The following is a 224,891-nucleotide window of genomic DNA, read 5'->3' on the forward strand; positions in this document are numbered from 1 at the left end:
GCTCGTGGGCGTGGTGATTGCGCTCGAGATGGCGGCTGTGCTGTTGCCCGGCTTCAATGTCTCGCAGGCGCCGGCCGCCAATGCGGTCGCGCTGAAGGCAGGCAATACCAAGCTGCTCGGCATCGAGGTCTACACACACTATCTGTACCCACTGCAGATCGCGGCGGTGCTGCTACTCGTGGCAATCATCGCTGCCATAGCGCTCACGCTGCGTCGGCGCAAGGACTCGAAGTATCAGAACCCGTCGGAACAGGTGCGTGTGCGTGCTGCCGACCGAGTGCGCATCGTGCAGATGAAACCAGAGATCGAGGCGCCGCCAGTGGCCGCTGCGGTCGAAGGCACGGGGGAGAAGAAATGACGATCGCATCGGTCACGCTCGGCCACTACCTCACCCTCGGCGCGATCTTGTTTGCGCTGTCGGTGATCGGCATCTTCCTGAACCGCAAGAACCTGATCGTGCTGCTGATGGCGATTGAACTGATGCTGCTTGCCGTCAACCTGAACTTCGTCGCGTTCTCGCATTATCTCGACCCGGTCACCAACGATCCGATGGCAGGGCAGGTGTTCGTGTTCTTCATCCTGACCGTGGCGGCGGCCGAGTCGGCCATCGGCCTGGCGATCCTGGTGGTGCTGTTCCGCAACCGGTCCACCATCAATGTCGACGAACTCGACGCGCTGAAAGGCTGATTCACACATGTCAGCTCAACTCTCGCAAAACCTGCTGCTCGCGGTGCCGCTCGCGCCGCTGGCGGGCGCCATTGCCGCCGGCCTGTTCGGCAAGGCCATCGGCCGGCGCGGCGCCCACACCGTCACCATCCTCGGGGTGCTGGTCGCTTTCATCATCTCGTTCTACACGCTGCACCTCGTGGTCACCGAAGGCGCGCGCTTCAACGCCACGATCTACGAGTGGATGGTGCTCGGCGGTCTGAAGATGGAGGTCGGCTTCCTCGTCGACGGCCTCACCGCAATGATGATGTGCGTCGTGACCTTCGTGTCGCTGATGGTCCACATCTTCACCATCGGCTACATGGAAGAAGACCCCGGCTACCAGCGCTTCTTCAGCTACATCGCGCTGTTCACCTTCTCGATGCTGATGCTCGTGATGAGCAACAACTTCCTGCAGCTGTTCTTCGGCTGGGAAGCGGTGGGTCTGGTGTCTTACCTGCTGATCGGTTTCTGGTTCACGAAGCCGACCGCGATCTTCGCCAACATGAAGGCCTTTCTGGTCAACCGGGTCGGCGACTTCGGCTTCATTCTCGGCATCGGCCTGATCGTGGCCTACGCCGGCACGCTGAACTACGGCGAAGCCTTTGCCAAGGGCGGCGAACTCGCCAAGCTCACTTTGCCCGGCACCGAATGGATGCTGATCACCGTGACCTGCATCTGCCTCTTCATCGGCGCGATGGGCAAGAGCGCGCAGTTCCCACTGCACGTGTGGCTGCCCGACTCGATGGAAGGCCCGACGCCGATCTCGGCGCTGATCCATGCGGCGACGATGGTCACGGCCGGCATCTTCATGGTGGCACGCATGTCGCCGCTGTTCGAGCTGTCAGACACCGCGCTGAGCTTCGTGATGGTGATCGGCGCGATCACGGCGCTGTTCATGGGCTTCCTCGGCATCATCCAGAACGACATCAAGCGGGTGGTCGCGTATTCCACGCTCAGCCAGCTGGGCTACATGACGGTCGCGCTCGGCGCCTCGGCCTATTCGGTCGCGGTGTTCCACCTGATGACGCACGCCTTCTTCAAGGCGCTGCTGTTCCTCGCCGCGGGCTCGGTGATCATCGGCATGCACCATGACCAGGACATCCGCAACATGGGCGGCCTGCGCAAGTACATGCCGATCACGTGGATCACCGCATTGCTGGGTTCGCTGGCGCTGATCGGCACGCCGCTGTTCGCCGGGTTTTATTCGAAGGACAGCATCATCGAAGCGGTGCACGAGAGCCACCTTTGGGGGTCGGGCTTCGCCTACTTCGCGGTGGCCGCCGGTGTGTTAATCACCGCGTTCTATTCCTTCCGCATGTACTTCCTGGTGTTCCATGGCAAGGAACATTTCCGCCACAAGCCGTTCCCTGGCGAGCACGACCATCACGACGATGGCCATGGCCACCACGAACCGCACGTGCCGCACGAATCACCCTGGGTCGTCACCTTCCCGCTGATCGCGCTGGCCGTTCCTTCGGTCGTCATCGGCTACATGACGATCGGCCCGATGCTCTACGGCGACTTTTTCAAGGACGCGATCTTCATCGATCTGGCGAAGCACCCGGCGATGGAAGAAATGGCCAAGGCCTTCCATGGCGCCGGCGCGATGGCACTGCACGGCCTGAGCACGCTGCCGTTCTGGCTCGCACTTGCCGGGGTGGTCACGGCCTACGTGTTCTACATGGTCAAGCCGGAGATCCCCGCCGCCATCAAGGCGCGTGTCGGCTTCATCAACCGCCTGCTCGAGAACAAGTACTACCTCGACTGGTTCAACGAGAACGTGCTGGCCCGCGCTGCGCGCCTGGCCGGCACCGGCCTCTGGAAGGGTGGCGACGAGGCCGTGATCGACGGCGCCATCAACGGCTCGGCGCGCGCCATGGGGGGCCTGGCCGCCCTGGGCCGCACCTTGCAGACCGGTTACCTGTACTGGTACGCGCTGGTGATGATCATGGGTGTCATCGGTCTGATGACCTGGCAGCTGTGGCCTTTCCTGATGAGTCACCTCGGCCGCTGATGGCCCTCGGCCCAGCGCGCGCACGGAGAAAAACAACATGGGTCTCTTGAGTCTTGCCATCTGGCTGCCGGTGCTGTCGGGCGTGGTCTTGCTCGCGCTCGGCCGCGACGAACACGCCGGTACCGTGCGCTGGGTGGCGCTGATCGCCGCGTTCGCGAGCCTGGCGGTCACGCTGCCGGTGGTCACTGGTTTCAACCCGGCCACCGCGGCCATGCAGTTCCAGGAAAAGCTCGGCTGGATCGAGCGTTTCAACGTGCACTACCACCTCGGTGTCGACGGCCTGTCGATGTGGTTCGTGCCGCTCACCGCGTTCATCACGGTGATCGTGGTGATCGCCGCGTGGGACGTGATCACCGAGCGCGTCAACCAGTACATGGGCGCGTTCCTGATCCTGTCGGGCCTAATGGTCGGTGTGTTCAGCGCGCTCGACGGCCTGCTGTTCTACGTGTTCTTCGAAGCCACGCTGATCCCGATGTACCTGATCATCGGCGTGTGGGGCGGCCCGCGGCGGGTCTACGCTGCGTTCAAGTTCTTCCTGTACACGCTCGCCGGCTCGCTGCTGATGCTGGTGGCGCTGATCTACCTGTACTACAAGTCGGGTGGCAGTTTCGACATCGTCACCTGGCACAAGCTGCCGCTGGCCGGGCCCGTGCAGACGCTGCTGTTCTTCGCCTTCTTCCTCGCCTTTGCCGTGAAGGTGCCGATGTGGCCGGTGCACACCTGGCTGCCCGACGCCCACGTCGAAGCGCCCACCGGTGGCTCGGTCGTTCTGGCGGCGATCATGCTCAAGCTCGGCGCCTACGGCTTTCTGCGCTTCTCGCTGCCGATCACGCCAGACGCCAGCCACCAGTGGTCATGGCTCATGGTCACGCTCTCGCTGATCGCGGTGGTCTACATCGGCTTCGTGGCGCTGGTGCAGCAAGACATGAAGAAGCTGGTCGCGTACTCGTCGATCGCCCACATGGGCTTCGTGACCTTCGGCTTCTTCATCTTCAACGAACTCGGCATGGCCGGCGGCATCGTGCAGATGGTCTCGCACGGTTTCGTGTCGGGTGCGATGTTCCTGTGCATCGGCGTGTTGTACGACCGCGTGCACTCGCGCGAGATCGCGGCCTACGGCGGCGTGGCCAACACCATGCCCAAGTTCGCGGCCTTCGCCGTGCTGTTCGCCATGGCCAACTGCGGCCTGCCGGGCACCGCCGGTTTTGTGGGCGAGTGGATGGTGATTCTCGGTGCCGTGAAGTTCAACTTCTGGCTCGGTGCGGTCGCCGCGACCACGCTGATCTTCGGCGCGGCCTACACGCTGTGGATGGTCAAGCGGGTGTACTTCGGCCCGGTCGCCAATGACCATGTGGGCACGCTGACCGACCTGAACCCGCGTGAATTCGCGATGCTCGCCGTGCTGGCGATCGCGGTGTTGTGGATGGGCCTGTACCCGAAGCCTTTCACCGACGTCATGCAGGTGTCGGTGAGCGAGTTGCTCAAGCACGTGGCCACACCCAAGCTCGCCCCCTGAAGAGAACAACACCATGACCCAGATGAACTGGTCCGCCGTCTACCCGGAAATCGTGCTGCTGGTGATGGCCTGCGTGGTGGCGATGGTCGACCTGTGGGTGACCGACCCGCGCCGCACACCGACCTACTGGCTCACGCAGGCTTCTCTCGCGGTGGTGGCCGCCATGCAGCTCGGCGCATTCAACTCCGGCGACACCGTCTACGCCATGCAAGGCATGGTGGTGGCCGATCCGATGGGTCACCTGCTCGGTTTGTTCGCCACGCTGGCCGTGATGATCTCGCTCGTGTACGCGCGCCCGTACGCCGGCTCGCGCGACATGCTCAAGGGCGAGCTCTTCACCCTCAGCCTGTTCTCGCTGCTCGGCATCTGCGTGATGCTGTCGGCCAACAACTTCCTCGTCGTCTACCTCGGCCTCGAACTGATGACGCTGAGCCTGTACGCGCTGGTCGCGATGCGCCGCGACCATGCCGACGCGACCGAAGCCGCGATGAAGTACTTCGTGCTCGGCGCGCTGGCCAGCGGCTTCCTGCTCTACGGCCTGTCGATGATGTACGGGGCCACCGGCTCGCTCGACATCAACGAGGTCTTCAAGGCCATCGGCACCGGCCAGATCAACAAGCAGGTGTTGATCCTCGGCGAGGTCTTCGTCGTCGCCGGTCTGGCTTTCAAGCTCGGCGCCGTGCCCTTTCACATGTGGGTGCCCGACGTGTACCAGGGCGCCCCCACCGCGATCACGCTGCTGATCGGTGGTGCGCCCAAGCTCGCGGCCTTCGCGATCACGATCCGCCTGCTGGTCGAAGGCATGCTGGGCCTCGCCGTCGACTGGCAGCAGATGCTGGTCGTGCTCGCTTTCGGCTCGATGCTGCTCGGCAACGTGGTCGCCATCGCGCAGAGCAACCTCAAGCGCATGCTGGCCTATTCGAGCATCGCGCAGATGGGTTTCATGCTGCTCGGCCTGTGCTCGGGTGTGGTCTACGGCAACACCGTGTCGGCCGGCAACTCCTACGCGTCGTCGATGTTCTACATCGTGACCTACGTGCTCACCACGCTCGGCACTTTCGGCATGATCATGCTGTTGTCGCGCCAGGGTTTCGAATCCGAAGAGGTCAGCGACCTGGCCGGGCTGGCCAAACGCAGCCCCTGGTTCGCCGGGGTGATGGCGGTCTTCATGTTCTCGCTCGCCGGCCTGCCGCCGACAGTGGGCTTCTACGCCAAGCTGTCGGTGCTGCAGTCGCTGGTGTCGACCAACAGCGCCGGCTACATCTGGCTGGCGGTCGCGGCCGTGGTGCTCTCGCTGGTCGGGGCCTACTACTACCTGCGCGTCGTGAAGGTCATGTTCTTCGACGAGCCGACCGATCTGCGCCCGGTTGTCAGCACCGGCGACGTGCGCGCCGTGCTGTCGCTCAACGGTGCCGCGGTGCTGGTGTTCGGCCTCTTGCCGGGCGGGCTGATGGCGCTGTGTGTCGACGCGCTCGTCAAGGCGCTCACCACCTGAGCCGGCGGTGACGGCGCCCGTACCGCCAGGCGACGACCCCGACGCCCACCTGCGCGAAGACGCGCTGCAGTCCGACCAGGTCTACCGCGGGCATTTTCTCGACGTGCGCCGTGACCAGGTTCGCCTGCCCGACGGCAGCGTGGCCGGCCGCGAGTACATCGTCCACCCCGGGGCCGTGATGATCGTGCCGGTGCTCGACGACGGCCGCCTGGTCGTCGAGCGCCAGTGGCGCCACCCGATGGCGCGCGTGATGCTCGAGTTCCCGGCCGGCAAGCTCGAAGCGGGTGAGCCGCCGCAGCAATGCGCCGTGCGCGAGCTGTTCGAAGAAACCGGTTTCCGGGCCGCCGAGTGGGCGCGTGCCGGCATCATGCACAACGCCATCGCCTACTCGACCGAAGGCATCGAGATCTGGTTCGCGCGCGGCCTCACCTCAGGCCGGCGCCAGCTTGACGCCGGCGAGTTTCTCGACGTGCTGGTGTGCAGCGAAGATGAACTCGACGACCTGGCACGCCGCGGCGAACTCACCGACGCCAAGACGCTGGTCGGCCTGCAATGGTTGCAGAATTGGCGCGCCGGCCGCTGGCCTTTGGTCTGGCAGGCCACCCCGCCCGGGCTGGTGTGCCCATAATGCGGCCATGAAGGTCCTGAACCTGCGCTGCAGCAACGACCACCGCTTCGAAGGCTGGTTCGCGTCGGACGACGACTTCCAGTCGCAAGATGAACGTGACCTCGTGAGTTGCCCGATGTGCAACGACACCGGCATCACCCGGCTGCCGAGTGCGCCGCGCCTGAACGTGTCGAAACAGCGAGATGCCGCCTCTGCCGAGGCCGGCGCGCCCTTGCCGACGCAGGCGCAGATGCAAGCCCACTGGCTGCGCGCGGTGCGCCACATGATGAAGAACACCGAAGATGTGGGCGACCGGTTCCCTGAAGAAGCGCGTCGCATCCACTACGGCGAGTCCGAGGAACGCGGCATCCGTGGCCGCGCCTCGCCGGAAGACGCCGACGCCCTGCGCGAAGAGGGCATCGACGTGGTGGCCGTGGCCTTGCCCGAGCCGCTCAAGGGCCCGGTGCAATAGGCTGTCGGCCGGGCCGGGCGCTCAGGCCGCTGCAGCGGTCGGCATCAGCACCGCCACGCGGGCATCGCTCATCGCGCTGAGCAACACGTCGCTGCTGCGGTCCACAGTGAAGGCTTCGCCGGCATCGATCACCACGTCGCGCAGGTCGCCGTCCATCGTGATCCACACGCGGCCGCCAAGCGCTTCGATGCGTTGGCCCAGGGCACGCCCGAGGTGCAGAGTGTCGCCCTTGCGCAGTGCGGTCGAGGCGAGGGTCAGGTCGTTGGTGTTCATCAGGGTTCTCCTTTGACATGCCCTTGTTGCATGCAAGACACCGGGTCGGTGTGAGGCCTGCAGCAGAGGCGTGAAGAGAGTGTGTTCTTTCATCCATCGGCGTTCAAACGGTATGTTGGAATGCTTTGCATGCAAAAATGGAATGTGAAGAAGCCCCCGGGAGAACCGCATGCGCCAATACGACCTGCCGCCGCTGGCCCAGCTCGAAGCTTTCGAGGCCGCGGCGCGCCACCTGAGCTTCACGAAGGCGGCCGACGAACTCGCGCTCACGCAGTCGGCCGTCAGCCGCCAGATCGCGGCGCTCGAAGAGCACTACGGCCTGCCGATGTTCCGGCGCCTGCACCGCGCGCTGCGGCTCACCGAAGACGGCCACACGCTGCAGCGTGCGGTCGCAGAGGTGCTGGCGCGCTTGCACGAGGTCGGCACCGAACTGAACCGCGAGCGGCGTGCCAAGACCGTCGTCGTCACCACCACGCCGGGCTTCGCGGGCCTGTGGCTCATTCCGCGCCTCGCCGACTTCACGGCCGCCCACCCCGAGGTCGACGTGCGCATCTCGGCCGGCTACACGCTCGTGAACCTGAAACGCGACGGTGTCGATCTCGCGATCCGCTACAAGGCCGCCGAAGAGGCGGGCGCGGGCGCTGAACTGCTGTTCGGCGAAGTCGTGCTGCCCGTGTGCAGCCCGCGCCTGCTGCGCGACCCGGCGCGGCCGCTGAAGAAGCCGGAAGACCTGGCCCACCACGTGCTGCTGCACCTCGACTCCGGCCCGGGCGCGGCCATGCAGGACTGGCCGATCTGGCTGCGTGCGATGAACCTCGAAGGCCTGAAACCGGCGAGCGTGCTGCACTTCTCGCAGTTCGACCAGCTCATCAACGCGGCCGTCGCCGGCCAGGGTGTGGCACTCGGCCGCGACCCGCTGCTGAAGACACTGCTGCGTGAGCGCAAGCTGGTCGCGCCGTTCAAGAAGGCGGCCGCTTCGCCGCGCGGCTATTACCTGGTGCGCTCCGACGCCACGCCGCGCAAGCCCGAGGTCGAACAGTTCGCCACCTGGCTGCTCGGCCAGGCCAGCTGCGCGTGATCGCCGCTACAACACACGCCCCGGGTTCATCAGGTGGTGCGGGTCGAGCGCGAGCTTGATCGCCCGCATCATCTTCAAGGCCACCGGCGATTTGCGCCGAGCGAGTTCGTCGCGCTTGAGCGTACCGATGCCATGCTCGGCCGAGATCGAGCCGCCGTGGGTGGCCAGGGCGTCGTAGACCACGGCGTTGACGGCCTTTTCGCGGTCGCGCAGAAAGACCTCGCCGTCCACACCCTCGGGCGCCTGCACGTTGTAGTGCAGGTTGCCGTCGCCCAGGTGGCCGAAGTTGACGAGCCGCACGCCAGGGAAGGCCCGCAGCAAAGCGGCATCGGTGTTCTCAACGAAACGCGCGATCGCCGAAACCGGCAGCGCGATGTCGTGCTTGATGTTGAGCCCCTCGACGCTCTGCGCCATCGGGATCGACTCGCGCAGATGCCACATCGCGTTCGACTGCAGCGTGTTCGAGGCGACGGCCGCATCGCTGATCAGGCCCCGCTCCAGTGCGGTTTCCAGCAAGCCTTCGAACAGCGCCTGCGCATGCGTTTCGCCTTCGTTGTCGGACTGCTCGAGCAACACCGTCCAGGGCGCTTCGGGCAGCGGCTGGGCGAGTTGCGCAAAGTGCTTTCGCACCAGCCCGAGCGCGTACTGCGCCATCACCTCGAAGCCGGTGAGCGCCGGGCCCAGGCGCGCCTGCGCGAGTTGCAGCAAGCCCACGGCCGCCTCGAGCGACGGCAGCGTGGCGAGTGCGGTGGTCACCGCCGCCGGTTGCGGGTAGAGCTTCAGCGTGGCGCCGGTGATCACGCCGAGCGTGCCTTCGCTGCCGATGAAGAGGTCGCGCAGGTCGTAGCCGGTGTTGTCCTTGCGCAGGCCGCTCAGCCCGTCCCAGACGTCGCCTTCTGCAGTCACGACCTCGATGCCCAGGCACAGTTCACGCGCGTTGCCGTAGCGCAGCACCTGCGTGCCGCCGGCGTTGGTCGCCAGGTTGCCGCCGATCGTGCAACTGCCTTCGGCGGCCAGGCTCAGCGGGAACAGCAGGCCGGCATCGGCGGCGGCTTGCTGCACGGTCTGCAGCACACAGCCGGCGTCGAGCGTGAGCGTCAGGTTCTGTGCGTCGATCCGGCGAATCCTGTTCAGGCGCGACAGGTTCAGCAGCACCTGCGTGCCGCTCTCGTCGGGCACCGAAGCGCCGACGAGCCCGGTGTTGCCACCCTGGGTGACGATGGCCGTGCCCTGGGCTGCGCAAGCCTTCACGACTGCTGCGACCTCGGCCGTCGAACCCGGCCGCACCACCGCCAGCGCTCGGCCGCGGTAGCGCTTGCGCCAGTCGAGTTCGTAGGCCGTCAGGTCGCCGTCGCAAAGCACCTGCGGTGCGCCGACGATGCCGCGCAATGTCTCGACAAGGCTCATGCCGGGCTCGCCTTCGCCGCGCTCAAACGCCAGCGGATGTGCGCCGCGCAGGCCACGAACAGCACCACGCACAAGACCACTTCGAGCAGCGCGAGCGGCGCGCCGGGGCCACGGTCGCTGGCCGCGCGCACCGCGCCTTCGGCCACGTAGAGCCAGAGCACGAGGCTCAGCCAGCGAAAGGTGTACAGGCGCCAGGCCAGCAGCCCCGGCAAGGCCAGCACCAGCGGCAGCGCCTTCAGCGCGAGCGTGCCGCGGCCGGTGGGTGCGATCCACAACTCCCAGGCCAGGCACAGCGCGATCAGCGCCAGCAGGCAGGCCAGGGCAAGGCTGCGTGTGTGGACCACACGGGCGGGCAGGGCAGCGAAGGCAGGTTCAGAATTCATCGCTGGCTATGATGCCAGCAATGAATTTGACCCGACTGTGGCGTGAGACGCTGCACGAGCACCTGCCGCGCCTGCTGCAAACGCTGCAGACCTGGCCCTGGCTCGACACGCTGAAGACGCTGCGCATCCGCTTTCGCGAAGACCGCCTCGGCCTGACGGCCAGCAGCCTCACCTTCACGACGCTGATCGCGCTCGTGCCCTTGCTCACCGTGATGCTCGCGGTGTTCTCGGCTTTCCCGATGTTCTCGAGCTTCCAGGACGCGCTGCAGAAGTACTTTCTGCAGAGCCTCGTGCCCGAGACCATCGCCAAACCGGTGCTGTCTGCACTCACGCAGTTCGCGAGCAAGGCGAATCGGCTCGGCACGATGGGCCTGGCCTTGCTGGTGCTGACCGCGCTCGCGTTGATGCTCACGATCGACCGCACGCTCAACGGCATCTGGCGCGTGCGCGAACCACGCCCGATCGCGCAGCGCGTGCTCGTCTACTGGGCCAGCGCCACGCTCGGGCCGCTGCTGCTGGGCATCAGCCTGTCGCTCACGTCGTACGTGCTGTCGGCCTCGCGCGGGCTGGTCGGCGGCATTCCGGGCGGCATCAGCTTGCTGCTCAACACGCTCGAGTTCGTGCTCTTCGCCGGCGGTCTGGCCGGCTTGTTCCACTACGTGCCCAACACGCACGTGCGCTGGCGCCATGCGATCGCCGGCGGGCTGTTCGCGGCCGCCGGCTTCGAAGTCGCCAAGCGCCTGCTCGGCTGGTACCTGCTGCAGGTGCCGACGTACTCGGTCGTGTACGGCGCTTTCGCGGCCGTGCCGATCTTCCTGATCTGGATCTACCTCGGCTGGGTGATCGTGTTGCTCGGCGCCGTGATCGCCGCGTACGCGCCGAGCCTGCAGACGCGCGTGAAACGCTGGCCCGATGGCCCGGGCGCGCGCTTCGAGCTCGCCATCGTCGTGCTGGCCGAACTGGCGCGTGCACGCGCACAGCAGGCGGGCGGCCTGAGCGCCGGCGAGCTGTCGGCCGCGTTGCGCACCGACCCGCTGCAGACCGAGCCGATCCTCGACACGCTGGTCGCGATCGACTGGGTCGGCCGGCTGGCCGAAGAAGGCGACCCGCGCTACGTGCTGCTGTGCGACCCGGCCACGACGAAGGCACAGGGGCTCGTGGCCGCCTTGCTGCTCGAACGCTCGGCCTCGACGCAGGGCTTCTGGCAACGCGCCGGCTTCGACGACATGCTGCTCGACGACCTGATTCGCGCCTGAGCGCGCCACTCGCTCAGCGGGTCGCTTCGAACGAAGGCGCGGCGCAATGGCGCACGCCGTTCTTCCCGACGCGCTTGGCGGCGTACATCGCGTCGTCGGCAAGCTGCAGCAGGTTCATCGGGTTGCGCGCGTCGAGCGGCGCCAGCGCATAGCCGATGCTCGCGCTGACGCCTGCCATCACGTCGCCGATCGTGACACCGGTGTTCGCCACGCTGCGCACCGCGTTCAGCAGGTGCAGCGCCAGCGCCTGCGCGCCGGCGGCGTCGCGCACCTGGGCCAGCACCAGGAACTCGTCGCCCCCGAAGCGGCCAACCGCGTCTTCGGCGCGCACCGCCGCCTGCAGCGCGGCCGCCACCGCCACCAGCAAGGCGTCGCCGACGCGGTGGCCGAGCTGGTCGTTGACGGCCTTGAAGCCGTCGAGGTCGATGAAGAACAACGCGACCGGCGTGGCTTCGGCGTCGAGCAAGGCGGCTTCGATGCGGTCCATCATCGTGCGCCGGCTCAGCACGTCGGTCAGCGAGTCGTGTTCGACACGTCGTTTCAGCTTTTCCTGCGTCACGGTCAGGTCGTGCACGTCGATCGTCACGGTGTACAGGCCGATCACCGCGCCTTCAGCGTCGAAGTCGGGCACGTAGCTCGTGCGCATCCAGCGCGGGCCTTGGGGCAGCGAATCGACCAGGCGTGTGTACTGCACCGTCTTGCCGAGCAGCGCGCGCTGGAAGTAGGGCTCGTGCTCGCTCCAGCGTTTGGCGCCACGCACCGAGCCGATGTGGCGGCCGATCAGGCGCTCGCGGGTTTCGCGCGTGGCCACCGTGTAGGCCTTGTTGACGAACTGCAAGACGAAGTCGCGGTCGACGTAGGTCAGCGGGTAGGGAATGTTGTCGGTGAAGTGGTCGAGCCGCAGTTGCGCGGCGGTGAAGGCTTCGCGCGCCAGCACGTCGGCGTGGATGTCGGTGCCGATCGTGAACACCGATTCGACCTTGCCGTTGGCGTCGACATCGGGGAACACCTGCACGCGCGTCCAGCGGCCCGCCGTCGGCCCGTGGTGAAGCAGCCGCTCGTAGCTGGCGGTGGCGCCGTCGAAGGCCAGCGCGAAGGCCGGGCCGGCCTGTGCCCAGGCGTCGTCACCGTAGAGCGCCTGCAGGCTGCGGCCGAGCAGCGCGTCGCGCTCGCGCCCCGCCCAGACCAGATAGTTGGCGTTGCAGTACTGCAGCAGCGCGCTGCGGTCCCAGCGCGCGATGGGCAGGTTGATCGCATCGAACAGGCGTTCGGCGTGGGCGGTTCTGAGTTCGGCGCTGGCGACCATGCGCGAGCTTAGCCGCGCCGATTTACCGTGGCGCGGGAAGGGCCTCGCGCAGTGCCAACAAAAGCGCGTCTGGAGCTTCGGTCATCAGCGCGTGACCGGCCGCTACCTTGCGCACCTGCGCCTTCAGCGCCTGCGCGATCTCCCGGCTCTGTTTCGGCACGGTCATCTGGTCACGTTCGCCGAGGATCATCGTGACGGGGCATTGCACCCTTGTGGCTGCTTCGAGGCCACCGGCATAACGATCGCACACACCGAAATCGTGGTGGAACAGGTTGACCGCCGTCTGCCCGGCCTGCACACGCCGCATCAGCGCGCGGTTGGCGCCATGCAGCCAGGTGCCCGGGCCGGGGTGCGAAGGCTTCGCCGCCATCGTGGAATGCGAAAACACGTTGACCATGTCGATCGCCTTCAACGGCGCGCTGCGTGCGGTTTCGAGCAGCGCTTCCGACACCTTCATCGGGTACGCGGTGCCCACCATCACGAGCGCGCTGGCTTTTGCCGGCGCGCGTGCGGCGGCTTCGAGCGCGATCAGCGAGCCCATGCTGTGACCGATCAGGCTGGCTTTGGCCACACCGGCCGCGTCGAGCAGCGCGAGCAGCCAGTCGGCCAGCGCTTCGACACTCGCCAGCGGCGCGCCACCACTGCGGCCGTGGCCGGGCTGGTCGACGGCCAAGACGCTGTGGCCGTGGTGCGCGAACCAGCGCGCCAGCAGCGTCCAGACGCTGTGGTCGTGCAAGGCGCCGTGAACGAACACGACGCAGGGCAGGGCCGGGTCGAAAGCCTTGCCGCCGGTGTAGGCGTAGGCCTGGGCCTCGAAGCCGCGAACGCTCAGTTCCATCACGCCCCCGCTTTCTCGGCGACCTTGAGCGCACGTTTCAGGTCGTCGATCAGGTCGTCGGCGTCTTCGAGGCCGATCGAGAGGCGGATCGTTCCTGCGGTGATGCCGGCCTGGGCGAGCGCCGCGTCGTCCATGCGGAAGTGCGTGGTCGAGGCCGGGTGGATCACCAGCGAACGGCAGTCGCCCACGTTAGCCAGGTGCGAGAAGAGCTTCAACGCTTCGATGAAGGCCACGCCCTGCTTGCGCGAGCCGCGCAGGTCGAAGCTGAACACCGAGCCGCAGCCGCGCGGTAGCAAGCGTTTGGCCAGTGCATGGCTCGCGTGGCCTTCGAGCTCGGGGTAACCGACACGTTCCACCATGGCATGCGCCGCCAGAAAGCCGACGACCTTGCGGGTGTTCTCGACATGCCGCGCCATGCGCAGCGGCAGCGTCTCGATGCCCTGCAGGATCAGCCACGCGGTGTGCGGGCTCATGCAGGCGCCGAAGTCACGCAGGCCTTCGCGGCGGGCGCGCAGCAGGAAGGCACCGACGCTGCTCTCTTCGCTGAACACCATGCCGTGAAAACCTTCGTAGGCTTGCGTCAGCTCGGGGAAACGGCCGGAGCGGTCCCAGTCGAACTGGCCGCTGTCGACGAGCACGCCACCGATCACGGTGCCGTGGCCGGAGAGGAATTTCGTGGCCGAGTGGAACACGAGGTCGGCGCCGTGATCGAAAGGCTTCATCAGCCAGGGCGTCGTGAAGGTCGAGTCGACCAGCAGTGGCAGACCGTGTTCGTGGCCGAGCGCCGAGACGGCCGGGATGTCGAGCACGTCGAGCCCGGGGTTGCCGAGCGTTTCGCCGAACAGCAGGCGGGTCTCGGGCCGGATCGCGGCACGCCAGCCGTCGATGTCGCCCGGCTTCACGAAGGTGGTCGAGATGCCGAAGCGCGAGAGTGTGTAGTGCAGCAGGTTGTGCGAGCCGCCGTAGAGCGCACTCGACGCCACCACGTGCGAGCCTGCGCCGGCGAGCGTGCTGATCGCGAGGTGCAGGGCGGCCTGGCCGCTCGCGGTGGCGATGGCGCCAGTGCCGCCTTCGAGTGCCGCCACACGTTCTTCGAACACCGCGTTGGTGGGGTTCGAGATGCGGCTGTACACGTGCCCCGAACGTTCCATGTTGAACAGCGAGGCTGCGTGTTCGCTGTTCTCGAACACGAAAGAGGTGCTGAGGTGGATCGGCACCGCGCGTGCGCCGGTGCTCGGGTCGGGCGCGGCGCCGGCGTGCAGTGCCAGCGTGTCGAAGCCGGGGTCTGAGTGGCCGGGCATGGTGTCTCCGCAGGCGGTTTGAAGGTTTTTCAGGGCTGTCGTGAGCGCGGATTGTGGGCTATATTGACCCAACCCCACCGCCCCGGAGCGCCCATGAAAGTCAGCGACATCCTTCGAGTCAAGGGCGGCACCTTGTTCACCGTGTCACCCGACCAGCCGCTGCACGACGCGGTGAGCACCATGTCCGAGCGCGACATCGGCTCGCTCGTGGTCATGGACCACGGCGAGGTGGCGGGCATGCTCACCTTCCGCGAAGTGATCCAGGCGATCGTCAAGAACGGCGGCTCGCTCGGCACGATGCTCGTGCGTGGCGTGATGGACGACCACCCGCTCACCTGTACCCCCGACACCGAGATCGACGAAGTGCGCCGCATGATGCTCGGCCGCCACGCACGCTACATGCCGGTGCTCACGCAGCGCACGCTGATGGGCGTGATCTCGTTCTACGACGTGGCCAAGGCCGTGGTCGACGGGCAAGACTTCGAGAACCGCATGCTCAAGGCCTACATCCGCGACTGGCCGGTCGAAGACGCGAGCGACGAGCAGAGGCCCACGGCGAACTGAAGCGCGCCGCCCGGCGAGCCCGCGGGCTGGCCTAAAATCGCTGCACACGCCACCGCCTCCGGGCGGTGGTGCCACTTCTGGCCACCGCGTTTCGGCGCCTTTCACACCATGTCCGGCAGCACCCTCGGCGAACTTTTTCGCGTCACCAACTTCGGTGAAAGCCACGGCCCGGCCATCGGCTGCGTGATCGATGGTTGCCCTCCCGGCATGGCGCTCTCGGAAGCCGACATCCAGCCCGAACTCGACCGGCGCCGCCCCGGCACCTCGCGCCACGTGACGCAGCGCAACGAGCCCGACACGGTCGAGATTCTTTCGGGCGTGTACGAAGGCTTCACCACCGGCACGCCGATCTGCCTGCTGATCCGCAACACCGACCAGCGCAGCAAGGACTACGGCAACATCCTGCAGACCTTCCGCCCCGGCCACGCCGACTACGCCTACCTGCACAAGTACGGCCTGCGCGACCCGCGCGGCGGCGGCCGGGCCTCGGCGCGCCTGACGGCGCCGATGGTCGGCGCCGGTGCGGTGGCTCGCAAATGGCTGAAGTTGCAGCACGGCACCACCTTCTCGGGCCACATGACGCAGATCGGCGACATCGTGATCCCGTTCGAGTCGATGGCGCACGTGCCGAACAACCCGTTCTTCGCCGCCAACACCAGCGACATCGCGCGCCTCGAAGCCTACATGGACGACCTGCGCAAGGCCGGCGACAGCTGCGGCGCGCGCATCAGCGTCACCGCACATGGCGTGCCCGTCGGCCTGGGCGAGCCGCTGTTCGACAAGCTCGACGCCGACATCGCCAAGGCGATGATGGGCATCAACGCCGTCAAGGGCGTGGAGATCGGTGCCGGCTTCGCGAGCGTGGCGCAACGTGGCACCACGCACGGCGACGAGCTCACGCCGCAAGGCTTCTCGACCAACAACGCCGGCGGCGTGCTCGGTGGCATCTCGACCGGGCAAGACATCACCGTCAGCATCGCCGTGAAGCCCACGAGCTCGATCCGCAGCCCGCGCCAGTCGATCGACCTGGCAGGCCAGCCTGCCACGGTCGAGACCTTCGGGCGGCACGACCCGTGTGTCGGCATCCGCGCCACGCCGATCGCCGAAGCGATGCTCGCGCTGGTGCTCATGGACCACGCGCTGCGCCACCGCGCCCAGTGTGGTGACGTGCGGGTGGCCACGAAGCCGATCCCGGCGCAAAGCCCCGCGCGCGGCTGATGCCAGGCTCGGCCGGCGCGCCCTCGAAGCGCGCGCTGTTCGCGTTCAGCGCGGTCTCGTTCGCCTACTTCTCCTACGCCGGGTTGTTCGGCACCTACGCGCCGCTGTGGTTCCAGAGCCTGGGCTTCAGCACGTTGGCCATCGGCGCGCTGGCTTCGTTGCAGAGCGCGACCCGCGTGTTCAGCCCCTACGCTTGGGGTTGGGTGGCCGACCACACCGGGCAGCGCACACGCCTGTTGCGCATCGCGGTCGGGCTGGCGCTGGCCAGCGCGCTCGGCTTTTTCGTGTCGCCGGTGTACGGCTGGATCGCGGCGGTGACGCTGGCGCTGCACACCTGCACCGCCGGCGTGATCCCGATCAGCGAAGCGGCGCTCGCCCACCTGGTCAGCCAGGGCGACACGCTCAACGCAGGGCGCTATGGCCGGGTGCGGGTGTGGGGCTCGATCGGATTCATCCTCGCCGTCGTCGGCAGCGGCGTGCTGCTGCAAGGCCTGGGGGTGCAGGCCTTTCCTTGGCTGGTGCTGGTGCTGCTGTGTCTGCTGCTGGTCGCGGCGCTGCGTCTGCCGGTCGTGAGCGAGGCGGCGCACGGCACTGAAGCCGCGCCGGGCGCCTGGGCGGTGTTGCGCCAGCCGGTCGTTGCCTGGTTCTTCGCCGGGGTGTTCTTCACCGTGCTCGCGCACACCAGCCTGTACGCCTTCTTCTCGCTCTACCTGGTGTCGCTCGGTTACAGCAAGACGGCGGTCGGGCTGATCTGGGCGCTGGGCGTGGCGGCCGAAGTGGCCTGGTTCTGGTTCCAGGGCCGCTGGCTGACGCGGTTTTCGCCGCAGGGCTGGCTGCTGCTCGCCGCGGGCATGTCGGTGCTGCGCTTCGCGTTGACCGCGGCATTCGGCGCGAACGTCTGGGTCTTGGTGCTGGCGCAGCTGACCCACGCGCTCACCTTCGCCGCCCAGCACAGTTCGTGCATCGGCATGATCAACCGGCACTTCCCCGGGCGGCTGCGGGGGCGCGGGCAGGCGCTGTACACGGTGCTGGGCTACGGTGCCTCGGGCGTGATCGGCGGGCTGGCGGGCGGCGCGCTGAGCGAAGCCTTCGGATTCCCGGCCGTTTTCTGGGGCGCGAGCGCTGCGGCAGGCCTGGCGGTGCTGTGCTGCTGGCGCGGGCTGCGGTTGGAGCCGGTTTCCAGCCCGACTGGCCAGCCGGCAGCCTGACCCCCACAATCTGCAGCCTGTCGCAAGGGATGGCGGCAGGAGGGGGGCCTTCTCTACACTCCCGCTCCACCAGAACAACACAGGAAAGGAAGCCTCATGCGCAAGCAGTGGCTCATGGGCGCAGGTGTGGCGATCATCGTCGCCGCCGTCGCTCTGGCAGTCGTATCGCGCGCCAAAAGCGGCGACGACTCCAAGGACAAGAAGCCCGTCGTGACCCTCGAATTCACGCCCGCCGAAGTCATCCGGCCGGTGCTGGCCGCGCTGCCCGAGCGCATCGAGTTCTCGGGTTCGCTGATGGCGCCGCGCACGGCCGTCGTGCGGGCCAAGGCTTCCGGCACCTTGCTGGCGCTTTCGGTCGCCGAAGGCAGCCGTGTAAAGGCCGGGCAACAGCTCGGCAGCATCGACCTGGCCGACCTGCAAAGCCGGGCCGCCGAACGCTCGGCCGGGGTCGAGTCGGCGCAGGCGCGGGTGATCGAGGCCGAGCGTGCCCACGCGGCCAACGAGGGCCTGGCGAACCAGAAGTTCATCTCGGCGAACGCGCTCGAATCGTCGCGCGCCACGCTTGAGACGGCGCGTGCCCAGCTCAAGTCGACCCAGGCGGCGCTCGCCACCTCGAAGCTCGGCATCCGCGAAGCAGCGCTCACCGCACCCATCAGTGGCGTGATCGGCCGGCGCAACGTGCTGCCCGGTGAAAAGGTCAGCGCCGAGCAGGAACTGATGACGGTCGTCGACCTCTCGGTGCTCGAACTCGCCGGCGTCGTCGGCACGCACCAGGTCTCGTCGCTCAAACCCGGGCAGACCCTGGCTGTTCGCATCGAAGGCGCCGCTGCGCCGGTGCAGGGCCGCATCGACCGCATCGCGCCCTCGGCCGAGCCGGGCACGCGCGGCATTCGGGTGGTGGTGGTGCTGGCCAACCCCGACGAGAAATTCCGCGCCGGGCAATACGCCAGCGCCGTGGTGATGCTCGACGACGCCGCGCAACGCCTCACCGTGCCGATCGCGGCGGTGGGCCAGGCCTCGGGCCAGGACTACGTGTGGACGGTTGAAAAAGACGTGCTCGTGCGCCGCATCGTCATCACCGGCCGGCGCGACAGCGTGGGCGGCCGGGTCGAAGTCACGCAAGGCCTGACGCCCGAGCTGCAGGTGCTGGGCGCGCGCTTCGACAGCCTGAAAGAAGGCGCGCCGGCGAAGATCGTCGCCAAGGCGGCTGCGCCTACGGCGCCGGCCGCGAGCGCATCAGCAGCAGCCGCCAAGGCGTCCTGACATGTGGTTCACCCGCGTTTCCATCAACAACCCCGTCTTCGCCACCATGGTGATGGCGGCGTTGTGCGTGCTCGGCCTGTTCTCGTACAGCCAGCTGCGCGTCGAGCGGCTGCCCGACATCTCGCCGCCGATCGTGTTCGTGAGCGTGGCCTACCCGGGCGCTTCGCCCGAGGCGGCAGAGACCGAACTCACCCGCCCGATCGAACTCGCGCTGAACGGCATCGCCGGCGTGAAGATGATCCGCTCGAACAGCCTCGAAGGCAGCAGCCAGACCGTCGTCGAGTTCCAGCTCAGCGCCGACATGAGCCGTGCCGTGCAAGACGTGCGCGACAAGGTCTCGGCATTGCAGCCGAGCTTTCCGCGTGACGCGAAAGCGCCGTACATCTCGCGCTTCGATGGCGACAACGCCGAACCCACGGTTTACCTTGCGCTCGTAGCGCCCGAGCGCAGCGCGCGCGAGCTTTCACTGCTGGCCGACCAGGTCGTGCGCAAGCGGCTAGAGCGTGTCGGCGGCGTCGCCAAGGTCGACGTGAGCGGCCTCACCGTGCGCCAGCTGCGCATCAACCTCGACCCGCAGCGCCTGCGCGCCTACCAGCTCACGCCGGCCGACGTGTCGGCGGCACTGCAGCGCGCGAATGCCGACGTGCCGGTCGGCCTGCTCAGCAGCGGCAAGGAAGACGCGCTGGTGCGGGTAGAAGGCCGGGTGCGTGACCCGAAGGCTTTCGCCGATGTGGTGGTGGCCAACCGCGGCAGCCTGATCGTGCGGCTCGGTGACGTGGGTGAGCTGATCGAGCGTGAACAGGAACCGACCTCGATCGCGCGGGTCGACGGTGTGCCCTCGGTCTCGTTCCAGGTCTTCAAGCAGCAGGACGCCAACATCGTCGAGACCGGCGAAGGCATCAAGCAGGCGACCGAAGAGCTGCGCAAGAGCCTGCCCACCGGCGTGGACCTGCGGCTCGTCTACGCCGACAGCGACTGGGTGCGCGACTCGCTCAGCGGCGTCAAGCGCACGCTGGTCGAAGGCGCGCTGCTCACGATCGCGATCGTGTTCCTGTTCCTGCACAGCTGGCGCAGCACGATCATCACCGGCCTCACCTTGCCGATCTCGGTGATCTCGGCCTTCATCGCCGTGTATGCCTTCGGGTTCACGCTGAATTTCATGACGATGATGGCGCTGAGCCTGTGCATCGGCCTGTTGATCGACGACGCGATCGTGGTGCGCGAGAACATCGTGCGCCACATCCACATGGGCAAAGACCACCACCGCGCCGCCAACGACGGCACCAACGAGATCGGCCTGGCGGTGATGGCCACCACCTTCGCGATCTGCGCCGTGTTCGTGCCGGTGGCTTTCATGAAGGGCATCATCGGCAAGTTCTTCTTTCCGTTCGGCATCACGGTGGCGGTCGCGGTGCTGGTGAGCCTGTTCGTCAGCTTCACGCTCGACCCGATGCTCTCGAGCATCTGGAAAGACCCGCCGGTCAACCGCCTCGGGCGCGTCTGGGGCCTGGGCCACTTGATGCGCGCGACCGACCGTCTGCTCGACGTGATGCACGCGGTGTATGAACGGTTGATCCACTGGGTCTTCGCGGGCCGGCGCCACCGGATCTGGGTGCCGCCGATCCCGGCCTTCGGGCGGCCGTTCGACGCCAGCGGCCAGCGTGACAAGAGCCAGCCACGCCGCCTGCGCTTCGCCACGATCACGCCGCGCGCGATCGTGCTGTGCGCGGGCCTCGCCAGCTTCGTCGGTGCGCTGGCGCTGGCGCCTCTGGTCGGCAGCGAGTTCATCCCCGATGCCGACAACAGCTACATCTCGCTCAACGTGCGCATGCCGGTGGGCACGAGCCTGACACGTGGCGACGAGAAGATGAAGCAGGTCGAAGACCTGGTGCGCGTGATGCCCGAGGTGCGCCTGATGTCGACCCAGGTGGGCGATGTGGACGGCAGCCGCAATGTCGGCAAGCTCACGCTGCAACTCACCAAGCCGAGCGAGCGCAAGCGCTCGCAGAAAGAAGTGGAAGAAGCGATCCGCAAGGCGATCGCGCCGATCCCGGGCGCCGACGTGTCGATCGGCAACCGGCCGATCTTCGTTTCGCTGCTCGGCCCCGACCCGAAGGTGCTCGACGCCGAAGTGCTGTTGCTGGCCGAGAAGATCGGCAAGATCAAGGGCATCACCGACCTGGAAACCTCGGTCAAGCCGGGCCTGCCGGCCTACGCCGTGCGGCTGCGGCCCGACGCGGTGCGCGAACTCGGGCTCACGCCGACGACGCTCGCGACCAGCCTGCGCAGTTTTGTGAACGGTGACGTGGCGACCTACTGGACCGCACCCGACGGCGAGCAGGTCGAAGTCGAACTGCGGCTGCCGCAACTGCTGCGCGAGAACGTGGCCCAGCTCGACAACCTGCCGGTGGCCTACGCGAAAGACGGCACGCCGATCGCGCTCTCGCGCGTGGCCGACGTGGTGAGCGTGGTCAACCCCGAAGTCATCAAGCGCCAGGACCTGCAGCGCCGCCAGGCCGTCTACGCCGGCGTGACCGGCCGACCGAGTGGCGACGTGGGCGCCGAGGTCAAGAAGGTCGTCGAGAACACGCAGTTGCCACCGGGTTACCGTTTCGACCAGGGCGGGCAGTCGCGCGAGCAGGCTGAGGCTTTCAAGGGCATTTTGCTGGCGCTGGTGGCCGCCGTGGTGTTCATCTACATCGTGCTGGCGTCGCAGTTCGGCAGCTTCCTGCAGCCGTTCGCGATCATGGCGTCGCTGCCGCTGGCGCTGATCGGCGTGATGCTGGCGCTGCTCATCACGCGTTCCACGCTGAACCTGTTCTCGATGATCGGCCTGGTGATGCTGATGGGGCTGGTGACGAAGAACGCGATCCTGCTGGTCGACTTCGCCAACCAGGCGCGCAGGAACGGCATGAGCACCGCCGAGGCGCTGTTGCAGGCCGGCCTGGTGCGCATGCGCCCGATCATGATGACGACGGCGGCCATGGTCTTCGGCATGTTGCCGCTGGCGCTCGCGCTCGACGAAGGCGGTGAACTGCAGGCGTCGATGGGCCGCGCGATCATCGGTGGCGTGATCACGTCGACGCTGCTCACCCTGATCGTGGTGCCCGTGCTCTACAGCTACCTCGACGGGTTGGCAGCGTGGTCGAAGCGGCGCTTCGGCACGCCGCACGAAGCCACATCGGCGGGTGGCGCGATGCCAGAGCAGATGCCGGCGGCCAAGGATTGATCGAACACCGACTGCGGCGCGCTGCGGTCGGGGTTGCTGTCCTTACTGGGAAATGTGGATCACATCCCTGACGATGGGGTAGATGTGGTTCTGCCAGCGCTTGCCGCTGAACACGCCATAGTGGCCCACGTTCGGCTGCACGTAGTGCGTGCGCATGTAGGGCCGCAGGCTGCTCGCCAGGTCTTGCGCCGCCAGCGTCTGCCCGATGGCGCAGATGTCGTCACGCTCGCCTTCGATCGTGACGAGCGCGGTGCGTCGGATCGCCGCCGGGTTCACCGTGCGGTCGCGGAACTTCAACTCGCCCTTGGGCAAGGCGTACTTCTGGAACACCAGGTCGACGGTTTCGATGTAGAAGTCGGCCGAGAGGTCGGCCACCGCCATGTATTCCTCGTAGAAGGTGCGCGTGATCTCGGCCTTGTCGAACTCGTCGTCGACCAGGTGCTGGTAGTACTCCTTGAAGGCGTTCACGTGCCGGTCCTTGTTCATGCTCATGAAGGCCGAGAGCTGCACGAAGCCGGGGTACACACGCCGCCCGCCGCCGCCATGGCGCCACGGCACGGTGCTGATCAGGTTCTTCTCGAACCACTCGATCGGCTTGGTCATCGCGAGCTTGTTGACGGCCGTGGGGCTGATGCGGCAGTCGATCGGGCCGGCCATCAGCGTCAGGCTGGCGGGGGTGGCGGGGTGCTGGTCTTCCGACATCAAGGCCACCGCGGCGAGCGCAGCCACGCAGGGTTGGCAGACGGCGATCACGTTGGCGTTCGGGCCCATCGCGGCGAGGAAGTGGATGATGTGCTCGGTGTATTCGTCCAGCCCGAAGCGGCCGGCCGCGAGCGGCACGTCGCGCACGTTGTGCCAGTCGGTCACGTAGACGTCGTGGTCCTGCAGCACGGTGCGCACGGTGTCGCGCAGCAGCGTGGCGAAGTGGCCCGACATCGGCGCCACGACCAGCACCTTGGGTTGCTCTGGTGCGCCTTCCTTGCGAAAGCGCAGCAAGGTGGCGAACGGCGTGGTGAAGACCACCTCTTCGGTGACCGGCACGCTCTGGCCCTTGTCGAGCACGCCGTCGATGCGCCAGGGCGGGCGCTTGTGCGTCACCTCGGCCAGTTCGAGCACCTTGCACGCGGCGGCCACCTGCCGCGTCGACGCTTGCGCCGAAAGGCCGAAGGCCGGGTCCTGCAGCATCGGCACCGACATCTTCGCCAGCGTGCGCAAGGGCCACATCAGATCGGACTGTGCCTGGTAGGCCTGGTACATCATGCTTTCTCCGGTTCTGACTCGTGCCCTTGGCTCTGCAACTAACGCGCCAGCGCGCGTGGCACATCCCTTGCAACCCGGTCTGCCCAAACCCTGCGCCGGAGAGCTGCCATGCCTGTTGCCACACCCGCCAAGAGCAAGACCAGAGCCGCCAGTGCCGCCGCGAAGCCGGCGCCCAAGCCGGCTGCGAAGGCCAAGGCCGGCAAGGCATCGGCCACGCTCACGCTGAGCAGCAAGAACTATTCGTCCTGGTCCTTGCGCGGCTGGTTGATGGCCAAATTTGCGGGGCTCGAGTTCACCGAAGTCATGGTCTCGCCCGACGATGCCGACGCGCGCAAGGAACTGCTGTTGCTGGCGCCATCGATCCGCGTGCCGTGCCTGACGCACGAAGGCGCCAAGGTCTGGAACACGCTGGCGATCGCGCAGTACCTGAACGAGATCAAGCCGAACGCCGGCCTGATGCCCGAAGACCGCATCGCCCGCGCCCATTGCCGTTCGGTCAGCGGCGAAATGAACTCCGGCTTCGCCAACCTGCGCGCATCGTTGCCGATGAACCTGAAAGGCAAGTTCCCCGGCCACAAGGTCTGGGCCGGGGCCCAGCCCGACATCGACCGCATCGTCGAGATCTGGACCGAGTGCCTGGCCACCTATGGCGGGCCGTATCTGTTCGGCAAACAACGTGGCATGGCCGACGCGATGTTTGCGCCGGTGGCCACACGCTTTCTCACCTACGACGTGAAGCTCAACAAGCCCTGCATCCAGTATTGCCAGACCATCATGGCGATGCCCGAGATGAAAGAGTGGGTGGCCGCCGCGAAGCTCGAGCCCGACGACATCGAAGAGCTCGACATGGACTTCTAACGCGCGGCAGCCTGCTGCAGCGCGTTCCGTTCACCAGGGTGTCGGAGATGGCACCGCGCAGGGCGCCGGCACGTCGATCGACTTGAAGTCGGCCGGGCCCACGATCTCGAGGTACTCCATGTCGGGCGAGTAGTCGAACAGGTAGTGCACGATGCCCGGGCGCTGGTGCACGCAGTCGCCGGCTTCGACCAGCGTTTCCTGGTCGCCGTACATGAACTTGGCCCAGCCCTTGGTCATGAACACGATCTGGAACTCCGCTTCATGGCGGTGCCAGCCGGTGCCCTTCTCTGGTGCCATGTTGGCCTTGACCAGATGCGCGATCACGCGGCCAGAGGTCGCGTCGGCGACACCCAGGTCCTTGTAGAGAAAGAAGTCGCGCAGGCCTTCGCTGCGCCAGGGTGTGTCGGCGGGTTTGACGTGCGAGAACTTGGTGGTGGTCTTGTCCAACATGGGGCTGCCCTCCTGCGCTGAGTCGATGTGCAGGTGCAGCATGCATAAGGCGTTCCAACGCGCAGGCGGGCGCGCCGCTGCTTTTTCAGAGCCCCATCTGGCCGGTGGTGATCACGGTGGTGGCGGGCCAGACTTCGGAGTCGGCCCAGGCCTGCGGGATCGAGTCGCCGTCGACCTCGACGGCCCATTCGCGCGTCTTCAGCGCCGCGGCACGCTGCCGCGCCGAACGCATCCTGAAGTCGGCCAGTTCGATCAAGGCCTCGGGCCCCCACGAACTGGCCGGCGGGTTGGCGGCCAGGCCCACGCTGACGACGATGTCGGAGGCCACGTGCATTTCACTCAGCGCCTGGTCGATGGGCTGCTTCAGGCGCTCGGAAAACGCCGCAGCGACGCCGAGGTGCGCCTGCGCGAGCAGCACGGCCAATTCGGTATCGGCGGTGCGCACCAGCACGTCGATCGAGCGCAACCGCGCATTGAGCACCTTTGACAGCTTGGAGGTGACCGGCTCCAGAATGCGTTCGCTCAGATGTGAGCTGCCGGGCGCGAGACAGACCTCGAGCAGCACCATCGCCACCTGACCCTGCGGCGCGTTGGTGTGAGCGAACTCCGAGGCGTGCTGCGTCTGCTCGTACAGCATGCGTCGGCCGGAAGGGCCGAAGATGGCTGTGTGATCACGGGGCTGGCGGGACATGGGCTGCAGGCGGCCGGAGACGGGGCGAAGAAGGTGCGGCATTGTCCGAACGGAGCTCGGTGCCGGTCAAGCACTGAAGTGAGTGTAGTGGTGGCGGCGTCGCACCCGGTTCGGCTCTCAGCACTCCACGATGTTCACCGCGAGCCCGCCTCGCGCTGTTTCCTTGTATTTGCTCATCATGTCGGCGCCGGTTTCGCGCATGGTCTTGATGACCTTGTCGAGGCTCACGTGGTGGGTGCCGTCGCCCCGCAGCGCCATGCGGGCGGCATTGATCGCCTTGACCGAGGCGATCGCGTTGCGTTCGATGCACGGAATCTGGACCAACCCGCCGACCGGGTCGCAGGTGAGGCCCAGGTGGTGCTCCATGCCGATCTCCGCGGCGTTTTCGACCTGCGCGGGCGAGCCGCCGAGCACGGCGCACAGCGCGCCGGCCGCCATCGAACAGGCCACACCGACCTCGCCCTGGCAGCCGACCTCGGCGCCGCTGATCGAGGCGTTTTCCTTGTAGAGCAGGCCGATGGCCGCGGCGGTCAGCAGAAAGTCGATCACGCCCTGGTCAGTCGCTGACGGCACGAAGCGGGTGTAGTAGTGCAGGACGGCCGGCACGATGCCGGCGGCACCATTCGTCGGCGCCGTGACGACACGCCCGCCGGCGGCGTTTTCTTCGTTCACGGCCAGCGCGTAGAGGTTCACCCAGTCGAGCACCTGCAACGGGTCGCGCAGGGCCGCTTCGGGGTTGGCGCAGAGCTGGCGGTGCAGGTCGGCCGCGCGGCGCCGCACCTTGAAGCCACCCGGCAGCACGCCGTCGGTCTTGCAGCCTCGCACGACGCAGGCCTGCATCACGGCCCAGATCTTGAGCAGGCCGGCGTCTATCTCAGCATCGGTGCGCCAGTGGCGCTCGTTGCGCCGCATCAGCTCGGCGATGCTGCAACCATGCTGCTCCGCGAGCGCCAGCAATTCGGCACCGCTGTGGAAGGGATGCGCGAGCACGGTCGTGTCGGGTGCGATCACCTTCTGCAGGCTGCCGTCGTGCGCGACCTCGTCGCTGACGACAAAGCCGCCGCCGACCGAGTAGTAGGTGCGGGTCAGCAACTCGGCGCCAGCGGCGTCGAAGGCCGTGAAGCGCATGCCGTTGGCATGGAAGGGGAGGGTTTCGCGGCGGTAGAAGACCAGATCGATCTTCTCGTTGAAGCCGATCTCGTGCTGGCCGAGCAGCGCGATCCGCTTGGCCTCGCGCATCTGCTTGAGCTGGGCCGCAATGCCCTCCACGTCGACGGTGTCGGGCTCGCCGCCGGCGAGGCCGAGCAAGACGGCCTTGTCGCTGCCGTGCCCCTTGCCGGTGGCACCGAGCGAACCATAGAGCTGCGAGCAGACCCGCGCCGTGGTGGGCAGCAAGCCGTCATGCTGCAGGCGCAGCGCGAACAAGCGCGCGGCCCGCATCGGCCCGACCGTGTGCGAGCTGCTGGGGCCGATGCCGATCTTGAACAGGTCGAAGACCGAAACAGCCACGGTTCAGCTCTCGTACGCGGACAGCGGAGGGCAGGAGCACATCAGGTTGCGGTCGCCCCAGACGTTGTCGACCCGGCCGACCGGCGACCAGTACTTGTTGTGCCGCAGCGCCCGCACCGGGTAGGCCGCTTCCTCGCGCGAGTAGGCGTGGGGCCAGTCGGCTTTCAGCAAGGCCTCGGCGGTGTGCGGCGCGGCTTTCAACGGGTTGTCTTCCTTGGGCCAGGCGCCGGACTCGACCTTCGCGATCTCGCGGCGGATCGCGATCATCGCGTCGCAGAACCGATCGAGCTCCTCGCGCGACTCGCTTTCGGTCGGTTCGACCATCAGCGTGCCGGCCACCGGGAAGCTCAGCGTCGGCGCGTGGAAGCCGTAGTCGATGAGCCGCTTGGCCACGTCTTCGGCACTCACGCCGGCCGCCCCGCCGGTCGCTTCTTTCAACGGCCGCAAGTCGAGAATGCACTCATGCGCGACGCCACCGCCCTTGATGCCGGCGATGTTGCCGCTGTAGTGAACTTCGTAGTGGTCGGCCAGGCGTGCCGCCACGTAGTTGGCCGACAGGATCGCGGTTTCGGTCGCCGCCGTGAGCCCTTCGGAACCCATCATGCGCATGTACATCCAGCTGATCGGCAGCACGGCGGCGTTGCCCAGTGGCGCGGCCGAAACCGCACCCACCTGCAATTCGGTGCCGATGCCCGCCGATCGGTGTGCAGGCAGGTAGGGCACCAGGTCGGCGACGACACAGGTCGGCCCCACGCCCGGCCCACCACCGCCGTGCGGGATGCAGAAGGTCTTGTGCAGGTTCAGGTGGCTCACGTCGCCACCGAACTCGCCCGGTGCGGCCACGCCGACCAGCGCGTTCATGTTCGCGCCGTCGACGTAGACGCGCCCGCCATGCTGGTGCACGAGCGCGCAGATCTCTTTCACCTGCGTGTCGAACACGCCATAGGTCGAAGGGTAGGTGATCATGATGCAGGCGAGTTGCGTGCTGTGTTGCGTGCACTTCGCTGCCAGATCGGCGAGGTCGATGTTGCCTTCGTCGTCGCACTTCGTCACGACGACCTGCAAGCCGGCCATCTGCGCGCTCGCCGGGTTCGTGCCGTGCGCCGATTCGGGGATCAGGCAGATGTTGCGATGCGCTTGCCCACGCGCCTCGTGGAAGGCCTTGATGACGAGCAGGCCGGCGTATTCGCCTTGCGAACCGGCGTTGGGCTGCAGGCTCACGCCGCTGTAGCCGGTGGCCTGGCACAACCAGGCTTCGAGTTGAATGCGCAGCTGCTCGTAACCCGCGAGCTGGTCGACCGGTGCGAAAGGGTGGATGTTGGCGAACTCCGGCCAGGTGATCGGGATCATCTCGCTGGTGGCGTTCAGCTTCATCGTGCACGAGCCGAGCGGGATCATCGTGCGGTCGAGCGCCAGGTCCTTGTCAGACAAACTGCGGATGTAGCGCAGCATCGCGGTTTCGGAGTGGTGACGGTTGAAGACCGGGTGCGTCAGGAAGGCGCTGCCGCGGGCCAGCACTTCAGGGATCAGCGAGCCGATGCCTTTTTCGAACGGCGCGAAGTCGGGCAGCGCCAGGCCACCGGCGAAGAGCTTCCACAACGTGACGATGTCGTCGCGTGTGCTCGTTTCATCGAGCGTGATGCCGATGCTGGTGGCCGAAGCGCGGCGCAGGTTGAAGCCGTGCTCGCGAGCCGTTTGCAGCAGCGTTTCGGTGCGCGCGCCGGTCGAGACCTGCACGGTGTCGAAGCCGCCCGCGTTCGGCAGCGTGCAGCCGAGCTGCTGCAGGCCTTTCGCCAGCACCGCCGCGTAACTTGCCACGCGGCGCGCGATGCGCTTCAGGCCCTCGGGCCCGTGGTACACGGCGTACATGCTCGCCACCACGGCGGGCAGCACTTGCGCGGTGCAGATGTTCGACGTGGCCTTCTCTCGCCGGATGTGCTGCTCGCGCGTCTGCAGCGCCAGCCGGTACGCCGGTGCGCCGTGCGCGTCGACGCTCACGCCGACCAGGCGGCCCGGCATCGAGCGCTTGAATTCGTCTTTGGTCGCGAGGAACGCCGCGTGCGGCCCGCCATTGCCCATCGGCATGCCGAAGCGCTGGCTGTTGCCGACGACGATGTCGGCGCCCATTTCGCCGGGGGCCTTCAACAGCGTGAGCGCCAGCAGATCGGCCGCCACGATGGCCAGGCCGCTGCGGGCGTGCACCGCGTCGATCACCGGCTGCAGGTCTCGGACCACGCCGTCGACGCCGGGGTATTGCAACAGCACCGCGAACGCGTCGGCGTGGCCCGCCGTTTCCGCCGGGCCGGTCAGCACGGTGACGCCGAGCGGGCGCGCACGCGTCTGCACCACTTCGAGCGTCTGCGGCAGCACGTCGTCGGCGACGAACAGGGTCGTCGACTTGCTCTTGCCGACGCGCATCGCCAGGGTCATCGCCTCGGCTGCGGCGGTGGCTTCGTCGAGCATCGACGAGCCGGCGATCGCCATCCCGGTCAGCTCGCAGACCATGGTCTGGAAGTTGACCAGCGCTTCCATGCGGCCTTGCGAGATCTCGGCCTGGTAGGGCGTGTAGGCGGTGTACCAGGCCGGGTTCTCGAGGATATTGCGCAAGATGACGCCCGGCGTGTGCGTGCCGTGGTAACCCTGGCCGATGAAACTCTTCAGCACGCGGTTGCGGCTGGCGATGGCCTTCAGCTCGGCCAGCGCCGCGGCTTCCGTCAGTGGCTCGGGCAGCGCCATCGGCGCGCCGCGGGCGATCGAGCGTGGCACCACGGCTTCGATCAGCGCCCGGCGCGACGCGACGCCGATCACCGACAGCATGTGGCGTTCGTCGTCCGCGCTCACGCCGATGTGGCGGGCGACGAATTCCGACGCGTCTTCGAGCTCGCGCAGCGGCTTGTGGGCAGACATCAGCATCGAGAACCCTTCAGCTGTTCTTGACGAGCAGGTCGTAGGCCGGCGCGTCCATCAGCTGTTCGAACTCGGCCATGTCGCTCACGTGGACCTTGAAGAACCAGCCGTTGCCCAGCGGGTCGGTGTTGGCGAGCGACGGGTCGTCGCGCAGCGCTTCGTTCACTTCGACGATCTCGCCGCTGACCGGCATGAACAGGTCGGCAGCCGCTTTCACCGACTCGACCACGCCCGCGACCTCGCCTTGCTTGAAGGTGCTGCCGACCGAGGGCAACTCGACGAAGACCACGTCACCGAGCGCGTCTTGCGCGTGGTGGGTGATGCCGACGGTGGCGGCTTCGTGGTCTTCGATGTTGATCCACTCGTGGTCGTTGGTGTACATGGTCGTCATCGGGGGCTCCTGTGATGCTTCGGTGGACGTTGAAAGTGGCGGGCTGTCAGCCCCGGAAGTAGTGGTGCGGCGTGAACGGCATGGGTGTCACGCGCATCGGCTGGGCCTTGCCACGCACGTCGGCGTAGACCTCGTGGTTCGGCAGGGCGTGGTTGGCGGCGAGATAAGCCATCGCGATCGGCTGGCCCACCGTGGGAGCGAGCGTGCCGCTGGTGACAACGCCGAGCTTGTGGCCGTGTGCGTCCTTGATGATGGCGCCTTCACGCACCGGCACACGCTCGAGGCCGATCAGGCCGACCCGTTTGGTGGCCGCGCCGGTGGCGAGCTGGCCGTCGATCACCGAGGCGCCGGGGTAACCGCCGTGGCGCGCACCGCCGGCGCGCCGCACTTTCTGGATCGCCCAGGTGAGGGCCGCTTCGACCGGTGTGGTCGTGGTGTCGATGTCGTGGCCGTACAGGCACAGGCCGGCTTCGAGCCGCAGCGTGTCGCGCGCGCCCAGGCCGACCGGGCCCACCTCGGGCTGGGCCAGCAGTTCGCGCGCCAGCGTTTCGGCTTGCGCCGCCGGCACCGAGATCTCGAAGCCATCGTCGCCGGTGTAGCCCGAGCGGGTGACGAAGCAGCCGGCGCCGGCGAGCGTGACGCTCATGCCGGTCATGAACACCAGCGAGGCGACGGCCGGGTTCAGGCGCGCCAGCGCTTGCGCCGCCTTCGGCCCCTGCAGCGCGAGCAACGCGCGTTCGGGCAAGGGCTGCACGGTGCAGCGGTGGCCGATGTTCGTGGTCAGGTGGCGGGTGTCGGCTTCCTTGCAGGCGGCGTTCACGATCAGCAGCAGGTCGTTCTCGGCGCCGCGCCGCGTGATCATCAGGTCGTCGAGGATGCCGCCGTTGCTGTTGGTGAAGAAGGCGTAGCGCTGCTGCCCGTCGGCGAGGCCCTGCACGTCCATCGGCACCAGGGTTTCGAGCGCCTTGGCGGCGTCGTCGCCGGTGAGCCGCAGCTGGCCCATGTGCGACACGTCGAACAACGCGGCCGACTCGCGGCACTGGCGGTGTTCCTTGATGATGCCGGCCGGGTACGAGACCGGCATGTCGTAGCCCGCGAAAGGCACCATCTTGGCGCCGAGCTCGAGGTGCAGCGCGTGCAGCGGGGTCTTTTGCAGGGGCGTGGCGGGCGGGGCTGCGGTGTCGGACATGGTCTTCTCCTGAAGGAGTTCCTGCGAGGGCCATTCAATGAACCGGCGCGACCTCATGATCGCACCGGGAATGCCCTCTCTGTCCGCTTTACCTGAGAGATTGGCAGCGCCGCTCGCGCGGTGGGCTGCTTGCCCCTTCGGTGGGCCCACTCGGGGTGGGCCTCTCTCCAGCGAGGAACGCTTCAAACGAAGCGCTTGCCAGTCCTTTTGCCTGAGCGTTCGAGCCTCGCGTCCACATGCGGGGCCCTGCGCCTTCGGCGGCCCGCCGACCCGTGCCGGGGCACGCATCGTTAGGCTCTCTCCTGACGGCCCGCAGTGTAGCAGCGGGCTTTCACACCGCGATAATCGCGGCCCATGGAATCAGCAAATGTGGCGCTTGAAAAAGCCGTGGTCGAAAAGGAATGGCTGAAGGTCGAGTCGCTCGACCTCGAAGCCCAGGGCGTGGCGCACAACGCGGCCGGCAAAGTGGTGTTCATCGAAGACGCCTTGCCCGGCGAAGAAGTGCAGGTGCAGGTCGGCCGGCGCAAGAACAACTGGGAGCAGGCGACGATCACGGCGCTGCGCCGCGAAAGCTCGCAACGTGTGACGCCGGCATGCCGCTACTTCGGCCACTGCGGCGGCTGCAAGATGCAGCACTTTCACGTCGGCGCACAGGTCGCCACCAAACAACGTGCGCTCGAAGACGCGCTCTGGCACCTGGGCAAGGTCAAGGCCGAGCGGGTGCTGCGGCCGATCGAAGGCCCGGCCTGGGGTTACCGCTACCGGGCGCGCTTGTCGGTGCGTTACGTGGTGAAGAAGGGCAAGGTGCTGATCGGGTTCCACGAGCGCAAGTCGAGCTTCGTGGCCGACATGGAAAGCTGCGAGGTGCTGCCGCCGCACGTGAGCGCGCTGCTGATGCCCTTGCGCGCCATGGTGGCCGCCATGGACCAGCGCGACCGCGTGCCCCAGATCGAACTGGCGATCGGCGATGACGTCACGGCGATGGTGCTGCGTCACCTGGAGCCGCTGACCGATGCCGACCTGTCACGCCTGCGTGCCTTTGGTGGTGAACACGGCGTGCAATGGTGGTTGCAGTCGAAAGGGCCGGACACGGTCCAGCGGCTCGACGGCGGCGGCCCGGAACTGGCCTATGCCCTGCCGGAATTCGGCATCCGCATGCCGTTCAAGCCGACCGACTTCACGCAGGTCAACCCGCACATCAACCGCGTTCTGGTGACGCGTGCCCTGCGCCTGCTGGCCGCGGGCCCGGACGATCGGGTGATCGACTGGTTCTGCGGCCTCGGCAACTTCACGCTGCCGATCGCGACGCAGGCCCGCGAGGTGCTCGGCATCGAGGGCAGCGAGACGCTCGTGCAGCGCGCACGCGACAACGCTGTTCTCAACGGCTCGAGCGCGAAGACGGCGTTCGCCGCGAGCAACCTCTTCGAGCTGACGCCGGCCCTGCTGGCCAGCCACGGCCACGCCGACAAGTGGCTCGTCGACCCGCCGCGCGAAGGCGCTTTCGCGCTCGCGAAGGCGCTGGCCGACATGCACGCCGATCCCGCACTGGCGCCGGGTTATGCGCCGCCGGGCCGCATCGTCTACGTCAGCTGCAACCCGGCCACGCTGGCGCGCGATGCTGGCTTGCTGGTGCACCAGGCCGGGTACCGCTGCACGGCGGCCGGGGCCGTCAACATGTTCCCGCACACGGCGCACGTGGAAAGCATCGCGGTCTTCGACCGGGACTGACAAGGGCGCAGGTTTGCCCGGATCGCTAGCGCCCTGACGACGTTCGATACTCCGCGTGTTCCGGGAGGATCGCCCTTGACGCAAACCGTCGCCGTGCCGCTGTGGGTGTTCGTGCTGATGTGCGGGCTGGTGCTGCTCGCGGTGCTGCAGTGGCTGCTGCTCCCGGGCATGCGCTGGTACTTCCGGCGCAAGGTGCGTGGTGTGCTCGACGAGATCAGCGTGCGGCTGAAGATCGAGTTGCCGCAGTTCAAGCTCACGCGCCGCCGCGCGCTGATCGACCGCTTGATGATCGACCCGCGGGTGCTGGCCGCCGCCGAGGCCCACGCCGCCAGCACCGGCCAGCCGCGCGCGGCGGTGATGAAGACGATCGGCGTCTACGCGCGCGAGATCGTGCCGGCCTTCAACGCCTACGTGTACTTCCGCGTCGGCTACTGGTTGTCGAAAACCTTCGCCCGGCTCGTCTACCGCGTGCGCCTGGGTTACACCGACGCGCAGGCGATGGCGGCCATCAACCCCAAGTCCACGGTCGTGTTCGTGATGAACCACCGCAGCAACATGGACTACATCCTCGTGTCGTTCCTCGCCGCCGAGCGCGTGGCCCTGAGCTACGCAGTGGGCGAGTGGGCGCGCATCTGGCCGCTGCAAGGGCTGATCCGCGCGATGGGCGCCTACTTCGTGCGCCGCAATTCCGGCGACCCGCTGTACCGCATGGTGCTGCAGCGCTATGTTCAGATGGCGACCGAAGGCGGCGTGCCGCAGGCCATGTACCCCGAGGGCGGGCTCACCATCGACGGCCGGCTGCGCGAGCCCAAGCTCGGCCTGCTCGACTACATGCTCAAGGGCTTCAGCCCCGAAGGCGAGCGCGACCTCGTGTTCATTCCGGTCGGCATCAACTACGACCGCGTGATCGAAGACCGCACGCTGCTGCGCAAGCTCGACGCGAAGCCTCAGCGCGGCGGCCTGCTGCGCACGCTGCGCATCACCGGCAGCTACCTGGCGCGCCAGTTCGTGTTCACCCTGCTCGGGCGGCGCTACCGGTTCGGCTATGCCTGCGTGAACTTCGGACAGCCGTATTCGATGCGCGCATTCGTGCATGAACGTGGCATCGACTTTCGAACACTCGACGACGCAGATCGGCGTACCCAGGTGGCCGCCGTCGGCCAGGCCTTGATGGCGCAGATCGGCCTGAACGTGCCGGTGCTGCCGGTGCCGCTGGTCGCCAGCGTGTTCCTGAGCGACCCACAGCGGGCCTGGTCAGAACTGGAGCTGAAGGCAGCGGTGCATGCCTTGATCGAACGCGTCGAGGCGCTCGGCGCCCATGTGTACGTGCCCCGCACCGACCGCGACTACGCGTTGACGGTGGGCTTGCGCATGCTGACCTTGCGCCACCTGGTGCTCGAAGAGCAGGGTCTCTTCCGCGTCAACGCGGCCGAGATGACGGTGGTGGCGTACTACGCCAATTCGATCGCGCACCTCACGACGCTGGCGACGAACTGAAAGGCAAAAGAAAAGGGGCCCGAAGGCCCCCGCTTTCTGTCGCGCCGACAAGCGTCAATCGCTGCTGTTGCTGAAACCCAGGATCGCCAACAACGACTGGAACACGTTGTACAGGCTCAGGTACACGCCCAGCGTGGCGCTGATGTAGTTGGTTTCTTCGCCGTCTTTCACGCGCTTCAGGTCGTAGAGGATGAAGGCCGAGAAGATGCCGATCGCCAGCACCGAGATCGTGATCATCAGCGCGCTCGACTGCAGGAAGATGTTCGCGATAGCAGCCACGAACACCATGATCATGCCGATGAACAGGAATTTGCCCATCGACGACAGGTCACGCTTGATCACCGACGACAGCGTGGCCATGCCGAAGAAGATCAGCCCGGTACCGGCGAAGGCCGTCATGATCAGCCCGGCACCATTGGCCTGGCCCAGCACGGCGCCGATCATGCGCGACAGCATCAGGCCCATGAAGAACGTGAAGCCCAGCAGCACCGGCACGCCGGCGGCAGAGTTCTTGGTCTTCTCGATCGCGAACATCAGGCCGAAGGCGCCCACGAGAAAGATGATGGCGCTCATGCCGGCGCCCATGCCACGCATCAGGCCGGTCGTGACACCGATCCAGGCGCCCAGCACGGTGGGGACCATCGACAGCGCAAGCAGCCAGTAGGTGTTGCGCAAGACGCGGTTGCGTTGCTCAGCCGACGTGACTTCGCCGGTGTATCCGGTGAAAGTGGCTTGCACGGGTTGATTCATGAGACCTCCAGTTGAGTGACGCGGAATGAGACTCGCGCGAAGAATTCTAGTTCCCTGCTGCCGCGCAAGCGCATGCCCTTGCGGGTTGTGGCGGATTGCGTCACGGCGGGTCGGGTCTGTTTCGTGCGTACAGTTGAGGGCTGATCCACACCACTTCAAGCCGGACCTCACCCGATGAACACCAAACCATTTCTTTCGCTCGCCGACGTCAAGGCCGTGGCCGCTGCCGCCGAGGCTGAAGCGCTCGCCAACCAGTGGATCGTCACGATCGCGATCGTCGACGACGGCGGCCACCTGCTGTGGCTGCAGCGCCTGGACGGCGCCGCCCCGATCTCGTCGCACATCGCGCCCGCCAAGGCCCGCACGGCAGCGTTGGGCCGGCGCGAAAGCCGGGTCTATGAAGAGATGATCAACCAGGGCCGCATGTCGTTCCTGAGCGCGCCGGTGCTCGAGGGCATGCTCGAAGGCGGTGTGCCCGTGATGGTGAATGGCCAGTGTGTCGGCGCGGTGGGCGTGAGCGGCGTCAAGTCGAACGAAGACGCGCAGATCGCCCGGGCGGGCATCGCGGCACTCGGGCTCTGAGGCCTGGGCGGCGCGATCAACGACGCAATTAACGACGCAAGAGAAGTAGGCAACCGCCGACGATGAGCGCCGCCGACAAGGCGGTCGCCAGCGTCGGCACCTCGCCGAACAGCAGGTAGCCCAGGCCGGCCGCCCAGACGAAGCTGCTGTACTCCAGCGGCGCCACGCGGCTCGCTTCCAGGCGCGTGAAGGCGAAGGTCAGGCACAGCAGCCCGAGCGTGCCCAGGCCGCCGGCGAACAGGACCAGCAGCCAGTCGCCGGCCAGAAGCGGCTTCCACGACCACGCGGCAGGCGCCGCAAGCAAGGCCAGCGGCAGCAGGCTCTGGATCAGCAGGATCGTCCAGACCGAGTCGCTGCGCGCCTGCTTGCGGGCGAACAGCATCACGAAGGCGAACGACACCGCGGCGATGCCCGCGCTCAGCATGCCGAGCAGCCGCGCAGCGCCTCGCCCATCGAGCCCGGCGCGCAACTCGGGCCAGAGCGAGATCGAGACGCCGGCGAGGCCGAGCGCCAGAGCGATCCAGATCGACGGCGCCGGGCGCTCCTTCAGCACCGGGATCGCCAGCACCGAGACGAAGATCGGTGCAAGGTACGAGATCGTCACCGCGAGCGCCAGCGGCAACTGCGTCAGGGCGTGAAAGTAGCCGACCAGAGACACCAGGAGGAAGAGGCTGCGCACCACGTGCAGCCGCCATGCGGCGCGCTCGGGCATCGGAGAGCGTTTCCATCCCCACAGAAGGACAGCGAACACGCTGCCGCCGGCGAAACGGAAGAAGCTGAGCTGGAGCGCGTCGTAGCGCAGCGCCATCAACTTGATCACGGCGTCCATGCTGACAAAGCTGGCGGCGGCCAACGCGCCGGCGAGCAAGGGCAGGGCGTTGCTGTTCCTGGAATCACTGAAAGGCATCGCCCGAGTCTAGGCGGGCGCCGGCAAGGTGCCCGGCGCGTGGTGCCCGTGGTCTATAATTTGCAGGTTTACCCCTAACCCACCCGCCCAGCGAAACACACGATGTTTCCAGAGGGAAATCGACAAAGTTTCCCGTCGGGAAACCCCAGGTTTTCTCACCGGTTTCAAGCTCCAAGAGCCCACGCTCGAATGGGCTGAGCTGGGCGCGCACAACACGGAGATTCCCGGTGCCGCCGCTACTGCTGTTCCCCCAAGCCCAGGCTGTCCTGGCACTCGCAGACGGCACGGTGTTCCAGGGCATTTCGATCGGCGCTTCCGGCCACACCGTGGGCGAAGTGGTCTTCAACACGGCGCTCACCGGCTATCAGGAAATCCTGACCGATCCGAGCTACTGCCGCCAGATCGTCACGCTGACCTACCCGCACATCGGCAACTACGGCATCAGCGCCGAAGACGTCGAAGCTTCGAGAGTGTTCGCTGCCGGCCTTGTGATCAAGGACCTGCCGCTGCTGGCCTCGAACTTCCGCAGCAGCATGACGCTGGCCGACTACCTGAAGCGCGAAGGCACCGTCGCGATCGCCAACATCGACACGCGCCGCCTGACGCGCCTGTTGCGCAGCAGCGGCGCGCAGAACGGCTGCATTCTCGGTTTGCCGCCGGGCGAAGCGGTCACGCCGGCCCACATCGCCGAAGCGACCGCCAAGGCGCAAGCCGCGCCGAGCATGAGCGGGCTCGACCTGGCCAAGGTCGTGAGCGAGCGCGAGCCTTACACCTGGGCCGAGACCGAATGGGCGCTCGATACCGGCTACGGCACGCTGAAAGCCCCGAGGTTCCACGTCGTCGCCTATGACTTCGGCGTCAAGCGCAACATCCTGCGCATGCTGGCGAGCCGCGGCTGCAAGGTCACGGTCGTGCCGGCGCAGACGCCGGCCGCCGCGGTGCTCGAACTGAAGCCCGACGGCATCTTCCTGAGCAACGGCCCGGGCGACCCCGAGCCTTGCGACTACGCGATCGAAGCCACGCGCGAACTCATCGACACCGGCATCCCGACCTTCGGCATCTGCCTGGGCCACCAGATCATGGCGCTCGCCTCGGGTGCGAAGACCTTCAAGATGAAGTTCGGCCACCACGGCGCCAACCACCCGGTGAAAGACCTCGACGACGGGCGCGTCAGCATCACGAGCCAGAACCATGGTTTTGCGGTCGACGAGAAGAGCCTGCCGGCCAACTTGCGGCCCACACACGTGTCGCTGTTCGACGGTACGCTGCAAGGCCTGGCGCGCACCGACAAGCCGGCGTTCTGCTTTCAGGGCCACCCCGAGGCATCGCCCGGCCCGCACGACATTTCCTACCTGTTCGACCGCTTCACTGCGCTGATGGCGACCCACACGGAGAAGAAGAATGCCCAAGCGCAGTGACCTCAAATCGATCCTGATCATCGGGGCCGGGCCGATCATCATCGGCCAGGCCTGCGAGTTCGACTACTCCGGCGCGCAGGCCTGCAAGGCGCTGCGCGAAGAAGGCTACAAGGTCATCCTCGTCAACAGCAACCCGGCGACGATCATGACCGACCCCGAGATGGCCGATGTGACCTACATCGAGCCCATCACCTGGCAGGTGGTCGAACGCATCATCGCCAAGGAACGGCCCGACGCGGTGCTGCCGACGATGGGTGGCCAGACCGCACTGAACTGCGCGCTCGACCTGCACAAGCACGGCGTGCTCGCGAAGTACGGCGTCGAGATGATCGGCGCGAACGAGAAGGCGATCGAAAAAGCCGAAGACCGGCTGAAGTTCAAGGACGCGATGACGGGCATCGGGCTGCACTCGGCGCGTTCGGGCATCGCGCACTCGATGGACGAAGCGCTGGCGGTGCAGAAGCGCATCACCAATGAGATCGGCGGCACCGGCTTCCCGATGGTCATCCGCCCGAGCTTCACGCTCGGCGGCACCGGTGGCGGCATCGCCTACAACCCGGAAGAATTCGAAGAGATCTGCAAGCGCGGGCTCGACTTGTCGCCCACGAAAGAACTCTTGATCGAAGAGAGCCTGATCGGCTGGAAAGAGTACGAGATGGAGGTCGTGCGCGACCGGGCCGACAACTGCATCATCGTCTGCTCGATCGAGAACCTCGACCCGATGGGCATCCACACCGGCGACTCGATCACCGTGGCGCCGGCGCAGACGCTCTCCGACAAGGAATACCAGCTGCTGCGCAACGCCAGCATCGCGATCCTGCGCGAGATCGGCGTCGACACCGGGGGCTCGAACGTGCAGTTCTCGATCAACCCGCAGAATGGCCGCATGGTCGTGATCGAGATGAACCCGCGCGTGTCGCGATCGTCGGCGCTGGCGTCGAAGGCCACCGGCTTTCCGATCGCCAAGGTGGCGGCCAAACTCGCGGTCGGCTACACGCTCGACGAGTTGCGCAACGACATCACCGGCGGTGCGACGCCGGCTTCGTTCGAGCCGAGCATCGACTACGTCGTCACGAAGATTCCGCGCTTCGCGTTCGAGAAATTCCCGGCCGCCGATTCGCGCCTGACGACCCAGATGAAGTCGGTCGGCGAAGTGATGGCGATGGGACGCACGTTCCAAGAAAGCTTCCAGAAAGCGCTGCGCGGGCTCGAGACCGGCATCGACGGCCTGAGCGAACGCAGCACCGACCGCGAAGAGATCGTCCAGGAGATCGGCGAAGCCGGGCCGGAGCGCATCCTCTACGTCGGCGACGCTTTCCGCGTCGGCATGTCGCTGCAGGAAGTGTTCGAAGAAACCGCGATCGACCCGTGGTTCCTGGCGCAGATCGAACAGCTCGTGCAACACGAGCAGGCGCTGGCCGGGCGTGCGCTGGCGAGCCTGTCGAAAGACGAACTGCGTTTCCTGAAGCAGAAGGGCTTCTCCGACAAGCGCCTTGCGAAGCTTCTGGGCACGAACCAGCACGAGGTGCGCCAGACGCGCCATGCGCTCGGCATCCGCCCGGTCTACAAACGTGTCGACACCTGCGCTGCCGAGTTCGCGACGCAGACCGCCTACATGTACTCGACCTACGACGAAGAGTGCGAGGCCGAGCCGACCAACGCCAAGAAGATCATGGTGCTGGGCGGCGGGCCGAACCGCATCGGCCAGGGCATCGAGTTCGACTACTGCTGCGTGCACGCGGCGCTGGCGATGCGCGAAGACGGCTATGAGACCATCATGGTCAACTGCAACCCCGAGACCGTGTCGACCGACTACGACACGTCCGATCGCCTGTACTTCGAGCCGGTGACGCTCGAAGACGTGCTCGAGATCGTCGACAAGGAAAAGCCCGTTGGCGTGATCGTGCAGTACGGCGGGCAGACGCCCTTGAAGCTCGCGCTCGACCTGGAACGCGCCGGCGTGCCGATCGTCGGCACCACGCCCGACAGCATCGACATCGCCGAAGACCGCGAGCGCTTTCAGAAGCTGCTGCATGACATCGGCCTGAAGCAGCCGCCGAACCGCACGGCGCGCACCGAAGAGGCCGCCTTGCAGCTGGCGCAGGAGATCGGCTACCCGCTGGTCGTGCGCCCGAGCTACGTGCTGGGCGGCCGTGCGATGGAGATCGTGCACGGCGACAAGGACCTCGAGCGCTACATGCGTGAAGCAGTGCGCGTGAGCGAAAAGTCGCCGGTGCTGCTCGACCGCTTTCTCGACGACGCGATCGAGGTCGACGTCGACTGCATCAGCGACGGCACCGACGTGATCATCGGCGGCATCATGGAACACGTGGAGCAGGCCGGGATCCACTCGGGCGACTCGGCCTGTTCGCTGCCGCCGTACTCGCTGCCGAAAGCGCTGCAGGACGAAATGCGCCGCCAGACCATCGCGATGGCGAAGGCGCTTAAGGTCGTCGGCCTGATGAACGTGCAGTTCGCGATCCAGGGCGAAGGCGAGAGCGCCGTCGTCTACGTGCTCGAAGTGAACCCGCGCGCTTCGCGCACCGTGCCCTTCGTCTCGAAGGCCACTGGCCAGCCGCTGGCCAAGATCGCCGCGCGCTGCATGGTCGGGCAAAAGCTGAGCGAGCAGCGCAGCCGCCATGGCCGGCCGCCGGTCGAAGTGATCCCGCCTTACTTCTCGGTCAAGGAAGCGGTGTTCCCGTTCAACAAGTTCCCGGGTGTCGACCCGATCCTCGGGCCCGAGATGCGCTCGACCGGCGAAGTGATGGGCGCCGGCCGCAGCTTCGGCGAGGCGATGCTGAAGAGCCAGCTCGGCGCCGGCTCGCGCTTGCCCAGTTCGGGCACGGCCTGCCTGACCGTGAAGAACGGCGACAAGGAACGGGCCGTGGCCGTGGCGCGCGACCTGCACGCGCTCGGCTTCTCGCTGGTGGCGACCAAGGGCACGGCCGCAGCCATCGCTGCCGCGGGTGTGCCGGTGAAAGCGGTCAACAAGGTCAAGGACGGCCGGCCGCACATCGTCGACATGGTCAAGGCCGGCGAGATCCAGCTGGTGTTCACGACGGTCGATGAAACGCGCACGGCGATCGCCGATTCGCGCCACATCCGCCAGGCGGCGCTCGCCAACCGCATCACCTACTACACCAGCATGGCGGGCTGCGAAGCCGCGGTCGAAGGCATGAAGCACCAGGACGATCTGGTGGTCATGTCGCTGCAGGAATTGCACGCCGAACTGCACTGAGATAAAGTCGTTTCACGTTCTGTCCGCCGCCGGCTCCACCGGCGGCGGCTTCATTTTTGCTCCAGGGTTTTTGCATCATGGCCACCATCCCCCTCACCATTCGCGGCGCCGACAAGCTCAAGGAAGAGCTGGCGCGTCTCAAGAACGTCGAACGCCACGCGGTGATTCAGGCCATCTCGGAAGCACGCGCCCAGGGTGACCTGTCGGAAAACGCCGAGTACGAAGCGGCCAAGGACAAGCAGGGCTTCATCGAAGGCCGCATCCTCGAGATCGAGAGCAAGCTGGCGGCGGCGCAGATCATCGACCCGAAGAGCCTGAACGCCGAAGGCCGCGTGGTTTTTGCGTCCACCGTCGATCTCGAAGACGAAGACAGCGGCGCCAAGGTCACCTACCAGATCGTGGGTGACGACGAGGCCGACCTGAAGCTCGGCCTGATCTCGATCAGCTCGCCGATCGCTCGCGCCCTGATCGGCAAGAGCGCCGGCGACGTGGCCGAAGTGCAGGCGCCCGGTGGCATCAAGCACTACGAGATCATGGCCGTTCGTTATGGGTGAGCCGTGAGCACCGCGCGTCTTTCAGCGGTGCTGGCAGGCTTGTGGGCCGGGGTGCTCCTGTGCATCGCCGCGCTGGCGGCACCGTCTGCTTTTGCGACGCTCGTGTCGGCCGACGCCGGGCGCTTTGTCGGGCGCCTTCTCACGCAAGAGGCTTACATGAGCCTCGCGATCGCCCTGTTGCTGCTCCTGCTCGAACGCCGGCGCAGCGGGCAACGTGCGGCATCGGGATCAGGTTCGGTGTTCAGCGCCGACATGGTGCTGCTGCTGGGCACGCTCTTCTGCACGGTGGCCGGGCATTTTGCAGTGCAGCCGATGATGGCCGCAGCGCGGGCCGGGCACGGCACCTGGTCGTTCGGCGCGCTGCACGCGGTGTCGGGCGGCTTGTTCGCGCTGAAAGGCCTGCTGGTGCTGGCGCTGGCATGGCGCCTGGTCGGCCCTGGACTCAGGACTGCTGCGACGTCTTCTTGACGCTGCTCACGCGTTTGCGGGCGCGTTTGAGTTCGCCGCCGGCGGCAATGCGCATGTTGCCGACGACCGTGATCTTCTTGACCTGCGCGCGGTGGTTGCCACTCTTCGAGAACTTGAGGATCTTCACGACCTTCGGGCCGGCACCGCGGCCTTCGCGTTCGACCTTCTCCTTCGGTGGCATCGGGCGCCACAGCACCAGCAGCTTGCCGATGTGCTGGATCGGCGCGGCGCCGAGGGCATCGGCCAGGGTGCTGAACATCAGCTCGCGGCTGGCCCGGTCGTCGGAGAAAACGCGCACCTTGATCAGGCCGTGCGAGTTGAGCGCGGCGTCGATCTCCTTCTGCACCGAGGGGGTGAGCCCGTCGTTGCCGATCATGACGACCGGGTCGAGGTGGTGGGCTTCGGCCCGGTGTTCCTTGCGCTGGGCAGGTGTCAATTGAATCGCAGTCATCGCCGTATTATCGGCCCGAGATGAAAACCCAAACCAAAAGCAAGAAGGTCAACAAAGCGTGGTTGCACGACCACGTGAACGACACCTACGTGAAGCTGGCTCAAAAGGAAGGCTACCGGGCCCGCGCTGCCTACAAGCTCAAGGAGATCGACGAAGAGTTGCACCTGCTGAAGCCGGGGCAGGTGGTCGTCGACCTGGGGGCCGTCCCGGGCGCGTGGAGCCAGTACGTGCGGCGCAAGTTCGCGCCGAAAGAGACCGGGGTGGGGGGTGCGGCGGTCGGGTCGCTCAAAGGCACGATCATCGCGCTCGACGTGCTCGACTTCGAGCCGATCGAAGGTGTGAGCTTCATCCAGGGCGACTTTCGCGAGGCCTCGGTGCTCGCCGAGCTCGAAGCCTTGGTGGCCGGGCGCCCGGTCGACGTGGTGGTGTCGGACATGGCGCCCAACCTGTCGGGCATCGAATCGTCAGACGCCGCGCGCATGGAACACCTGGTCGAACTGGCGGTCGAATTCGCCACCCGGCACCTCACCCCGCAGGGCGCGCTGGTGTGCAAGGTGTTCCACGGCAGCGGTTACAGCCAGCTGGCCAAGTTGTTCAAGGCCACCTTCCGGGTCGTCAAACCGATCAAGCCGAAGGCCTCGCGCGACAAGTCGGCCGAGACCTTTCTGGTCGGGATCGGGCTGAAGTTGCGCCCTGGCGCGCCGTCATCGGCCCGCGAGATTCGGTCGTAAAGCGCACAAACCGGTCGATACACGCTCGCCGGCCGCGGGCATTGAGCTGCGGGCGCAGGGCTTGACTGGTCTAAAATCGTCCGCACATGGGTTGCACGGTGGGGCACAAGGTTGCCGCGCCACTGCCCACGGCCCGGAAATGGAGTAGCGGTGAACAATCAATGGTTCTCTAAAGTTGCTGTCTGGCTGGTGATCGCACTCGTGCTGTTCACCGTGTTCAAGCAGTTCGACCGGAGTGCATCGCAGACCGGCATGATCGGGTACTCCGAGTTTCTCGACGAAGTCCGCAACAAGCGCATCAAGAGCGTGCAGTTGCAGGAAAGCGCCACCGGCACCGAGATCCGAGCCAAGACCAGCGACGACAAGGAACTGCGCACCACCGCAACCTACCTCGACCGCGGCCTGATCGGCGACCTGATCAACAACAACGTCAAGTTCGACGTCAAGCCGCGCGAGGAACCTTCGTTCCTGCTCAGCATGCTGGCGTCATGGGGCCCGATCCTGCTGCTGATCGGCGTCTGGATCTACTTCATGCGCCAGATGCAGGGCGGCGGCAAGGGTGGGGCCTTCAGCTTCGGCAAGAGCAAGGCCCGCATGCTCGACGAAGCGAACAACACCACGACGTTCCAAGACGTCGCCGGCTGCGACGAAGCCAAGGAAGAAGTCAAGGAACTCGTCGACTTCCTGAAAGACCCGCAGAAGTTCCAGAAACTCGGTGGCCGCATTCCGCGCGGTGTGCTGCTGGTCGGCCCGCCGGGCACCGGCAAGACCCTGCTCGCGAAGGCGATCGCCGGTGAAGCCAAGGTGCCGTTCTTCTCGATCTCGGGCTCCGATTTCGTCGAAATGTTCGTCGGCGTCGGCGCGGCCCGGGTGCGCGACATGTTCGAGCAGGCCAAGAAAAGTGCGCCCTGCATCATCTTCGTCGACGAAATCGACGCGGTCGGCCGCCACCGCGGTGCCGGCCTGGGCGGCGGCAACGACGAGCGCGAACAGACACTGAACCAGATGCTGGTCGAGATGGACGGCTTCGAGACCAACCTCGGCGTGATCGTGATGGCCGCGACCAACCGGCCCGACATCCTCGACCCCGCGCTGCTGCGCCCCGGCCGCTTCGACCGCCAGGTCTACGTGACGCTGCCCGACGTTCGCGGCCGCGAAGCCATCCTGAACGTCCACATGCGCAAGGTGCCGGTCGGGCAAGACATCCGCGCCGACATCCTCGCGCGTGGCACGCCCGGCTTCTCGGGCGCCGACCTGGCCAACCTGGTCAACGAAGCGGCCTTGTTCGCAGCGCGCCGCAACGGCCGTGTCGTCGAGATGGGCGACTTCGAGAAGGCCAAGGACAAGATCATGATGGGCCCGGAGCGCAAGTCGATGGCCATGGCGGAAGACGAGCGCCGCAACACGGCTTACCACGAGTCGGGCCACGCGCTGGTGGCGCGCCTTGTGCCCAAGGCCGACCCGGTGCACAAGGTGACGGTCATTCCGCGCGGCCGTGCGCTGGGTGTGACGATGCAATTGCCCGAAGGCGACCGCTACAGCACCGACAAGATCCGCATGCTGAGCACGATCTCGATCCTGTTCGGCGGGCGCATCGCCGAAGAAGTCTTCGTCGGCGAGATGACCACCGGCGCCAGCAACGACTTCGAGCGTGCCACCCACATCGCGCGCGACATGGTCACGCGCTACGGCATGACCGACGCGCTGGGCACCATGGTCTACGCCGACAACGAAGGCGAGGTCTTCCTCGGCCGCTCGGTCACGAAAACGACCAACATGAGTGAGCAGACCATGCAGGCTGTCGACCGCGAGATCCGCAAGATCCTCGACGAGCAGTATGCGATCGCGCGCAAGCTGATCGAAGACAACAAGGACAAGATGCACGCGATGGCCAACGCCCTGCTGGAATACGAGACCATCGATTCCGATCAGATCGACGACATCATGAACGACCGCCCGCCGCGCCCGCCGAAGGACTGGAACCCTTCGATGAGCAAGACGGTGCCGCCGACCACGCCGCCCGCGGCGCCGGGCACGGCGGCCGCGACGGCCTGACCGGCCGGGCGGCCTTTCGCGCAAGACACGGGGCTTCGGCCCCGTTTTCGTTTTCGGCTCCGGAGCTTCGTGATGCACTGGCTCACCACCCGTTTTTCGATCGATCTGGCGCTGCCCCGGGTGATGGGCATCGTCAACGTCACGCCCGACTCGTTTTCCGACGGCGGCCGGCACGCGAGCACGGCGAAGGCGCTGGCGCACTGCGAACGGCTGCTCTCGGAAGGCGCGCACATGCTCGACATCGGCGGCGAGTCCACGCGCCCCGGTTCGGTGGCCGTGCCGCTGGAAGAAGAGCTCGCCCGGGTGCTGCCGGTGCTCGAAGGCGCCCTGAAGCTCGGCTGCCCGGTCTCGGTGGACACCCGCCACGCCGAAGTGATGCGTGCCGCGCTGGCGATGGGCGCCGACATCGTCAACGACATCGATGCCCTGCAGGGGCCGGGCGCGCTGGACGTGGTGGCTGACCACGGCCGCTGCGGCGTGTGCCTCATGCACATGCACGGCACGCCGGAAACGATGCAGGCGCGGCCGGCCTACGACGACGTGGTCGAGGAAGTGGGGGCGTTCTTGAGCGAGCGAGTCCGGGCGCTCGAAGCCCGCGGCATCGCCGCCAAGCGCATCGTGCTCGACCCCGGCATCGGCTTCGGCAAGCGCCCCGAGCACAACATCGCGCTGCTGCGCCGCCAGCGCGAGCTGCTGGCGCCGGGGCGGCCACTGCTCGTCGGCTGGTCTCGCAAGTCGACGCTGGGCGCGATCACCGGGCGTGACGTGCCCGACCGGCAGGCGGCCAGCGTCGCCGCAGCGCTGGCGGCGGTGCAGCTCGGCGCACGCATCGTGCGTGTGCACGATGTCGCACAGACCGTCGATGCCTTGAAAGTCTGGTCAGTTGCGGGATTGCCGGGCTGAGGCACATGCAGATAATCCGCGCCGAGGAGATCACCACGACATGAGCAGAACCTACTTCGGCACCGATGGCATCCGCGGTACCGTCGGCGAATCGCCGATCACGCCCGACTTCATGCTGCGCCTGGGCCACGCCGTCGGCCGCGTGCTCAAGCGCGACGATCCCAAGCCCACGGTGCTGATCGGCAAGGACACGCGCATCTCCGGCTACATGATCGAGTCGGCACTCGAAGCCGGCTTTGCTTCGGCCGGGGTCGACGTGCTGATGACCGGGCCGCTGCCCACGCCCGGCGTGGCCTACCTCACACGTGCTTTGCGGCTCAGTTTGGGGGTGGTGATCAGCGCCTCGCACAACGCCTTTCCCGACAACGGCATCAAGTTCTTCTCGGCGCGTGGCGAAAAGCTGCCCGACGTGTGGGAGCAGGACGTCGAAGCCGCGCTGGAGCGCCCGGCCCAATGGGTCAGCTCGGCCGACCTGGGCAAGGCACGCAAGCTCGAAGACGCGCGCGGGCGTTACATCGAGTTCTGCAAAGGCACGTTCAGCAGCGAGCTGTCGCTCAAGGGGCTGAAGATCGTCGTCGACGCGGCCCACGGCGCGGCCTACAACGTGGCGCCCAGCGTGTTCCACGAACTCGGGGCCGAGGTGGTCGCGATCGGCTGCAGCCCCGATGGCACCAACATCAACGCCGGCTTCGGCGCCACCTCGCCGGCCGCGCTGGTCGCCGCGGTCAAGGAACACGGCGCGCACTACGGCGTGGCGCTCGACGGCGATGCCGACCGCCTGCAGCTGGTCGACGCCGCGGGCCGGCTCTACAACGGCGACGAGCTGCTGTACCTCATGGTCAACGATCGCCTGGCACAAGGCGCACCGGTGCCCGGCGCGGTGGGCACGCTGATGACCAACATGGCGGTCGAGCTGGCATTGCGCGAGCGTGGCGTCGGGTTCGTGCGGGCCAAGGTCGGCGACCGCTATGTGCTCGAAGAACTGGTTGCGCGGGGCTGGCAGCTCGGTGGTGAAGGCTCCGGGCACCTGCTGGCGCTCGACAAGCACACCACGGGCGACGGCATCGTGAGCGCCTTGCTGGTGCTGCAGGCCGTGAGCCGCTCGGGCCGGTCGATGGCGCAACTGCTCGAAGACGTGACGCTGTTCCCGCAGACGCTGATCAACGTGCGCCTGAAACCGGGCAGCGACTGGAAGAGCAACACCGCGCTGGCGACAGCGCAGGCCGCCGTCAGCAGCGAGCTCGGTGACGCGGGCAGGGTGCTGATCCGCCCCTCGGGCACCGAGCCCCTGGTGCGGGTGATGGTCGAGGCGCGCGATGCGGCCCAGGCCAAACGCTGCGCCCAGCGCCTGGCCGACACGCTGGCCTGAGCCGGCGCGTCACCGCCCGGCGCTTCAGCGCGCCGGCGGGATCAAGACCTTGTCGACGACCTGAATCACGCCGTTGCTGGCTCGCACGTCAGCCGTCGTGACCAGCGCTTCTTCCACCGTCAGGAAGGTGCCCGAACGGTAGAGCGCCACGTTGGCGCCTTGCACGGTCTTGAGAGGGCCGTTCTTCAGGTCGGCCGTGGTCAATGCGCCAGGCACCACGTGGTACGTGAGCACGGCTTTCAGGCGAGCCCTGTCCTTGGCCAGCGCTTCCAGCGTGGCGGGCGGCAAGGCCTTGAAAGCAGCGTCGGTGGGGGCGAACACGGTGTACGGGCCGGCACCTTGCAAGGTCTCGGTCAGTTCGGCGTCTTTCAGGAGCCGGGTCAGCGTCGACAGTTCGGGCGTGGCCGCAGCCGTCTGGCTGATGGTCTGCGGGGCCGGCGTCGTGGCGCAGGCGGCCAGCAGCAGTGCCGCGGTGCTGGCGAGCAGGGTGATCGATCGTTTCATGCGGGCTCCTCGTGGTTTTGGGAAAGGGTTGGATCAGCCAGCGGGCAAGATTAAGCAGCGTTCGTGACAAGTCGGTGAAGGGCCTGTGACAGGCGCCGCTCCGGTTTCATGGCGCTGGCGGTCGCTTTTCCTCGTGTCGCGCGGCAACCCGGGTGTCACAGCGTTGTCACATGCGGTGCCTACAGTGCGGCCCATCGAACCCAACATCCGCGCCCACTGAAAGGCCTGCCCATGAACCTGTTCCAGATCCGTTCCACGCTCGTCGCCGCCTCGCTCGGCTTGGCCACCGCCGCTTCTTTCGCGCAAGACGTGACCGGCGCCGGCGCGTCGTTCCCGGCGCCGCTGTACGCCAAATGGGCCGACGCCTACAACAAGGCGACCGGCGTGCGCATGAACTACCAGTCGGTCGGCTCGGGTGCGGGCATGAACCAGATCCGCGCCAAGACCGTGGACTTCGGCGCCTCGGACGCGCCGCTGAAAGACGACCAGCTCGCCAAGGACGGCCTGGTGCAGTTCCCCACCGTGATCGGCGGCGTGGTGCCGGTGGTCAACATCAAGGGCATCGCTCCCGGCCAGATCAAGCTCACCGGCGCGCTGCTGGGTGACATCTACCTCGGCAAGATCACGAAGTGGAACGACACCGCGCTCACGGCGCTGAACCCCGGCGTGCCGCTGCCCGACGCGGCGATCTCGGTGGTGCGCCGTGCCGACGGCTCGGGCACGAGCTTCATCTTCACGAACTACCTCTCGAAGGTGAACCCCGAGTGGCAGGCCAAGGTGGGCGAGGGCACGGCCGTGAACTGGCCGACCGGCGCCGGCGGCAAGGGCAACGAAGGTGTGGCGGCGTTCGTGGGCCGCCTGCCGAACTCGATCGGCTACCTCGAGTACGCCTACGTCAAGCAGAACAAGCTGACCTACACGTTGCTGAAGAACAAGGACGGCAACTTCGTCGCGCCCGACGACGCGAACTTCAAGGCCGCCGCCGCTTCGGCCGACTGGGCCAAGACCTTCTACCAGGTGCTGACAGAACAGGCCGGCAAGGACGCCTGGCCGCTCACCGGTGCCACTTTCATCATGATGCAGAAGGCGCAGGAGAAGCCGGCCAACGCTGCCAACTCGCTGAAGTTCTTCGAGTGGGCCTACACCAGCGGCGACAAGATGGCGGCCGATCTGGAGTATGTGTCCCTGCCCGACGCCGTGAAGGCCCTGGTGCGCAAGCAGTGGGGCGAGATCAAGGACGCCTCGGGCAAGCCGATCGCCTACAAGTAAATCCACCGCCATTGCAGGCACCCCGGTGGCGCCTGCTCACCAAAGCATCGGAGGGGCCGTGGCCGCTACACTTCCCGCGAGCAGTTACCAAGACGGGCGCAACGACAAGAGCATGGAACGCACCGACCCGATGGGCAGACCGCCCTCGACGCGCAGGTCTTCCGCTTGGGCCGACACGGCTTTCTCGTTCCTGGCTCATGGTGCTGCGCTGATCACGCTGGCGCTGCTGGCCGGCATCATCGGTTCGCTCGTGATCGGCGCCGCGCCCGCGATCCAGGAATACGGCCTGAGCTTCCTGTGGCGCAGCGACTGGGACCCGGTCAAGAACAGCTACGGCGGCCTGGTGATGATCTACGGCACGCTGATGACCTCGTTCATCGCGCTGTGCATCGCCGTGCCGGTGAGCTTCGGCATCGCGCTCTTCCTGACCGAGATGTCGCCCGGCTGGCTGAAGCGGCCGCTTGGCATCGCGGTCGAACTGCTGGCGGCGGTGCCGTCGATCGTCTACGGCATGTGGGGCCTGCTCGTGTTCGGGCCGATCCTGGCCACCTACGTGCAGACGCCGCTGCAAGGCTTGCTGACCGGCGTGCCTTTTCTCGGCAGCCTGGTGTCGGGCCCGCCGGTGGGCATCGGCATCCTGTCGGCCGGCATCATTCTCGCGATCATGATCATCCCGTTCATCGCCGCGGTGATGCGAGACGTGTTCGAGGTGACACCGCAGGCGCTCAAGGAGTCGGCCTACAGCCTGGGCTCGACGACCTGGGAAGTGGTCTACAAGGTGGTGCTGCCCTACACCAAGACCGGCGTGATCGGCGGCATCATGCTCGGCCTGGGCCGCGCGCTCGGCGAGACCATGGCGGTCACCTTCGTGATCGGCAACACCAACCAGTTGAACTCGCTGTCGGTCTTCGAGGCCGCCAACAGCATCAGCTCGGCGCTGGCCAACGAGTTCGCCGAAGCCGGCGCCGGCCTGCACCAGGCGTCGCTCATCTACCTCGGGCTCGTGCTGTTCTTCATCACCTTCGTGGTGTTGTCACTGTCGAAAGTGCTGCTCTCCAGGCTGAAGAAGAACGAAGGGGGCCGCACATGAACACCGTGGCAATGAACGCGAGCCGGCTCGCGCACCACGCCCGCCGCAAGCGCATCAATGTGGTCGCGCTGACACTCTCGCTCGCGGCGATGGCCTTCGGCATTTTCTGGCTGCTCTGGATCCTGTTCGAGACCGTGCGACTGGGCTTTGGCGGCCTGGCGTTGTCGACCTTCACCGAGATGACACCGCCGCCACAGGCCGACACCGGCGGCCTGGCCAACGCGATCTTCGGCTCGCTGATGATGGTGGGCCTGGCCACGCTGCTGGGCACGCCGATCGGCATTCTGGCCGGTGTGTACCTGGCTGAATACGGCCAGAAAGGCTGGCTCGGCAGCGCCACACGCTTCATCAACGACATCCTGCTGTCGGCGCCGAGCATCGTGATCGGCCTGTTCATCTACGCCACCGTGGTGGTGCGGATGAAGAACTTCTCGGGCTTCGCCGGTGTGCTGGCGCTGGCGCTGATCGTGATTCCGGTCGTGATCCGCCAGACCGAGAACATGCTCAGCCTGATCCCAAACGCCCTGCGTGAAGCCGCCTACGCGCTGGGCACCCCGAAGTGGCGCGTGATCATGACGATCACGCTCAAGTCGGCCTGGGCCGGCGTCATGACCGGCATCTTGCTGGCGCTGGCGCGCATCTCGGGCGAAACGGCGCCGCTGCTGTTCACCGCGCTGTCGAACCAGTTCTGGACCAGCAACCTGAACGAGCCGATGGCCAGCCTGCCGGTCACGATCTTCAAGTTCGCGATGAGCCCTTACGAAAACTGGCAGAAGCTCGCATGGGCGGGTGTGTTCATCATCACCATCGGCGTGCTGGTGCTCAACATCCTGGCGCGCGTGCTGTTCCGCAACAAACACTGATTCACAGGACAAACACGATGGACGTCAGAGTCGATCTGCCCGTGACCGAACGCATCAAGCTCTCGGTTCGCAACCTGAACTTCTACTACGGCGGCTTTCATGCGCTGAAGAACATCAACATGGACATCCCCGAGAAGAAGGTCACCGCCTTCATCGGGCCGTCGGGCTGCGGCAAGTCGACCTTGCTGCGCACCTTCAACCGCATGTTCGAGCTCTACCCCGAGCAGCGCGCCGAAGGCGAGATCATTCTCGACGGCGAGAACATCCTGAAGAGCAAGGACGACGTGTCCTTGTTGCGCGCCAAGGTCGGCATGGTGTTCCAGAAGCCCACACCGTTCCCGATGTCGATCTACGACAACATCGCCTTCGGCGTGAAACTCTTCGAGACGCTGCCCCGGGTCGAGATGGACGAGCGTGTCGAGTGGGCGCTGAAGAAGGCCGCGCTCTGGACCGAGGTGAAAGACAAGCTGAACCAGAGCGGCTCGGGCCTGTCGGGCGGGCAGCAGCAGCGCCTGTGCATCGCACGCGGCATCGCGATCAAACCCGAGGTGTTGTTGCTCGACGAGCCCTGCTCGGCGCTCGACCCCATTTCGACCGGCAAGATAGAAGAACTGATCGGGGAGCTGAAGAGCGACTACACGGTCGTGATCGTCACGCACAACATGCAGCAGGCCGCGCGCTGCTCCGACTACACGACCTACATGTACCTCGGTGACCTGATCGAGTTCGGGCCGACTTCCGAGCTCTTCATGAAGCCGAAGAAGAAGGACACCGAGGACTACATCACCGGTCGCTTTGGTTGATGCCCGCGGCGGAGCAACAAGGACACAGAACATGACCGACAAGCATCTTTCCACCCAATTCGACGCCGAGCTCAGCGGCATCTCGACTCGTGTGCTCGAAATGGGCGGCATGGTCGAGTCGCAGGTCGCGCGCTCGGTCTACGCGCTCACGAACTTCAGCGCCGACATCGCGTCCGAGGTGCTGGTGACCGAAGAGCGTGTCAACATGACCGAGATGGAGATCGACCGCGACCTCTCGACCATCATCGCGCGGCGCCAACCCACGGCGCGCGACCTGCGCCTACTGATCGCGATCTCGAAGACCATCGCCAACCTCGAACGTGTGGGCGACGAGGCGGCGCGCATTGCGCGCACCGTGCAACGGCTCGTGAACTCCGGTGCGTCGAGCCGCATGCGTTTGCCGGTGAACGACCTGGCCTACGAATCGGAGCTCGCGGTCGCGCAACTGCGCAAGGCACTCGACGCGTTCGCGCGGCTCGACGTCGACAAGGCCATCGAGGTGCTCAAGCAGGACGACCTGATCGACCAGGAGTTCGACGGCCTGATGCGCAAGCTCATCACCTACATGATGGAAGACCCGCGCACCATTTCGTCGAGCATCGACCTCGTGTTCGTGGCCAAGGCGATCGAGCGGGTCGGTGACCACGCCAAGAACCTGGCCGAGCAGATCATCTACATCGTCAAGGGCACCGACGTGCGCCACAACTCGGTCGTGGCGGTGGAGTCGCTGGTCCGATGACAAGACCCGTTTTCAGGAGCCGCGCATGAGCCACATCCTCGTTGTCGAAGACGAAACGGCGATCGCCGAGCTGATCTCGATCAACCTGCGGCACGCCGGTTTCGAAGTCACGATCGCCGGCACCGCCGAGCAGGCGCAGGCCGCGGTCAACGGCGAACTGCCCGACCTCATCATCCTCGACTGGATGCTGCCAGGCCAGTCGGGCGTGGCCCTGGCCAAACGCTGGCGCAGTGAAGCGCGCACGCGCGAGCTGCCGGTCATCATGCTGACGGCACGCGCCGACGAGGCCGACAAGATCGCCGGGCTCGACGCAGGGGCCGACGACTACCTGACCAAGCCGTTCTCGACCAACGAGCTGATGGCGCGCATCCGCGCGCTGTTGCGCCGCAAGGCCCCCGAGGCGCTCGATGCCGCGGTCGAGGTGGGTGCCCTGAAGATCGACCCCTCGACGCGCCGCGTGACCCGTGGCGACGCCGAGGTGAAGGTCGGCGCGACCGAGTTCCGCCTGCTGCACTTCTTCATGACGCACCCCGAGCGGGTGCACAGCCGCGCGCAGTTGCTCGACCGCGTATGGGGCGACCATGTCTTCATCGAAGAACGCACAGTCGACGTGCACGTGAAGCGCCTGCGCGAAGCGCTCAGCCCGGTGCAGTGCGCCGGCATGATCGAGACCGTGCGGGGCGCAGGCTACCGCCTGACGCAACAGCCGGTGACCCAGCCGCAGGCGCTGTCGGCGTGAGTGTCGTGGCTCCGGCGAGCGCGCCATGACCTGGCTGTTGCCGCGCCTGCTGGCGGTCGTGCTGGCCATGCTGGCGGGCGGCCTGATGGGCCTGTGGGTCGACCGTGCCGACGCGTCGGTGGTCGGCTTGCTGCTCGGCGGCGCGTTCGCGATCAGCGTGCTCGTGGTGCGCGACACGCTGCATGGTTACCGGCTGATCGCCTGGCTGCGCGGCTCGCAGGAAGGGCCGGCACCGCGTGACGCCGGCTTGTGGGGCGAGCTGGGCTACCGGATCGAACGTTCGCTGCGTTTGCGCGAGCACGCGGCCGCGACCGAGCGCACACGCCTGACTCAGTTTCTGTCGGCGATCGAAGCCTCGCCCAACGGCGTGATGTTGCTCGACGCCGGTGACCAGATCGAATGGTGCAATTCGCTCGCGGCCGACCACTTCGGGCTCGACCCGCAGCGAGACCGCCGCCAGCCCATCACCAACCTCGTGCGTGCGCCGGCCTTCGTGGCCTACCTTCAGGCGGCGCAGTTCGACGAAGCGGTGCAGATGCCGCAGCCGCGTGGCAAGGGCCTGCTCTCGGTGCTGGTGCGCGAGTATGGTGACGATCTGAAACTCGTGCTCTCGCAAGACATCACCGAACGCGAGCGCTCCGACGGCATGCGGCGCGACTTCGTCGCCAACGTGTCGCACGAGATCCGCACGCCGCTGACGGTGCTCTCGGGTTTCATCGAAACCTTGCGCAGCCTGCCGTTGACCGAGGTCGAACGCAAACGTGTGCTGCAGTTGATGACGCAGCAGGCCGACCGCATGGGCTCGCTCGTGAGCGACCTGCTGACGCTGGCGCAGCTCGAAGGCAGCCCGCGGCCTCATGCCGACCGCTGGGTCGCGCTCAAGCCGCTGCTGAACCAGATCGAGATCGACGCACGGGTGCTGTCCGGCGGGCGCCACACGTTCGTCTTCCCGGCCGATCCGGAGGCCCAGATTGCCGGGGCCCAGAACGAACTGCAGAGCGCCATCACCAACCTCGTCAACAACGCCGTGCGCTACACACCCGAAGGCGGGCGCATCGAGCTGACCTGGCGGGTGCAGGGCGACGGCTCGGGCGAGATCGCGGTGATCGATACCGGGCCGGGCATCGCGCGCGAGCACTTGCCGCGCCTCACCGAAAGGTTCTACCGGGTCGACGGCAGCCGCTCGCGCGACACCGGCGGCACCGGGCTGGGCCTGTCGATCGTCAAGCACGTGGTGCAGCGCCATGGCGGTGAACTCGACATCCAGAGCGACGTCGGGAAGGGCTCGGTGTTCAGGCTGGTGTTTCCGGCCGCGCGGGTGCGTGCTGGCGCGTCGGAAGGCGGCTCGTCGGGCATGGCTACGGCGGCGGTGTCTGCCCCGGCCGAGAGCGCGCTCGGCTGAGCGTCTGCCCTCAGGGTTTGGCGCGCCGATAGATCGCGCTGGTCTCGTCGTTGCGTGTGTTTCGGCGTTCACGCGCCAGCAGACGCCAGCCGCTGCCCGGCGGCGATGCGGCCTGCATCTGCACGAGGTAGTCACAACGCGTCGCGTTGGCCGGTGTGACGGCATCGACCCTGTAGCCACCCAGGTACTCCATCGCCACCACCTGCGCTCGCGGCACGTCGGGTGCCGCCACGCACGCACCGCGGGGCACCTGTTGTGCGATGCGTTGCACCAGCGAGCGGTAGCTGCGCGCGTGGTCGAGCGGCGGCAACAACAGGGTCATCAGCAGCAACCAGCACAGCGCCACGCCGCTGGCGGGCAGGACCAGACTTTTCCACAGCGGGTGGCGGCTGCGCCCCGTGCGCCACTTCACCAGCCACAGCCAGGCGAGCGTGCCGACGATCGCCAGAGCCAGCGCGAGCAGCGAAAACGCCGGCACGTATCCCGGTGCGAGCCGGGCGATGTTGAGCGCCGGTTGGCGGGGCACACCGGTGTGGATCGACACGTAGACCACCCAGATGACGATGGCCCCGCCGCTGAAGAAAAAGACCGAGAACCAGTCGATCGCCGCGGCGGTGCTGCGTTGCAAGGTCGGCAGTGCGAACGCGGCCAGCACGGCCAGCGGCGGCAGCGCCAGCATCAAGGCGCGATCAGACCCGCCCATGGCGACGCAGGCGACCAGCGCCACCCCCGCGCATCCGAGCGGGATGGCAATGTGCCGGTCGGAGAGCTGGCCACGCCAGCGCCAGGCAGTCCAGAGCGCCAGCGGCCATGCTGGCCACGTGAACCAGGCGAGCAGACGCAACTGTTCCCAGATGCGTGCTGCCGTGATGTCGCCTGCCACGGCACGCCACCGCCAGGCGCCCAAGGCCGTGCCCACGATGACTGCCAACACCACGCCGGCGATGACCCAGCGCACGAGGCGCCGCGCGGTCTCGTAGCTGGAGCGTTGGCAGATCACCGCGCCCACTGTGCCCAGCGCCAGGGCGATGGTGGGGGCGCCACTCGCGGCCAGTGCCGGCAAGGCCAGCAGCGCCGCGAGTCGGGGCTGCAGGCCACGGAAAGGGCTGGCGGCCAGCGCGTAGACGAACAGGCTCACGCTGGCGAGCTGCGCCAACTCTGGCGTGGTCTCGTGGCCGAGTTGCAGCAGGCCCAGCGACGCGATCAGTGCCAGCAGCGCGCCGTCTGCAATCGCCCTGGCGTAGTCGGTCGGGCGGGCTTCGCCACCGAAAGCGAAGGGCAGGGGTTGGGCCGCTTCGGTGCGCGCGAGGTGGTAGGCCGCGTACCAGCTCAGCACCAGCGCGACGACCAGCAGCAATGCGAACGGAATGCGCGCCGCCAAGGCCGGGTCGACCCACGGCGTCAGCAGCTTGATGAACGAGGCCCCGAGCCAGTAGGGCAACAGCGCCGCGTCGGCCGGCAGGCCGCCGACGGTCGGCGCGAGCCAGGCGGTGCGGCCCTGGGCGATGTTCACCATGTAGCCGAACGCGGTGATGTCGGCGTTCTTCCACGGGTCGCGGCCGAGCAGGCCGGGCAGCACGTAGGCGGCGCAGAACAGCAGCAAGGCGAGCCGCGGGATGGGCTGTGCGGCACGCTGGGTGACGAGGGCAGGGTTGGGTGAGTTCAATCAGGGCTCTGGAATCAGCCGCGAATGATGCAGCAACTCGGGTGCACGGGCTCTGCGGAAACGAGCGGGCAACAAAAAAGGCAGCCTTGGCTGCCTTTCTCGCGAGTGCGCAGGACCTTACTTCTTGGTGCTCAGGTGCGCGAACTTGTTGCGGAACTTCTCGACGCGGCCGCCCAGCGAGTCAACGCTCTTCTGCGTGCCGGTGTAGAACGGATGCGATTCGCTGGTGGTTTCCAGCTTGAACAGCGGCAGTTCGCGGCCGTCGTCCATCTTGATCGTTTCTTTGCTCGTGGCGCACGAACGGGTCACGAACTTGAAACCGTTGGACAGGTCCACGAAGCACACTTCGCGGTACGTGGGGTGAATGCCTTCTTTCATGGGAACCTCTGCACTGGTCATCTACGGGAGCCACGCCGAACCATTCGGCGCACTTTCCGTCATGCGGAAAACCGCAGATTATAGCCCGAGCTGCGCCGGTCAGCCCCCGCGCCGCATCATGTCGAAGAAGTCGAGGTTGTTCTTGGTCGACTTCATCTTGTCGAGGATGAACTCCATCGCCTCGATCTCGTCCATCGGGTAGAGCAACTTCCTCAGGATCCAGGTCTTTTGCAGGATCTCTGGCTGCAGCAGCAGCTCTTCGCGGCGCGTGCCGCTCTTGTTGATCAGGATCGACGGGTAGACGCGCTTCTCGGCCATGCGGCGATCCAGGTGGATTTCGCAGTTGCCGGTGCCCTTGAACTCTTCGTAGATCACTTCGTCCATGCGGCTGCCGGTGTCGATCAGGGCGGTGCCGATGATGGTCAGCGAACCGCCTTCTTCCACGTTTCGCGCAGCGCCGAAGAAGCGCTTCGGGCGCTGCAAGGCGTTCGAGTCCATGCCGCCGGTGAGCACCTTGCCGCTGGAGGGCAACACGTTGTTGTAGGCGCGAGCGAGGCGGGTGATCGAGTCGAGCAGGATCACCACGTCTTTCTTCATCTCGACCAGGCGCTTGGCGCGCTCGATCACCATCTCGGCCACCTGCACGTGGCGCGCCGCGGGCTCGTCGAAGGTCGAGCTGATGACCTCGCCACGAACCGTGCGGACCATTTCGGTCACTTCTTCGGGCCGTTCGTCGACGAGCAACACGATCAGGTGGCACTCGGGGTGGTTGGCCACCAGCGCGTGCGCCAGCTGCTGCATCATCACCGTCTTGCCGGTCTTGGGCTGCGCGACGAGCAGCGCGCGCTGGCCTTTGCCGATGGGCGCCACCAGGTCGATGATGCGGCTGGTGATGTTCTCGTCGGTCTTGATCTCGCGCTCGAGCTTGAACTGCTCCTTGGGGAACAAGGGCGTCAGGTTCTCGAACATCACCTTGTGCTTGCTCTCCTCGGGCGCCACGCCGTTCACGCGGTCGACCTTCACCAGCGCGAAGTAACGTTCGCCGTCTTTCGGCACCCGCACCTCGCCTTCGATCGCGTCGCCCGTGTGCAGGTTGAAGCGCCGGATCTGGCTCGGGCTCAGGTAGATGTCGTCGGTCGACGCCATGTAGCTCGCGTCGGGCGACCGCAGGAAGCCGAAGCCGTCGGGCAAGACCTCGAGCACGCCGTCGCCGAACACCTGCTCGCCGGCCTTGGCGCGCTTTTTCATGATCGCGAACATCAGCTCCTGCTTGCGCATGCGGGCGACGTTCTCGATCTCGAGCGCCTCGCCCATCGTGATGAGCTCGGAGACGTGGATCAGCTTGAGTTCTGAAAGATGCATGGGCGAACACCCTGGGTGAATGCTGGCGGCCCGCCGCGGGGCGGGCTCAGCCTGAGGAGCGGCCGATGACAGAAAAGGCCGGGTCGGGGATGCGCAGTGCGCGAAGAACGGGAAGTGGGGGTGCCGAAAACACGCGCCGCCGGGTGGGGCGTTGACGCCGCTACGCTGTTTCAGCGGCTCGCGTCGTGCGGTGGGGGCAGAACTCTTGCGGCAGAAACCGGGTGCTGGGTAAGCGCCGGTTCCTGCAGCGTTTGGCGCAGATTATAGATGACCGTCGAGGAAAGCCGTCAACTGGGCTTTCGACAGTGCGCCGACCTTGGTGGCGGCGAGCTGGCCGTCCTTGAACAGCATCAGCGTCGGGATGCCACGGATGCCGAACTTGGCGGGCACGTCGCGGTTCTCGTCGACGTTCATCTTGGCGATCTTCAGGCGACCGTCGTAGTCTTTCGATACCTCGTCGAGGATCGGCGCAATCATCTTGCACGGGCCGCACCATTCAGCCCAGTAGTCGACCAGCACGGGTTTGTCGGCCTTCAGCACGTCGGTGTCGAACGACGCGTCGGAAGTGTGTTTGATCAGTTCGCTGCTCATTGTTTGTCCTCAGGCAAGCACCGCATGAAGTGGGTGGCAAGGCACAATGATTCTGACACAAAGCCCCAACCCCCGTGGCGCGCGGCGCTGCCTTCCTGCCTATGGCAACCATAGCCCGCGTGGCTCTTGAAAGCAGCGAATCCGCCCCCGACGCCTGGCCGGCGCTGGCCCGGCAGATCGGCCAATGGGCAGATTCGCATGCGGTCGAGTTGCGTGATGCGGTGCTGCTCTTGCCTTTCACTCAGCTGCTCCCGCTGGCGCGCGCTGCCTTCGCACGAGGCGATGGCTGGAGCCCGCGCATCGAGACCACACGCACGCTCGCCGCGAGCCTGGGGCCTGCGGCACCCGCCGAGCGTGGCCAGATCACGCATGACGCAGCGGTCGACGCGCTGACGGCCGCGCAGTTGCTGCGTTCACAAGCCTGGGGTGCCGCCTGGGCCGGGCGCGACCCGCGCGGTTTCGAGCAGGCGGTCGACCAGGTCGTGGCCACGAGCCACGAGATCGCGCGGGCTGCGGCGGCCATAGCTCCGGCCGAGCGGCCTTCCTACTGGGCGCGTGCCCGCGACCTGCTGGCGCCGGTGGCCGGGCCCGGGGCCACCGCGCGCATGCTCGCACGCGTGGCACTGGAATGGGCGAGCCTGGCGCCGGCGCCGCCCACCGACCGCTTGTTCGCCTTGCGACCGTCGGCCTGGATCGTGGTGCAGGCGGGCGGAGCCGAGCCGCTCGCCCTGCGCTTGCTGGGCGACGCACACGGCCCCGCCTTGCTGGTCGATGCCGACGCGCCCGCAGAGCGCCCGTTCGCCGGGCTCGCCAAGACCACCTCGCCCGTGCTCGCCGTGTGCGACGACTTCGAACACGAAGCGGTCAGCACGGCGGCGACCGTGCTCGAGCACCTGTGCCGTGGCGAACAGCCGGTGGCGCTGATCGCCCAGGACCGCGCGCTGGTGCGTCGTGTGCGTGCGCTGCTCGAACGCCAGCAGGTCGGTGTGGTCGACGAGACCGGCTGGAAGTTGTCGACCACGCGCGCCGCCGCACAGGTGATGGCGCTGCTCGGCGCGGCGCGCCGCGACGCTCGCATCGACGCCGTGTTCGACTGGCTGCGTTCGGGCACCCTCTGGTCAGCACCGGCGCACACGCGAGCCCTGGCCGAGCTCGAGTCGACGTGCCGCGAGCAGCAGGTGACCAGCCTCGCGGCGCTCGGTCGGGCCCGGCTCGAAGGCTTGCCCGAGCGTCTTCGAGGCGACGTCGGTGTGGTGTTGCAAGAACTGGCGCTGCCCGGCCGCCAGCCATTGCAACGCTGGCTCGCCGCGCTGGCCGCAGCCCTGCAGCGCTGCGGCTCTCTGCCACTGCTCGCCGCCGACGAAGCCGGGCGACAGGTGCTGGTCGCGCTGCGGCTCGACGCAGCGCAGGCCGGCGCCGCGGCCTGGGTCGCCACCGCGTCGGCGATCGCCATGTCGTTCACCGAGTTCAGCACCTGGGTCGACCGGGTGCTGGAGCAGGAGAGCTTTCGCCCACCACCGGCCGCGAATGCGCAGCTTGTCATCGTGCCGCTGGCCCGAGCCATGCTGCGGCCCTTCGGCGCGATCGTGTTTCCCGGGGCCGACGACAAACACCTCGGCGCACACGCCGCACCGCACGCGCTGCTCGGTGAAGCGCAATTGCTGGCGCTCGGGCTCCCCGACGCGGCGCAACGCGGCAGCGCGGAAGAAAAAGCCTTCGGGCAGGCGCTGCGCACGCCACGCATCACCTTCCTGCGGCGGCGCGCCGACGCGACCGAGCCGCTGGCCGCCAGCCCGCTGATCGAGCGCCTGGCCCTGGCGCTCTCCCACGAAGGCCGTGCCTTGATGCCGTGGCCCGAGCCGGGCCACGAAGTCCTGATCGAGCCGACGCCGATCTTCCTCAGCGCGCCGGCGGCGCCTGGCCTGCTCCCCGAGCACCTGTCGGCCAGTGCCTGCGAAGCGCTGCGCGCCTGCCCGTACCGCTTCTTCGCGCTCAACCTGTTGCGCCTGCGCGAAGAAGACGAGCTCGACGGCGAAGTGGAGAAGCGTGACTACGGCACCTGGCTGCACCATGTGCTGCACGTCTTTCATCGTGACCGCCCGGCGCCCGCAGGTGCTGCCGAAGACCTGGCGCGCCTGCACGCCGTGGCTCTGGAAGCGCAAGCGGCGGAGGGCCTCGACGAAGCCGAGTTCCTGCCGTTCGCGGCATCGTTCGCCGCCTTCGCGCCGCGTTACGTGGACTGGTTGCACGAGCGCGAGGCGCTCGGCGCACGCTGGTTGCGCGGCGAAACCGGGATCGAGATCACGCCACCGGCATTCGAGGGCACGGTCTTGCGCGGCGTCATCGACCGAATCGACGTCGTGCCTTCCGAACAAGGCGAAGCGCAGCAACTGATCGACTACAAGACCGGCCACATCAGCGGCCTGCGTGACAAGGTCAACGAGCCGCTCGAAGACACCCAGCTCGCGTTCTACGCAGCGCTCGCCCGCTCGCAGACCACGCTGCCGTTGCGGGCGGTCTACCTCGCGGTCGACGGAACCAACGCCATCGAGACCGCCGAGCACAAGAACGTCGAAGCGACTGCATCGATCCTGCTCGAAGGCCTGGCGCACGACCTGTCGCGCTTGCGCGCCGGTGCCGGCATGCCTGCACTGGGCGAGGGCGCGACCTGCGAACACTGCGACGCGCGCGGCGTGTGCCGCCGTGACCACTGGTCGCCGCCGGGGCCGGGCGCATGAGCGGCGCCGGCGCAGCGGCCTACCAGGCCGGCGGCGAGCCGGTCTCACGCGAGGCGTTCTACGCGCTCGCCTGCGACCCGCAGCGCAGCGTGGTCGTCGAAGCCTGTGCCGGCGCCGGCAAGACCTGGATGCTCGTCTCGCGCATGCTGCGCGCGCTGCTCGAAGGGGCGCAGCCGCACGAGATCCTTGCGATCACCTTCACCCGCAAGGCCGCGGGCGAGATGCGCCAGCGCCTGAACGAGTGGCTGCGCGAGTTCGCCGCGCCGGGCGTCGCTCACGAGAAGCGTGTGCAGGCGCTGATGGAACGCGGGCTGTCGGTGGCCAGGGCCGAAGCGCTCGCCCCCGAACTCGCCGGCCTCCACGAACGGCTGCTGGCCGGCGGCCGGCCGGTCGAGATCCGCACTTTCCACGCGTGGTTCTCGCAGCTGCTGCGCGCCGCGCCGCTGGAACTGCTGGCCGAGCTCGGGCTGCAGCCCGACATGGAGCTGATCGAAGTCATCGAAGACCACCGCAGCGAGGTGTTCCGGCGCTTCCACGCCGCGATCCTGCGCGACCCGGGTCTGCAGCGTGACCATCAGGCGCTCGTCGCGCAGCGTGGCCGCAGCCAGGCGCGCAAGTGGTTCGAGGCGGCGTGGGCCAAGCGGGTCGAGTTCGAACTGACCGATGCGGCCGGGGCGCTCGAAGCCAGCGTGCCCGCCGTGTGCGCGCCCGGTTCGCACCCGGCGCAGGCGCTGCAGACCTTGCCCTGGCAAGAGTCGCTGCGGGAACTGGCCTTGCTGCTGGGCCAGGGTGGCGCCTTGGCGAAGAAGGCGGCCGTCGCCATCGAAGAGGCGCTGCAGCCCTTGGACGCCGCAGCGCAGTTCAAGGCGCTGTGGGCTGCGTTGTTCACCGACAAGGGCACGCCGCGCAAGCTCGGCAACAGCGCCGCGCTGGCTTCGGTGCAGGGTGCGCTCGAAGACATCGGAGCGAAGACCCGCCAGCACGAGGCCCACGAAGAGCATCTGCGCATGGTGCGCCTCTCGCGCGCGCTGCTGGCGGAATTCGCGGCCTACAAACGTGCGCGCGGTCTGGCCGACATGTCCGACCTCGAAGCCTGCGGCCTCGCGCTGCTGCGCGACGCCACGCTCGCGGCCTGGGTGCAGGAGCGGCTCGACGCGCGCATCCGCCATGTGCTGATCGACGAATTCCAGGACACCAGCCCCTTGCAGTGGCATGCGCTGCACGCCTGGCTGTCGGCTTACGCCGGTGCCGGTGGTGGCGCGAGCGGCCAGCGTGCGCCCGGCGTGTTCATCGTCGGCGACCCCAAGCAGAGCATCTACCGCTTCCGCCGCGCCGAGCCGCGGGTGTTCGCGGCGGCCCGTGGCTTCGTGGTCGAAGCGCTCGGCGGCGTGATGCTGGCCTGCGATCACACCCGGCGCAACGCGCCCGAGGTGCTGGGCGTGTTGAACGCCGTGTTCGACGCGGCGAGCGCGGCGGGTGACTTCAGCGGCTTTCGCGAGCACACCACCGAACTCGCCGCCACGCCGGGCGCGGCGGTGTTCGCGCTGCCACGCGTGTTGCGCCCGCCGCGTGTGGCGAAGGCCGCGGCCGCGACCGAGTGGCGCGACACGCTGAGCGTGCCACGCCACGAACCCGACGAAGTGTTGCGCGAACAAGAAGCCGCGCTGGTCGCCCGCGCAGTGCACACGCTCGTGGCCGGGCAACAGTTGCGGCCGGCCGAGATCTTCGTGCTGAGCCGCAAGCGCCAGTCGCTGCGGCTCGTGGCCGACGCCTTGCGCCAGCTGCACGTGCCACACGCCGCGGCCGAAGACTATGAACTGATGAGCGCGCCCGAAGCGCAAGACCTCGTCGCCTTGCTCGACTGCCTGGTCGCTCCCCAACACCGTCTGTCGTTGGCCCGGGCCTTGCGCAGCCCGGTGTTCGGCGCCAGCGACGACGACCTGGTGGCACTGGCGCAGCAGGCGGTCGGCGGCGACTGGTGGCGCGCCTTGCTCGAGCTCGAAGCCGCATCACCGGCGCTCGAACGCGCGCGCGCGCTGCTGCAGCGCTGGTCGGCCGCGGCGCAGACGCTGCCGCCGCACGACCTGCTCGACCGCATCGTGGCCGAGGGCGAGGTGCGCGAGCGTGTGGTCGCCACGGTGCCACCCGAGCAGCGGGTTGCTGCGCTCGAAGCGGTCGCTGCCGTGCTCGGCCAGGCGTTGCTGCTCGACGGCGGGCGTTACGCCACGCCCTACAACTTCGTGCGCTCGCTCAAGCGCCGCACCATCAAGGTGGCCGCGCCGGTGCAGCCCGACGCCGTGCAACTGCTCACCGTGCACGGGGCCAAGGGCCTGGAAGCCCGGGTCGTGTTCGTGATGGACGCCGACCCCGAGAACAAGAAGGCCGAGAACGCCACACTGCTCGTCGACTGGCCGATCGACGCTGCCGCTCCGCGTGCCTGCGCTTTCGTGTATTCGGAATCGGCCTGTCCGCCGTCGCTGGCGCCGCTGCTGGCCGAAGAGCGCGCGGCGCGCGAACGCGAAGAGCTCAACGGTTTGTACGTGGCGATGTCGCGTGCGAAGGAGCGGCTGGTTTTCAGCGCGACCGAGCCGTTCGCGGCAGCGCCGAAAGCGTCGTGGTGGCAGCGCGTCGAACCTTGGGCCACACCCTGGCCTGGCGTGCCTGACGCGCCAGCCGAGCCGACCGCGGCGCCGGGCAGCGCCGTGGCACGCCTGCGCGTGCCGCCGGTGTGGGCAGGGCAGGCGGCCGCGCTGCCGGGGCCTGTCGCCGCCACCCCGCCAGCGGCCGACACCGCCGCCACGCGCCTCGGCCAGGCCGTGCACCGCGTGCTGGAATGGGCCAGCCCGCAGCCGGCGCTGGATCAAGTCGACCTCGGGGCTCTGGCCCAGGGCGCAGCGCTCGAGTTCGGCAGCGATGCGAGCGAGGTCGAGCGCCTGGCGGGCGGGATTTTGCGCAGCCCGGCCTGTGCGCGTTTCTTCCGCGGGCCGGGCTTGCGCTGGGCCGGCAACGAAGTGCCGGTGAGTGCCGCCGGCGAGCCGCTGCGCATCGACCGGCTGGTGCTGCTCGACGAGCCCGGCGGCCCGGTCTGGTGGGTGCTCGACTACAAGCTGCAGCACGCGCCGCAGGGGCTCGACGAGTACCGCGCGCAGATGCTGCGCTATCGCAGCGCGGTGCAGGCTGCCCAACCCGGCGCGGTGGTGCGCTGCGCATTCATCACCGGGGCCGGGGCGGTCGTCGAAGTCGACTGAGGGCCCGGCCGCTGCGCCGCGCATCAAGCCGCCAATTGGCCGGTCTTGCACCGGCTGATCGGCGTTTCGGCGGCGCCGGCCTGCGGTCCAATCGTGGCACTACACCCTTGCACGATGGTCGCCCACGCCTTGCCCGCCGCCCCTTCAGCGAACCCGATCCGCTCGTTCGGCCGTTTTGCGCTGCGCCAGTTGCTGGCCAAGAGCGCGGCCACGATGGTGTGGCTCGCTTTCGACCCGCGCGCCGACCACGAAGTGATGCTCACGCTGCCGCGCGTGCAGCCGGCCGATGCCTACGCGCTCGAACTCTGGTTGCGCGACGCGCGGCTGGCTGCGCGCCTCGACCACCCGAACCTCGCGCCGGTCTCCGAGATCGGCGTGCAGGACCACTGGCCTTTCATCGCCGTCGACCGCAGCCACGGCGTCACGCTCGGCGAATGGCTCGCCGCCCACCCGGGCCCGCAGCCGGCCGAAGTGGTGGGCTGGGTGCGTGACCTGCTGCAGGGCCTGGCGTTCGCGCACGAAGCCGGCGTGGCGCACCTGAACCCGCAACTCCACAGCGTCTTGATCAACGACCGCGGCGGGGTCAGCCTGATGGCGCTGGCCGCGGCCTGCGAAGTGACCGAGACGCCGTTCGACCAGCCGCGTGCCCGCGGCAGCGAGCGTGGCATGGCCATGGACGCCGGCCTGTTGCGCGAGCGCCGCGCCGCCGCCAGCCGCGACCTGCTGGCCTGCGGCGTGATGCTGCACCACCTGCTCACCGGCCAGCCGGCGCTCGACCAGCCCGACACCGCGCTCGTGATCCAGCGCATGACCCCGATCGGCCGCGAACTCGTGCGCCTGCCGTGGACCACGCCGCTGCCGATCCCCGAAGCCTTGCGCGCCATCGCCAACCGCTGCACCGCCGGCCAGGAACGCCTGCGCTACCAGAGCGCCCGCACACTGCTCGGTGCGCTGACCGGCTGGCTCGAAGCCCAGGCTGATGACGGCGGTGGCCCGCTGGTGTTGCTGCTCGATCGTTTGGGCACAGTCGGCCACCTGCCGGCGCTGCCTGGCCTGGCGACGCGCGTGGCGCGTGTCACGAGCCTGGAAAGCCAGCGCACCGACGAGATCGCCGACCAGGTGCTCGAAGACATGGCGCTCAGCTTCGAGCTGCTGCGCACACTCAATTCGGCGCAGGTGCAGGGCACGCAGATCCAGGGCAACGGCCCGGTGCTCACGCTGCGCCGCATCATTTCGCTGATCGGGGTGAACGGTGTGCGGCTCGCGTCGAACACCTTGCGTGCCTGGCCGGGGCCGCTTTCCGAGCCGCACGCGGCGGCTCTGCAGACCACGCTCGAACGGGTGCGGCTGGCCGGCCACACGGCCCAGGCCTTGCGCCCGGCCGGGTACGACGCGCAGGTGGTGTTCCTCATCACTGCGCTGCAGAACCTCGGGCGGCTCATGCTGCGTTACCACTTCGCCGACGAAGCCGAGCAGATCCAGCAACTGATGACACCCACGCCCGCCGACCACGTCGCCGGCACTCCCGAACAACCCGGCCTGAGCCAGGACGTGGCGGCGTACGCGGTGCTCGGTGTCGACATCGAATCGCTCGGCGCCGTCGTCGGCCGCTATTGGGGCCTGGGCGACGACGTGATGCACATGGTGCGCCGCCTGCCGCCCGAAGCGCCGGTGCGCAAGCCCGACAACGACGCCGACGTGCTGCGCCTCACGGCCAGCGCCGCCAACGACGCGGTCGACGCCGTCAGCCTGCTGACCGGCCCGCGCGCCGTGGCCGCCATCGGCCAGGTGGCTCAGCGTTACGCACGTGCGCTCGGCATCAACGCGCGCGACGTGGGCGACGCCTTGCAGGCCGCCCGCGAAGCGGTGCGCAAGGGCACGCCGCTGCCGCCGCCCAAGCGGGGCGACACGCTGACCGGTGATCAGGCCGTGCCCGCCGCCCAGCCCGACCCTGCCGCCACGCCCGAAGCCGCGCCGACCACCCGATGAAACTCGGCCGCTTCGAACTGCAGCGTGTGCTGGGCGAGGGCGCGCAGGCCACGGTGTGGCTCGGGTTCGACGCACGCCTCGAACGCGAAGTGGCGGTGAAGCTGATGCGGGCCGATGCGGCCGCTGACCCGGCCGCCGTGAACCAGTGGCTGCAAGAAGCGCGCAGCGTGAGCCGGCTCACGCACCCGAACATCGTGCCGGTGTTCGAAGCCGACCTGCACGAGCACCAGCCCTACCTGGTGTTCGAGTACGTGCCGGGGCCGACGCTGGCGCAGCACCTCAAGACGCGTGGTGCACTGCCCGTGACCGAAGCGGTGGCGATGATGCTGGGCGTGCTCGACGCGCTGCACGCCGCGCACGCCGCCGGCGTGGTGCACCGCGACCTGAAGCCCTCGAACATCCTGGTCGACACGCAAGGCCGCGCACGGGTCATGGATTTCGGCATCGCCGCGCGGCTGCACGACCCTGGCAACCTCGACCAGATCGTCGGCACGCCCGGCTACATGTCGCCCGAAGCGACCCAGGGCGGCCTGCCGACCGAAGCGATGGACGTGTTCTCGGCCGGCGTGGTGCTGGTCGAGCTGCTCAGCGGCGCGCGCCTGATCGCCGAGCGCGACCCGTATCGCGCGATGCACTTCGTGGCCAGCACCGACCTGAAGCTGCCCGAAGGTTTGTCGTCGGAAGTGAACGACGCGCTGCGGGCGCTGCTGCGGCGCGCGATCGAGCGCGACCCGGCGCGGCGCTGGCCGAGTGCGGCTGCCTTTCGCGACGCGCTGCAAGCCTGGCTTTCGCCGGCGCCGAGTGCCGACGAGGCCGACGCCGCCGCGGGCAACAGCAATGCCACGCTCGACTTCCTGCTGCGGCGCATGCGGCACAAGAGCGACTTCCCGGCGCTGTCGGACTCGGTGGCGCGCATCCAGCGTGTGGCCAATTCCGAGAACCAGAGCATCGGCAGCCTGGCCGGCGAAATATTGAAAGACGTGGCGCTCACCAACAAGCTGCTGCGCCTCGTGAACACCGCGCACTTCTCGAGCGCGGGTGGCAGCGTGAGCACGATCTCGCGCGCCGTGGCGCTGGTCGGCTTCGCCGGCATCCGCAACCTGGCGACGAGCCTGGTGCTGGTCGAGCACATGCACGACAAGGCGCACGCGAACCAGCTCAAAGAAGAGTTCTTGCGCGCGCTGATGGCCGGCATGCTGGCGAGCGAACTCGGCGGCGTGTCACGCGACAGCGAAGAAGCCTTCATCGGTGCCATGTTCCAGAACCTCGGCCGCCTGCTGACCGAGTACTACTTTGCTGAAGAAGCACGCCAGGTGCGCGGCATCGTGGCCGGTGCCGGGCCGGGCCGGCCGGGCGCAGCGCCCAGCGAAGATGCGGCATCGACGAGCGTGCTCGGCCTGAGCTTCGAGGCGCTCGGCATCGGCGTGGCCAAGTCGTGGGGGCTGCCCGACACCTTGCAGCGCTGCATGCGCCAGCCACGCGGCGAACCCCCGACGCGCGAACCGCAAGACGCCGGCGAACGGCTGCGCTGGTTGACGTTTGCCGCGAACCAGATCGCCGACACCGTGTTGCGCACCGAACCCGAGCATGCCAAGGCCAGGATCGGCGACGTGGCCAAGCGTTTTGCCCGCACGCTCGGTGTGCCGGCGGCCCGCATCGAAGCGGCCACCGAAGCGGCGCAGAAGCGCCTGGCCGAAATGGCCACGGCCATGAACCTGCAGGTCGGCCCGCAGTCGCCGGCGCGGCGCCTCTACGCCACGCCCGACACCCGCAGCGACCCCCGAACCGGAGCCGCCACGCTGCGCGAGCCGCCGCCCGATTCGCTCACCCCGCACACGCTGCAGGCCACGCGCACGATCGTGCAGCAGCGCGAGCCCACGCCGCTCGACAACGCCACCGAAGTATTGGCCGCCGGCATCCAGGACATCACCAACACGATGGTCGAAGACTTCAAGCTCAACGACGTGTTGCGCATGATCCTCGAGACCATGTTCCGCGCGCTCGGCTTTCGGCGCATCGTGTTCTGCCTGCGCGACGCCAAGACCGATTCGCTCACCGGCCGCTTCGGCCTGGGCGAAGGCGCCGAGGCCGTGTCGGCCAAGTTCAAGGTGCCGCTCAAGGTGGGCGGCGACCTGTTCACGGCTGTGTGCGTGAAGGGCGCCGACACACTGATCGCCGATGCCACCGTGGCCCAGATCGCATCGCGCCTGCCGGCCTGGTACCGCGAGGGCGTCAACGCACCGGCTTTTCTGCTCTTGCCGATGCAGATGAAGAATGCACCCTTCGCGCTGATCTACGCCGACAAGGCGGTGCCGGGCGGCATCGAGCTGGGCGAGAAGGAGTTGTCGCTGCTGCGCACCTTGCGCAACCAGGCGGTGATGGCGTTCAAGCAGGCGGCTTGAGGCACCGACAGCCGTCTCAGAGTGTCGGGCTGGGCCGAGCCGGGAAGGCAAGTGTGAAGGTCGACCCGATTCCGGGCTGGCTTTCGACGCGGATGCTGCCTCCCATCAATTCAACCAATGTTCGAGCGAGAGCCAAGCCCACGCCCGTGCCCTTGACGCCCGTGTTTTCGGCGCCAAGGCGGTCGAACGGTGTGAACAGGCGATCGAGCTGAGCGGCCGACATGCCGATGCCGCTGTCCTTGATCACGACTTCGACACGAACTCCATCACTGTTCGTAGACAGCGACACGACTCCGCCGGGGCGGTTGTACTTGATGGCATTCGACAGTACGGTATTGAGCACCTGCTGAAAGCGCTTCGGGTCGAGCTCGACGATCAGCGGTAGCGTCTGTGTGGTCGCCTTTGAAAGAACAACCTCGGCCGCTGCCGCAAGACCAGCAAAATGCGCCATGACGCGGGGGATCTCGGTTTCGAGATTGATCGGCGAAGGTCGCAGAGTGATGTTCCCTCTCTCGGCACCAGCAAGGTCTAGAACTTCGTCGACCAACTCGAGCATGTGCTCGCCGCTGCTGACAATCATTTCAGCCCACTGGCGATGCTTGGCGGATGTGCCCTGATCCATTTGGAGCAATTGGGCGAAGCCGAGCACAGCATTGAGGGGCGTGCGCAACTCGTGACTCACGCGCGAGAGGAGTTGGCTCTTGTTACGCGACGCCGACTCCGCCAGGTCGTGCTGCAGCTGGGCTTCAGTAGCCTGGCGTCGAAGTGTGATGTCAAGTGCGGTGCCACGCAGCGTGACGGGTCGCCCACTCTGATCAAGCTCGACTTCGCCCCTGCCCTCGATCCAGCCCGAGCTGCCGTCTGGGCGCTTGAACTCGAGCTCGAGCGAGTAGGGCGCACCGGTCGTGAGCGCCCGCTCGACAGCCGAGCTCAGCTGCTGCCAGCTCGAGGGCGCGTACAAGGCAGCATGCTCGGCGTAGGTCGGCGGCAGGCGACTGGGATCGCGGCCGAAGATGCGGTAAAGCTCCTCCGACCAAGTGGTGATATCGGGTTCGATCTCCCATTCCCAGCTACCGATCTGCCCGAGTCGTTGCGATTCGCGCAAGGCGGCATTGCTCTTGCGCAGCAGCGTCAGTACGCGCGCATTCTGTGCCGCCTTATTGCGCAATGCTGATTCGACTCGCTTCAGCGAAGAGACGTCGGTGACCTCGACGGTGAAGCCGAGCACCTCGCCATCGACGATGTCCGGAATGTATCGAGCCAGGCCGTCGCGCGCCGTGCCGTTCGGGCCGGGCACCACGCGCTCGAACGACTGCTCCTTGCCTCTCAGTGCGGCCCGGATGTACCCCTCGTTGAGCGTGAACAGCTCGGGGCCGAGCAGGTCCTGGAGCGAGGTGCCGACCAGGGCGTTTGGATCCACGCCGAACCAGACTTCGTACGCTCTGTTCGCAAACCGGCAGCGCAGGTCGCAGTCCCAATACGCCAGCATGGACGGGGTGCGGTCAACGAGGCGACGCAGGTGGTGAGCGGAGTTCCGCTCGAAGGTGTCGTTCATGGTTGCCTCCCGCCGCACAACGTTGAGACACTCGATACACCCCGCTGAGCATGCTTCGGGAACAGACGTCTGTATGGGGTTGACGAGCCTGACCCCGGCACTGGTCACAACGGTTGGGGCTGCTTCGTTCCCGACCTGACCCGGTTGGCCGCGCTTCCATGCGGGGAGGCCCGTCGATTGCCATTCTAGGCGAGTGCGAAGTCACCCCTCGCGCAGGGTCTTCTTCAACGAGCCACGCACTTCACAACTGGCTCTCGGGAATGAACCACGACAGCAGCATCAGCCGCAGGCGCTGCAGCACGCTGGTGTCGGGGTCGATGTCGAGTTCTTCCTGCGTGTCGGCGTCGACGGCGGTCCAGCGCACGCCCTTGCCGTCGTGGCGCAGCTGCACGCGGTAGACGCCGGTCATCTCGTCGACCTTGTAGGCGCTCAGGATCATCGCGGCGAGATCGGGGTTGTGCACCATCATGCCGATCTCGGTGTTGATCTTCTCGGAGCGCGGGTCCAGGTTCATCGAGCCGACGAGCACGGTCTTGCGGTCGAGAAAACCGAGCTTGGCGTGCAGCCGCCCGGTCGAGGCACCCAGCAGGCCGCGCAGCGTGTGGTCGAGCTTCAGGCGCGCGGAGCTCATTTCGTACAGGTCGACGCCCATCTTCAGCAGATCTGCCTGGTGGCGCTCCAGGCCGATGCTGACCAGCGGCTCGTCGCTGGCCGCGAGTGAATTGGTCACCACGCGCACGCTGACGCCGGCAGCCCGCAGCTGCTTGATGCGCTCCAGCGCTTCGGCACCAGGAATGAAGTAGGGCGAGAACAGCAGCACCTCGCTGTTCGCGCCGCCCAGCGCCTGCAGGAAACGGTGCGTGACCGTGTCGTTCACGGGAAAGCTGTAGTTCTTCGGTTCGATCTTCAGCGGCGAGTCGGCAAACGAGTAGGCCTCGGCTGCGAGCCAGCGAAGGTGGCCTCGTGCCAGCGCCTTGCTGAAGGGTGGTTCGCCGAAGAAGTCGGTGCCGGTGACCAGCGGTTCGGGTGTGTCGGTGGCCGTGTACTGCTCGAAGCCGGCACGCAGCACCTCGGGTGCTGCTGGCGGCGGGCCCGAGGCGCGCACGATGTCGAGTGCGGGGTAGACCTGCGTGCTGTTCCAGTAGAGGTCGAACCATTGGTTCAGTTGCGGCAACACGGCACCGGTGACGAGCAGGTCGAAGTCGATGAAGTTGCCCTGCTTGCTGCGCAGGAAGTATTCGTCGGCGAGGTTGCGGCCGCCCACCATCGCGACGGAACCGTCGGCGATGAAGAGCTTGTTGTGCATGCGGTGGTTGAGCCGCTCGAAGCCCCAGGCCAGCGCCACCAGCCGGCGCAGCGAAGAATCGCGTGCGGTCACGAAGGGGTTGAACAGCCGCACCTCGACGTTCGGAAACGCGGCCAGGCCGAGCAGCAGCCGGTCCATGTCGGTCGTATACAGGTCGTCGAGCAGGACGCGCACGCGCACGCCGCGCACGGCGGCGTCGCGCAGCGCACGCAGCAGCAAACGGCCGGTCGGGTCGTCGGCGATCAGGTAGCTCTGCAGGTCGATCGATCGGGTGGCGGCGCGGATCATCGCCAGCCGCGCATCGAGCGCGAACGAGGCCTGTGGCAGCGGCCACACGCCGCTCTGGCCTTCGGGCAACGCGGCGTCGTGGGACAGCTTCACGAGTGGCGCATCGGCCGCGCCCACCAGCGCTTTCGACGGCACACGCTCGACCTGCGGCAACACGCCGGCGCAGCCGGCGAGCGCGGCGACCAGCAGGGTGCCGATCAGCCGGTAGAGCATGGCCGGGTGTTCAACGCAGTTGCAGGTCGTCGCTGCCGAAGCGCAGGTTCAGCGGCTCGATCACGAGTTGCTTGGCGCCCGCGCGCACGTCACCGGCGACCCAGGCCTTGATGCCCTGCGCCTGCGCCACGTCCACGGTGCGCTGCGCCTCGGCCGCGGGCACGAAGATCGCGAAACCTGCACCCATGTTGAAGGTGCTGTAGGCCTCGCGGTCGTCTTGGTGGGCTTGCTGCTGGATGAACTTGAGCACCGGCGTCACCTCGGGCACGGTGTGGATGTGGTACGCGTGTTCGGCCGGGTGGCGCAGCAGCTTGCGCCAGCCGTGGCCGGTGATGTTGGCGCAGTAGTGCGGCGTGATGCCGGCCTTGTAGAGCGCTTCGGTGACGGGCGAATACAGCACCGTGGGTGCGAGCAGCGCTTCGCCGTAAGACAGGCCCGGCAATACCGGCGTCAGGTAACCCTGCGGCAAACGCTCCACCAGCTTGCGCGCAAGGCTCAGACCGTTGGCGTGGATGCCGCTCGAGGCGAGCAGCACGATCGCGTCACCGGGGCCGAGCTTGTCGCCGACCGACAGGCGTTCCTTCGGGTTGATCAGGCCGGTGCAAGAAGCCGCGAGGTCGATGCGGCCTTCTGCCACGATGCCGGCCAGCGCCGGCGTTTCGCCGCCACCCCAGGCCACGCTGCAGGCGTCGCAGGCGCGCTTCCAGCCGGCCACGAGGGCTTGTGCGCGTTGTGCGTCGGCGAACCAGTCGGAGCCGCCCGCAGCCCAGTAGGCCTGCACCACCAGCGGCGTGGCGCCCACGGTGATCAGGTCGTTGATCGCCATCGCGATGGTGTCTTGCGCGATGCTGTCGTAGTAGCTCTTGCCGGTGAGCGTGTGCATCTCGTCGGCGACCAGTGCCTTCGAGCCCAAGCACTCGACGATGCTCGCGATGTAGAACGGGCCCACGTCGACCACGTAGGCCGATTCGCCGCGCGAGGCCGCCACTTCGCTGAAGCCGTGCGCGGCCAGGTGGCCGGCGGTGGCCGCGGCAGCACGCTGCGCCGTGACCTTCAGCGGGTCGATCAGGTCGTAGTTGACCCCGGCCTGCTCGTAGCTCAGGGTGGCGCTGTGGGCGATGGGGGCGGCGGTGGGGTTCATCAAGGGGCGTCGGGCTGGGGGGCGGTGCAGGGCATCGGGAAGAGACAGCGGAATTATCCGGTACTGGCGCGGGTGGCCGGGGCGAGCCCGGCGAGGCCCCCCGTAGAATGAACTCATGTCCTACGTCGTCCTGGCCCGCAAGTACCGGCCGCCCAATTTCGAAGCGCTGGTCGGGCAGGAGCACGTGGTCCAGGCGCTGGGCAATGCCTTGACGCAGCAGCGCCTGCACCACGCTTACCTGTTCACCGGCACGCGCGGCGTGGGCAAGACCACGATCTCGCGCATTCTCGCCAAGTCGCTCAACTGCACCGGCGCCGACGGGCAGGGCGGCATCACCGCGCACCCCTGCGGCGTGTGCGAGGCCTGCCGCGACATCGACAGCGGCCGTTTCATCGACTACGTGGAGCTCGACGCGGCCTCGAACCGCGGCGTCGAAGAGATCTCGCAGCTGCTCGACCAGGCCGTGTACAAGCCGGTGCTCGGGCGCTTCAAGGTCTACATGATCGACGAAGTGCACATGCTCTCCAACACCGCGTTCAACGCGATGCTGAAGACGCTCGAAGAGCCGCCCGAGTACCTCAAGTTCGTGCTCGCCACGACCGACCCGCAGAAGGTGCCGCCGACGGTGCTGTCGCGCTGCCTGCAGTTCAACCTGCGGCCGATGGCGCCGCAGACCGTGCACGAGCACCTGGCCGACGTGCTCGCCAAAGAGAACATCGCCGCCGAGCCGGGCGCGCTGCGTCTGCTCGCGCGCGCGGCGCGTGGTTCGATGCGCGACGGCCTGTCGCTCACCGACCAGGCCATCGCCTTCGGAGCCGGCGCGGTCGAAGAGGCTGCCGTGCGCCTTATGCTCGGTGCCGTCGACCGTGGCCATGCGGTGCGCATCGTCGAAGCGCTAGCCGCCGGTGATGGTGCGGTGCTGGTCGCGGCGGCCGACGCCTTGCGCGCGCTCGGCCTGTCGGCCGGTGGCACGCTCGAAGAGCTGGCGGCGCTGCTGCAGCAGATGGCGGTGCTTCAGGCCGTGCCCGATGCGCTGGACGCGAACGACCCCGATGGGCCGACGGCGCTGCGCCTGTCGGCCCTGCTCGCGCCCGACGAAACCCAGGTGGCCTACAGCATCGTCGTGCATGGCCGCGCCGAGCTCGCGCTGGCGCCCGACGAATACAGCGGCCTCGTGATGGTGCTGCTTCGCCTCCTCGCGTTCAAGCCGCCGGTGCCGGGCGCATCGCCCACGCCGCGCGTGGCATCGAGCGCACCGCCCACCAAGGAGACAGCCGCCGCCTCGCTGGCGGCCAGCCCGGCGCCGGTGCGGGCCGTGCCGCTGGCGCAACCCGCCGTGGTGGCCGCGGCACCCGTCGCGCGTGCCCGTGTCGCGGCCAGCGAGCCGCCACCGTGGCTCGATGCGCCGTTCGAAGAAGAAGTGGCTTCAGCGCCGGTCGCGCACAAGGCGAAGGAGCCCGAGACCTCTTTTGTCGCGTCGCCACCCGCGGCGCCAGCGGTCGCCTTCGTGCCGAACGCGCTCGGCGAACGCTGGGCCGCGCTGGTGCGCCAGATGATCGACGCCGGCAGCATCGGTGCGCTGGTGCGCGAGCTGGCGATGCAGGCGCAATGCATCGGCTTCGACGAAAGCGCGGCGGGCGTGGCCTGCCGCCTGCGCGTCGAGCGCGAGATGCTGCGCGCACCGGTGCACGCCGACAAGCTGCAGGCGGCGCTCGCGCAGACGCTCGCGCTGGCCGTGCGCCTCGAACTCGAGCCCGGCGTGGCCGAAGATTCACCCGCCAAACGCGAAGCCGCCGAGCGGGCACGCCGCCAGGCGCAGGCCGAACAGATCATTCACGACGACCCGCTGGTGCAGGCCCTGATGGCGCAGTACAAGACGGCGCGCATCGTGCCCGGATCGGTCAAACCCCACTGACATTGCAGGAGCGAACCAAACCATGATGAAGAACCAACTTGCCGGCCTGATGAAGCAGGCGCAGGCGATGCAAGACAACCTGAAAAAGGCGCAGGAAGAGCTCGCCACCATCGAGGTCGAAGGCCAGTCGGGCGCCGGCCTCGTGAAGGTGGTGATGACCTGCAAGCACGACGTCAAGCGCATCACCATCGACCCGAGCCTGCTCGCCGACGACAAGGACATGCTCGAAGACCTGGTGGCCGCCGCCTTCAACGACGGCGTGCGCCGTGCCGAAGAGCTGAGCTCCGAGAAGATGGGCAAATTGACCGCCGGCATGCCGATGCCCCCGGGAATGAAATTCCCGTTCTAGTCCTGGCATGAAGTTCCCCTTCTGAGCCCCGTATCGCAGTGACCGAGCCCTCGCTGGACGCGCTGGTCGAGGCGCTGCGCCGCCTGCCCGGCGTGGGCGTGAAGTCGGCGCAGCGCATGGCCTTTCACCTGCTGCAGCACGACCGCGAAGGCGCGCAGCAGATCGCACAGGCGTTGCAGTCGGCCGTGACGCATGTGCGCCACTGCGAACGCTGCCACACCTTCACCGAAGCGCCGGTCTGCCGCACCTGCCTCGACCCGAGCCGCGACGCGAAGCAGCTGTGTGTCGTCGAAACCCCGGCCGACCAGGCGGCGCTCGAACGCACCGGCAGTTACCGCGGCCTGTACTTCGTGCTGATGGGGCGGCTGAGCCCGCTCGACGGCATTGGCAGCAACGACATCGGCGCGCAGCAGTTGCTCGAACGTGCGAGCGACGAAAAGACCGAAGAAGTGATCATCGCGACCAACTTCACCGCTGAAGGCGAAGCCACTGCCCATGTGCTGGCCGAAGCGCTGAAAGCGCGCGGCCTGCGGGTGACGCGGCTGGCGCGCGGCGTGCCGATCGGCAGCGAACTGGAATACGTGGATCTGGGCACCATCGCCCACGCGCTGGTCGACCGGCGCTGAACCGGGCGTTCGATCAGTTGCGGGTGCTCTTGTCGGCCGACCGCGCAGCCGCCACGCGGCCCGGCTTGACGGCCGCCTTGCGCGGCGCAGCAGCGGTTCGTGTGCTCGCCTTGTGCGTGCCGCTGCTCCTCGTCTTGGCGACGACCTTGGCGCCGCGAGACGCTTTGGCGGCCACGTAGACGGTGATGCTCTGCCCCGGCCGGAAGCTCGCCGAGGTGCCGACCGAGTTCCACTGCGCCACCTGCGCCGCGCTGACGCGATAACGCCTCGCGACCGTGGCCACGCTGTCCTTGCGTCCGGCCTTCAGCGACACCTTGCGCAGGCTCGGGCCGTCGGGTGCGAGCGACATCGACGCGTTGTCGGCCACTTCGACCGACACGTCGGTGGTGCGATGCGCCGCACGCGGCACCAGCAGCGTGGAGCCGGTGGTCACGAGCATGCGCAGCGGGATGCGGTTGACCTCGCGCAGCTCGGCTTCGTCCATGCCGACGATGCGCGCCGCTTCTGACGGGCGCATGGTCTTGGGCACTGTCCAGGCCGTCCAGCTGGCGAGCGGGCCGCGATGCTGCGGCAGCTCGCGCACGAAGCGGTTGGCGTTGTCGTAGGGCAGCAAGACCTGCTGCGTGCCGGCGGCCAGGATCACCGGCTTGTTCATCTGCGGGTTCAGGGTCTGGAAGTCTTCGAGCCGCATGCCGGCCAGACGCACCGCGACCGCCACGTCCATGTCGCGCTCGATCGGCACACTTAAGAAGTAGGGGTGATTCGACAGCACAGGCAGCGCCAGGTTGAAGTCGGCCGGCCGCGCCACGATGTTCTTCACCGCCTGCAGCTTGGGCACGTAGTACTGCGTTTCGTTCGGCATCTTCAGGCTGGCGTAGTCGGTCGGCAAACCGAGCTTCTGGTTGCGCTTGATGGCGCGCTGCACGCTGCCTTCGCCCCAGTTGTAGGCGGCCAGTGCGAGGTGCCAGTCACCGAACATGCCATGCAGCTTCTGCAGGTAGTCGAGCGCGGCGCGGGTCGAGGCGAGCACGTCACGCCGGTCGTCGCGGAAGATGTTCTGCTTGAGCGAAAAGTCCTTGCCGGTCGACGGAATGAACTGCCACATGCCGGAGGCCTTGGCGCTCGACATGGCCTGCGGGTTGAAGGCGCTTTCGATGAAGGGCAGCAGGGCGAGCTCGGTCGGCATGCCGCGGTTCTCGAGCTCTTCGACGATGTGGAACAGGTAGCGGCCGCCGCGTTCGGTCATGCGCTGCACGTAGTCGGGCCTGGTCGCGTACCACTGCTCGCGGTTGCGCACCAGTTCGCCTTCGAGGTCGGGCATGGCGAAGCCGCGGCGCACGCGGGCCCACAGGTCGGTCTGGGCCGAGCGGTCGTCGAGGTCCAGGCGAACCTCGGGGCGCAGCGGGTCGACGGGCACCGGCGCGGTCGCGACTTCGGCTTCGGGCGCCGAGGCCGCGGTGCTCGGGCCGGCGATGGCGCCGGGCGCCGGCACGGCCGCATCGGCGGCGGCTGGTGTGGCAGTGAGCTGCGCTGGTTTCGCCGGTGTTTCGCCGGGTGCCGCGTCGGGCGGAGCGATGGCACAAGCCGCCAACAACGCGGAGAACCACAGCACCGTGGCGCGGCCGAAAACCAGGGACCGGCCGGAACGGCGCTGTGGAGTCGACATCATCGGAATTCGTTCTTCCATTGGCGCAGCGTGGCGAGCACCGCCACCGGGTCGGTGCTCGGCGCGCCGCGGGTTTGCGCGGTGAGGGCCACGCCGGGTTCGGCGCAGCGCAAGAAAGGGTTGACGAGCCGCTCGGTGGCGATCGACGAAGGCAAGGTCGGCTCGCCGATCGCGCGCTGCGCTTCGCACCAGGCCGTGTAGTCGGCAAGCGCCTGGTTGACCGGCTCGACCGCTCGCGCGAACTTCAGGTTCGACAAGGTGTATTCGTGCGCGCAGCAGACCCGCGTGGCCGCCGGCAGGCCGGCCAGGCGAGACAGCGAGTGGTGCATCTGCGCCGGCGTGCCTTCGAAGAGCCGGCCGCAGCCGCCGGAAAAGAGCGTGTCGCCGCAGAAGAGGATCGGCGCGCCGCCGCCTTCTTCGGTGAAGTAGGCGATGTGCCCGCTCGTGTGGCCGGGCACGTCGATCACCGTGAAATGCAGGCCGAGCACCTCGACCGTGTCGCCATCGTCGAGCGCGATATGCGGTTCGGGAATGCGCTCGCGCCGCGGGCCGTAGACCGGCCCTCGCAAACGCGGGCGCAGATCGTCGATGCCACCGACGTGGTCGGCGTGGTGGTGGGTCACTAGAATCGCGGCCAGTTCCAGCCCGTGCGAATCGAGCGCCCTGATCACCGGCGCCGATTCCCCCGGATCGACGACGACGGCACGCTGGCCATCGTGGAGCATCCAGATGTAGTTGTCGGAAAAAGCGGGCAGGGCAATCAGGTTCATGGCAGAGCGCGCGATTATAGGTTTGACCGAGTGGCTGCAGACGCCGGCGGGCCGTTACGTGCTCGAGTGGGAGCAGGGCCACCTCGACACGGCAGTCGCCGACCTGTTCGGCTTTCACGCGCTGCAGCTCGGGCTGGCCGAGCTCGATGCGCTGCGGGCCAACCGCATGCCGCACCGCTGGGTCGGTGTCGAGACCGCCGCACCCGAAGCAGCCCGGCCCGACGATGCGGGCCAGGTGCCGCGCGCCGCGGTGGCGCTGCATTGCGACTTCGACGCCTTGCCTTTCGACAGCGCCAGCCTCGACCTCGTGGTGCTGCCGCACGCACTCGAACTCGCACGCGATCCGCACCTGGCCCTGCGCGAAGTCGAACGGGTGCTGGTGCCCGAAGGGCGGGTCGTGATCGTCGGGTTCAACCCGTCGAGCCTGTGGGGCCTGCGACAAGCCATCGGCCGGCTGCGGCGTGGCCTCGGGCTGGGCAAGAAGCGCGAGTTGTTCCTGCCCGGCGGCGGCGAGTTCATGCGCTACCGCCGCTTGCGCGACTGGTTGCGCTTGCTCAGCTTCGAGGTCGAGGCCGGGCGCTTCGGCTGCTACCGCCCGCCGGTGCGCTCGCAGACCTGGCTGTCGCGCTTCGAGTGGGCCGAGCACATTGGCGAGCGCTGGTGGCCGGTGTTCGGCGCGCTCTATTTCGTGGTGGCCGTGAAGCGTGTGCGTGGCATGCGGCTCGTGGGGCTCGCGCGTGCGCAGCGGGTCGTCAACCAGGCTGCGCCGGCGCCGGTCGTCGCGAGCCATCATCAACATTCGAACAGCAGCGATGCCCATGAGCACTGAACCCGGCACCATCAAGCGCCCACACGTCACCGTCTACACCGACGGCGCCTGCAAAGGCAACCCGGGCAGAGGCGGTTGGGGAGCCTGGCTGCAGACCGGCGAGCACGAGAAGGAGTTGTTCGGTGGCGAGCCGATGACGACCAACAACCGCATGGAACTGACCGCCGTGATCGAAGCGCTGAACTCGCTCAAGCGCACCTGCGACGTCACGATCTACACCGACAGCCAGTACGTGCGGCAGGGCATCACCGAGTGGATCCACGGCTGGAAGCAGCGCGGCTGGAAAACCGCCGACAAGAAGCCGGTGAAGAACGCCGAGCTCTGGCAGCGCCTGGACGCGCTGCGCAACCTGCATGCGGTGGAGTGGCGCTGGGTCAAGGGCCATTCGGGCGACCCGGGCAACGAGCGCGCCGATGCGCTCGCGAACAAGGGTGTCGACCAGTTGGCGTGAGCAGCGGCCGGCACAGCGCGGCGGCGCGCGGTCACATCATGCCGCGCTCGAGCTCCATCAGCTGAAAGCGGGCCAGCGCGAGGTTGCTGCGCTGCTTGTCGAGCAGCGCCACCAGAAACAGCTCGGGGTGGCGCGAAACGGTGCGCATCACGTGGTGGCGCGGGCCGGCACTCGTCATCACTTCGTCGATCTGCTCCGACAGGCCCATGGCCCGCGCGGCCTGGCGGTGGGCACGCAGCACCTGGGCGCTGGCGGCGGCGGTGAGATCCATGTCGACCGGCTGGTCTTCGCGCACTTCGCGTGCCAGCACCAGGCCGGTGGTGGAATCGACGATGGCGCAGCCGAGCAGGCCTTCGAGCGGCAGCAGGCCGGCCAGCGCCTGCTTGGCACGCACCGGGTCGAGCACATGGCGGCTGACACGCATGACCTGCGGTGCCGGGGTGGCCGGAGCGATGGGCGCCGCGGGCAGTGGCATGCCGGTGAGCGAACGCGCGTGCGAGCCGTCGAGCTCGCTGACCTTGATCGGGAAGCCGTTCTCGCCCTCGAGCGGCGGGTGGGCCGAAGGCTGCCAGCCGGGCTGTTGCTTGATCTGGTTCCAGATGCCAAGCATCGCGTTCCAGACCGATGAAGCACCGGTCATCGACTCGCTGATCACGTCGACGTGCAGGCCGGCGGGCCAGACCACGGCGCTGACCTTGTTGGCGATCCAGACCGCGTTCGGCGGCAGCATGAAGAGCAGGTTCGGGCAGCGCCAGTTCGGCAGCGACACGGCGACGAGCAGCGAGTCGAACAGTGCGTCGATCGCGTGCGGCTGCATCGGGCCGATGATCACCGTGGTCATCTGGCTGCGCTCCATCAGCGCGACCGGGATCTCGGCGGTTTCCTTGCCCGGCGAGCGCACGTCGGCGTGGTAGATGCGCAGCGTTTCTTCGTGGCGCCGGACCAGCGTGGTGCGTTCGATGGTGGCCAGCGTGCGCAGCGTGGAGTGCTCGCGCAGGTGCAGCCGCTCGACCGGCCGGCCGCCAGCATCAGACAGTGCCTTGATGACCGCCGAAGCCCACACGCCCACCGGGTCGAGCAGGGTGATCAGCGAGCTGGCGGTGTCGAGGTCGGAGCGGGTGGCAGCGAAGTGTTCGCGGATGGCCTGGGCCGGCGAGCCGGTGACGACCAGGTCGTGCGAATGGCGGTCGACCATCTGGCCACGTTCGTTCACCTCGGTCGCCATCGTCTGCATGATGGCCGTGGCGGCGAAGCCATGGTCGGAATCGTCTTCGCCGACGCCGCGTTTTTTCGGGCCCCTTGCGGGGCCGAGGTCACCGAACAATGATGTGAGCACCTGATCCCCTGCGGCTGTGGCTGAACGAACCGCTGCAGAACGGCTCAACGCCGGAGTCTATGTTCGCGCGGCCGGTTCGCCAAGCCCTGAGGATGCGGGGCTTGACTGAACGGCCACGCCGCGTCACGACACGAAAAACCGGCTCGGCGGCGCCCCCATCGAGCGCCGTACCATCGCGCTGAAGGCGCTCGGGCTGGCGTAACCGAGCTCCGCGGCGATCGCGGCCATCGGCATCTTGCGGGCGGCCAGGCTCACCGCCCGCGCCAGCAGCACCTGCTGGCGCCACTGCATGAACGAGGTGCCCAGTTCGCTGCGAAACAGGCGCGCCACGGTGCGCGGGCTGGCACCCGAGTCCTGCGCCCACCCGTCGAGCGTGGTGTGCAGGGTCGGGTTCGCGAGCACCGCTTCGCACAACGCGCGCAGGCGCTTGTCGTTCGGCAGGTCGACACCCAGCGCGACCGGCGGCGCGCGCCGAAGTTCGTCGACGAACAACGCGCTCAGGCGGCGTTCACGCTGCAGAACGTCTGAGGTCAAGGGCGTGCCGCCATCGGGCGTGGTGTCGAGTTCGAGGGCCAGCGCACGCAGCAGCGCGGAGACCTCGAGCACCCGGCACTGGCGCCAATCGGCTTCGAGCGCGCGCGCCACCTGCGGCCCACAGCGGCCTCGCGGCTGGTACAGGTAGAGCGTCAACAGGTCGGCGTCTTCGAGCACGGTGACGGCGTGCTCCACACCGGGGGGCACCCACACGGCGCGCGATGGCGGAACGATGTAGGTGCCGCGTTCGACCGTGAGCCGCACCACACCGGCCGCCGACATCGCGAGTTGGGCCCAGTCGTGGCGGTGCGGCACGACGCGCGTGTCGGCGCTGAAGTGCAGCAGGTTCGCGCGCAGCGGCCGTTCGGCGGTCGGCTGATGTCGCCGCGGCGACACGGGTGGAACGGGCGCGGCGCGGTGCATCGTCTTCATTGGCGGATTATCGACAGAAGTTGACAAGCTGTCGTCAATCGGACGAGCAGCCTGCGCCTACCATGGGCGCGTCCTGTCACTCGCGTTCCACCCATGACCACTCTCACGGCCGCAGCCCCGCCGGCGCGGCAAGACGCCCAGTTGATCGGCCTGGTGGGCATTGCGCACCTGATCAGCCACTTCAGCCAGCTGTTGCTCGCGCCGCTGTTCCCGTGGCTGAAGGACGACTTCAACGCCAGCTACGCCGAGCTCGGCCTGCTGATGTCGGTCTTCTTCGTCGTGTCTTGCCTGGTGCAGACACTCTCGGGTTTCGTGGTCGACCGCTTCGGCCCGCGGCCGGTGCTGTTCGCAGGGCTTTCCTTGCTCGGCGCGGCCGCGTTCGGCTTCTCGGCGAGCCACAGCTACGCGATGCTGGTCGTGTTCTCGGTCGTGGCCGGCATCGGCAACGGTGTGTTCCACCCGGTGGACTACACGCTCCTGAACCGCAAGGTGCATCCCACCCGGCTCGGGCACGCGTTCAGTGTGCATGGCATCACCGGCAGTCTGGGTTGGGCCCTGGCACCGGCGATGCTGGTGCCGCTGGCCATCGCGTACGGCTGGCGCGTGGCCCTCATGTGTGCCGGCGCGCTGGCCTTCGTGGTGCTCGCGTTTCTCTGGCTCAACCGGGGGCAACTCGCGCTCGACACCCCGGCCGTGCCCAAGGCGGGCGACACGGCGCACGGTGCCGCCGAGCACACGCTGGCGTTCCTGAAGATCCCGGCCGTCTGGATGTGCTTCGGCTTCTTCTTTCTCTACGCGATGGCGCTGAGCGGCGTGCAGGCTTTTGCACCCGAGGCGGCGCGGCTCTTGCACAACGTGCCGCTGAGCGCGGCCGCGGCCTGCCTCACCATCTACATGGTGTGCAGTGCGGCCGGCATGCTCACCGGCGGGTTCCTGGTGTCCGACCCGTCGCGCTGCGAGCGTGTCATCGGCATGGGCTTCGGCACCGCCGCCACGGTCGCGTTGACGATCGGTTTCGTCGACATCCCGGCGATGGCGGTGCCGGTGCTGTTCGGCGTGATGGGCTTCGGTGCCGGCATCGCCGGGCCGTCGCGTGACCTGATCGTCAAGCGGGCCACGCCGCCGAACGCCACCGGGCGCGTTTATGGCGTGGTGTATTCGGGCCTGGACATCGGCCAGGCGATCGCGCCGTTGATCTTCGGCACGCTGATGGACTGGCACCGGCCGGCGCAGGTGTGGCTCGGCATCGCGCTGGTGCAAGGCGTGCTGATCGTCAATGCCTTCAACGTGCGCAAGGTGCGGCGCACGACCCTGTCACCCGCGACGGGCTGAGCCGTTCACACCACCGTGCGGTGGCGCGCGATGCAGGTGTCGAGCACCTCGCCGCCGTCACGCTGCCACCAGTCGCGCGACGAGAAGATCTCGACCTCGCTGTAGCCGCTGAAGCCTGCGGCTTCGACCCAGCCGCGAATGCGCGGAATGTCGATCACGCCGTCGCCCATCATGCCGCGGTCGCTCAGCAGCTCGCGCGTCTGGGCGAGCCAGTCGCAGACGTGGAACGCGAGCAGGCGGTCGCGCCCGGCGCGCTCGATCTGCGCCTGCAGCTTCGGGTCCCACCACACGTGATAGACGTCGACGGCCACGCCGAGCGCGCCGCTGCGGCCCGGGTCGAGCGCGTCGCACAGGTCGAGCGCCTGCTCGAGGGTGTTGACGCAGGCGCGGTCGGCCGCGTACATCGGGTGCAGCGGTTCGATCGCCAGCGGCATGCCCACGCTGCGGGCGTACTCGAGCGTGGCGGCGATGCCGTCGTGCACTTCGGCGCGCGCCGACGCGATGTTCTTGTGTTCCACGCGCTCGTCAAGCGCCCCGGGCAGGCCGCCGACGACGAGCACGAGACAAGCAGCGCTCAAGGCTTTCGCTTCGTCGACGGCGCGGCGGTTGTCGTCGAGTGCGTCCTGGCGGCCTGCGCTGGTCGACGCCGGAAACAGGCCACCGCGGCAGTAGCCCGACAGCACCATTCCGGTGTCACGCACCAGCGCGGCCAGTTTGTTCAGGCCGATGGCCGCGACCTGATCTCGCCACGGCGAGATCGCCTCGATGCCACGCTCGGCGCACTCGGTGACGATGCGATCGAGCGGCCACTGTGCCCGCAAGGTCGCGGTGTTGATCGAGAGCCAGCGATGGCTGGCCGAGAAGTCGCGCACCGCGGTCGTGCTCAGCCTTCGACGCCGTGCAGCGCCAGAAGCTGCCGCATGCGGTGCACGGCCAGCTCGGGCTGTTCGACAAGGCCGGCCGCGTCGGCCAGGCGGAACAACTCGGCCAGGTGAACCAGCGAGCGTGTGCTCTGCTGGCCGCCGACCATCGTGAAGTGGCTCTGGTGGCCGTTGAGCCACGCCATGAACACGACGCCGGTCTTGTAAAAGCGCGTGGGCGCCGCGAAGATGTGGCGCGACAGCGGCACGGTCGGCGCGAGGATCGCGTGAAAGCGGGCTGTGTCGCCGCTGGCCAGCGCGGCCAGCGCCGCGTTCGCGGCCGGCGCGATCGCGTCGAAGATGCCGAGCAGCGCGTCGCTCTGCTGCTGGTTCACCGAAGCGCCCACGCCGTCGCCGGCAATCAGCTCGGCGTAGTTGAAGTCGTCGCCGGTGTACATGCGCACGCCTTCGGGCAGGCGCCGTCGCATCGCGATTTCCTTGCCCTTGTCGAGCAGCGAGATCTTGATGCCGTCGACCTTGGCGGCATTCGCCTCGATCACGGCGAGCGCCGTGTCCATCGCGCGGTCGGCGTCGTCGCTGCCCCAGTAGCCCTTGAGCGCCGGGTCGAACATGTCGCCGAGCCAGTGCAGGATCACGGGCTGCTTCGCCTGGCGCAGCACGCGGTCGTAGACCCGCTCGTAGTCGGCCGGGCTCCTGGCGACGCGGGCCAGGGCTCGGCTCGCCATCACGATCAGCTTGCCGCCGAGCTTTTCGATCGCTTCCATCTGCTCTTCATAAGCACGGATGACGTCGTCGACGCTGCGCGCCGCTTCCACCGCCAGGTGATCGGTTCCGCAACCCGAGGCCACCATGGCGCCGGGCACGTCACGGGCCGCGTCGAGTGAACGACGGATCAGTTCGAGCGAGGTCGGCCAGTCGAGGCCCATGCCACGCTGCGCCGTGTCCATCGCTTCGGCCACGCCGAGCCCGAGCGACCAGAGGCGTCGCCGGTAAGCAATCGTCGCGTCCCAGTCGACCGCGCATTGCAGCCAGGGGTCGATCGCCGCGCGCGGGTCGGCGACCACGTGGGCCGCCGAGTAGGCGATGCGGTTGAATCGTGTGCCCGCCGGCGCGGTGACGATCGGCGTGGCGTGGCCGAGGGCGTAGGCCTCGAGCGCGCCGCTGCGGGTCGGGAGTCGAAGGCTCAGGTTCATGTCGTGTCTCCTGCGATGGGCGGGACGGTCACACCAGGGCGGTGGCCTCTGCGATCGGCCGCGTGGCCTGCCAGTCCGGGTCGGCGCCGTGGGCGTAGCCGGTGTCGAACAACGAGTCGATGGCGAGCACGCCGTCGGTGATGCGAAGCCGGCCCGAGTGGTCGTAGAGGTCGGCGTGGGCCTGCACGAAAGCCGCCTGCTCGGCGGCAGGCGCGCCGGCGAAACCGCGGCCGTAGTGGTGGCCGTTGCGCTCGCTGTGCGTGATGCCCAGCAGCGCGACGAGCGCGAGGTCTTGCTGCACCGACAGGCCGGCCTGGCAGGTCAGGTCTTCTGCCGACATGAAGTGCCGCGGCCAGCCCGCTTCGGCGTTCCACCGGTCGCAACGCGCCCGGTTGATGATCGACTTGTAGACACCCTTGCAGGCCTTGCTCGACACGCCGCTCCAGCCCATCGCACGCCCTTGCGCGAACGCGCCAAGCGTGCCGTCGGCCTCGTCCATCAGGAACGGCGTGCTGGCGTCGGCCGGCAGGGCGGTGCCCAGGCTCAGCTCGCGCGGCACGGGCTGCTCGATGTAGAGCGGCGGCGGCAGCGTGGCCAGGCCTCGCAGCAGCTCGCCCAGCGCTTCCATGCTCGCGTACTGTTCGTTGCCGTCGAGCGTGTAGCGGTAAGCGCCGGCCTCGGCGTCGAGCACCGCGAGCACGGCCCGCAGGCGCGCCAGATCGGAGCCCGGGTCGCCGCCGAGCTTGATCTTGAAACTGCGATGGCCGTAACGACGGATCACGGCGCGCAGGCTCACGGGCAGGCCGTCGTCGCCATCGCGCACCGCGTCGAGCTCGTCGAGCAGGCCGACCGTGTGGCGCGCTTCGATGCGGCGCAAGGTTTGCAGGGCGCCGAGCCACGCCGACCAGTCCCAGCCCGGCAGGTCGGCGACGCCCTCGATGCCGAACAGGTTGTGCCGGGCCGCGTCGAAGAAAGAACACGGCTGCGCGCGGCACAGCGCGTCGATCACGGCGCGGTCGATCACGGCCTGGCCAAAGGCCGACGAAAGTTCCGTCAGCCCGGCCTGGGCGCCGGCCTGCATCAGCGCTTCGCGGTGACGCGCGAACAGGCCGAACGACGACGCGGCCGAGTCGTTCGTGTACGCCGCGGCTGCGTTCGTGGCGGCGAGTGCCAGGTGCGCCACGTTGTCGCGCGGCGAGAACGCGGCGCGCTTGTCGAACCACTTCGGCACCATCAGCTCGGCGGCAAAGCCTTCGGCGCCATCGATCACGACGCGCACGAACAGTTGCGGGCAGGCCGTGAGCGTGTTGGCGCCGAAGCGGAACGGCAGGCGGAGCTGGACCGGCCGCACCCCAAGCTCGACCTCACGCACCACCAGCTTCATGGCTTCGGCCATGGTTCAGTGCGCGTCCAGGCTGCCCTGCGCATAGAAGTGCGCGCGCAGCGACCGTGCATAGCCGGCGAAAGCCTCGCTGCCCATCACGTCGAGCGGGCGCGGGCGGGGCAGGTCGATGTCGTAGGTCTGCACGATGCGGCCCGGCCGTTCGCTCATCACGAACACCCTGTCAGAGAGGAAGATCGCCTCGGGGATGCTGTGGGTGATCAGCAGCACGGTCTTCTTCGACGTCATCCAGATGCGCTGCAGCTCGAGGTTCATGCGTTCGCGTGTCATGGCGTCGAGCGCGCCGAACGGTTCGTCCATCAGCAGCACCGACGGGTCGTGCAGCAGGGCCCGCAGAATCGCAACGCGCTGTTGCATGCCGCCCGAAAGCTGCCACGGGTACTTCTGCTCGAAGCCGGTCAGCCCGGCCATCTCGATCAGTGCCTGTGCGCGCTCGCGCGCCGCGGCCATCGGCAGGTTGCGGATCTCGGCCTGCAGCAGGATGTTGTCGAGCACACGCCGCCAGGGCAGCAGCAGCGCGCTCTGGAACACGATGCCGACATCGGTCTGCGGCCCGCTCACCGCATGGCCCGAGAGCTCGAGTTCGCCGCCGCTGATCGGCAGCAGGCCGGCCACCATCTTCATCAGCGTGCTCTTGCCGCAGCCCGACGGGCCGACCACCGAGACGAACTCGCCGGCACGGATGTCGAAGTCGAGCGGCTTGAGTGTTTCGACCTCGCCGTCCTGGGTGCGGTAGGTCTTGCGAAGCCCGCTGGCCTTGATCAGCACCGGCGGCCCTTCGGCCCGTTCAGCGGCGTTCGACATGTGTTTGATTTCCATCGGCCGGTTCATCGTGCGTGCTCAGCTGGCTGCCTGGATGTCGTGGCGCTGCGAGGCGTGCCAGGGCATCATCCAGCGCTCGACCAGTTCGATCACGAGGAACAGCAGCACGCCGATCATCGAGAGGATCACGAGGCCGGCGAACATCAGCGGCAAATCGAAGTTGCCGTTGGCCTTCTGCAGCACGTAGCCGAGCCCCGCGTTCGAGCCGACGAATTCGCCGACCACCGCACCCACGACCGCCAGCGTGACAGAGACCTTCAGCCCGCTGAAGATCGCCGGCATGGCCTGCGGCAGGCGGAACTTCAGGAAGATCTTGAACGGGTTGGCGCCCATCGAACGCGCCAGGTCGATGACCTCGGGTTCGATCGACTTGAAGCCCTGCACCGTGGCCACGATGACCGGAAAGAAGCCGAGCAGGAAAGCGACGATCACCTTCGGCAGCACGCCGAAACCGAACCACACCACGAAGAGTGGCGCGATCGCGACCTTCGGCACCGATTGCGAGAACACCAGCAGCGGGTAGACGAAACTTTCCACCAGCCGCGAGTAGGCGATCCACATCGCGATCGGCACACCGACCACGGCCGACAACGCAAACCCGCCGAGCGTGGCGTAGAGGGTGGGCAGGGTCTCGCGCCACAGCATCGGCCACTCCTTGTAGAGCTGGCCGATCACCGACAAGGGCGTGGGAATCAGGTACGGCGGGATCTTCAGCAGCCGGATGCCCAGGTCCCACAGCAGCACCAGCACCACGAGCAGCAAGATCGGCCGGAAGGCGGGCGAGGTGATCCACTTTTTCATGGTGTGCTGGTGCGTCGCGGTGGGTTGATGAAGTGCTGCTCGGGCGGGGCTACTTCTCGACGAACGCCCGCTCGATCACGTAGTGCCCGGCCTGGCCGATGCCTTTGGAGATCTCGAAACCCTGCGCGTCGAGCACGACGCGCAGGTCTTTCAGCATGGCCGGGCCGCCGCAGATCATGGCGCGGTCGGTCGCCGGGTTCAGCGGCGGCAGGCCGATGTCCTGGCAGAGCTTGCCGTTCTCGATCAGTGTCGTCAGGCGGCCCTGGTTGCGGAACCTCTCGCGCGTGACGGTCGGGTAGTAGATGAGCTTGTCGCGCACCTGCTCGCCCAGGTGGTCGTGGTGCGGCAACTCGGCCTCGATGAAGTCGGCATAGGCGAGCTCGCTGCCGATGCGCACGCCGTGCACCAGGATCACCTTCTCGAAACGTTCGTAGGTGTCGGGGTCGCGGATGATGCTCATGAACGGCGCCAGCCCGGTGCCGGTGGCGAACAGGTAGAGGCGCCTGCCGGGCAGTAGGTCAGAGAGCACCAGCGTGCCGGTCGGCTTGCGGCCGATCAAGACGTCGTCGCCGACCTTCAGGTGCTGCAGCCGCGAGGTCAGCGGCCCGTCCTGCACCTTGATGCTGAGGAACTCGAGCGATTCTTCGTAGTGCGCGCTGGCGATGCTGTAGGCCCGAAGCAGCGGCTTGCCGTCGACCATGAGCCCGACCATCACGAAGTGGCCGCTCTCGAAGCGCAGGCTCGCGCCGCGCGTGCAGGTGAAGGTGAACAGCGAGTCGTTCCAGTGGTGCACGCTGAGCACCCGCTCGGTCTCGTAGGCCGCCATCAGTGCCCCTCGAAGCTCGCGCCGCGCTTCTGGGCGAAGGCCGCCAGGCCTTCGGTGGCGTCGCGCGCCTGCATGCAGACCACGTGCAACTCGTTCTCGTAGCGGATGCCGGCGCTGTAGGGCATCTCGAGTGCGGCCCGCACCGCGGCCTTCACCGCCTGCGTGGCGATGGGGCTGTGCGACGCGATCCGGTGGGCCAGCTCGAGGGCCCGTGCTTCGGCCAGCGCATCGTCGAGCACTTCTTCCACCAGGCCCATCTGCAGCGCTTGCGCTGCGTCGACCGGGTCGCCCGAGAGCAGCAGGTGCATCGTGCGGCCCGCGCCCGCGAGCCGCGGCAGGATCTGCGACGCGCCGCCGCCACCGAGCCAGCCGCGCGTGACCTCGGGTGCACCGAGTTTCGCGCCGCGCCCGGCGATGCGCACGTCGGCCGCGAGCGCAATCTCGAGCCCGCCGCCGAGCACCCAGCCGTGCAGCAGGGCGATCACCGGTTTGCGGATGTCGCGCACCACGGCGGCGTATTCGATGCGGTTGCGAAAGGCCCAGACCCCGCGGTCTTCGGCCAGCGCCTTCAGATCGCTGCCGGCCGAGAACGCACGCTCGCCGCCGCCGCGGATGAGCACCACGCGCACGGCTTCGTCAGCATCCACGTCCTTGCAGATGGCGGCGAGCTGTGCTGCCATCGCTGGCGTGATCGCGTTGTGCTTGTCGGGCCGGTCGAGCACGATCGTGGCAACCTGCCGGTCGATTTGCACGTTCACATTGCCACTCATGCCGAGCCCCCCGTTTGCTGCGAGCGGCGCTCGACTTCACGCACGACGATGGAGACGTCGCGTGCGATTTCGCCGCTTTTTTCCATCGCCTCGAAACGTTCGATCACACTGTTCAGCTGGCCGAGCGCCAGGCCGTAACCGCGCGCCAGTGCAGCGGCCGTGCGCATGTCCTTGAGCTGGTGCGCGGCCGGGCTGCCCGGCTCGAAGTTGCCCGTGACCATGCGCTCGCCGAGCACGCGCAGCACTTTCGAGTCGGCGAAACCGCCCATCCAGGCCTGGCGCACGGCGGCCGGGTCGGCGCCGCCGCGTTCGACCAGCGTCAAGGCCTCGGCGATCGCGACCAGCGTGCCGCCCACGATCACCTGGTTGGCGAGCTTGGCGAGCTGACCGCTGCCGACCGGGCCGAGCCGCGTGGCGTGGCCGAGCGGCGCGAAGAGCGCGGCCGCCTGGGCGAACGCCTCGGGCGCCGCGCCGGCCATGATGGCCAGCGTGCCGTCGCGTGCACCCGGCTCGCCGCCCGAGACCGGCGCGTCGATGTAGTGCACGCCGCGCGCCGCGGTGAACGCGCCTTGCGCCCGGGCCGTCTCGACCGGGATCGAACTCATCACGACCAGCAGCGTGCCACGGCGCATCGCGGCGACCGGCGAGTCCGCGGCGGGGTCGAACAGCAACGCGTCGATGACCGGGCCGCTGGAGAGCATCACGATCACCGCGTCGCTCTGGGCCAGCAGCGCGCGCAGGTCGTTGCCAGAACGCACGCCATGCGCGCCGAGCGCGGCGAGCTTTTCCGGCGAACGGTTCCAGCCGGTCACCTCGAACCCGGCCGCAGCCAGGCGGCGCGCGATGTGCCCGCCCATGATGCCGGTGCCGACGACGGCGATGCGCTTCATGCCGTGCTCATGACAAATTGGCCGCCTTCTTGATCAGCGTGATCATCTTCATTTCGGGCGACTTCTTGTAGTGCGGGTCGAGCGGGTAACAGCCCGAGACCAGGCCGTTGCGCGGCGCGGTCGTGCAGTCGCTGAAAGCGCGGCACAGGCGCTTGCGCTGCACCACGCGGCCGGCCAGCACGTCGGCAGGCAGCTCGGGGTAAGACAGCACGAGGCGACCGAGCCCGACCAGATCGACCCAGCCTTCGCGAACCGCCGCCTGCGCCACGTGGGGCAGGAACTCCTGCAGGTAGGTGTAGCCGCTGCCCATGAACATCAGCTCGGGGAAGGCCTGCTTCAGCTCGTGCGTGACGGCCAGGTGGCGCATCACGCCGATCAACGGGTCTTCGGGCGGCTGGTAGCCGTCTGAAGGCGGGTAGATCGCCGGGCGGGTGAGGTGAGGGTTGTAGTAGGGGCTGCCGAGCGTGATGTTGAACATCTTCACGCCCAGGTCGCGCGCGATCGCGAGCACCGCCTTGGTCTCGCCCAGATCGAGCTGCCGCGGGTCGGCTTCGTTGGTGCCGAAGCCGTAGCGGTAGGGCAGGGAGGCCGAGAAGTCGTCGGGCACGCCGGGGCCGAGCGTGTCGGCGTCGGACTGCGTCGAGTCGGGGCTGAACGACACCATGTCGGCCGCCGACAGGCGAACGCCGATCTTCAGTCCTGGCGCCTCGGCCTGGATGCCTTGAACGAGCTCGCGCAGAAAACGCGTGCGGTTCTCGAGCGAGCCGCCGAAGTCGCCCGGCCGTGTCTTGGCCGACAGGAATTCGTGGCCGAGGTAGCCGTGGCAGTGCTTCAGGTCGACGAAGTCGTAGCCGAGCTTCTGCGCGCGCTTGGCCGCGAGCACGAAGTCGTCGATCAGGGCACGGATCTGGCCGTCGCTGAAAACCGGCACGTCGTTCGCGAGGCGGAATTTGCGGTCGAGCACCGGGTGGCGGTACAGCACCATCGGCTCCATGCGCTTCTTGTCGTTCGGCTTCGCGAAACGGCCCGAGTGCGTGAGCTGCAGGCCGATGACGAGGCCCTTGTCGTCGCCCATCGCCTCTTTGTGGGCCGCGATCAGGCCTTCGCGCAGTTCGCCGATGGCCTTTTCGGTGTGGGCATTGAGCATCAGCTGGTTGGGGTTGGCGCGGCCATCGGGGCGCACGGCCACCGCCTCGCCACCCCAGATGAACTTGGCCCCCGACAGGCCGAAGTGGCGCCAGCGCCGGCGTGTGTTGTCCGAGGGCATGCCGTCTTCTCCGCCGTCCCAGCCTTCCATCGGCTGGATCGCGAAGCGGTTGCCGACGGTCAGCCCGTCGACTTGCAGTGGTGCGGCCAGCGGCGAGGCCGGCCCCGAGGCGACGACGTCGTCGCAGGGCATGGGCAGCCCGAGCGCTTCGAGGTTGGCACGAAAGCCGGCCGGGTTCTCGAGCGACTTGACCTTGGTGTAATCACCGAACTTCACGGGTCTTTTCCTTCTGGCCGCTTCAGGGCCGCAAGTAACCGAGGATCACTTCGGCGGCGTGGGCGCGGCGCCGGCGCAGCGCAGCCGCCGAGTCGAGCACCTGGCCGAACGCGGTCGACAGCGTCGCCCGGTTCGAGAAATAGAAGTAGCTCAACGACGCGATCGAGAGGTAGAGCTCGACCGGGTCGACGCCACGCTTGAAGTCGCCGCTCTTCGTACCGGCCTTGAGCAGGGAACTCAGCGTTTCGATCAACGACACCTGCAGCTCGCGCAGCCGCTTCGACTGGCGCAGGAAGCGCGCGCCGAGCATGTTCTCGCCGTTGAGCAGGCCGACGAGCCAGGGGTGCGTGTCGTAGTAGTCGAACTTGAAATGGATCAGCGTGCGGATCGCGTCGACCGGCGCCAGCGCCGTGAGGTCGAGCGCCGCCTCGCAGACGCGCATGTCGATGTAGGCATGCTCGAGCGCCGCGATGTAGAGCTGCTCCTTGCTCTCGAAGTAGTAATAGATCATGCGCTTGTTGGAGCGCGCGGCGTCGGCGATGACGTCGATGCGCGCACCGGCCAGGCCCTTGCCGGCGAACTCGCCGAGCGCGGCGTCGAGGATGCGCTTGCGCGTCGCCTCGGCATCGCGCACCGCCACCAGTGCCGGCTTGCTCTTGGCCACGCGCGGCCGGGTTTCCGCAGCAACGCTCATGGCTGGCGCGCCGCCAAGCGGCTCAGGCGCGCCGAACGCCGCGCCGGCGGGCGCGCCATCAGGTCCTGCGCGAGGTTCATCGGGCCGGGCCGAAACAAGCGCTCGTCCATGGTCTTGAGGTCGGCCGCGATCAGCGGCCGGAAGCCCATGTGCGCGAGCACGTCGCGTTCGAGGTCGGCGCCGGGCGCGATCTCGGTCAGCATCAGCCCGCCATCGGTGGCGCGGAAGACGGCGCGCTCGGTGATGTAGAGCACCTCCTGCCCGCGCTCGCGCGAGTAGCGACCGCTGAACGACAGCTGCGTCACCTCGTCGACGAACTTCGCGTCGCGGCCTTCCTGCAGCACCTGCAGCCGGCCATCGGGCCAGGCGAGCTTCAGGCCGCCGGCGGTGAAGGTGCCGCTGAAGATCATCTTCTTCGCACCCTGGCTGATGTTGATGAAACCCCCCGGCCCGATGATGCGGCTGCCGAAGCGGCTCACGTTGACGTTGCACTCGCGGTCGACCTCGGCGAACGAGAGAAAGGCCAGGTCGAGACCGCCGCCGTCGTAGAAGTCGAACTGGTAGGGCTGGTCGACCATGGCCCAGTAGTTGCGGCTCGCGCCGACTTCATTGCCGCTGGCCGGCGCGCCGCCGATCAGGCCTTGTTCGTTGGTCAGCACGATGCGGTCGAGCACGCCTTCTTCGGCGGCCACGGTCGAGATGCCGGTCGAGATGCCCGAGCCGAGGTTGCAGACCGCGTCGGGCACCAGTTCCATCGCGGCGCGCCGCGCGATGATCTTGCGCGGGTCGAACGCCATGGGCGCGATCTGCGACATCGGCGTCTTGACTTCACCAGCGTAGACCGGGTTGTACTCGCTGACGTAGGTCTGGCGCTGCTCGGGGTCGACCACGACCAGATCGACCATCATGCCGGGGATCTTTACCTGCTTGGCCGGCAGCGTGCCGCGGCTCGCGAGGCGCTTCACCTGCACGATGACGATGCCACCGTTCGCGCGCGCGGCCTGCGCCATCGAGATCATCTCGCCGAAGATCGCTTCCTGCTCCATCGTCACGTTGCCGTCTTCGTCGGCCGTGGTGCCGCGCAGCAAGGCCACGTCGATCTTGAAGGGCTTGTAGTAAAGCCACTCGCGCCCGCCGACCGTCACGAGCTCGACCAGGCTTTCGGTGGCGCGCGCGCTCTGCCGGCCGCCGCCGTGGCGCGGGTCGACAAAGGTGTGCAGGCCGGCGTGGGTGATCAGGCCCGGCCGGCCGGCGGCCATCTCGCGCATCAGCTGCGAGATCGCACCTTGCGGCAGCGTGTAGGCCTCGATCTCGTCGGCCAGCGCCATCTGCTCGACCTTGGGCGAATCAACCAGCGTGCCGCAGACGATGCGCTTGAGCAAGCCGGCATGCGCGAAGCGCGAGACGCCGCGCTCGCCACGGTCGCCGAGCCCGACCGGGTGCAGCGAGGTGATGTCGCGCGGCAGGCCTTCGCTCAGAAAACGCCGTTCGATCGCCGCGATCAGCGCTTCGGGTACCGCGTGGCCGCCGCCCGAACCGCCGATCACCAGCGTGTCGTTCGACTCGACCAGGCTGGCCGCTTCATCTGCCGTCACGACGCGCATCGGATCATCCTTGTGGTGGTCTTCATTCGAACGAAAGCGTGATGCGGCCGAGCGAGCCGAAGTCGGCGTCGACCGTGCAGGGCCCGGGCACGGCGACAGCGCCAGTGCAGGTGCCGGTGGTCACGATCTGGCCGGCACGCAGCCCGCCGTAACCCGGCGGCTGCGCGTTGGCCAGCATCACGACCGCAGCGAACGGGTCGCCGTCGAGCACCGGCCGGCCGCTGCCGCGTGCCAGCTCGCGCGCTCCACCGCCGGTGCTGGCGTGGAGCGTGATCGTGTGGCTGGCGAAATCGATGCGCTGCCAGTCAGTGCAGGCCGGCCCGACGACGTAAGCGCCGTTGTTGAAGCCGTCGGCCAGCTCCGCGAGAAACGGTGAGCCGGGCGGCAGGCGCGAGTCGGTGACCTCGACACCGATTCGCAAGGCGTGTGTTGCAGCCAGCACTTCGGCGCGCGAGTAGGGCGCGTCGCGCGCAGGCAGGTCGCGTGCAAGTTCGAAGGCGAGCTCGCATTCGAGCCGCGGCGCGATGAACGCAGAGAGCGCCCACGTGCCCGTCGTGGTGTGGAACCAGGGTTCGAGCAGCGGCCCGCCCACCGGGCGCGGCACACCCATCGCCTGCTGCTGCGCGGCGGTGAGCGCCGAGACCTTCCAGCCGCGCACCGCGCCGAACGACGCTGCGGCGGCGTGCTGCAACCGGTAGGCGCCTGCGAGGTCCCTTGCCACGGCCTCTGGCGGCAGCGTGTGCAAGGCCACGGCACTGCGGCGCGCGTCGGCGAGAGCGCGCGCGGCGTCGTTCATGCGACTGGCCCTGCCGACGGGATGCGCATGAAGTCGAAGATCAGGTCCATCTGGTAGTCGAGCATGTGCTTGCCTTGCTGCGCCGGGCAGCCGCGGGCTTCGGCCGCCAGGATGAGCGCGGTCTTCTCGGGCTTCATGATCACTTCGGCCACCAGCGTCGATGGTGTCAGACCAGAGACGTCGAACGATTGTTCGCCCTCTGCCAGGCCGACGCTGGTGGCGTTGGCGGCGATGTCGAAACCGCGCGGGTCTTTCGGGCCGACGCGGGTTTCGCACGCCGGGTAGGCCGCGGCCACCCGCTGTGCCAGGTCTTGTGCACGCGACTCGGTGCGGTTGTGGATCGTGATCGACGCCACGCCGGCACGCGCCAATGCGAAGGCCACCGCATTGCCGGCACCACCGGCACCGCACAGGAACACGCGCTTGCCGGCCACCGGGTGCCCGTGCGCCAGCAAGCCCTGCACGAAACCGCGGCCGTCGAACAGGTCGCCGACGAGCCGGCCGTCGGGGTCGCGGCGCACGGTGTTCACGGCGCCGACCAACGCCGCTTCGCCGACGACTTCGTCGCAGAGCGCGACCATCGCCTGCTTGTGCGGCGCGGTCACGACGAAGCCGCCGAGGTTCTCGAGCGCCTGCAGGCCACGCACCGCGGCCGTGAAACGCTCGGGCGTGGCGTCGAACGGCAGGCTCACGCCGTCGATGCCTTCGCGTGCGAAACGATCGTTGAAGGACATCGGCACGCGCACGTGCCCGACAGGGTGGCCGATGATGCCGTAGAGGCGGGTCTTGCCGGTGATCATGGGCGTGCCGAAGGTGCTGGAACGAGGGGTGCGAACAATGTGACTAACTGGTTAACTACTTGGATGATAAGACTGCATTCCCGAACCTGTCAACGCAACTGCTGCGAGCAGGCGGGCGCCGCGAAGGCGCCCGCGCCTGGGCTTACTGCGGCAGGTAATCGTTGGTGTAGTAGTCCTCGGCCTTGCCGGCGGTGGCCTTGTCGACACCGCCGTACTCGAGCAGCATCTGGAACGAGTCGTTCATGGTCTTGGCGGCCACGCGGTAAGGGCGGCTGGCCGGCATGCCGGGCGCCTGGTAGAGGGCAGTGGCCTGTTTCAGGCCACCGACCAGCGAGTCTTTCACGCCCGACTTCGGGTCGGCCTTGAGCATCGCGTCGATCGCGGCTTCGGGGTTCTTCGACGACTCTTCCATCGAACGTGTGGCCGCACGCATGAAACGTTTGGCCAGTTCCGGGTTCTTCTTGAGAAAGTCTTTCTGGACGATCACGCCCGAGCAGACGAGGTTGACACCGTAGTCTGCGAAACGGATCGAGGTGACGGGCTTGCCGGTGGCGTCGAGCAACTTGACCGGCTGGTCCATCACGTAACCCATGGTCAGGTCGGCCTGGCCGCTGATGAGCGCGTTCATCTTCGTCTTGGCGTCGCCCGAGAGGATCTTGACGTCGCTCTCCTTCAGGCCGGTCTTCTGCATCAGCAGCGGCCACACCTGCGACATCGAGTCACCGGGCGTGAGCAGGATGGTCTTGCCCTTCATGTCGGCCGGCGTCTTGATGTTCTTCTCGGCGAAGCCCATCACCGCCATGGGGCTGGTCTGCAGCAGCACGCCGACGCTGACGACCGGCGCGCCCTTGGCGGCGGCCTTGATCATCGTGGCCACATCGGCGTAGCCGAACTGGGCCGAGCCTGCCGCCACCGCCTGCACGGTCACGCCGGCGCCCCGGCCTTCCTGGATCTCGAGGTCGATGCCTTCCTGTTCGAAGTAGCCGCGTTCCTTGCCGAGGAAGAACGGCGCGTGCTCGCTGTAGAGGTACCAGTTGAGCAGCAGGGTGACCTTCTCCTTGCCTTGCGCCGCGGCCGGCCCGGAGGCAGCGGCAGCGAGTGCGAGCGTGGAAGCGAGGAGGAGCGAGCGGCGTTTCAGCATGGGTTGTCTCCGGTGTGGCGTGAAGGTGGGGTGGTGCGTCTGCGCGCAACTTCTGTTCGACTCGGTCTGGCCGATGCAGTCAAGTGTGACTAACTGGATAATTATCAAAGTCGCTCCGAAGCGGCGTCAAGCGGTGCGGCCTAGTCAAAAACCCTCGCCGACGAGGCACACTCGCGTCTTCGACTCGCCACCGTTTCACCATGACCCAGCCCACTGCCCGCCTCGCCGGCCACGCTCTCGTCGAAGCGCTGATCGAACAAGGCGTGGACACCGCGTTCGGCGTGCCGTGCGATACGGCATATAAATTCTGCAATGCCATCACGGCGTCGTCGGGGTCCGGCCGCAATCAGGCGCACTCGCCGTAGTTCCCTATGGGGTCGGAGCCGCCGCTACGCTCGACAAGCAGTAGGTCTGCTCAGCTGGACGGCTGGGCAAGTCTGCTCGCGGCCAGGAGCGGCCAGTCAGCCTCTTGCCAAACAGCGGGCATTCGGCATCCCTTGGATTGCCCCGCCTATCGTTCAGCGAAGAACATGCTCGGTGTCTGTCCGAAGTGCTTCCGAAACATGGACGTGAAGGCGCTGGGGCTTTCGTACCCCAGCGCCAGCGCCACATTGATGACCTTTTCGCCGGTGGCGAGCAACTCCAGCGCATGTAGAAGTCGAGCCTGCTGTCGCCACTGACCGAAAGTCAACCCAGTCTCCTTCACGAAGAGCCGCTGAATCGTCTTCGCGTCGATCGACAGGCGTCGGGACCAATCGGTCGCCGTCGAAGGGTCGTCCAGTTGCTGCTGGAGGGACTCGGAAATCCGGACCAGCCGCGGGTCGATCGGCATTTGCAGATGCAGCGGCAGAACGGGCAAGCCGCGCAGTTCGTCCAGTATCAGACGCATCAGACGACCATCGCGGCTGCCGGCCGAATGACACTGGCGCACGTCCATTGCCGACCGGATCAGTTCGCGCAGCAGCGGCGAGATCGCGACGGCCTGTGTGCCAATGATCGACTTGGGCGCGGCTCGAGGCGTGACGAGCAGGCTGCGCATGTGCACTTCGCCGACGCAGCGAATCTCATGGACCATTCCCGCTTGCATCCATATCGCCCGAGTGGGGGGCACAACCCACCGCCCTGCGTCTGCATGAACCACCATGACACCCCGCACGGCGTAGATCAGCTGGTGCTTGGAATGGGCGTGTGGCGCGATGTGCCAGCCCGATGGGTAATCGGTGGCGCGCCCGGTGATCGGCGAGCGCAAGGCCTCGATCTCCCGCAGCACATCTGGCAGGGCCTGAGGAACCGATCGCGGTGCATTGTCCTTTTCGCGATAGTTCATGGGTGTTTGGCGCGCGACGGTACAGCCAGTCTTGCACACAATCATCGTCGCGAGCAACCTCGCCACGCAACCACTTCTTCCGACTACAGAATGACCACATCGAGCACGTCCTCCATGCTGCCCACAACGAGTGTCGGGAACTCGATGGCGACCCAGTCGCTGCTCAATATCGCGCACGCCATCGACCACATGTTCCTGCTGATCTTTGCCACTGCCGTGACGACCATCGCCGGCGATTTCGGCATTGCTCGCTGGGAAGACCTGATGCCGTACAGCGTTGCGGCGTTCTTCTTTTTCGGTGTGGGCTCCTTCCCATCGGGCAAGCTGGGTGATCTCTGGGGGCGCCGGAACATGATGCTGGTGTTCTTCTTCGGCATGGGCGCGGCAGCCCTGCTGGTGAGTTGGACCCAATCGCCTTGGCAGATGGCGCTGGCGCTGGCACTGCTGGGTTGCTTCGCGTCGATCTACCACCCTGTTGGCATTCCGATGCTGGTGCAGGGTGCCACACGCCCTGGCTGGACCATCGGGATCAATGGGCTGGTCGGCAACCTGGGTGTGGCAGGCGCGGCGTTCGCCACGGGAGTCCTCGTGAAGTACTTTGGATGGCGGACGGCCTTCGCCGTTCCAGGCGTGGTCTGCTTGCTTCTGGGCGTTGTGTTTGCAATCCTGGCCACGCGGGAACACAGCACACCGGCCAAGAAGAAGGCCAGCGCCGTGCCTCCGCCCGGGGTTTCCATGGCGAAGCTGTTCTTGGTGATGACCATTGCCGCCACCACAGGCAGCTTGTTGTTCAACTTCTCCACGAACAGCAACTTCGCGCTGCTGACCGATCGCTTGCGCGGCATCATGGAAGATCCGGCGAAGATCGGCGTGCTGCTGGCGGTGATCTACGCGGCGGCTTCTGTCACGCAGCTCGTCGTCGGCCATCTGATCGACCGCGTTGCGCTCAAAACGCTGTACGCCGGCATCATTGCCACTCAGGGCTTGCTGCTTGCGCTGTCGATGTTCGTGAGCGGATGGCTCTTCTTTGCAGTGCTGTTTCTCTACATGGCGGCCATCTTTGGGGCGATCCCCTTCACGGATGCGATGATTGTTCGCTTTGTGGACGACAGCATGCGCTCCCGGGTGTCGGGCATGCGTCTGGCCGTGTCGTTCGGCGCGAGCTCCATTGCCGTGTGGTTGATTGGTCCAGTGGTCAAGCAGGCCGGATTCACGGCACTTCTGGCGCTGATGACGGCGACGTCGATCGTCACGCTGCTCGTCCTGAGCCAACTTCCGACGACGTCCGCGCCGCGGCGCAATGCGTGACGCAGCGGCAAACCCGGCGCCAGCTTGGCAAAGTAGAGGGTTGTGCTCCGGGGCCTGCGGCACTGTTGCACGTCGAACTTTTGTGCGACCGAGCCTTGACTCGGCCTCGCGCCTTCAGCGGTTGAGCAGCCGGCCGCCATCCACGACGATTTCCGAGCCGACCGTCCAGCGCGATTCGTCCGATGCCAGGTACAGCACCACCTTGGCGACCTCTTCCGGCGTGCCGAAACGGCCGAGCGGGATGCTGGCGGCGATGTCCTTGTTGACCTGCGCGCGGTAGGCCTCGGGGATGCCGAGTTTGTCGTACAGCGGAGTCTCGATCGGACCCGGACTGACCGCGTTGACGCGGATGCCTCGCGCCAGCAGTTCTGCCGAGAGCGTCTTCGCCATGCTTAGGAACGCAGCCTTGGTGGCGGCGTAAACGGACGAGCGCTCCGAGCCGACGTGCGCACTGACGGACGTATTGAGCACCACGGAGGCCGGCTGGGCGAACACCGGGAGCAGCGCCTGAAGTAGGAAGTACGGTCCCTTGCCATTGATGTCGAACGATCGATCGAACAGCGCTTCCGTCCATTCCTCGACGGGTAGCCAAACCGACACGCCGGCGTTGAGGAACGCGACGTCGAGCTGGCCGTAGTGGTCCTTGACGGCTTGTGCCAACGCCCGCTGCGCAGACACGCTGGCCGAGTCGGCCTGCAGCACGGGAACTTCGCGACCCAGCTGAGCTTGAGCTTTGGCGATCGACTCGGGATTGACACCCGTGACGATGACACGCGCGCCTTCGTTGAGGAACTGCTTGGCGGTCTCCAGTCCGATGCCGCTGGTGCCGCCGGTGATGAGGGTACGTTTGCCTAGTAAGCGGGACATGAGTCTTCTCCTTGAGTCCTGGCCGGCCACCTGCGGCCGGTCTTCAGGAACGGACTGTGCCTTCATGTCAAAATGTTGATAAGATGGATCAAAGCGATATATTTAATGCATTCTGAGCATGAATTGAGGTGACTCCTTGGACCGACTCATGCTGATGACCTGTTTCGTTCGTGCCGTGGAGACGGGGAGCTTCTCGGCCGCGGGCCGGGACTTGGGCCTGGGACAGCCAAACGTCAGTCGCTATGTGGCGGCGCTGGAGGATCGCCTCCAGACTCGGCTGCTGCACAGGTCAACGCGCAAGCTGTCGTTGACCCCGGAGGGCGAGCGCTACTACGCCGACGTCCGGCGTATCCTGGATGCGGTGGACGAATCCGAGTCGTCCTTCAGTGCGGACGTCGAACCATCGGGGTTGTTGCGCGTGGCTTGTCCGACCGTTCTGGCGCATACCTTTTTGCTGCCCGAGGTCCCGGACTTCCTGAATCGCTATCCCCGGCTGACCCTCGACCTGCAAGTCAACGATCGCTACGTCAACCTCGTCGACGAAGGAACCGAACTGGCGGTCCGCATCGGACATCTGCAAGACAGCGCGTTGCGCGCCCGTCGCATCGGAATGTTCGAGCGCGTGTGCGTCGCCAGCAAGGACTACCTCGCGAAGCGAGGTGTTCCGCTGACCCCCAATGACTTGAGCGAACACGACTGCGTCGTCTACACCTTGTTGTCGTCGGGCGCGACTTGGCGCTTTGGTGACGCCGAAATGCCCGTGTCTGGCAGGCTGCGGGTCAACTCGCCCGAGGCAGCACGGTCGGCTGTTACGGCGGGCGTGGGTATCGGGCTGGGGCCGCAATGGCTTTTCGATGACGGTCTCAGGAGCGGACGCCTGCAGTTGCTGCTGACCGACCATGCGGCACCGCTGGTCCCTGTGCATATCGTCTATGTGGCCAACAGGCTGCTTCCGAAGCGGGCAGTGGTGTTCATGGACTTCATTGCCAACGTGTTCGCAAAGGTCCCTGCATTCAATCAGGACCGTTTGGCGGCAAGAGAGTGACCCTGTCAACACGACGTCACCCAACTGGCGCGATGCATTGGAAACTTCCACTCCTTGTCCGACACGCTTCAACGCTTGCCACTCGTACCAGGGTGTGCCTGCTCAGAAAGCGCACCCCGTCGGGCAGCTCTGGAGAACCATGAACGGCGGCTATGGGGCGGAAGCGGCGCTTTCCCGTCTCTTGGCACTGGAGCGCTATTTCGGTGCCGAGGCACTCGGTTGGCTGAACCTGCAACAGACCTACGACCTGCGCGTGGCCGAGATCGCCAACAAGCACTTGATCGACATGTGAGTTGGAGTCAGAGGCAGACCCGGTCTGCCGCTACATTCTGCTCATGACAACGAACCACTCGCGACTGGCTGGCCATTTACTCGTGGAGGCCTTGATTGCCCAGGGGGTAACAACCGTTTTTGGAGTGCCGGGCGAGAGTTACCTCGCGGTGCTCGACGGCTTTCACGAACACCGCGAACGCATCCGCTTCATTGCCTGCCGGCAAGAGGGCGGCGCCGCCTTCATGGCCGAAGCGCAGGGCAAGCTGACCGGGCGGCCGGGCATCTGCTTCGTGACGCGCGGGCCGGGCGCCACGAACGCCAGCATTGGGCTGCACACGGCGTTTCAGGACAGCACGCCGATGATCCTGTTCATCGGCCAGGTGGCTAGCGTGCAGCGCGACCGAGAAGCCTTTCAAGAGCTCGACTACCGACAGGTCTTCGGCCCCGGCACGCTCGGCTTCGCCAAGTGGGTCGGTGAGGTGCACGACGCCGACCGCCTGCCCGAATACGTGGCGCGGGCCTTTCACACCGCGATGCAGGGCCGCCCCGGCCCGGTGGTGCTGGTGCTGCCCGAAGACATGCTGACCACGCCGACCGAAGCGCCGGTCTTGCCACGCGCCGAGCCGGCGCTGGCCTGGCCGGCGCCGGGCGCGCTGCGCGAGGTGCGCTCGATGTTGCTGGCGGCGAAGCAGCCGTTCGTGATCGTCGGCGGCAGCGGCTGGGACGCCCCTGCCTGCGCCGCCATGCAGCGCTTTGCCGAAGGCTGGAATCTGCCCCTGGGCTGTGCTTTCCGCTACCAAGACCTGTTCGACAACCGGCACGCCAACTATGCCGGTGACGTGGGCATCGGCATCAACCCGAAGCTCGCAAAACGGATCGAAGAGGCCGACCTGATCGTCGCCGTCGGCCCGCGCCTGGGCGAGATGACGACCGGGGGCTACACGCTGCTGCAGGCGCCGCGGCCGAAGCAGAAGTTGATCCACGTCCACGCCGGCGCCGAAGAGCTCGGGCGGGTCTACCAGGCCGACCTGATGCTGCAGTCGGCGATGGCCTGCGCGGCCAAGGCGCTGGAGACGCTGGCGCCGCCGCCTTCGGTGCCGTGGAACGAATGGACCGCCGCAGCGCACGCCGACTACGAAGCCAACCACGTGGCGCAGCCCGTCGAGCCGATGGACATGGCGGTGCTCGTGAAGACGATCCAGCGCCTGGCACCGGCCGACAGCGTGTTGACCAACGGTGCCGGCAACTACAGCGGCTGGCTGCACCGCTACTACCGTTACCCGAGCCTGCAGCACGGCGGGCGCAGCCAGCTCGCGCCGACCTCGGGCGCGATGGGCTACGGTGTGCCGGCCGCCATCGCTGCCGCGCTGCTGCAGCCGCAGCGCACGGTGATCAACATCGCCGGTGACGGCGACTTCCTGATGACCGGGCAAGAACTCGCCACCGCCACCGGTTACGGCGCCGGCAGGGGCGCCGGCAAGCTGATCAGCATCGTGGTCGACAACGGCACCTACGGCACGATCCGCATGCACCAGGAGCGCGAGTACCCGGGCCGGGTGAGCGGCAGCGACCTGTTCAACCCCGACTTCGCCGCGCTCGCGCTGGCCTACGGCTGGCAAGCCGCGCGTGTGGAGTCGACCGCGCAGTTCGAACCGGCCTTCGCCGCGGCGCTGGCCGCCGACAAGCCGACGCTGATCCACGTGAAGCTCGACGCCGACGTGAGCACCTCGCGTGCAACGCTCACGGCCATCCGCGAGCGCGCGCGCCGCTGACGAAGGCCTGCGGCTCGTCGCTGGCGCTCGACGTGCAGCGACAACGTTGGCAGCTCAGTTGCATGCACCCCACAGGTGCCGGCGTTTGCGCTGCCTTTGCACGAAGCCCGGTGTATCCCTGTGAAACATCGAGGGGCGGTGCATGACCATTCGCGCCGACAAAGCCGCAAGAGGTGCGTGCCGGCGCGGCTCCGGCTGTCATGGATGGGCCAGGGGTCGGTGCTTCTTTTTGATGCCACCGGCGCCTGGCGGAAAGAACTTCGATGCGCGTGGCCGCTCTGCATGACGACAGCACCCAACATGAACTCAGCCAAAAGGCCGTTTCCGACCTCGGCCACGGGTGCGTGCGGTTCGACAGCAGCGTGGCGCTGCTGCGCGCCCTGCGGCGCGAGAGTTTCGACCTGCTGCTGATCGACTGGGCCATGCCCGACTTCAGTGGCCTGGAAGTGCTGCGCTGGGCGCGGGTGCAACTCAAGCAGCACGTGCCGGTGTTCTTCATCACCGAAGCGCGCAACGAAGCCGACGTGATCGAGGGCCTGGCGGCCGGCGCCGACGACTTCATGGTCAAACCGGTGCGCACCGTCGAGCTCGGTGCGCGCATCAACGCCTTGTTGCGGCGCTCGTACCAGAGAGCACCCGAGGCCGAGCTGGTGTTCGGCCGCTACCGGCTCGACCCGACCACACGGAGCGCGATGGTCGGCGACGTGGCGGTCGCGCTCAAGCAGAAGGAATTCGATCTGGCGCTGTTTCTGTTCCAGAACCTGGGCCGGCTGTTGTCGCGCGAGCATCTGCTGCAGGCGGTGTGGGGCGTGGCCGCCGAAGTGACGTCACGTTCGCTCGACACCCACGCCTCGCGCGTGCGCACCAAGCTCGCCCTCACGCCAGAGAACGGCTTTCGCCTCGCCGCGATCTACGGTGTGGGCTACCGGCTCGAAACGGTCAGCGCGCCCGCTTCCACAACAGCAGAAGAACGCCTGCCAGAACCACCGTCACGGCCGCCCATTCGGCGCCCGTGACCGACTCGCCGGCCACCCCAACGCCGAGCAGCATCGCGATCACCGGGTTGACGAAGGTGTAGCTCGACGCCAGCGCCGCCGAGGCGCGCGCCAGCAGCACCATGTAGGCGTTGAAGGCGATCAAGGAGCCGAACACCACGAGGTAGAGCCAGGCCGCGAAGGCGAGCGGCTGGGGTGGCCACACCGGTGTTTCGCCGGCGAGCGCCGACATGACCATCAGCACCGCGCCGCCGCAGATCATTTCGCTGGCGAAGCCCGTGGCACCCGGCGCCAGCGGCCACACGCGCTGGCTCAGCACGCTGCCGAGCGACCAGGCCGCGCAGGCGATCATGATCGCCGCCAGACCCGCTGGCGAAGCCTGAAAGCCTGCGCCCTGAGTCAGCATCAGCACCCCGACCAGACCGACCAGGATGCCGGCGAACTCGAGCCGGCTCGGCACCACGCCCCAGAGCCGGTTCAGCGCCGCGATCATCAGCGGGCTCACGGCGATGAAGGCCACGACGAGGCCGGAACCGACACTGACCTCGGCATACGCGGTGCCGCCCATGCCGCCACCCAGCATCAGCGTGCCGATGAAGAGCGCGTTGCGCCACTGCCTGCGCTCGGGCCAGGGCGCGCCGCGCCAACGCATCCACGCCATCAGCAGCGCGCCTGCGAAGAGGAAGCGGGTGCCCATCTGGAAGAACGGCGGAAAGCTGACCAGGGCGAACTTGATCGCCAGGTAGGTCGAGCCCCAGACCAGCCAGGTCGCGGCCAGGCAAGCGAGCAGCAGCGGCGACAGGCGGCTCGCGGCCGATGCGCCCAGGGCCGGTGCAGCAGGCGAGGTGATGGTTTTCATGGGCGCACGAAGATTGACATGGCCTCGTATCGTATGAAAGCATCGCGCCGGCATCCATGCGTGCTTCACGCTTTTGCGATCGCCTGGCCGTTGATTCAAAGGAAAACCATGGCAACGACCTTGAGCGCCGAACTCGACCACCACGACACCCGCATCCTCGCCGAACTGCAGGCCGACGCGCGCCTGACGATGGCCGAACTCGGCCGCCGCGTTCACCTGAGCCAGCCGGCCGTTACCGAGCGGGTGCGCAAACTCGAAGCCGCCGGCGTGATCAGCGGCTACCGCGCGACCGTCGACCTGGCCAAGCTCGGCTACGGCATCCGCGCCGTGATCCGCATCGGCCGCTGCGACTACGGCCGCATCACCAAGCTGATCTCGCAGACCCCGGAATGCATCAACGCCTACAACGTGACCGGTGAAGACAGCTGGGTGCTCGAGATCGCGGTGATCGACGTGCGCCACCTCGACGCCGTGGTCAGCAAGTTCTGCCTGCTCACCGAAACCGCCACCTCGATCATCCTGCACCCCGCGCGCGAGCATCAGCCGATGCTGCCGCCGCGCCGCGAAGACGTGAAACCGCCGATCCGAAAAGTGAGCATTGCATGAACACACCTGCCAAAGACTTCGCCACCTGCGACCTGTGCGACGCGCACAAGAACGACACCGACGGCACGTTTCGTGTGCTGCCGCCGGTGTTTCGCGACTACGGAAAAAAGCTCAAGTTCAGCGGGCCGGTGAGCACCGTGAAGTGTTTCGAGGACAACTCGCTCGTGAAAGCGGCGGTTGATTCACCCGGCCTCGGCCGTGTGCTTGTGGTCGACGGCGGCGGCTCGCTGCGGCGCGCGCTGGTCGGTGGCAACCTCGGTGCCGCGGCAGCGAAGAACGGCTGGGCCGGCGTGGTGGTCGACGGTTGCGTGCGTGACGCCGCCGAACTGGCGGCGAGCGATGTCGGCATCCGTGCGCTGGCCCTGATGCCGCTGCCGACCGAGAAGCGCAACGAAGGCCAGCGTGACGTGCCGGTGCAAGTGCAGGGTGTGTGGGTGCGGCCGGGCGACTGGCTCTATGCCGATGCCGACGGCATGGTCGTGATGCCCGGTTGAGCCCCGGCCCGCGCTCACCAGGCGGCGTTGATCACGCCGTGTTCGGCGGCGAGCCAGTCGCGCACCGGCGCAGGCAGCACGGTCGCAGGCACGGCACGGCCCATCGCGGCATACGACTCGGCGTTCGGCACCAGGCCGCTGCGCGCCACGGCCGCGCCTTTCATGTAGCCCGCCGCGCACACACGCTCGCCACGCACGAACTCGAAGCGCATGTAGTTCCAGTGCGCGTCGCTGGCGTCGAGGCGAAAGCGCAGCGTGTAGGTCTGCAGCGGCATCAGGCCGCGCCGGTAGGTGATGAACGAGCCGCCCGCCATCGGCCGCCAGCCCTGGCGCAGCATGGTTGAGGCGAACCCGGTGCGCACGAAGTACTCGACCAGCATCAGGTCGATCACCGTCAGGTAGCGGCCGTTGTTCATGTGGCCGTTGATGTCGAGGTCGTTCGGCAGCACGCGCAGCGTGCGCGTGAGCGTGTCACCGGGTTCGAGGCGGGGCGCGCGCCAGGCGCGGAAGAGGGTCCACAACAAGCGCAGGTAGAGGTTCATGGGGTGCTAAACTCGTTCAAGTTTGAACAGTATAGTTCAACATTGAACCAAATGCCATGAGCACCCGAAACCCCCAGCGAACCCCGTCGTCACCGCATGGCACGCAGAGCTGGCTGGCTGCGGTGCGTGCCTACAACCTGTGCGACGCGGTGATGACGGCGCGGCTGGCCGAGCTGGGCCTGCGTGTCGGCGAACACGAGGTGCTGGCCACGCTCGCCACGGTGCCCGGCATCACGCAGCAGGAACTGGCCGCGCGCTGCTTCGTGGCGAAGAGCGGTGTGAGCATGCTGCTCACGCAGATGGAGGCCAAGGCGCTGGTCGTGCGCGAAGCCGACGCTGCCGACGCGCGCATCCGGCGCCTGTCCCTCACGCCGGCCGGCCAGGCGCTCGCTGCCAAGACGCTGAAGGTTCAGTTCGAGGTGGTCTCGGCGATGGTCGAAGGCGCCACCGAGGCCGAGCTGGCGACAGTGACCACGGTGATGCAGCGCGCCTCGCAACGCCTCGAAGCGCTGCTGGGCGGGGCCGACCCCGCGCCCGCGCCGGGCGCCCGCGTCAGGCGCTGAAGAGTTCGAGCGCGCGGTCCATGCCGCCCGCCATGATCGCGATCATGGCCTGCTCGCGCACGGCGGGCTTGGGGTGGTAGGCGATGCTCAGCCCGGCCACACCCATCATCGGCAGGTCGTTCGCGCCGTCGCCGACGGCGATCGCCTGTTCCGGCGCCACGCCCATCAGTTCGCAGACTTCGAGCAACACGCGCTTCTTCTCGGCGCCGTCGACGATGTCGCCCCAGGGCCGGTCGACGAGGCGGCCGGTGAGCAGCCCGCCTTCGATCCCGAGCACGTTGGCGCGTGCGAAGTCGAGCTTCAGCCGGCTGCGAATGCGATCGCTGAAGAACGTGAAGCCACCCGAGACCAGCAGCGTTTTCAGGCCCGCACGCTGACAGGCCTGCACGAAGGTCTCGACGCCGGGGTTGAGCTGCAGGTGCTGCGAATAGACCGCGTGCAGCGCTGATTCGGGCACGCCCCTGAGCAGCGCCACACGCCGGCGCAGGCTGTCCTTGTAGTCGGCGATCTCGCCGCGCATCGCCGCTTCGGTGATGGCCGCGACTTCGGTCTTGCGGCCGGCGGCGGCGGCGATCTCGTCGACACACTCGATGTTGATCAGCGTCGAGTCCATGTCGAACGCGACGAGCTTGTAGTCGCTCAGCCGCAGCGGCGGGTTCACGCCACGAATGAAGAGGCCGGGGGCGAATTCTTGGTCCATGCGGTCGTTGTCGAGGGCTAGGCAGTCTGCACCGGTTTCGGTGTGCCGAGCGAGCGCAGCACCTCGCGGATGAGTTGCGCGCGGTCTTTCGGCTCGGGCGTGTCGCGTTCGATGCGCAGCTTGTCGTTGCCGGCGAGCTTGATGTGGCGGTTCTTCTGGACCAGCTCGATGATCCTGATCGCGTCGACCGGCGGGTTCGGCTTGAAGCTGATCACCATCAGCTTCGGTGCCGCGTCGATCTTGGTCACGCCGTAGGGCTTGGCGAGCACGCGCAGGCGGTGCACGTCGAAGAGGGTCTGGCCTTGCGGCGGCAGCTTGCCGAAGCGGTCGGTAATCTCTTCGAGCAAGGCGTCGATGTGCTCGGGCTTCTGCGCTGTGGCCAGGCGCTTGTAGAGCGACAAGCGCATGTGCACGTCGCCGCAGTAGGCGTCGGGCAGCAGCGCCGGGGCGTGCAGGTTGATCTCGGTCGTGGCCGAGAGCGGGCTCAGCAAATCCGGTTCCTGCCCGGCCTTCAGCGCACGCACCGCTTCGGCCAGCATCTCGTTGTAGAGCTGGAAGCCGACTTCCATCATGTTGCCGCTCTGGTTGTCGCCCAGCACCTCGCCGGCGCCGCGAATCTCGAGGTCGTGCATCGCCAGGTAGAAGCCCGAGCCGAGTTCTTCCATGCTCTGGATCGCTTCGAGCCGCTGCGCCGCGGCCTTGGTGAGGCCTTCGACATCGGGCACCAGCAGGTAGGCATAGGCCTGGTGGTGCGAGCGGCCGACGCGCCCGCGCAACTGGTGCAACTGCGCCAGGCCGAACTTGTCGGCGCGGCTCATCACGATGGTGTTGGCGCTCGGCACGTCGATGCCGGTCTCGATGATGGTCGAGCACAGCAGCAGGTTGTGGCGCTGGGCCACGAAGTCGCGCATCACCGCTTCGAGCTGGCGCTCGGGCATCTGGCCGTGCGCGACGGCGATGCGCGCCTCGGGGATCAGCTCTTGCAACTTGTCGCGCCGCGCATTGATGGTCTCGACCTCGTTGTGCAGGAAGTAGACCTGACCGCCGCGCTTGAGCTCGCGCAACACCGCCTCGCGGATCGTGCCGCTCGATTCGCTGCGCACGAAGGTCTTGATCGCCAAGCGACGCTGCGGGGCGGTGGCGATGACGCTCAGGTCGCGCAGGCCTTCCAATGCCATTCCCAAGGTTCTCGGTATCGGCGTGGCGGTGAGCGTGAGCACGTCGACCTCGGATCGCATCGCCTTGATCGCTTCTTTATGGCGCACGCCGAAGCGGTGTTCTTCGTCGATCACCAGCAAGCCGAGGCGCTTGAACTTGACCTTGTCGCTGATGAGAGCGTGCGTGCCAACCACGATGTCGACCGTGCCATCGGCCAGGCCTTCGAGCGTGGCCTTCACTTCCTTGCTGGAACGAAAGCGCGAGATCTCTGCCACGCGCACCGGCCACTTGCCGAAGCGGTCGGCGATGTTCTGGTAATGCTGCTCGGCCAGCAGCGTGGTCGGCGCCAGGATCGCGACCTGCTTGCCACCGGTGACGGCCACGAACGCGGCGCGCAGCGCGACCTCGGTCTTGCCGAAGCCGACATCGCCGCAGACCAGCCGGTCCATCGGCTGCGGCGACACCATGTCCTGGATCACGGCGTGGATCGCCGCCTGCTGGTCGGGGGTTTCGTCGAAGCCGAAGCTGGCCGCGAAGGCTTCGTAGTCATGCGGCGAGAAGCGGAACGCAAAACCTTCACGCGCTGCGCGGCGCGCGTACAGGTTGAGCAGCTCGGCCGCGGTGTCGCGCACCTGCTCGGCGGCCTTGCGTTTGGCCTTGTCCCACTGGCCGGAACCCAGGCGGTGCAAAGGCGCTTCTTCGGCGCTCACGCCGGTGTAGCGTGCGATCAGGTGCAACTGCGCCACCGGCACGTAGAGCGTGGCCTTGTCGGCGTATTCGAGGTGCAGGAACTCGCTCGGCCCGTCGCCGAGGTCGATGTTCATCAGGCCCACATAGCGCCCGATGCCGTGGTTCGCGTGCACCACAGGGTCACCGACCTTCAGCTCCGACAAGTCCTTGATCAGCGCGTTGACGTCGCTGACCTGTTCCTGCTTGCGGCGGCGCCGCGCGGTCGGGCTGGTGGCGAAGAGTTCGGTTTCGGTGACGAACTGGATCGTGGTGTTGGCGTCGGGCTCGAACCAGAAGAAGCCTTCGGCGAGCGGTGCCACGGCGATCGCAAAACGCTCTTCACCGGACTGGAATTCTTCGAGCGTGGCCACGCTCGGCGGCTCGATCTTGCTGTCGCGCAGCAGTTCGAGCAGGCTCTCTCGCCGGCCTTCGCTCTCGGCCACGATCAACACGCGGTAGGCCGTGGTGCCGACGTGGAGTTGCAGCTTCTTCAGCGGTTCCGGCGCGCCACGGTCGACGGCGAAGTCGGGCAATGGGCGCGCCCAGTCGGTTTCCTGCTGACCACGGATGGCCAGTTGCGGATGCTGGTTGCACAAGGCGAAGAAGTCTTCCGGCCGAAGAAAGAGTTCTTCCGGCGCGAGGATCGGCCGCTCGCGGTCCGCCTGCAGAAAGCGGTGGCGTTCGCGCGTGTCGACCCAGAAACGCTTCAGCGCTTCGTCGATCTCGCCATGCAGTGCGAGAGTCGCGTTGCCACCAAGGTAGTCGAAGATCGTCGCAGTGGCGTCGAAGAACAGCGGCAGGTAGTACTCGATTCCGGCGGTGGCGATGCCGGCACCGATGTCCTTGTACAGCCGCACCTTGCTCGGGTCGCCTTCCATCTTCTCGCGCCAGCGCGAGCGAAAGGCGGCGCGCGCGTCTTCGTCCATCGGGAATTCGCGGCCGGGCAGCAGGCGCACTTCGGGCACGGGGTAGAGGCTCCGCTGGCTGTCGGGGTCGAAGGTGCGGATCGAATCGACCTCGTCGCCGAACAGGTCGACGCGGTAAGGCACGGGCGAGCCCATCGGGAACAGGTCGATCAGGCCGCCACGCACCGCGTATTCGCCGGGTGAGACGACCTGGCTCACGTGCGTGTAGCCGGCCAGCGTGAGCTGGGCTTTCAGCGCCGCTTCGTTCAGCTTCTCCTTCTGCCTGAAGTTGAAGGTGTAGGCCGCCAGAAAGCTCGGCGGCGCCAGCCGCACGAGCGCGGTGCTGGCCGGCAGCAGCACCACGTCGACTTCACCCTGCTGGATGCGCCACAGCGTGGCCAGGCGCTCGGAGATGAGGTCCTGGTGCGGCGAGAAGGTGTCGTAGGGCAGGGTTTCCCAGTCGGGAAACACCGCCACCCGCAATTCGGGTGCGAAGAACACCAGTTCGTCTTCGAGCCGCTGAGTGTCGGCCGGCTCGGCGGTGACGATCGCCGTCAGGCGGCCCGCGAGCTTCTGCGCACGCGCAAAACGCGCGAGCAGCAACGCATCGGCCGAGCCCGTGGGGCGGGGCAGCGTGAAGCGTTTTCCGGGGGCGATGTCGGGCAGGTGCATAAAGCAAAGCAAATCGCCCCGCGAGGTGTTCCCGACGGGGCGAATCAAGGCCTCGATTATAGAATTCGCGCTCCCATGACGCTTGCCGCCGCTTCGACAACCCCACCCCGACTGTTCGCGCTTGTTCCTTGTGCCGGTGTGGGGGAGCGATCGGGTGCCGCCGGGCCGAAGCAGTACGCATCGCTGGCCGGCCGCAGCCTCGTGGCGCACACGCTGGCCGCTTTGCGAACGGTGGCGCGACTGCACGCCACGCTGGTCGTTCTGAGCCCGAACGACACGTCGTTCGAAACCGCGGCGCCCGGCTTCGACGGTTGGGTGTCTCGCGATGGCGGCGCCACGCGCGCGCAGACCGTCGCCAACGGCCTGCAGGCGCTCGTCGGCCATGGCGCAGCGCCGGGCGACTGGGTGCTGGTGCACGACGCGGCACGCTGCCTGGTGCGTGCCGAGTGGATCGACACACTGATCGACACCTGCCTGCCCGACCCCTGCGGCGGCCTGCTCGCGCTGCCGGTGGCCGATACGCTGAAGGCAGAGCAGGGCGCTGTCGTCAAGGACACCATCGACCGCCGTGGTCTGTGGCAGGCGCAGACGCCGCAGATGTTTCGCATCGGGCCCTTGCGGGCGGCGTTGGCCGCGGCCGGCGCCGGTGTCACCGACGAAGCGAGCGCCATGGAAGCGATGGGCCAGGCGCCCCGACTCGTGGCGGGTTCTCTGGAAAATTTCAAGGTCACCTATCCGGCCGACTTCGATCTGGCGGAACGCCTGCTGAGGACACGCACATGAACACCAAGGGCAGGGCGCCGATCTGGCGCATCGGTGAAGGCTGGGATTGCCACGCGCTCGTGGCCGGCCGCAAGCTCGTGCTCGGCGGGGTCGACATTCCCCACACCCATGGCCTGCTCGGCCATTCAGACGCCGACGCGTTGTGCCACGCCATCACCGACGCGCTGTTCGGCGCCGCGGCCATGGGCGACATCGGGTTTCACTTTCCCGACACCGACCTGCAATACAAGGGCGCCGACTCGATCGCGCTGCTCGCCGAAAGTGGGCGGCGTGTGCGCGGTGCCGGCTGGCTCATCGGCAACATCGACAGCACCGTGATCGCACAGGCACCGAAGATGGCGCCGCACATCCTGGCGATGCGCCAGCGCATTGCCACGGCGCTGCTGGTGTCGATCGATCAGGTCAGCGTGAAGGCGAAGACGGCCGAGAAGATGGGGCCGGTGGGGCGCGGCGAATCGATCGAAGCGCGCGCGGTCTGCATGCTCTTCAAGCAGCCGGCCTGAAGCTGCCGGCGCCCCTCAAGGCGCTTTTTTCAAGCGGATGTGCGCGAGCAAGCCACCGTCGGGCGCGTTGACCACCTCGAAGGTGCCGCCCATGCGCTGCACCGCCTTTTCGACGATCGCCAGGCCCAGGCCTGCACCGGTCGCCGCGGTGCGCGCGGCGTCGCCGCGGAAGAACGGCGTGGTCAGCTGCGCGAGCTTCTTCGGGTCGACACCCGGCCCGAAGTCGCGCACGCTCACGATCACCCACGGCCCGGTGCGCGCATAACTCACCTGCACGCGGGCGATGCCAGTGTCGGTGGTGCGGCCGTAGCGGCGTGCGTTCTCGAACAGGTTCTGCAACACGCGGCCGAGTTCGGTGTCGTCGGCCATCACCTTGGTGTCGATCGCCACGCGCGAGCTGATGCGGATCTGGCTGGTGTCGCGGAAGGCCGCCATCTCGCGGTCGACCACGCCGCTCAGGTGCACCGGCGTCAGCCGCACTTCGCCGGGCCGCGCGTAGTCCATGAACTTGTCGATGATGGCGTCGAGCTGCGCGATGTCGAGGGCCATGTTGCCCTTGGCTTCTTCGTCCTGCACGCTCATCTCGGCCTCGAGGCGCAAGCGGGCCAGCGGCGTGCGCAGGTCGTGCGAGATGCCGGCGAGCATCACGGCGCGGTCCTGTTCCACCTTGGCGAGTTCGCGCGCCATGCGGTTGAAACCCATGTTGACCTGGCGGATCTCGCTCGTCATCGTGTTCTCGTCGAGCACGGAATCGAACTCACCTTCGCGGATGCGGCTGGCGGCGAACGACAGCTCTTTCAGCGGCTGGTTGATCAGCCGCGCGATGCCGGCCGAGCCGAGCACGGTCGCCAGCAGCGCGATGCTGACCCACAGCGTGAGCGTGCTCCAGGCGATGGGGCCGGCGCGGGTCGGGTCGGCCTGCAGCCAGAACGGGTCCTTGTCGATCGAGAAGCCGACCCACAGGCCGGCCGCGCCGTTCACCGAGCTGGCAACGATGGTGTCGGCGCCGAGCTCGCTGCGAAGCTCCTGGCCGATGGTGCGGGTGAATCGGTCGACCTCATACGGCTCCCATTTGTCGTTCGGCTCGCGCGGGGCGATCTTCAGCGATTCCTGGGTCGAGATGCTCTTCATCAGCGCCACGCGGTTGATGCCGTCGCTCGACAACAGCGCGGCGCGCGTGAGCTTGGTGATGCGGGCGATCTGCTGCGCAGACTGCACCGCGCGCGGTTCGAATTCGAGCGCGCGAAAAGTCTGCACCCACGCGAACACGCCGCTGGCGAGCAGCAGTGCAAGCAGGAAGAAGGTGCGCCAGAAGAGGCTGAGCGCGACTTGTTGTTGGGGCATGGAGACAGCGCTGGGGGAGTCGCGAGCGGTTCGCTGCCGAACCGCCCAGCCGGGGCATCACACGGCCCGGATCACCCAGCCCCGTCCGGTACGAACACATAACCCACGCCCCACACCGTCTGGATGTAGCGCGGCTGCGCCGGGTCGGGCTCGATCATCTTGCGCAGGCGCGAGATCTGCACGTCCAGGCTGCGGTCGAAGGGCTCGAACTCGCGGCCGCGCGCCAGCTGCGCGAGCTTGTCGCGCGACAGCGGCTGGCGCGGGTGGCGCACCAGCGCCTTGAGCATCGAGAACTCGCCGGTCGTGAGCGCGATCTGCTCGCCTTCCTTGCTCAGCCGGCGCAAGGCCAGGTCGAACTCGAACGGCCCGAAGGTCACGGTCTGGGCGTCGAGCGCGGGTGCGCCCGGCGCTTCGAGCGTGGGCCGGCGGCGCAACACGGCGTGGATGCGAGCCAGCAGTTCGCGCGGGTTGAAGGGCTTGGGCAGGTAGTCGTCGGCACCGACCTCGAGGCCGACGATGCGGTCAACGTCTTCGACCTTGGCGGTCAGCATGATGATCGGCGTGAGGTCGTTCGCCGCGCGCAGGCGGCGGCAGATCGACAGGCCGTCTTCGCCGGGCAGCATCAGGTCGAGCACGATCAGGTGCACGGTCTCGCGCGTCAGCAGGCGGTTGAGGGCTTTCGAGTCTTCGGCGAGCAGGACTTCGAAGCCTTCCTGCGTGAGATAGCGGCGCAACAGGTCGCGGATGCGGGCGTCGTCGTCGACGACGACGATGCGGTCCGGGCGTTGGTTGGCGGCAGTGGACATGGCGAGCTCCAAATTTGTAACAGCCGCGATTCTGCGCAGGTTTGCGGGCGGTTTCAGGCGTGCCTGACCAGATGTTACAACTGCGTGAGGAGGCTTTTTGACCCCGTCCGCCAGGGCGAGCCGTGTAAGGTGGAGTGCATCGCCGCGCGGCATTTCGCCGCTCGGCCCACGCCAAAGGAAAACGAACCATGTCGATGACTTCAGCCCGCCTGACCCTGGTCTTGTGCACCGTGCTCGCCGCCACCCACGCCGCCGCCGATACGCTTGCGCCGCCCCAGGGCGTGGTGAGCCTGTCGGCCAGTGCCAGCCTCGAGGTCACGAAAGACCTGCTCGGCATCACGCTCAACACCACCCGCGAAGGGCAGGACGCGGCCAGCGTGCAGTCGCAGCTGAAGCAGGCGCTCGACGCGGCACTGGCCGAGGCGAAGAAGGCCGCGAAGCCGGGCCAGCTCGAAGTGCAGACCGGCGGCTTCTCGCTCTCGCCGCGCTACACCAGCAAAGGCGTGATCAACGGCTGGCAAGGCAGCGCCGAGCTGATCGTCGAGGGCCGCGACATGCAGGCCATCGGCCAGCTCACCGGGCGCATCACCACGCTCACGATCGCGCGCGTGGCCTACTCGCTTTCGCGCGAGCTGCGCGAGAAGACCGAAGGCGAGGTCTCGGCCCAGGCCATCGCGCGCTACCGTGCCAAGGCGGCCGACTACGCCAAGCAGTTCGGCTACGGCAGCTACGTGATCCGCGAGGTCAACGTCAGCGGCAACGAACAGCCCGGCATGCCGGCGCCCATGTACCGGGCCAAGGCGATGTCGATGGCGTCGAGCGACGAAGCATTGCCGGTCGAGGCGGGCAAGGGCGTGGTCACGGTCAATGTGAACGGCACGGTGCAGCTGAACAAGTGAGCCTGATGGCGGGTCGGCGCGCAGCCTTGGCTTACGATGGGCGTTCAACGCCGAAGAGCCGCCATGACCGAACCCCGCCTGAACTCCGTGCAATGCCTCAGCGCCCGCGGCCTGCACCGCATGGCCTACTGGGAATGGGGTGACGCGGCCAACCCGAAAGTGCTGGTCTGCGCGCACGGCCTGGCGCGCCAGGGGCGTGACTTCGACACGCTGGCGCAGGCCCTCTGCAACGACTACCGCGTGGTCTGCCCCGACGTGGTGGGCCGCGGCCGCTCCGACGCGCTCGCCGACCCGATGGGTTACCAGATCCCCGCCTACGTGGCCGACATGGTCACCTTGCTGGCGCGGCTGAACGCCGACACGGTGCACTGGGTCGGCACCTCGATGGGCGGCTTGATCGGGTTGGGCCTGGCCTCGCTGCCGAAGTCGCCGATCGGCAAGCTGGTGATGAACGACGTCGGCCCGACGATCCAGGCCGAAGCGCTGCGCCGCATCGGCAGCTACCTCGGTGCGCCGGTGCGCTGGAACACGCTCGACGAAGCGGCCGACTACCTGTGGACGATCTCGAAGAGTTTCGGCCCGCACACGCGCGAACAATGGCTCGCGCTCACCCGGCCGATGCTCAAGGCCGATGGCGACGGCTTCAAGCCGCACTACGACCCGAACATCGCGCAACCCTTCAAGGCCGTCACGCCCGAGATGGCGGCGGCCGGCGAAGCGATGCTGTGGCACAGCTACGACGCCGTGCGCTGCCCCACGCTGCTGCTGCGCGGCGCCGATTCCGACCTGCTGACGCGAGAGACGGCGCAGGCCATGACGGTGCGCGGCCCGAAAGCGCGGCTGGTCGAATTCGCCGGTGTCGGCCACGCGCCCACGCTGGTGGCGGCCGACCAGGTCGACGTGGTGCGGGAGTTCCTGCACTCGCCATGAAGACGGGCCTGCTGGCCGCGCCACAAGCTGCGGCGCCCATCGTCGCACTGGTCGACGAACACCCCGACCTGGTCGCCGAAGCCGCGCAGCTGGTGCGCGCGCGCGCCTTTGCCGAGCCGCTGCTCGACGGGCAACTGCTCGACACCGGTGAAGACGCGCTGGCCCACGCCGACGCGGTGGCCCTGATCCTGCTCGGCATCGGCGCCGCGCCCTCGATGCGCGCAGCCGCTTATCTCGTCTACGCGGCCGACTACCTGAACAAACCCGAAGAAGTGGTGGCCAAGGCGTTCGGCGAATCGCATGCGAGCCTGGTGGCCGGCACGCGCAAGCTGGTGCAACTGCAACGCGCCGCGCGCGAAGCGCAGCTCGGCCAGGACCAGCGTGCGATGCAGACCGAGCGCGTGCGCAAGATGCTGCTCGCTTTCTCGCGCGACCTGCGCGTGGTGCTGCTGCGCCTGGCTTCGCGGCTGCAGACGCTGCGCTTCTTTGCGGCCAGCAAGACGGCTTGCCCGCCCGCGCTGGCGGCCGAGTCGCTGCAGGTGTTCGCGCCGCTCGCCAACCGGCTGGGCATCTGGCAGATCAAGTGGGAACTCGAAGACCTGTCGTTCCGCTTTCTCGAACCCGAGCGCTACCGCGAAGTGGCGCGGCTGCTCGACGAAACCCGGGTCGAGCGTGAACGGCGCGTCGAGGCGTTCCGCCAGCACCTGAGCGACGATCTCGCGGCGCACGGCCTGCAGGCGCAGGTGCAGGGTCGGCCCAAACACCTCTACAGCATCTGGAAAAAGATGCAGGGCAAGGGGCTCGGTTTCGATCGGGTGTTCGACGTGCGTGCGGTGCGTGTGGTGGTGCCCGACGTGGCCGGCTGCTACGCGGTGCTCGGCCGCGTGCACGAACTGTTCAAGGCCGTGCCGGGCGAGTTCGACGACTACATCGAGCGGCCCAAACCGAACGGCTACCAGTCGCTGCACACGGTGGTGCTCGACGCGAGCGGGCGCTCGGTCGAAGTGCAGATTCGCACGCCGGCCATGCACGAACACGCCGAGCATGGCGTGGCGGCGCATTGGGCCTACAAGGACGCCGGCGCGAAAGGTTATGCCGGCGTGGCGGCCGATGCAGACCACGGCGCGGCGGTGGCCGAAGCCCGCAAGGCAGTGCTGCGCCAGCTGCTCGCCTGGGAGCGTGACTTCACCGAGCAGGGAGCCGTGGCGCCCGGCGCCACGGGGCCGGCGCCCGAAGAGCGCATCTACGTCTTCACGCCCGGCGCGGCCGTGGTCGAGTTGCCGGCCGGGGCCACGCCGGTCGACTTCGCCTACACCGTGCACACCGACCTCGGCCACCGCTGCCGCGGCGCGAAGGTCGACGGCGTGATGGTGCCGCTGAACACCCCGCTGCAGAGTGGCCAGACGGTCGAGGTGAACGCCGTGAAAGAGGGCGGGCCGTCGCTCGACTGGCTCAACGCCGAACTCGGCTACCTGAAGAGCTCGCGCTCGAAGACCAAGGTGCGCGCCTGGTTCAACGCGCTGGCGCAGAACGCCACGATCGCGCGTGGCCGCGACGCGGTTGAAAAACTGCTGCAGCGCGAGGGCAAGACCGCCATCAAGCTGGGCGACCTGGCCGCGCAACTCGGGTTTCGCAGTGCCGACGCCTTGTTCGAAGTCGTCGGCAAGGACGAGTTCTCACTGCGCACGATCGAGACCTTGCTGCGCCCGGCCGAAGCGCCCCCCACGCCCGACGAGCTGATCGCGCTGCGCCGCTCCGACCCCGACGCGCGCACGCCGCAGGGCGGCGTGCTGGTGGTGGGCGTCGAGTCGCTGATGACGAACCTGGCGCGTTGCTGCCGCCCGGCACCGCCCGATGCGATCGGCGGTTACGTGACGCGCGGCAAGGGCGTGGCCGTGCACCGCACCGCCTGCACCAACTTTCGCGAGATGGCGACGCGCGCGCCCGAGCGCGTGATCAGTGTCGCCTGGGGTGCGCCGCGCGGAGACAAGGCTTCGTTGTACCCGGTCGACGTGATCGTCGAAGCCGGCGATCGGCAGGGCTTGTTGCGCGACATCTCGGAGCTGTTCGCGAAAGAGAAGATGAACGTGACCGGCGTGCAGACGCGCTCGGTGAAGGACTCGCAAGGCGGCACGGCGTGGATGAGCTTCACGATCGAGGTGGCCGATTCGGCGCGGCTGAACCACGTGCTGGGGCTGGTCGGCCGCATCGCCGGCGTGCGTTCGGTGCGCCGCAAATAGGCTGCGCCGAACGCTGCTATATAATCTGAGGCTTCGCAGGCGCGTAGCTCAGCTGGTTAGAGCACCACCTTGACATGGTGGGGGTCGTTGGTTCGAGTCCAATCGCGCCTACCAAATTCGGTAGGAAGAACAAGCACCCGGCGGCAACGCCAGGTGCTTTTTTCTTGGTCATGTCCGGGCTCGTGTGGTTCAAGGATGCTGGCGCGCGGCAGCGAGCTGCAGCAGCTCGGGGGTCAGTGCTTTGATGGCCTGATACTGGCTCAGGAAGACCTGCCCGGGCAATTGCTGAAGAAACTCGGTCGAACGCAAGCGGTCCATCACCGGGCCCTTCAGCTCGGACAGGTGCAGCAGCATCCCGGCGTCCTTCAGGCGTTTGTCGATGGCCTCGAGGCTCTCCAGTGCACTGGCGTCGATGTCGTTGATGGCTGAGCACTGCAGCACCACATGCCGCAGGGCAGGTCGGCTCGCCACGGCATCGTTGATGCGGTCCTCCAGGCTTCGGGCGTTGGCAAAGTACAGGCTCTCGTCGACTCGCAGCGTGAGCAGTTGCGGGCTGGTGAGCACGTCGTAGCGCAACACGTTGCGGAAGTGCTCGGTACCCGGCAGCAGACCCACCTCGGCAATGTGCGGCCGGCTGGTGCGGAACAGGTAGAGCGCCAGCGAAACGCCCACGCCGATGACCAGACCGGTTTCCACGCCCAGGCCCAGCGTTGCCAGCAGCGTGGCCGCCACGGCCGCGAAGTCGGGCCAGGAATACGACCAGGTGCGCTTGAGGATGCTGAAGTCGACCAGCGACAGCACCGCCACGATGATGGTGGCCGACAGCGTGGCCTGGGGCAGGTGGTAGAGCGCCGGCGTGAGCAGCAGCGACGCCAGCGTGATGCCCACGGCGGTGAAGACGCCGGCGGCCGGTGTCTGTGCGCCGGCATCGAAGTTGACGACCGAGCGTGCGAAGCCGCCCGTCACTGGAAACCCGCCGGTGAATGCCGCCGACAGATTGCTCGCACCGAGCGCGACGAGTTCCTGGTCGGGTTCGATGCGCTGGCGTCGCTTGGCCGCGAGCGTCTGCCCGACCGACACCGATTCGACGAATCCGACCACGCTGATCAGCAGCGCCGGCATGGCCAGTTCACGCCACAGCGACAAGTCCCAGTTCGGCGCCGTCAGTGGCGGCAGGCCTTGCGGAATGCTGCCGACGATCTTCATGCCCTGCGCCTGCCAGCCCAGGCCCCAGGCCAGCCCGGTGGTGGCCGCGATGGCGGCCACGGGCCCGGCCTTGGCGAGCACGTCCGCGAGCTTGGGCCTCAGGCCCCAGCTGACGAGCAGGGGTTTCAGACCTTTGCGAACCCAGAACAGGAAGGCCGTGGCCGCCACGCCGACGACCAGCGTCAGCAGGTGCGTGTGGGACGCCTGGCGCGCCAACGCGCCGAGCAACTCGATGAGGTTGTGCCCGTCTGCCTTCACGCCCATCAGCGTCTTGAGCTGGCTGGCGGCGATGAGCAGGCCCGAGGCCGAGATGAACCCCGAGATCACCGGGTGGCTGAGGAAGTTGGCGAGGAAGCCGAGCCGCAGCAAGCCCATGGTCAGCAGCATGGCGCCCGACAGGAAGGCCAGCGTGATCGCGATCTGCCAATAGGCCGCCGAGCCGAGGGCGGCATGCTCGCCCACCGCGGCGGCGGTCATCAGCGACACCACCGCCACCGGGCCGACCGCGAGCACGCGGCTGCTGCCGAACACGGCATACAGCAGCAGCGGCGCGACGCTGGCGTACAAGCCCACCTCCGGCGGCAGGCCGGCCAGCAGCGCATAGGCCAGGCTCTGCGGGATCAGCATGATGGTGACGATCAGCGCCGCCACCAGGTCGCCGACGAAGGTGTCGCGGTCGTAGCGGCGGCCCCAGTCGAGCACCGGCAGCGAAGGCAAGCGCTGCCGCCAAGGGGTCGCCAGCGCCATCAGCCCACCATCTCGGGCTGCGCCAGCCACTCGCGCCCTTTGAGCATGCCGTCCCAGTAAAGCGGCGGCAGCACACGCTCTTTCAGGTACCAGGCCAGCGCAGAAGGCCGGGTGCCGTCGATCAGCCACTTCGGAAAGCTGGGCGCCACCTTGCCGCCGTAGGTGAATTCAGCCAGCACGATCTTGCCGCGTTCAACGGTCAGCGGGCAGGAACCGTAGCCGTCGTACTTCGCCTCGCCTTTCGCATCGCCCCGGGTGACGAGCAGGTTGTGCGCGACCACCGGCGCCTGCTTGCGGGCCGCCGCAGCGGTCTTGGCATTGCTGGTGTTGCCCACGTCACCCAGCCCGAAGATGTTGGCGAAGGCCTTGTGGCGCAGCGTGGCGGGATCGACATCGACCCAACCGGCGGCGTCGGCGAGCGGGCTCACGCGGATGAAGTCGGGCGACTTCTGCGGCGGCACGACGTGCAGCATGTCGAACTCGCGCGTGATCAGCCGCTTCGTGCCGTCAGGCTGGGCGACGCTGAATACAGCCTTCCTGGCAGGGCCGTTCACCGACACGAGGGTCTCGCCGAAGTTCAGGCCGATGCCATAGGCTTTCACGTACTCCATCAAGGCCGGCACGTAGTCGGCCACGCCGAACAACACCGCGCCTGCGTTGCAGAACTGGATGTCGATGGCGCCCAGCACGCCGGTGCGGCGCCAGTGGTCGGCCGACAGGTACATCGCCTTCTGCGGCGCGCCGGCGCATTTGATGGGCATGGGCGGCTGCGAAAAGATGGCGCGGCCGCGGTGCAACTGCTGCACCAGTTGCCAGGTGTAGGGCGCGAGGTCGTAGCGGTAGTTGCTGGTCACGCCGTTTTGCCCCAGCGTTTCGGGCAGGCCTTCGATGCCGTGCCAGTCGAGCTTCAGGCCCGGGCACACCACGAGTTGCTGGTACTTCACGACACGGCAGCCGTCCAGGATCACCGCATTGCGTTCGGGCTCGAACGCGGCCACCGCCGACTTGATCCAGTGCACGCCGCGTGGCAACACCGAGGCCATGGTGCGCGCCGTGGTGGCGGCGTTGAAGACCCCGGCTCCCACGAGCGTCCAGCCCGGCTGGTAGTAGTGGACGTCGGCCGGGTCGACGATGGCGATGTCGAGCCCCGGGCTTCGCGCCAGCAGGCTGGAAGCGACCGAGATGCCGGCGGCACCACCACCGATGATCACCACGTCGTGCGACGCGTCGGCCACTTCCACCGGCGTCTTGCCGCCGTTGACGATGCGCCGCACCACACCCTTCAGGTCGAAGCCGGCCCGGGAGGCCGTCTCGATGATCTGCGGCAGCGGCATCTGCCCGGCCTGCGAGAGCGCCCACATCGTGGTCGAGCGCATGCCCGTGCGGCAAAACGCCAGCACCGGCTTGGGCAACTCGGCCATCAGTTGGCCGAAGGCCGCGCCCTGTGCGTCGCTGACCTTGCCGGACTCGGCCGGCAGGTAGCGGATCTGCAGACCATGGTCGCTCGCAGCGCGTTCGAGTTCGCTGTATCCCGGCTGGTCGGCGCCTTCGCCATCGGGCCGGTTGCAGACGACCGAGCGAAAGCCGGACTGCGCGATCGAAGGCAGTTCAGCGGCGAAGATCTGCGGTGAAACCGACAGTTCGGAAGTCAGTGCCTTGATGTCCACGGGCTTGTCTCCTGGTGGGTGGATGGCGCGGTCTGTGCCGCGTGGGCGTTCGGTTCTAGACCGCGTTCAGCGGAATCTTGATGTAGCGCGTACCGTTCGATTCGGGCTCCGGCAGTTGGCCGGCCCGCATGTTCACCTGCACCGATGGCAGGATCAGCGTGGGCATGTCCAGCGTCGCGTCGCGCGCATGGCGCATGGCCACGAATTCGTCTTCGCTGACGCCGTTGCGCACATGCAGGTTGTGGGCGCGCTCGTCGGCCACGGTGCTGACGAACTGCACTTCGCGACCACCTGGTTGGTAGTCGTGGCACATGTACAGCCGCGTGGCCGGCGGCAGGCTCAGCACCTTGTTGATGGAGCGGTACAGCGTGCGCGCGTCGCCGCCGGGAAAGTCGCAGCGCGCGGTGCCGTAGTCGGGCATGAAGAGCGTGTCGCCGACGAAAGCGGCCATGTCCTGCAGCGGGCCTTCGCCGTCGCTGACCACGTAAGTCATGCAGGCCGGCGTGTGGCCGGGCGTGTGCATCGCCACGGCCTGGAGCCCGCCGATGTGGAAGACCTCGCCGTCGGCAAACAGGTGGTCGAACTGGCGACCGTCCCGAGCAAAGTCCTGGCCGGCGTTGAAGAGGCTGCCGAACACCTTCTGCACGGCAGTGATGTTGGCGCCGATGCCGAGTTGCCCGCCCAGCGCCTGCTTCAGATAGGGAGCTGCGGAGAGGTGGTCGGCATGCACATGCGTCTCCAGAATCCACTGCACGGTCGCGCCCAGTTCACGCACGCGGGCGATGAGCTTGTCGGCGCTCTGGTGCGCGGTGCGGCCGGACTTCGGGTCGTAGTCGAGCACGCTGTCCACCAGCGCACAGTGTTTTGTCGCGCGGTCCATGACGATGTAGCTCACGGTCCAGGTCGCCGGGTCGAAGTGGCCTTCGACCAGCATGCTGTTGTGCGGGGTCATGCTTGTCTCCGTTGTCTGTGTTCGAGGGCTGTGCCGGGGTCGGCCGCGGCTCAGCGCTTGTTCAGCGGGCAGGTGTTGATGCCGAGGACCGAATACAGCGGGCACATGCCGACCGCGCCGGTCAGCAAGGGCACGACGCCGATGTAGCCCCAGGCGCCGACGGTGCCGGTGGCGGCCAGGCCGATCAGAACCACGCCGGCCAGCACACGCAGCGTGCGGTCGAGAGCGCCTTCGTTGACTTTCATGGAGTGTCTCCTTCAGGTTGGCAGTGGAAGGCGCCAAATGCACCTTGGTACAGGGATGGATATCAAGACGCATGCCAGACCCGACGCCAGGTTCGTTGGAACCTATAAGTCATTGAAGTGAAATGTATTTTTCGGATCTTTGGGGCAAATCGTGGCAAGCACAGGCAGCCTGACGGATCAATGATTGGCAGAGACTTCTGCCACCTTGGCAGAAGTGGCAGCGAGGCCCACAATCGCCGGACGACGAAATTGCCTGGGCAGAACCGATGAGCAAACAACTTCAAGTGCCGAACACCGGCCTGGCCGGCCCGCTGCGGTCGGCGCCGCAGGTCCAGGCCCTGATCTCGTTTCTCGAGCACGAGTCGCAGCCCATGATCGTGCTCGACCCGGACTACAACATCCTGGCCGCCAACACGGCTTACCAGCGGCAGTTCGGCACCGCCGACAAGCCCTATGTGGGCCACAAGTGCTTTCGCATCTCGCACCACTACGACGTGCCTTGCGACCAGGCCGGCGAGCACTGCCCGATGAAGCAGGCCTTCGAACTGAAGGGCCCGGACCGCGTGCTCCACATCCACCACACGCCGCGCGGACCCGAGCATGTGGATGTGGAACTGAGGCCCATCCTCGACGAAGGGCGTGAAGTGGTCGCCTATGTCGAACGCCTGGTCACCGTGCGCAATGCCTCGGCGCGGCCCAGCGCCGAGGGTCTGGTCGGGCGGGCGCCCGCGTTCAACGCGGCCCTGTCGGCGGTGCAGCGTGTGGCCCCGTCGATGTTGCCCGTGCTGTTGCTCGGCGAGTCGGGCACGGGCAAGGAACTCTTCGCGCGTGCCGTGCACGAGGGCAGTGACCGCGCTGCGGGGCCGTTCGTGGTGGTGGATTGTTCGGGCCTGACCGAAACGCTGTTCGAGAGTGAACTCTTCGGCTACGAAAAAGGCGCCTTCACCGGTGCCATGACGCGCAAGAAAGGGCTGGTGGAGACCGCCGACGGCGGCACGCTGTTCCTCGACGAGATGGGTGACGTTCCGCTCGGCATGCAGGTGAAGTTGCTGCGCCTGATCGAGTCCGGCGCCTTTCGTCGGGTGGGCAGCATCGAAACGCAGCAGTCGAACTTCCGCCTGGTGGCGGCCACCCACAAGCCACTGCAGCAGATGGTGGCAGACGGGCGCTTCCGCCAGGATCTGTACTACCGCATCAGCGCGTTCCCCATCCACCTGCCGCCGCTGCGCGAGCGCCTCGCCGACATTCCCTTGCTGGTCGACTCATTCCTGCAGCGTGGCGGCCATGCCAAGCACCGCGTGACCGTGGAGGCTGCCGCCATGGCGCGGCTCCAGGCTCACGCGTGGCCGGGCAACATCCGCGAACTGCGCAATGTGCTGGACCGTGCGCGCCTGTACGCCGACGACGGCATCGTGCGGGTCGCGTACCTGCCCGAGCCACTGGCGCAAGCCCCGACGCAGCCAGCCGAGCTTGGTTCTGCGCCGGTGGCAGCGCAAAGTGGCCGGCCGCTGAACGATGCCGAATTCAAGCGCTTCGCCGAGGCCGCCAAAGGCACCCGCCGTGAGTTGGCACAACAACTCGGCCTGAGCGAACGAACGTTGTATCGCCGGCTGAAAGCGGCGGGGCTGGCCTGATCGGCGGCGAGCCGGGCCGCCGCCGTCGGGGTCACGCCAGATCGAAACGATCGAGGTTCATCACCTTGACCCAGGCGACCACGAACTCGCGCACGAACTGCTGCTGGCCATCCGCGCTGGCATGTACTTCGGCCAGCGCGCGAAGTTGCGAGTTCGAACCGAACACGAGGTCGACCACAGTCGCGGTCCACTTGAGCGCGCCGGTGGTGCGGTCGCGTCCTTCGAGCACGCCGACGGCGGTGCTTGAACGCTTCCATGCCGTGCGCATGTCGAGCAGGTTCACGAAGAAGTCGTTGCTCAGGGTTCCGGGGCGCTGCGTGAACACGCCGTGCTTCGACTGCCCGGCGTTCACGTCGAGGGCGCGCAGGCCGCCGATCAGCACCGTCATTTCAGGGGCCGTGAGGGTCAACAACTGCGCCTGGTCGACGAGCATCGCGGCCGTGGCTTTTTCCAGGCCCTTGCGGGCGTAGTTGCGGAAGCCATCCGCCCTGGGTTCGAGCACGGCAAAAGCCTCGACGTCGGTCTGCGCCTGCGACGCGTCGGTGCGGCCGGGCGAGAACGGAACCTTCACGTCGACGCCGGCCTTCTGCGCCGCCGCCTCAACCGCCGCGCAGCCGCCCACCACGATCAGGTCGGCCAGCGAGATCTTCTTGCCGCCGGTCTGGGCGCTGTTGAACTCGCTCTGGATGCGCTCCAGCACGGCCAGCACCTTGGCCAGTTCAGCCGGCTGGTTCACTTCCCAGTCTTTCTGGGGCGCCAGGCGCAGGCGCGCGCCGTTGGCGCCGCCGCGCTTGTCGCTGCCGCGGAAGGTCGATGCCGACGCCCAGGCGGTGCCGACAAGTTGTTGGGTGCTCAGCCCCGAAGAGAGCAACCTGGCCTTCAGCGCCGCCACGTCTGCTTCATCGACCAGCGCGTGGTCGACGGCGGGCACCGGGTCTTGCCAGATCAGTTCTTCTTTCGGCACCAGCGGGCCGAGGTAGCGCGAGACCGGGCCCATGTCACGGTGCGTCAGCTTGAACCAGGCGCGCGCGAAAGCGTCGGCGAACGCCTGGGGGTCGGCCATGAAGCGGCGCGAGATCTTCTCGTAGGCCGGGTCCATGCGCATCGCCATGTCGGCCGTGGTCATCATCGGCGAACGGCGCTTGGCGGGGTCGTGGGCGTCGGGCACGCTTTGCCGTGCGGCCGGGTCCTTGGGCTGCCACTGGTGGGCGCCGGCCGGGCTCTTGGTCAGCTCCCATTCGTGGCCGAACAGGTTCTCGAAGTAGCCGTTGTCCCAGCGTGTCGGGTCGTTGGTCCAGGCGCCTTCGATGCCGCTGCCGATCTGGTCGCCGGCCTTGCCGGTGCCGAAGCTGCTGCTCCAGCCCAGGCCCTGGTGTTCGATGTCGGCGGCCTCGGGTTCACGGCCGACGTGGGCGGCATCACCGGCGCCGTGCGCCTTGCCGAAGGTGTGCCCGCCGGCGGTGAGCGCCACGGTCTCTTCGTCGTTCATCGCCATGCGGGCAAAGGTCTCGCGGATGTCGCGGGCCGAAGCCAGCGGGTCGGGCGTGCCGTTCGGGCCTTCGGGGTTCACGTAGATCAGGCCCATCTGCACGGCCGCCAGCGGGTTCTCGAGCTCGCGGTCGCCGGCGTAGCGCTCGTCGGCCAGCCACTTGCTTTCGGCGCCCCAGTAGATGTCTTCCTGCGGCTCCCAGATGTCGACGCGGCCACCGCCGAAACCGAAGGTCTTGAAGCCCATCGACTCCAGCGCCACGTTGCCGGTGAGCACCATCAGGTCGGCCCACGAGAGCTTGCGACCGTACTTCTGCTTGATCGGCCACAACAGGCGGCGTGCCTTGTCGAGGTTCACGTTGTCGGGCCAGCTGTTGAGCGGCGCGAAACGTTGTGCACCGTTGCCGGCGCCGCCACGGCCGTCACCGGTGCGGTAGGTGCCGGCGGAGTGCCAGGCCATGCGGATGAAGAACGGGCCGTAGTGGCCCCAGTCGGCGGGCCACCAGTCCTGGGAGTCGGTCATCAGCGCGTGCAGGTCCTTGATGACGGCGTCGAGGTCGAGCGTCTTGAACTCTTCGGCGTAGTTGAACGCCTCACCCATCGGGTCGGACAGCGAAGAGTGCTGGTGCAGGATCTTCAGGTTGAGCTGCTCGGGCCACCACTGGGCGTTGGCGGGGCCGCCGGCGGCCGCTTGGCTGCGCGTGGCGGCGGAAAAGGGGCATCGGGCTTCGGTCGACATGGGTCCATCTCCTTGGGTGTTCTGCGCACCGGCGTGCGCGTTTCGATGACAACCTGCGCAGACTACGCACCGCGACTCAATGAGTCGAATGAATTGTCATTAGGTTGTCGATAGGAGAAGAGTATCGACCGGCGCCCGGGGCAGTCGCGCCCCGAAGGCGCGGGCGGCAGCTCAGCGGTGCACCGAGCGAAGCAGTCGGTCGGCCGAAGGCAGGTTGTCGGCGCCGTCGAGTTCGGTGGCCACCTGGGTGCAAACGGCCCTGCACAGCGTGGCGACACGTTCGCTCTGCAGCTTGTAGTAGATCTGCGTGCCTTCGCGCCGCTTCGCCAGCACGCCGGCGCGGTAGAGCGTGGCCAGATGCTGCGACATGTTGGGCTGGGTGGTGTCGATCTGCGAGAGCAGTTCCGACACGTTGCGTTCGCCATGGCACACGGCGCTGATGATCTTCAGCCGCACCGGGGTCGAGAGCAGGCCGAAGAGCTCGGCTGCCGACTCGAAGACCAGGTCTTCTTCGCTGATGTCTGCCATGAAAACTCCGCGCTGGGTGGTCGAGTCATCACTGTATCAGCACACGCCGATAATGGCAGCGCCCACGAGTCACTTGCCCTGTTGTTCCATCAGCAGGTAGGTGTTGTAGGCATTGATGCGGTTGGCCGCGCGAAACAGCGGCAGCCGCTCGAAGCGCGACCAGTCGGCCTTGGCATAGGCCTCTTCGAAAGGCTCGAGATTGGCCGCGGCTTCGCCCATGCTCTGGCGCAGGAACACGAGGTAGTCGCGTGTCAGTTCGAGGTCGGGCAGCGGGTCACCGGAAACCGGCCCGTGGCCCGGCACGATGGTGGCCGGGCGCAAGGTGATCAGGCCGGTGAGGGCGTCGATCCAGCCGCGGCTGTCGGCCTGGCCGACAAAAGGGATGCGACCGCGAAACACCAGGTCGCCCGCGAACAGCACGCGCGACCGCTCGTGGTACACGACCAGGTCTTCCGGCGTGTGCGCTGGCCCCACATGCCGGATGTGCAGCTTCTCGCCGCCGAGCTCCAGCACGGTGTCGGCGTCCAGCCACCTGTCGGCGGGCACCAGGCGCGTCTTTTCGTCGACCCACGGAGACAGTTCCTGCCGGCTCGCGATCAGGCGCTGCCGGGCGGTGTCGGAATTCAGGTAGTCCAGCCCGCCGCGATGCGCGATCACGGTCGCTCCCAGGTCCTTCAGAACCTGCAGGCCGTAGATGTGGTCGGCGTGGTAGTGCGTCACGATCACATAGCGGATCGGCTGCGCGGTGACCTGCTTCACCGCCGCCACCAGCTCTTCGGCGAGCGCGGGCGAACCGAGCGCGTCGATCACGACCACGCCGGCGGGCGTGACGATGAAGCCGGCATTCGAGATGAAGTTGCGGTTCGCGGCCGAGCCGAGCGCGGCTTCGCCCTGCACGAACCAGGCGCCTTCGGCCACCTGCCGGGCTTTCATCGGCTCCGCGGCGAAGCTGCCTGTGCCGGCCTGCACAGCCAGCGCGGCGGTCGCGGCGCAGAGCAACCAACGGCGCGCCAGGCGCCAACACCGAGGCAAGCTAAAGTTCATGGGCGACACGGCGTGTCAGGGAATACGCTGGATTTGCATGCACGAATATAAGCAAAGAATGCTTTTGTGCCATCGGGGTCGGCCCAGGGGGGCGCCTCGGCGGCGAGCATTTGCCACCGCCACAGGAGACCGACCCATGAAACCCTGGATGATCGCCGCATTGATCGCCGCCGGCCCGCTGGCCGCGCAGGCGCAAGACGCTCACCTCGCCCGCAACCTGGCAGCCACCTGCGCCAACTGCCACGGCACCAACGGCAACGCGCGCGGCGACATGAGACCGCTGGCCGGGTTGTCGGCCGACTTGATCATCACGAAGATGGCCGCGTACAAGGCCGGCACGGTCCAGCAGGCGACGGTCATGCACCAGATCGCCAAGGGCTACACCGACGAGCAGATCAAGCTGGTCGCGGCTTACTTCGCGGCTCAGCAACCGAAGAAATGACAGGGGGCAGCACCGCATGAACACCACCACGAACTCCTTCTCATCCACCCGGCGCCGGTTGCTCGGCGCAGGCGCGGCGGCCGGCGGCCTGGCGCTGGCCGGCTGCGCCAGCACGGCCTCGGGCCCGTCGCTGGGCCGTGTCGTCGTGGTCGGCGGCGGCTTCGGCGGCAGCACGGCGGCGCGTTACCTGCGCCTGTGGGGCGGCAATGTCGACGTCACGCTGGTCGAGCGCAATCCGCAGTTCGTCTCGTGCCCGATCTCCAACCTGGTCGTCGGCGGCTTCAGGCAGATGGCCGACATCACCCGCGGCTACGACGGCCTGACGGCGATGGGCGTGAAGGTGGTGCAGGGTGACGTGATCGCGGTCGACGCGGCAGCGAAGAAGGTGAGGCTGGCCGGTGGCGCAGAGCTCGCCTACGACCGCCTCATCGTCTCGCCCGGCATCGATTTCATGAACGAGCAGATCGGCGGCCTGGCGGCGGCGTTCGAGAGTGGCCGCCTGGTGCATGGCTGGAAGGCCGGCCCGCAGACGGTGGCCCTGCGCCGGCAGTTGCTCGACATGCCCGACGGTGGTGTCTACGCGCTTTCGATTCCGAAGGTGCCGTACCGCTGCCCGCCGGGGCCTTACGAGCGCGCCTGCATCGTGGCGGCCTACCTGAAAGAAGCCAAGCCGCGCAGCAAGGTGCTGGTGCTCGACGCCAACCCTGAAATCCAGTCCAAGAAGGCCTTGTTCGAGCGCGCTTTCGCGCAGCACTACAAGGGCATCGTCGAGTACCGGCCCAACGTTGAACTCAAGGAGGTCAGCGGCAACGTGGGCAAGTTCGAGTTCGAGGACATCAAGGCCGACGTGCTCAACGTGGTGCCGCCACAGCGCGCCGCCGACCTGGCACGCACCGCGGGCCTGGTGAACATCAACAACCGCTGGGTCGGCGTGAACTGGCTGTCGATGGAATCGACCGCCGTGCCCGGCATCCACGTGCTCGGTGACGCCACGTTCCCGGCAGCGCTGATGCCCAAGTCGGGCCACATGGCGAACCAGCATGCCAAGGTGGCCGCGGCCGCGGTGATCCAGTTGCTCAAGGGCGAGGCCGTGAACCCGACGCCGGTAATGATGAACACCTGCTACAGCTTCGTCTCTGCGAGTGAGGCGATCCACGTGGCTTCGGTGCACCAGTACGACGCGACCGAGAAGACCTTCAAGACCGTCGCCGGCTCCGGGGGCGTATCGGGGTCGTCGACAGCGCTCGAAGGCCGCTACGCGTTGTCATGGGCCGACAACATCTGGAACGACATGCTGGGCTGAGGCCCACCGGCCCGATCGCAGAACAAGGCCGGGGCCGTGCGCCCCGGCGGGTCACGGCTTGATGTACGCGTAACCCTGCTTCTGCAGCTTGGCGAGCCTGACCACACCCGACGGCGTGAAGTCGGCCTCCTGAATGAACTGCTCTTTCTTGAGGCCGCGGTTCTTCAGTGTGATCTCGCAGATCTCGAAGGTGACGCCGCGGCCCTTCAACGCAGAGACCAGCGGTGCGTACTCGGTGCCGTTGGCGGCCTTGGCGCCTTCCATCAGCATGTCGATGCCTTCGGCATGGGTCACGACCGTGATCTTCGCTGCCGGGTCGGAGTCGATGTGGTTGCGGATGTTCCGCAAGCCCTTCAGGCCCTGCGCAGCGGCGTTGTCGAAGTGGTAGACGACGGTGTCTTGCGCGCAGGCGATGCCGGCCGCGAGACACAGTGCCAGGCCGGCGAGGACGGACTTCACGGACATGCTGTTCTCCGAAGGTGAGGGGGTGGCGGGCCGGGCTCAGCCCTTCGCGATGCCCGGGTTGCCCTGGGTGCCGGCGAGTGTAGGCGTGTTGATGCGGCGCGCCTTGACGCGCCCGCCTTGCGACTTGAGCCAGCTCTCGACGTGGTCCCACACCGGCTTCACGCCCGGCGCGCTGCGCGCCTCTTCGGCCACCGGTGCCCAGCCGGCCACCTTGTACTTCTTGCCCGCTTCGATGGGCTGGCCTTTCAGCCGCATGTCGCTGATGCGCGCGCCCATCTTGTCGGCCGGGTTCATCGCATAGGTGAGGCCACCGACGCGGACCATGTCGCCGCCTTGCTGGTAATACGGGTCGGGGTTGAAGAGGTTGTCGGCCACGTCTTCGAGAATGGTCTTGAGGGTCTCACCAGTCATCTCGGTGAGCGTGGCGTAGGGGTAGGTGATCGCGAGCTGGTCCATCATGAGCTCGCGCGTGATCGTGTCGCCGGGCAGCAGCGAGGTTCCCCAGCGAAAGCCGGGTGAGAAGGCGATCTCTGCACCTTGCACGTCCATCAGGGCGTCGCAGATGAGCTGGTCCCAGCTGCCGTTGAAGTTGCCGCGGCGGTAGAGCAGGCCGTCGGTGATGGCGAGCTTTTCGCTCAGCTTCGCTTCGAACGGCGCGCGCACCCTGGTGATGAGCGCGTCCATCTCGGCGTCGGGGCGCAACTTGTTGGCGAAGATCGGCAGCAGGCGGTAGCGGTAGTCGGCCAGCTTGCCCCCCTTCACGTCGAAGTCCATCACGCCCAGGAACTTGCTGTTGCTGCCGGCGTTGGTGACCAGCGTGGTGCCGCCGGGGTTCTTCACCGGCACCGCCACCGGCACGCCGTCGTGGGTGTGGCCGCCGAAGATCGCGTCGATGCCGCGCACGCGGCTGGCCATCTTCAGGTCGACGTCCATGCCGTTGTGCGAGAGCACCACCACGAGCTGTGCGCCCTTGCCGCGCGCTTCGTCGACGACCTTCTGCAGGTTGTCGTCCTGGATGCCGAACGCCCAGTCGGCCACCAGGTAACGCGGGTTGGCGATCGGGGTGTACGGAAAAGCCTGGCCGATGACCGCCACCGGCACGCCGTTGATCTCGCGCACCGTGTAGGGCTTGAACACCGGGTCGCCGAAGTCGTTGGTCTTGACGTTCTGCGCCAGGAATTCGACCCGGCCCTTGAAGTCTTTCTCGACGATCTCCTTCACGCGCTCCATGCCGTAGGTGAACTCCCAGTGGCCGGTCATCACGTCGACGCCGAGCAGCTTGCAGGCATCGACCATGTCTTGCGCGTTGGTCCAGAGCGACGTGGCCGAGCCTTGCCAGGTGTCGCCACCGTCGAGCAGCAGCGCGCCGGGGCGGCTGGCCTTGAGCCGCTTCACGAGCGTGGCCAGATGCGCGAAACCGCCGACCTTGCCGTAGCGCCGCGAGGCCTTGTCGAAGTCGAGGAAGGTGAACGCGTGAGCCATCGCGGTGCCGGGGCGCAGGCCGGCCGCCTTCAGCAGATGCTCGCCCACCAGGTGCGGCCACTGGCCGCGCATGTCGCCGACGCCGAGATTGACGCTGGGCTCGCGAAAATGGATCGGCTTGAGCTGTGCGTGGCAGTCGGTCATGTGCAGCAGCGACACGTTGCCGAAAGTCGGCAGGTCGTACAGGCCGTTCTCTGCCGTGGCGGCATCGGCATCGGCGTAGCGCCCGAGCGCCATGCCCGCGGCCGACGCCGAAGCCATCACTTGCAGGAAGTCGCGCTTCGAAAGATTCATGCTTCAGCAATCAACGATATGTTGGGTGCCCCGAAGCCCGCGCAGCGGCGGGCCGGGGCACGGCGGCTACTGGTTGACCGGCGACTTCGGGTCGAGCAGCAGCGCCATCAGGTGCTTGAGCTGCTGCTCGTCGAGCAGCTTGGCGTGGCCGAAGCGGGGCATGTTGGAGCAGGCCGCGTAAGCCTTGCTGTTCCACAGCTTGCCCCAGGTGTACTGCACGATCGCCGCCGAGGCCGGGTCGGCCACGTCTTTCACGCCACGCAGCTTGCCGTAGTTGTAGAGGCTGGGGCCGATGGTGCCGAAGCTGATTTCCTGCGGGCCGATCTGATGGCAGTTGTAGCACTGGGCGCCGTTGCCGGCGGGGGCCGCGCTGGCGTCGGTCCAGGTCATGCCGCGGCCGTTCTGCGCGAGCTTTTCGCCTTCGCGCCAATCGCCGAGGTATTGGCCACCGGCGGGCCAGCGGATCGTGGCCAAGGCCTCGGCTTCGACGCGCTTGGCCACGTCGTCGGCGGGCGGTTTGTCGCTCGAGCACGCGGCCTGCCCGAGGTCCTGGTTCAGGCGGTCGGACTTGGCGATGCCCTGATCGCGGAACGACGCCTTGATCATCGCGAGCGCCTGGGCGTCGAGCTCGGACGACGAGGGCAAGCTCGCGCAACCGGCGATCAGGCTGGTGGCAAACGCTGCCGCGACGGTCGCGATGGAAATGGTCTTGCGTTGCATGGTGGGTCTCGTCTTCCGGTTCAGCGCTTGAGGGCAGGGGCGATCGATTCGGCGCCCTTGGCGTTGACGCCCATGTAGACCCCCAGCGCGATCGTCACTTCAGAGGCGTAGCCGGGGTAAGGGAAGCGCTGTTGCCGGTAACAGTCGTTGAGCCGGCGCTGCATGCTCCACATCTCGCCGCTCGACACGCGGTAGGCCGGCCAGGCCGCAAAGCCGATGCCGTTGCCCGGGTTCTTCGTCAGGTCGGGAAGGTCTTGCAGCCGGATGCGCTTGCCGGGCTCGCCGTGGCAGCTGGCACACGAGAAGTCCATCGGACCGCCGCGGAAGAAGAAAGCGCGCTTGCCCAGTTCATACGAACGCTTCTCTTCGGTATGGCTCTGCGGCAGCGCCATCTTCATGCCCCGCGACTCGGCAGAAATCCACGCGGCCAGTGCAGCCAGCGTGGCCTGCTCGCCCTTGTCGAAACCGGTGGCCGCGATCTCGGCGGCATTGAAGCCCTGCAAGGTCTCCATGCAGGTCAGCAGGCGCGACTCGAGGTCTTGCACCCGTTGCGTGTCGGCGAACCAGCGTGGCATCTGCACCCAGGCGCCCTTGACGACGCCCGGGCCCAGGCCCAGGTCGCAGGCCTGCAGGGTTGCCTTCTTCGGGCCGCGCGCGGTTTTCCAGAGGCCTTCGCCCTTGGCTTCGAAGAGTTCTGCAGGGTTGCCGTCTTCCAGCATCTTGCGGTACTCGGCGATGCCGTCGGCGGCCGACTTCTGCTGTGCCGTGGCACTGACCGAGATCGTCAGCGCGAGGAGGGTGACGATTCTGCTGAATGGCTTCATTTCTACGCTTTCTTGTCGTGCTCGTTCGGGGCAGATCGTAAGCTCAGGAGACCGTCGCTTCGTCGGTGCGGGTGTCGCCCTTGTTGTCTTTCCAGGTCACGGCCACCTTGTCGCCGGCTTTGGCACCGCGCAGGTTGAACTGCAGAAACGGGTTCTTCGAGACCGAAGGGCCCCATTCCGCCGTCATCACCGGCTTGCCGTTGAGCTGCGCGCTGACTTCCTGGATGTGCCACGCGGGGATCGTCTTGCCGGCGGCGTCTTTGCGCAGGCCGGTTTCCATTTCGTGGCTCATGAGCACCCGCACGGTGGTCTTGTCGCCTGCCATCTGGGCGCGAATGCGCATCGGATCTGCCATTTTCATACTCCTTTGGAATTTCAGTACAGGCGCTCGCGGCACTGCCACCGCGCCCAACCGTTTCGCCAGCAGGCGAAACGTCGTCCGGGCTTACCCACCGCAGCCGCCGAGCGTGACCTTGACTTCCTTCTGCGCGAACAAGACCTTGCCGTCGGCCATCAGGGCCACGGCATAGACGTTCGACGACTGGCCCATCTTGACGCGGGTGGAGAAGTTGGCATCGACCGCGTCGCTCACATCGAACATGGCCGAGAGCACGCTGGGGTTCTTCTCGACCAGCAGCAGCAGCTTCTTCACGCCCGGCAGCGCGGTCGAGACACCGATCGGCACCACTGCGCCGTTCTCGGCGATGTCGGGCCCCGTGACCGTGACGTCCTTGCTTTCGGTGGGTGCGGCGCCACCCAGACTCTTGACCACGTCGGCCATGGTCTTGAGCTCGAAGGCCGCGGCGTTGTAAGCCGCCTGCGCCGCCTGCGGCAGCAGGCCCACGGTGGCCAGCAAGGCCGCCACGCCTGCAGAACGGGAAAGCATTTCTCTGCGGTTCAGCATCACTGTCTCCTCTATGCGTATACGGTAATGAATCCGCGCCGCTCGTTGAAGCGGGCGAACCCGGACGGATCGACTATTTCGCGGCCCCTGCAGCCAACCACTTCGCGATCGTTCTGGCGTCGCCCTCGCTCAATGCCTGCGCGGGCATCGGTATGGGCCCCCAAACTCCTTGCCCGCCGGACTTGATCTTTCCGGCGAGGTAGGTCTCGGCATCGCTGCGGCTCGCATACTTCGTGGCGATCTCCTTGAAGCCAGGCCCGACGATCTTCGACTCGGTGCCGTGGCAGGCGGTGCAGGTGTGTTTCTGCGCGATTGCAAGCGCCGCAGCAGCGCCGCTGCCCGAGGCTGCCTTCGGTGCCCCGGCCACGGCGCCTGCTGCGGGCTTTCCGGTGTCGGCACCGCGTTGCGGGCCGACGAGGCGCTGCTGTTCGGCCAGGTTGCCGTGGTTGCTGCGAGCGAAGTCGGGCAGGAACGAGGCCACCTTCGGTTCGGGAGTGCAGTCCTTCATGCAGGCCACCGCCTTCACGTCGGGTTTGCCACCGTTGCCCATGCCCTTGCCCGGCCAGAGGCCGTGCTCGGTGGTGACGCCGTTGCGGTTGGGCAGCAGTTTCTGCACATCGGCGATGTTGCTGTCCGACAGCGTGAAGTTGTCGGGCAATACACCGCCCAGGTTGAGCAGGTAGGCGGTGACGGCGTAGACCTCTTCGTGCGAAAGCGTTTTGGGTGCGTTCCAGGGCATCGCGCGGTTGATGTAGTCCCAAAGCGTCGACACCGTCGAGACCTTCATTAACGTCGTGCGGCCAGGAAAGCCGTTGTCGTTCAGGTGCGCGACGCGGCCGGTGCGAATGTCTTCCTTGCTCGTGCCACCGACCAGGGGCGAAAACACCTCGTTGCTTTCGCCGAACACGCCGTGGCACGAAGCGCACTTGGCTTCCCACACGTCCTGGCCCTGAGCCACCGTGCCCGAGCCTTTCGGCAGGCCCTTGAAGTCGGGCCGAACGTCGATGTTCCATGCGGCCACCTCTTTCGATGTGGCGGGCCGGCCGATGCCGGGGTAGGGTGTCTGCGCCACCGCAGCCTGGGCGCCGAGCGCCAGCATCACCAGCGCGCCGGCGGCGCGGGCCGCTGACAGCATCGACGGCCCGCGCGACCGGAAGAGGGCATCAAGACAGCTGGACATTCTTGACCTCGCCGCTTTCCTGCACGAGCCACGACTGGATCGCGTTGTTGTGATAGACCGAGCGTGTGCCGCGCACTGCACGCAGTTGTTTGTAGCTCGGTTGCACATAGTTCGTCTCGTCGGTCGCGCGGCTCTGCACCAGGGCCGGCTTGCCGTCCCAGGCCCAGTCGAGCGAGAAGCGCGTGAGGCATTTGCTCATCACCGGGCCTTGCAGGCGTGCGGTCTTCCAGGTGCGGCCACCATCGACCGACACGTCCACCCGCTTCACCTTGCCGCGGCCCGACCAGGCCAGGCCGCTGATCTGGTAGTAGCCCTTGTCGAGCAGCACCTGGCCGCCTGAAGGCGTGGTGACCACGCTCTTGCATTCCTGCGTGCTGGTGTACTGGCGGTGCAGGCCGCCGGGCTGCAGGTCGACGTAGTGGATGACCTCGTCTTTCGTGCCATAGGGCTTGTCGCCCACCTCGATGCGGCGCAGGTACTTGACCCAGCTCACACCTTGCACGCCGGGCACGACCAGGCGCAACGGGTAGCCGTTTTCCGGGCGCAGCATCTCGCCGTTCTGCCCGTAGGCCACGAGCACTTCGCCGCTTTCGATCAGTTCCATCGGCACGGTGCGGGTCATGCTGGAACCGTCTGCGCCTTCGGCCAGCACGAAGCGGCCGCGTTTGAAGTCGACACCGGCCATGTCGAGCAGGACCTTCAGCGGCACGCCGGTGAATTCGCTGCAGCTGAGCATGCCGTGCGTGTACTGGCAGGTGGGCACCGCCACGTTGCCCCATTCCATGCCGGTGTTGGCGCCGCACTCGATGAAGTGGAAGCGGCTCACCGAAGGCAGCCGCATGATCTCGTCGACCGTGAAGACCAGGGCCGTTTTCAACATCTTGTCGTCGGAGCCGTTGATCATCAGCCGGTGTTTCGACGGGTCGACGTCCCACCAGCCTTGGTGGTGCCGTTCGAAGTGCAGGCCGCTGGGCGTGACGATGCCGAACAGGCTCTGCAAGGGCGCGAACGACACCGAAGACTGCGTCGTCTGCGTGAGCCCGGGGCTGGTGCGGCGCTGCACGTTGGCCTCGAACTTCGACGGCTTGCCGTAGCCTTCGCTCGCCACCGACTGGCCCAGGCCCTTGCTGTGGGCCGGCAGTTCGAGGATGTTCGCATCACCGCCGCTCGCATCCACCGGGTTGGACTGCGCGAACGCCGCCGGCGCGGCCGCGCTGGCCAGCGCCGCTGCGAATGCGCTGCGCACGAAGTCGCGCCGGCCCGCCCTGGCTTCGCCGAACACGGTGCGAACACCGCTTGGGTCGATGAAGCTTTCAGGTGCCTTGACGAGGCGACCGGATCGCTGTTCTGGAGTGCTCAAAAGGGGCTCCGGGCTCAGGGGTTCGTGGCTGGCGTGCGGCCCGCCACGAACAGCCTCGTTGGGGGTACACTGTGCTTGTTTATCTACATATGCAAGTAGACGAATATTAGAGCCGACAAGGTGATTCCTCTCTAGGGCTTACCCTCGGCAGTGGCCCATGCTTTGGCCGACGGCGGCAGCGCTTTTGCGAAGGAGACCCGATGAACATCGACTGGAACCACTTCACGCCCTGGGCTTCGCTCGCGGGCGGGGCGGTGATCGGGCTGGCCACGGCGCTCTATCTTCTGGCGAACGGCCGCATCGCGGGGATCGCCGGCCTGGTGGCGAGCCCGCTGCGTTCGTTGATGTCGGGCAGCGGCTTGCGGCCCGACGCGGACCGCCTGCTGTTCATCGTCGGCTTGTTGCTGGCGCCATGGGTGTGGCGGCTGGTCGCGCCGCTGACCCCGGCTGCCGTCGATGTCGGCACCGGTGGGCTCATCGTGGCCGGGTTGCTGGTGGGCTTCGGCGTGCGCATGGGCAACGGCTGCACCAGTGGCCATGGCGTCTGCGGGCTGAGCCGTTTTTCGCGCCGCTCCCTGGTCAACGTGCTGGCCTTCATGGGGGCGGGTGTCGCCACCGTGTTCGTGCTCAGGCACGTCTTCTGAGCCGCGCCATGAGAGCGATTTTCGGGTTCGTGAGCGGGCTGGTCTTCGGTATCGGGCTGATCCTGGCGGGCATGGCCGAGCCGCTGAAGGTCAAGGGTTTCCTGGATCTGGCCGGCGCCTGGGACCCCAGCCTCGGGCTCGTGATGGGCGGCGCGATCGCGGTGGCCGTCTTGGCCTTCGCGCTTGCGCGCCGAAGAGAACGTTCCTGGACCGGCGCGCCGATGGAAATACCGAACAACCGCACGGTCGACCGGCGCCTGATCGCCGGTGGCCTGCTGTTCGGCGCCGGTTGGGGCATCGCCGGCTTCTGCCCGGGGCCCGCCCTGGTGGCACTGGGCAGCGGCTCGGGGTCGGCCGCCATTTTTGTGGCCGCCATGCTCGTCGGCATGGTGATCCACGACAGGTTGTGAACAAGCCCGCCGGAGGCCCGGTCATGCCGATCTTCAGACAGCTCTTCGATGCTTCTTCTTCCACCTACACCTATCTGCTGGGCGACGCTGGCGAGGCCGTGCTCATCGACCCGGTGTTCGAGAACGCAGCGCGCGACATGGCGCTGCTGCGCGAACTCGGCCTGCGGCTGGTGGCCACGCTCGACACCCATGTGCACGCCGACCACGTCACCGGCGCCTGGCTGCTGAAGCAGCGCTGCGGCAGCCGCATCCTGCTGTCTGAAGCGGCGCAGGCGGCCAACGTCGACCAGGTGTTGCGCCACGGTGACCGTGTGGCCTTCGGCAGCCGCCATCTCGAGGTGCGGGCCACGCCCGGCCACACCAGCGGCTGCCTCACCTACGTACTCGACGATCACCAGATGGCCTTCACCGGCGACAGCCTGCTCATCCGCGGCTGCGGGCGCACCGACTTTCAACAGGGCAGCCCGTCGCGCCTGTACCGCTCGGTGCAGGGGCAGATCCTGTCGCTGCCCGAGGCCTGCCTGCTGTACCCCGGCCACGACTACCGCGGCATCAGCGTCACCAGCGTGGGCGAAGAAAAGCGCTTCAACCCGCGCCTGGGCGGCGATGTCGACGAGGCCGACTTCGCCGGCTACATGAACCACCTCGGCCTGCCGCACCCGAAGCTCATGGACATCGCCGTGCCTGCCAACCTGCGCTGCGGGCAGCCGGGCGCAGACGCGCCGCTGGCCGAAGAGCCCGGCTGGGCGCCGCTCACGTTCACCTTCAGCGGCGTCTGGGAGATCGAGCCGCTCGACTTGTTCGAGCGCGCCAGCGCCGTGCAGATCATCGACGTGCGCGAGCCGAGAGAGTTCACCGACGTGCTCGGGCACATCCGCGGCGCGCGCCTGTTGCCGCTGTCGCAGTTGCTTGAGCGAGTCGGCGAGATCGACCTCGCCGGCCCGGTGGTCGCGGTCTGCCGTTCCGGAGCACGTTCCGCGCAAGCCACCGTGTTGCTGAAGCGGGCCGGCTTCGCCGAGGTGGCGAACCTGGCGGGCGGCATGCTGCGCTGGCAGGCCGAGTCGCTGCCGGTCGAGGCAGCCGCTTGAGCAGGCGAGACCTTCGCGAATCGCTCCGCGCCAGCGCTGCCCGCGTCGAGTTCCGGGCGTGGCGGATGATCGTTCGAAGCGGCGGCTGTGGCTTCTTTGCGGAGGCGTCGCTCAGCCCCGGCCGCTTGCGGCGGGGGCGACGATGGTTGCCTCTGACGAGAGCAGTGCGAGGTCGTCTGACGTGCGTACCGCCTCGCTGATCGCGATCTGGCCTGGGTGGGCTGCGAGTGTCGCGCCGCCGGCGCATGATTCCGGTTCGATCACTTCGCCCGCCGCACCATGAGCATTCGCCACCTCGATTCGATGTTCGACCCGCGCACGGTGGCGGTCATCGGTGCCAGCGAACGGGTCGGCAGTGTCGGCGCCACCGTATGGCGCAATGTGCGCGAAGGCGGTTTTGCGGGCGCGCTTTGGGCCGTGAACGCGCGCGCTCAAAGCATCGACGGCGAGGCGGTGTACACCGACATCGCGAGCCTGCCGGAAACGCCGGAACTGGCCGTGGTCTGCACCCCGCCCGCGAGTGTGCCCGGCCTGATCGACGCGCTGGGCGCGCGCGGCACGCGGGCCGCCGTGGTGCTGAGCGCCGGCTTCGATGCACCAGTGCGCCAGGCGATGCTCGACGCCGCGAGAAGGCACCTGCTGCGCATCATCGGCCCGAACTGCCTGGGCCTGCTGTCACCGCACGCCCGCCTGAACGCCAGCTTTGCGCACGCCGGCGCGCAGCCCGGCTCGCTGGCCTTCGTCTCGCAGTCGGGGGCGCTGGTGACGGCGGTGCTCGATTGGGCCAACGGGCGCGGCATCGGCTTCTCGCACTGCATCTCGCTCGGCGAACACGCCGACGTCGACTTCGGCGACCTGCTCGACTGGCTCGCCACCGACGCCCGCACCCGCTCGATCCTGCTCTACGTCGAGTCGCTGAGTTCGGCGCGAAAGTTCATGTCGGCGGCGCGCGCCGCGGCGCGCAACAAGCCGGTGCTGGTGGTGAAGGCCGGGCGCTCGGTGCAGGGGCAGGCGGCGGCCGCCTCGCACACGGGCGCGCTGGCCGGCTCCGATCTGGTCTACGACGCCGCCTTCCGGCGCGCCGGCATGCTGCGTGTCGACACGCTGGCCGACCTGTTCGTCGCAGCCGAGACGCTGGCGCACTTTCGCGGCCTGCCTTCCGAGGCCGATGCCGAGTTTCTCGAACGCCTCACGCTGGTCACCAACGGCGGCGGCGCCGGGGTGCTGGCAGCCGACGCCGCAGCGCTGGCCGGCGTGAGCCTCGCTCCGCTGGGCGCGAGTGCCCGGCAGGCGCTCGACGCGGTGCTGCCACCCAACTGGAGCCGCGCCAACCCGGTCGACATCATCGGCGACGCGCCGGTGGAGCGTTATGTCCAGACCCTGCAGACGCTGCTTGCCGACCCTGCGAGCGGCACCCTGTTGTTCATGCACGCGCCGACCGCGATCGTGCCGAGCAGCGAGATCGCCGAGGCACTGGTGCCGGTGGCCCAGGCCGCACCGGGCCGGCTGCTCGGCTGCTGGCTCGGCGATGCGGCGGTGCAGGGCGCGCGCAGCCGCTTCCGCGCGGCCGGCATTCCCTGCTACGACATGCCCGAAGATGCGGTGCGGGCGTTTTCGATGCTCGTCACTTACCGCTGCAACCAGCAGCTGCTGCTGCAAACGCCCCCGGCGCGACGTGAGCAGACGCCGTTCGATGCGGCGCAGGTCAGCACGCTGGTCGACACCGTGCTCGCCGACGGCCGCGAGATGCTGAGCGAGCCCGAGGCCAAGGCTTTACTCGCAGCGGCGGGCGTGCCGGTCGTCGGCACGCAGGTCGTCGAGCCCAGCGCCGAGGCCGCCGTGCGGGCGGCGCGCGAGATCGGCTACCCGGTCGTGCTGAAGGTGCTCTCGCCGCAGATCTCGCACAAGAGCGACGTCGGCGGCGTGGCGCTCGGCCTGGAAGATGAGGCCGCGCTGCGCGACGCGGCGGCCGCCATGCTGCTGCGTGTGGCACGCCTGCGCCCCGACGCCACGGTCACCGGCTTCACGCTGCAGACGATGGTGCGCCGGCCGCAGGCGCTCGAGCTGATCGTCGGCGCCAGCGTCGACCCGCTGTTCGGCCCGGTGATCCTGTTCGGGCAGGGCGGCACGGCGGTCGAGGTGGTGGCCGACCGTGCCATCGCGCTGCCGCCGCTGAGCGTGCCGCTGGCGCACGCGCTGATCGAACGAACCCGCGTCGCTCGGCTGCTGGCCGGCTGGCGCGACGTGCCTGCGGCCGACGTCGATGCGGTGGTCGCGGCGCTGCAGGCCGTGGCCGAATTGCTGGCCGTGGAGCCGCGCATTGCCGAGATCGACATCAACCCGCTGCTGGCCGACGCGCAAGGCGTGATTGCGCTCGACGCGCGGGTGCGTGTGAGTGCGGCCGCGACCGGCGGTGCCGCGAACTTCGCGATCCTGCCGTACCCGGCCGAGCTGGTGGAGACCTGGGAATGGCAGGGCCGCACGCTCACGGTACGGCCGATCCGGCCCGAAGACGAAGCCCAGCACCGCGCGTTCCTGGCCCGGCTCGATCCTGAAGATCTGCGCATGCGTGTCTTCTACAGCCGCCGCAGCATCGAACACAGCGAACTCGCACGCCTGACGCAGATCGACTATGGGCGCGAGATGGCCTTCATCGTCACGGTGCCCGCGCCTTCGGGCGGCGAAGAATCGCTGGCGGTCGCGCGCGCCTTGTGCGACCCGGACAACCACGATGCCGAGTTCGGCATCCTCGTGCGCTCCGACCTCAAGGGCGGCGGGCTGGGCGAGCGCCTCATGCGCAAGCTGATCGAGCACCTTCGGAACAAGGGCACACGCCGGCTCGTGGCCAGCGTGCTGGCCGAGAACGACCGCATGCTGCAACTGGCAAAGCAGCTCGGCTTCGAGTTCGACCAAGAGCGCGCCGAGCCGGGTGTGCGCAGCATCCACCTCACCCTGACTTGACGCTCGAGCCCGCGGCCCGCCGCATTCAGTGCCGCGCGGGCGAGCGGGCCTGGGCGGCGATGTGTTCGAAGTCGGCCTGGCAGGCCGCACAACGCGGCGCCGCCGGCTGGACCCGCAGGCGAGGCAAGGCGATGGGTTCGCCACAGCTCGCGCAATCGCCGTACACGCCTTGATCCAGGCGACGCAGGGCGGCCTCGACGAGTTCAAGTTCGGCGCGGTCGCGCTGCTCCTGGGCGTCGCTCATCTCGCTGCGCTCGTGTCGCTGGGCCGTCTCTTTCTGATCGGTGACATCGCCTGCGCCCGACTGGGTGTCTGCCAGCACAGCCTGTTCGGCCGCGTGGATCTCGGTTTGCAATTCGTGCTGGCGGTAGACGAGCATGTCGCGCAGCGCTGTGAGGTGCGTCTGGGTCGGTAGATCCACAATGAGCCTTCCTTCGATGGGGGCGCGCGGCTGGCGCTTTTCAGTGAACCATCAACACGGGCAGCGTCATCGACGCCAACACCACGCGCGATGCGCCGCCGAGCACCCATTCGCGCGCCCGGCCGTGGCCGTAGCAGCCCATCACCAGCAGGCCCGCATTCGTGTCGGCGGCCAGCGACAGCAAAGCGTCGCCGACGTCGCCGTCGCCGAGCCGGTGCGGCTCGATCGGCGCAGTCACGCCGTGCAGACGCAGCCAGTGCGCCAGCGCTGCGCCGGGGTCGCTGCCGGCTTCGTCGCCCTCGGGCCGGCTGGCCACGTGCACGCGTGCGGCCCGGTGCAACCAGGGCAGCGCAGCGGCCACCGCGCGTGCCGCTTCGCGCGTGGGTTTCCAGGCGATCAGTACATCGGTCGCGCTCGTCTCGAAGTGGCCGACGAACGGCAACACCAGCGTGGGCCGGCCGCTGTCGGTGATGAGCGAAGGCACCAAGTCGGGTGGCAGGGCGCCCGTGAGCGAGTCTTTCGCATCGGTTTGTCCGAGCACCAGCAGGTCGGCGGTCAGGGCCCGCTGCAGCAGGGCCGCGTAAGGCGCGTTGCCGCCGTCGAGCCAGCCGAGTGCGCCGCGGCTCGCAGCCTGGGCGAAAGTGGCGCGTGCCCGCGCGGCTTGCTCAGCGTCAAGGTCGGCGAGCATCGACGCTGCATACGCCATGGCATCGCCGGCCAGCCAGGGTGTGGCCAGCATCGATGGCAAGACGCCGTAGAGCGCGTTGAGTTCGGCACCGTTCTGGCGGGCCAGGTCTTGCGCCATGGAGAGCCGCGCCGCGGCGCGCGGCGATGCGTCGAGGTGGACGAGGATGCTTTTCAACATGGGAGTCTCGCGTGTTGTCGGTCACCCCATTGAGCGCTCGCCCTGCCGCGCGCGATTTGAGCAAGCTCAAGGTTTGCGCACGCGGGCCGAGCGGTTCAGGCCGACACCCCGATGATCACGCTCGACGCCTTGAACACCGCCGTGACGGTGCTGCCGTTCGTGATGCCCAGCGTCTGCACGCTCTGGTTCGTGATGACCGCCGCCACGCTGCCGCCCCCCGGCAAGTCGAGCACGACCTCGGTGTTCACGGCGCCCGGCACCACGCGCGTCACCGTGCCAGCGAGCTGGTTGCGCGCCGACAGGCGCACGTTGCCGGGCTCGGTCATCAGCAGGATCGACGAGGCTTTCACCAGCGCGAAAGCCTTCGTGCCCAGCGCCAGCCCCAGGTGCTCGCGGCTCTCGCGCGTGACGGTCGCCACGACGCGCAGGCCGCCGATGATCTCGAGCTCGATCTCGTCGTTGATGGCGCCGGCCCTGATGGCATGCACCGTGCCGGCGAACTGGTTTCTGGCGCTGGTCTTCATGGCGATGCTCTCCATCAGTGCGTAGTCGGAGGTCAGGCCCTGGGCCTTGCGGTTGAGCCGGTCGACGAAGCGCGCGTGTTCATCGCGAATCAGCTCGTAGTTCTGCACCAGCTTCTCGCCGCGCGCGGTGAGCCGCGTGGAGCCGCCGCCTTTGCCGCCGACGGTGCGCTCGAGCAGCGGCTCGCCGGCCAGGTTGGCCATGTCCTCGATGGCGTTCCAGGCGCCCTTGTAGCTCAGGCCCACCGCCTTGGCGGCCTGCGTGATCGAGCCGACGCGGGCGATCTCGGCGAGCAGTGCCACGCGCCGTGCGCCGGCCAGGTTGTGGCCGTCCAGGCTCAGCCAGACGTCGGCGCCGACCGTCAGTGCTGGCGCGTCAACGGCCATGTTGTCTTGCCCGGCTGCGCAGCGGGTTCATTCCTTCACCACCCGCACCTCGATGCGCGCCAGCCAGCGCACGCTGCGCGGGCCGCTGCGCTGGTCGCGTGCCGAGACGAGCGCGATCCGGCCTTCGCGGTCGGCCAGTGGCTGGCCGTCGCGTTCGAAGACCAGCAAGGCGCCGGCGCCGATGTCGGTGTTGAACAGCTCGGGCCACGAGAACACGGCACGGTAGCCGTCGGTCGCCACGGCCATCACGGTCGCCTGCTTCCAGTCGTTCTGGTCGGTGCTGGCGAGCCCGGCGCGATCGAGCACGGCCGTGAGCTTCACGCCGCGCACGGTCGACGCGGTTTCCTTGTCGCCCACGCGGCGCGTGACCGTGACGCTGACGATCTGTTCGGCAGGAAAGGCCTTGAGGTCGTCGACCTTCAGCGTCAAAGCCGTCTTCACCGCGCCAGACACCTGCACCTGTTCGCTCACGGGGCCGGCGGCCACGGCGTGCAGCGTGCCTGCCAACAGCGCGATGGCGGCGGCGCACCGCCAGGCCCTCACCCGGGAAAAACTTGCCATCTCACACCACCTTCAGACGTGTCGGTACCAGCCGCGGCGGCGCCGCGGGGCGTTCCGTGATGATGCCTTCTCGCAGATAGAACGATTCGTCGCCGAACCAGGCCAGGTCTTCGGGGTCGTGCGTGATCATCAGCACCGGAACGTCAACGCGCTGCAGCAGCTCGTCGAGCTCGCTGCGCATGCGCTCGCGCAATTCAGGGTCGAGCGCCGAGAACGGCTCGTCGAGCAGCAGCGCGCGCGGCGAGTGCACCAGCGCGCGCGCCAGCGCCGTGCGCTGACGCTGCCCGCCCGACAACTCGCCCGGGCGTTGCGCCGCCACGTCGACCAGTTCGAATGCGCGCAGCCAGCGCTCGACGGCGGCATCGTCGACCCGGGCCGACGGGTTGCGCAGCGCGTGCGACAGGCCGAACGCGATGTTCTGGCGCACGTTCAGTTTCGGGAACAGCGCATAGTCCTGGAACAGGTAGCCGAAGCCACGGCGTCGCGCCGGCACGTCGATGCCAGACGCGCCATCGAAGAGCACGTCGCCCGAGAACGTGATGCGGCCGGTGTCGGGTTTGAGCAGCCCGGCGAGCGCCTGCAAGGTGAGGCTCTTGCCGGCGCCCGAAGGGCCGAAGATCACGGTGCGGCGTGCACTCGTGGTGAACCGGACGCGCAGGTCGAAACTGCGCTGCGCGCTGCGCACGGTCTTGTGGATGTCGACGTCGAAGCTCATCTCAGCGCCGCCCCGCGGGCGAAAGCCGCCCGGCCGCCAGCAGCACCACGATGCAGGTGATCGAGGTGAGCACGACGAGAAAGTTGGCCGTGTCGTCCTGGCCGGCCTGCACCGCCTCGTAGACCGCGACCGAGAGCGTCTGTGTGCGGCCCGGGATGCTGCCGGCCACCATCAGCGTGGCGCCGAACTCGCCGAGCGAACGCGCGAACACCAGCAGCACACCGGCCAGAATGCCCGGCCAGGCCATGGGCACCGTGACGCGGAAGAACACCGCCCATTCGTTCAGCCCGAGCACACGCGCCGCCTTTTCGAGCTGCGGGTCGACCGCCTCGAAGGCTGTTCGTGCCGACTTCAGCACCAGCGGAAACGCGACGATCGTCGCGGCGATCACCGCGCCTTGCCAGGTGAAGATGAGGTTGATGCCGAAGCTGCTCTGCAACCAGCCGCCGAGCCAGCCGCGCTTGCCGATCACGACCAGCAGGTAGTAGCCCATCACGGTGGGCGGCAGCACGAGCGGCAGCGTCAGCACCGCGTCGAGGAATTCGCGGCCGAAGAACTGGCGCCGCGCCAGCAGCCAGCCCACGGTCACGCCCAGCACCAGATTGATAGCGGTGGCCCAGGCGGCCACCTTCAGCGTGAGCGCCAGCGTGACCCATACCGACGCGTCCATGCCGCGGTGTCGTCAGGGCTTGCCGAAGCCGTAACGCGCGAGCACGGTCTGCGCGGCGGGGGTGAGCACGAAGTCGAGGAACTTGCGCGCAGCGTCGGGGTTCGGGCCGCCGGCCACCGACGCGACGGGGTACGAGATGGCCGTTTCGGTCGGCACCAACGCCACGACCTTGACCTTGTCTTTCATGATGGCGGCGTCGGTCGCGTAGACGAAACCGGCTTCGACCTCGCCGCGCGCCACATAGTCGAGCGCCTGGCGCACGTTCTGCGCGAGCACCGCTTTCGGCTCGACCGCGGCCCACAGCTTCGACGCTTCGAGCGATCCCTTGGCGTAGCGACCCGCCGGCACGCTGGCGGGGTTGCAGACAGCCACACGCTTGACTTCAGGCTTCTGCAGATCCGCGGGGGTCTTCAGGCCGAGCGTGCTGTCGCCGGGCACGATCATCACCAGCGTGTTGGCGACGAAATTGCGGCGCGAGCCCGGCGCCAGCAGCTTCTGCGTGTCGGCGCGGTCCATCGTTTCCTGGTCGGCCGAAGCGAACACGTCGGCCGGCGCGCCCTTGGCGATCTGCGCCAGCAGCGCATCGGAAGCGCCGAAGTTGAAGACGACAGTCGTGCCGGGGTTCTGCGCTTCGAACACGGGGCCGAGTTCCTTGAACGCGTTGGTCAGGCTGGCTGCGGCAGAGACGGTGAGGTCGGCGGCCTGGGCGACCCAGGGGGCCATGGCGAGCAGAGCCGCGGCGGCGGCGCGTCGGAGCTTGGTATCGGTCATGCAGTGGGGCCCGGCGGCTGGATTGACCGAAATATAGCGCACTACATAACGGCGCTTGACGAGGAATCCCCTCGTACCGCGCGGTGTCGCGCGGCTACTTCGCGCTGAAGTTCGCCACGTAGTAGGCCAGCAGGTCCAGGTCTTCCACCGGCACCTGGCTTAGGGCCTCGGTCATCGCCCGGGTGTAGCCGGGGCGCTCGCCCGACTTGAAGCCTCGCAGCGTGGCGCGCACGTAGTCTTCTTTCTGGCCGCCGATGCGCGGCACTTGCTGTCCGCCGGCCAGATCGGCGCCGTGGCAGAACGTGCACTTGTGTTGTTGCGCCAGCTCCTGGGCCTTGCTCATGCGTGCCGCGTCGGGCAGGGTCGCAGGGGCGGGTGCAGGCACGGGCGGCAGGGTGCCGATGAAGTCGGAATAACCGCGAAGGTCGGCGTCCTTCATGGGCTTGGCCATCGCGACCATGGCCTCGTTGGTGCGGCGGCCTTCGCGGAACAGGAACAGCTGCGTGATCGTGTAGAGCGATGGCTGGCCGGCAAGCACCGGCACGCCGGGCATGTCGCTGCGGCCGTTCACGCCGTGGCAGGCTGCGCACACGTTGCGGAACTGCTCCGCATACACCGCCGCGCCTGCAGCGGCCGATGCGGGGGCTGAAGCGGGTGCAGATGCGGTGCGCGCCGCGGCGGCGGGCTTCTTCGCCTGCGCGTGCGCAGACGAGGAAGCCGCCACCGCGAGCGACACCAGCGCGGCCGCAGCCGCGATGCGTCGCCTGGCCTTCACGTCACTTGCCGTAGCTGATGCGGTAGATCGCACCGGCGTGGTCGTCGCTGACGAGCAGCGAGCCGTCTTTCATCACCAGAAAGTCGACCGGCCGGCCGAGGTAGCCGTTGTTCTCGACGAAGCCGGTCATGAAGGGCTCGACCTTCGCGCCGCCCTTGCCGTCGGGCCACGCGACCATCACGTCGGCGTACTTCTTGGTGCGGTTCCAGGGGCCGTGGCGGGCGATGAACATCGCGCCCTGGTACTTGGCCGGGAACATCTTGCCGGTGTAGAACTTCAGGCCCAGCGAACCGGCGTGCGGCCCGAGCAGCGCGGCAGGCTTCTGGAATTCATCGCACGACTTGCCCCAGCCGAATTCGGGGTCGGGCATGTTGCCCTGGTGGCAATACGGGTAGCCGAAGTGCTGCTTGCCCGGCTGAGTGACCACGTTGAGCTCGTCGTTCGGAAACTCTTCGCTCAGCCAGTCGCGCCCGTTGTCGGTGAACCAGAGGTTGCCGGTTTTCGGGTCGAAGTCGAAGCCGACGGTGTTGCGCACGCCCGAGGCGATGGTCTCCACACCCGAACCGTCGAGGTTCATGCGGTAGATCTTCGCGTACTCGCCCGGGTCGCAGATGTTGCAGGGTGCGCCGATCGGGTAGTAGAGCTTGTCGTTGTGGATGCGCAGGAACTTCCAGCTGTGGTCGCTGCCGCCGGGCAGCTTGTCGGTGAGCACCTTGCCTTCGCCGATGTTGTCGAGTTTGTCTTCGACGTTGTCGTAGCGAACGATCTTCTTGTTGGTGGCGAAAAACAGCGTGCCCTTGTTGAACTCGATGCCGGTCGCCTGCTCGGTCTTGTCGATGATGACCTTGGGCTCACGCTTGCCGTCTTTCGCCTTTTCGGGAATCGCGTAGACCTTGTTGCCCACGAACAGCGTGCTGACGAAGATGTTGCCCTTGTCGCCCTGGCGCATCTCGCGCGCGTCGAGCACACCCGAAGCCCAGGTCTCGACCTTGAAGCCGGGCGGCAGCTTGAACTTCTTGGTCGGCAACTGGTCGGCCGCGGTGGGGATGGGGAAAGCCGGTACCGGCGCCATCTTCATCGCCGTGTCGGTCTTCGGCCGGCCCTTGGCCCAGCCGGGTTCGGGTTCCTGCGCCGTGGCGACGGTGACCGCGCAAACGAGTGGCAGCGCAGCCAGGGTTGAAAGCAGACGACTCTGATTCATGTCTCACCTTTGATATGTTGTGATTGAACGGAGCAGCGTTTGCCGCTGGGGCTGCCCGCGCAGCGCTGGCGTGCGAGGCAGAGCCAAAGGCAGCGGGCAGTCTAGTCAGCGAGGCCATGGCGGGCAACCGCCCCGAAGGCCGACCCTGACCGCGAGCGGGTCAGCGCTCGGCAATGTAGTGCTGCGTCGTCACCGCTTCGCCGTCGACGACGAAACCGCGCACCCGCGCTTCGAGTTCGTGGTCGGTCTGCGTGGCGCGGGCGCGCTGGTGCAGGTAGTCGGCCCACGAGGTGACGATGAAGCGCTCGACATAACGCGACGGGTCGGCCAGATCGCGGTAGATGCGCCAGAAAGTCGCGCCGTCGCGCCGGCGCGGCGCGCGCAGCTGGCTCGCCGCTTCGAGAAAAGCCGCGGTCTCGTCGGCGCGGATGCGGTAGCCGATTTCCACCGCCACCGGGCCGGCTTCGGGGTCGGGTTCGTGGAACACGAAAGAGTCTTCCCAGGGCGTGGCCGGGGTCACGTCGGAAGCCTGGCCCATGCGCAGCGCGAAGCGCCGCGCCAGAAGAATGCCTGCGGCCATGCCGGCCGCCGCGATGCACAGGGCACCCGTGAGCCCGACGATGTCAGACAGCGCGCCCCAGAACGCCGAGCCGATCGCGAACGAGCCCAGCGCGCAGAGGGTGTGCAAGGCGGTGGCGCGCGCCCGCACCCAGGGCGGTGCGCTGGTCTGCGTGGCGGTGTTGAAGGTCGTCATCACTGCCATCCAGGCGCCGCCGCCGAGCACCAGCGCGGCGTAGACCAGCGGGCGCGAGTGCGAGAACGCGGCGATCAACATCACGGCGCCGAAGACCACGCAGCCGGTTGCGACCAGGCGCTCGAGCCCGGCCCGCTCGCGCAGCCGCCCGACCACCAGACCGATCGTCACGGCGCCACCACCCAGGCAACCCATCAACAGGCCGAACCCGGCCGCGCCCAGCCCGAGCTGGCGTTGTGCGATCGACGGCAGCAGCGCCCACAAGGCCGAACCCGCGGCGCTGTAGGCCACCGTGCGCACCAGCTGCGCGAGGATGGCTTCGGAATGGCGCGCGAAGCGCAGCGCGCTCAGCATGCCGCCCCACAGCCGCTCGGCCGGCAGGCGCGACGGCGGATGCGGCTTCGGCGGCCAGCGCCGCACCCCGAACCACATGGCCAGCGTGCTGAGCACGGCGATCAGGAAGATCCAGCCGGCGCCTGCGAGCGCGAACACCACGCCCGCCAGCGCGGGGCCGACGGCGCGGGCCGCGTTGTAGGCGATCGAGATCGCGGTGATGGCCTGCGGCAACTCGTCGCGCGGGATCGAGTCGCCGATCGCGGAATTCCAGGCCGGCGAGAGCAGGGCGGTGCAGCAGCCGGCCACGAAGATGAAGAACAGCAGCGTGCCGGCGCCGGCGATGCCGGTCAATACGAGCAGCGCCAGCGTCGCCGCCGTGGCGGCCTGGACCATCAGCGCACCCAGGATCAGGCGCCGGCGGTCGGTGGTGTCGGCCAGCACGCCGGCCGGCAGGGCGAGCAGGAACATCGGCAGGAACACGGCGGTCTGCACCAGCGCGGCCAGAAACGCCGAACCGGTGAGTTCGACCATCATCCAGGCCACCGCCATCGCCTGCATCGCATTGCCGATGAAGTAGATGCCACCGCTCGCCCACAGGCCGCGGAACGCGGGGTGGCGCAGCGCGCTCCAGGTGCTGGGTGTGGGGGCGGGCGTGGCGGCGGTCGTGGGCATCTCCGGCCGATTGTCCACGCCTGCGCGCGCGGGGGAAAACCCGAAAAGACGGCCCTTGTGCTCCCAAGCGGCCGTCGGCTAAACTCTACCTACCGGGCGGTCGAATATGTTTGACGAAGCTCAAACCCGGGCCGCTTCTCGACAAGACAGACAGCCCGATGGAGACACCCTCATGACAGAAGCCCTGGTGCTGGTCGCGCAAGAAGGCGCGGTTCGAACCTTTACGCTGAACCGCCCCAAATCGCTGAACAGCTTCACGGCGGCGATGCACGCCGAACTCGCTGCCGCGTTCGAAGCCGCGGCGGCCGACACCGGCGTGCGCTGCGTGGTGCTCACCGGCGCCGGCCGTGGTTTCTGCGCCGGGCAAGACCTGTCCGACCCCGCCATGGCGCGCAGCGAAGACCCTGCCGCGCCACCGCCCGACGTGGGCAGCCTGATCGAACGCTTCTACAAGCCGCTGGCACTGCGCATCCGCACGATGCCGGTGCCGGTGATCGCCGCCGTGAACGGCGTGGCGGCCGGTGCCGGCGCGAGCATCGCGCTCGGCTGCGACATGGTGATCGCGGCGCGCTCGGCGAGTTTCATTCAAGCCTTCTCGAAGATCGGCCTGGTGCCCGACGCCGGCAGCACCTGGCTGCTTCCGCGCCTGGTCGGCCGCGCCACGGCGCTCGGCCTCGCGATGACCGGCGACAAGCTGCCGGCCGAGCAGGCGCAGCAGATGGGCATGATCTGGCGCTGCGTCGACGACGTGATGTTCGCTGCCGAGGTCAACGCGGTCGCGACTCGTCTCGCTGCGATGCCGGTGAAAGCGCTGGCCGCCACGCGCGCCGCCATCGACGCCTCGATGCACCTCGGTTTCTCCGAAGCGCTGAGCCTGGAAGGCGAGTGGCAAAGCCGGCTCAGCGCCGCGCCCGACCACCTCGAAGGCGTGGCCGCCTTCATGGCCAAGCGCCCGGCCGTGTTCAGCGACCGCTGAGAGCCGGTTCCGCCCGATGGCCTACACACTCAACAGCAACACCGTCGTCGCCGTGATCGGCGCCGGCAGCATGGGCGCGGGCATCGCGCAACTCGCCGCGCAGTCTGGCCACACGGTGCGCCTGTTCGACACCCAGCCCGGCGCCTCTGAACGCGCCTTGGTGCGCATCGAAGACGACTTGGCGGCCGCCGTGAAGCGCGGCAAGCTCGACGCCACCGAAAGCGCGATCGTGCGCGAGCGGCTCACCGCCGTCGAGCGCATCGAGGCGCTCGAAGGTTGTGGCTTGGCGGTCGAAGCGATCATCGAGAAGCTCGACATCAAGCAGGCCTTGTTCAAGCAGCTCGAACTCGTGCTCGGCGAACACGCGGTGCTCGCCACCAACACCTCGTCGATCTCGATCAGCGCGGTGGCGCAGGCGCTGACGTTTCCGCAGCGCCTGATCGGCTGGCACTTCTTCAACCCCGCCACGCGCATGAAGCTGGTCGAGGTGATCTGCGGCGTGGAGACAGACCCGGCGCTCGCGCAAGAGATGCACGCGCTCGGCAAGGCCTGGGGCAAGAGTTCGGTCGACGCGCCGAACGCGCCCGGCTTCATCGTCAACCGGGTGGCGCGGCCGTATTACGCGGAAGGCCTGCGCCTGCTCGGCGAGCGTATCGCGGCGCCGCAAGCCATCGACAAGCTGCTGCGCGAAGCCGGTGGTTTTGCGCTCGGCCCGTTTGAGCTGATCGACCTGATCGGCGCCGATGTGAACCTCTCGGTCACCGAGTCCGTGTTCGAGGCGACGGGCTGGGATTCGCGCTACGCGCCGAACCTGATCCAGCAGGAGCTGGTGCGCGCTGGCCGCTACGGCCGAAAGCGCGGCCGCGGTTTCTACGACTACCGCAACGGCGCGAAGCTGCCGTTGGTCGAGGCGGTCGCGCCTGCCGCTGAAGTGCCCGCGCTGTTCGTGGCTGGCGAGCCCGGGCTGCTCGCACCGCTGGTCGAGCGCCTGCGCACGGCCGGACTCGCGATCGGCACCGACACCACCCTGGCGCCGGAAACGCTGCGCATTGGCGACTCGGTGCTCGCCCTGACCGATGGCCGCACGCTGGCCGAACGCGCCGCGGCGCCGGGCGGGCCATCGGTTCTGCTCGATCTGGCGCGCGACTATTCGACCACCACCACGGTCGGCGCCACCGGTGAGAGCGCAGGGCTTGCGGCGCTCGCCGCTGCGTTGCAGGCGGCTCACATCGAAGTGATCGCGCTGGCCGACGTGGCCGGCCTGGTGCTGATGCGCACGGTCGCTTGCCTGGCCAACGAGGCCGCCGACGTGATGACCTGGGCCGGCGCCACCGCCGCCGACATCGACATCGCGATGCGCCTGGGCACGGCCTACCCGGTCGGCCCGCTGGCCTGGGCCGATGCGGTCGGCGTGTCGCGCGTCGTCGGCGTGCTCGCGCATCTTCAAGGCCACTACGGTGATGCACGCTACCGCCGCTCGCCTTTGCTGAGCGCCAAGCATTTTTCGAAAGCCCGTTTCCATGGCTGAGGCCTTCACCCCGCAGCAGATTGCCGAAGCCGTCGGTGCCGGCATGTTCGCCAAAGACCGTGCTTCGCGCGGGCTGGGCATGCAGATCGCCGCCATCGGCCCGGGCACGGCACGCCTCACGATGCCCGTGCGTGAAGACATGCTGAACGGCATGGACATCTGCCACGGCGGGTTCATCACCACCTTCGCCGATTCGGCCTTCGCCTTCGCGTGCAACTCGTACAACGAACTGACCGTGGCCTCGGGCCTGAACGTCGACTTCACAGCGCCGGCCCGGCTCGGCGACGTGCTCACCGCGCACGCCACCGAAGTGCACCAGTCGGGGCGCACCGGCGTCTACGACATCGACGTGCGCAACCAGCGCGGCGAGCGCATCGCCACGATGCGCGGGCGTTCCTACCGCCTGAAAGGCAAGCCGGTCGTTCCGCTCGGCGATTGAAAGCAAGACAACATGCCCGTCAAACAACCCGCCCCCGGCGACCTCGAACCGATCGAGCGTGCCAGCCGCGACGAACTGCAGGCCTTGCAACTTCGCCGCCTGCAGTGGAGCCTGCAGCACGCGTACGACAACGTGGCGCACTACCGCCAGGCGTTCGACGCGAAGGGCGTGCACCCGCGTGATCTGAAAACGCTCGCCGACCTGGCGAAGTTCCCGTTCACCGGCAAGAAGGATCTGCGCGACAACTACCCGTTCGGCATGTTCGCCGTGCCGAAAGACAAGGTGTCGCGCATCCACGCTTCGTCGGGCACGACCGGCAAGCCCACGGTGGTGGGCTACACGCAGCAGGACATCTCGAACTGGGCCGACCTCGTCGCGCGCTCGATCCGCGCCGCCGGCGGGCGGCCCGGCGACATGGTGCACGTGGCTTACGGCTACGGCCTGTTCACCGGCGGCCTGGGTGCGCATTACGGCGCCGAGCGCGCTGGCTGCACGGTGGTGCCGATGTCGGGCGGGCAGACCGAAAAGCAGGTGCAGCTGATCACCGACTTCGCGCCGCAGATCATCATGGTCACGCCTTCGTACATGCAGGTGTTGATCGAAGAGATGCGGCGCCAGGGCATCGATGCGAAGAACACCAGCCTGAAGATCGGCATCTTCGGCGCCGAGCCCTGGACCGAAGCGATGCGCGCCGAGATCGAAACCAACGCCGGCATCGACGCGGTCGACATCTACGGCCTCTCGGAAGTGATGGGGCCCGGGGTGGCGAGCGAATGCATCGAGACCAAGGACGGCCCGGTGATCTGGGAAGACCACTTCTACCCCGAGATCATCGACCCCGACACCGGCGAGGTGCTGCCCGACGGCGCCGAAGGCGAGCTCGTGTTCACCACGCTGACCAAAGAAGCGCTGCCGGTGATTCGCTACCGCACGCGCGACCTCACGCGCCTGCTGCCGCCCACGGCGCGCAGCATGCGCCGCATCGGCAAGATCGTGGGCCGCAGCGACGACATGCTGATCATCCGCGGCGTGAACCTGTTCCCGACGCAGATCGAAGAGATCGTGCTGCGCCACGGCCAGCTCTCGGGCCAGTACCAGCTCGTGGTCACGCGCGAAGGCAAGCTCGACGACGTGGAAGTGCGCTGCGAAGTGCTGCCCGGCGTGGGCGCCTCGCGCGACGAGATCGCGCTGTGGCTGCGCGAACGCATCAAGACGCTGATCGGCATCACGACGACCGTGACCGTCGGCGAACCCGACACCCTGGAACGCACGCTCGTCGGCAAGGCCCGGCGTGTGTTCGACAAACGCAAGGCTTGAGGAGAACACCATGTACACCCAGGCGATGGACACCATGGGCAAGGAAGGCGGCGATGCGAAGAAGCCGCTGCGCTCTGCCGAAGACATGCTGGCCGAGCAGAAGTTCGAAGCGCGCATCGACGCCGGCGACTTCATCGAGGCGAAAGACTGGATGCCCGAGCACTACCGCAAGACGCTGGTGCGCCAGATCAGCCAGCACGCGCATTCCGAGATCGTCGGCATGCTGCCCGAAGGCAACTGGATCAGCCGCGCGCCCACGCTCAAGCGCAAGGCGATCCTGCTCGCCAAGGTGCAGGACGAAGCCGGCCACGGCCTCTACCTCTACGCCGCCGCCGAAACGCTGGGCACTTCGCGCGACCAGCTGGTCGACGCGCTGCACAGCGGGCGCGCCAAGTACAGCTCGATCTTTAACTACCCCACGCTCACCTGGGCCGACATGGGCGTGATCGGCTGGCTGGTCGACGGCGCGGCGATCATGAACCAGGTGCCGTTGTGCCGCTGCTCGTATGCGCCGTATGCGCGGGCGATGGTGCGCGTGTGCCGTGAAGAAAGCTTTCACCAGCGCCAGGGTTTCGAGGCGCTGCTGACGATGATGACGAATGGCACCGAAGCCCAGCGCGAGATGGTGCAGGACGCCGTGAACCGCTGGTGGTGGCCGAGCCTGATGATGTTCGGCCCGCCCGACGCCGATTCGCCCAACAGCGAGCAAAGCATGCGCTGGGGCATCAAGCGCATCAGCAACGACGACCTGCGCCAGAAGTTCGTCGACGCGACCGTCGAGCAGGCCAAGACGCTCGGCGTGACCATGCCCGACCCGGAACTCAAGTGGAACGAAGCACGCCAGCATTTCGACTTCGGCACGATCGACTGGAGCGAGTTCTGGCGCGTCGTCAACGGCGACGGCCCGTGCAACCGCGAGCGCCTGGGTGCCCGCGTGAAGGCCTGGGAAGACGGCGCCTGGGTGCGCGAAGCGGCGCTCGCGAACGCACGCAAACACGAACTGAAGGAAGCGGCATGAACACGACGGTGAAGAACGAATGGCCGCTCTGGGAAGTGTTCGTGCGCAACAAGTCCGGCCTCGACCACAAACACTGCGGCAGCCTGCACGCGGCCGACCCGAAGATGGCGATCCAGCTCGCGCGCGACGTGTACACAAGGCGCCAGGAAGGCACCAGCATCTGGGTCGTGCGCTCCGACCAGATCGTCGCTTCAGACCCGGGCGAGAAGGCGATGTACTTCGACCCGATGGAAGACAAGGTGTACCGCCACCCGACCTTCTACGAACTGCCCAAGTCGCTGGACCACATGTGATGCAAGCCTCGATCAAAGTCTCTCGCGACCCCGCGGTGCAGTATTTGCTGCGCCTGGGCGACAGCTGCCTGATCCACGCCCAGCGCCTGGCCGAGTGGTGCGGGCACGCGCCCATCCTCGAAGAAGACATCGCACTGAGCAACATGGCGCTCGACCTGGTGGGCCAGGCGCGCGCCGTGCTCACGCGCGCCGGCGAGCTCGAAGGCGCCGGCCATGACGAAGACCAACTCGCCTTTCTGCGCGACGAGCGTGACTACCTGAACCTCACGCTCGTCGAACTGCCGCGCGGTGACTTCGCGGTGACAGTGCTGCGCAACTTCGCGATGTCGACCTGGCTCAAGCTGCTGTGGCAACGCCTGCAGCGATCGACCGACGCCGAACTGGCCGCCATCGCCGGCAAGGCCGTGAAAGAAGCGCGCTACCACCAGCAGCACGCCGGCGACTGGCTGCTGCGCCTGGGCGACGGCACCGAAGAATCGGCGAAGCGCGCGAGCGCGGCCCTCGAACTGCTGTGGCCTTACGTGGCCGAGATGTTCGAGAGCGATGCGGTCGACGAGCACGCGGCCAGCACCGGCCTCGGGCCGCGCTGGGCCGACTTGCGCGAAGACTGGGTGGCCGAGGTGATGCCGGTTCTTGCCGAAGCGAAGCTCAAGGCGCCCGCCGACCGTGCTTTCCGCAGCACCGGCAAGCTGGGTCGTCACAGCGAGCACATGGGTTACATCCTGGCCGAGATGCAGCACTTGCAACGTGCTTTCCCCGGGGGTGTCTGGTGAACGCGGTGGCCGATCGTGTCGACGTGATGGACGAGCGCCTCGCCCGCGCCTGGGCCGTGCTCGACACCGTGCTCGACCCGGAAGTGCCGGTCGTGTCGGTGCGCGAACTCGGCATCCTGCGTGACGTGCGCCTGAACGCCAGCGGCCTGACCGTGGTCCTCACGCCCACCTATTCCGGCTGCCCCGCCACCGAGCTGATCGAAAGCAGCGTCGTCGACTCGCTGCTTGCCGCCGGCCTCGGCCCGGTGCAGGTGCAGATGCAGCGCGCTCCGGCCTGGACGACCGACTGGATCACCACCGAAGGCCGCCGCAAGCTGCGCGACTACGGTATTGCGCCGCCCGGCCCCGCTGACGCGACGCAGGGCGTCACGATGCGCTTCATGCCGCGCATCAAGGCCGCACCGCTGGCCTGCCCGCGCTGCGAAAGCGCGAACACCGAACGCCTCTCGGCCTTCGGCTCGACCGCCTGCAAGGCAACCTGGCGCTGCCTGGCCTGCGGCGAACCTTTCGAACACTTCAAGCCGATCTGAGCCGATGAGCCTGCACTTCCACCCCCTGCGCGTGAAGAGTGTCGTGCCCGACACCGACGAAGCCGTGATTGTTTCTTTCGACGTGCCCGAGTCGCTGGCATCGGAGTTCCGCTTCACGCAAGGCCAGCACCTCACGCTGCGCGAAACGCTGGGCGGCACCGAGGAGCGGCGTTCGTATTCGATCTGCGCCGGCGTCGACGACGGCGAGTTGCGCGTCGGCGTGCGCAAGGTGGCGGGCGGGCGTTTCTCCACCTGGGTCAACGAGACGCTGAAGACCGGCCACACGGTGCAGGTGATGGCGCCCGAAGGCCGCTTCTTCGTGCCGCTCGACCCGGCGGCGAGCCGGCACTACCTGGGCATTGCCGGTGGCAGCGGCATCACGCCGATCCTGTCGATCATGAAGACGGTATTGGCACGCGAACCGAACTCGACCTTCACGCTGATCTACGGCAACCGGCGCCAGAAGTCGACGATGTTCAAGGAAGAGATCGAAGACCTCAAGAACACCTACCTCACGCGGCTCTCGCTGCACATGGTGTTCTCGCAGGAACAGATGGACTCGGTGTTGAGCAGTGGCCGCCTGAGCCGCGACAAGATCGGCGAATTCTTCGGCGGGCTGATCGACCCGAAAGGCGTGGACCACGCTTTCGTGTGCGGCCCCTTCGGCGTGAACGACGAAGCCGAAGCAGCGCTGCTCGCGGCCGGCATTCCGGCAGAGCGCATCCACATCGAACGTTTCGGCATTCCGCTGCCCGAAGGCGGCGCCCCTTTGAAGCAGCAGCCGCGCGAAGGTGACGCGGCGCAGGCACGTGTCGTGATCGTGCGCGACGGCGTGAGCCGCGAGATCGACTTTCGCAGCGAGCACCCGAGCATCCTCGACGCCGCGGCCGATGCCGGCCTCGAAGTGCCTTTCTCGTGCAAGTCGGGCGTGTGCTGCACCTGCCGCGCCAAGCTGCTCGAAGGCGAGGTGCGCATGGAACGCAACTTCGCTCTCGAAAAGCACGAGGTCGCGGCCGGTTTCATCCTGACCTGCCAGGCGCACCCGCTGACCGAGCGGGTCGTGCTCTCGTTCGACGAAAGATAAGCCCGATGCCCCGCGGACGCGCCCCCGGTTACGACATGCAGCGCGAGCAGATCCTCGCGCGCGCGGCCGAGCTGTTCGCGAAGCAGGGTTACACCGCCACCTCGATGAACCAGGTGGCCGAAGCTTGCGGTGTATCGAAGCCTTCGCTCTACCACTACGTGCGCGACAAGTACCAGTTGCTGTTCGAGATCGCCGACGGCCACATCAGCCGCCTGAAGGCGCTGGTGGCCGAAGAGCAGCCCGACGCGCTCTCGCCCGAGGCGCGCGTGCGCCGCCTGATCGAACGTTTTCTCGAGGCCTACGCCGACGCCCAGGCCGCCCACCGCGTGTTGACCGAAGACGTGAAGTTCCTCGAGCCGGCCGACCGCAAGCGGGTGCTCGACGGCGAGCGCGAGGTGGTTGCGGCGTTCGCCGACGCGATCGCGCTGGCGCGTCCCGCCTTGCGTGAGGTCGAGCTCGAGAAGCCGCTCACGATGCTGCTGTTCGGCATGATGAACTGGATGTTCACCTGGCTGCGCCCGCGCGGTGCCTACACCCACGCGCTGATGGCCCCGGTGGTCGCCGACCTGTTCTTTGGTGGCCTGAACGCGGTGCGGCTCGACGCGCTCGAGACGCAGCCCGCCGCTGCAGCCAAGCGGCGCGCCGTGGTCAAGCGTGCGGCCTGAAACGCCGGGCACAATTTCCCCCTGAACCCTGATCCCCACCCTGCAACGGAGACATCGATGAAACTCAAGAAGACCCTGCTGGCCCTCGCGGCCCTGTGCGCTGCCACGCTGGCGCATGCCGACGTGAACGTCGGTGTCACGCTGTCGGCCACCGGCCCCGCGGCCTCGCTCGGCATTCCGCAGAAGAACACGATCGCGTTGATGCCCACCAGCATCGGGGGCCAGAAGGTCAACTACATCGTGCTCGACGACGCTTCCGACACCACGGTGGCCGTGAGCAACACGCGCAAGCTGATCACCGAGAACAAGGTCGACGTGATCCTGGGCTCCACGACCACGCCCAACTCGCTGGCGATGATCGACGTGGTGGCCGAATCGAAGACACCGATGATCTCGATGGCGGCTTCGGCGCGCATCGTCGAGCCGGTCGACGACAAGAAGCGCTGGGTCTTCAAGACGCCGCAGAACGACATCATGATGTCGCTCGCCATCGCCACCAGCATGGCCAACGCCGGCGTCAAGACCGTCGGGTTCATCGGCTTTGCCGACGCGTACGGTGAAGGCTGGTACGGCGAGTTCAACAAGGTCGCTGCGATCAAGGGCCTGAAGATCGTGGCCAGCGAGCGTTACGCGCGCACCGACACCTCGGTGACCGGCCAGGTGCTCAAGCTGATGGCGGCCAGCCCCGACGCGATCCTGATCGCCGGTTCTGGGACGCCGGCCGTGCTGCCGCAACGCACGCTGAAAGAGCGCGGCTACACCGGCAAGTACTACCAGACCCACGGTGTGGCGAACAACGACTTCCTGCGTGTCGGTGGCAAGGACGTGGAAGGCACGCTGCTGCCGTCGGGCCCGGTGCTGGTGGCGACGCAACTCCCGTCCAACCACCCCGTCACCAAATCGGCGATGGAATACGTGACCAAGTTCGAAGCCATGTACGGCAAGGGCTCGACCTCGACTTTCGGCGGCCACGTGTGGGACGCCGGCCTGCTGATGCAGTCGGCCGTGGCGATCGCGCTCAAGAAGGCGCAGCCCGGCACGGCCGAGTTCCGCTCGGCGCTGCGCGACGCGCTCGAGACCACCAAGGAACTGCACGGCGCACACGGCATCTTCAACATGTCGCCGACCGACCACCTGGGCCTGGACCAGCGTGCACGCGTGATGGTGAAGATCGAGAACGGTGCGTGGAAGTACCAGCCGTGAAAACGCTACAAAGCCTGATCGGCGGGCGCTGGCTCGGCGCGGAAGGCGCCGTGCCGCTGCACAGCGCCATCAACGGCGCCCTGGTTCACCACACGCACGCCGAAGCCATCGACTTCGGCGAAGCGGTGGCGTTCGCGCGCGGCACCGGCCTGCCGGCGCTGATGGCGATGGACTTTCAGCAGCGCGCCGCGCGGCTGAAAGCCCTGGCCGCGTACCTGAACGAACGCAAGGAACAGCTCTACGCGATCTCGGCGCACACGGGTGCGACCCGCGCCGACGGCTGGATCGACATCGAAGGCGGCACTGGCACGCTCTACGCCTACGCCTCGATGGGTGGCAACGAGCTGCCTTCGGGCAACCTGGTGCACGAAGGCCCGGCGCAATCGCTGGGCAAGAAGGGCGGCTTCGCCGGCACGCACATCCTGGTGCCGCGCGGTGGCGTGGCGGTGCACATCAACGCCTTCAACTTCCCCGTCTGGGGTTTGCTCGAGAAGTTCGCGCCGAGCTTCCTGGCCGGCATGCCGTGCATCGCCAAGCCGGCCACGGCCACGAGTTACCTGACCGAAGCGGCGGTGCGGCTGATGCACGAGTCTGGCCTGCTGCCCCCCGGCAGCCTGCAGCTCGTGATCGGTGGCACCGGCGACCTGCTCGACCGCCTGCAGGGGCAGGACGTGGTCACCTTCACCGGCTCGGCCGACACGGCGGCCAAGCTGCGCACGCACCGCAACATCGTGGCGCAATCGATCCCGTTCAACGCCGAGGCCGACTCGCTGAATTGCGCGATCCTCGGCCCCGACGTGTCGCCCGACGACGAAGAGTTCGAACTCTTCGTCAAGGAAGTGGCGCGCGAGATCACCACCAAGGCCGGGCAGAAGTGCACGGCGATCCGGCGCGCGATCGTGCCGCGCCAACACCTCGATGCCGTGGCATCGAAGCTGCGCGAGCGGCTCGCGAAGGTCAAGGTCGGCGACCCGGCGATCGACGGTGTTCGCATGGGTGCGCTCGCCTCCAAAGACCAGCAGCGAGACGTGGCCGAACGGGTGGCCATGCTCGCCCAGGGCAACGAGATCGTCTTCGGCGCGGCCGATGGCTTTTCGCCGGTCGGCGAAGGCGCGGCGAACGGTGCGTTCTTCGCACCCACGCTGCTGCTGTGCCGCGATGCCTCGCGCCACAGCGCGGTGCACGACGTGGAAGCCTTCGGCCCGGTCAGCACGCTGATGCCGTATGGTGATCTCGACGAAGCGCTGGCGCTCGCCGCACGCGGCAAGGGCAGCCTCGTCGGCACGCTGGTCACGCGCGACCCGAAGGTGGCGGCCAAGGCGATTCCGGTCGCGGCCGCCTGGCATGGCCGCTTGCTGATCCTCGACCGTGAAGCAGCAGCCGAATCGACCGGCCACGGCTCGCCGCTGCCGCAGCTCAAGCACGGCGGCCCGGGCCGCGCCGGGGGTGGTGAAGAGCTGGGCGGCATCCGCGCCGTGAAGCACTACCTGCAACGCGCGGCGGTGCAGGGTTCGCCGACGATGCTGGCGGCCGTGACCGGCGAGCATGTTCGCGGTGCGGCCTTGCACGAAAGCGAGACGCACCCGTTCCGCAAGCACTTCGAAGATCTGCAGATCGGTGACTCGCTGCTGACCCACCGGCGCACCGTGAGCGAGGCCGATCTCGTGAACTTCGGCGGGGTGTCGGGCGACTATTTCTACATGCACTTCGACGAGGTGGCCGCGAAAGAGTCGCCGTTCGGCAAACGCATCGCGCACGGCTACTTCGTGCTCTCGGCCGCAGCGGGTTTGTTCGTCTCGCCGGCGCCCGGCCCGGTGCTCGCGAACTACGGCCTGGACACGCTGCGTTTCGTGAAACCGGTCGGTATCGGCGACACGATCCGCGCGCGCCTCACGTGCAAGCGCAAGACCGACCGCAACAAGAAAGATGCGAACGGGCAAGGGCAGGGCGTGGTGGCCTGGGACGTGGAGGTGACGAACCAGGACAGCGACCTCGTCGCCAGCTACGACATCCTCACACTGGTGGCCAAGCGCGGCTGACGCGCGATCGAAGAGCGGGTGGCCGGTGTACCTCTCGCCCCAGCAGCTGAACCTGCTCGGCCAGGTGATGCAGACACTGGCCGAGCCGCACGAAGAGGCGGCGATCCGCACGCGTGTCGGCGAACTCGTGCTGAGGTTGTTCGATGCCCAGCATTACGCCAGCTACGTGTGGAACGACGGTTCGCGCCGTTTCGACGGCCGGGTCCAGATCAACATGGACCCGGCCAACCTGCTGCAGTACGAGCTCTACTACCAGTACCACGACCCGATCACACCGCTGATGCAGCAGCACCGCACGGCGGTGCTCGTGGGCGACGTGCTGACCCGTGCCGAGCTGACACGCAGCGAGTTCTTCAACGACTTTCTCGCGCGCGACGGCCTGCATTGGGGCATCAACCTCTACGCCTGGGCCGGCGACAGCAACATCGGTGACATGCGCATCTGGCGTGACCGCCGGCGCACCGACTTCGGCGACACCGAGCGGCAACTGCTCGACCTGGTGCGCCCGGCGTTCACGGCGGCACTGAGGCGCTGCCGGCCGCTGGCGCCAGCAGCGGCCGAGCTCGCGCACGCGGGCGCAGCCGCCACCCATCGCCCCGAACCCCGCCTGAGCGAGCGTGAACGTGAAGTGGCCAACCTCGCGGCCTGCGGCCTGGCCGACAAGGAGATCGCGCGCCGCCTCGGCATCGCGATCACCACGGTGCGCACGCACCTCGACCACGCTTTTCGCAAGCTCGGTGTCGACAACCGCATGAAGCTCGTGAACAAGCTGGGCCGCTGATTTCGGGTTCGCCGCCAGCATCCTCATTCACGAGGATGGTGGCGGCGGGCCGGCTCTTCCAAGATGCGACGATGGTCTTTCAACAGGAGAAACAGATGTCGAACAACACATCGCGCCGGCGTTTCCTCGCGGCTGCTGGCGGCAGCGTCGCTGCCGGTTCGCTGGGCGGGCTCGGCGGCTGCGCTGCGGGGGGCCTGCTGGCCAGCGCACCGACGGCCGAAGAACAACTGGCCATGAGCTCGACGCAAGCAGTCGCCGCCATCCGCTCGGGCCGGCTCTCGGCCGAGGCTTATGCGGGCACGCTGCTGGCCCGCGCCGAAAAGCTGAAGGACCTGAACGCCTTCATCACGCTCGACCGCGCCGGTGCACTGGCCGCCGCACGTGCGGTCGACACGCTGCGCAGCAGCGGCGCGGCGCTGCCACCGCTGGCCGGCTTGCCGATCGTCGTGAAGGACAACATCAACACGAAGAACCTGCCGACCACGGCGGGCACCGCAGCCTTGCGCAACGTGCGCCCGAGCGCGAACGCGCCGGCGCTGCAGAAGCTCGTCGACGCCGGCGCCATCGTGCTCGGCAAGACCAACCTGCACGAGCTGGCGTTCGGCATCACCAGCACCAACCTCAGCGCGTTCGCCGGGCCGGTGAAGAACCCGTACGACACGACGCGCATTCCCGGCGGCTCGTCGGGCGGCACGGCCGCGGCCATTGCGGCGCGCATCGTGCCCAGCGGCCTGGGCACCGACACGGGCGGCTCGACCCGTGTGCCGGCGGCGCTGTGCGGCATCGTCGGCCTGCGGCCTTCGGTCGGCAACGGCGGGGCCGAACGACGCTACGACGGCGCCGGCGTGGTGCCCATCAGCCACACCCGCGACACCGTCGGGCCCATGGGCCGCAGCGTGGCCGACGTGGCCTTGCTCGATGCGGTGATCACCGGTTCACCACTGGCCACGGCGCTGCCCCTGCGCGGTTTGCGCATCGGCGTGCCGGCCTCGTTCTGGGCCGGGCTCGACGCGCCGGTCGCGGCCGTCATGGCGCAGGCGCGAAGCAAGCTGCAGGCGAGCGGCGTGGTGTTCGTGGATGTCGACATTCCCACGCTCGCCGAGGTCAACAACAAGGTGTCGTTCCAGCTCGCGCTGCACGAGCCGATCGCCGACATTCCCGCCTACCTGGCCGCGACCGGGGTGAGCGGAATCACGCTCGCCGACGTGGCCGCCGGGGTCGCGAGCCCCGACGTGAAGGGCGCCTTCGGTGCGATCCTGGCCGATGCCTTCGGCAAGGACTATGACGCCGCGATGCGCACGCACCGGCCGCGCCTGCGCCAGTTGTACGATGGCTACTTCCGCAGTGCCGCGCTCGACGCGATGATGTTCCCGACCACGATCGCGGCCGCGTCGCCGATCGACATGGCCAACGGCTCGGGCAAGGTCTCGGTCAACGGTGGCGCGCCGGCCGACACCTTCGGCACCTTCATCCGCAACACCGACCCCGGCAGCAACGCCGGCATTCCGGGGCTGGCGTTGCCGGCCGGGTTGACGAGCGGCGGCCTGCCGGTCGGCCTCGAGCTCGATGGGCCGGTGGGCAGCGACGCGCGCTTGCTGGGGATCGGCCTGGCGTTCGAAGCGGTGCTCGGCACGCTGCCCGCCCCGGCGCTGTGAAGCTCACGATTTGATGCATCTGCCGCGCGGGGAAACCCCGCAGGGAGCGCCGGGGTCACACTCCTAGAATGATTGTGCAGTTGCACAAGGAGTGTTCTTCAATGGCCCAGACCCGCCGCGCCGGCAAAGCAGTCGCCCCCGCCGAGCCCCGCGCCGAGCCCGCCGCCACCCCGAGCGCGGGCCCGCGCGTGCTCAAGAAGTACCCGAACAGGCGCCTCTACGACACCCAGCTGAGCAGCTACATCACGCTGGCCGACGTGAAGGCGATGGTGCTGTCGGGCGAACACTTCGAGGTGCGTGACGCCAAGACCGCCGAAGACCTGACACGCAGCATCCTGCTGCAGATCATTCTCGAAGAAGAAACCGGTGGCGTGCCGATCTTCTCGGCCGCCATGCTGTCGCAGCTGATCCGCTTCTATGGCCACGCCATGCAGGGCATGATGGGCTCGTACCTCGAGAAGAACCTGCAGACCTTCACCGACATCCAGGCCCGGCTCGCCGAGCAGTCGAAAGGCCTGTACGACCCGGCCGCGCAGAACCCCGAGCTGTGGGCGCAGTTCCTGAACGGCCAGGCGCCCGTGGTGCAGGGGCTGATGGGCAACTACATGGAGCAGTCGCGCAACATGTTCGTGCAGATGCAGGAACAGATGGCCAAGCAGGCCGGTGCTCTGTTCCCCGGCATGCCGGGTTTCGTACCGCCGAAGCGCTGAGTTCGCGCGCGGCTCACGCGCTTTCGGGGTCGTAGAAGCGCCGCGACAGGCCGCTGCGCCCCGGGTAATACTTGAAAAACGGCCGTGCGGCGTCGATGGTGCGCGCGACAGAAGGCCGCTCCAGCAGACGCTCGAAATAGGCTGCCAGGCGAGCGTGCTGCGGCCCGAGCGGCACGTAGGTCACTGCATAGAACAAGGCCGGTGCGGCGGCGCAGTCGGCCATGCTGAAAGCGCTGCCCGCCGCCCAGCGCCGCCCTTCGAGGCGAGTGTCGATCAAGGCATAGGCCGATGACAGGTTGTCGCGCGCGCGAGCCGCACCGACCGGGTCGCGCTGAGCCTCGGGCCGCAGCAGGTCGGACGTGCAGGCCTGCATGGGCGTCATCACGTACTGGTCGAAGAGCCGGTCGCACAAGCGCACTTCGAGCGCTGCATCGGCATCGTTCGGGATCAACTCGTGGCCCGGGCCGGCATGGTGGCGCTGCAGGTGCTCGATGATGATGCTCGTCTCGGGAACAGGCCGGCCGCCGTCCACCAGCAAGGGCATCTTGCCCAGCGGCCACAAGGCCAGGTAGGCCGAGCGTTCGGCCGGGTCGCCGAGGTTCAGCAGACGCTTGTCGGCCTCGATGCCCAGCTCGTCGAGTGCGATGAGGGCCTTCATGCAGTACGAAGAAAGCGGGTGGTAGTGAAGCACGGGCAGGGTCATGGGGCGGCCTGGTCGTTGGGGTCGGAAGAAATGGTAACCGCCGATCTGTGAAAATCCACGGATGACACAAGACACCCTGGCCGCTTCGGCGCCGCCCGCGCTCGCACCGAAGATCGGTTTCGTTTCACTCGGCTGCCCGAAAGCGCTGACCGATTCCGAGCTCATCCTGACCCAGCTGCGCGCCGAGGGTTACGACACCTCGAAGACCTTCGCCGGTGCCGACCTGGTGATCGTGAACACCTGCGGTTTCATCGACGACGCGGTGAAAGAAAGCCTCGACACCATCGGCGAAGCGCTGGCCGAGAACGGCAAGGTGATCGTCACCGGCTGCCTCGGTGCGAAAGCGGGCGAGGGCGGTGGCAACCTGGTGCGGCAGATGCACCCGAGCGTGCTCGCCGTGACCGGCCCGCACGCCACCCACGAAGTGATGGACGCGGTGCACAAGCACAGCCCGAAGCCGCACGACCCATTCGTCGACCTCGTTCCGGCCCAGGGCGTGAAGCTCACGCCGCGCCACTACGCGTATCTCAAGATCAGCGAAGGCTGCAACCACCGCTGCTCGTTCTGCATCATCCCGAGCATGCGCGGCGATCTGGTCTCGCGCCCGATCGGCGACGTGCTCGGCGAAGCGCAGCGCCTGTTCGAAGCCGGCGTGAAAGAGCTGCTCGTGATCAGCCAGGACACGAGCGCCTATGGCGTCGACGTCAAGTTCCGCACCGGCTTCTGGGACGGCCGCCCGGTCAAGACCCACATGACCGACTTGTGCGAAAAGCTCGCCGAGCTGGCGGCGAAACACGGTGCCTGGGTGCGCCTGCACTACGTGTACCCGTACCCGCATGTGGACGCGATCCTGCCGCTGATGGCCAGCGGCGGCATCCTGCCTTACCTCGACGTGCCGTTCCAGCACTCGCACCCCGCCGTGCTCAAGCGCATGAAGCGGCCGGCCAGCGGCGAGAAGAACCTCGAGCGCCTGCAGCGCTGGCGCGAGGCCTGCCCCGAGCTCGTGATCCGCAGCACCTTCATCGCCGGCTTTCCGGGCGAGACCGAGGCCGAGTTCGAACACCTGCTCGGTTTCATGCAGGAAGCGCAGATCGACCGCGCCGGCTGCTTCGCGTATTCGCCGGTCGAAGGTGCGACCGCGAACGACCTGCCGGGCATGCTGCCGATCGAGCTCCGTGAAGAGCGCCGGGCGCGTTTCATGGCGGTGGCCGAAGCGGTGTCGGCGGCCAAGCTGCAACGCCGCGTGGGCGCGAGCATGCAGGTGCTGATCGACTCGGCGCCTGCGCTCGGGCGCAAGGGCGGGGTGGGGCGCTCGTATGCCGACGCGCCGGAGATCGACGGCAACGTGAAGCTGCTGCCCCCCGAGAAAGCCTCGAAGACGCTGAAGGTCGGCGAGTTCACGCGCGTGAGGATCGTCGGCACGCAAGGCCACGACCTCGTCGGCCAACCTGTCTGAGAAGCCCATGATCGATCCCAAGACCACCGGCCTCATCCACCACCCCTACCAGCCGCCGGCCGGCTTCGACGCGCCGCAGCCCGGCGTGTTCAAGGCCTCGACCGTGATCTTCTCGAGCGTGGCCGCGATGCGCGCGCGCAACTGGAAAGAAAAGGCCGGCTACACCTACGGCCTGCACGGCACGCCGACCACCTTCACGCTCGAAGAGCGTATCGCGGCGCTCGAAGGCGGCACGCACTGCGTGCTGGTGCCGAGCGGGCTGGCGGCGATCGCCCTGGTCGACGCGGCCTTGCTGCAGGCCGGCGACGAGGTGCTGATCCCCGACAACGCCTACAACCCGAACAAGGAACTCGCGCGCCACGAGTTGGCCCGCTGGGGTGTGGCGCACCGTTTCTACGACCCGATGAAGCCTGAAGCGCTGGCGGCGATGCTCACGCCGGCCACCAAGCTCGTGTGGATCGAGCCGCCGGGCTCGGTGACGATGGAATTCCCCGATGTGCACGCGCTGGTGCGCGCCGCGCGCTCGGGTGGTGCCATCGTCGCGCTCGACAACACCTGGGGCTCGGGCCTCGCGTTCAACCCCTTCGAGCTGGGCGAAGGCCTGGCCGTCGACGTGTCGATCCACGCGCTGACCAAGTACCCCTCGGGCGGTGGCGACGTCCTGATGGGTTCGGTGACGACGCGCGACCCCGCGCTGCACCTGAAGCTCAATGGCACGCACATGCGCATGGGCTGGGGCGTGTCGGCGAACGACGCTGAAACGGTGCTGCGTTCGTTGCCTTCGCTCGCGCTGCGCTACGCGGCGCACGACGCGGCCGGCCGCACGCTCGCGCAATGGTGGGCGCAGCGGCCCGAAGTGGCGCAGGTGCTGCACCCGGCCTTGCCCGGCTCGCCCGGCCACGCGCACTGGGCGCGCTTGTGCACGCAGGCGGCGGGCTTGTTCTCGGTCGTGTTCGACGAGCGTTACAGCACGGCGCAGGTCGATGCTTTCGTCGATGCGCTCAAGCTCTTCAAGATCGGCTTCTCCTGGGCCGGCCCGGTGAGCCTGGTTGTGCCCTACGACCTGACGATGCTGCGCCCGGGCGGGGCGACGCGCGGCACGCTGGTGCGCTTTTCGCTCGGGCTCGAAGCGGTGAACGATCTGATCGCCGACTCGGAACAGGCACTGGCCGCCCTGCGAGCTTGAAGCTTCAGGCTCGCTCGCGCAGGCGCATCTGCAGGCCCACCGGTGTCATCGTGAACGACATGAGTTCGGCGGCATCTGCGCCGGTGGGCGTGGCCACCGATTCGATGTCGAAGTGCGCCAGCAGCATCGCCGCCGCCATCTTGATTTCGAGCAGCGCGAGGTAACGCCCCGGGCACACCCGCGGGCCGGCGCCGAAAGGAATCGACACCCGCTTGGCCGAGTTGGCCGCATCGCCCGGCGTGCCGCTGGCGAGCCAGCGCTGCGGCTCGAACGCTTCGGCGTTCGGGAAATAACGCTCGTCCATCGTGTCGCCGCGCATCACGCACCAGACCATCGTGCCCGCCGGGATGCGGATGTCGGCGATCACGGTCTCGCGCAGCGCTTCGGTCACCTGAAAGGGCGCAACCGGCTTCAGGCGCATGGTTTCGTGCGCGCAGGCTTCTAGGAAGTCGAGCGAGGTCATCTGCTCGGTCGTGAACCCTGCGGCGTCGGGTGCGATGCTGCGCACTTCGGCTTGTGCGCGCGCCAGCGCTGCAGGGTTGCGCTGCAGCAGGTAGATCATCCACGCCAGCGTGTTGGCGGTGGTGTCTTCGCCGGCGAGCAACATCGTCATCACGTTGCCAGCCACTTCGGCGTCGCTGACCACCGCGGCGTCGCCCGCATCGGCAGAGACGATCATCGCTTCGAGCAGGTTCGGCGGGTGCTCGCGGCGTGCCGGGTCGGCCTGCAACCGGGCCCGCGCTTCTTTGATGAAGACGTCGATCTGCACGTTCACCGCTTCGATGCTTTGCGCCAGTTCGCGGTCGGCCGCGCTGCGCAGGTAGCGCCAGGTCGGGAAGAACGAGAACAGGCGCTTGAAGAAAGCCGGGAAGATCTTGTCGAGGTGGCGCTGGATCACGTCGGCGTCGGACTCGAGCGTGTTGATGTCGGTGCCGAAGGCCAGGCCCGCGATCGCGTCGACGGTGAAACGCATCAGGTCGGCTTGCAGGTCGATCGCCATGCCGCCGCGCGCCGCCGTTTGCCAGCGTCCGCGCAAGCGCTGCGTCACCTTCAGCAGCGAAGGGAAGTAGGCCTTGACGTGGCTCGGGTCGAAGCCCGCCATCACCATGCGGCGCTGGCGCTTCCACGCGTCGCCGTTGGCCCCGAACACGCCGGGCTTGAGGCCCATCTCGGTGCCGATCGATTCGAGCAGGCGGGTGCGACGAAAACCCTCGGGCCGGTCACGCAGCAGCGTGTGCAGCGCTTCGTGGTCGGCCACGGCCAGCAATTGCCGCCCGCCGAGGCTGAAGCGGAAGTACGGGCCGTGTTCGCGGCTCCAGCGCTCCACGTCCTGGTGGATCGCGCTGCGCCTCACCTGCAGCAGGTTGCCGAGCACCGGCAGGCCGCGCGGGCCGGGCAGGTCGGCGATCTCGCGCAGCCGCTGCGTGGGCGCCAGGGGCGACGATTCGGCTGGCATGCGCGTTCCTTCGCTCAGTCCTTGCCCGGCTTGGAAGACACCTTGTGCCGCATCAGCCGGCCTTTTTCACGCTCCCAGTCGCGCTTTTTCTCGGTGTTGCGCTTGTCGTGCTCGGCCTTGCCCTTGGCCAGCGCGATCTCGGCCTTCACGCGCCCGCCCTTGTAGTGCAGGTTCAGCGGCACCAGCGTGAAGCCCTTCTGCTCGACCTTGCCGATCAGCCGCTTGATCTCTTCCTTGTGCATCAGCAGCTTCTTGGTGCGGTCGGCCTCGGGGCTGATGTGGGTCGAGGCGCTGCGCAGCGCGTTGATGCGGCAGCCGATCAGGTAGAGCTCGCCATCGCGAATCACCACGTAGCCGTCGGTCAGCTGGACCTGGCCGGCGCGAATGGCCTTGATCTCCCAGCCTTGCAGCACCATGCCTGCCTCGTGGCGTTCTTCGATGTGATAGTCAAAATTGGCGCGGCGGTTTTCGGCGATGGACATGCAGGCTCAGATTGGGGGCGAAGGGCGCCTCTACAATTTCTGCATTGTATGAAGCACGTCAAGAAGTCGGTATTGCTCACCTACTCGCCGCACGAGATGTACACGCTGGTGACGGCCGTCGAAGACTACCCACGCTTCCTGCCGTGGTGCGAACGCGCTGAAGTTCTGGAACGCCGTGAAGCCGGCGTGACGGCGCGGCTGCACCTGGCCTACCTGGGCGTGCGCCAGTCTTTCACCACGCGCAACGTTCATGTGGACGGTGCCAGCGTCGAACTGCAGCTGGTCGACGGGCCGTTCTCCGAACTGGCGGGCACCTGGCGTTTCGTGCCCTTGCCTGCCGCAGATGGACCGAAGGCCGAGGCCTGCAAGGTCGAGTTCGACCTGCGCTACACCTTTGCCAACGCCGCGCTCGAAGCGGTGGTGAGCCCGGTGTTCGACCGCATTGCCAACACCTTTGTCGAATCGTTCGTGAAGCGCGCCGAGCAGGTGCATGGCGAGCGCTGAGCTGCTGTCGGTGACGGTGGTCTACAGCCCGCGTGCGGGCGAGGTCGACGAGGTGCTGCTGCCGCTGCCAGAAGGGGCCACGGTCGCCGATGCGCTGCGCGAGAGTGGCATGGCCTCTCGCCACGACACGAGCCAGCTGGCCGTCGGCGTGTGGGGCGTGCTGGCGGCCCCAGGCGATTTGCTGCGAGACCGCGACCGCGTGGAGCTCTACCGACCCTTGCTGGTCGACCCGAAGGACGCCCGCCGGCTGCGCCAGCAGAAGCAGCGCAAACCGCTCAAGCGCTGAGCCGGCGGCTCACTTGGCGCAGTTCTGCGCGATCATGTCGCGCGCGCGCTTGCTCTCGGAGGCGCGGGCGGTGTCGTCCATGACGATGCGCTCGCCCTTTTCGTTCATCTGCGCCAGCCGCACGCCGCTGTCGAGCGTGCGTAACTGGGCCTGGGCGCGCGTGCAGTTGTCGGCCTTGGCGGCGGCCACACGGGTCTCTTCGGCCTTCTCTTCGGCCTTTTTCTTCGCGTTGGCTTCTTCTTCGGTCTTCTTGCGCTTGGCTTCGAGTTCGGAGTCGACCGTCTTGGGGGCCAGACCCGGCGCACCCGAGGCTGCCGACGCGGCGGCAGCTGGCGCTGGCGCATTGGCCCGGCGCGTGGCGGCGGCGGGGCGTTGCAGGATGTCGGATTCAGCCACACCCGGCGGCGGCGGCAAATCGCTGTACTGCACGCCGTTCTTGTCGCGCCACTTCCACTGCGCCGACGCCGGCAGCGCCAGGGTCGAGCCGAGCAGGGCGGCAAGCACAACAACGGTCCATCGAGACATGGCGTTCAACCGGCGAATTCGATGGCGCGAAGTGTAGCGGCGCGCTCGCGCGTTAGCCGAAATCGGCCGCTTGCGTGGCCCGCAAAGCGTGGTTTTGTTGCGGCATCCGTATAATTCGCTTTTGCGTCAGGAGCTTTTCCCATGCGCCTTCTTGGCAAAGCGCTCACCTTCGACGATGTGTTGTTGGTGCCAGCGTTCTCCCAGGTGTTGCCCCGCGACACCGGTCTTGCGACCCAACTCTCCAGAAACATCCGCCTGAACCTGCCCCTGGTGTCCGCCGCCATGGACACGGTGACAGAAGCGCGCCTGGCGATCGCCATCGCGCAAGAGGGTGGCATCGGCATCGTGCACAAGAACCTGTCGCCGAAACAGCAGGCAGCCGAAGTCGCGCGGGTCAAGCGCTACGAATCGGGCCTGTTGCGCGACCCGATCACGATCACCCGCGAGACCACGGTGCGCGAGGTGATGGAACTCTCGAAGCTGCACGGCGTGTCGGGCTTCCCGGTGTTGCAGGGCAAGGCGGTGGTCGGCATCGTCACCAACCGCGACCTGCGTTTCGAAACCCGGCTCGATGCCCCGGTGGCCGAGATCATGACGCCGCGCGAACGCCTGATCACGGTGCGCGAAGGCGCTTCGCTCGAAGAAGGCAAGGCGCTGATGCACCGCCACAAGCTCGAGCGGGTGCTGGTCGTCAACGACGCCTTCGAACTGCGTGGCCTGATGACGGTGAAAGACATCACCAAGCAGACGAGCTTCCCGAACGCCGCACGCGACGCCTTCGGCAAGCTGCGCGTCGGCGCGGCCGTGGGCGTGGGCGATGGCACCGAGGAACGCGTCGATCTGTTGGTGAAAGCCGGCGTCGACGTGCTCGTGGTCGACACCGCGCACGGCCACAGCGCCGGCGTGATCGAGCGGGTGCGCTGGGTCAAGCAGAACTACCCGCAGGTCGACGTGATCGGCGGCAACATCGCCACCGGCGCCGCCGCATTGGCGCTGGCCGAAGCCGGCGCCGACGGCGTGAAGGTCGGCATCGGGCCGGGCTCGATCTGCACCACGCGCATCGTGGCCGGCGTGGGCGTGCCGCAGATCATGGCGATCGACAACGTGGCCACCGCGCTCAAGGGCACGGGCGTGCCGCTGATCGCCGACGGCGGCATTCGCTACTCGGGCGACATCGCCAAGGCCATCGCCGCCGGTGCGCACACCGTGATGATGGGCGGCATGTTCGCCGGCACCGAAGAAGCGCCGGGCGAGATCGTGCTGTTCCAGGGCCGCAGCTACAAGAGCTACCGCGGCATGGGCTCGATCGGCGCCATGCAGCAAGGCAGCGCCGACCGTTACTTCCAGGACAACACCGGCGCCAACCCGAACGCCGACAAGCTCGTGCCCGAAGGCATCGAAGGCCGCGTGCCCTACAAGGGCTCGATGGTCTCGATCGTGTTCCAGATGGCCGGTGGCCTGCGCGCGGCGATGGGCTATTGCGGCTGCGCCAGCATCGAAGACATGCGCGAGAAAGCCGAGTTCGTCGAGATCACGTCGGCCGGCATCCGCGAGAGCCACGTGCACGACGTGCAGATCACCAAGGAAGCGCCGAACTACCGGGCTGATTGACACGCCCCGTGTCGGCAAGAGCGGAACCACGAGAGCGAGACACTTCTTGACGAAGCCCGAACCTTCATCGCCGGCACCCGTGGCCGCGGGCCGCCAGGCAGCGATGCCGTTCATCATGTTGACCGTGCTGATCGACATGATGGCCATCGGGTTGATCATTCCGGTCTTGCCGGCGCTGGTGGGCACTTTCACCGGCTCGCAAGCAGATCAGGCTTTCTGGTTCGGTGCCACGACCTTCGCCTTCAGCATTGCGAACTTCTTCAGCTCGCCGGTCCTCGGTGGCCTGTCGGACCGCTTTGGCCGGCGGCCAGTGCTCTTGCTGGGCTTTTGCGCGCTGGCCCTCAGCTTCTTCGTGACGGCGATGGCCACCGCGCTGTGGATGCTGATCGTGGTGCGCCTGTTCAGCGGCGCGATGCAGTCGAACGCCTCCGTCGCCAACGCCTACGTGGCCGACATCACGCCACCGGCTGACCGCGCCAAGCGCTTCGGCATGCTGGGCGCGATGTTCGGCGTCGGTTTCATTCTGGGCCCGGTGATGGGCGGCGTGCTCGGTGCCATCGACCTGCACTGGCCGTTCTTCGCCGCCGGCACGTTGGCGCTGCTCAACTTCGTCTACGGCTACTTCGTGCTGCCGGAATCGCTGCCGCCAGAAAAGCGCCGGCCGTTCACGGCCAAGTCGTTGAACCCGTTCGCTTCCCTGTACGACCTGAGCCAGCTGAAGGGCGTCGGCTTGCTGGTTGCGGTGGTCTGCTTCAGCGGCCTGGCGCAGTTCATCCTCTACACCGTTTGGGTGCTCTACACCACCTTCAAGTTCGGCTGGGGGCCGGCGCAGAACGGCTGGTCGCTGTTCGCGGTGGGCGTGATGTCGGCGCTGGTGCAGGGCGTGCTGCTCGGGCAACTGCTCAAGCGCTTCTCGCCGCAGCGCCTGGCCATTGCCGGGCTCGTGTCGTCGACGATCGCCTACATCGCCTGGGGGGCCATCACCGAAGGCTGGATGATGTACGCGGTCGTCATCTGCAACCTGCTCGGCTTCACCGTGACCGCATCGATCCAGAGCATCATCTCGAACGCCGCCGACGCCACCACGCAGGGCCGCACGCTCGGCGCGGTGAGCGCGCTCAACAGCCTGATGGCGGTGCTCGCGCCGCTGGTCGGCGCGCCGCTGCTGGCGATGGTGTCGCACCTGCCGCAGGGCGACTGGCGCATCGGCGCACCGTTCTACTTCTGCGCCTTGTTGCAGTTCGTCTCGCTGCTGCTGGCCTGGTTCCACTTTCGCGGCGCGCGCCGCACCCGTCTGTCGGCACCCGCTGCCGACGCTTCCATCGTCTGACATGCACGACAAGATCCTCATCCTCGACTTCGGCTCCCAGGTCACGCAGCTCATTGCACGGCGTGTGCGCGAAGCGCATGTGTTCTGCGAGATCCACCCCAATGACGTGAGCGACGCGTTCATCCGCGAGTTCGCGCCCAAGGGCATCATTTTGTCGGGCAGCCATGCGTCGACGTACGAAGAGCACGAGCTGCGCGCACCGCAGGCCGTGTGGGACCTGGGCGTGCCGGTGCTCGGCATCTGCTACGGCATGTTCACGATGGCAGTGCAGCAGGGTGGCAAGGTCGAGGCGGCCGACCACCGCGAGTTCGGCTACGCCGAGGTGCGCGCGCATGGCCACACCCGCTTGCTCGACGGCATCGAAGACTTTCGCACGCCAGAGAGCCACGGCATGCTCAAGGTCTGGATGAGCCACGGCGACAAGGTCACCGAGCTGCCGCCGGGCTTCAAGCTGATGGCGTCGACGCCGAGTTGCCCGATCGCCGGCATGGCCGACGAGGCGCGCGGTTACTACGGCCTGCAGTTTCACCCCGAAGTCACGCACACCTCGCGCGGGCGCGCGCTGCTCAACCGCTTCGTGCTCGACATCGCCAAGGCGAAGCCCGACTGGGTGATGGGCAACTACATCGACGAAGCCGTGGCGCGCATCCGCGAGCAGGTCGGCAGCGAAGAGGTGATCCTCGGCCTGTCGGGCGGCGTCGATTCGAGCGTGGCCGCGGCATTGATCCACCGCGCCATCGGCGACCAGCTCACCTGCGTGTTCGTCGACCACGGCCTGCTGCGCCTGAACGAAGGCAAGATGGTGATGGACATGTTCGCTGGCCGCCTGCACGCCAAGGTGATCGCGATCGACGCGAGCGCGCAATTCCTCGGCCACCTGGCTGGCGTGACCGACCCCGAAGCCAAGCGCAAGATCATCGGCCGCGAGTTCGTCGAGGTGTTCCAGGCCGAGGCAAAAAAACTCACCAACGCGAAGTGGCTCGCCCAAGGCACGATCTACCCCGACGTGATCGAGAGCGGTGGCGCCAAGAGCAAGAAGGCGACCTCGATCAAGAGCCACCACAACGTGGGCGGCCTGCCAGAAACATTGGGCCTGAAGCTGCTGGAGCCGCTGCGCGAACTCTTCAAGGACGAAGTGCGCGAACTCGGCGTGGCACTCGGCTTGCCGCCCGACATGGTCTACCGTCACCCGTTCCCTGGCCCCGGCCTGGGCGTGCGCATCCTCGGCGAGGTGAAGCCCGAGTTCGCCGACTTGCTGCGCCGCGCCGACGCGATCTTCATCGAAGAGCTGCGCAACACCGTCGATGAAGCGAGTGGCAAGAGCTGGTACGAGCTGACGAGCCAGGCCTTCGCCGTGTTCCTGCCGGTGAAGAGCGTGGGTGTGATGGGCGATGGCCGCACGTACGATTACGTGGTCGCCTTGCGCGCCGTGCAGACCAGCGACTTCATGACCGCCGACTGGGCCGAGTTGCCGTACGCGTTGCTCAAGAAGGTGTCGGGCCGCATCATCAACGAGGTGCGTGGCATCAACCGGGTGGCTTACGACGTGTCGAGCAAACCGCCGGCGACGATCGAGTGGGAATGACGGGTGCGCCGTCGCGCACAGCAGTTCAGCCCACCCCGACCCGGCCTTGAGCCTTTTGCGCAAGCTTCGCGACCATGTGCACCCGCTACATCACGCCCGAAGTCGCTGCTGTCGAGCGCCACTGGCAAATCGGCCGCGCCCACACTTGGCGCTGGCCGCGGCCCGACATGTTTCCCAAGTATCCAGGGCCGTTCATCCGCGCGCCGCGCGAGCCGGCTGAAGCCGGCTTCGAACTTGCCGTAGGGCAATGGTGGCTGATCGCCGACAACGCGACGGAACAGTTTCCGGCGGCGCGCACTTACAACGCACGCTGGGAAGGGCTGAGCAGCCGCTGGTCGTTCCGCGGCGCGTGGGCGCGTGGGCAGCGTTGTCTGATTCCTGCCGAAAGCTTCTTCGAACCCAACTGGGAGTCGGGCAAACACGTGTCATGGCGCTTCCAGCGTGCCGACGGCGCTCCTTGGGGCCTGGCGGGTTTGTGGAACGCGTGGATCGACCGCGCCACCGGCGAGGTCCACGAGAGCTACACGATGCTCACAGTGAACGCCGACCAGCACCCGCTGATGAACCGCATGCACAAACCCGACCCGAAACGGGCTGCCCACCTGCAGGACAAGCGCAGCGTCGTGCCGATCGAAGCCGAGAACACCGAGCGCTGGCTGCGCGGAACGCCGGAAGAGGCTGCGGCGCTGGTTCGCCTGCCTGAGGCAAAACTGTTCGTGGCCGGCCCGGCGAGTGACTGAAGTGCGGCGCTGTGTACAGTCCCGGTCACGCGGCGACATGTATTTTCGCCGCGGGCCTGCCGCAAACCTTGCCCGATGACCGACACCCTCTCCACTGCCGACGAGCAAGCCATGCGCATCGCGCTCGACCAGGCTCACAACGCGTGGCTGGTGGGCGAAGTGCCCGTTGGCGCCGTGATCATGCGCGCTGGCCAGGTCATTGCCACCGGCTACAACCGCCCGATCACCGAGCACGACCCGACCGCGCACGCCGAGATCGTGGCGCTGCGGCACGCGGCGCAGTTGCTGTCCAACTACCGCTTGCCGGAGTGCGAACTCTTCGTCACGCTCGAACCCTGCGCGATGTGCGCCATGGCGCTGATGCACGCGCGCTTCAAGCGCGTGGTGTTCGGCGCGAGCGACCCGAAGACCGGCGCAGCAGGCTCGGTGGTCGACCTGTTCGCGCAAACGCAACTCAACCACCACACGGTGGTGCAGGGCGGTGTGCTGCCCGACGAGTGCGGTGCCGTGCTGCGGGACTTTTTTGCCGAGCGGCGCGAGCAGTACCGGCAGCGCCGCGCCGCGCCTGCTGCTGACGCAGTAGTCGACGCGTTTGCCGACTCCACGCAGCCCATCCCGGCCGGCGAAGCGGTCGAGATCGACGCACACCTTCCTACCCACGACTGACCCGATGACGCTCCTCAAGTTGTTCACTCCCGCTGGTGTTCTGGCCGCCGCAGCGCCCTTGCGCCTGGCCGGCAAGCGCCTGAAAGCCCTCGGCTTCGAGGTGCAGGTCGATGAGTCGGCGCTCGCCAGGCATCAACGGTTTGCCGGCGACGACGCGACGCGGCTCGCCGCGTTGCACCGCGTGGCCGAGCAGGCGCCGTCGATCGCGCTCGCCACCCGTGGCGGCTACGGCATGACACGCCTGCTCGACCACGTCGACTGGAAGCGCATCGCGCGCAGCGTCGAGCGCGGCACACGATGGGTCGGGCACAGCGACCTCACGGCACTGCAACTCGGGCTGCTCGCGCACGCCGAAGGCATCACCTGGGCCGGCCCACTGGCGTGCGACGACTTCGGCCGCAGCGAAGAAGCGGGTGGTGTCGACGAGATCACGCGGGACTGTTTTCTCGAAGCGATGGGCGGTGAACTCGAAGCGGTGGGCTTCCGCACCGAGGCCGGTTTCGATGAACTGCAAGTGCGCGGCACGCTCTGGGGCGGCAACCTCTGCATGGTGAATTCGATGCTCGGCACCAGGCACTTTCCGCGCATCAAGGGCGGGGTGCTGTTTCTCGAAGACGTGAACGAGCACCCCTACCGCATCGAACGCAACTTGCTGCAACTGCACCAGGCCGGCGTGCTCGACGCACAGAAAGCCGTCGTGCTCGGCGCCTTCAGCGCCTACCGCAAGTCGCCGCTCGACCGAGGCTACACCTTCAAGACAGCGGTGCAGTACCTGCGCACGCTGACGAAGACGCCGATCCTCACCGGCCTGCCGTTCGGCCATGTGCAACCCAAGGTGACGTTGCCGGTCGGCGCACGTGTCACGATGGTGGTGCAAGGGCGCGACGTGCTCATCGGCTGGGAGCACAAGCACGCCGGCAAGGCCCACGACCACGCCCACCACTGAAGGCCCGTGCCCGGCGCGGCGCGGTTTGGCCACCGTACGACCGTACAATGGCGCGTTGCCTCGCTTTGACCCGACCACAAGCCGGTGTTCATCGCAGGCACATTGTTTTTCTGGGTTCGGCGCGCAAGCCTGCGCCGGGTTTGCGAAAGAAGGAACGGGCGGCATGCGCGGTGGGCAACAAGAAGTGCCGGTGGCCAAACACCGGCGCATGCGGGGCAGGGTGGGTTGGGCCGGCATTCTGCTCGGTGCGCTCGCCTTGTTCGCCGGCTGCGACAACAGCCCCAACCCCAAGGGCAGCGAGTCGAGCAACACCTTCTTCGTCGCCTTCCAGGAGCGCTCGCCACGCCACCTCGACCCGACCGCTTCTTATGCGGTCAACGAGGTGCCCTACATGTACTCGATCTACGAGCCGCCCTACGCGTACCACTACCTGAAGCGGCCCTACGAGTTGGTGCCCAAGTCAGCGGCCGAACTGGCCACGCCGACCTACTTCGACAAGGACGGCAAGCCGCTGCCGGCCGACGCGCCCGGTGAGCTGGTGGCCGAGAGCCACTACGACGTGCACATCAAGCAGGGCGTGCGCTACGCACCGCACCCGGCGTTCGCAAAAAACGCGAACGGCGAGTACGCCTACCACGCGCTCACCGCAGCGCAAACGCGCGACAAACACTCGCCGCTCGACTTCGAACACGCCGGCACGCGTGAGTTGGTGGCCGAAGACTTCGTCTATGCGCTCAAGCGCCATGCCACACCGCGCATCGAAGCGCCGATCTTCGGCATCTTCTCGGAATACGTGATCGGCCTCAAGGACTACAGCACGCTGATCCGCGAAGAAGATCGCAAGCTGCGGCAGGGCCTCGACCCGGCCGCGCTCGACAAGCCTTTTCTCGATTTTCGCCAGTACCCGCTCGCGGGCGCCACCGCGCTCGACAAGTACACCCTGCGCATCCGCATCAAGGGCAAGTACCCGCAATGGAAGTACTGGATGACGCTGGCCTTCACCGCGCCTGTGCCCTGGGAAGCCGACAAGTTCTACGCCCAACCCGGCATGGCCAAGAACAGCCTCACGCTCGACGTGTGGCCGGTCGGCACCGGGCCCTTCATGCTCACCGAGTACGAGGCCGACCGGCGCCTCGTGATGGTCCGCAACCCGAACTACCACGGCGCCACCTACCCGTGCGAAGGCGCACCGGGCGACAAGGAAGCGGGCCTGCTCGAAGACTGCGGCAAGAGCCTGCCTTTACTCGACAAGCTGGTCTTCAACGTCGAGCGCGACAAGACGCCGCTGCGCTCCAAGTTCACCCAGGGTTTTCTCGACGTGCCCGAGATCGAGCGCAACGACTGGGGCCCCGACTTCCTGGCCGACGCGAACGATTCCGATGAAGTGAAGAAGCGGTTCGAGGAACGTGGCATGCGCTTCCCGAAGAGCATCGAGCCGCAGAACTGGTACCTCGGGTTCAACTGGCTCGACCCGGTGGTGGGGCGAGGCGACACACCCGAGCAGCAGACGAAGAACCGCAAGCTGCGGCATGCGCTGAGCATCGCGATCGACTGGGAAGAAGGCTACGGCCGCGTCTTCACGCAGAAGGCCGGCGAGGTGGCGCACAGCCCGCTGCCGGGTGGCATGTTCGGTTCGCGCCACGGCACACCGGGTGACATGAACCCGGTGACGCACAAGTTGGTCGACGGCAAGGTGGTGCGGCGGTCGATCGACGAAGCGAAGGTGCTGCTCGCCGAAGCCGGATACCCCGACGGGCGCGACGTGAAGACCGGCAAGCCGCTGGTCCTGAACTACGACTACCAGCGTGTGCCCACGCCCGAGTACAAGGCCGAGCTCGACTGGATGGTCAAGCAGTTCGCCAAGCTCGGGGTGCAGCTCGAGATCCGCGCCACCGACTACAACCAGTTCCAGGAAAAGATGCTCAAGGGCAAGCAGCAGATCTTCTGGTGGGGCTGGTTCGCCGACTACCCCGACGCCGAGAACTTCCTGTTCCTGCTCTACGGGCCGAACGCGAAAGCCAAGGTCGAAGGCGAGAACGCCGCCAACTACCTGAACCCCGAGTACGACAAGCGCTACAAACAACTGGCCTTGCTCGAAGATGGCCCGGCCAAGCAGAAGCTGATCGACGAGATGGTCGACATCCTGCGCCAGGACGCACCCTGGGCCTGGGGTTACTTCCCGTACTCGGCGGGTGCGTACCAGAAGTGGCAGCCGAACGGCAAGTACGGCTTGTTCACCAACGACCGCGCCCTGTACTACCGCATCGACGCGCCGATGCGCGCGCGTCTGCAGGCCGAATGGAACCGCCCGCGTTACTGGCCGATGCTGTTGCTGGTGGCCGGCGCCATGCTGTTCGGGTGGATCGGCTGGCGCGCCTGGCGCGCCCGCGAACGCGCGATCGGCCGCAGCGGCGCAGCGCCGGCGCTCGAGCCCGTGGCCGTGAAGCGCTGAGCCATGTGGAACTACCTCATCCGCCGCAGCTTTTACGGCGTGCTGGTACTGCTCGGGGTGAACCTCTTCACCTTCATGCTGTTCTTCACCGTCAACACGCCCGACGACATGGCGCGCCTGAACATCGGCGGCAAGCGGGTGACGCAGGAGCAGATCGTCAAGTGGAAGGTCGAGCGTGGCTACGACAAGCCGCTGTACTGGAACGCGGCTGCCCAGGGAACGAGGAAAGCGACCGAGACCGTGTTCTGGGACCGCTCGGTCTCGCTGCTCGCACTCGACTTCGGCCGCTCCGACTCGACCAGCGCCACCGACATCGGCCACGAGATCAAGACCCGCATGGGCGTGAGCCTGCAGCTTGCCGTGCCGCTGTTCCTGCTGCAGATCGTGGTGAGCGTGGCCTTCGCCCTGTTGCTGGTGTTCTTCAAGCACTCGCGCATCGACTTCTGGGGCGTGGTCGCGTGTGTGCTCATGCTCTCGATCAGCGCGCTGTTCTACATCATTGTCGGCCAGTACCTGTTCTCGCGCGTGTTCCACCTGGTGCCGATCTCGGGCTTCGAATCGGGTTGGGACGCGCTGCGTTTCCTGGTCCTGCCGGTGATTCTTTCGCTGCTGTCGCGGCTCGGCAGTGAAGGGCGCCTGTACCGCGCGATGTTCCTCGAGGAATTGGGCCGCGACTACGTGCGCACTGCGCGTGCCAAGGGCCTGAGCGAGCCCAAGCTGCTGTTCAGCCACGTGCTGCGCAACGCGCTGATCCCGATCCTCACGAGCGCAGGCAGTTACCTGCCGTTCGTGTTCCTCGGCAGCCTGGTGTTCGAGAGCTTCTTCGGCATCCCGGGGCTGGGCGCCTACGTGATCGAAGCGATCACAGGGCAGGACTTCGCGATCGTGCGCTCGATGGTCTTCGTGGGCTCGCTGATCTACATCGCCAGCTACATCGTGATCGACGTGGCCTACACCTGGGTCGACCCGAGGGTGCGCCTCGCATGATGCCGAAGATCGTCGTTCTCTGGTCCGACGTGGTCGTGATCGCCACGCTGCTGCTCTTGCTGCTGTACGCGGTTCGTGTGCGCGGCAGCCAGAACCTGCGCGCCACCTGGATGCAAGTGGTGCGTGACCCGGCCGCACTGTGCTCGGCGGTGGTGCTGGTGCTGTTCTTCGCCGTCGCTGTCGTCGACAGCCTGCACTTCCGGCGGGCCCTGGGCGACGTGCCGGCCGCCGGTTCGGCGCAAGCACAGGCCTACGCCACCCGCACCGAGTCGTTGCTCGACGTGCTGCTCGCACGGCAACTTGCCGGGCGCGAAACCTCGTACTCGGCGCCGCTCGCGATTCGTGCCTTCACCAAGGACTCGGTCGAAGTGGCCGGTAACACCGAGCGCATCTACCCGAGGCTGTTGTACGGCGGCAAGAGCCTGACCGAAGACAGCGAATGGGCGGGCGATGTGTGGCGGCGCTCGCTGATCGGGTTGGCGCTGGGGCTCGTGCTCGCCCTCGTGGTCGCTGCCGGCATGGCGTTCCTGCTGGCCAGAGTCCGTGGCACGCTCTTGGCGCCGGCATGGCGCGCGATCGCACACAACCAGACCGACCTGCCGCTGCGCGCTGCACTGCTGACCGTGCTGGTGCTGTGCGTCGTCTTCGGCCCGCTGCTCGCGCTGGCGCAGAACTACCACGTGTTCGGCACCGACCGCACCGGCAACGACGTGTTCTGTCAGGCGCTCAAGAGCATCCGCACCGCCTTCGTGATCGGCACGCTCTCGACCATCGCGACGCTGCCGCTTGCCGTGGGCCTGGGCATTCTCGCGGGCTACCTGCGCGGCTGGGTCGACGAGGTGGTGCAGTACCTGTACACGCTGCTCTCGTCGATCCCGAACGTGCTGCTGATCGCGGCCTGCGTCTTGATGATGCAGGTCTTCATCGACACCCACCCCGACCTGTTCGAAACCGGTGCCGAACGGGCCGACGTGCGCCTGTTCCTGCTGTGCGTGATTCTCGGCCTCACCGGCTGGGCCACCTTGTGCCGGCTGCTGCGCGCCGAGACCATGAAACTCTGCGCGCTCGACTACGTTCAGGCGGCCAACGCCTTCGGTGTGCGGCCGGCGCGCATCATGGTGAGGCACATCTTCCCGAACGTGGTGCACCTGATCATCATCACGACGGTGCTCGACTTTTCGGCGCTGATCCTCTACGAGGCGGTGCTGTCGTACGTGGGCGTGGGCGTCGACCCGTCGATGAACAGCTTCGGCGGCATGATCAACCTGGCGCGCACCGAGATGAGCCGCGACCCGCTGGTCTGGTGGTCGTTCGCCGCGGCCTTCACGTTCATGGTCACACTCGTGCTCGCGGCCAACCTGTTTGCAGACGGCGTGCGCGACGCCTTCGACCCGCGCGCGCGCAGCTTCCGGCCGCGCCTGCGCAAGGGGGCGGTGGCATGAGCGCCGGTGTGTTGCAGGTGAGTGACCTGAAGGTCGCGCTCGACGCCGATGCCGGCCTGGTCAGGGCGATCGACGGGCTGAGCCTGTCGATACGGCGTGGCGAAACCTTTGCGCTGGTGGGAGAGTCGGGCTGCGGCAAGAGCATGACAGCGCTCGCGCTGATGCGCCTGCTGCCCGACAACGGCTCCGTCACCCAAGGCAGCGTCGTGCTCGAAGGACAGGACGTGCTGGCCTTGCCCGAGTCGCGCATGCGTGCGGTGCGCGGCGGGCGCATCGGCATGATCTTCCAGGAACCGGCCACGAGCCTGAACCCGGTGATGCGCGTCGGCGAACAAGTCGTCGAAGCCATCGAGGCGCACACGCCGTTGCGCGGTGCGGCGGCGCGTGCCAAGGCGATCGAGTGGCTGCGGCGCGTCGGCATCCCTGAGCCCGAAAGCCGCGTCGACGAGTACCCGTTCCGCCTGTCGGGCGGCCAGAAGCAGCGCGTGATGATCGCGCTCGCCCTGGCAGCAGAGCCCGACTTCCTGATCGCCGACGAGCCGACCACCGCACTCGACGTGACGATCCAGGCCCAGATCCTCGAACTGCTGCGCCAGCTGCAGAAAGAGCAGGGCATGGGCCTGCTGCTCATCACCCACGACCTGGCCGTGGTGGCAGGCATGGCGCACCGCGTGGCCTTGATGTACGCGGGCCAGATCATTGAAGTGGCCGAAGCGGCCGAGTTCTTCGCCGCGCCTAAGCACCCTTACGCCCGCCTGTTGTTGCGCGCGTTGCCCGACGCCTCGAAGCGCGGCGATGTGCTCGCAGCGATCCCCGGCACGGTGCCGCCGCTGTGGCTCGAGTTTGCCGGCTGCCGTTTTGCCCCGCGCTGCGACCGGGCGTTCGACGCGTGCCGTGGCACGCGCCCCGAACTGCTCGACCTCGGGGGGCGCGATGTGCGCTGTCTGCTGTACGGCGGTGCGGCAGAGCAGCCACCGCTTGCCGCCGCACCGGCGCAGGCGCTGCGTTTCGAGGCACCTCCCACGCTGCCGTCCATCGGCGAGGCCTTGCTCGAAGTGCACCAACTCAGCGTGCGCTTCCCCGTGCGCGGTGGCTTGCTGCAACGCCGCCGCGGGGAGTTCACCGCCGTCGACCAGGTCTCGTTCTCTATCCGTGCCGGCGAGACGCTGGCGCTGGTGGGCGAGTCGGGCTGCGGCAAGACCACCACCGGCAAGGCCATCGTGCAGTTGCTGCGCGGCCAGGCCAGCATCAAGGGCGAGGCCCGTCTCGACGGGCAGGACCTGTTCGGTTTGAGCGGCGATGCCTTGCGGCTGGCGCGCCGATCGATCCAGATCATCTTCCAGGACCCGTTCGCCTCGCTGAACCCGCGGGTGCGGGTCGCCGACATCCTCGAAGAAGGGCTGCTCTCGTTGCGCCCCGAACTCGACGCAGCGGCGCGCCGCAAGAGCCTGGAGCTGCTGCTCGACCAGGTCGGCCTGCGCCGCGACACGCTCGAACGTTACCCGCACGAGTTTTCAGGGGGCCAGCGCCAGCGCATCGCTATCGCGCGCGCTCTGGCGGTGCGCCCGCGCCTGATCGTGTGCGACGAACCCACCTCGGCACTCGATGTCTCGGTGCAGGCGCAGATCCTGAACCTGCTGCGTGACCTGCAGCGCGAGACCGGCGTGGCCTACCTGTTCATCACGCACAACATCGGGGTGGTGGGCTACCTGGCCGACCACATCGCCGTGATGAACCGTGGGCGCATCGAAGAGGCGGGCGACGCCAGCACCGTGCTGCAGCGACCGCAGGCCGCGTTCACGCGGGCGCTGCTCGCGGCGGTGCCCCGAATCGAGCCACCGCCTGCCCCCTGATTGCGGGGCCGCGTTACACATAGCGGCGACGCCTGTTGCGGACAGCCAACGACGTGCGCAAAGCGCATTAAGTAGATGCCCGGGGATCGCCGGTCCGGGTACCCGCCGCGAGCTGAGGCCGCGGCCCGTCCGTCGCCCGCCAGCCCGCATGGAATATGGGTTTGCGGCCAAACACGCCTGTCCCAGGCCGTGTGTTCGCCGCTCACGCTCAAGAACATCAAGGGATTCCCTTAGAGAGAGTCCTACAAGGGTTCAGTGACAATTCATTTACATGTCTTAGCAGACGACTCATGACCCGCTTACAAAGCTGGTATGTGACTTGCTGCAGGACTTGGTCTTTCGATCAACCTTTCAGTGAATTTCCTAGGAGATCCCATGTTCAGAAAAACACTCGTGGTGAGAGCCCTCGCCGTTGCCTTCGGGGCTGCCGCCCTGACGGCGGCCGTCGGCCCTGTCGCGTACGCGCAGACCAGCGCCACCGGCACCATCTTCGGCCAGGTTGACGCCGCTGCCGGCTCGACCGTCGTGATCGAAAACCTCGACACCGGTGCGCGACGCACGCTCACACCCGGCGCCGACGGCAAGTACCAAGCCACCTCGATGGCCGTGGGCCGCTACAAGGTCATGCTGCAGCGCAACGGTGCCACCGTCAGCACGCGCGACGAAATCGAAGTGACGATCGGCGCCGGCAGCGAAGTCTCCTTCGCGGCCGCCTCGCTGCAGACCGTGCAGGTCGTGGGCCGCCGTCAGGCGATCGACGTGACCAGCGGCGGCTCGACCACCACCTTCACCGCTTCTGAACTGGCGCGGCTGCCGATCGCGAACAACGTGGGCGCGGTCATTCAGCTCGCACCGCAAACCACGCGCGGCGACTCCCGCTACGGCGGCCAAGGCGCGCCGAGCTTCGGTGGTGCAGGCGCCTCCGAGAACGCGTACTACATCAACGGCTTCCCCGTCACGACGCTGCTCACGCAAGTCGGTTTTTCGCAGTTGCCGTTCAACGCGATTTCCCAGTCCCAACTGCTGACCGGCGGCTACGGCGCCGAGTTTGGCCGTTCGACCGGCGGTGTGGTCAACATCGTGACCAAGAGCGGTACAAACGACTGGGTCATCGGCGGCGCCATGAGTGTCGAGCCGAACACCCTCCGCTCGACGCCCAAGAGCTCGCGTTACGAAGACAACGGCCCCGACACGGCCAGCACGGCTGGCAAGTACCGCTTCTACAACGGCCTGAACACGCGCGACGAAACCGCCTACTCGATCTACGCCGGCGGCCCGCTGATCAAGGACAAGCTGTTCATCTTCGTGTCGGGTGAGAACACAGAACTCGACGTCAACCAGATTCGTGTCGCCAACACCGGCGCAGGTGCAGGCTCGTTCAACAGCGGCGGCTTCCAGGAAATCCGCCGCACCACGCCGCGCGGCCTGTTGAAGCTCGACTGGAACATCACCGACAAGCACCACCTCGAGTACACCAAGGTGGCAGACACGGTGCGCGACAACCGCACCTACTTCGGCTTCAACTACGCCACCCTGCAGCGCGACAACGTTGTCGGCGGCGGCGCGAACTACATCAACTGGGGCCCGACCCCCGTGGCCGCGGCGCAAGGCTCTGAAGTCGACATCCTCAAGTACACGGGCTACCTGACCGATGACCTGACCCTCACGGCCGTTCTCGGCAAGACCAAGAGCGTGCACGATCAGGCCAATCTGGGCTACAACCCGTCGCTGCCGCAGATCATCGTGACCGGCGCCGACCAGATCCCCGGCTTCACCTACCCGCAGCCGCAAACCACGCTGGGCAACACGCTCACCAACGGTGCGCAAGACACCAACAAGGGCGCTCGCTTCGACCTCGAATGGCGTGTCGCTTCGCAGCACACGCTGCGCGGCGGTATCGATTACAACAAGATCGAGTCGGTGGCCGGCACGGCACTGGCCGGTGGCACACGCTGGACCTACGGCCGCACCGACCCGGCCGTGCCGCTGAACACCGACACCCAGCCGACCAACACAGTCGCGGGCAACCCGTACGCGCAGCAAGGCTACTTCGTCTCGCAAGACTTCATCTCCTCGAAGTCGACGCCGACGGTGATCCAGTCGGCCTGGTACATCGAAGACAAGTACCAAGCCACCGACCGCCTGCTGCTGACGCTCGGCCTGCGCAACGAAGCCTTCGACAACCGCAATGGCGACAACAAGTCGTACATCAAGCTCGATCGCCAACTGGCGCCGCGCTTGAGCGCTGCCTGGGACGTGAAGGGTGACTCGTCGCTCGCCGTGAAGGCCAGCGCCGGTCGTTACCATGTGCCGGTGCCCACCAACGTCGCGATCCGCGGCGCCGGTGCTTCGCTGTTCACGACTCAGAACTTCGTCTACACCGGTGTCGACCCCGTCACCGGCGCGCCGACGGGCCTGACCGCCATCAGCCCCGTGTACTCGAACAACAACGAGTTCGGCCAGTCGAAGGACCCGCGCACGGTGGCTGCCCAGAACATGAAGGGCAACTACCAGGACGAGTTCTCGACCAGCGTGGAAGCGGCGCTGTCGAAAGACCTGACCGTCGGTGCCAAGTTCACCTACCGTGCACTGAAGACCGCGATCGACGACCACTGCGATGACCGTCCGTTCCACGCCTGGGCTGCCCGCAACGGCGTCGACGACTCGAACTTCGGCTACAACTGCGCGCTGTTCAACCCGGGCCGTGCGAACACCTTCACGCTCGACGTCGACGGCGACGGCACGCTGGAAACCATCAACCTGTCGGCTGCCGATCTGGGCTTCCCGAAGGTCAAGCGCAAGTACATCGCGCTCGACTTCTTCGCCGAGCATCCGTTCGACGGCAAGTGGTGGGGCAAGGTGAACTACACCTGGTCGCGCAACACCGGCAACACCGAAGGTCAGCTGCTCTCCGACATCGGCCAGGGCGACGTCTCGACCACGCAGGCTTTCGACTTCCCCGAGTTCTCGGTGAATTCCGATGGCCGCCTGCCGAACGACCGCACGCACCAGCTGAAGGCTTTCGGCTACTTCCAGGCCACGCCAGAGTTTGGCGTCGGTGCCAACTTCCTGTACGCCTCGGGTCGCCCGAAGAACTGCATCGGCAACGCGCCCGACCAACCGCCCGTGGGTGGCAATCCGCTGGCACCGTACGTCGCGGGCGGCCCGGTGACGAACTACTCCGGCTACGGCTCGGCGTACTTCTTCTGCAACGGTGTGGCCTCGAAGCGTGGCAGCAACGGCAACCTGCCGGCCGACATGCGTCTTGACTTCAACCTGAACTATCGTCCGGCGGCGTTCAAGGGCTTCCAGCTGAAGATGGACATCTTCAACGCCTTCAACCGCCAGTCGATCGAGACGATCGAAGAGCGTTACAACACCCCGGGCGGCGCCTCGACGGTGTGGTCGCGTTATCGCCACGTGGAGAGCTACACCGCTCCGCGCTCGGTGAAGCTGTCGGCCTCGTTCGACTACAAGTTCTGAGTTGATTCTCTGAACTGCTGAGGCGATGACAAGAAACCCGCTGGGTCGTTGATCCAGCGGGTTTTTCTCATCCAGCGCAGCGCTGGTCGCGCAGCCAAGCCGCCGACGCCCCGAGCGTTTGCCCGAGAGTTCGGGGGCTGAAAGCTCCCGGCTAGAATCTGCGGCTTCTTGTCTGACGGCCACAAGCCGGTGCAGGCAGTATCCTCAGCCGAATCCGAAGCCCCCTCTGGAGATCCCAGACATGAATTTTTCCCAGCGACAAGCTGACCCACGCAGGCATCTGATGGGCATCACGTTTGTCATCCTGTTTCACGCGTTCATCGTGTACGCGCTGGTGACGGGTCTTGCGAAGAAGGTGGTCGATGTGGTGCGCGCACCCATCGAGACCAAGGTCATCGAAGAGATCAAGAAGCCGCCGCCGCCGCCCGAGATCGTGCTGCCGCCGCCGCCCAAGCTCGAAGCGCCGCCGCCGCCCTACATTCCGCCGCCGGAAGTGCAGATCGCCGCACCCCCGCCGCCTCAACCGACCATCTCGGTCGCGCCCTCGCCGGTGCCACCGCCGCCGACCGTGATGGCGCCCACGCCGCCACCGGTCGTCGCCGCGCCGCCTGCGCCTCCGGCGCCGAAGCCGGCCGTCGTCGCGATCGGTGTGGTCTGCCAGGACATGCCCGCTCCCGTGATGCCCCGCAAGGCGCTGCAGGAGAACATCAATGGCAGCGTGCGCGCACGCGCCACCATCAAGGGCGGCAAGGTCATCAAGGTCGAGATCGTCTCTTCGCGGCCGAGCGGCCTGTTCGACGCCGCCGTGCGCACCGCCATGCAGAAGTACAGCTGCCAGAGCCGCGGTGACGAAGAGATCGTGGCCGAGCAGGCTTTCGACTTCAAGGTCGCCGAGTAGGGCGGGCAGGGGCGATCACATGCCCCTGCCGCGCGCCGCCAGAAACACAACAACGACACCCGTTACCTTTTTTCAGGAGTTCAAGTCATGACCAACCGACTGCAATCGATGTTCGCCGCGATGATCCTCGCCGCGAGCGCCATCGCCGCGCCCCAGTGGGCCCTGGCGCAGCCCGCCTCGGCCGCCGCACCGGTGGTAGCCGCACCCGTGGCCGCCGCGCCCGAAGCCAGCACGCCGGCCGCCGCACCGGTGGCCGCTGCCGCTTCCAGCAAGGAGACGGTCGACAACCCCTACGGCCTGTCTGCGCTGTGGGCGCAGGGCGACTTCGTCGCCAAGGGCGTGCTCGTGCTGCTGGTGCTGATGAGCATGGGCAGCTGGTACATCATGATCACCAAGCTCTACGAGAGCATGAAGATCAGCAGCGAGGCCAAGGCCGCGCGCAAGGGCTTCTTCAAGTCGGCCAGCCTGAACGAAGCCGTCAAGACCCTGAAGGAAGGCAGCGCCTTCCGCTTCATCGCCGAAAGCGGCATCAGCGCCGGTGACCACCACGAAGGTGCACTCACCGACAACATCGACCGCAACACCTGGGTCACGATGGGCGTGCAACGCAGCCTCGACGACGTGCAAAGCCGCCTGCAAGACGGCCTGGCCTTCCTGGCGACCGTCGGCTCCACCGCACCGTTCGTTGGTCTGTTCGGCACCGTCTGGGGCATCTACCACGCACTCACCGCCATCGGCATCGCCGGCCAGGCCTCGATCGACAAGGTGGCCGGCCCGGTCGGTGAAGCGCTGATCATGACCGCCATCGGCCTGGCCGTGGCCGTGCCGGCCGTGCTGGGCTACAACTGGCTCGTGCGCCGCAACAAGGTCACGATGGAATCGGTGCGCAGCTTCGGCGCCGACCTGCACGGTGTGCTGATGGGCGCCAAGCTCAGCAACACGCGCAACTGAGCCCCGCGTCCATTCAGCCAGGAGAAAGCTCATGGGAATGAACATCGGCTCGGGCGGCGACGAAGACGAAGTCGTCTCCGCCATCAACACCACGCCGCTCGTCGACGTGATGCTGGTGCTGCTCATCATCTTCCTGATCACGATCCCCGTGGTCACGCAGAGCATCGCGATGAGCCTGCCCAAAGAGACCAACATCGCGCGCCAGACCAAACCCGAGAACATCGAGATCTCGGTCAACAAAGACGGCGACGTGTTCTGGAATGCACAACCGGTGGCCGACAGCGAGGCGCTGTTCCAGCGCCTCAAGAAGATCGCCGTGCTCAACCCGCAGCCCGAGGTTCACATCCGGGGCGACGAGAAGAGCCGTTACGAATCGGTCGGCCGGGTCGTGTTCGCGTGCCAGCGCGCGTCGATCCTGAAGATCAGCTTCGTGACCGAACCGCCGCCGAAAGGCTGAGCGGCTCACACACAAGGAAGCACCATGGGAATGAACATCGGCTCGGGCGGTGGCTCGGGCGAACCTGAAGTGATGATGGACATCAACACCACGCCGCTCATCGACGTGATGCTGGTGCTGATCATCATGCTCATCATCACGATCCCGATCCAGCTGCACGCGGTCAACCTGAACATGCCGGCCGGCAACCCGCCGCCGCCGCTCACCGAACCCGTGGTCGTGACGATCGACATCGACTTCGACGGCACGATCCTGTGGAACGGCGAGGCACTGCCCACGCGTGAGGCCTTGCAGTCCAAGCTGAGCCAGGCGGCCTCGCTGCCCGATCAGCCCGAAGTGCATGTGCGGCCCAACAAGCTGGTCGAGTACAAGTACGTGGCCGAGGTGCTGGCAGAGAGCCAGCGCCTGGGCGTGACCAAGCTCGGCATGGTCGGCAACGAACAGTTCGTGAAGTGAGACTGGCCCAGCCTATGAACAAGAGCATCCAGCGGCTGGTGGCCGCGGCCGTCGTCGGCCTCGTCGTCGGCGCAGCCCACGCGCAAGGCGGGCTGCGGCCCGAAGTCGGCAAACCGCTGCAGGCGGCGCAAGATCTGGTGAAGGCCGGCAAGTTCCGCGAGGCTCTGGCCAAGGTGCGCGAGCTCGACGCCGTGGGCGGCAAGACCGCCGCCGAGACCAACACGATCGAACGCATGCGTCTGGCCGCTGCTTCGGGTGCCGGTGATGCCGAGACCGCGTCGCGCGCGTTCGAAGCCATCAGCGCCTCGCTGGCAGGCCCCGACAAGCTGCGCATGATCGAGTCGATCGCCGGCACCTACTACCGCTCCAAAGACTACGCGAAGGCCATGCAGTGGTACCAGCGTTACTTCAAAGAGGGCGGCACGAGCAGCGCCAACCGAACGCTGCTGATCCAGACCCAGTACCTCTCTGGCGACTTCGCTGGCGCCAGCAAGGAACTGATGGCCGAGATCCAGGCCGCTGAGAAGAACGGCACGGCACCGGCCGAGGATCGCATCAACCTGCTGATGAACGCCGCGGTGCGCCAGAAAGACATCGCCGGCGAGACCTTCGCGCTCGAACGCCTGGTGAGCTACTACCCCAAGAAGGAATACTGGGTGACGCTGTTGAACCGCCTTCAGCGCAAGCCGAACTTCTCGGACCGGTTGGTGCTCGACACCTACCGCCTGTCGCTGGCCACCGGCAGCATGAGCAGCGCCAGTGACTACATGGAGCTCGCGCAGCTCACTGTGCAGGCCGGCTACCCGGCCGAAGGCAAGAAGGTCGTCGACAAGGGGTTCGCAGCGGGCGTGCTGGGCGCCGGCCCGGAGGCCGAGCGCCACAAGCGTCTGCGCGATCTGGTCGAGAAGAAGGTCGCCGAGAAAGCGGCCGCTCAGGCCGAAGACGAAAAGCAGGCGCTCGCCGCGAAAGACGGCAACGCGCTGGTCGAGGTGGGCATGGGCCTGGTGTTCAACGGGCAATCGGCCAAGGGCCTGCAACTGATGCAGCAGGGCATCGCCAAGGGCGGACTGAAGCGCCCCGAAGACGCCAAGCTGCACCTGGGCATCGCGCAGGTCGCGGCGGGCGACAACGTGAAAGCGCAGGCCACTCTGCGCAGCGTGACGGGCAACGACGGCACGGCCGACCTGGCTCGCCTGTGGACGCTCTACGCGAAGCGCGCCAAGGCCTGAGGCAGGGCGAAGCGGCGGCTCGCGCCGCCGCCGCAGGGCTTACTTCGGCGCGAGCCGGATCGCGCCGTCGAGGCGAATCACTTCGCCGTTGAGCATCTCGTTCGTGACGATCTGGTGCACCAGCTTGGCGTAGTCGGCCGGCGTGCCCAGGCGGCTCGGGAACGGCACGTTGGCGGCGAGCGCGTCCTGCACTTCCTTCGGCATCGTGAACAGCATCGGCGTGCCGAAGATGCCTGGCGCGATCGTCATGTTGCGGATGCCGTTGCGCGCCAGGTCGCGCGCGATCGGCAGCGTCATGCCGACCACGCCGCCTTTCGACGCCGAATACGCCGCCTGGCCGATCTGGCCGTCGAAAGCGGCGACGCTCGCGGTCGAGATCAGCACGCCACGCTCACCGGTGGGCTCGGGTTCGTTCTTGCTCATCGCCTCGGCGGCGAGGCGGATCATGTTGAAGCTGCCGACCAGGTTGACGCTGATCACCTTCGCGAACGTGTGCAGAGCGTGCGCGCCATCCTTGCCCACGGTCTTGGCGGCGGGCGCGATACCGGCGCAGTTGACGAGGCCCACGAGCTTGCCCAGCGACACCGCCTTCGCGACCGCTGCCTGGCCATCGGCCTCCTGGCTCACGTCGCACTTCACGAACGCGCCGCCCAGATCGGCCGCGAGCGCTTCGCCCTTGTCGGCCTGCAGATCGGCGATGACCACTTTGGCGCCGTTCGCGGCCAGCATGCGCGCCGTGCCCTCGCCCAGACCCGAAGCACCCCCCGTGACGATGAAAACCTTGCCTGCGATGTCCATTGGAAACTCCGGAAAACCTGTGCGGTTCAGCCCAGCGCGGCGAGCGCGCGGCTGGTGATTTCTTCGACGCTGCCGGTGCCGCTGATCTTGCGGTAGCGCGGCGCATCGGCCGAGCCGCTGTCGGCCCACTTCGAGTAGTAGTCGACCAGCGGGCGCGTCTGGCTCTTGTAGACGGCCAGACGGTTGCGCACCGTTTCTTCGGCATCGTCGACACGCTGGATCAGGTCTTCACCGGTCACGTCGTCCTTGCCCGCCACCTTGGGCGGGTTGAACTTGAGGTGGTACGAGCGCCCCGAGGCCACGTGCACGCGCCGGCCGCTCATGCGTTCGATGATGGCTTCGTCGGGCACGTCGATCTCGAGCACGAGGTCGAGCTTCACGGCGGCCGCTTTCATCGCATCGGCCTGCGGCAGCGTGCGCGGAAAACCGTCGAACAGAAAACCGTTGGCGCAGTCGGGCTGCGTGATGCGTTCCTTCACCAGGCCGATGATGATGTCGTCGCTCACGAGGCCACCCGAGTCCATCACCTTCTTCGCCGCGAGACCGAGTTCGGTGCCGGCCTTGACGGCCGCGCGCAGCATGTCGCCGGTCGAAATCTGCGGAATGCCGAAGCGTTTGCAGATGAATGTGGCCTGCGTACCCTTGCCCGCGCCAGGGGCGCCCAACAGGATCAGTCTCATGGGTGTCCTCGTTCTGCCTCGTTCTGTTTTGTGTGCGCAGACCAGGCTGTCGCTGGCCGGCCCGTGCATGCCTCGCGACGAGAATAACATGCACCCCCCTGCGCCAAACTGACGCCGCGGCCGCGCCGCTGAGCTCGCCTGATCAGGCGAACAAGGCACGCACGCGCGCCAGATCTTCGGGGGTGTCGACACCGGGCCCGGGCCGCGTGTCGCTCACATGCACGACGATGCGTTCGCCGTGCCACAGCACGCGCAACTGCTCCAGCGCCTCGATGCTTTCGAGCGGGCTCGGCGGCAGGCTCGGAAAACGCCGCAGAAAGCCGGCGTGGTAGGCGTAGAGGCCGATGTGGCGCAAGGCCGCGGGCGAAGGCAGGGCGTCGCGGCCCGCGGCGCGCGCATCGCGCCACCACGGGATCGGCGCGCGCGAGAAGTACAAGGCGTTCTGCGCCGCGTCGAGCACGACCTTCACCACGTTGGGGTTGTCGAACTCGTCCATCGTGTCGATGGCGTGGGCCGCGGTGCTCATCACGCAGTCGGGCCGCTGGCTCAACAGTTCGGCACAGGCGTCGATCAGCGACGGGTCGATCAGAGGCTCGTCGCCCTGCACGTTGACCACGACACTCTGGCCGTCCAGGCCGAGCAGCGTGCAGGCTTCTGCCAGGCGGTCGCTGCCGGTCGCGTGGTCGACGCGGGTCAGCAAGGCCCGCACGCCGTGCGCTTCGCAAGCGTCGACGATCTCGGCATGGTCGGCGGCCACGACCACGGCACTCGCTGCCGACAGCAGGGCGCGCTGCGCGACCCGCACGATCATCGGCACACCGCCGATGTCGGCCAGCGGCTTGTTCGGCAAGCGCGTCGAGGCCAGCCGAGCCGGCACGAGCACGGTAAAACTCATGCGGCTGCAGGCGGCGCGGCGTCGATCGAACGGGCTTCGCTCTCCAGCATCACCGGGATGCCGTCACGCACCGGGAACGCGAGCCCGTCGGCGCGGCACACCAGTTCCTGCTGCGCCTGCAGCGGCGGGCGAAGGTGCTCGAGCGGGCCCTTGCAGAGCGGGCAGACGAGCAGGTCAAGCAGTCTGGTTTCCATGGTTGGGTCGGGGCACGGGTTGGGGTGGGGCGGGCAACAAGGACATCAGTTCGGCTTCGAAAGCCGCGGGGAGCGCGAAGTCTAGCGCCGCGACCCAGACGCGTGTCGCGCCGACGCGGTCAGGGTCGAGCTTGACCGCGTCCTTTTCGGTCAGCACCACGTCGGCCGTGCCGGCAGGCCAGGGCAGCGTGGCAAAACCATGGTGGTCGGGCAGGGGCAGCGGGCTGATCTGCAGGCCGTGCTGGCCGAGCATCTCGAAAAAACGATTCGGGCGCGCCACGCCGGCCGCTGCCACGAGGGGCCGGCCGCGCAATGCGTCGAGCGCGGCCTTCGACGCGGCCTGCCCGCTGCGCCACGCCGCGAGTTCGATCACGCCCGCGAGCGAGCGCTCGGCAACGCTGCCGGGCAGGGGCGTCGAGGCGGCCGCTGCGTTGTAGAGCACGACGCTGCGCGCCGGCACCGTGGCCGGCAGCGCTTCGCGCAGCGGCCCCGCCGGCAACAGCCAGCCATTGCCCGCACCACGCTCGTCGAACACCAGCACCTGCGCGTCGCGGGCGAGTTGCAGGTGTTGCAGGCCGTCGTCGCTCACCACGATGTCGACGGCCGGGTGCGCCTGCAGCAGGGCGCGCGCGGCGGCAGCACGGTCGCGTCCCACGACCACCGGTGCGCCGGTGCGCCAGCGCATCAACAAGGGCTCGTCGCCGCAGTCGGCGGCCGCCGTGCTCGGCTGCACGTCGAGTGCGTCGTCGCTGGCGCGGCCATAACCGCGCGAGACGATGCCCGGCGTGAAACCGCGGCGGTGCAACAGCGCCACGACCGCCATCACGGTCGGGGTCTTGCCCGCACCGCCGACGATCAGGTTGCCGACCACGAGCACCGGCACCGGCAGGGGCTGCGCGCGCAGCAGCCCGACCCGATACAGCGCCTTGCGCAGGCCCGTGAGCGTGCCGAACAACCAGGCCAGTGGCAGCAGCGCGACCGCCAGCGGGCCACGCCCGAGCCACGCACGCTCCAGCCGGTGCAGGGCCGGGGCGTCGGTGTTCAAGCGGGGTTCGCCGCGACCGGGCGCGCGTTCAGCGCGCCTCGCCGCCGGACGAAGTCTGGGTCGCGAAAGCCAGGCGCGGCAGGTTCGCGCGCCGGGCCGCGTCCATCACGTTGACCACGCTCTGGTGCGCGGCGGTCGCGTCGGCCGAGACGATCACGACCATCTCGGTCGAGCCGGCGGCCGCGGCCGCGAGTTCGCTCGCCAGCAGCTCGACGCTGCGGCCGTCGACCGGCTTGCGGTTCACGGTGTAGCGCCCGTCACCGGCGACCGAAACGATGATCTCGCGCTGGCGCTCGCGCGCTTTGTCGGCATTGGCCACCGGCAGCGTGATCTGCAACTCGGTGAACTTGGAATACGTGGTCGACAGCATCAGGAAGATCAGCACGACCAGCAGCACGTCGATGAACGGGATCAGGTTGATCTCGGGCTCTTCGAGCCGTTGCTTGCGGAAATTCATGGCCATCGTCGGTGCGCACTCAGACGGCGTGCCGGGGTGCCGCAAAACGCATCAGATGCGGCACGAGCCGGTCGGCGGCTTGTTCCATGTCGAGCGTGTACGACTCGACCAGGCCGCGGAAGTAGCGGTAGAACATCAACGACGGGATCGCGATCATCAGGCCGAAGGCGGTGTTGTAGAGCGCGATCGAGATGCCGTGCGCCAGCATGGCGGGGTTGGTGCCACCGCTCGGCGCTTGCGAGCCGAAGATCTCGATCATGCCGATCACGGTGCCCATGAGCCCGAGCAGCGGTGCGGCCGAGGCGATCGTGCCCAGCGCGTTGAGGTAACGCTCGAGCCGGTGCACGGCAGCGCGGCCGGCCGATTCGAACGCACCGCGCAAGGCCGACTCGGCGATGCGAGGCTCGGCGATCACGGCACGCAAGCCTGAGGCCAGTACGCTGCCCAGCACCGAGTTGTCGGCGAGCTTGTTGATCACGTCGGCGGCCGGCAGGCTGGCGCGCGTGACCGAGAGCACTTCGTCGAGCAGGCGGGGCGGCGCGACACGGGCCACACGCAGGCTGGAAAGGCGCTCGAGCACCAGCGCAAGCGCGGCGATGGAGCAGATGAGAAGGGGCCAGATGGGCCAACCGGCGGCTTGTATGATCGAAAACAATCGGTGCCTTTCGAGCGTCACACGGGGGATTTCGGGACGCGCGATTATGGCCTGAAGGGGTGCCGATTCCCGGGCCGCGTTGATTGCTGTGCAGCGCGGTTTCCACAGTCGGCGCGGGTGCTCGAGAGCCGTCAGCCGCACGATCCACCGCAACTGTGGATAACTTTGTGGGCAACCCGGTGCCACCAGGCGCCAAGGCGCCAAAACGCGTGGCCTGCAACAGATTGCTCAAAAGTTAAGCAGTGAAAATACGTTGAAAATCAATACCTTGCATCATCATGACAAGACCGTGACAGGCAAGATGCCCGCGCCGGCCTTGCGTGGCGCGGTTGTGGAGTTCTCGGCCCGCGCCAGCATTGGGTTTGCCGATGATTGAGGGTGGCGGCAAGAGCCTTTCGCGCAGCGTCTGGGGCGTCGCGACGCTGGTCCAGGAGCTCGCGCAAACCCTGCTTGCGCGTTTCAGCATGTGTGCTGTACGAGGCGAGATCTCGGGCTTCTCGCGTGCCGCCAGCGGCCACTGCTACTTCAACCTGAAAGACGCCGACGGCGGCAATGCGCTGCTGCGCTGCGCCATGTTCAGGCGCGCTGCGAGCCTGCTCGACTTCACGCCGGCCGACGGCCAGCTGATCGAGTTGCGCGGCCGCCTCACGGTCTACGAGCCGCGCGGTGAGCTGCAGCTGGTGGTCGAAGGCATGCAGCGTGCGGGCGCGGGCGCGCTGTACGAGCAGTTCCTGCGGCTCAAGGCGCGCCTCGAGGCACAAGGCCTGTTCGACGCCGGCCGCAAGCGCAGCCTGCCGCCGCATCCGCGCCGGGTCGGTGTGGTCACCTCGCTCGGTGGCGTGGTGCTGCACGACGTGGCCACCTCGCTGGCGCGGCGTGCGCCGCACGTGGCCTTGATCGTCTACCCGAGCCTCGTGCAAGGCCCCGACGCGCCGCAGGCCCTGTGCCAGGCGATCGAACTGGCGAGCAGGCGGGCCGAGGTCGATGTGCTGATCGTGTGCCGCGGTGGCGGTTCGATGGAAGATCTCTGGGCCTTCAACGACGAGCGCGTCGTGCGCGCCATCGCCGCGGCGAGCATGCCGGTCGTGAGCGGCGTGGGGCACGAGACCGACACCAGCCTCAGCGACTTCGTGGCCGACCTGCGCGCGCCCACGCCCACGGCCGCCGCCGAGCTCGTCACACCAACCACGCGCGAGTGCATCGAGCAGCTGGGCGCCCAGGCGAGCCGCATGGCACGCACGGTGCAGCAAGCACTGAACCAGCATGCGCAACGCCTCGACCGGGCCGCGCTGCAGCTCGCGCGGCCGGCCCAGGCGCTGCGTGACCAGCACCAGCGTCTGAGCCTGCTGGCGCAGCGCCTGCGCAGCAGTGCGGGCCACACGCACGCCGTGCGGCTGGGCCGCGCGGCGCAGGCGCAGATCGACTTGAAGCGTGCGTCAGAAGGCTTGCTGGCACAGCGGCGGCAACAACTCGCGGGCCTGGCCGTGCGCCTGCAGTCGGTCGACCCTCAGCGGGTGCTGGCGCGCGGTTATGCCTGGCTGGCCGACCCCGCGGGTCGTGCGGTCGTCTCGGTGCAGCAGATCGGCGTGGGCGCCGAGTTGCGGGCCGTGCTGGCCGATGGTGCGGCCACCGTGCAGGTCACCGACGTGTCGGGCTCGCCGGCACGCTGACCGTGGCGCCGGTGGGGCGTCTTCAAGCTGCCTACAATGCTTTTCAGCACGTCACCAACCCGAAGAGGACTCCATGGAACACACCCTGCCCGCACTGCCTTACGCCCTCGACGCACTCGCGCCGCACCTGAGCAAGGAGACGCTCGAGTTTCACCACGGCAAGCACCACAACGCCTACGTCGTGAACCTGAACAACCTGCAGAAGGGCACCGAGTTCGAATCGATGAGCCTCGAAGAGATCATCAAGAAGTCGAGCGGCGGCATCTACAACAACTCGGCCCAGATCTGGAACCACACCTTCTTCTGGAGCTGCATGAAGCCGGCCGGCGGCGGTGAACCCAAGGGCGCACTGGCTGCGGCCATCACGGCCAAGTGGGGCAGCTACGCCGCTTTCAAAGAGGCCTTCGTGAAGAGCGCGGTCGGCAACTTCGGTTCGGGCTGGACCTGGCTCGTGAAGAAGGCCGACGGCAGCGTCGACATCGTCAACATGGGCGCCGCCGGCACGCCGCTCACCACCGCCGACAAGGCGCTGCTGACGATCGACGTGTGGGAACACGCCTACTACATCGACTACCGCAACCTGCGCCCGAAGTGGGCCGAGACCTTCATGACCTCGCTCGTGAACTGGGACTTCGTGGAAGCCAACTTCAAGTAAGACTCCGCGCTCCGAACGAAAAAAGGGCCGGCATTCGCCGGCCCTTTTTCGTGGTGCGACAGCGTCAGGGCCTGAACGGTGCGCCCTGCAGCTTCGAGCCCGCTTTCAGCCCGCGCTTGGCGAACCAGCCCTGGTTCATCTCGAGCACGAAGCGCACGGGCTTGGCCGAGCAGTGGCTGTCGAGCGTCTGCGGTTTCATGTCTTCGATGTTGACGATGCTGCCGTCGTCGGCCACGAACGCGGCCGAGAGCGGCAGCAGCGTGTTCTTCATCCAGAAACACTGCTGGCCCGGCACCTCGAACGCGAACAGCATGCCTTCGTTGGCCGGCATCGTCGGGCGGAACATCAGGCCGATGCTGCGTTCGTCGGGCGTGCGCGCGAGCTGGGCCTGAATGAGGTGCATGCCGGCGTTGAGCTGGATCATCTCGAGCTTCTGCGGCGCGTCTTGCGCCTGCGCGGCCGCGCCCAGCAGTGCGGCGAGAAGGGGCAGGGCAAACGTCTTGAGAGCGGTCATGGCGGCGGGGCGAAGTGAGGCATCAATTATCAACGCGCGACCCGGCCGTCGCGGCCGACAGGCCGGCCCGCAGCGGGGTTGGCAGCCACGTCGCTGGACTAGAATCTTCGCTCCCCGAGAGACCCCATCACTGCGAGCGGAGACCCATTCCATGTACCAGCACATCCAGGTGCCCCAAGGCGGGCAGAAGATCACCGTCAACGCCGACTTTTCGCTCAACGTGCCCGACCAGCCGATCATCCCGTTCATCGAAGGTGACGGCACCGGCGCCGACATCACGCCCGTGATGATCAAGGTGGTCGACGCCGCGGTCGCCAAGGCCTACGGCGGCAAGCGCCAGATCCACTGGATGGAGGTCTTTGCCGGCGAGAAGTCGACCAAGGTCTACGGCCCCGACGTGTGGCTGCCGGCCGAGACGCTCGAGGCGGTGAAGGACTACGTGGTCTCGATCAAGGGCCCGCTGACCACGCCGGTGGGCGGTGGCATCCGCTCGCTGAACGTGGCGCTGCGCCAGGAACTCGACCTCTACGTGTGCCTGCGCCCGATCCAGTATTTCGCCGGTGTGCCTTCGCCGGTGAAGGAGCCGGCCAAGACCAACATGGTGATCTTCCGCGAGAACTCCGAAGACATCTACGCCGGCATCGAGTTCGAGTCGGGCAGCGACAAGGCCAAGAAGCTGATCAAGTTCCTGGTCGAGGAAATGGGCGTCAAGAAGATCCGCTTCCCGGGCACCTCGGGCATCGGCATCAAGCCGGTCTCGAGCGAAGGCACCGAGCGCCTGGTGCGCAAGGCCATCCAGTACGCGATCGACAACGACAAATCGTCGGTCACGCTGGTGCACAAGGGCAACATCATGAAGTTCACCGAAGGTGGCTTCCGTGACTGGGGCTACGCGCTGGCGCAGAAAGAGTTCGGCGCCGAGCTGATCGACGGCGGCCCGTGGATGAAGTTCAAGAACCCGAAGAGCGGCAAAGACATCGTCATCAAAGACGTGATCGCCGACGCCTTCCTGCAGCAGATCCTGCTGCGCCCGGCCGAGTACTCGGTGATCGCCACGCTGAACCTGAACGGCGACTACGTGTCCGACGCGCTCGCCGCCCAGGTGGGCGGCATCGGCATCGCCCCGGGCGCGAACCTGTCCGACTCGATCGCGATGTTCGAAGCCACGCACGGCACGGCACCCAAGTACGCCGGGAAGGACTACGTGAACCCCGGTTCCGAAATTCTCTCGGCCGAGATGATGCTGCGCCACATGGGCTGGCTCGAAGCCGCCGACCTGATCATCAGCTCGATGGAAAAGTCGATCGAGTCGAAGAAAGTCACCTACGACTTCGCGCGCCTGATGGACGGCGCGACGCAGGTCTCGTGCTCGGGCTTCGGGCAGGTGATGATCGACCACATGTGACGAGCGCGGGGCGCGCGACCGCCGCGCTTGCCGGGGTGATGGACATCGCACGGCGCGAGGAGTAACTTCACTCTCCCGCTGCGCGAGGAGACTCCGATGCCCGTCACCGCCGTGAGACGTTGTCTGCAGGCGCTTGCCGCCGCACTCTTCTGCGGCGTCGCGGCCGCGCACCCGCTCGACCCGCTCACCGCCGACGAGATCGTCGGGGCCGCCAGCGTGCTGCTCGCCGGCGGTGCGGCGCAGCCCGGGGCCATCTTCCAGAGTGTCGAACTGCGCGAGCCGCCCAAGGCCACGGTGCTCGGCGGCGGCGCCGGTGACCGGCAGGCCACCGTGTTCTGGCGCCAGAACAAGCAGAGCTTCAAGAGCACGGTCAACCTGCGCAGCGGCAGCTTCACGCCGCGGCAGTTGATCCCGCGTGGCCAGGGCCAGCTCGGCTTGACGATCACCGAGGTGGTCGACTTCAGCTTCGCCTTCCAGGAACCGGCTTTCCTGCGCGCGCTCGCGCTGCGCGGCATCCGCACGCCGCAACAACTGCAGCAGGTGCTGGTCACGCCGCTCACACCCGGCAGTTTCGGGCTGCCCGAAGAGCAGCGCCGCATCGTCAAGGCGCAGATGTACTACACCGAGGGCGCGAGCATCAACCTCTATGCGCGGCCCATCGAAGGCCTGCAGGCCATCATCGACCTCGACGACAAACGTGTGCTGCAGGTGCTCGACAGCGGCGTGGTGCCGGTGCCGCCCGCCACGCACGAATTCGACGAAGCCAGCGTCGCCGCGCTGGTCGGGCTGCGCCCGGCGCTCAAGCCGCTGCGTGTGACTCAGCCCGAAGGCGCCAACTTCCGTATCGACGGCAACTTCATCGAATGGCAGAAGTGGCGCTTCCACGTGCGTTTCGAGCGCCGCGCCGGGCCGGTCATCTCGCTCGCCAGCTTCAACGGCCGCTCCGTGCTCTACCAAGGTTCGCTGGCCGAGATCTTCGTGCCGTACCAAGACCCGAGCGCGAACTGGTACTATCGCACCTACATGGACGCCGGCGAATTCGGCTTCGGCCTGCTGGCCTCGCCGCTCGTTCCGGGGCTCGACCTGCCGGCCAACGCCGTGTTGCTCGACGCGCTGGTGGCCGCGGCCTTGCCCGACCCGAGCGTCCCGGTGGTGCCACTGCCCTTGCCACGTGTGGTGGGCGTGTTCGAGCGCCTCACCGGCGACCCGGCCTGGCGCCACTTCGAGAGTTTTCGCGGCCGCTACGAAGGCCGCGCCGCGGTCGAGCTCGTGGTGCGCAGCATCTCGCAGGTCGGCAACTACGACTACCTGATCGACTGGGTCTTCACGCAAGACGGCGTGCTGCGCGCCGAGGTGGGCCTCACTGGCATCGACGCGCCCAAGGCGCTGGCCGGCTCCATGCCGGGCGAATACAACAACCGCTTCAGCACGCCGATCGCACCGCAACTGGTGGCACCTAACCACAGCCACCACTTCAGCTTCCGGCTCGACGTGGATGTGGACGGCCCGCTCAACAGCTTCATGCTCGGCAAACTGAAGCAGGTGCCGGCGCCCGGGCCGCGGCGCAGCGTGTGGATGCTCGACGAAGAGATCCTGGCCAACGAAGGGCAGGGCGCGCTCGAGCACGAGCATGCGGTGTGGCGTGTCATCAACCCGAACCGCCGCAACGCCTTCGGCCAACCCACGGGTTACCAGATCGAGAGCCACGACTACGAGGAGCCCTTGCTTGCGGCCGCCGACTACAAACGCGCCGCCTTCATCGCCCACCCGCTGTGGGTCACCGCTCACGACCCCGACGAGCGCTACGCGGCCGGCGACACGCCGAACCAGAACCCCGGCTCGCCGGGCCTGCCTGCCTTTCAGGCCGACCATCAGAGCCTGGTGAACCGCGACCTTGTGCTGTGGGTGACCATGGGCCACCACCACGTGACGCAGGCCGAAGACTGGCCGGTGATGTCGATGAAGAAAATGCGCTTCGAGTTGCGGCCGGCGAACTTCTTCGACCGCAACCCGGCGCTCGACCTGCGGCGTGCGCCTTTCGAGGTGGTGACGCCGGCGCGGTAGTTCGCGTAGTTCGTGCAGCCCAGCTCTCAGCCCCGCGCGCGCACCGAAAGGCTCTGTGTCGCCCGGCCGATGAGCCCGGTTTCGTCGAAGAGTTGCGACTCGGCCAGGCCGCAGCCGTTGGGTGCGAGCAGGGTGCGTGCGTCGAGGCAGACCCATTCGCCGATCGGGCGGCGCAGCAGGTTGACCGTGAGGTCTGAGTTGACGAAGGTGTAGCGCGCGAAGTCGAGCACCGCCGACGTGCCGTTGCCCGAGTCGGCGGCCACGGCCACGCGCTGGTAGCCGCTCGGCTCTTCACCTTCGACCAGCGGCCGCTGCAAGCGGAACCAGGCAGCGCAGCGGCTGCGGAAGAACCTGCCGCTGGCGACGCGGTTCTCGACCAGGTCGGCATAGCCCCGCAGACCGCTCTCGAAAGGCATGCGCTGCGGCGTGCTCTCGGTGGGCGGCTGCGGTGCCTGGGGCAACGGGTGCCCGTCCATCGTCTCGGGCAATGCGAGCTCTTGTTCGCGCTGCGCGAGCGCCGTGAAACGTGCCAGCTCCTTGCCCTCGCCCAGCAGCCGCGCCGAATAGTGCGCTGCGTTGCGCCCGGCATAGTCGGTCGTGACCTCGATCTCGAGCTCGGCGATCGGCACCGGCCTGAGCAGGTTGGCGGTGAGCCTCCCGATGTGGGTGAGGCCGTGTTCACGCGCAGCCGCTTCGATGGCCCGGCACACCATCGCGATGGGCGGGCCGGCGTGCTGATGCTGCGGGTTCCAGGGGCCACGCGTCAGCTCGCTGGCACGCACGGTGCGGCTCGACACCACGGTGTAGGCGGCGCGTGGCAGAGGCGTGGTGTCGAGAACGGGTTCGGTGTTCATGGTCTGATGTCAACGGTTGTTGTGCCAAGCCGCGGCCTGCCCGCGCGAGCTCAGCGCCAGCTTGTCGAGGATGTTCGCCACATGCCGCTTCACGGTGTGCGGGCTGATGTCGAGCGCGCGCGCGATGTGCTTGTTGCTGTCGCCCGCGGCAATGCGCGCGAGCACCTCTTGCTCGCGCTGGCTCAGCAACTCGTCGCCGGCCGCTGCCTCGGCCACCGGCTGGCTCGCGTGCAATGACGCCGACAGCTGCGCCGCGGCGCGCAGTTCTTCGCGGTGCGCCGCGCCGAGATGCGGGCCCCAGTTCGCGCCGGCCAGCTCGAGCAGCAGCGCCGGCCCGCACATCAGCGCCTGCCCGCGCACGGCTTCGTGGATGAGCCGCTCCATCACCGGTGCCACCACCGCGGCGGCTTCCTGAATGCGCCCGAGGCGCAGCAGCACGTGGCCGGCACGCAGCGTCAGGTCGGTGCGCTGGCCCATCACGTCCATCTCGTGCAGCTTGGGCAGCAGCAGCCTGAAGTGTTCTGCCGCTTCTTCCCATTGCCCGCAGGCCGCCGCGTACCGCGCGCGCACGGCCCAGGCGCGCGGGTTCCAGCTGCTGCGGTCTTCGATCGGGTTCTCGCGGATCATGGCGGCCCAGCGGCGCAGGTCGGCCGGGTCGCTGCCCAGCGTGCCGTTCATGCGCACGCCGTAGATGGCCGTCTGGTGGCGCCAGAAACGGCGCTGGTCTTCGGGGGCGTCGTCGTAGGTGCCGAGCTTCTTTTCCAGGCGCGCCTGCACTTCGTCGGCACGGCCGCACATCGCCGCGCAGTACATCTGGAAGGTGTCGACCGACCAGGCCAGCTCGCCCGACACGGCCAGCCACTTGAGGTCTTCTTCGGCCTCGCGCAAATCGTTCAGCGCCGCCTCGACGCGGCCGGCCCACAGTGCCTGAAAGGCCCGCAGCATGCGCGTTTCGCCGCGCATCGGCAGCGGCCGGTCGGCGATGCGCGGGCGCACGCCGGCGAGGTAACGGTCGATCAAGGCCGACATGCCGCCGATGGTGGTCCAGTTCGTCACCGGCACACACTGCCACCACAGCAGCAGTGCGTTGCAGCCTTCCAGCAGGCCCAGCAGTTCGGCGTAGCGCGTGGCCAGCAGTTCGTGTTCGCCGCGCCGGTAACACTGCGAGCAGTCGGCCATCAGGGCCAGCAGGCGGGCGTCGCTGACGACGCCGTCGCCACGCAAGGTGTCGACCAGCACGTCGACTTCGTCGTTGCGGTCGAGCGGGTAGAGCGCCTGCGCCAGCGTGGCCTGAGCGCGCTGCAGCTCGGCGGCGTCGCCGGCCGCCTGCGCCAGCTTCACGCCGAGCTCGGCCCAGCGCGCCATCGCGATCCATTGCCAGCGCAGGCCACAGCTCGTCGCGGCCAGGCGGCACAGCCGTGCGCTGCGGTGGGCTTCTGGAAACTGCTCGACCAGGCGCAGCACTTCGTTGCCGCCACCGTGCAAGAGCAGGTCGTGCGCCGCGGCGTCGAGCGCGCTCTCGGCCATCGCCCAGTCGCCGGCCCGCAGCAGGTAGCCCACGCGGCGCAGCGCGTCGAGCTCACCGGCGGCAGCGCGGCGCAACAGCTCGGGGCCTTCGCCGGCCAGGCGCACGGCCTGGCGCGCCAGCAGCGCGTCGCGGAACAGGTCGTGCAGCACCAGCGTGCGTTCATGGGCGTCGAGCGCCGTGGCGAACAGGCCGCGGCGTTCGATCTCGTCGAGCCACTCGGCCGCGCGTCCGTCGCCGCTCACTGCGGCGGCGCGGCTCGCGGTGAGTTCGGGCAGCACGGCGGTGCGCAGCAGAAAGTCGTGCAGCGGCGCCGGCATGTCGTCGAGCACCTCGGAGGCGAGGTAGTCGAAGAGGTGGCGGTCGATCAGCCTGGAGCTGCCCGGCGCCGCACCACCCGGCGCTGCACCGGCGCGAGAGCGCAGAGCCACCAGCGCCAGCCCCAGCCCGGCCGGCCAGCCGGCGGTGCGCTCGAACAAGTCGGCCGCGCGTTCGGCGGCTTGGGCTGGTGCTTCACCGGCGAAGAGCTGCTCGGCTTCGCTGCGGCTGAAACGAAGGTCGTCCTGGTTGAACTCGGCCAGGTCGCCACTGGCACGCAGCCGCGGCAGGGCCAGCGGCGGCGGCGTGCGGCTCGACAGCAGCAGCGTCCAGCGCGGCGGCAGGCGTTCGATCAAGGTGTCGAGCAGCGCGAACACGCTTTGCGACGTGACGCGGTGCAGGTCGTCGAGCACGATCAGGCCGCGCGTGGCGCCGCTGTCGGCCAGCGCGTTCAGCAGTTCGGCCACCGCGCGTTTCATGCCGTCGCCGCTGCCGGCGAGCGCGATCAAGGCCTCGGGCGCGGTGCGCCAGGGCAGGTCGTGCGGCTCGAGCGCCGCCACGAGGCAGGCGAACAGGCGCTCGGCGTCGTCGTCGTGGTCGAGCGAGACCCAGGCGCTGGCAACGCCGCCGCCGTGCTCGGTCAGCTGGGCCGCGAGCGCCGTGGTCTTGCTGAAGCCGGCCGGGGCCTGCAGCAACACCACGCGGTGTGCCGCCACGGCACTGGCGACGGCAGCGTCGAGTTGCGCGCGTGGCACGCGCGACAAGCGCAGCCGCGGCGGCTGGATCTTCGTGGCGGCGAAGCGAAGCGCGTCCATGGGTAGACGAAGGCGCGCAGCCCGGCCCGTTTACCCGAGGTGTTTGCCGAAGTGGTACAGCGAACGTTCGAGCGCGGTGGCCGCTGCGCCGGCGTTGTACGAACCGCGTTGTTCGCAGTTGAAGCCGTGGTGGGCCGCGTAGAGGTGCACCTCGACCTCGGGGTGGGCCTGCTCGAAGGCTTTCACGCTGTCGACGGGAATGTGGGTGTCGAGATCGCCGAAGTGCGCCATCGTCGGCACCTTGGGCTGGCGCGACGGCTCGTTGCCGGCCGTCATGCCGCCGCCGTAATACGCCACCGCTGCCGACAGGCCGCGCACCTGCTCGGCAGAGCGCCACACCAGCAGCCCGCCCCAGCAGTAGCCCACGATGCCGACCTTGCCGGCACGCGCGGCGTAGTCGACCGCGGCCTGGATGTCGGGCATCACGCCAGGCGCCGGCAGCGCCTCGACCGCGCCTTTCAGGCGCATGCCTTCGCCCATGTCGTCGGGCGTGTAGCCGAGCTGCACGTCACGCTCGACGCGGTCGAAGGTCGAAGGCGCCACCGCCAGGTAGCCGGCCGCCGCGTAACCGTCGGCCACACCGCGGATGTGCGAGTTGACGCCGAAGATCTCTTGCAGCACGACGACCGCGCCCTTCGGCTGGCCCGAAGGTTCGGCCACGTACGCGAACGACTTGAAGCCATCGGCGGCGGTGAGGGTGAGGGTGGAAGAAGGCATGGGGCAAGGCTCCTGAGGGTCGGGCAGCGGCGGGGGCGCCACGGCGTGAACCCGGACTTTTACACAGGATCGGTTTCCAAGTCGTCGAAGCGATGGCGGCCACCCGCACGCCGCGGGCCGCCCCTCGTTTTTGCTCTATCGAAAGCCGTTCTTCTTCGTTCACGGCGCGCGCCCGCACCCGTACCGTCACGTCTCTCACCAAGGCGCATGCGCGCCACACGACCCGAATGAAGATCCTTGGCATCCAGGGCAGCCCGTCTGCCGTTTCGCGTTCCGGCAGCTTGCTGGCCTTGGCGCAGTCGCGCCTGCAAGTGGTGGCCAGCAGCGCAGGTTCGATCGCGGTGCGCGAATTGCCCGCACAGGCCTTGCTGCACGCGCAGTTCGATCACCCGCTGATCCAGCTGGCGCTGCCCGAGGTGGCGCAGGCGCAGGTGCTGCTGGTCGCCACGCCGATCTACAAGGCGGCGTACAGCGGCGTGTTGAAGAGCTTTCTCGACCTGCTGCCGCAAGACGCTTTGCGTGGCAAGACGGTGCTGCCGCTCGCCACGGGCGGCAGCATCGCGCACCTGCTGGCGCTCGACTACGCGCTCAAGCCGGTGCTTTCGGCGCTCGGTGCGCGCGACATCCTCGACCCGGTGTTCGCCACCGACGCGCAGATCGTGCGGCACGAGACACTCGGCTATTCACCTTCACCCGAGGTGGTGGCGCGCGTCGAGGCCGCATTGCAGACCCTGATCGACCGCGCCGAAGAGTTCGAGCGCACCGAAACAGCGGCCCGCGAGCGCGACGAGTTGCTCGCGCGGCTGCAGCCCAAAGCCGCCGCGCCCGCCGACCCCAACCCCTGGCCGGCGCGCGACCTGCGCTGGTCCGTTTGAAGCCAACCTCTTCTTTCAACCGCAGGAGAAACCTGTCATGAGCATTACCGCCATCAACGTGCGCAACCAGTTCCGCGGCAAGATCAGGGAAGTCATCGAAGGGCCGGTCGTTTCCGAGATCGACGTCGAAACACCTTCGGGCCTGATCGTCACCTCGGTCATCACCACCCGTTCGATCAAGGAACTGGGCCTTGTCACCGGCAAGGAAGTGATCGCGCTGGTGAAAGCCACCGAAGTCTCGATTGCCACGCTGTAGAAACACCCGCCACCGGAGAACGACGATGGCCTTCAAGGGCGACCCCGTTCGGCTGCTGGTGATCCCGGGGCTGAACGACAGCGGGCCTGCACATTGGCAGACCTGGCTGCAAGCGCACTTCAGCCGCCACGCCGTGCGGGTGGAGCAAGACGACTGGGCCCGCGCCGACCTGGCGCGCTGGTCGCAGCGCATCGAGGTCACACTCGCGCAGCACCCTGGCGCGCGCTGGGTGGCCGTGGCCCACAGCTTCGGTTGCCTCGCGCTCCTGCGCTTTCTGGCGCAGGGCGGCGAGGGCGTTCAGTCGGCCTTGCTGGTGGCGCCGGCCGACCCGGCCAAGTTCGGCGTGGGGCACAAGATGCCGCAGGCGCAACTGACAGTCCCTTCGGTCTTGCTCGCGAGTGAAACCGACCCGTGGATGAAATTCGAGTCGGCCTGCGGCTGGGGCCGCGTGTGGGGTTCGCAGCTGCTGAGCCTGGGCGACGCCGGGCACATCAACACCGAGGCCGGCTTCGGGCCGCTGCCGCAGGCCAAGGCGCTCGTCGAGCAGATGGTGCAGCGGCTCGAAGGCCAGCGCCGCATCGACCGCGCGCACCCGCTCGAACTGTCGTTCGCGATCTGAGCCGGCACTTCGGTGCGGCGCCGAAGGTCGTTCGTTCTTCTCCTACAGCCGGAGGGCATGTTCACGCCCTCGCCAGCCGGCACCGAAGCAAGCAGCATAGGCAGACTTGCCCGAAGGGATGAACGATGCAGCTCCGTGACTTGTTTTCTTCGGCACTGATCGGTGCCGTTGCCAGTGCCCGTTCGATGACACCCATGGCCAGCATCGCGATGGCGCGCTTGCTGGGGCGTGACACGCCCGGGCGACTGATCGCGCTCGACCGACCGCTGTTTCGCTTCGGTGCGTTGGCGATGGGTGTGGGTGAACTGTTTGGCGACAAGATGAAGAGCGCACCCGATCGCACCGTCCCGTTGGGGCTGGCCGCTCGCGTGATGAGCGCAGGGATCGCAGGCGCCGCCCTGGCGCCGCAGGGCCGCGAGGCGGCGGGTGCTTCAGTGGCCGTGGCCGCCGCCGTGCCGCTGGCCTACCTGACGCTGGCTGGCCGCGAGCGCGCGATGGCGCGCATCGGCCAGACACGCAGCGGCCTGATCGAGGATGCACTGGTGGTGACAGCCGGCGTGTTGATCGTGGCGCTGGCCGTGCGACGCTCGGTGCGCGCATGATGCGAACCAACCGGGAGCTGCCATGACAATTTTTCGAACCACCACTCGCACGCCATCAGACTCGTCGGCGTGCCAAGCGCCTGCGCGCACCGCGAGCAAGCTCGTGCAGCACCCCGTGCTGGCCACGGTGCTGGTGTCGCTGCTTGCACTCGCCGGGTGCGCGGGTGGGAGCATCGGCATAGGCGGCTTCGGCGGCGGGGGAGGTGGTGGCGTCGGCGTGGGGGTGAGCGTTCCGATCGGCGGCACGGCCAATCAGGCGCCCTACGTGGTCAGCGAAGGCGAGCGGGTGATTCAGCCTGGCATGACGAGCGCTGAAGTCATCCGCAAACTCGGCTACCCGTACTACCAGTTCGGCGTGCGGCAAGACGACGCCACGGTCTGGAACTACCGCATGCGTTACGGGTCGTGCCTGATCTACCAGGTCAGCATCTTGCCCAACGGCGTCGTCAAGGACGCCGGCGAGGCCTACGACCCGGCCTGCGACCGGCCTGAGCGTCGGCCTTGGTAGGCGGAGCGGCTGAGGGCGTCGCAACCCTTGGGTGCACAGAGAACTCTCGCCCCTTTGTTGGAGCTCCTTCAAGCTGGTGTCGAGAGAGTCTGCAATCGGCCATGAGCCGACATACACGCGCAGCTCGCAAAGCGGTCGATTAGCCCGAGCACGGGTTGCGTAACAATCGTTCGGTTCTCGCTCGGCGGCAGCAGGGACCAATTCCCGCTGACTCCCCGACGCGTAGCGCAAAATGGGGTCGGAGCTGGCGTTCAGGCCGGGGTCGTGCGATGTTGATTCTGAAATGGTTGTTGATCTTTTTGGCCGTGGTGGTCGTCGGCGCGATCGGTGCTGGTCAGGCGGGGCTTTTCGGCAGCTCGCCGCCGACCGACCTCGGTGTCCACGACGGCAAACTCAAGCCGCCGTCGGCGACGGACAACAGCGTGTCCAGCCAGGCATCGCTGTACCCGAGCAACCCGCAACACCAAGCCGCACAGATTGCGCCGCTGCCGCTTCGCGGTGATGGCCCCGCGACCATCGCCAAGATCAGGGCCGCCGTCGAGACCATGGCCGGCGCCAAGGTCGTCAAGAGCGATGGCGACTACCTGTACGCGCGCTTCACGACGCCGCTGATGAAGTTCGTCGACGACGTGGAGTTCTGGTACGACCCTGCCGCCCAGGTGATCCAGGTGCGTTCGGCCTCCCGCGTCGGCAAGGGCGACATGGGCGTCAACCGCAAGCGGATCGAAGCCGTGCGCGCTGCGCTGCCCGCGTCGCCCTGAGGTCGGGCCCGGCGCGGCGGGTGGGACTTCAGGCGCTGGCGCCGAAGCGGCCCACGAAGCGCCGGTCGATCCAATCCTTCCACTGCCAGACCCAGGCTCCGTGCCAGGCCCAGCGGCCCCACGAGGCAAATGCATGCCCGTCGCCGGTGCTGATGAGGTAGAGCGCGCGCCGCTGTGGATGCCATGCGTGGAGGGGACGCCCTTCGCATCGGGCGCGAAGGTTGTGGGCTAGCGTCGGCCCCGCCCGCACCGCGAAGACACCGGACTTGGGGCGCTGTTCCGGCAGTGCCGCGATGTCTCCGGCGGCGAAGATCTGCGGGTGCGGCAAGCTCTGGAGCGTTGGGCCGACCAGGATGAACCCACGGTCATCGGTGGCCAGCCCGGCCGAGCGCGGCCAAGCCGGGGCCGCGGCGCCGGTAACGACCAGGCAGGCGTCGAAGTCGAGGGCCGTGCCGTCGCTGAAGCTCATCCGGTTCGGCTCGATCCGCTCGGCCTGGTGGCCGCCGACCCAGGTGATACCGCGTTCGGCCAACAACGCGGCGGCCTGTCGGCGCAGCTTGTCCGGTGCGCCGTCGAGGGGACGCGTGTCCGATCCAACAAGACTCAGGCGCACATGGTCCCAACCTTCGATCGCGGCACGGTGGCGTATCGCGAACGCCAGTTCGACCCCGGCGGCGCCGGCGCCGAGGATGACCAGGTCGAAGCGCTGACCGGCGTTGCGCAGACGCTCGACGATCGCCGGCCACGCGGCGACGAAGCCCTCGATCGGGCGGATCGGCAGCGCGTGTTCCACGCCGCCGGGCAAGCTCGCGATGGATGCCACCGGACCGGTGTCGATCGAAAGGATGTCGAAGGGCCGCTCGGCGCCGTCGTCGCAGCGAATCGATTGGCGGGTTGGATCGATCGCGACGGCGGCCGCCTGGTCGAACGTGACGCCGCCACGCGCGGCCAGCGCATCCAACGCGATCGCGCACGCATCGAGCGGGTAGTGACCGGCGACCCAGGCGGGCAGCATGCCGGAGTAGATCTGGCGCCGGTATGGCGTGACGAGTCTGACGTCCCACCCGGCCATCGGCCGCTCGGCCAGGCTGGCCAGGACAGCAAGCTGTGCGTGGCCACCGCCCAGCAGCACTAGACGCCTCATGGCGCGGCCTTCGCCAGCAGCGCGTCCAGGCGTCCGAGCTGTTCGGGGAGGTCCACGTCCCACAGGGTCTCGAATTCGCGCACGCGAAGGCCCAGCGCGTGCGCGCGCGCGCGGGTTTCCGGCATCACGCGATCGGTGCTCCACGGCATATCCGCGAAAAGCTCTGGTTGCGGCGCTCGCAGGCCAACGAGTGCATAGCCGCCGTCCTCGGCCGGATGGAAAACGGCGTCGTCGCCATCGATCAGCGCCTGCGCCGCAGCGCGCAGATGCTCGGGGCGCAACACCGGGCAATCGGTGCCGACGACGATCACAGGGCCCTGCGCGCAGTGCAACCCGAACGCGGTGTGCATGCGGGCGCCGAGATCGCCGCCGGGCTGCACAAGCAGCTCGACGCCGGCGGTCTGCTTCAACGCGCGGAAGAAGCGATGCCGTCTGTCGGGTGCACACCAGACCGTGACCACGCCGAGCCCCGCGTCGAGCGCGCGCGCTACGGTCATCCGCGTCAGGCGCCGTTGCAGCCGCGCGGCGCCCATCGCACCGAGCGCGGGGATCAGTCGTGTCTTCGCCAGACCCGGGATAGGAGCCTTCGCCATGATCGCGATCTGCACGGTCTGTAGCATCTCAGCGCGGTGGGGCACGGTAGCCATAGCGCAACGCGAGCTTCGCAGGGTCGGCGCCGAGGAAGTACGCCGCGCGCAGACGCCACATCAGCAGGATCGTGCGCCACGCGCCGTGCCGTTCCCAGCGCCTTGCGGAGGTCGTGACCCGTTCGCGCAGGCAGGCTGGCGGCGCCTGGCGCTTGAGCAGCGTCGACAGCGCGACATCCTCCATCAGCGGCTGGTCCGGGAAGCCGCCGATCCGGTCGAACAGGTCTTGGCGGACGAAGATGGCCTGGTCGCCCGTGGCGATGCCGGTCCAGCGCGAGCGCAGATTCATCAGCGCCTCGACGACGCGCATCAACGGTCGCGGACTGTCGATCGCCACGTCGAACCGGCCCCAATCGCGCGCGCCTAGCAGCGCGCTGCGCAGCAGCGCATCGGCGTCGTGTGGCAAACGGGTGTCGGCGTGCAGGAACAGCAGCAGCTCCGCGCGGCACGCCGCCGCGCCGGCATTCATCTGCCGCGCCCGGCCCTGCGGGGCGACGAAGGCGATGTCGGCGAGATCGCGTGCGATCGCCAAGGAGTGGTCGGCACTGCCCCCGTCGACGACGACGACACGCGCGCCGCGCTGGCGAAACGGCTGCAATGCGCGCAGACACTCGACGAGGTTTGGCGCTTCGTCGAGGATCGGTACGACGATGCACAGCGAAGGGTTCATCGCATTCATGCCTCAGCGCGCATCGTTGAGCGACCAGTCGTAGTCGAGGTAACGGACCTTGAAGCGGCCGGCGCGCAGCTCGGCCCGCGCCGCCGGCGTCGTGCCCAGCACATCGGCGTTTCGAATGAACAGGCTCTGCAGCGAGGCGATGCCTTGGTGGCCTTGTTCGAAATCGGCGTGGTACCACTCGAACAGCTTCGACACCGCCAGCGTTCCGTTCGGCGCATCGAAGCGATTGCGGCTGCGGTCCGACAGGAAGCGGCGCATCGCGTCGTCCAGTTGCGCACCGAGGTGTTCGCCGACGTACGCTTCTTCGCGCAGCATCGGGCAGCTGACCGATGCGCACACGACGGCCACATGGATGCGCGGGTCGTCGAACACTCCGGGCGCGCGGATCAGCCTGTGTTCGAGATCGTCGAGGCTGCGCTGCTCGCCGAGCAGCGTAAAGAACTTGCGCGTCCACGGGCTCTGAAACACGCTGCCCAGGTCTTTGATCGAGGCCAGGTCGGGGTAGCGCGTCAACACCAGCTCGATGGTGAAGGCGTTGTAGGCGTTGATCAGAAACGCCAGCCGGACGTCTCGCGACCAGCTGGCGTACTCCTGCGGCGTGACCGCACTCAGGCTGGCGAGGTAGTCGCGCAGCGGCTTCGGATCGGCGCGGAGGGCGGCGTAGCGAACGGTCGACGCCACACCACCCGGCGCAACGACGGCCTGCTGCTTCAGCAGTGCGTCCCACGCCAAGTGGCGCAGATCGAATGCCGCGTTTGCCAGTGACGTCCACAGCAGTGCAAACAGTGCCAAAAGCGTCATCAGGACTCGGCGTGCTCGATGCATCGTGCCCTCCGGCTCAGCCCCGCCGCCACGCATGAAAGCGCTCGACCCAAGCCAGCAGCCGCTGCGGCGCGTGGGCGCGCTTCCAGTTGCCGGCCACGGCCTTGTTGGCCTCGGCCATCGTCGGGTAGGTGTGGATCGTGCCGAGGATCTTGTTCAGACCGATGCCGTGCTTCATCGCGAGCACGAACTCAGCGAGCAGGTCGCCCGCGTGTTCGCCGACGATGGTGGCACCGAGGATACGGTCCTTGCCCGGCTCCGTCAGCACCTTGACGAAGCCGTGTGCTTCGCCATCGGCGATGGCGCGGTCCAGGTCGTCGAGGGCGTAGGTCGTGACCTCGTACGGCACCTTCTTTTCCTTCGCTTCCAGTTCGTTCAGGCCGACGCGAGCGACTTCCGGGTCGACGAAGGTGGCCCATGGAATCACGCGGTAGTCGGCCCGGAACTTCTTGAACGGATCGAACAGCGCGTTGACCGCGGCATACCAGGCTTGATGGGAGGCGGTGTGCGTGAACTGGTACGGCCCGGCCACGTCGCCGGCCGCGTAGATGTTCGCGAAGTTGGTCTGCAGGAAGGCATTGACCTCGACCGTGCGGCCGGTGGTGACGCCGAGCTCCTCCAGCCCGAAGCCCGTCAGGTTGGCGTGGCGGCCGACCGCGACCAGCAGTGCATCGAACGGGGTGCGCACCTCGCTTCCGGCGTGTTCGGCGATCAGCAGCTTCTCGCCGTCGATCACCTCGATCCGCTTCGCGGTGTGCTCGAGCAGCACGACGATGCCCTCGGCGCGAAACCGTGCCGCCACAAGAGCCGAGACGTCCACGTCCTCGCGCATCAGCAGGCGCGGCGCCTGCTCGACCTGCGTGACGCGCGACCCCAGCCGCGCGAAGGTCTGCGCCAGTTCGCTGCCGATCGGCCCGCCACCGAGCACGACGAGCCGTTCGGGCCGCTGCCGCAGGTTCCACACGTTCTCGGAGGTCAGCACCTCGACCTGCTCGATGCCGGGGATCGGCGGCACGAACGGGCGCGCGCCGGTCGCGATGACAATGCTGCGCGTGGTCAGGCGTCGAATCTGCCCGTCGGCCTGCGTGATTTCGACCTCCCACGGCGAGACGATACGGGCCGCGCCCATGACGACGTCGACCCCGAGCGCGGTGTAGCGCTCGACCGAATCGTGCGGTTCGATCGCCTGGATGACGCGCTGCACGCGCACCATCGCTTCGGCAAAATCGAACTCGACCTGCGCCGAGCGCACGCCAAACTCGCTCGCGCGCCTGACCTGCGAGAGAAACCGCGCCGAGCGGATCAGCGCCTTCGACGGCACGCAGCCGGTGTACAGGCAGTCGCCGCCGAGCCGGTGCTTCTCGACCAGCGTCACCTTCGCCTTGACGGCGGCGGCGATGTAAGCCGAGACCAGGCCGGCCGAGCCGGCACCGATGACCACGAGGTTGCGATCAAAGCGCGAAGGCTTGTTCCACCGGCGTGTGACAGTTCGCGCCCGGAACCAGTCGATGCCCTTCTTCGCGATCAGCGGAAAGACGCCGAGCAGCGCCAGCGAAGCAATCACGCCAGGCGATGCCACATCGGCGAGCTTGTCGATGCGCGCGAGCTGGGTTCCGGCGTTGACATAGACGACCGTGCCCAGCAGCATGCCGAGCTGGCTGACCCAGTAGAACGTCAGCAGCCGGATATGGGTCAGGCCCATCGCGAGGTTGATCAGGAAGAACGGGAACAGCGGTACGACGCGCAGGGTGAAGAGGTAGAACGCGCCGTCCTTCTGCACGCCCTCGTTGATCGCGTCGAGCCGCTCGCCGAATTTCGCCTGCACCCAGTCGCGCAACACCACACGCGACACCAGGAACGCGAGCGTCGCGCCGATCGAGGCCGCGAACGACGCGATCAGGGTGCCCCAGCCTAGCCCGAATATCGCGCCGGCCGCGAGTGTCAGGATGGTCGCGCCCGGCAACGACAGCGCGGTGATGGCGATGTAGATGCCGAAGAAGGTCAGCCCGGCCACGAGCGGGTTGGCGGCTCGCCAGGCTTCGAGCTGGCTTTGCTGGCCCTTGATGTACTCCAGGCTCAGGTAGCGCTGCAACCCGAGTACGAAGAACGCGATCACCGCCACCACCAGCACGGCCAGCAGGCCCCAACGCTTGCCTGCACTCATGGCTCTGTACCTTGGCGCATTTCCGGCCGGAACGCCTGCCAGCCCCAGTAGATGCGGGTCACGATCGTGACCGCGCACATTGCCGCGAACAGCAGGGCGAGCGCCGCGAACTGCTGCGGCCAGATGCACATCGCGATGAAGAAGGCGAGCGTCTCGGTGGCTTCGGTCAGGCCGCCGAGAAAGTAGAACGACTTGCCGGGGTAGTCGACGCTGGTCAGCCCGCGCTTGGCCGCGATCGTCGCGAACGCGAGAAAGCAGGTGCCGGTGCCGACGAACGCGGCGAGCAGCACGGCTGCCGGCAGCGCGTTGGCGGTTGGGTTCGCGATCGCGAAGGCGAGCGGGATCGCCGGGTAGAACAGGAAGTCGAGGCTGATGTCGAGAAAGCCGCCGCGGTCGGTCGGTGCGGTGGCGCGTGCGACCGCACCATCGAGGCCGTCGAGCAGGCGGGAGACGAGAATCAGCGCGGCACCGAGCCAGAAGGCGTGCACGGCGATGGCGACCGCTGCCGCCCAGCCGACCGCCAGGCCGGCGAAGGTCAGCGCATCGGCGCCGATCCCGCGCCACACGAGCCCGCGCGCGAGGTGCTCGAGGGCGGGGCGGATCAAAGCGGTGGTTTGGCGATCGATCATGTTGTGCGCGGCCCGATGATGACCGCGTCCTGCAAGGTCTTGGTTTGTACGGACTGCCCGAGTGAGTCGATATCGTGCAGCACCCGTTCGACGACCGGCGCGCTCAGGTAGTGATCGGCCCGGCCACGCACGTGCGCGATCAGTGCGGGCTCGCTGAGCTGGGCCGACCAGTCTTCGCCCTCTGCAGCGGCCGAGCGCGCCGCGCTCGATGCGACCCGCCACTTCGCGCACCAGGTGATCGACCACAGCCACATCGCGCGCCGCAGCGGCAGATGCCAGTCGTTCCATGCAGCCGCCGACGGCCCCATTTCGCGCGACCAGTCGGCGTAGGCGGCCGCGACCTCGTCGACGCTGAGCACGGCGCTGCTGGTCGCATCCCACGTGGTCGAGGTGTAGAGCGTCGCGTGGGCCAGATCGAGCGGCGCGTAGCTGTAGCGGCATTTCTCCAGATCGACCAGCACCGCGCGCCCATCGCCGCGGACCACGAAATTGCCCGGGTGCGCATCGAACGAGATCAGGCAACGCGGCGGCCGCGGCGGCCGGTCGCACAGCGCTTGCAAGCGCTCGATCTCGGCGTCGATGCAGCGCCGCGCGATCGGTTCGATCTGCGCGGCGTCCAGGTGTGCGGCTTGCGCCTCGACCTCGGCCAGCAGGTCGCGCAGGGGATCGGCGCCCGAGGTCAGGGGCGCGCGCGCATCCCGCGCCGGCAAGGGCAGTTGGTGGATGCGCGCCAGCGCGGTCACGATCGCCGGCATGTCCTGCGGCAACTGCGCGGCACGCCCGATGATCTCTTCGACGATCAGGGCGCCGCGCGGCAACGCGGGGGAAGGTGCCAGCACGCCGAGTAGCGTGGGTGTGTGGCGGCTGCGGGCGGCACGCTCGAAGCAGGCCGCCTGGTAGGCCAGGTTCACCGCGGGCGCGAGGCCGATCTGGCTTTGCTTCGGGATGCGCGCCAGCGCGCCGTGGCCGACGAGCCGCACGTGGGTGTGGGCCAAGCCGCTGTCGGGCAGCAGCTCGAGCTCGGCGCCGGCCCATTGCACGCGTGCCTGTGCCAGCGCGGCGGCAAGGCGCTTCCGGACGTCCGTCGTGTCGCGTCTCATGCGAGCACCACCACCGGCCCATCCGCTGCATCGGCATCGGCCGCGTCGTGGGTCACCATCAGCGTCGGCAGGTCGAGACGCCGCACGTGCTCGAACACGAAGCGCCGGAACTCCTCGCGCAGCGCCGCATCGAGCTTGCCGAAGGGCTCGTCGAGCAACAGCAACTGAGGCTCCGACAGCAGCGTGCGCAGCAGCGCCACGCGCGCCCGCTGGCCGCCGGACAACGTCGCGGGATCGCGCTCGCCGTAGCCGGCGAGGCCCGCTTCCGAGAGCGCCTCATCGACCACGTGGCGCCGCGCGCTGCGCGAGCGCACCGAGGCCGGCACGCCGAACAGCAGGTTGCCCGCGACCGACAGGTGCGGGAACAACAGGTCGTCCTGGAACAGGATGCCGGCGCGGCGGGCGTGCGGCGGTTCGTCGTTAAGGCGTCGTGTGCCGATCGACACGTCGCCAGTGGCCACGAACGGCGCCTGCAGGAAGCCGCCGATCCAGGCCAGCAGGCTCGACTTGCCGGAGCCGCTGGCGCCCATCACCGTCACCACCTGACCCGCGGCGACATCGATCGACAGATGCCGGATCAGTTCGCGGCCGGGCAGCGCGATGCGCACATCACGGATGCACAAGGCCTGCGGCGTGCCGTTCGTCATGCCATGCCCTTGCGACGCCGGTACACCACCGCCGGCAGCATCAACGCTGCGCCGTAGACCAGCAACGGGATGCCTGCCTGCAGCAAGGCATACACACCCATGATGCGCGGGTCGGCACCCGAAGACAGCGTGACCGCTTCGGTCGTCAGCGTCGCCACGCGGCCGGCACCGGCGAACAGCGTCGGTAGGTACTGGCCGACGCTCACCGCGCAGCCGATCGCGAATGCGAGCAGCAGTGGCCTGAGCAGGATCGGCAGGCGCACGCGGCACAGCACCTGCCACGGCGACACGCCCAATGCCGCCGCGCTGCGGGCATAGCGCGGGTCGAGCGCGCGCCACGGGTCGGCGATCGAGAGAAACGCGTACGGCAACACGAACACGAGGTGTGCCCACGCCACGGCGAGCCAGCTGCCATCCAGACCCAGCTTCACCAGCACGACCTGAAAGCCGTACAGAAAGGCGATCTGCGGCACCAGCAGTGGCGCGTAGACCAGCCACAGCACGCGTCGTGTCGGCATCCGGCCACGGCGCGTTTCGGACTCGAGGCAGGCGACCGCCAGCAGCACGCCGGCCGCTGCACTCGCGAGCGCGAGGCCCATCGTCGTGATCACGGTCTCGGCGATGCGCGGGAGTTGCAGCGACCATGTCTGCGTTGTCCACTGCTGGGGCAAGGCGGCGGGAAAGCGCCAGCTCTGCGCCAGCGACCAGACCGCCGTGCCGAGCAGCGCGACCCCGCCCAGCGTCAGCGCGATCGCCGCGAGCCCCGCCGAGACGCGGGCTACCGGTTCGATGGCCCCGGCGCGCACCCCGCGCTCGCACCATGCTCGGCCGATGTGCGCCACGCCGACTTCGCCTGCGCGCCATCCCAGCAGCGCCGCGAGCACCAGTACCCCCTGCAAGGTGGCCGCGGCGGCGGCCGGAAAGTAACGCTGCAGGTCATAGTCGGCGAACCAGCGCGCGGCGAGCAGAGCCAGCGGGGGTGGATTGCCCGGCCCGAGGATCAGGCCGACCTCGACGGTCGACATCGAGAACGCCAGCACGGCGTAGACCGGCAAGCGGAGCTGCGCGTAGACGGGCGGGAAGACGAGCTTTAACCAGGCTGTGGCGGGGCTGTATCCCAGCGACGCACCTGTCCGTCGCAGCGCGGCGTGCGGGACCTGGTTCAATGCGGCCGTGATCATCAGGATCAGGTACGGCACCTCCTTGAGCACGAGGCCCAGGACCATCGCCAGGCCCTGGGGGTCGCGCACGGTCACCAGGTCCACGGGAGGACGATCCCAGCCCGTGAGCAGGGGCGATGCCAGCCGCAACAGCCAGCCGCTCGGCGCAATCACGAACGCGAACCCGATCGCCAGCGCGACATGCGGCGTGGCCAGCAACGGTGACACCAGCGTGGAAACACGGCGATAGATCGCGTGCTCCTGAAGCAGCGCGCAAAACGACGTGGCGAGTGCGAGCGAGAGGGCCGTGGCAAGCAAGCCGGTCTGGACGCTCAATCGCGCCGAGGTCATCACG

General features: G+C 67.6%; 208 protein-coding genes, 1 tRNA gene, 1 other RNA gene, 1 pseudogene and 2 riboswitches (1 of these 213 running past the window's edge). Of the genes and pseudogenes, 111 read left to right on the plus strand and 100 right to left on the minus strand.

Going from position 1 to position 224,891, the window contains the following annotated elements; genetic code table 11:
• The 7 genes from AC30PD_RS00965 to AC30PD_RS00995 form a co-directional block, all read left to right on the plus strand.
• On the plus strand, positions 1-358 hold a 358-nt coding region (locus tag AC30PD_RS00965), incomplete at its 5' end, for an NADH-quinone oxidoreductase subunit J (protein WP_489533761.1).
• On the plus strand, positions 355-687 hold the full coding sequence (nuoK, locus tag AC30PD_RS00970) for an NADH-quinone oxidoreductase subunit NuoK (RefSeq protein WP_489533762.1): 333 nt from the start codon (positions 355-357) through the stop codon (positions 685-687). The genes AC30PD_RS00965 and nuoK, both read left to right, overlap by 4 nt.
• A gap of 7 nt (positions 688-694) precedes the next feature.
• The gene (gene nuoL, locus AC30PD_RS00975) at positions 695-2,722 is read left to right on the plus strand and encodes an NADH-quinone oxidoreductase subunit L (RefSeq protein ID WP_489533763.1); all 2,028 of its coding nucleotides are present in this window, start codon (positions 695-697) and stop codon (positions 2,720-2,722) included.
• A 37-nt stretch (positions 2,723-2,759) separates the two neighbouring features.
• The gene (locus tag AC30PD_RS00980) at positions 2,760-4,238 is read left to right on the plus strand and encodes an NADH-quinone oxidoreductase subunit M (protein WP_489533764.1); all 1,479 of its coding nucleotides are present in this window, start codon (positions 2,760-2,762) and stop codon (positions 4,236-4,238) included.
• A 13-nt stretch (positions 4,239-4,251) separates the two neighbouring features.
• Positions 4,252-5,733 (plus strand): NADH-quinone oxidoreductase subunit NuoN, encoded by a 1,482-nt coding sequence (gene nuoN, locus AC30PD_RS00985; protein WP_489533765.1) that lies wholly within the window; start codon positions 4,252-4,254, stop codon positions 5,731-5,733.
• A 7-nt stretch (positions 5,734-5,740) separates the two neighbouring features.
• Positions 5,741-6,361 (plus strand): NUDIX domain-containing protein, encoded by a 621-nt coding sequence (locus AC30PD_RS00990; protein ID WP_489533766.1) that lies wholly within the window; start codon positions 5,741-5,743, stop codon positions 6,359-6,361.
• Between the two features lie 7 nt (positions 6,362-6,368).
• Positions 6,369-6,812 carry a DUF1178 family protein gene (locus tag AC30PD_RS00995; protein ID WP_489533767.1) on the plus strand — a complete coding sequence of 148 codons (444 nt, stop codon included), beginning with the start codon at positions 6,369-6,371 and terminating at the stop codon, positions 6,810-6,812.
• 21 nt (positions 6,813-6,833) lie between these two features.
• Here AC30PD_RS00995 and AC30PD_RS01000 read toward each other — a convergent pair whose 3' ends face one another.
• Complete coding sequence (locus tag AC30PD_RS01000; protein WP_489533768.1) at positions 6,834-7,085, minus strand: DUF2917 domain-containing protein; 252 nt, start codon at positions 7,083-7,085, stop codon at positions 6,834-6,836.
• A gap of 169 nt (positions 7,086-7,254) precedes the next feature.
• Here AC30PD_RS01000 and gcvA point away from each other — a divergent pair, with 169 nt between their 5' ends.
• Positions 7,255-8,163 carry a transcriptional regulator GcvA gene (gcvA, locus tag AC30PD_RS01005; RefSeq protein ID WP_489533769.1) on the plus strand — a complete coding sequence of 303 codons (909 nt, stop codon included), beginning with the start codon at positions 7,255-7,257 and terminating at the stop codon, positions 8,161-8,163.
• Between the two features lie 6 nt (positions 8,164-8,169).
• Here the strand turns inward: gcvA and AC30PD_RS01010 are convergent, their stop codons facing one another.
• Together AC30PD_RS01010 and AC30PD_RS01015 are read right to left on the minus strand one after the other, a co-directional pair.
• Positions 8,170-9,570: an FAD-binding oxidoreductase gene (locus tag AC30PD_RS01010; protein WP_489533770.1), complete on the minus strand. Its 1,401-nt coding sequence runs from the start codon at positions 9,568-9,570 to the stop codon at positions 8,170-8,172.
• Positions 9,567-9,953, minus strand: coding sequence for a DUF2069 domain-containing protein (locus AC30PD_RS01015; RefSeq protein ID WP_489533771.1), 387 nt, complete (start codon positions 9,951-9,953; stop codon positions 9,567-9,569). The genes AC30PD_RS01010 and AC30PD_RS01015 overlap by 4 nt, the downstream gene beginning before the upstream one ends.
• A 20-nt stretch (positions 9,954-9,973) precedes the next feature.
• Here AC30PD_RS01015 and AC30PD_RS01020 point away from each other — a divergent pair, with 20 nt between their 5' ends.
• Complete coding sequence (locus tag AC30PD_RS01020) at positions 9,974-11,209, plus strand: YihY family inner membrane protein (protein WP_489533772.1); 1,236 nt, start codon at positions 9,974-9,976, stop codon at positions 11,207-11,209.
• Positions 11,210-11,222: 13 nt separating this feature from the next.
• Here AC30PD_RS01020 and AC30PD_RS01025 read toward each other — a convergent pair whose 3' ends face one another.
• The 3 genes from AC30PD_RS01025 to AC30PD_RS01035 are packed head-to-tail and all read right to left on the minus strand — an operon-like array spanning position 11,223 to position 14,654.
• Entirely contained in the window at positions 11,223-12,515 is a 1,293-nt protein-coding gene (locus AC30PD_RS01025) for a diguanylate cyclase domain-containing protein (protein WP_489533773.1), read from the minus strand.
• Positions 12,516-12,537: 22 nt separating this feature from the next.
• Positions 12,538-13,353 carry an alpha/beta fold hydrolase gene (locus tag AC30PD_RS01030; protein ID WP_489533774.1) on the minus strand — a complete coding sequence of 272 codons (816 nt, stop codon included), beginning with the start codon at positions 13,351-13,353 and terminating at the stop codon, positions 12,538-12,540.
• Positions 13,353-14,654: an O-acetylhomoserine aminocarboxypropyltransferase gene (locus tag AC30PD_RS01035; protein ID WP_489533775.1), complete on the minus strand. Its 1,302-nt coding sequence runs from the start codon at positions 14,652-14,654 to the stop codon at positions 13,353-13,355. The genes AC30PD_RS01030 and AC30PD_RS01035 overlap by 1 nt, the downstream gene beginning before the upstream one ends.
• A gap of 93 nt (positions 14,655-14,747) precedes the next feature.
• Here AC30PD_RS01035 and AC30PD_RS01040 point away from each other — a divergent pair, with 93 nt between their 5' ends.
• The 5 genes from AC30PD_RS01040 (at position 14,748) to AC30PD_RS01060 (ending at position 22,136) form a co-directional block, all read left to right on the plus strand.
• Entirely contained in the window at positions 14,748-15,218 is a 471-nt protein-coding gene (locus tag AC30PD_RS01040) for a CBS domain-containing protein (RefSeq protein ID WP_489533776.1), read from the plus strand.
• Between the two features lie 108 nt (positions 15,219-15,326).
• Positions 15,327-16,436 (plus strand): chorismate synthase, encoded by a 1,110-nt coding sequence (aroC, locus tag AC30PD_RS01045; protein ID WP_489533777.1) that lies wholly within the window; start codon positions 15,327-15,329, stop codon positions 16,434-16,436.
• A complete protein-coding gene (locus tag AC30PD_RS01050) occupies positions 16,436-17,644 on the plus strand; it encodes an MFS transporter (protein WP_489533778.1) in 1,209 nt (402 codons plus the stop codon). The genes aroC and AC30PD_RS01050 overlap by 1 nt, the downstream gene beginning before the upstream one ends.
• A gap of 96 nt (positions 17,645-17,740) precedes the next feature.
• Positions 17,741-18,907, plus strand: coding sequence for an efflux RND transporter periplasmic adaptor subunit (locus AC30PD_RS01055; protein WP_489533779.1), 1,167 nt, complete (start codon positions 17,741-17,743; stop codon positions 18,905-18,907).
• 1 nt (position 18,908) lies between these two features.
• Positions 18,909-22,136, plus strand: a complete 3,228-nt coding sequence (locus AC30PD_RS01060) for an efflux RND transporter permease subunit (protein ID WP_489533780.1) — start codon at positions 18,909-18,911, stop codon at positions 22,134-22,136.
• Positions 22,137-22,178: 42 nt separating this feature from the next.
• Here the strand turns inward: AC30PD_RS01060 and AC30PD_RS01065 are convergent, their stop codons facing one another.
• Positions 22,179-23,396 carry a polyhydroxyalkanoate depolymerase gene (locus tag AC30PD_RS01065; RefSeq protein WP_489533781.1) on the minus strand — a complete coding sequence of 406 codons (1,218 nt, stop codon included), beginning with the start codon at positions 23,394-23,396 and terminating at the stop codon, positions 22,179-22,181.
• Between the two features lie 108 nt (positions 23,397-23,504).
• On the opposite strand from AC30PD_RS01065, the gene AC30PD_RS01070 reads away from it, so the two are divergent.
• Positions 23,505-24,254: a glutathione S-transferase family protein gene (locus tag AC30PD_RS01070; RefSeq protein WP_489533782.1), complete on the plus strand. Its 750-nt coding sequence runs from the start codon at positions 23,505-23,507 to the stop codon at positions 24,252-24,254.
• A gap of 30 nt (positions 24,255-24,284) precedes the next feature.
• Here the strand turns inward: AC30PD_RS01070 and AC30PD_RS01075 are convergent, their stop codons facing one another.
• The 6 genes from AC30PD_RS01075 to gcvT all read right to left on the minus strand — a co-directional run bounded on the left by AC30PD_RS01075 (position 24,285) and on the right by gcvT (position 31,391).
• On the minus strand, positions 24,285-24,704 hold the full coding sequence (locus tag AC30PD_RS01075) for a cupin domain-containing protein (RefSeq protein ID WP_489533783.1): 420 nt from the start codon (positions 24,702-24,704) through the stop codon (positions 24,285-24,287).
• Between the two features lie 85 nt (positions 24,705-24,789).
• Entirely contained in the window at positions 24,790-25,395 is a 606-nt protein-coding gene (locus AC30PD_RS01080; protein WP_489533784.1) for a diguanylate cyclase domain-containing protein, read from the minus strand.
• 117 nt (positions 25,396-25,512) lie between these two features.
• A complete protein-coding gene (locus tag AC30PD_RS01085) occupies positions 25,513-26,904 on the minus strand; it encodes an L-serine ammonia-lyase (RefSeq protein ID WP_489533785.1) in 1,392 nt (463 codons plus the stop codon).
• Positions 26,905-26,907: 3 nt separating this feature from the next.
• Complete coding sequence (gene gcvP, locus AC30PD_RS01090; protein ID WP_489533786.1) at positions 26,908-29,817, minus strand: aminomethyl-transferring glycine dehydrogenase; 2,910 nt, start codon at positions 29,815-29,817, stop codon at positions 26,908-26,910.
• A gap of 10 nt (positions 29,818-29,827) precedes the next feature.
• Positions 29,828-30,202, minus strand: a complete 375-nt coding sequence (gene gcvH / locus AC30PD_RS01095) for a glycine cleavage system protein GcvH (protein WP_489533787.1) — start codon at positions 30,200-30,202, stop codon at positions 29,828-29,830.
• A gap of 46 nt (positions 30,203-30,248) precedes the next feature.
• The gene (gcvT, locus tag AC30PD_RS01100) at positions 30,249-31,391 is read right to left on the minus strand and encodes a glycine cleavage system aminomethyltransferase GcvT (protein WP_489533788.1); all 1,143 of its coding nucleotides are present in this window, start codon (positions 31,389-31,391) and stop codon (positions 30,249-30,251) included.
• 69 nt (positions 31,392-31,460) lie between these two features.
• Positions 31,461-31,572: riboswitch (glycine riboswitch) on the minus strand.
• An 8-nt stretch (positions 31,573-31,580) separates the two neighbouring features.
• A riboswitch (glycine riboswitch) is annotated at positions 31,581-31,706 on the minus strand.
• Positions 31,707-31,745: 39 nt separating this feature from the next.
• On the opposite strand from gcvT, the gene rlmD reads away from it, so the two are divergent.
• Together rlmD and AC30PD_RS01110 are read left to right on the plus strand one after the other, a co-directional pair.
• Complete coding sequence (rlmD, locus tag AC30PD_RS01105) at positions 31,746-33,119, plus strand: 23S rRNA (uracil(1939)-C(5))-methyltransferase RlmD (protein WP_489533789.1); 1,374 nt, start codon at positions 31,746-31,748, stop codon at positions 33,117-33,119.
• Between the two features lie 75 nt (positions 33,120-33,194).
• On the plus strand, positions 33,195-34,616 hold the full coding sequence (locus tag AC30PD_RS01110; protein WP_489533790.1) for a 1-acyl-sn-glycerol-3-phosphate acyltransferase: 1,422 nt from the start codon (positions 33,195-33,197) through the stop codon (positions 34,614-34,616).
• 54 nt (positions 34,617-34,670) lie between these two features.
• On the opposite strand, the gene AC30PD_RS01115 is transcribed toward AC30PD_RS01110, so the two are convergent.
• A complete protein-coding gene (locus AC30PD_RS01115) occupies positions 34,671-35,366 on the minus strand; it encodes a Bax inhibitor-1/YccA family protein (RefSeq protein ID WP_489533791.1) in 696 nt (231 codons plus the stop codon).
• Positions 35,367-35,540: 174 nt separating this feature from the next.
• Here AC30PD_RS01115 and AC30PD_RS01120 point away from each other — a divergent pair, with 174 nt between their 5' ends.
• Positions 35,541-35,948 carry a GlcG/HbpS family heme-binding protein gene (locus tag AC30PD_RS01120; protein WP_489533792.1) on the plus strand — a complete coding sequence of 136 codons (408 nt, stop codon included), beginning with the start codon at positions 35,541-35,543 and terminating at the stop codon, positions 35,946-35,948.
• Between the two features lie 28 nt (positions 35,949-35,976).
• On the opposite strand, the gene AC30PD_RS01125 is transcribed toward AC30PD_RS01120, so the two are convergent.
• Positions 35,977-36,855, minus strand: a complete 879-nt coding sequence (locus AC30PD_RS01125; RefSeq protein WP_489533793.1) for a DMT family transporter — start codon at positions 36,853-36,855, stop codon at positions 35,977-35,979.
• A 227-nt stretch (positions 36,856-37,082) separates the two neighbouring features.
• Here AC30PD_RS01125 and carA point away from each other — a divergent pair, with 227 nt between their 5' ends.
• The 4 genes from carA to AC30PD_RS01145 all read left to right on the plus strand — a co-directional run bounded on the left by carA (position 37,083) and on the right by AC30PD_RS01145 (position 42,533).
• Positions 37,083-38,273, plus strand: a complete 1,191-nt coding sequence (gene carA / locus AC30PD_RS01130; protein WP_489533794.1) for a glutamine-hydrolyzing carbamoyl-phosphate synthase small subunit — start codon at positions 37,083-37,085, stop codon at positions 38,271-38,273.
• On the plus strand, positions 38,257-41,511 hold the full coding sequence (gene carB / locus AC30PD_RS01135) for a carbamoyl-phosphate synthase large subunit (protein ID WP_489533795.1): 3,255 nt from the start codon (positions 38,257-38,259) through the stop codon (positions 41,509-41,511). The genes carA and carB overlap by 17 nt, the downstream gene beginning before the upstream one ends.
• Positions 41,512-41,588: 77 nt before the next feature.
• Positions 41,589-42,065 (plus strand): transcription elongation factor GreA, encoded by a 477-nt coding sequence (gene greA / locus AC30PD_RS01140; RefSeq protein ID WP_489533796.1) that lies wholly within the window; start codon positions 41,589-41,591, stop codon positions 42,063-42,065.
• Positions 42,066-42,068: 3 nt separating this feature from the next.
• On the plus strand, positions 42,069-42,533 hold the full coding sequence (locus AC30PD_RS01145) for a DUF4149 domain-containing protein (protein WP_489533797.1): 465 nt from the start codon (positions 42,069-42,071) through the stop codon (positions 42,531-42,533).
• Here AC30PD_RS01145 and AC30PD_RS01150 read toward each other — a convergent pair.
• Complete coding sequence (locus AC30PD_RS01150; RefSeq protein ID WP_489533798.1) at positions 42,508-42,984, minus strand: YhbY family RNA-binding protein; 477 nt, start codon at positions 42,982-42,984, stop codon at positions 42,508-42,510. The two genes, AC30PD_RS01145 and AC30PD_RS01150, sit on opposite strands and share 26 nt — an antisense overlap.
• A 20-nt stretch (positions 42,985-43,004) precedes the next feature.
• On the opposite strand from AC30PD_RS01150, the gene AC30PD_RS01155 reads away from it, so the two are divergent.
• The 4 genes from AC30PD_RS01155 to glmM all read left to right on the plus strand — a co-directional run bounded on the left by AC30PD_RS01155 (position 43,005) and on the right by glmM (position 48,042).
• Positions 43,005-43,715, plus strand: coding sequence for an RlmE family RNA methyltransferase (locus AC30PD_RS01155; protein WP_489533799.1), 711 nt, complete (start codon positions 43,005-43,007; stop codon positions 43,713-43,715).
• 150 nt (positions 43,716-43,865) lie between these two features.
• Positions 43,866-45,770, plus strand: coding sequence for an ATP-dependent zinc metalloprotease FtsH (gene ftsH, locus AC30PD_RS01160; RefSeq protein ID WP_489533800.1), 1,905 nt, complete (start codon positions 43,866-43,868; stop codon positions 45,768-45,770).
• Between the two features lie 72 nt (positions 45,771-45,842).
• Complete coding sequence (gene folP, locus AC30PD_RS01165) at positions 45,843-46,673, plus strand: dihydropteroate synthase (protein ID WP_489533801.1); 831 nt, start codon at positions 45,843-45,845, stop codon at positions 46,671-46,673.
• 40 nt (positions 46,674-46,713) lie between these two features.
• A complete protein-coding gene (glmM, locus tag AC30PD_RS01170) occupies positions 46,714-48,042 on the plus strand; it encodes a phosphoglucosamine mutase (RefSeq protein WP_489533802.1) in 1,329 nt (442 codons plus the stop codon).
• 24 nt (positions 48,043-48,066) lie between these two features.
• Here glmM and AC30PD_RS01175 read toward each other — a convergent pair whose 3' ends face one another.
• Positions 48,067-48,546, minus strand: coding sequence for a fasciclin domain-containing protein (locus tag AC30PD_RS01175; protein WP_489533803.1), 480 nt, complete (start codon positions 48,544-48,546; stop codon positions 48,067-48,069).
• Positions 48,547-48,777: 231 nt separating this feature from the next.
• Between AC30PD_RS01175 and pstS the strand changes: the two genes are divergently transcribed.
• The 7 genes from pstS (at position 48,778) to phoR (ending at position 55,451) form a co-directional block, all read left to right on the plus strand.
• Positions 48,778-49,815, plus strand: coding sequence for a phosphate ABC transporter substrate-binding protein PstS (pstS, locus tag AC30PD_RS01180; RefSeq protein ID WP_489533804.1), 1,038 nt, complete (start codon positions 48,778-48,780; stop codon positions 49,813-49,815).
• A 112-nt stretch (positions 49,816-49,927) separates the two neighbouring features.
• Complete coding sequence (gene pstC, locus AC30PD_RS01185) at positions 49,928-50,905, plus strand: phosphate ABC transporter permease subunit PstC (protein WP_489534109.1); 978 nt, start codon at positions 49,928-49,930, stop codon at positions 50,903-50,905.
• Entirely contained in the window at positions 50,902-51,768 is an 867-nt protein-coding gene (gene pstA, locus AC30PD_RS01190) for a phosphate ABC transporter permease PstA (RefSeq protein ID WP_489533805.1), read from the plus strand. Before pstC ends, pstA begins: the two co-directional genes overlap by 4 nt.
• A gap of 17 nt (positions 51,769-51,785) precedes the next feature.
• Positions 51,786-52,571, plus strand: coding sequence for a phosphate ABC transporter ATP-binding protein PstB (gene pstB / locus AC30PD_RS01195; RefSeq protein WP_489533806.1), 786 nt, complete (start codon positions 51,786-51,788; stop codon positions 52,569-52,571).
• A gap of 31 nt (positions 52,572-52,602) precedes the next feature.
• Positions 52,603-53,310 (plus strand): phosphate signaling complex protein PhoU, encoded by a 708-nt coding sequence (gene phoU / locus AC30PD_RS01200; protein WP_489533807.1) that lies wholly within the window; start codon positions 52,603-52,605, stop codon positions 53,308-53,310.
• Positions 53,311-53,335: 25 nt separating this feature from the next.
• The gene (gene phoB, locus AC30PD_RS01205) at positions 53,336-54,049 is read left to right on the plus strand and encodes a phosphate regulon transcriptional regulator PhoB (RefSeq protein WP_489533808.1); all 714 of its coding nucleotides are present in this window, start codon (positions 53,336-53,338) and stop codon (positions 54,047-54,049) included.
• A 25-nt stretch (positions 54,050-54,074) separates the two neighbouring features.
• Positions 54,075-55,451, plus strand: coding sequence for a phosphate regulon sensor histidine kinase PhoR (gene phoR, locus AC30PD_RS01210; RefSeq protein WP_489533809.1), 1,377 nt, complete (start codon positions 54,075-54,077; stop codon positions 55,449-55,451).
• A gap of 10 nt (positions 55,452-55,461) precedes the next feature.
• Here phoR and AC30PD_RS01215 read toward each other — a convergent pair whose 3' ends face one another.
• From AC30PD_RS01215 to trxA, 4 genes are all read right to left on the minus strand, one after another.
• Positions 55,462-57,117: a hypothetical protein gene (locus AC30PD_RS01215; RefSeq protein WP_489533810.1), complete on the minus strand. Its 1,656-nt coding sequence runs from the start codon at positions 57,115-57,117 to the stop codon at positions 55,462-55,464.
• 117 nt (positions 57,118-57,234) lie between these two features.
• On the minus strand, positions 57,235-57,495 hold the full coding sequence (locus AC30PD_RS01220; protein ID WP_489533811.1) for a type B 50S ribosomal protein L31: 261 nt from the start codon (positions 57,493-57,495) through the stop codon (positions 57,235-57,237).
• A 99-nt stretch (positions 57,496-57,594) separates the two neighbouring features.
• On the minus strand, positions 57,595-58,857 hold the full coding sequence (gene rho, locus AC30PD_RS01225; protein ID WP_489533812.1) for a transcription termination factor Rho: 1,263 nt from the start codon (positions 58,855-58,857) through the stop codon (positions 57,595-57,597).
• A 261-nt stretch (positions 58,858-59,118) separates the two neighbouring features.
• Positions 59,119-59,448 (minus strand): thioredoxin TrxA, encoded by a 330-nt coding sequence (gene trxA / locus AC30PD_RS01230; RefSeq protein WP_489533813.1) that lies wholly within the window; start codon positions 59,446-59,448, stop codon positions 59,119-59,121.
• 119 nt (positions 59,449-59,567) lie between these two features.
• Here trxA and AC30PD_RS01235 point away from each other — a divergent pair, with 119 nt between their 5' ends.
• The 4 genes from AC30PD_RS01235 to AC30PD_RS01250 all read left to right on the plus strand — a co-directional run bounded on the left by AC30PD_RS01235 (position 59,568) and on the right by AC30PD_RS01250 (position 69,825).
• The gene (locus AC30PD_RS01235) at positions 59,568-62,186 is read left to right on the plus strand and encodes a PD-(D/E)XK nuclease family protein (protein ID WP_489533814.1); all 2,619 of its coding nucleotides are present in this window, start codon (positions 59,568-59,570) and stop codon (positions 62,184-62,186) included.
• Positions 62,183-65,434 (plus strand): UvrD-helicase domain-containing protein, encoded by a 3,252-nt coding sequence (locus AC30PD_RS01240; RefSeq protein WP_489533815.1) that lies wholly within the window; start codon positions 62,183-62,185, stop codon positions 65,432-65,434. The genes AC30PD_RS01235 and AC30PD_RS01240 overlap by 4 nt, the downstream gene beginning before the upstream one ends.
• Before the next feature lie 114 nt (positions 65,435-65,548).
• Positions 65,549-67,423 (plus strand): serine/threonine protein kinase, encoded by a 1,875-nt coding sequence (locus AC30PD_RS01245; protein ID WP_489533816.1) that lies wholly within the window; start codon positions 65,549-65,551, stop codon positions 67,421-67,423.
• Positions 67,420-69,825, plus strand: coding sequence for a protein kinase domain-containing protein (locus AC30PD_RS01250; protein ID WP_489533817.1), 2,406 nt, complete (start codon positions 67,420-67,422; stop codon positions 69,823-69,825). The genes AC30PD_RS01245 and AC30PD_RS01250 overlap by 4 nt, the downstream gene beginning before the upstream one ends.
• Before the next feature lie 16 nt (positions 69,826-69,841).
• On the opposite strand, the gene AC30PD_RS01255 is transcribed toward AC30PD_RS01250, so the two are convergent.
• The 4 genes from AC30PD_RS01255 to AC30PD_RS01270 form a co-directional block, all read right to left on the minus strand.
• On the minus strand, positions 69,842-71,380 hold the full coding sequence (locus tag AC30PD_RS01255) for a sensor histidine kinase (protein ID WP_489533818.1): 1,539 nt from the start codon (positions 71,378-71,380) through the stop codon (positions 69,842-69,844).
• A gap of 78 nt (positions 71,381-71,458) precedes the next feature.
• Positions 71,459-71,555, minus strand: an RNA gene (gene ffs, locus AC30PD_RS01260) — signal recognition particle sRNA small type.
• A gap of 66 nt (positions 71,556-71,621) precedes the next feature.
• A complete protein-coding gene (locus AC30PD_RS01265) occupies positions 71,622-73,187 on the minus strand; it encodes a phospholipase D family protein (RefSeq protein WP_489533819.1) in 1,566 nt (521 codons plus the stop codon).
• Between the two features lie 10 nt (positions 73,188-73,197).
• Positions 73,198-74,328, minus strand: a complete 1,131-nt coding sequence (locus AC30PD_RS01270) for an AIR synthase-related protein (protein WP_489533820.1) — start codon at positions 74,326-74,328, stop codon at positions 73,198-73,200.
• 115 nt (positions 74,329-74,443) lie between these two features.
• Here AC30PD_RS01270 and dnaX point away from each other — a divergent pair, with 115 nt between their 5' ends.
• From dnaX to recR, 3 genes are read left to right on the plus strand one after another with little or no spacing between them, the layout of a single operon-like run.
• On the plus strand, positions 74,444-76,243 hold the full coding sequence (dnaX, locus tag AC30PD_RS01275; protein ID WP_489533821.1) for a DNA polymerase III subunit gamma/tau: 1,800 nt from the start codon (positions 74,444-74,446) through the stop codon (positions 76,241-76,243).
• A gap of 22 nt (positions 76,244-76,265) precedes the next feature.
• On the plus strand, positions 76,266-76,592 hold the full coding sequence (locus AC30PD_RS01280; RefSeq protein WP_489533822.1) for a YbaB/EbfC family nucleoid-associated protein: 327 nt from the start codon (positions 76,266-76,268) through the stop codon (positions 76,590-76,592).
• 38 nt (positions 76,593-76,630) lie between these two features.
• Entirely contained in the window at positions 76,631-77,218 is a 588-nt protein-coding gene (gene recR, locus AC30PD_RS01285) for a recombination mediator RecR (RefSeq protein WP_489533823.1), read from the plus strand.
• 13 nt (positions 77,219-77,231) lie between these two features.
• Here recR and AC30PD_RS01290 read toward each other — a convergent pair whose 3' ends face one another.
• Complete coding sequence (locus tag AC30PD_RS01290) at positions 77,232-78,887, minus strand: transglycosylase SLT domain-containing protein (RefSeq protein ID WP_489533824.1); 1,656 nt, start codon at positions 78,885-78,887, stop codon at positions 77,232-77,234.
• Complete coding sequence (gene gloB, locus AC30PD_RS01295) at positions 78,884-79,654, minus strand: hydroxyacylglutathione hydrolase (protein WP_489533825.1); 771 nt, start codon at positions 79,652-79,654, stop codon at positions 78,884-78,886. Before gloB ends, AC30PD_RS01290 begins: the two co-directional genes overlap by 4 nt.
• Between gloB and AC30PD_RS01300 the strand changes: the two genes are divergently transcribed.
• Together AC30PD_RS01300 and rnhA are read left to right on the plus strand one after the other, a co-directional pair.
• Positions 79,653-80,483 (plus strand): class I SAM-dependent methyltransferase, encoded by an 831-nt coding sequence (locus AC30PD_RS01300; protein ID WP_489533826.1) that lies wholly within the window; start codon positions 79,653-79,655, stop codon positions 80,481-80,483. The two genes, gloB and AC30PD_RS01300, sit on opposite strands and share 2 nt — an antisense overlap.
• Positions 80,473-80,934, plus strand: coding sequence for a ribonuclease HI (gene rnhA, locus AC30PD_RS01305; protein ID WP_489533827.1), 462 nt, complete (start codon positions 80,473-80,475; stop codon positions 80,932-80,934). Before AC30PD_RS01300 ends, rnhA begins: the two co-directional genes overlap by 11 nt.
• Before the next feature lie 31 nt (positions 80,935-80,965).
• Here the strand turns inward: rnhA and AC30PD_RS01310 are convergent, their stop codons facing one another.
• The gene (locus AC30PD_RS01310) at positions 80,966-82,270 is read right to left on the minus strand and encodes a roadblock/LC7 domain-containing protein (protein WP_489533828.1); all 1,305 of its coding nucleotides are present in this window, start codon (positions 82,268-82,270) and stop codon (positions 80,966-80,968) included.
• Positions 82,271-82,393: 123 nt separating this feature from the next.
• A complete protein-coding gene (locus AC30PD_RS01315; RefSeq protein WP_489533829.1) occupies positions 82,394-83,236 on the minus strand; it encodes an AraC family transcriptional regulator in 843 nt (280 codons plus the stop codon).
• 93 nt (positions 83,237-83,329) lie between these two features.
• On the opposite strand from AC30PD_RS01315, the gene AC30PD_RS01320 reads away from it, so the two are divergent.
• Positions 83,330-84,568: an MFS transporter gene (locus AC30PD_RS01320; protein ID WP_489533830.1), complete on the plus strand. Its 1,239-nt coding sequence runs from the start codon at positions 83,330-83,332 to the stop codon at positions 84,566-84,568.
• 5 nt (positions 84,569-84,573) lie between these two features.
• On the opposite strand, the gene AC30PD_RS01325 is transcribed toward AC30PD_RS01320, so the two are convergent.
• The 14 genes from AC30PD_RS01325 to AC30PD_RS01390 all read right to left on the minus strand — a co-directional run bounded on the left by AC30PD_RS01325 (position 84,574) and on the right by AC30PD_RS01390 (position 98,671).
• Positions 84,574-85,440: a sugar phosphate isomerase/epimerase family protein gene (locus AC30PD_RS01325; RefSeq protein WP_489533831.1), complete on the minus strand. Its 867-nt coding sequence runs from the start codon at positions 85,438-85,440 to the stop codon at positions 84,574-84,576.
• An 11-nt stretch (positions 85,441-85,451) separates the two neighbouring features.
• On the minus strand, positions 85,452-86,642 hold the full coding sequence (locus tag AC30PD_RS01330; protein ID WP_489533832.1) for a dihydrodipicolinate synthase family protein: 1,191 nt from the start codon (positions 86,640-86,642) through the stop codon (positions 85,452-85,454).
• A 28-nt stretch (positions 86,643-86,670) separates the two neighbouring features.
• Positions 86,671-88,038: an enolase C-terminal domain-like protein gene (locus AC30PD_RS01335; RefSeq protein ID WP_489533833.1), complete on the minus strand. Its 1,368-nt coding sequence runs from the start codon at positions 88,036-88,038 to the stop codon at positions 86,671-86,673.
• 3 nt (positions 88,039-88,041) lie between these two features.
• The gene (locus tag AC30PD_RS01340) at positions 88,042-88,863 is read right to left on the minus strand and encodes an ABC transporter ATP-binding protein (protein ID WP_489533834.1); all 822 of its coding nucleotides are present in this window, start codon (positions 88,861-88,863) and stop codon (positions 88,042-88,044) included.
• 21 nt (positions 88,864-88,884) lie between these two features.
• Positions 88,885-89,667, minus strand: a complete 783-nt coding sequence (locus tag AC30PD_RS01345; protein ID WP_489533835.1) for an ABC transporter permease — start codon at positions 89,665-89,667, stop codon at positions 88,885-88,887.
• A gap of 49 nt (positions 89,668-89,716) precedes the next feature.
• Positions 89,717-90,493, minus strand: coding sequence for a ferredoxin--NADP reductase (locus AC30PD_RS01350; RefSeq protein WP_489533836.1), 777 nt, complete (start codon positions 90,491-90,493; stop codon positions 89,717-89,719).
• On the minus strand, positions 90,493-91,251 hold the full coding sequence (locus AC30PD_RS01355; protein ID WP_489533837.1) for an enoyl-CoA hydratase/isomerase family protein: 759 nt from the start codon (positions 91,249-91,251) through the stop codon (positions 90,493-90,495). The genes AC30PD_RS01350 and AC30PD_RS01355 overlap by 1 nt, the downstream gene beginning before the upstream one ends.
• Before the next feature lie 8 nt (positions 91,252-91,259).
• On the minus strand, positions 91,260-92,153 hold the full coding sequence (locus AC30PD_RS01360) for an NAD(P)-dependent oxidoreductase (RefSeq protein WP_489533838.1): 894 nt from the start codon (positions 92,151-92,153) through the stop codon (positions 91,260-91,262).
• Between the two features lie 7 nt (positions 92,154-92,160).
• Positions 92,161-93,636, minus strand: a complete 1,476-nt coding sequence (locus AC30PD_RS01365; RefSeq protein WP_489533839.1) for an oxidoreductase — start codon at positions 93,634-93,636, stop codon at positions 92,161-92,163.
• Positions 93,637-93,658: 22 nt separating this feature from the next.
• Positions 93,659-94,330: a TetR family transcriptional regulator gene (locus AC30PD_RS01370; RefSeq protein ID WP_489533840.1), complete on the minus strand. Its 672-nt coding sequence runs from the start codon at positions 94,328-94,330 to the stop codon at positions 93,659-93,661.
• Positions 94,327-95,934, minus strand: coding sequence for an acyl CoA:acetate/3-ketoacid CoA transferase (locus tag AC30PD_RS01375; protein WP_489533841.1), 1,608 nt, complete (start codon positions 95,932-95,934; stop codon positions 94,327-94,329). Before AC30PD_RS01375 ends, AC30PD_RS01370 begins: the two co-directional genes overlap by 4 nt.
• A 22-nt stretch (positions 95,935-95,956) precedes the next feature.
• Positions 95,957-96,730, minus strand: coding sequence for a 2-keto-4-pentenoate hydratase (locus AC30PD_RS01380; protein ID WP_489533842.1), 774 nt, complete (start codon positions 96,728-96,730; stop codon positions 95,957-95,959).
• Entirely contained in the window at positions 96,727-97,530 is an 804-nt protein-coding gene (locus AC30PD_RS01385; protein WP_489533843.1) for a shikimate dehydrogenase family protein, read from the minus strand. The genes AC30PD_RS01380 and AC30PD_RS01385 overlap by 4 nt, the downstream gene beginning before the upstream one ends.
• Positions 97,531-97,672: 142 nt before the next feature.
• Positions 97,673-98,671, minus strand: coding sequence for an ABC transporter substrate-binding protein (locus AC30PD_RS01390; RefSeq protein WP_489533844.1), 999 nt, complete (start codon positions 98,669-98,671; stop codon positions 97,673-97,675).
• 200 nt (positions 98,672-98,871) lie between these two features.
• Between AC30PD_RS01390 and AC30PD_RS01395 the strand changes: the two genes are divergently transcribed.
• Positions 98,872-99,036, plus strand: coding sequence for a thiamine pyrophosphate-binding protein (locus AC30PD_RS01395; RefSeq protein WP_489533845.1), 165 nt, complete (start codon positions 98,872-98,874; stop codon positions 99,034-99,036).
• A gap of 146 nt (positions 99,037-99,182) precedes the next feature.
• Here AC30PD_RS01395 and AC30PD_RS01400 read toward each other — a convergent pair whose 3' ends face one another.
• On the minus strand, positions 99,183-99,998 hold the full coding sequence (locus tag AC30PD_RS01400; protein ID WP_489533846.1) for an AraC family transcriptional regulator: 816 nt from the start codon (positions 99,996-99,998) through the stop codon (positions 99,183-99,185).
• Positions 99,999-100,112: 114 nt separating this feature from the next.
• On the opposite strand from AC30PD_RS01400, the gene AC30PD_RS01405 reads away from it, so the two are divergent.
• Entirely contained in the window at positions 100,113-101,306 is a 1,194-nt protein-coding gene (locus tag AC30PD_RS01405) for an MFS transporter (protein ID WP_489533847.1), read from the plus strand.
• A gap of 114 nt (positions 101,307-101,420) precedes the next feature.
• On the opposite strand, the gene AC30PD_RS01410 is transcribed toward AC30PD_RS01405, so the two are convergent.
• Positions 101,421-102,173: an SDR family oxidoreductase gene (locus tag AC30PD_RS01410; protein WP_489534110.1), complete on the minus strand. Its 753-nt coding sequence runs from the start codon at positions 102,171-102,173 to the stop codon at positions 101,421-101,423.
• A 136-nt stretch (positions 102,174-102,309) separates the two neighbouring features.
• Here AC30PD_RS01410 and AC30PD_RS01415 point away from each other — a divergent pair, with 136 nt between their 5' ends.
• From AC30PD_RS01415 to AC30PD_RS01430, 4 genes are all read left to right on the plus strand, one after another.
• Positions 102,310-103,218, plus strand: coding sequence for a LysR family transcriptional regulator (locus tag AC30PD_RS01415; protein WP_489533848.1), 909 nt, complete (start codon positions 102,310-102,312; stop codon positions 103,216-103,218).
• Between the two features lie 139 nt (positions 103,219-103,357).
• Positions 103,358-103,510, plus strand: a complete 153-nt coding sequence (locus AC30PD_RS01420; RefSeq protein ID WP_489533849.1) for a hypothetical protein — start codon at positions 103,358-103,360, stop codon at positions 103,508-103,510.
• Between the two features lie 43 nt (positions 103,511-103,553).
• Entirely contained in the window at positions 103,554-105,263 is a 1,710-nt protein-coding gene (locus AC30PD_RS01425) for a thiamine pyrophosphate-binding protein (protein WP_489533850.1), read from the plus strand.
• 263 nt (positions 105,264-105,526) lie between these two features.
• On the plus strand, positions 105,527-106,279 hold the full coding sequence (locus tag AC30PD_RS01430) for a response regulator transcription factor (protein WP_489533851.1): 753 nt from the start codon (positions 105,527-105,529) through the stop codon (positions 106,277-106,279).
• Here the strand turns inward: AC30PD_RS01430 and yedA are convergent.
• Complete coding sequence (gene yedA / locus AC30PD_RS01435; RefSeq protein WP_489533852.1) at positions 106,203-107,117, minus strand: drug/metabolite exporter YedA; 915 nt, start codon at positions 107,115-107,117, stop codon at positions 106,203-106,205. The two genes, AC30PD_RS01430 and yedA, sit on opposite strands and share 77 nt — an antisense overlap.
• A gap of 108 nt (positions 107,118-107,225) precedes the next feature.
• On the opposite strand from yedA, the gene AC30PD_RS01440 reads away from it, so the two are divergent.
• Both AC30PD_RS01440 and rraA read left to right on the plus strand, forming a co-directional pair.
• Positions 107,226-107,723: an Lrp/AsnC family transcriptional regulator gene (locus tag AC30PD_RS01440; protein WP_489533853.1), complete on the plus strand. Its 498-nt coding sequence runs from the start codon at positions 107,226-107,228 to the stop codon at positions 107,721-107,723.
• Positions 107,720-108,217, plus strand: coding sequence for a ribonuclease E activity regulator RraA (gene rraA, locus AC30PD_RS01445; protein ID WP_489533854.1), 498 nt, complete (start codon positions 107,720-107,722; stop codon positions 108,215-108,217). The genes AC30PD_RS01440 and rraA overlap by 4 nt, the downstream gene beginning before the upstream one ends.
• 14 nt (positions 108,218-108,231) lie before the next feature.
• Here rraA and AC30PD_RS01450 read toward each other — a convergent pair whose 3' ends face one another.
• Positions 108,232-108,759, minus strand: coding sequence for a thioesterase family protein (locus AC30PD_RS01450; protein WP_489533855.1), 528 nt, complete (start codon positions 108,757-108,759; stop codon positions 108,232-108,234).
• Positions 108,760-108,815: 56 nt separating this feature from the next.
• Here AC30PD_RS01450 and AC30PD_RS01455 point away from each other — a divergent pair, with 56 nt between their 5' ends.
• The gene (locus AC30PD_RS01455) at positions 108,816-109,322 is read left to right on the plus strand and encodes a MarR family winged helix-turn-helix transcriptional regulator (RefSeq protein ID WP_489533856.1); all 507 of its coding nucleotides are present in this window, start codon (positions 108,816-108,818) and stop codon (positions 109,320-109,322) included.
• Here AC30PD_RS01455 and serB read toward each other — a convergent pair.
• Positions 109,312-110,022: a phosphoserine phosphatase SerB gene (gene serB / locus AC30PD_RS01460; protein WP_489533857.1), complete on the minus strand. Its 711-nt coding sequence runs from the start codon at positions 110,020-110,022 to the stop codon at positions 109,312-109,314. The two genes, AC30PD_RS01455 and serB, sit on opposite strands and share 11 nt — an antisense overlap.
• A gap of 17 nt (positions 110,023-110,039) precedes the next feature.
• A complete protein-coding gene (gene mfd / locus AC30PD_RS01465; protein WP_489533858.1) occupies positions 110,040-113,486 on the minus strand; it encodes a transcription-repair coupling factor in 3,447 nt (1,148 codons plus the stop codon).
• Between the two features lie 75 nt (positions 113,487-113,561).
• Here mfd and ispD point away from each other — a divergent pair, with 75 nt between their 5' ends.
• Both ispD and ispF read left to right on the plus strand, forming a co-directional pair.
• Positions 113,562-114,269 (plus strand): 2-C-methyl-D-erythritol 4-phosphate cytidylyltransferase, encoded by a 708-nt coding sequence (gene ispD, locus AC30PD_RS01470; protein ID WP_489533859.1) that lies wholly within the window; start codon positions 113,562-113,564, stop codon positions 114,267-114,269.
• Complete coding sequence (gene ispF / locus AC30PD_RS01475; RefSeq protein WP_489533860.1) at positions 114,266-114,772, plus strand: 2-C-methyl-D-erythritol 2,4-cyclodiphosphate synthase; 507 nt, start codon at positions 114,266-114,268, stop codon at positions 114,770-114,772. The genes ispD and ispF overlap by 4 nt, the downstream gene beginning before the upstream one ends.
• Before the next feature lie 15 nt (positions 114,773-114,787).
• Here the strand turns inward: ispF and AC30PD_RS01480 are convergent, their stop codons facing one another.
• A complete protein-coding gene (locus tag AC30PD_RS01480) occupies positions 114,788-116,116 on the minus strand; it encodes a sensor histidine kinase (protein ID WP_489533861.1) in 1,329 nt (442 codons plus the stop codon).
• 71 nt (positions 116,117-116,187) lie between these two features.
• Positions 116,188-116,922 carry an osmolarity response regulator transcription factor OmpR gene (ompR, locus tag AC30PD_RS01485; RefSeq protein ID WP_489533862.1) on the minus strand — a complete coding sequence of 245 codons (735 nt, stop codon included), beginning with the start codon at positions 116,920-116,922 and terminating at the stop codon, positions 116,188-116,190.
• Between the two features lie 194 nt (positions 116,923-117,116).
• On the opposite strand from ompR, the gene AC30PD_RS01490 reads away from it, so the two are divergent.
• The 4 genes and pseudogenes from AC30PD_RS01490 to AC30PD_RS01505 all read left to right on the plus strand — a co-directional run bounded on the left by AC30PD_RS01490 (position 117,117) and on the right by AC30PD_RS01505 (position 121,105).
• The gene (locus AC30PD_RS01490) at positions 117,117-117,821 is read left to right on the plus strand and encodes an SIMPL domain-containing protein (protein WP_489534111.1); all 705 of its coding nucleotides are present in this window, start codon (positions 117,117-117,119) and stop codon (positions 117,819-117,821) included.
• A gap of 63 nt (positions 117,822-117,884) precedes the next feature.
• Positions 117,885-118,736 (plus strand): annotated as a pseudogene (locus AC30PD_RS01495) (alpha/beta fold hydrolase); the annotation flags it as partial.
• An 11-nt stretch (positions 118,737-118,747) separates the two neighbouring features.
• Entirely contained in the window at positions 118,748-120,991 is a 2,244-nt protein-coding gene (locus AC30PD_RS01500; RefSeq protein WP_489533863.1) for a RelA/SpoT family protein, read from the plus strand.
• Positions 120,992-121,028: 37 nt separating this feature from the next.
• A tRNA-Val gene (locus AC30PD_RS01505) sits at positions 121,029-121,105 on the plus strand.
• Positions 121,106-121,180: 75 nt separating this feature from the next.
• On the opposite strand, the gene AC30PD_RS01510 is transcribed toward AC30PD_RS01505, so the two are convergent.
• From AC30PD_RS01510 to AC30PD_RS01525, 4 genes are read right to left on the minus strand one after another with little or no spacing between them, the layout of a single operon-like run.
• Entirely contained in the window at positions 121,181-122,944 is a 1,764-nt protein-coding gene (locus AC30PD_RS01510) for a SulP family inorganic anion transporter (RefSeq protein WP_489533864.1), read from the minus strand.
• The gene (locus tag AC30PD_RS01515) at positions 122,944-124,611 is read right to left on the minus strand and encodes a bifunctional protein tyrosine phosphatase family protein/NAD(P)/FAD-dependent oxidoreductase (protein ID WP_489533865.1); all 1,668 of its coding nucleotides are present in this window, start codon (positions 124,609-124,611) and stop codon (positions 122,944-122,946) included. Before AC30PD_RS01515 ends, AC30PD_RS01510 begins: the two co-directional genes overlap by 1 nt.
• Positions 124,612-124,666: 55 nt before the next feature.
• Positions 124,667-125,563, minus strand: coding sequence for an MBL fold metallo-hydrolase (locus AC30PD_RS01520; RefSeq protein ID WP_489533866.1), 897 nt, complete (start codon positions 125,561-125,563; stop codon positions 124,667-124,669).
• Between the two features lie 50 nt (positions 125,564-125,613).
• Positions 125,614-125,808: a YgaP family membrane protein gene (locus tag AC30PD_RS01525; RefSeq protein ID WP_489533867.1), complete on the minus strand. Its 195-nt coding sequence runs from the start codon at positions 125,806-125,808 to the stop codon at positions 125,614-125,616.
• A 371-nt stretch (positions 125,809-126,179) separates the two neighbouring features.
• On the opposite strand from AC30PD_RS01525, the gene AC30PD_RS01530 reads away from it, so the two are divergent.
• Positions 126,180-127,442, plus strand: coding sequence for a sigma-54 interaction domain-containing protein (locus AC30PD_RS01530; protein ID WP_489534112.1), 1,263 nt, complete (start codon positions 126,180-126,182; stop codon positions 127,440-127,442).
• Between the two features lie 31 nt (positions 127,443-127,473).
• Here the strand turns inward: AC30PD_RS01530 and katG are convergent, their stop codons facing one another.
• The 3 genes from katG to AC30PD_RS01545 form a co-directional block, all read right to left on the minus strand.
• Entirely contained in the window at positions 127,474-129,669 is a 2,196-nt protein-coding gene (katG, locus tag AC30PD_RS01535; RefSeq protein WP_489533868.1) for a catalase/peroxidase HPI, read from the minus strand.
• Positions 129,670-129,840: 171 nt separating this feature from the next.
• A complete protein-coding gene (locus AC30PD_RS01540; RefSeq protein ID WP_489533869.1) occupies positions 129,841-130,197 on the minus strand; it encodes an ArsR/SmtB family transcription factor in 357 nt (118 codons plus the stop codon).
• 69 nt (positions 130,198-130,266) lie between these two features.
• Positions 130,267-131,130, minus strand: a complete 864-nt coding sequence (locus tag AC30PD_RS01545) for an MBL fold metallo-hydrolase (protein WP_489533870.1) — start codon at positions 131,128-131,130, stop codon at positions 130,267-130,269.
• Between the two features lie 247 nt (positions 131,131-131,377).
• Between AC30PD_RS01545 and AC30PD_RS01550 the strand changes: the two genes are divergently transcribed.
• Complete coding sequence (locus tag AC30PD_RS01550) at positions 131,378-131,683, plus strand: c-type cytochrome (RefSeq protein ID WP_489533871.1); 306 nt, start codon at positions 131,378-131,380, stop codon at positions 131,681-131,683.
• 16 nt (positions 131,684-131,699) lie between these two features.
• Entirely contained in the window at positions 131,700-132,986 is a 1,287-nt protein-coding gene (locus tag AC30PD_RS01555; protein ID WP_489533872.1) for an FCSD flavin-binding domain-containing protein, read from the plus strand.
• A gap of 51 nt (positions 132,987-133,037) precedes the next feature.
• On the opposite strand, the gene AC30PD_RS01560 is transcribed toward AC30PD_RS01555, so the two are convergent.
• From AC30PD_RS01560 to soxC, 8 genes are all read right to left on the minus strand, one after another.
• On the minus strand, positions 133,038-133,451 hold the full coding sequence (locus AC30PD_RS01560) for a DsrE family protein (protein WP_489533873.1): 414 nt from the start codon (positions 133,449-133,451) through the stop codon (positions 133,038-133,040).
• 36 nt (positions 133,452-133,487) lie between these two features.
• Complete coding sequence (soxB, locus tag AC30PD_RS01565) at positions 133,488-135,227, minus strand: thiosulfohydrolase SoxB (RefSeq protein ID WP_489533874.1); 1,740 nt, start codon at positions 135,225-135,227, stop codon at positions 133,488-133,490.
• A gap of 66 nt (positions 135,228-135,293) precedes the next feature.
• A complete protein-coding gene (soxX, locus tag AC30PD_RS01570; protein ID WP_489533875.1) occupies positions 135,294-135,947 on the minus strand; it encodes a sulfur oxidation c-type cytochrome SoxX in 654 nt (217 codons plus the stop codon).
• Positions 135,948-135,967: 20 nt separating this feature from the next.
• A complete protein-coding gene (soxA, locus tag AC30PD_RS01575; RefSeq protein WP_489533876.1) occupies positions 135,968-136,771 on the minus strand; it encodes a sulfur oxidation c-type cytochrome SoxA in 804 nt (267 codons plus the stop codon).
• A 43-nt stretch (positions 136,772-136,814) separates the two neighbouring features.
• Entirely contained in the window at positions 136,815-137,126 is a 312-nt protein-coding gene (gene soxZ, locus AC30PD_RS01580; RefSeq protein ID WP_489533877.1) for a thiosulfate oxidation carrier complex protein SoxZ, read from the minus strand.
• A gap of 90 nt (positions 137,127-137,216) precedes the next feature.
• On the minus strand, positions 137,217-137,675 hold the full coding sequence (soxY, locus tag AC30PD_RS01585) for a thiosulfate oxidation carrier protein SoxY (RefSeq protein WP_489533878.1): 459 nt from the start codon (positions 137,673-137,675) through the stop codon (positions 137,217-137,219).
• Between the two features lie 73 nt (positions 137,676-137,748).
• Positions 137,749-138,810, minus strand: a complete 1,062-nt coding sequence (locus AC30PD_RS01590) for a c-type cytochrome (RefSeq protein ID WP_489533879.1) — start codon at positions 138,808-138,810, stop codon at positions 137,749-137,751.
• A gap of 28 nt (positions 138,811-138,838) precedes the next feature.
• Complete coding sequence (soxC, locus tag AC30PD_RS01595; RefSeq protein ID WP_489533880.1) at positions 138,839-140,215, minus strand: sulfite dehydrogenase; 1,377 nt, start codon at positions 140,213-140,215, stop codon at positions 138,839-138,841.
• Positions 140,216-140,415: 200 nt separating this feature from the next.
• On the opposite strand from soxC, the gene AC30PD_RS01600 reads away from it, so the two are divergent.
• From AC30PD_RS01600 to AC30PD_RS01615, 4 genes are all read left to right on the plus strand, one after another.
• On the plus strand, positions 140,416-140,859 hold the full coding sequence (locus AC30PD_RS01600; RefSeq protein ID WP_489533881.1) for a YeeE/YedE family protein: 444 nt from the start codon (positions 140,416-140,418) through the stop codon (positions 140,857-140,859).
• Positions 140,860-140,867: 8 nt separating this feature from the next.
• Positions 140,868-141,269, plus strand: coding sequence for a DUF6691 family protein (locus AC30PD_RS01605; protein WP_489533882.1), 402 nt, complete (start codon positions 140,868-140,870; stop codon positions 141,267-141,269).
• Between the two features lie 23 nt (positions 141,270-141,292).
• The gene (locus tag AC30PD_RS01610; protein WP_489533883.1) at positions 141,293-142,357 is read left to right on the plus strand and encodes an MBL fold metallo-hydrolase; all 1,065 of its coding nucleotides are present in this window, start codon (positions 141,293-141,295) and stop codon (positions 142,355-142,357) included.
• A 279-nt stretch (positions 142,358-142,636) separates the two neighbouring features.
• Complete coding sequence (locus AC30PD_RS01615; protein ID WP_489533884.1) at positions 142,637-145,318, plus strand: bifunctional acetate--CoA ligase family protein/GNAT family N-acetyltransferase; 2,682 nt, start codon at positions 142,637-142,639, stop codon at positions 145,316-145,318.
• Between the two features lie 25 nt (positions 145,319-145,343).
• On the opposite strand, the gene AC30PD_RS01620 is transcribed toward AC30PD_RS01615, so the two are convergent.
• The 10 genes from AC30PD_RS01620 to AC30PD_RS01665 form a co-directional block, all read right to left on the minus strand.
• The gene (locus AC30PD_RS01620; RefSeq protein WP_489533885.1) at positions 145,344-145,697 is read right to left on the minus strand and encodes a TraR/DksA family transcriptional regulator; all 354 of its coding nucleotides are present in this window, start codon (positions 145,695-145,697) and stop codon (positions 145,344-145,346) included.
• Between the two features lie 82 nt (positions 145,698-145,779).
• Positions 145,780-146,604 carry a universal stress protein gene (locus tag AC30PD_RS01625; RefSeq protein ID WP_489533886.1) on the minus strand — a complete coding sequence of 275 codons (825 nt, stop codon included), beginning with the start codon at positions 146,602-146,604 and terminating at the stop codon, positions 145,780-145,782.
• Between the two features lie 95 nt (positions 146,605-146,699).
• Positions 146,700-147,512, minus strand: coding sequence for a TOBE domain-containing protein (locus AC30PD_RS01630; protein ID WP_489533887.1), 813 nt, complete (start codon positions 147,510-147,512; stop codon positions 146,700-146,702).
• A 27-nt stretch (positions 147,513-147,539) separates the two neighbouring features.
• A complete protein-coding gene (locus AC30PD_RS01635; protein ID WP_489533888.1) occupies positions 147,540-148,073 on the minus strand; it encodes a molybdopterin-dependent oxidoreductase in 534 nt (177 codons plus the stop codon).
• A gap of 1 nt (position 148,074) precedes the next feature.
• Entirely contained in the window at positions 148,075-148,788 is a 714-nt protein-coding gene (locus tag AC30PD_RS01640; protein ID WP_489533889.1) for an ATP-binding cassette domain-containing protein, read from the minus strand.
• A 1-nt stretch (position 148,789) separates the two neighbouring features.
• Positions 148,790-149,458: a molybdate ABC transporter permease subunit gene (modB, locus tag AC30PD_RS01645; protein WP_489533890.1), complete on the minus strand. Its 669-nt coding sequence runs from the start codon at positions 149,456-149,458 to the stop codon at positions 148,790-148,792.
• Positions 149,459-149,470: 12 nt separating this feature from the next.
• The gene (modA, locus tag AC30PD_RS01650) at positions 149,471-150,229 is read right to left on the minus strand and encodes a molybdate ABC transporter substrate-binding protein (RefSeq protein WP_489533891.1); all 759 of its coding nucleotides are present in this window, start codon (positions 150,227-150,229) and stop codon (positions 149,471-149,473) included.
• Between the two features lie 94 nt (positions 150,230-150,323).
• Positions 150,324-151,004, minus strand: coding sequence for a c-type cytochrome (locus AC30PD_RS01655; protein ID WP_489533892.1), 681 nt, complete (start codon positions 151,002-151,004; stop codon positions 150,324-150,326).
• A 1-nt stretch (position 151,005) separates the two neighbouring features.
• Complete coding sequence (locus AC30PD_RS01660; RefSeq protein WP_489533893.1) at positions 151,006-152,205, minus strand: PQQ-dependent sugar dehydrogenase; 1,200 nt, start codon at positions 152,203-152,205, stop codon at positions 151,006-151,008.
• Positions 152,206-152,365: 160 nt separating this feature from the next.
• A complete protein-coding gene (locus AC30PD_RS01665) occupies positions 152,366-153,967 on the minus strand; it encodes an MFS transporter (RefSeq protein WP_489533894.1) in 1,602 nt (533 codons plus the stop codon).
• Between the two features lie 172 nt (positions 153,968-154,139).
• On the opposite strand from AC30PD_RS01665, the gene AC30PD_RS01670 reads away from it, so the two are divergent.
• The 15 genes from AC30PD_RS01670 to phaR all read left to right on the plus strand — a co-directional run bounded on the left by AC30PD_RS01670 (position 154,140) and on the right by phaR (position 168,978).
• On the plus strand, positions 154,140-154,943 hold the full coding sequence (locus AC30PD_RS01670) for an enoyl-CoA hydratase-related protein (protein WP_489533895.1): 804 nt from the start codon (positions 154,140-154,142) through the stop codon (positions 154,941-154,943).
• 16 nt (positions 154,944-154,959) lie between these two features.
• Positions 154,960-156,471 (plus strand): 3-hydroxyacyl-CoA dehydrogenase, encoded by a 1,512-nt coding sequence (locus AC30PD_RS01675; RefSeq protein ID WP_489533896.1) that lies wholly within the window; start codon positions 154,960-154,962, stop codon positions 156,469-156,471.
• Positions 156,464-156,910, plus strand: coding sequence for a hydroxyphenylacetyl-CoA thioesterase PaaI (paaI, locus tag AC30PD_RS01680; protein ID WP_489533897.1), 447 nt, complete (start codon positions 156,464-156,466; stop codon positions 156,908-156,910). The genes AC30PD_RS01675 and paaI overlap by 8 nt, the downstream gene beginning before the upstream one ends.
• A gap of 12 nt (positions 156,911-156,922) precedes the next feature.
• The gene (gene paaK, locus AC30PD_RS01685) at positions 156,923-158,227 is read left to right on the plus strand and encodes a phenylacetate--CoA ligase PaaK (protein ID WP_489533898.1); all 1,305 of its coding nucleotides are present in this window, start codon (positions 156,923-156,925) and stop codon (positions 158,225-158,227) included.
• Positions 158,228-158,237: 10 nt separating this feature from the next.
• Positions 158,238-159,245: a 1,2-phenylacetyl-CoA epoxidase subunit PaaA gene (gene paaA, locus AC30PD_RS01690; RefSeq protein WP_489533899.1), complete on the plus strand. Its 1,008-nt coding sequence runs from the start codon at positions 158,238-158,240 to the stop codon at positions 159,243-159,245.
• Positions 159,242-159,538: a 1,2-phenylacetyl-CoA epoxidase subunit PaaB gene (paaB, locus tag AC30PD_RS01695; protein WP_489533900.1), complete on the plus strand. Its 297-nt coding sequence runs from the start codon at positions 159,242-159,244 to the stop codon at positions 159,536-159,538. Before paaA ends, paaB begins: the two co-directional genes overlap by 4 nt.
• Positions 159,538-160,311 (plus strand): 1,2-phenylacetyl-CoA epoxidase subunit PaaC, encoded by a 774-nt coding sequence (gene paaC, locus AC30PD_RS01700; RefSeq protein ID WP_489533901.1) that lies wholly within the window; start codon positions 159,538-159,540, stop codon positions 160,309-160,311. The genes paaB and paaC overlap by 1 nt, the downstream gene beginning before the upstream one ends.
• 26 nt (positions 160,312-160,337) lie before the next feature.
• Positions 160,338-160,841, plus strand: coding sequence for a 1,2-phenylacetyl-CoA epoxidase subunit PaaD (paaD, locus tag AC30PD_RS01705; protein WP_489534113.1), 504 nt, complete (start codon positions 160,338-160,340; stop codon positions 160,839-160,841).
• Positions 160,842-160,845: 4 nt separating this feature from the next.
• Positions 160,846-161,925 carry a 1,2-phenylacetyl-CoA epoxidase subunit PaaE gene (gene paaE, locus AC30PD_RS01710; protein ID WP_489533902.1) on the plus strand — a complete coding sequence of 360 codons (1,080 nt, stop codon included), beginning with the start codon at positions 160,846-160,848 and terminating at the stop codon, positions 161,923-161,925.
• Between the two features lie 5 nt (positions 161,926-161,930).
• Complete coding sequence (locus AC30PD_RS01715; RefSeq protein WP_489533903.1) at positions 161,931-162,590, plus strand: TetR/AcrR family transcriptional regulator; 660 nt, start codon at positions 161,931-161,933, stop codon at positions 162,588-162,590.
• 57 nt (positions 162,591-162,647) lie between these two features.
• A complete protein-coding gene (locus tag AC30PD_RS01720; RefSeq protein ID WP_489533904.1) occupies positions 162,648-163,793 on the plus strand; it encodes an ABC transporter substrate-binding protein in 1,146 nt (381 codons plus the stop codon).
• A complete protein-coding gene (gene paaZ, locus AC30PD_RS01725) occupies positions 163,790-165,832 on the plus strand; it encodes a phenylacetic acid degradation bifunctional protein PaaZ (RefSeq protein WP_489533905.1) in 2,043 nt (680 codons plus the stop codon). Before AC30PD_RS01720 ends, paaZ begins: the two co-directional genes overlap by 4 nt.
• Before the next feature lie 25 nt (positions 165,833-165,857).
• Positions 165,858-166,613, plus strand: coding sequence for a helix-turn-helix transcriptional regulator (locus tag AC30PD_RS01730; RefSeq protein ID WP_489533906.1), 756 nt, complete (start codon positions 165,858-165,860; stop codon positions 166,611-166,613).
• 95 nt (positions 166,614-166,708) lie between these two features.
• Positions 166,709-168,268: an indoleacetamide hydrolase gene (iaaH, locus tag AC30PD_RS01735; RefSeq protein WP_489533907.1), complete on the plus strand. Its 1,560-nt coding sequence runs from the start codon at positions 166,709-166,711 to the stop codon at positions 168,266-168,268.
• A 101-nt stretch (positions 168,269-168,369) separates the two neighbouring features.
• Positions 168,370-168,978, plus strand: coding sequence for a polyhydroxyalkanoate synthesis repressor PhaR (gene phaR / locus AC30PD_RS01740; RefSeq protein WP_489533908.1), 609 nt, complete (start codon positions 168,370-168,372; stop codon positions 168,976-168,978).
• A 13-nt stretch (positions 168,979-168,991) separates the two neighbouring features.
• Here phaR and AC30PD_RS01745 read toward each other — a convergent pair whose 3' ends face one another.
• Complete coding sequence (locus tag AC30PD_RS01745; protein WP_489533909.1) at positions 168,992-169,681, minus strand: glutathione S-transferase family protein; 690 nt, start codon at positions 169,679-169,681, stop codon at positions 168,992-168,994.
• A gap of 61 nt (positions 169,682-169,742) precedes the next feature.
• Between AC30PD_RS01745 and rimO the strand changes: the two genes are divergently transcribed.
• Positions 169,743-171,137, plus strand: coding sequence for a 30S ribosomal protein S12 methylthiotransferase RimO (rimO, locus tag AC30PD_RS01750; protein ID WP_489533910.1), 1,395 nt, complete (start codon positions 169,743-169,745; stop codon positions 171,135-171,137).
• Between the two features lie 7 nt (positions 171,138-171,144).
• Entirely contained in the window at positions 171,145-172,323 is a 1,179-nt protein-coding gene (locus AC30PD_RS01755; protein ID WP_489533911.1) for a PLP-dependent transferase, read from the plus strand.
• 4 nt (positions 172,324-172,327) lie between these two features.
• On the opposite strand, the gene AC30PD_RS01760 is transcribed toward AC30PD_RS01755, so the two are convergent.
• Positions 172,328-173,779, minus strand: a complete 1,452-nt coding sequence (locus AC30PD_RS01760; RefSeq protein ID WP_489533912.1) for a cytochrome P450 — start codon at positions 173,777-173,779, stop codon at positions 172,328-172,330.
• Between the two features lie 14 nt (positions 173,780-173,793).
• Positions 173,794-174,261 (minus strand): SsrA-binding protein SmpB, encoded by a 468-nt coding sequence (smpB, locus tag AC30PD_RS01765; protein ID WP_489533913.1) that lies wholly within the window; start codon positions 174,259-174,261, stop codon positions 173,794-173,796.
• Between the two features lie 48 nt (positions 174,262-174,309).
• Between smpB and AC30PD_RS01770 the strand changes: the two genes are divergently transcribed.
• Positions 174,310-174,765, plus strand: a complete 456-nt coding sequence (locus AC30PD_RS01770; RefSeq protein WP_489533914.1) for a type II toxin-antitoxin system RatA family toxin — start codon at positions 174,310-174,312, stop codon at positions 174,763-174,765.
• Entirely contained in the window at positions 174,752-175,051 is a 300-nt protein-coding gene (locus AC30PD_RS01775) for an RnfH family protein (protein WP_489533915.1), read from the plus strand. Before AC30PD_RS01770 ends, AC30PD_RS01775 begins: the two co-directional genes overlap by 14 nt.
• Before the next feature lie 9 nt (positions 175,052-175,060).
• Here AC30PD_RS01775 and AC30PD_RS01780 read toward each other — a convergent pair whose 3' ends face one another.
• Positions 175,061-175,555 (minus strand): DUF4124 domain-containing protein, encoded by a 495-nt coding sequence (locus tag AC30PD_RS01780; RefSeq protein ID WP_489533916.1) that lies wholly within the window; start codon positions 175,553-175,555, stop codon positions 175,061-175,063.
• Positions 175,556-175,717: 162 nt separating this feature from the next.
• Here AC30PD_RS01780 and guaB point away from each other — a divergent pair, with 162 nt between their 5' ends.
• The 16 genes from guaB (at position 175,718) to AC30PD_RS01860 (ending at position 196,662) form a co-directional block, all read left to right on the plus strand.
• Positions 175,718-177,187 carry an IMP dehydrogenase gene (gene guaB / locus AC30PD_RS01785; RefSeq protein ID WP_489533917.1) on the plus strand — a complete coding sequence of 490 codons (1,470 nt, stop codon included), beginning with the start codon at positions 175,718-175,720 and terminating at the stop codon, positions 177,185-177,187.
• Positions 177,188-177,233: 46 nt separating this feature from the next.
• A complete protein-coding gene (locus tag AC30PD_RS01790) occupies positions 177,234-178,517 on the plus strand; it encodes an MFS transporter (RefSeq protein ID WP_489533918.1) in 1,284 nt (427 codons plus the stop codon).
• Between the two features lies 1 nt (position 178,518).
• The gene (gene guaA, locus AC30PD_RS01795; RefSeq protein WP_489533919.1) at positions 178,519-180,102 is read left to right on the plus strand and encodes a glutamine-hydrolyzing GMP synthase; all 1,584 of its coding nucleotides are present in this window, start codon (positions 178,519-178,521) and stop codon (positions 180,100-180,102) included.
• Positions 180,103-180,176: 74 nt separating this feature from the next.
• Positions 180,177-180,842, plus strand: a complete 666-nt coding sequence (locus tag AC30PD_RS01800) for an SOS response-associated peptidase (protein ID WP_489533920.1) — start codon at positions 180,177-180,179, stop codon at positions 180,840-180,842.
• 75 nt (positions 180,843-180,917) lie between these two features.
• On the plus strand, positions 180,918-181,508 hold the full coding sequence (gene tadA, locus AC30PD_RS01805; protein WP_489533921.1) for a tRNA adenosine(34) deaminase TadA: 591 nt from the start codon (positions 180,918-180,920) through the stop codon (positions 181,506-181,508).
• A 4-nt stretch (positions 181,509-181,512) separates the two neighbouring features.
• Positions 181,513-182,454 carry an LD-carboxypeptidase gene (locus AC30PD_RS01810; RefSeq protein ID WP_489533922.1) on the plus strand — a complete coding sequence of 314 codons (942 nt, stop codon included), beginning with the start codon at positions 181,513-181,515 and terminating at the stop codon, positions 182,452-182,454.
• Positions 182,455-182,617: 163 nt separating this feature from the next.
• Entirely contained in the window at positions 182,618-184,906 is a 2,289-nt protein-coding gene (locus tag AC30PD_RS01815) for an ABC transporter substrate-binding protein (protein WP_489533923.1), read from the plus strand.
• Positions 184,907-184,909: 3 nt separating this feature from the next.
• A complete protein-coding gene (locus AC30PD_RS01820; RefSeq protein ID WP_489533924.1) occupies positions 184,910-185,893 on the plus strand; it encodes an ABC transporter permease in 984 nt (327 codons plus the stop codon).
• Positions 185,893-187,335 carry an ABC transporter permease gene (locus tag AC30PD_RS01825; RefSeq protein ID WP_489534114.1) on the plus strand — a complete coding sequence of 481 codons (1,443 nt, stop codon included), beginning with the start codon at positions 185,893-185,895 and terminating at the stop codon, positions 187,333-187,335. The genes AC30PD_RS01820 and AC30PD_RS01825 overlap by 1 nt, the downstream gene beginning before the upstream one ends.
• Positions 187,332-189,188 (plus strand): ABC transporter ATP-binding protein, encoded by a 1,857-nt coding sequence (locus tag AC30PD_RS01830; RefSeq protein WP_489533925.1) that lies wholly within the window; start codon positions 187,332-187,334, stop codon positions 189,186-189,188. Before AC30PD_RS01825 ends, AC30PD_RS01830 begins: the two co-directional genes overlap by 4 nt.
• Before the next feature lie 375 nt (positions 189,189-189,563).
• On the plus strand, positions 189,564-192,671 hold the full coding sequence (locus tag AC30PD_RS01835; protein WP_489533926.1) for a TonB-dependent receptor: 3,108 nt from the start codon (positions 189,564-189,566) through the stop codon (positions 192,669-192,671).
• 283 nt (positions 192,672-192,954) lie between these two features.
• Complete coding sequence (locus AC30PD_RS01840; protein ID WP_489533927.1) at positions 192,955-193,569, plus strand: energy transducer TonB; 615 nt, start codon at positions 192,955-192,957, stop codon at positions 193,567-193,569.
• 87 nt (positions 193,570-193,656) lie between these two features.
• Positions 193,657-194,520 carry a MotA/TolQ/ExbB proton channel family protein gene (locus AC30PD_RS01845; protein ID WP_489533928.1) on the plus strand — a complete coding sequence of 288 codons (864 nt, stop codon included), beginning with the start codon at positions 193,657-193,659 and terminating at the stop codon, positions 194,518-194,520.
• 31 nt (positions 194,521-194,551) lie between these two features.
• A complete protein-coding gene (locus AC30PD_RS01850; protein ID WP_489533929.1) occupies positions 194,552-194,977 on the plus strand; it encodes an ExbD/TolR family protein in 426 nt (141 codons plus the stop codon).
• Positions 194,978-195,001: 24 nt separating this feature from the next.
• Entirely contained in the window at positions 195,002-195,433 is a 432-nt protein-coding gene (locus AC30PD_RS01855; protein WP_489533930.1) for an ExbD/TolR family protein, read from the plus strand.
• Between the two features lie 14 nt (positions 195,434-195,447).
• Positions 195,448-196,662 (plus strand): hypothetical protein, encoded by a 1,215-nt coding sequence (locus AC30PD_RS01860; RefSeq protein WP_489533931.1) that lies wholly within the window; start codon positions 195,448-195,450, stop codon positions 196,660-196,662.
• Between the two features lie 39 nt (positions 196,663-196,701).
• On the opposite strand, the gene AC30PD_RS01865 is transcribed toward AC30PD_RS01860, so the two are convergent.
• The 7 genes from AC30PD_RS01865 to AC30PD_RS01895 form a co-directional block, all read right to left on the minus strand.
• Positions 196,702-197,460 (minus strand): 3-hydroxyacyl-CoA dehydrogenase, encoded by a 759-nt coding sequence (locus tag AC30PD_RS01865; protein ID WP_489533932.1) that lies wholly within the window; start codon positions 197,458-197,460, stop codon positions 196,702-196,704.
• Between the two features lie 26 nt (positions 197,461-197,486).
• Positions 197,487-198,140, minus strand: a complete 654-nt coding sequence (gene adk / locus AC30PD_RS01870) for an adenylate kinase (RefSeq protein WP_489533933.1) — start codon at positions 198,138-198,140, stop codon at positions 197,487-197,489.
• Between the two features lie 142 nt (positions 198,141-198,282).
• Entirely contained in the window at positions 198,283-199,035 is a 753-nt protein-coding gene (kdsB, locus tag AC30PD_RS01875; RefSeq protein ID WP_489533934.1) for a 3-deoxy-manno-octulosonate cytidylyltransferase, read from the minus strand.
• A complete protein-coding gene (locus AC30PD_RS01880) occupies positions 199,032-199,229 on the minus strand; it encodes a Trm112 family protein (RefSeq protein ID WP_489533935.1) in 198 nt (65 codons plus the stop codon). Before AC30PD_RS01880 ends, kdsB begins: the two co-directional genes overlap by 4 nt.
• A complete protein-coding gene (lpxK, locus tag AC30PD_RS01885; protein WP_489533936.1) occupies positions 199,210-200,274 on the minus strand; it encodes a tetraacyldisaccharide 4'-kinase in 1,065 nt (354 codons plus the stop codon). Before lpxK ends, AC30PD_RS01880 begins: the two co-directional genes overlap by 20 nt.
• A 28-nt stretch (positions 200,275-200,302) precedes the next feature.
• Positions 200,303-200,731, minus strand: a complete 429-nt coding sequence (locus AC30PD_RS01890; RefSeq protein WP_489533937.1) for an ExbD/TolR family protein — start codon at positions 200,729-200,731, stop codon at positions 200,303-200,305.
• Between the two features lie 19 nt (positions 200,732-200,750).
• Entirely contained in the window at positions 200,751-201,386 is a 636-nt protein-coding gene (locus tag AC30PD_RS01895) for a MotA/TolQ/ExbB proton channel family protein (protein ID WP_489533938.1), read from the minus strand.
• 253 nt (positions 201,387-201,639) lie between these two features.
• Between AC30PD_RS01895 and AC30PD_RS01900 the strand changes: the two genes are divergently transcribed.
• The 3 genes from AC30PD_RS01900 (at position 201,640) to AC30PD_RS01910 (ending at position 203,711) form a co-directional block, all read left to right on the plus strand.
• Entirely contained in the window at positions 201,640-201,762 is a 123-nt protein-coding gene (locus AC30PD_RS01900; RefSeq protein ID WP_489533939.1) for a hypothetical protein, read from the plus strand.
• Entirely contained in the window at positions 201,755-203,056 is a 1,302-nt protein-coding gene (gene xseA / locus AC30PD_RS01905; protein WP_489533940.1) for an exodeoxyribonuclease VII large subunit, read from the plus strand. The genes AC30PD_RS01900 and xseA overlap by 8 nt, the downstream gene beginning before the upstream one ends.
• 73 nt (positions 203,057-203,129) lie before the next feature.
• Complete coding sequence (locus AC30PD_RS01910; protein WP_489533941.1) at positions 203,130-203,711, plus strand: superoxide dismutase; 582 nt, start codon at positions 203,130-203,132, stop codon at positions 203,709-203,711.
• Positions 203,712-203,775: 64 nt separating this feature from the next.
• Here the strand turns inward: AC30PD_RS01910 and AC30PD_RS01915 are convergent, their stop codons facing one another.
• The gene (locus AC30PD_RS01915; RefSeq protein WP_489533942.1) at positions 203,776-204,225 is read right to left on the minus strand and encodes a DUF192 domain-containing protein; all 450 of its coding nucleotides are present in this window, start codon (positions 204,223-204,225) and stop codon (positions 203,776-203,778) included.
• Between the two features lie 151 nt (positions 204,226-204,376).
• Here AC30PD_RS01915 and icd point away from each other — a divergent pair, with 151 nt between their 5' ends.
• Both icd and AC30PD_RS01925 read left to right on the plus strand, forming a co-directional pair.
• Positions 204,377-205,630, plus strand: coding sequence for an NADP-dependent isocitrate dehydrogenase (gene icd, locus AC30PD_RS01920; RefSeq protein ID WP_489533943.1), 1,254 nt, complete (start codon positions 204,377-204,379; stop codon positions 205,628-205,630).
• A 96-nt stretch (positions 205,631-205,726) separates the two neighbouring features.
• Positions 205,727-207,694 carry a copper amine oxidase gene (locus tag AC30PD_RS01925; RefSeq protein WP_489533944.1) on the plus strand — a complete coding sequence of 656 codons (1,968 nt, stop codon included), beginning with the start codon at positions 205,727-205,729 and terminating at the stop codon, positions 207,692-207,694.
• A 26-nt stretch (positions 207,695-207,720) separates the two neighbouring features.
• On the opposite strand, the gene AC30PD_RS01930 is transcribed toward AC30PD_RS01925, so the two are convergent.
• From AC30PD_RS01930 to AC30PD_RS01940, 3 genes are read right to left on the minus strand one after another with little or no spacing between them, the layout of a single operon-like run.
• Positions 207,721-208,548: a thioesterase family protein gene (locus AC30PD_RS01930; RefSeq protein ID WP_489533945.1), complete on the minus strand. Its 828-nt coding sequence runs from the start codon at positions 208,546-208,548 to the stop codon at positions 207,721-207,723.
• Between the two features lie 9 nt (positions 208,549-208,557).
• Complete coding sequence (locus tag AC30PD_RS01935) at positions 208,558-211,206, minus strand: helix-turn-helix transcriptional regulator (protein ID WP_489533946.1); 2,649 nt, start codon at positions 211,204-211,206, stop codon at positions 208,558-208,560.
• A gap of 30 nt (positions 211,207-211,236) precedes the next feature.
• Positions 211,237-211,923, minus strand: coding sequence for a dienelactone hydrolase family protein (locus AC30PD_RS01940; RefSeq protein ID WP_489533947.1), 687 nt, complete (start codon positions 211,921-211,923; stop codon positions 211,237-211,239).
• 227 nt (positions 211,924-212,150) lie between these two features.
• On the opposite strand from AC30PD_RS01940, the gene ssuE reads away from it, so the two are divergent.
• The 6 genes from ssuE to AC30PD_RS01970 all read left to right on the plus strand — a co-directional run bounded on the left by ssuE (position 212,151) and on the right by AC30PD_RS01970 (position 215,544).
• The gene (gene ssuE, locus AC30PD_RS01945; protein WP_489533948.1) at positions 212,151-212,798 is read left to right on the plus strand and encodes an NADPH-dependent FMN reductase; all 648 of its coding nucleotides are present in this window, start codon (positions 212,151-212,153) and stop codon (positions 212,796-212,798) included.
• Between the two features lie 37 nt (positions 212,799-212,835).
• Positions 212,836-213,054, plus strand: coding sequence for a TOBE domain-containing protein (locus AC30PD_RS01950; protein ID WP_489533949.1), 219 nt, complete (start codon positions 212,836-212,838; stop codon positions 213,052-213,054).
• 25 nt (positions 213,055-213,079) lie between these two features.
• Entirely contained in the window at positions 213,080-213,673 is a 594-nt protein-coding gene (locus AC30PD_RS01955; RefSeq protein ID WP_489533950.1) for an RBBP9/YdeN family alpha/beta hydrolase, read from the plus strand.
• 125 nt (positions 213,674-213,798) lie between these two features.
• Positions 213,799-214,275, plus strand: a complete 477-nt coding sequence (locus tag AC30PD_RS01960; protein ID WP_489533951.1) for a hypothetical protein — start codon at positions 213,799-213,801, stop codon at positions 214,273-214,275.
• A 22-nt stretch (positions 214,276-214,297) separates the two neighbouring features.
• Positions 214,298-214,783 (plus strand): hypothetical protein, encoded by a 486-nt coding sequence (locus tag AC30PD_RS01965; protein WP_489533952.1) that lies wholly within the window; start codon positions 214,298-214,300, stop codon positions 214,781-214,783.
• A gap of 305 nt (positions 214,784-215,088) precedes the next feature.
• The gene (locus AC30PD_RS01970) at positions 215,089-215,544 is read left to right on the plus strand and encodes a DUF1499 domain-containing protein (RefSeq protein ID WP_489533953.1); all 456 of its coding nucleotides are present in this window, start codon (positions 215,089-215,091) and stop codon (positions 215,542-215,544) included.
• 28 nt (positions 215,545-215,572) lie between these two features.
• On the opposite strand, the gene AC30PD_RS01975 is transcribed toward AC30PD_RS01970, so the two are convergent.
• The 9 genes in view from AC30PD_RS01975 to AC30PD_RS02015 are tightly spaced (at most 37 nt apart) and all read right to left on the minus strand, a layout consistent with a single transcriptional unit that may run on beyond the window.
• The gene (locus AC30PD_RS01975; protein ID WP_489533954.1) at positions 215,573-216,676 is read right to left on the minus strand and encodes an FAD-dependent oxidoreductase; all 1,104 of its coding nucleotides are present in this window, start codon (positions 216,674-216,676) and stop codon (positions 215,573-215,575) included.
• 8 nt (positions 216,677-216,684) lie between these two features.
• On the minus strand, positions 216,685-217,296 hold the full coding sequence (locus tag AC30PD_RS01980; protein WP_489533955.1) for a TIGR04282 family arsenosugar biosynthesis glycosyltransferase: 612 nt from the start codon (positions 217,294-217,296) through the stop codon (positions 216,685-216,687).
• A gap of 13 nt (positions 217,297-217,309) precedes the next feature.
• Positions 217,310-218,014, minus strand: coding sequence for a TIGR04283 family arsenosugar biosynthesis glycosyltransferase (locus tag AC30PD_RS01985; RefSeq protein ID WP_489533956.1), 705 nt, complete (start codon positions 218,012-218,014; stop codon positions 217,310-217,312).
• A gap of 3 nt (positions 218,015-218,017) precedes the next feature.
• Positions 218,018-218,815, minus strand: a complete 798-nt coding sequence (locus tag AC30PD_RS01990) for a DUF547 domain-containing protein (RefSeq protein ID WP_489533957.1) — start codon at positions 218,813-218,815, stop codon at positions 218,018-218,020.
• 37 nt (positions 218,816-218,852) lie between these two features.
• Positions 218,853-221,000, minus strand: coding sequence for a dihydrolipoyl dehydrogenase family protein (locus tag AC30PD_RS01995; protein ID WP_489533958.1), 2,148 nt, complete (start codon positions 220,998-221,000; stop codon positions 218,853-218,855).
• Positions 220,997-221,629, minus strand: a complete 633-nt coding sequence (locus tag AC30PD_RS02000) for a CDP-alcohol phosphatidyltransferase family protein (protein ID WP_489533959.1) — start codon at positions 221,627-221,629, stop codon at positions 220,997-220,999. Before AC30PD_RS02000 ends, AC30PD_RS01995 begins: the two co-directional genes overlap by 4 nt.
• Positions 221,626-222,729 carry an aminoglycoside phosphotransferase family protein gene (locus AC30PD_RS02005; RefSeq protein ID WP_489533960.1) on the minus strand — a complete coding sequence of 368 codons (1,104 nt, stop codon included), beginning with the start codon at positions 222,727-222,729 and terminating at the stop codon, positions 221,626-221,628. The genes AC30PD_RS02000 and AC30PD_RS02005 overlap by 4 nt, the downstream gene beginning before the upstream one ends.
• A complete protein-coding gene (locus tag AC30PD_RS02010) occupies positions 222,726-223,376 on the minus strand; it encodes an ATP-binding cassette domain-containing protein (RefSeq protein ID WP_489533961.1) in 651 nt (216 codons plus the stop codon). Before AC30PD_RS02010 ends, AC30PD_RS02005 begins: the two co-directional genes overlap by 4 nt.
• Positions 223,373-224,891, minus strand: the 3' portion of a protein-coding gene (locus tag AC30PD_RS02015; protein ID WP_489533962.1) for an ABC transporter permease. It continues 197 nt past the right edge of the window; only the last 1,519 of its 1,716 coding nucleotides appear in the window; its start codon lies off the right edge, out of view — the gene reads right to left on this strand; it ends in the stop codon at positions 223,373-223,375. Before AC30PD_RS02015 ends, AC30PD_RS02010 begins: the two co-directional genes overlap by 4 nt.

It is taken from the genome of Rhizobacter sp. (assembly GCF_032229685.1).
Classification (GTDB): domain Bacteria; phylum Pseudomonadota; class Gammaproteobacteria; order Burkholderiales; family Burkholderiaceae_C; genus LMDS01.

What these genes read in the sequence shown, in the direction of transcription:
- AC30PD_RS01835 (WP_489533926.1), top strand. Translation starts at nt 189,564, where the DNA reads ATGTTCAGAAAAACACTCGTGGTGAGAGCCCTCGCCGTTGCCTTCGGG.
- AC30PD_RS01665 (WP_489533894.1), bottom strand. Translation starts at nt 153,967, where the DNA reads ATGCCCACGACCGCCGCCACGCCCGCCCCCACACCCAGCACCTGGAGC.
- AC30PD_RS01720 (WP_489533904.1), top strand. Translation starts at nt 162,648, where the DNA reads ATGAAACTCAAGAAGACCCTGCTGGCCCTCGCGGCCCTGTGCGCTGCC.
- AC30PD_RS01345 (WP_489533835.1), bottom strand. Translation starts at nt 89,667, where the DNA reads ATGAAAAAGTGGATCACCTCGCCCGCCTTCCGGCCGATCTTGCTGCTC.
- AC30PD_RS01935 (WP_489533946.1), bottom strand. Translation starts at nt 211,206, where the DNA reads ATGGACGCGCTTCGCTTCGCCGCCACGAAGATCCAGCCGCCGCGGCTG.
- phoU (WP_489533807.1), top strand. Translation starts at nt 52,603, where the DNA reads ATGACCGACAAGCATCTTTCCACCCAATTCGACGCCGAGCTCAGCGGC.
- soxB (WP_489533874.1), bottom strand. Translation starts at nt 135,227, where the DNA reads ATGAATCTTTCGAAGCGCGACTTCCTGCAAGTGATGGCTTCGGCGTCG.
- AC30PD_RS01810 (WP_489533922.1), top strand. Translation starts at nt 181,513, where the DNA reads ATGACGCTCCTCAAGTTGTTCACTCCCGCTGGTGTTCTGGCCGCCGCA.
- smpB (WP_489533913.1), bottom strand. Translation starts at nt 174,261, where the DNA reads ATGTCCATCGCCGAAAACCGCCGCGCCAATTTTGACTATCACATCGAA.
- AC30PD_RS01335 (WP_489533833.1), bottom strand. Translation starts at nt 88,038, where the DNA reads ATGGCCGAAGCCATGAAGCTGGTGGTGCGTGAGGTCGAGCTTGGGGTG.
- folP (WP_489533801.1), top strand. Translation starts at nt 45,843, where the DNA reads ATGCACTGGCTCACCACCCGTTTTTCGATCGATCTGGCGCTGCCCCGG.
- AC30PD_RS01220 (WP_489533811.1), bottom strand. Translation starts at nt 57,495, where the DNA reads ATGAAAGAAGGCATTCACCCCACGTACCGCGAAGTGTGCTTCGTGGAC.
- phoR (WP_489533809.1), top strand. Translation starts at nt 54,075, where the DNA reads ATGACCTGGCTGTTGCCGCGCCTGCTGGCGGTCGTGCTGGCCATGCTG.
- AC30PD_RS01360 (WP_489533838.1), bottom strand. Translation starts at nt 92,153, where the DNA reads ATGAAGCGCATCGCCGTCGTCGGCACCGGCATCATGGGCGGGCACATC.
- pstS (WP_489533804.1), top strand. Translation starts at nt 48,778, where the DNA reads ATGAACCTGTTCCAGATCCGTTCCACGCTCGTCGCCGCCTCGCTCGGC.
- AC30PD_RS01525 (WP_489533867.1), bottom strand. Translation starts at nt 125,808, where the DNA reads ATGAAAGTCAACGAAGGCGCTCTCGACCGCACGCTGCGTGTGCTGGCC.
- nuoN (WP_489533765.1), top strand. Translation starts at nt 4,252, where the DNA reads ATGACCCAGATGAACTGGTCCGCCGTCTACCCGGAAATCGTGCTGCTG.
- ompR (WP_489533862.1), bottom strand. Translation starts at nt 116,922, where the DNA reads ATGTCCACTGCCGCCAACCAACGCCCGGACCGCATCGTCGTCGTCGAC.
- guaA (WP_489533919.1), top strand. Translation starts at nt 178,519, where the DNA reads ATGCACGACAAGATCCTCATCCTCGACTTCGGCTCCCAGGTCACGCAG.
- AC30PD_RS01820 (WP_489533924.1), top strand. Translation starts at nt 184,910, where the DNA reads ATGTGGAACTACCTCATCCGCCGCAGCTTTTACGGCGTGCTGGTACTG.
- AC30PD_RS01510 (WP_489533864.1), bottom strand. Translation starts at nt 122,944, where the DNA reads ATGGCGCTGGCGACCCCTTGGCGGCAGCGCTTGCCTTCGCTGCCGGTG.
- AC30PD_RS01380 (WP_489533842.1), bottom strand. Translation starts at nt 96,730, where the DNA reads ATGAACGACGCCGCGCGCGCTCTCGCCGACGCGCGCCGCAGTGCCGTG.
- modA (WP_489533891.1), bottom strand. Translation starts at nt 150,229, where the DNA reads ATGACCGATACCAAGCTCCGACGCGCCGCCGCCGCGGCTCTGCTCGCC.
- kdsB (WP_489533934.1), bottom strand. Translation starts at nt 199,035, where the DNA reads ATGAGTTTTACCGTGCTCGTGCCGGCTCGGCTGGCCTCGACGCGCTTG.
- AC30PD_RS01760 (WP_489533912.1), bottom strand. Translation starts at nt 173,779, where the DNA reads ATGCCAGCCGAATCGTCGCCCCTGGCGCCCACGCAGCGGCTGCGCGAG.
- AC30PD_RS01245 (WP_489533816.1), top strand. Translation starts at nt 65,549, where the DNA reads ATGGTCGCCCACGCCTTGCCCGCCGCCCCTTCAGCGAACCCGATCCGC.
- soxX (WP_489533875.1), bottom strand. Translation starts at nt 135,947, where the DNA reads ATGCAACGCAAGACCATTTCCATCGCGACCGTCGCGGCAGCGTTTGCC.
- AC30PD_RS01020 (WP_489533772.1), top strand. Translation starts at nt 9,974, where the DNA reads ATGAATTTGACCCGACTGTGGCGTGAGACGCTGCACGAGCACCTGCCG.
- AC30PD_RS01455 (WP_489533856.1), top strand. Translation starts at nt 108,816, where the DNA reads ATGAGCACCCGAAACCCCCAGCGAACCCCGTCGTCACCGCATGGCACG.
- AC30PD_RS01395 (WP_489533845.1), top strand. Translation starts at nt 98,872, where the DNA reads ATGACCCAGCCCACTGCCCGCCTCGCCGGCCACGCTCTCGTCGAAGCG.
- pstC (WP_489534109.1), top strand. Translation starts at nt 49,928, where the DNA reads ATGGAACGCACCGACCCGATGGGCAGACCGCCCTCGACGCGCAGGTCT.
- AC30PD_RS01500 (WP_489533863.1), top strand. Translation starts at nt 118,748, where the DNA reads ATGAAGACGGGCCTGCTGGCCGCGCCACAAGCTGCGGCGCCCATCGTC.
- trxA (WP_489533813.1), bottom strand. Translation starts at nt 59,448, where the DNA reads ATGAGCAGCGAACTGATCAAACACACTTCCGACGCGTCGTTCGACACC.
- AC30PD_RS01125 (WP_489533793.1), bottom strand. Translation starts at nt 36,855, where the DNA reads ATGCCTTTCAGTGATTCCAGGAACAGCAACGCCCTGCCCTTGCTCGCC.
- AC30PD_RS01420 (WP_489533849.1), top strand. Translation starts at nt 103,358, where the DNA reads ATGAACGGCGGCTATGGGGCGGAAGCGGCGCTTTCCCGTCTCTTGGCA.
- AC30PD_RS01070 (WP_489533782.1), top strand. Translation starts at nt 23,505, where the DNA reads ATGCCTGTTGCCACACCCGCCAAGAGCAAGACCAGAGCCGCCAGTGCC.
- rimO (WP_489533910.1), top strand. Translation starts at nt 169,743, where the DNA reads ATGACACAAGACACCCTGGCCGCTTCGGCGCCGCCCGCGCTCGCACCG.
- AC30PD_RS01390 (WP_489533844.1), bottom strand. Translation starts at nt 98,671, where the DNA reads ATGCTGAAACGCCGCTCGCTCCTCCTCGCTTCCACGCTCGCACTCGCT.
- AC30PD_RS01910 (WP_489533941.1), top strand. Translation starts at nt 203,130, where the DNA reads ATGGAACACACCCTGCCCGCACTGCCTTACGCCCTCGACGCACTCGCG.
- AC30PD_RS01025 (WP_489533773.1), bottom strand. Translation starts at nt 12,515, where the DNA reads ATGGTCGCCAGCGCCGAACTCAGAACCGCCCACGCCGAACGCCTGTTC.
- gcvH (WP_489533787.1), bottom strand. Translation starts at nt 30,202, where the DNA reads ATGACGACCATGTACACCAACGACCACGAGTGGATCAACATCGAAGAC.
- AC30PD_RS01940 (WP_489533947.1), bottom strand. Translation starts at nt 211,923, where the DNA reads ATGCCTTCTTCCACCCTCACCCTCACCGCCGCCGATGGCTTCAAGTCG.
- AC30PD_RS00980 (WP_489533764.1), top strand. Translation starts at nt 2,760, where the DNA reads ATGGGTCTCTTGAGTCTTGCCATCTGGCTGCCGGTGCTGTCGGGCGTG.
- AC30PD_RS01600 (WP_489533881.1), top strand. Translation starts at nt 140,416, where the DNA reads ATGAACATCGACTGGAACCACTTCACGCCCTGGGCTTCGCTCGCGGGC.
- AC30PD_RS01385 (WP_489533843.1), bottom strand. Translation starts at nt 97,530, where the DNA reads ATGATCACCGGCAAGACCCGCCTCTACGGCATCATCGGCCACCCTGTC.
- AC30PD_RS01340 (WP_489533834.1), bottom strand. Translation starts at nt 88,863, where the DNA reads ATGGAAATCAAACACATGTCGAACGCCGCTGAACGGGCCGAAGGGCCG.
- katG (WP_489533868.1), bottom strand. Translation starts at nt 129,669, where the DNA reads ATGTCGACCGAAGCCCGATGCCCCTTTTCCGCCGCCACGCGCAGCCAA.
- AC30PD_RS01115 (WP_489533791.1), bottom strand. Translation starts at nt 35,366, where the DNA reads ATGAATCAACCCGTGCAAGCCACTTTCACCGGATACACCGGCGAAGTC.
- AC30PD_RS01770 (WP_489533914.1), top strand. Translation starts at nt 174,310, where the DNA reads ATGAAGCACGTCAAGAAGTCGGTATTGCTCACCTACTCGCCGCACGAG.
- adk (WP_489533933.1), bottom strand. Translation starts at nt 198,140, where the DNA reads ATGAGACTGATCCTGTTGGGCGCCCCTGGCGCGGGCAAGGGTACGCAG.
- AC30PD_RS01530 (WP_489534112.1), top strand. Translation starts at nt 126,180, where the DNA reads ATGATCGTGCTCGACCCGGACTACAACATCCTGGCCGCCAACACGGCT.
- AC30PD_RS01985 (WP_489533956.1), bottom strand. Translation starts at nt 218,014, where the DNA reads ATGAATGCGATGAACCCTTCGCTGTGCATCGTCGTACCGATCCTCGAC.
- AC30PD_RS01155 (WP_489533799.1), top strand. Translation starts at nt 43,005, where the DNA reads ATGAAAACCCAAACCAAAAGCAAGAAGGTCAACAAAGCGTGGTTGCAC.
- pstB (WP_489533806.1), top strand. Translation starts at nt 51,786, where the DNA reads ATGGACGTCAGAGTCGATCTGCCCGTGACCGAACGCATCAAGCTCTCG.
- AC30PD_RS01425 (WP_489533850.1), top strand. Translation starts at nt 103,554, where the DNA reads ATGACAACGAACCACTCGCGACTGGCTGGCCATTTACTCGTGGAGGCC.
- nuoL (WP_489533763.1), top strand. Translation starts at nt 695, where the DNA reads ATGTCAGCTCAACTCTCGCAAAACCTGCTGCTCGCGGTGCCGCTCGCG.
- soxZ (WP_489533877.1), bottom strand. Translation starts at nt 137,126, where the DNA reads ATGGCAGATCCGATGCGCATTCGCGCCCAGATGGCAGGCGACAAGACC.
- AC30PD_RS01550 (WP_489533871.1), top strand. Translation starts at nt 131,378, where the DNA reads ATGAAACCCTGGATGATCGCCGCATTGATCGCCGCCGGCCCGCTGGCC.
- gcvT (WP_489533788.1), bottom strand. Translation starts at nt 31,391, where the DNA reads ATGTCCGACACCGCAGCCCCGCCCGCCACGCCCCTGCAAAAGACCCCG.
- rnhA (WP_489533827.1), top strand. Translation starts at nt 80,473, where the DNA reads ATGAGCACTGAACCCGGCACCATCAAGCGCCCACACGTCACCGTCTAC.
- gloB (WP_489533825.1), bottom strand. Translation starts at nt 79,654, where the DNA reads ATGAACCTGATTGCCCTGCCCGCTTTTTCCGACAACTACATCTGGATG.
- AC30PD_RS01490 (WP_489534111.1), top strand. Translation starts at nt 117,117, where the DNA reads ATGACTTCAGCCCGCCTGACCCTGGTCTTGTGCACCGTGCTCGCCGCC.
- AC30PD_RS01330 (WP_489533832.1), bottom strand. Translation starts at nt 86,642, where the DNA reads ATGAACCTGAGCCTTCGACTCCCGACCCGCAGCGGCGCGCTCGAGGCC.
- AC30PD_RS01250 (WP_489533817.1), top strand. Translation starts at nt 67,420, where the DNA reads ATGAAACTCGGCCGCTTCGAACTGCAGCGTGTGCTGGGCGAGGGCGCG.
- pstA (WP_489533805.1), top strand. Translation starts at nt 50,902, where the DNA reads ATGAACACCGTGGCAATGAACGCGAGCCGGCTCGCGCACCACGCCCGC.
- AC30PD_RS01930 (WP_489533945.1), bottom strand. Translation starts at nt 208,548, where the DNA reads ATGAACACCGAACCCGTTCTCGACACCACGCCTCTGCCACGCGCCGCC.
- paaB (WP_489533900.1), top strand. Translation starts at nt 159,242, where the DNA reads ATGAACACGACGGTGAAGAACGAATGGCCGCTCTGGGAAGTGTTCGTG.
- AC30PD_RS00995 (WP_489533767.1), top strand. Translation starts at nt 6,369, where the DNA reads ATGAAGGTCCTGAACCTGCGCTGCAGCAACGACCACCGCTTCGAAGGC.
- phaR (WP_489533908.1), top strand. Translation starts at nt 168,370, where the DNA reads ATGGCCCAGACCCGCCGCGCCGGCAAAGCAGTCGCCCCCGCCGAGCCC.
- AC30PD_RS01440 (WP_489533853.1), top strand. Translation starts at nt 107,226, where the DNA reads ATGGCAACGACCTTGAGCGCCGAACTCGACCACCACGACACCCGCATC.
- AC30PD_RS01825 (WP_489534114.1), top strand. Translation starts at nt 185,893, where the DNA reads ATGCCGAAGATCGTCGTTCTCTGGTCCGACGTGGTCGTGATCGCCACG.
- AC30PD_RS01400 (WP_489533846.1), bottom strand. Translation starts at nt 99,998, where the DNA reads ATGAACTATCGCGAAAAGGACAATGCACCGCGATCGGTTCCTCAGGCC.
- yedA (WP_489533852.1), bottom strand. Translation starts at nt 107,117, where the DNA reads ATGAAAACCATCACCTCGCCTGCTGCACCGGCCCTGGGCGCATCGGCC.
- AC30PD_RS01715 (WP_489533903.1), top strand. Translation starts at nt 161,931, where the DNA reads ATGCCCCGCGGACGCGCCCCCGGTTACGACATGCAGCGCGAGCAGATC.
- AC30PD_RS01755 (WP_489533911.1), top strand. Translation starts at nt 171,145, where the DNA reads ATGATCGATCCCAAGACCACCGGCCTCATCCACCACCCCTACCAGCCG.
- AC30PD_RS01620 (WP_489533885.1), bottom strand. Translation starts at nt 145,697, where the DNA reads ATGCTCGTCTACCGCCAGCACGAATTGCAAACCGAGATCCACGCGGCC.
- AC30PD_RS01635 (WP_489533888.1), bottom strand. Translation starts at nt 148,073, where the DNA reads ATGGCAAGTTTTTCCCGGGTGAGGGCCTGGCGGTGCGCCGCCGCCATC.
- modB (WP_489533890.1), bottom strand. Translation starts at nt 149,458, where the DNA reads ATGGACGCGTCGGTATGGGTCACGCTGGCGCTCACGCTGAAGGTGGCC.
- serB (WP_489533857.1), bottom strand. Translation starts at nt 110,022, where the DNA reads ATGGACCAAGAATTCGCCCCCGGCCTCTTCATTCGTGGCGTGAACCCG.
- AC30PD_RS01830 (WP_489533925.1), top strand. Translation starts at nt 187,332, where the DNA reads ATGAGCGCCGGTGTGTTGCAGGTGAGTGACCTGAAGGTCGCGCTCGAC.
- soxY (WP_489533878.1), bottom strand. Translation starts at nt 137,675, where the DNA reads ATGCTGAACCGCAGAGAAATGCTTTCCCGTTCTGCAGGCGTGGCGGCC.
- AC30PD_RS01840 (WP_489533927.1), top strand. Translation starts at nt 192,955, where the DNA reads ATGGGCATCACGTTTGTCATCCTGTTTCACGCGTTCATCGTGTACGCG.
- AC30PD_RS01030 (WP_489533774.1), bottom strand. Translation starts at nt 13,353, where the DNA reads ATGGAACTGAGCGTTCGCGGCTTCGAGGCCCAGGCCTACGCCTACACC.
- AC30PD_RS01775 (WP_489533915.1), top strand. Translation starts at nt 174,752, where the DNA reads ATGGCGAGCGCTGAGCTGCTGTCGGTGACGGTGGTCTACAGCCCGCGT.
- AC30PD_RS01955 (WP_489533950.1), top strand. Translation starts at nt 213,080, where the DNA reads ATGGCCTTCAAGGGCGACCCCGTTCGGCTGCTGGTGATCCCGGGGCTG.
- AC30PD_RS01315 (WP_489533829.1), bottom strand. Translation starts at nt 83,236, where the DNA reads ATGAAGACGATGCACCGCGCCGCGCCCGTTCCACCCGTGTCGCCGCGG.
- AC30PD_RS01450 (WP_489533855.1), bottom strand. Translation starts at nt 108,759, where the DNA reads ATGAACCTCTACCTGCGCTTGTTGTGGACCCTCTTCCGCGCCTGGCGC.
- AC30PD_RS01630 (WP_489533887.1), bottom strand. Translation starts at nt 147,512, where the DNA reads ATGGCCGTTGACGCGCCAGCACTGACGGTCGGCGCCGACGTCTGGCTG.
- AC30PD_RS01255 (WP_489533818.1), bottom strand. Translation starts at nt 71,380, where the DNA reads ATGAACGACACCTTCGAGCGGAACTCCGCTCACCACCTGCGTCGCCTC.
- AC30PD_RS01150 (WP_489533798.1), bottom strand. Translation starts at nt 42,984, where the DNA reads ATGACTGCGATTCAATTGACACCTGCCCAGCGCAAGGAACACCGGGCC.
- AC30PD_RS01560 (WP_489533873.1), bottom strand. Translation starts at nt 133,451, where the DNA reads ATGTCCGTGAAGTCCGTCCTCGCCGGCCTGGCACTGTGTCTCGCGGCC.
- AC30PD_RS01540 (WP_489533869.1), bottom strand. Translation starts at nt 130,197, where the DNA reads ATGGCAGACATCAGCGAAGAAGACCTGGTCTTCGAGTCGGCAGCCGAG.
- gcvA (WP_489533769.1), top strand. Translation starts at nt 7,255, where the DNA reads ATGCGCCAATACGACCTGCCGCCGCTGGCCCAGCTCGAAGCTTTCGAG.
- paaK (WP_489533898.1), top strand. Translation starts at nt 156,923, where the DNA reads ATGCCCGTCAAACAACCCGCCCCCGGCGACCTCGAACCGATCGAGCGT.
- glmM (WP_489533802.1), top strand. Translation starts at nt 46,714, where the DNA reads ATGAGCAGAACCTACTTCGGCACCGATGGCATCCGCGGTACCGTCGGC.
- nuoK (WP_489533762.1), top strand. Translation starts at nt 355, where the DNA reads ATGACGATCGCATCGGTCACGCTCGGCCACTACCTCACCCTCGGCGCG.
- AC30PD_RS01080 (WP_489533784.1), bottom strand. Translation starts at nt 25,395, where the DNA reads ATGTCCCGCCAGCCCCGTGATCACACAGCCATCTTCGGCCCTTCCGGC.
- AC30PD_RS01615 (WP_489533884.1), top strand. Translation starts at nt 142,637, where the DNA reads ATGAGCATTCGCCACCTCGATTCGATGTTCGACCCGCGCACGGTGGCG.
- dnaX (WP_489533821.1), top strand. Translation starts at nt 74,444, where the DNA reads ATGTCCTACGTCGTCCTGGCCCGCAAGTACCGGCCGCCCAATTTCGAA.
- AC30PD_RS01350 (WP_489533836.1), bottom strand. Translation starts at nt 90,493, where the DNA reads ATGGCGGCCTACGAGACCGAGCGGGTGCTCAGCGTGCACCACTGGAAC.
- rho (WP_489533812.1), bottom strand. Translation starts at nt 58,857, where the DNA reads ATGCATCTTTCAGAACTCAAGCTGATCCACGTCTCCGAGCTCATCACG.
- AC30PD_RS02005 (WP_489533960.1), bottom strand. Translation starts at nt 222,729, where the DNA reads ATGAGACGCGACACGACGGACGTCCGGAAGCGCCTTGCCGCCGCGCTG.
- phoB (WP_489533808.1), top strand. Translation starts at nt 53,336, where the DNA reads ATGAGCCACATCCTCGTTGTCGAAGACGAAACGGCGATCGCCGAGCTG.
- soxA (WP_489533876.1), bottom strand. Translation starts at nt 136,771, where the DNA reads ATGAAGCCATTCAGCAGAATCGTCACCCTCCTCGCGCTGACGATCTCG.
- AC30PD_RS01880 (WP_489533935.1), bottom strand. Translation starts at nt 199,229, where the DNA reads ATGGAAACCAGACTGCTTGACCTGCTCGTCTGCCCGCTCTGCAAGGGC.
- AC30PD_RS01240 (WP_489533815.1), top strand. Translation starts at nt 62,183, where the DNA reads ATGAGCGGCGCCGGCGCAGCGGCCTACCAGGCCGGCGGCGAGCCGGTC.
- AC30PD_RS01015 (WP_489533771.1), bottom strand. Translation starts at nt 9,953, where the DNA reads ATGAATTCTGAACCTGCCTTCGCTGCCCTGCCCGCCCGTGTGGTCCAC.
- AC30PD_RS01855 (WP_489533930.1), top strand. Translation starts at nt 195,002, where the DNA reads ATGGGAATGAACATCGGCTCGGGCGGTGGCTCGGGCGAACCTGAAGTG.
- guaB (WP_489533917.1), top strand. Translation starts at nt 175,718, where the DNA reads ATGCGCCTTCTTGGCAAAGCGCTCACCTTCGACGATGTGTTGTTGGTG.
- paaA (WP_489533899.1), top strand. Translation starts at nt 158,238, where the DNA reads ATGTACACCCAGGCGATGGACACCATGGGCAAGGAAGGCGGCGATGCG.
- rlmD (WP_489533789.1), top strand. Translation starts at nt 31,746, where the DNA reads ATGGAATCAGCAAATGTGGCGCTTGAAAAAGCCGTGGTCGAAAAGGAA.
- AC30PD_RS01280 (WP_489533822.1), top strand. Translation starts at nt 76,266, where the DNA reads ATGATGAAGAACCAACTTGCCGGCCTGATGAAGCAGGCGCAGGCGATG.
- carB (WP_489533795.1), top strand. Translation starts at nt 38,257, where the DNA reads ATGCCCAAGCGCAGTGACCTCAAATCGATCCTGATCATCGGGGCCGGG.
- AC30PD_RS01265 (WP_489533819.1), bottom strand. Translation starts at nt 73,187, where the DNA reads ATGCTCTACCGGCTGATCGGCACCCTGCTGGTCGCCGCGCTCGCCGGC.
- iaaH (WP_489533907.1), top strand. Translation starts at nt 166,709, where the DNA reads ATGTCGAACAACACATCGCGCCGGCGTTTCCTCGCGGCTGCTGGCGGC.
- mfd (WP_489533858.1), bottom strand. Translation starts at nt 113,486, where the DNA reads ATGCACCTGCCCGACATCGCCCCCGGAAAACGCTTCACGCTGCCCCGC.
- ssuE (WP_489533948.1), top strand. Translation starts at nt 212,151, where the DNA reads ATGAAGATCCTTGGCATCCAGGGCAGCCCGTCTGCCGTTTCGCGTTCC.
- AC30PD_RS01675 (WP_489533896.1), top strand. Translation starts at nt 154,960, where the DNA reads ATGGCCTACACACTCAACAGCAACACCGTCGTCGCCGTGATCGGCGCC.
- AC30PD_RS01270 (WP_489533820.1), bottom strand. Translation starts at nt 74,328, where the DNA reads ATGAACCCCACCGCCGCCCCCATCGCCCACAGCGCCACCCTGAGCTAC.
- AC30PD_RS01915 (WP_489533942.1), bottom strand. Translation starts at nt 204,225, where the DNA reads ATGACCGCTCTCAAGACGTTTGCCCTGCCCCTTCTCGCCGCACTGCTG.
- tadA (WP_489533921.1), top strand. Translation starts at nt 180,918, where the DNA reads ATGACCGACACCCTCTCCACTGCCGACGAGCAAGCCATGCGCATCGCG.
- AC30PD_RS01055 (WP_489533779.1), top strand. Translation starts at nt 17,741, where the DNA reads ATGCGCAAGCAGTGGCTCATGGGCGCAGGTGTGGCGATCATCGTCGCC.
- xseA (WP_489533940.1), top strand. Translation starts at nt 201,755, where the DNA reads ATGATTGAGGGTGGCGGCAAGAGCCTTTCGCGCAGCGTCTGGGGCGTC.
- AC30PD_RS01375 (WP_489533841.1), bottom strand. Translation starts at nt 95,934, where the DNA reads ATGCGCGTCGTGACGGCAGATGAAGCGGCCAGCCTGGTCGAGTCGAAC.
- AC30PD_RS01035 (WP_489533775.1), bottom strand. Translation starts at nt 14,654, where the DNA reads ATGCCCGGCCACTCAGACCCCGGCTTCGACACGCTGGCACTGCACGCC.
- paaD (WP_489534113.1), top strand. Translation starts at nt 160,338, where the DNA reads ATGGACGAGCGCCTCGCCCGCGCCTGGGCCGTGCTCGACACCGTGCTC.
- aroC (WP_489533777.1), top strand. Translation starts at nt 15,327, where the DNA reads ATGTCCGGCAGCACCCTCGGCGAACTTTTTCGCGTCACCAACTTCGGT.
- AC30PD_RS01965 (WP_489533952.1), top strand. Translation starts at nt 214,298, where the DNA reads ATGACAATTTTTCGAACCACCACTCGCACGCCATCAGACTCGTCGGCG.
- AC30PD_RS01660 (WP_489533893.1), bottom strand. Translation starts at nt 152,205, where the DNA reads ATGAATCAGAGTCGTCTGCTTTCAACCCTGGCTGCGCTGCCACTCGTT.
- AC30PD_RS01860 (WP_489533931.1), top strand. Translation starts at nt 195,448, where the DNA reads ATGAACAAGAGCATCCAGCGGCTGGTGGCCGCGGCCGTCGTCGGCCTC.
- AC30PD_RS01300 (WP_489533826.1), top strand. Translation starts at nt 79,653, where the DNA reads ATGGCAGAGCGCGCGATTATAGGTTTGACCGAGTGGCTGCAGACGCCG.
- AC30PD_RS01520 (WP_489533866.1), bottom strand. Translation starts at nt 125,563, where the DNA reads ATGACCCCGCACAACAGCATGCTGGTCGAAGGCCACTTCGACCCGGCG.
- AC30PD_RS01410 (WP_489534110.1), bottom strand. Translation starts at nt 102,173, where the DNA reads ATGTCCCGCTTACTAGGCAAACGTACCCTCATCACCGGCGGCACCAGC.
- AC30PD_RS01850 (WP_489533929.1), top strand. Translation starts at nt 194,552, where the DNA reads ATGGGAATGAACATCGGCTCGGGCGGCGACGAAGACGAAGTCGTCTCC.
- ispF (WP_489533860.1), top strand. Translation starts at nt 114,266, where the DNA reads ATGAACACCAAGGGCAGGGCGCCGATCTGGCGCATCGGTGAAGGCTGG.
- paaC (WP_489533901.1), top strand. Translation starts at nt 159,538, where the DNA reads ATGCAAGCCTCGATCAAAGTCTCTCGCGACCCCGCGGTGCAGTATTTG.
- AC30PD_RS01815 (WP_489533923.1), top strand. Translation starts at nt 182,618, where the DNA reads ATGCGCGGTGGGCAACAAGAAGTGCCGGTGGCCAAACACCGGCGCATG.
- AC30PD_RS01010 (WP_489533770.1), bottom strand. Translation starts at nt 9,570, where the DNA reads ATGAGCCTTGTCGAGACATTGCGCGGCATCGTCGGCGCACCGCAGGTG.
- AC30PD_RS01320 (WP_489533830.1), top strand. Translation starts at nt 83,330, where the DNA reads ATGACCACTCTCACGGCCGCAGCCCCGCCGGCGCGGCAAGACGCCCAG.
- paaI (WP_489533897.1), top strand. Translation starts at nt 156,464, where the DNA reads ATGGCTGAGGCCTTCACCCCGCAGCAGATTGCCGAAGCCGTCGGTGCC.
- AC30PD_RS01555 (WP_489533872.1), top strand. Translation starts at nt 131,700, where the DNA reads ATGAACACCACCACGAACTCCTTCTCATCCACCCGGCGCCGGTTGCTC.
- AC30PD_RS01995 (WP_489533958.1), bottom strand. Translation starts at nt 221,000, where the DNA reads ATGAGTGCAGGCAAGCGTTGGGGCCTGCTGGCCGTGCTGGTGGTGGCG.
- AC30PD_RS01610 (WP_489533883.1), top strand. Translation starts at nt 141,293, where the DNA reads ATGCCGATCTTCAGACAGCTCTTCGATGCTTCTTCTTCCACCTACACC.
- AC30PD_RS01480 (WP_489533861.1), bottom strand. Translation starts at nt 116,116, where the DNA reads ATGCCCCAACAACAAGTCGCGCTCAGCCTCTTCTGGCGCACCTTCTTC.
- AC30PD_RS01040 (WP_489533776.1), top strand. Translation starts at nt 14,748, where the DNA reads ATGAAAGTCAGCGACATCCTTCGAGTCAAGGGCGGCACCTTGTTCACC.
- AC30PD_RS02010 (WP_489533961.1), bottom strand. Translation starts at nt 223,376, where the DNA reads ATGACGAACGGCACGCCGCAGGCCTTGTGCATCCGTGATGTGCGCATC.
- ispD (WP_489533859.1), top strand. Translation starts at nt 113,562, where the DNA reads ATGACGCTTGCCGCCGCTTCGACAACCCCACCCCGACTGTTCGCGCTT.
- AC30PD_RS01290 (WP_489533824.1), bottom strand. Translation starts at nt 78,887, where the DNA reads ATGATGTCGACTCCACAGCGCCGTTCCGGCCGGTCCCTGGTTTTCGGC.
- AC30PD_RS01745 (WP_489533909.1), bottom strand. Translation starts at nt 169,681, where the DNA reads ATGACCCTGCCCGTGCTTCACTACCACCCGCTTTCTTCGTACTGCATG.
- AC30PD_RS01590 (WP_489533879.1), bottom strand. Translation starts at nt 138,810, where the DNA reads ATGCTGTCAGCGGCCCGCGCCGCCGGCGCGCTGGTGATGCTGGCGCTC.
- AC30PD_RS01640 (WP_489533889.1), bottom strand. Translation starts at nt 148,788, where the DNA reads ATGAGCTTCGACGTCGACATCCACAAGACCGTGCGCAGCGCGCAGCGC.
- AC30PD_RS01050 (WP_489533778.1), top strand. Translation starts at nt 16,436, where the DNA reads ATGCCAGGCTCGGCCGGCGCGCCCTCGAAGCGCGCGCTGTTCGCGTTC.
- AC30PD_RS01670 (WP_489533895.1), top strand. Translation starts at nt 154,140, where the DNA reads ATGACAGAAGCCCTGGTGCTGGTCGCGCAAGAAGGCGCGGTTCGAACC.
- AC30PD_RS01950 (WP_489533949.1), top strand. Translation starts at nt 212,836, where the DNA reads ATGAGCATTACCGCCATCAACGTGCGCAACCAGTTCCGCGGCAAGATC.
- AC30PD_RS01000 (WP_489533768.1), bottom strand. Translation starts at nt 7,085, where the DNA reads ATGAACACCAACGACCTGACCCTCGCCTCGACCGCACTGCGCAAGGGC.
- AC30PD_RS01625 (WP_489533886.1), bottom strand. Translation starts at nt 146,604, where the DNA reads ATGTTGAAAAGCATCCTCGTCCACCTCGACGCATCGCCGCGCGCCGCG.
- AC30PD_RS01925 (WP_489533944.1), top strand. Translation starts at nt 205,727, where the DNA reads ATGCCCGTCACCGCCGTGAGACGTTGTCTGCAGGCGCTTGCCGCCGCA.
- AC30PD_RS01890 (WP_489533937.1), bottom strand. Translation starts at nt 200,731, where the DNA reads ATGAATTTCCGCAAGCAACGGCTCGAAGAGCCCGAGATCAACCTGATC.
- AC30PD_RS01800 (WP_489533920.1), top strand. Translation starts at nt 180,177, where the DNA reads ATGTGCACCCGCTACATCACGCCCGAAGTCGCTGCTGTCGAGCGCCAC.
- gcvP (WP_489533786.1), bottom strand. Translation starts at nt 29,817, where the DNA reads ATGCTGATGTCTGCCCACAAGCCGCTGCGCGAGCTCGAAGACGCGTCG.
- AC30PD_RS01060 (WP_489533780.1), top strand. Translation starts at nt 18,909, where the DNA reads ATGTGGTTCACCCGCGTTTCCATCAACAACCCCGTCTTCGCCACCATG.
- AC30PD_RS01865 (WP_489533932.1), bottom strand. Translation starts at nt 197,460, where the DNA reads ATGGACATCGCAGGCAAGGTTTTCATCGTCACGGGGGGTGCTTCGGGT.
- AC30PD_RS01175 (WP_489533803.1), bottom strand. Translation starts at nt 48,546, where the DNA reads ATGAAACGATCGATCACCCTGCTCGCCAGCACCGCGGCACTGCTGCTG.
- AC30PD_RS01120 (WP_489533792.1), top strand. Translation starts at nt 35,541, where the DNA reads ATGAACACCAAACCATTTCTTTCGCTCGCCGACGTCAAGGCCGTGGCC.
- paaE (WP_489533902.1), top strand. Translation starts at nt 160,846, where the DNA reads ATGAGCCTGCACTTCCACCCCCTGCGCGTGAAGAGTGTCGTGCCCGAC.
- AC30PD_RS01405 (WP_489533847.1), top strand. Translation starts at nt 100,113, where the DNA reads ATGCTGCCCACAACGAGTGTCGGGAACTCGATGGCGACCCAGTCGCTG.
- AC30PD_RS01845 (WP_489533928.1), top strand. Translation starts at nt 193,657, where the DNA reads ATGACCAACCGACTGCAATCGATGTTCGCCGCGATGATCCTCGCCGCG.
- icd (WP_489533943.1), top strand. Translation starts at nt 204,377, where the DNA reads ATGTACCAGCACATCCAGGTGCCCCAAGGCGGGCAGAAGATCACCGTC.
- AC30PD_RS01430 (WP_489533851.1), top strand. Translation starts at nt 105,527, where the DNA reads ATGCGCGTGGCCGCTCTGCATGACGACAGCACCCAACATGAACTCAGC.
- AC30PD_RS01075 (WP_489533783.1), bottom strand. Translation starts at nt 24,704, where the DNA reads ATGTTGGACAAGACCACCACCAAGTTCTCGCACGTCAAACCCGCCGAC.
- greA (WP_489533796.1), top strand. Translation starts at nt 41,589, where the DNA reads ATGGCCACCATCCCCCTCACCATTCGCGGCGCCGACAAGCTCAAGGAA.
- AC30PD_RS01605 (WP_489533882.1), top strand. Translation starts at nt 140,868, where the DNA reads ATGAGAGCGATTTTCGGGTTCGTGAGCGGGCTGGTCTTCGGTATCGGG.
- AC30PD_RS01545 (WP_489533870.1), bottom strand. Translation starts at nt 131,130, where the DNA reads ATGAAAGCCCGGCAGGTGGCCGAAGGCGCCTGGTTCGTGCAGGGCGAA.
- AC30PD_RS02000 (WP_489533959.1), bottom strand. Translation starts at nt 221,629, where the DNA reads ATGATCGATCGCCAAACCACCGCTTTGATCCGCCCCGCCCTCGAGCAC.
- AC30PD_RS01065 (WP_489533781.1), bottom strand. Translation starts at nt 23,396, where the DNA reads ATGATGTACCAGGCCTACCAGGCACAGTCCGATCTGATGTGGCCCTTG.
- AC30PD_RS01370 (WP_489533840.1), bottom strand. Translation starts at nt 94,330, where the DNA reads ATGAGCGTTGCTGCGGAAACCCGGCCGCGCGTGGCCAAGAGCAAGCCG.
- AC30PD_RS01960 (WP_489533951.1), top strand. Translation starts at nt 213,799, where the DNA reads ATGCAGCTCCGTGACTTGTTTTCTTCGGCACTGATCGGTGCCGTTGCC.
- rraA (WP_489533854.1), top strand. Translation starts at nt 107,720, where the DNA reads ATGAACACACCTGCCAAAGACTTCGCCACCTGCGACCTGTGCGACGCG.
- AC30PD_RS01990 (WP_489533957.1), bottom strand. Translation starts at nt 218,815, where the DNA reads ATGACGCTTTTGGCACTGTTTGCACTGCTGTGGACGTCACTGGCAAAC.